Source organism: Paenibacillus sp. CAU 1782 (assembly GCF_054551715.1).
Window position 1 is genome coordinate 115344 of sequence record NZ_JBTOLL010000005.1, and the last position, 185941, is coordinate 301284.

Below are 185941 nucleotides of genomic sequence, written 5' to 3' on the forward strand. Positions count from 1 at the left end.
AGCGGAGACGCTTTGCTCGCCTTGATGCACATAAGCGGAACCCAGCAGGCCGCTGTTGGCGTCCTCGGACAGGCCGCTCAGCTCAATGCGCTCTGCGCCGGGACGGACAAATTTGCTGTAGTTGCCCAGCACCCAAAGAATTTTCGAGGTCAGTATGTTTTGCTCGTCGCCCTCGTTTTTGAAATCCGTGTAGATCAAGCCATCCTTGTAGTCCACCTTGGACACGGCCGTCCACCACTGCCAAGCGGCTGCGTTAGCCTCCGTCAAGTCAAAGTGGATTGTGCGCGCCACATGCAGCGCCGGCTCGATGCCGAGATCGCGGCCCGGACCGTAATCGCCCATGATGCAATATTCGGTAACCCAATATTTCACATCATCGCCGTAGTGCTTCAGGTTTTCATGGAGCAGCTCTCTCAGCTTCACCAGGCGGTCGTCGCCAGGATTGCTGTAATCCGACCAATAGGAATGCGATGCGATTTTGCTCCCTACCGCTTCCTTCAACTCGGGATCGCCAAGCAGCTCCTTGATATATTCTCTATATTTGCCTGTTCCCAGGCTGTTGGCGCCGCTGGAGTACGTGCCTCCGCCCGCAAACTTCTGGAAATACTCGTCGTCCAGCAGAGAAGTTATCTCTACGCCATCCGGCGCGCTGATCTGCGAAGCAATTCCATTCTCCTGCAGCTGATGATACAGCTCGAGGATCACTTTTTTCAGATCGTCGTTGTTGTACCGGTTGGCTTCCTGCCAGGCGTTATTCCAGTCCCAGGTAGGCTCGTTGATAGGGCTGATATAATCGAATTCCAGCCCTTGTCCCTTGAAATGCTCCAATACGTCGACCAGGAAAGTCGCAAACTGAACCTCGTACCCATCCTTCAGGTTAGTGGAGCCTACGTCGGGATCGGGCCTGGCATTGCCGTTTTTGGTCATCCAGACGGGAGGACTGTTCACAAAAGCGATCAGCGTATCCACGCCGCGATCTTTTGCGGCTTGCAGGAACCATTGCTGGCCGCCCTGCTTGCTCCAATCGTATTCGCCGTCCTCGGTCAACTTAAACGCTTCGGACCGGCGCCAAGGATCCGGAATGGATTGATCGGCTTCCGTTGACCCGGCGCCGATATTAAAGCGCCAGGCGGACAAGCCGATTCCTTTTTCCCTGGAAAAAAGCAGGTCTGCAACTTTGTTTTTGTTTTCCTCGCTCCAATGCTTGCCCAGCGGATCCATCGACCAAGCATCGGACGCGCCGAAGTTATCTATGGTTTGATAACGGACCGTTCCGTCTATCGACACCACGGCATCCGGCGGTGTCTCTTGCTGCACGGGGGTTTCCTCCTCTTTCATGCTGTTTGCGCTATTGGTGCTATCGGAACCTTGGGTCAACATGGCAATCAGCACACCCAAAAGCAACACAAAAACAACAATGATAACAACCAGCCATTTTTTTCTCATGTCACACTCCTAACCGACAAGTCCGGAGCGCTCGACGCTCTCTACGAAATGCCTTTGAACAAACAGATACAAAATAATGAGCGGCAAAATCGCCATCAGCACGCTTGTATTCATCATCATGGACATAAAGAACGGATCTTGCGTTAAAGAAGTTGCTGCCGCTCCGCCGCCGCTGAGATGAGTGGCGATTGCGTAACCGGAAGATGACATCATCGACGACATAACCTTCGGTTCGTTCAGATACATGTTGGTAAAGAACGAGTCGTTCCACTGCCAGACGAACGAAAACAGCATAACCGTAATCATGGAAGGAACCGCATTGGGCAGGATAACCTTCCTGAACGTTGTGAAATATCCCGCTCCGTCCACGTACGCCGCCTCTTCGATTTCCCGCGGAATGCCTCTGAAGAACTGGCGGAAAATATAGACGTAAAGGCCCGTCTTGACGCCCATGCCGAGCATCGAGGAAATAATGAACGGCCAATACGTATTGATCAGGTTGATTGGAGAGCCACGGAACAGCTCAATGATGCCGAACAAGTCGAAGTTCTTGAAGTTCAGATACAGCGGAATCATAATGGTTTGCGACGGAACCAGAATCGTAAAGATTACGCCGGCAAACAAGAAACCGCTCCCCTTAAACTTGATCCGGGCAAAACCGTAACCCGCCAATACGCACGTCACAGTTTGCAGAATCATAACGGCAGACGACAGGAACATCGTGTTCATGAGAACGCTTGGGTAGTTCATCGCCGTGAAAACCAGCTTGAAGTTCTCAAGCGTCAACGCCCTTGGTATCCAGATAACAGTTGGATCATACAAGTCGTTCATGTTTTTGAACGCGATGGAAAGCTTCAGCAAAATCGGATAAAGAATAACAAATGATATACCAAAAATGAGTACAAACCGGACTATAATCCAGAGCCATTTCTTCGCGGATTCAAACCAATAGGCAGCCGAAGCCAGACGATGCTGCCCTTCCCCTCTAGCGGGATGCTGCTCTGCTGCGGTTTCAGTCTTCACAAAAGTTCCTCCTTCAAACCGCTAATCTTGATAAAAGACTTTGCGCGATACAAGTGCGGTCGTTACCCACAGCACCAGTGCAATGACGGCAAAATACATCCACGACATCGCGGCGCTTAAGCCGAAGTTGAAGCTTTTGAATGCCGTATCGACAACCAGGCGGCTCGTTTGGTCGCTGATGAAGCTGTCGATGATGGTGTAGACCAGATTGGTCAAAATCAGCGGGCTGATCATCGGGAATGTAATTTTCCAGAATGCCTCGTAGCCTGTCGAACCCTCGATCTTGGCGGCTTCGTACAGGGAAGGCGAGATGGATTGCAGACCCGCCAGGAAGATCAGAATCTGAACGCCGGATTGGCTGACTATTTCATAAATCCGGCTTACCGCGCCCGTCAAATATTCAACCAGCGTAGGACTCATGCCGGATTCGATCAGCATGACGGTGAGCTCCAGATTTTTCATGACGGACAAACCGCCGCCCGTTGTATCATTGGCGCTGCGGACAACAGATTGCATCAAATCGCCGCTTTCGATGCTGGCGATAATGCCGGATGCGAGAATAACCGGAAGGAAAAAGATCGCTCTGGCCAAAACCCGCCCGCGGAACTTCTGATTTAGAATGACCGCAAAAAACAAGCTGAAAATAATAATGAGCGGCGTGTTCACCGCGATATCGATCACGGACTCGGACAATGTCCTGACATAAGACTCGTGCGAGAACAAAGCTTCGCGATAATTGGCAAACCCGATGAAATCCAGGGTGAAGCCTTCATTCGTAACTTGCAGATTGCTCAAGCTGTACCGAAGCGAAGAAATCAGCGGAGCAAGGAACAATAACAAGAAGCCTACAAACCAGGGCAGAATAAAGTACAAGCCGTAATATCTGTTTTTTTGCTCGAGCGATAGCTTCTTGAATTTCATTGCTTCACGTCACCCCCAACCCAGTAATTCTTGGCGTCTACCGTTACGCCATTCACGTTAGCCGCTTTTTCGTTGTAGTTCACGATAATCGTTTTGCCTTTTTCAAAAGTAGTCTGATAAACGCCGGTTGCCAGCTGCTTATGCTCCTTGATGACTTGGTCCTGCACATCTTGCAATACGTTGTTCAGCTTCGCATGCTGCTGTGCCGCTTCATCAATCCAGCGGCGGTAGTCGGCGGAATACAGATCATCGAAATCCGTCATCTTGATTGCCGACGGATCAGCATAGAACCAGGTGTAATGCAAGGCCGAGCCGGTTTCCAGCGCTTTCAGGAAGCTGATTTCAGAATCCTGATCGTCCGCCATATTCCAGGATGTGCCGGCATATTGGATATAGCCGTGATACACCAGTTGGAGGAACGGAACGCTTTCGTCGGTAATATTAAAGCCGCTATTCGTCATCGGCGCATCGACGATATGCCGTGCATAAGGAGCAGAGTACGCATTGCCGCCTTCTACCATCAGGTTTGGCACAGAATCGCTCATTTGCTGCAGCTGCTGAAGCACAATCCCCTTGGCTTCTTCGCGGTCAATAACGTCCGCACGGTTATAATCGGAATTCAGCTTGTCTCCGATGTCTCTCAGGGACAGGCCGGAAACGCCAAGCTTGGTGTAATCCTTCAGGAAGCCGTCCACGATGCCCGGCAAAGCATTAGGGCTCAGAACATATCCCGGCACCGCTTCGTCGTCCTGCCTGAATGTCGAAATCCGGTAAGGATAAATGGCAGCCAGCTTGTTTGTAATCAAGCGGGAAGCCTGCGATTTTTTGAAGCCTTTTGCATCGGCATAAACTTCAAGGAAAGTGGCATCTGGATACAAACCAATTGCGCTGTTATCGGCATACGCCTGCAAAGCGGTTAACCCTTTGCTTCCCCCCAGCTTTTTGTCGACGGATACGGACTTGGGCAAATTGTGGTTTACCCCGTCGTTAAACCAACCCGTGTACCGAAGCTGGATGCCTTCAATGCCAAGACCTTTCATCTGGTCCAAAATATCTTGGGCCTGTTCAAAGGTAGTGAGCGGTTGATAAGCATTGTACGGAATGCCAAGGAAAAATTTCTTTTTCGGAATGCCGCCAATCAGCTCCACATAAAACGGGACGTTTTCCGTCTCTTCCAGTCTGGCCATATTATTTTGCTCCGTCAGATAGTCGCGGTAATGCGCGGCCATGCCGGAATAACTGGCTTCATCAGCTCCCAGAAAACCGTAAGCAACGGCAATTTCACCATGGAAAGACTGCGCCTGGAACTTTTTCACCGTGCTGGAGCGCCAGCCGTTTGTTAACGTCACTTCTTCCATGTTGTTCAGCGTAAAGCTGGAATACACGGTATTGTATTGATTCAGCCTGCCGCTGACATCCGCTTCAACTGCTGCCACCGCGTCTCCCTTTTCAATGATGCCAAGGAATCCGCGATCGCCGTAGTTCATGCCGAATACGGGCAATCTGGCCGACTCTTCCTTCTGAATCTGCATCAATTGGTTGATAGCGGTATCGGCTCCATACATAACTGTCCGATATGGGGCAGCATAAGTTTTTTCATTATTGAAATGAATCAATGAACCCGAACCGTCAGGCACAAGGCTGTATCCTTCGTCCTGAAGTCCGCTTGCTCCAAAGAAAGGCAGCAAGGATAACGTTTGAATTTTCATGGTATCGGGATATTGAAGCTCGCCTTCCGGTATGCTGACTCTCAGATACTCGCCGTCGAGCCTGTAATGAAGAGGGATAACGACGCTGGCGGAACCTCCGCCTTCTTCGCCGTATGCCGCCTTGTCGATGGCAATTTGTTCCTCGTCGTATCCGATCTCCTTGAAAATTCCCGTTACTTTGGAAAGACCAACACCCTTTAAGGAAGAGTCTCTCCGTTCGTATTGCTTCGTCTCTTCGTTAAAACGGAACCTTTTTTCGATTTCCTTTTTGTCGGCATCGCTAGCGATTTTCCCAAGAATCAGGGTTTGAAAACGCTCTTCGCTGATAAATTTCGGAATAGCCTCGATATCGCTTTTGACTTCGCCGAGCGTATAAACAATATTCAACCCGCCATCCGTCTTTTCGATGACAAATTGGTTGTTTTGAATGCTGTGTGTGTAGTTGTCGTACTTCAACGAATTGCCCGCGCTGTCGTAGTACGTCAGTTCCAGCTGCACATTCAGCTTGGATTTGTTATAGCCGGTGGCAATGGCGTCATCTTCCCGGTCCTGCGGATTGGAATACCAGATTGCCCCGTTCCGTTTGTCCTGAACAGCCACTTCAGTCGTTGCCTGATTGACGTACAGAATCAAATGCTCGTTTTCGGCAACAGCTTCCATGCCCTCGGATAAGCTCTGCGCCTGGCGCTCTGCATCTACACTGACCGGCGTCTCAGCAGTTGTCTCCTCTTCCGCGCTGGCTGGCTGCTCGACGGAACCGTCCGCTTCGCCCTCCTGCTCGGTTGTTTGCTGAGCCGACTGTTCACTGGTTGCTTCAGAGCCCGTTGCCAAAACCGTTGCCGATTTTGTGTAGTTGGGCATGCTTGAAACCAGCAAGCTGCCGATCATAACCGCAATTGCAATGATAGTAAGCTTCTTATTCAAAGCCTGGCTCCTCCTTTCTCATCCGCGCAATGAAAGCTCCTGGTAGATGGTGTACACAAAACTGACAATTTGCTGAATCAGACTGAAAAACAGCAGTCCCAGAAAAATAATGACGCCCATGACTACCAGGGTCAGCAGCATTGTCGTTATCGTTTTGGTAACCGTATACTGATGAACAGTCATCGTCCCGATAAACAGCAGCCAGATAAACCATAATACGGCCAAGGTGTCCAGCAAATAATAAAAGGATGATTCACGCAGCGTAATGACGTTGCTGAGCAGAATATTGGGAATGTTCACCAGAATAAGCGGAAGCATCGCGTAACCTGTTGCGATGATGATTTCAGTGAATTTGCCCTCGCCGTCCATCAGCGTCGTAAGGGACCAGTTCGCAATGCACCAGAGCAGGAACGGAAGAACGATGTATTTCAGCTCATCGATACTGTTCAGATCCAGCGGATAGTTGTAGTTGACAACATAACCTGCGAATTGCCGCTTTAGAATCATGGTTACCGTTACGGCGAACAACATCAATATCGCAATACGGAGCTTTCCTTTGTTCTCGTATTTCAGGTCCCAGAATCCGTCGAAGGGATGCATGGCTACATGCAGCGAGTATTTAACTTCCTTAAGAAACGGCATCCTGTACCCTCCCTCCCTTTCTTGACCTTACAAACCGGCGGGCACCGAAAATCAACAGAAGAAGCGCGATAACCCCGGTCATATACATGCCGAAGTATTCTCGCATGTATTCTCTGCGGTATTTGGTCAACGCCTTGGAATAATATTCACGGTCATTGCCCAGCTCCAGGTAAGTCATGGCGTCCCTGTATTCGCCTTGGCGAAGCATGGACTTGCCGATGCCGACGTAAGCCATCTCGTAATTGGCGTCCAGCCTGAGCACTTCCTGCCACAGCTTGGCGGCTTCGTCGTGCTTGCCGGAGCTGTACAAGCTATTAGCATTGTTGACGAGGCTGCCGAACTGGGTTGCCTTAAACTCGGTAATCCGTCCAAGGTCCCGGTCCAATACATAGATTGCATCGCCGTAGCTTTCGACGGCTACCGGGTTTTTGAACGTTCCCAGCTGATTGCCGAGCTGTCCGATTACGTAAAGCAAATTGCCGTCCTCGTTATAGGTGAAAATGCGTCCGCGCGTGGAGTCCAGCGCCCGGTATACGCCATTGCCAACTACATCGATGTCGATAAAAGAGGAACGGTTAATGCTCAGGTCGCCAATCGGCGGAATCTCCGCATTCATACTAAGAACGTCTATGCCGGACGGATTCAATTTTTTGACCGCCGACAATGTCGTTTTGTCCATCGTGGTTGTGTAGATAAATCCGTCTGCGTCCACGTCCACGTTATTAAACTCCAAAGGAATGAAGCGGATCAGCTTCTCGCGCTGCTCCTTGGTGGCTACCGTCTTCCAGAACAGATCGATAGGATCGAATTGTACGCGGTTGGTGCCCATAAAGCCTGTAAAGCGGCCGTCGCTGTCGAACTCGATAAGCCCTTCGTAGACGCCTCTGCCCACCACATAGATGCGTCCGGCTTTATCGACGATAACTTTGCGCGGAAAATATTCAAAGGTTTCGCTGATGACGTCCGCCTTTGGAGCGCCCAACTCTCTCACAAAGGACCCGTCTCCATTCAGCTCCACTACACGCCTGTTTTCGGTATCCGCTACGTAAATTTGTCCTTTGTCCGTAACGAAAATGCCCTCTGGATTTCTAAAGCTGTCTTCTTTGCCGTTATTCTGGAAGCTGTTAATTTCGCGTACGGTTTCCCATTCGTTGTTCAGCACAATGATACGTCCGTTCCCGGAGTCGAGAACGTAGACGAGACCCTCGTCGGAGATGAAGAGATCCGTCGGCGCATTCCATGCGCCCGTCCCTGCTTCCTGCCCCGTAATAGCTCTGGAGGGAAGAAACGCGATTGGCGATTTAACGGCTTGGCCCCAGTAGTTGTAGGTATAGCCTTCATACGGCGATGCTTGGGCCGAGTTCGGGCTAAGACCGGCAAACAACAGGACAGCTGCCAGGATCAGTAGTAATGACTTTGTTTTCAAACCTAACGCCTCCATCGCTTTAGTCCTTCATGCCGGACGAAGCCATCGTTTGAATGACATTGCTCTGAGACAATACAAATGTCACAATCGGCACCGTCATCATGATGACCGCCACCGCGGCCCCGACGCCCGCACGCGCTATACCGCCTGACACGATCTGGCTCATGGCATAGTGCATGGTCTTGAGCTGCTCGCTGTAGATAAAGCTGCCTCCGTCTGTGCCCCACAGCATTTGCATCATCAGAATCAGAAGCGTCAGCCATGCCGGCTTGACGAGCGGCATTACGATCTGCATGAAAATGCGGTATTCGCTTGCGCCGTCAATTTTTGCCGCCTCCAGCAGCGCATCCGGAATCTGTTCCATAAACTGCTTCATCAGATACAGGCCGAGCGGGTAGGCGAATGCCGGAATAATAACCGCTTGATAGGAGTCCATCCATCCCAGGGCGGACATGATGATGTAGTTCGGAATAGCCGTTACATGCGGCGAAAACATCAGGGACAGAACGATAATCGTAAACAGCACCTTGTGGCCCCGGAATTTGTGCTTGGCCAGCGGGTATGCCGCTGCGGATGCCAAGACGATGTGGCCGAAGGTTCCTGCCGCTGTAATAAATACGGTATTAAAAATGTATCTCGAAAACGGGACCCAGGAACTTTTCATGACCTGAAACAGGTCTCCAAAGTTCTCAAACGTCGGGTTTCTGACAAACAGTGTCGGCGGGAAGACAAACAGCTCATCCAGCGGCTTGAAAGCGTTATTGATCACATAGATCAACGGAACCGCCATAAAGGCTCCGAATCCGCCCAGCACCAGGAAAAGCATGATATCGACCTGCCAGGAGCGATTCACTCTTCTTTTGAGTCGTATGGCCAGTTTCATCCGCTTATTCCCCCACCCTCTTGAGCAACTTTTGAACGATCAGATTGGAGCCCAGCATCAGCATAAACAGAACCGTTGCGATGGCGGACGCATAACCCATTTCAAACCGGATTGTACCGTAGTCCATCAAGTGGGTTACGATCGTATGCGCTCCATACTGCACGCTCGGGAAGCCGGCCAAGGCCGTTGCGACATCCGCAACCGCAAGCGATGACGTAATCTGGATAACTGCGCCGAACATCAATTGCGGTCTCATGGAAGGCAAGGTAATGTACCACAGCTCCTGCCAGCGGTTTTTGACGCCGTCCATCGCCCCTGCTTCATACAGCGTGCGATCGACCGTCTGCAAACCTGCGATAAACGCCAGGAAGCTTGTGCCCAAGCTGAGCCACAATTGAACCAGCATAATGATGGCCAGCATGTACTTTGGATTTTGCAGCCAAAGAATCGGCTCGTAAATAAGGCCAATCTTCATCAAAAATCCGTTCATAATGCCGTACGAATCGCCCGAGAAAATAATTTGCCAAATAAAGAACACGTTGCCCGAAATGGACGGGGCGAAAAATATCAATGTCATAATCGCCCTGACCTTCGGATTCAGTTCATTAATCAGCCAGGCAAACACGAAACAGGCGATATAGCTGACAGGACCCGTTACGACGGAGAAGATCAGCGTGTTTTTTACACCGATCAGAAAGACGTCGTCGTTCCAGAGAAGCTTGGAATAGTTCTCCCAGCCGACCCATCTTGGAAACTCCAGCATGTTGAAATGCGTAAAGCTGAAGAAGATGGAGATGACGACCGGAAGCACGGTAAACAGCATGAACAACAACATGTAAGGAGACAGCAGGACATACAAATGTTTATCCCGCTTTATGTCTCTGACGAACAGGCCCCACTTTCCCTGCAGACCGCCTGGGCTGCCCTTGGGCTGGATCATGGTTTCGGTCGCAATTTTCGCTTTCTGCAAAAGAGTCCCTCCCTAGTGCCTTCAGTCCAAATTAAACTCTTTTCGTTTTTGTTCGATTTCGTAATCGATTTCCTGAACGTAATCGTACAGGGCGTCGGTAGAGTTGGTACCGTTGTTCACAACCTCGCGAAGCGCATTGTCCAGATGGCGTCCCGTGAAGTAACCGCCCGGAACCTCCGGAACTCCCTGCACCCATTCCCACTGCTCTTCCAAGCTGCGGTAGTCGCGCGTTGGCCAAGGCAATTCCTTCAGCGCCTCGATATTGGCGGTTGGGTAACGGGCGGCAGCGCCCATCAAACCTTCCATCTCGCGGCCAAAACGAACCTGCGCGTCTTTGCTAACCCACCACTTCATAAACTCCCAAGACGCGTCCTTGTTTTTGGCCTCCTTGAGCATGATGGTTGCCGTCCCGCCGCTTGCTACATCACGGCGAATCGTGCCGTCGGCCTGTTCCATTCCCGGAACCGGAACGAATTCCCACAATCCCTTGATTTCGGGGGCGGAAACCGACAAATAGTTGTAGAACGTATAATCTTGAATGCCTACTGGCATTTCACCCGTTCTGAAACGCATCGGGAAATCGAAGATTAGCGGCAGCTTGTAGCTGGTATAGAAGTTGGTCCATGACTTAAACGCCGCAAGACCGGTTTCCGTATCCATTCCGCTTTTTGCGCCGTTGTTCAAATAGAAGGAACCGTCCATCTGATAAAGCAGCATCGCATAAGCGCGGTTAACCTCTAGCACCGGAACGCCGGTTGTTTGAGCCAACGGCAATGCAAAGTCCATGTTATGCTTCTGCAATACGGGAACCATGGCGTACACGTCATCCCATGTTTGAGGCGGTTCCAGATTCAGCTGCTCCAGAATGTCCTTCCGGTAAAATAACATGTTGAAAATTTGCTGCTCAGGAAGCGCAAAGACCTTATCTTCGTAACGATATGGAACAAGCGCGCTGTCCCGGAATTGCTTGATGACTTCGTCATAGCCCGGATACTGGGACAAATCCTCAGCGGCTTGCCGCATTCCGAAGTTGACTGGTACATCGTTGCCGACCTGCATCGCAACATCCGGTCCTTCGCCGGCTAACGATGCACGCAAGAGAACGTCGGCATTAACCAGCTTCAGGTTGACGCTAATGCCCGTCAGCGGCGTAAACGTATCGTCGATCATCGCTTTCAGCACTTGGGCTTGGTCGCGACCCGTTCCGATCCACACGGTAACGGATTGATCATTTTCTTCGGTACTGCCGATCGTATCGTAATCCTCGAAGAACGAATGGAAGAACGAAGAAATCTCATGGCCGATTTTCCTTAAAGCCGAAGAATTTGCTTTTGGAAGCTCCACATCCGTTGATGCAAGCATCAAATAGTCGATTTCCAACGGCTGCTCGCGCACCTCAAGAATCCAGGAGCCTACGCTGCCGACGTTTGTTTTGAATTGGGACAACCGCTTCTGCACCGTTTCCGGCTTGGCCGCCAAATCGGCCAATTGATATGCCGTTTTGTTCAGTACAGCGGTTTTGTCGCTTTTTTCTCCTGTCAGCCGAACCAATTCTTCAGAAACTGCGTACAGGATGTCGCTTTGCTCTTTGAATACGGTAGACATATCAGGAATCTGTTTATCTAATTGATAATCCCGGTAGGGGTCTGGCACATTGCCGGTAATCATCAAGATTTTTCGATACATGGCGTTGATTTCAAGCACGCTTGCTTCCACTTGACGGATAAGAGGCGCGATAGCTCCCAGACTAACCTCCATCTTCAGCTCGTGCTTCCCTTTGGTTAGGTAGAACAAATAAGGCTCTTCCTTGCTGCCAAGCACGTTCATTTGCCAATCCGAGTCATAATAAAACGGAATTTGCATCATTTCCTGAAACGGAATTTCACCGTCAATTCGTAATGAGCGCGTAGAATAAATGCCCCTCAGCAATTCTTGTCTGCCCTTGATGGCAATTCTGTACAGTCCGTCCTCCGGTACATCCATTTCCCATGCGATCCATTGGCCCGGCACCCGCCAGTTGTTGCCCCCAATCGTATTCATTCTGATCTTGGAAACGTCATACGGTTCAGTCGACGGGCTAGAACGATCCGTCGTTGGATACAGGGTAGGCGATGATTTGTAAACAGCGTCTTCCCCTTGAACTTTAATCAGATGGCCGCTTGTTTCCGCATAGCCGTTAGCTTCGTATTCTTTCTTGACTTCGTCGTAGCTTGCCGGAGCTTCGTATTGATGCACTTTGAGATAATCGATGGCCATTGGCTCTCTGGAAGATACCATGGTCAATGTATGTTTTCCGGCCGGCAAATAAAAGAGATAAGGCTCCTCATAATAGCCTTCCGTGTCTCTCAGCAGCGTCTCTTGCCAGATCGGAGACTCTACTTGGCGAGGACGCAGGTCGTTGCCGCGGTTATCCTGCTCGATCTCATCGTTCTGATTAACCCATACGCGATGGAAAGACAGATTGCGCGCGCTGCTGAACGGAAGTTTTCCGTCAATCAGCAACTCCCGCTCGATAGCGGAGCTTTTTCCCTCGATCGGGAAATAACGGACCATGATATGGTACATTCCGGTTTTGGGCACTTCCAGCTCCCAACTGATGGAGCCGCTTTCCTCAGTCCTGACGAATTTCCCCGTTTCGCCGCCAAGCTCGGTAATGATCTCCGGGCTCATCTCTTCGGCGTCCACGTAATCAGCACCATTGATTACGATTTCCTCTCGAGGCCGATCCTCGTCTTTGTACTGCTGCAAATAAAATTCGTAATTGTTTTCCGAGGATTGTCCGGAAATCGTCTCGACGTCCACCAAATCGGATGGTTGAACCTCGGCGTCTTGATTACCGGTCGCACCGGAATGAGATATAGGGAAAACCAAGATGGAGACCAACATGACGATAACTGCCGTCCAGGCGATCGTCATTCGGGATAATGCGATTTTCACCCAATTCCCTCCTTTACCAGGCTAGCGAAGTTATGATGATTTACGGCAGCCCGCCAGTTCCTCCGTCAGGCAGAGGAACGGCTGGCTGCCGCTTTGAGAGGTTGTTCAAAAAGTCCACTTTCCATTACAAAGCATGCCTAGCGGCATAATCAGCAGAGCAAACTTTTTGAACTCGCACTTTGGGGTTCAGTCGAACGTTACTATTCCTTGTCTTGCTCGCCGCTCAGTACTTTTTCGGCTGCGGCTTGCGCAGGCCCGATAACTTGAGCAACGCCAGTGGAAGGAGTAACTTCGCCCTTCACGAATTTTTCGGTAACAGAGTCAAGTTGGTCTTTAATGCCCAGACCGCCGAAACGTCCGCCGAACAAACGCTGAACTTTGCCATCATCATTCATGGCGTTGGCAATGGAAGCTTCGTCAGGCAATACGTTTTCCATCCACAATCTGCGGTTTTCTTTCCAGTTGTCGAAGTCTTGCAGCTCTTCCCAAATCTTAACGATTACATCTGCGTCTTGGACGCCTTTAGGAATAACGTAAGCTGCAGTTTGACCGAGCGGATCGAAATAGTTTGCAGCTTGAGGACCCTTCGGCATGTAAACATAGCCCCACTCGTCCTTCAGCTTGTCAAGGATACGGCCTTCGATTTCCCACAGGCCGCCTGGGTACATAGCGATTGTGCCTTCAGCAAAATACTTAGCCGGGTCTTCCCAGTCGTTGCCTTCGTTTGCTTTTACAACTTTATGTTCGTTGTAAAGGCCATACAAGAAATTAAGCGCTTCCATCGACTCCGGAGAATCAAAATTTACTTTCTTGGTGGCTTCATCGTAAATTTTGCCGCCGTTGCTTGCGATCAGCAATTCGGACAAGACATAATGCGCGCCAGCAAGGCCGTATTGATCCATTTTGCCGTCGCCGTTATTGTCGACTGTCAGTTTTTTCGCTGCGTCAAGCATGCTGTTCCAGTTCCAGTTGTCCTCTTCCAGCAATTGTTGAGGATCCTTCAGACCGGCTTCTTTGAAAATGCGTTTATTATAGAACATGCCGCTGTCATTTGGATTGAACCATGTTCCAAGACCGTATACTTCTTGACCGCCAAAGCGCATCGAATCGATGACGTCTTCGTCTACGCGGGAGTTTTTAAAGTAATCGTTCAGAGGCGTCAGGAAACCGCCTTGCATCAAGCCCCAGATAAAGCCATCCGGCAAGTTAACGATTTCGGCAAAAGGCTCGTTGGCCAGAACCGAGGAGGACAGCTTCTCGGAAGTGGACCAGTACTCTGTATTCACGTAAGTAATTTTTACGTTGTATTTCTCTTCTACATTTTTAATGCGCTCGCGAGCCAACTCATCCGCCTCGGAGTCGCCGACCGGACTTGCATCCCACCAGTTGGAGATACGAATCTCACGACCATTCAAATTCACCTCAAGCGGTTCCTCGGCAGCTTCTGTTTGAGCTGGAGTTTCTTCTGTCGTCGCAGGCGACTGGGTGGCCGTTGTGTTAGGCGCATTGTTGCCGCCGCTGCACGCAGACAAAATTGTGGCTACGGCTGTTACCATAACTAGCAAAGTCGATTTCTTCTTTTTGATCTCTTTCACCGTTAAGCACGCTCCCCTAATTAATGTAGGATATACCTTGTTCCACTAGCCGTTACACGATACGGTGTCTCAAACCGCTTGCTCTGAAAAAGAGCGCTTACTCATCTGGCCACCCTGAGTGTAAAGGTTTTCATGAAACCCATTTCATTATATCTCCTTACGCTCTCGTGGTCAATAAAAAAATGGGCTTTCAACCTAAAGATTGCGTTTTCAACATAACCCCATCAGTCTGGAAATGGATTGCCATTTTCCTCCATGCGCCTGATGGCTTTTGTACACAGCTTTAGTCATCCCTTCTTATCCCGCTCTCTCCTAAGCACATTCCGGATTCCAGACTGTACGGTATCCGCTCTAATTGACTTCCAGCACCACTTTTTTCGTCTCTGTCGGCACAGACGATTCCTCGCTGCTGCCGATGTCTGGTAAGCTGTTGCGCCAAGCGGATGATTACCTGCTGGTGCTTGCTGGCAATAGCACGGCTGCCGCCGCTATCGGAACCTGCCGGAACGGGTAAAGCCGGTTTCTTTTTTTCACCTCTTTCATTGTCAAGCACGCTCCCCTAATCAATATTGGACACGTAGTCAAGTACACCAGACCTTGATTTATGCCTACCCTCCCCTTATGTTTGTAAGGGCTTTCATGAAACCCATTTCATTATATCCCGCGTTGTTGCCGCTGGTCAATAACAAAAATGCGACATCAAAAAAAATGGGCCACGCTCATTAAAATAGCGTAAACCCGTCATTATAAAAACCGATGGCGCGGCTTGCTTACGAACGCGAAGGAGCTCCCGTGCTCTGTCTGACAACAAGCTGAGGTTCCAGGGAGGTCAGTTTTTTGACCTTCTCTTTATTCATCATGGCTTGCAGCACTTTGATCGCCGTACGCCCCAATTCATGGGCCTTCTGGGATACGGTGGTCAGCTCGGGAATAAAGTGATGGGACAGCGGAATATCGTCAAATCCAACAATCGACATGTCCTCTGGCACGGAAAGCCCCGACTCCGTCGCCGCTTTGATCGCGCCGATCGCGGTATAATCGTTAACGCAAAATACGGCCGTCGGTTTTTCCTTCATGGCAAGCAACTTCAACATTTGATGCTTGCCGGATTCGATAGAGAAGCTATCCGGGAGAAGCCATTCCTCTCGAACTTCAAGTCCTTCCTCTTTCATGGTCTTGCGGAAGGCTCGCAGCTTGATGGAGGTGGTTGTCATGTGGTTCTCACCGCCGATAAATCCGATATGCTTGTGCCCCAATTGGGCCAGATGCCGCACGGCCAACGCCGTTCCAAACGATTCGTCCGTGGCAACCCGGATCAACCCGGAGTTTTTCAACTCGCCGTTGACAAGCACAGTCGGAATCACGCTTGCATGCTGAACGAGCTCCTGAACCAGACGCTCGTCACATTGCTTCAGGTTTATGCGACCGCCCAAAAACATAATGCCGTCTACCCGCTTCTCGCGCATAATGCTGAGGTATTCCGATTCTTTTCGGGTGTCGCCGATGGAATTACTGAGAAGAAAGGTATGCCCGGACGACTGGGCTTCCTCTTCGGCTCCCGCAAAAACTTCCGGGAAAAAGGGGTTGGTCAAGTCGGGCACGATAACGCCAATGATACCGGTTTCTTTTTTCAACAGACTTCTGGCCATGGCATTAGGCTGGAAGTTGTACTTGCTGATTAGCTCTTCAATTTTGGCACGGGTACTTCCCTTGACCGGAGCGGTATCGTTGATCACGCGCGAAACAGTTGCAACCGATACTTTGGCCTCCTTGGCAATATCATATATCGTAACCTCTTTCAAGCTTAACGCTTCCTTCCTGCGACCAATTCTCGTCTCATTATAACAAAATTACCCAAGTTGTGACACAGGCTGTTTAGAGGCAGATGACGGGCAGGACCGCCAATTAGCGGGGATCCTGCCCTCTGTCGCAACTGTTCGATCCCTTGTTAGAGAGCGCTCCAGCGCCAGTCCGACTGATCATCGAACAACAGACGCGCATTTGACGGCTTCTTGCCTTGCTCGTCAAACAATGTCAGTTCATTGCCGCTTTCCTTGAGCCATGCAATTGGAAGCTTGTAATCCTCCTGCGGCCCGATCTGCCAGTAACGGCCCAAATCATGTCCGTTCAGCAAGATATAGCCTTTGCTCATGCCAGTCAGCCGCAGCTTCAGCTTGGGATGCGCATAGTTCGGTATAGCCGGCAAGTCAAACGTCGTGCTAAACCAGGATGGCGATGCCTCCTCGGCCGAGTCTCCCAACGCAACCGGAGACGCTTCAGGCTCCTCCAGCAGCGAAACCGCCCAGCCTTTCAGTTCCTTCTGCTTGTTGAAGGTCAGCAAGTCGAGACGATTCATCGGCGTGCGGAAACCTGGCATTTCAATCTGGTTGGTTCCTTCAATGACATAATCGGAAATATCGACATGATGGAATGCGAACCAGTTGTGGTATGCCTCCAGATGTACTTCCTTGCCGTTGATTTTCAGGCCGCTGGCGATGGCTCCGACCAGAATCGCGCCTTCATGCCCGGCAAGCTCGAAGGTCCGCGTAAGCGGAGCCTGGAAGCTTTCGTTCTGAACCTCGTCGAGATCAAAGCTTTCTCCGTTGCAAGACCAGCCGCTTCTCAAATCGAGAGCTGCGCCATCCAGGTAAACGGGACCAAAAATCCCTTTTTCCTCGCCCAGGTAAGGGGAGAAGTTAAGGCTTCCCATGTGCTGAACAAGCAATTGAAGCTTGCTGCTGCCTTGAGGCAGCCTGATTGTTGCGTATGCGGCTCCGACCTGGCGAATCATGGCTTGCTCGACGCCGTTGACGTATACCCGCGTGGAGTCTTGAACCGCGGAGAACACAAGCGTGCTTTCCTGCTCCTGCGGCACGTTGATTTCGCTGCTGTAGATCAGGTAGCCGAATTCCCGGTCAAGCTCCGCAAATCCAAGCGGCTGCGGTGATTTATCTCCGCCTTCCAGTCCCTGCAGATTCAGGTTTTTGACCTTCCAGCCCGACAGAACCGGCGCCTGAATCGGCGCGCGTTCATACACGCCAAGCTCAACCCCAAGAGTGCCGGACTCTTTGCCGTCCCAATCTCCCAGTAGCAGCTTGTCGCCATCGGGGCGTCCCGGAACGCCATCCACTCCGCCTTCCGCGTTCAAATCCAGATCATCCCAGCCAATCGCCCAGGCAATTGATTCGCCTTGGATTCTCCAGGCCCGATCTGACATGTGGCCGTTCAGCACGATGACCTCCACTTGTTCGCCGCCGCTTGTTATCTTAATCCGCTGCGGGGTTTGGAAATGGAATACATCCAGCGTGAGACTGCGCCCTTCAGCGCCGCTCTCCGCCAGCACAATGCCGTCGCTGCTGTACTCTATAGCTTGGATTGATTCAAATTGAATATAACTGCGCTGTCCGTCTTCTCCGGACAAAATAAGCGTGCGGACACCTCCGATGACATCGTTTCCGATCAGGAAGCCGCCGCAAGTCAACTGAAGGCCGGAGCCGATTTTTAGCCGGTCAATAATAGGAACAATTTGTCCGGGTTTGATGGAAACCGGAATCGTGCGGCCCTTCGCCAGCGTAATGGAGAAGCCTTCTTTCTCCTCCTTGCTGCTTTCCGCAAACCACAGCTTCTGTCCGTTCCACTCCCTGCCTTGAAGGCGGAGTCCGGAACCGCCGCGCGCCTCGCCATTTTCGATCGGCTCAGATTCCAGCAGCAGTTGTCCCAACGCTGTCGTAAACAGCGAGATTTTTTTGGACATCCGGTATTTTGGCGTTACCCTTCCATATTCGGAAAGCGGTGCGTCATAATCGTAGGAGGTCACCATAAAGATGTCGCTGCTTCCTACTGTGCGTCCGCCGTACCCGCTGAAGTTTGTGCCTCCAAAAAACATGTAGTGGCTGATTCCGTCAAAACCGGCGCGGATAATTTCCATCATTCTTTTTTCGTACAGCTCCGGGGTTTTCTGCGTAGCAGACGGCGCTCCCCAATGCTCGAACCAGCCCGTCCAGAATTCAGTTACGATCTTGGGCGCATCCGGCTGCTTAAGCATCAGCTTGTCGTAGTGGCCGTTAGCGCCGGACCAGAAATTGGCGCCTTCGATAGTTCCTTCCGCTCCTCCTTCGCATGTAATAAGCGGAACGTCGATGCCCCGGTCCAGCAGGCCATCGCGGAGGCTGTTCATATAGATTTTGCCGGATGCGTCATCCGCCAAATAGCCGTATTCATTTTCAACCTGTACCAGAATAACGCTTCCGCCCTTTGTAATCTGACGCGCGGAAATAATCGAAGCAATCTGGTCGAAATAGCGGTTGACGTAGTTCAGGTATACCTCGTTGTTTATGCGGAATTGGATGTCTTCCTTCGTCTTGAGCCAATAAGGAAAACCGCCAAAGTCCCACTCCGCGCAAATGAACGGACCCGGACGGGCAATGACCCACAGGCCCAGCTCTGCGCAAAGATCCAGGAAAGCGCCGCAGTCGTTGTCGCCTTCGAAGTTCCACTGGCCTTCCTGTGGCTCATGCACATTCCATGCAAAATAAGTATCGATGCAGTTCATACCCGCCAGCTTGGCCTTGACCAGCACTTCCCGCCACTCCTGCCTTGGCATGCGGAAGTAATGAATCGAGGCAATATTTAAAAATACTCGTTTTTCTCCAATCGTAAAGCTTTTGGCATCGTAGCTGATGTAGGCCTCATGACGCGATTGATTGGTCAACGCCAGATCTCTTATCTTCTCCACCGTTTGAGTCATCCATCTCTTTCCTTTCTTTATAAAACGCAATAGTTGGTCGAGGCAGCGGTGAATCTGTAAAAAAATGCGATTTCACTATTTATGAAATGGGTTTCATTAATTGCATATAAATTATAGAACTGTTTTGTAAACGTTGTCAACCATTTATCCCAAATCCATTCTGCCCGCTTTTAGGAAGGCGATTTTCGCCCTATTGTTACGGTCGCTTTTTGTCCTGAACTCGCGGAAATAGCGGCACCCCGATGGAGTGCCGCTGTTTTTTAGTATACGTAGTTCGATAGGCGTCTTCCCGTCTAACCTATGCTTTAAGCAGGTTGTCCGGCTGCCGGCTTGCGTTTCCGGAACAGGAAGTAGAATCCGGCAATAATGCCCAGCGCTACAATAACGTCGATAATAATGGTGATGATTGCCCATTGCGGCAAGTCCGTGCTCAGTCCGTTCTCCATACCGTTGCTGTTCGCCACGGTGTAAAGCACGTTGTGCGCATTTTCTCTCATCGCCAGCTGCGTATCAATGCTCTTGCTGTCGATTTCCGGCACGCCAAACGGCGCAACGCCGGTAAGAAGAATGTCGTTACCCGCCCGGAAAGCCAAATCAGCGATCATGTACGGATAAGCAACATTAATGAAGAAGTCTGTATTAACGATTCCTTTAAAGCCCCACTCGTTGCGAAGCACTTCCTTCAGCAATGCCGAGCTTGCTCCGGCCCACGTGTTGCCGATGCTGTTGAAGCTTGACATAGCGCCGTGCGCGTCGCCTTCTTTTACCGCATATTCAAAACCTTTCAGGTAGATCTCGCGGATCGCTTGCTCGTTGCTCCAAGTCAAAACGCCTTTTACCCGGTTGATTTCCTGATCGTTAAGCGCAAAATGCTTCATGTAGGCGAATCCGCCATGGCTTTGGTAAGCTTTCGTCACTTCTGCGGCGAATTTGCCGGAGAGAAGCGCGTCTTCGGAATAATACTCGAAGTTTCTGCCGCCAAAAGCGCTGCGGTGAATGTTAACGCCTGGTGCGTACCAGCCGGTTACGTCATAGGCAACAGCTTCCGCGCCTACCGCGTCACCCATTGCAGTGGCAAGTTCGATATTCCAGGTCTGAGCAAGCATAACCTCGGATGGGAATGCAACGCCGGACATTGGATCTTTGGACAGAAGCGCGCTGATGCCCGCCGGTCCGTCATAGTCCACCGTAGCCGGTTTGCCAACGGATTGCACTTCCAGCGTGCGGTATCCGCCCAGCGTGCCGATCGATACCAATTCGGAAAGAGACAGTTGGTCCAGCAGCTCGTTCCAGCTCTCGTCATTGTAATCAACGCCAACATAATCGCTCAGCTTTTTGCCGTTGTCTTTGCCCACTGTTGGCGCGTTTTGCTCCACGTCGGCAGGGATATCGTAACGTTTGCTGTTGACGAAATCTACAAATGCAGCATCAACAAGCTTGCCTTTTACTTGTTCTTTTGCGCCTTCGGCGTCTGTTACTTCAAAGTTGTTGCTGATGTTCAAAACATCCATGTTCGCAAAACCGTTGGCACGGGAAAGGTAAGCTTCGATGCTTCCCAAACCGGTTACAAGGTCGTCGAACTGGTTAACGGCTACCTGCTCGTCGCTAGGACGTCCAGTTTCGTTGTATACAACTTCCGCAAGCGTTTTGGAGCCTACGTCTGCGATTTTGTCATGCGAGTTGTTCATCAGAAGCAGTTGGTATTCGCCCGGCTCGAGCACGTAGGAACCCGTGCTGCTGTAAGCGCCAGTGTAATCGTAAGCCGACATGTCCTCTACTTTAAACGAGAGGGTTACCGTTTCGGATTCTCCCGCCTTCAACAGACCTGTTTTGGCAAAAGCCGCAAGCTCGATCGAAGATTTCTCGATTTTGCCCGTGTATGGAGCAGAATAATAAAGCTGTACGACTTCTTTTCCGTCCACAGCGCCGGTATTGGTTACTTTCACGTCTACCGTAATCTCCGAATCATTCCAATTCAGGCTATCCGCTACAACCTCTTGATTAAACGTCGTGTAGCTCAGGCCGTAGCCAAACGGGAAGGAAACCTTCTCGTCATAGTTGATAGCGCCTTCTGCTGCAGCCGTTTCATAATAACGGTAGCCGACATAAATGCCTTCTACATAATCGACGTAAGTCAGCGCAACGTTGTTTTTGTCGGCAGCTACCGAATACGAGCCGTCTCCGTTATCCAGCACGTATCTGAAGTCGCCAAAGTTTTTGGCGGCTGGCGCGTCAAGAACGTCGGTTGCAAATACGTCAACCGTTCTGCCGGACGGGTTAAGCTCACCCGCCAGCACCTTGCCAAGGGAAGCAAAGCCGGTTTGTCCCGGTCCTGCAACCGTTACGATACTTTTGATTCCATTGTAATCATTTACCCAATCCAGCTCGAATGTATTCGAAGCGTTTACAATGAGAATAATTTTGTCAAAATTTTTCGTAACCGCATCAAGCATGCCCAGCTCGCGAGTGCTCAGCTCCAGGTAATGCTTGTTTGGATCCATGTCGTCCGCGTTGCCGAAGCGTTCGCCGCTTGGCCCCATAGTCGTGCCGTTTGGATCATACGTATCTTTGCCGTCCAATACGGTAGGCAAGTCTTTGCCTTCGCCGCCTGCGCGAGCGATGAAAATAATAGCCGTATCCGAAAACTCGGTTGCTTGCTTCATTCTTTCATCCGTATAGAAATCAGCCGCTACCGGCTCAGGAATCGTCCAGTCATAACCTTCAATGCCGGATACCGGTCTTTCAATTCCGGTTGCGACGTAATCATCGTACAATTGCTGGTTGACCTCAAAGCCAGCTGCTTCGAGTCCCGCTTTTGGCGTAACAGCCGTCGACGCGTCCGCCGCGCCGGAGCCCGATCCCAGGTATACAGGCGCAGTAAAGCTCCAGCCAAACACGTTAACCTTTTTGTTATCCGTCATTGGCAGCATGTTTTCTTTGTTCTGAAGAAGGACAAGCCCTTCGTCCGTAATCAGCTCGGACACCTGAATCGACTTGGCGCGAGCATCCTTCGCTTCCGGAGTCGTAATGTCGATTTTGCTGAAATAAGACGTGATGACATCCGAATAATAAGCCAAAGCAATGTTTGTTCCCACGCCAAGAAGCAGCAAGAGAGACAGCAACGAGCTTATTATGATTTTAAACTTCTTTCCTTTTTTCCCTGCCATATCTTTTCCCCCAGTAAAATGACTTTGAATCGCTTTCATGTCGTTACAATGAAAAGTTTTGCGCGCGTTTTCAATTGCACTGTAAGTTTAACGCATAAGATGCCTAAGTTAAATCAACCAAAAGTTAAGGGGGGTAACTTTTAGTTTAGTGGAAAAAACGCGGTGAAAAAGACTTGCTCGGCGATCTTTCCGATTAAGAGGCAATGCCTTATGGAGATTGGCGATGTATGGGGGTCCCGTTGAGAGCTGCGATTGCCAAACTTCTCATACATTCCATACCTATCACACCTTTCATACATTCCCATACCTTTCATACCTTTCAAACTTTCATACCTTTCAACATTACGGTGGCCAAGGTCCCGCTCCCTATCCCAAAATAAATGAGCGGAAGTCCAGCTTGCCGGAGCCGCTGAACGTAAAGTAGATACCCTGCTTGCCGGTTTTAGCCCCTGACACAGCTTTTGTTCTATAGTACATAAATCCTTCGCTTGGCCCAATACGTATTTCGGCAAAAGGAGCTTCCCCCAAAGCGTGGCATATCTTCATCGTTCCAGATGCGCTGCCGCGTACGCAAACGGCGACTTCTTTAACATTTTCCAGCCAAAAATATTTATACCCCGCAACCGCGCCATCCCGCATATTGGCGATGAACTGGTCCGGATTGTCCTCTCTATCCCTTCCGCTCTGAGTAAAATAGGGATGCTTGCGGAAGAAGACGCCGCCAAAATAGACGCCGTACCTGCCTGCGCCTTTACTCGACATGAGATGGCACGCGATATGCGACGGATATTCGCCTTCTCCCCGCAGCGGACCATCGTTCAGGCCGCAGCTTGTTATTTCAACCTGGGGAATGCTGCCGTCCTCCAGGATCGTAATTTTTTCGGCAAGTCCCTGCCTGGAGTAGTGATGCCGATTACTTTGCCGATGATAGAACACATACCATTGATTTCTAACCCTGACCATACTGCCATGGTTGTTGCCGATATAATTCAGGGCGTCCCGGTCGGAGCTTCGCCCGTCAAGATACAAATCTCCGTTACTGACAAGGGTTCCGCCATAGGCGAAGCCGCCCGTTGGACTGCTGCTCGTTGCGTAGCAAAGCTCGTGTCCGTTAACCGACGAATAGATGAAGTAATATGTATTCCCTATTTTCCGCATGGAGCTGGCTTCAAAAAACTCATGTCCCCGAAACCCCGTGCCCTCCGCTTCTCCGGCTTTAGGGAAAAGCAGCTTTGGTTCTCCAACAACCGTCACCATATCGGAGTCCAGCCGAATGACGTATCCTCCTTTGACCGAACGCCTCTTCCAACCCGTCAGAAAGGCCGGTACGCTTCTCTTGGGCGCAAAGCCGGAGTACAGATAAACGCTGCCATCATCGTCTACGAAAATACCGGGGTCAAACAGCATAGGGTCCCCGCTTTTATCCCAGAGAAGCTCGCCGTTCGGGCGGCTTACATATCCGTAGAACTGGTATTCCCCCGCTGGCGTATCGCAAACGGCTACCGACATGACGCTGCTGAACGATACCGTGTAGTATAAATAATATCTGCCGTCCGCCCCTCTCGCGACATCCGGCGCAAACATTTGATACAACCCCCATTTGTTTCGGGGGTCCTGTTTCTTTCGATAGATAACGCCTTCGTATCGCCAATCGCCAAGGTCGTCGACGGGCGCGGACCAGCAGACGTAATCGTTCATGCAAAAAAGCTTGCCGTTAAAACGGTCATGGGAGCCGTAAACATACAGCCTGTCGCCAAATACATACGGCTCCCCGTCCGGTATATACTCATAACTGGGCAAATACGGATTAAAGCTTTGTTTCTTCATCGCGCCCCACCATCCCGCCTCCAGATTTTTCACGAAAAAAGAGACTGCCACGCACGTTGTAAGCGCATTTGGCAATCCTGGGCATTCCCCTAATCCCGGACCTTCTCCTATATTAGTTTACCTACCGGGGACTTTGCGCGATATCAACCATATGTAAGCGGCATCAACTTTTTGTTTAGGGGTTGCCTTGAATCAATTCACCTTTCACAAATGCCGTACATCGACTCTCCTTACACAAATGCCGTACATCGACTCTCCTTACACAAATGTCGAACATCAATTCACCTTACGGACACCCGTGACCGTTAGCAGCCTTTTTTGACTAAAAGCTGCTTTTTAGCGGTCACTTATGACCGTTACGCCGCTTTTTCAACCTATTTTTTGCTATTTTCGAGCGCTGACGGACATCCATGACCGTTACATCGGAATAATTCGCCATTTTCGGCTCTAACGGTCATTTATGACCACTAGCAGTTCTAGCAAGCGGCATTGATGCCAACCTGGACACCTGGACAACCTAGCAGGACCAAAGGCTTATTACTCCCTTTCCAATCAAGGACATTCAAACCATTTTTGAAGCGTTTTTTGAATGCATGCGGAAGGATGTGGTAAAATACTACAAAATAGAACGTATGATCTCGTTATTTTGGAGGAGATTTCTGATATGGAAATGATCAAGCCGCCCGCCGAAGTCCTGTACGAAAAAGAGCTGCTTGCGCTGCGGGAAGAAGATTCCGGGAAGCGTCCTCCGCAGTGGCTGCTGTCCCCCGCTTATGTCCGCGACTTTATTATCGGACGCGAAAAACCGGCTGTGCTGAACGGCGAAAAAGTGGAGATTACACGCAAGTTCTATGGCAACGATGTTTTGATCGAGCGCGCGATTGTGACGCTTGCCGGTAATCGCGGGCTGCTGCTTGCGGGCGAACCGGGAACCGCTAAAACCATGCTAAGCGAGCTGTTGTCCGCCGCGATCTCCGGCACAAGCCTGAACACCATCCAGGGTACGGCCGGCACCACCGAGGATATGATCAAATATTCCTGGAACTACGCCATGCTGCTTGATCAAGGCCCATCCGAAGCGGCGCTTGTTCCTTCGCCCCTCTATACGGGGATGAAGCAGGGCATCCTGGTCCGATTCGAGGAAATTACCCGCTGTCCCGCGGAAGCGCAGGACAGCTTGATCAGCATTATGAGCGACAAGGTGCTGAATATACCGGAGCTGAGCGGCGGCGTATTGTTCGCCCGCCCCGGCTTCAACATTATCGCGACCGCCAACATACGCGACAAAGGCGTCAATGAAATGAGCGGCGCATTAAAACGCCGCTTCAACTTTGAAACGATTGCCCCGGTCAGCAGCGTCAAGCTGGAGGCCAAAATCATACAGTCGCAGGCGCGAAGCCTGCTGCAGCATAGCGGCGTCGAGGCCGAAATCGATATCGATGCCGTCGAGCTTCTGGCGACCACCTTTCTGGAGCTGCGCTCCGGCCTGACGCGCGAGGGCTACAAACTGGACATCCCTCAAGCGGCCATGAGCACGGCCGAAGCGGTGTCCGTTTATGTGCAAAGCGCGATGACCTCTTACTATTTTGAAGATAAAAAAATAACGCTGGACCGTCTGGTGCAAAACCTGGCAGGCACCGTGGTTAAGGAAAACGATAAGGATCACAGTATTTTGAAGGCTTATTTCTCCAAGGTCGTCAAGGAACGCGCCGCCTCCGAAGGCATGTGGAAGCAGTACTACGAGGAGCGCAAATGGATCGGTTAACGGGCAAGCATCGCGAGTTTCCAGACAATGACCTGCCAGACATGGGCCAGCTTGAGGAAGGCACTCGGCGGCTCGGCGCATTGTTTAATGAGCGGGTGTGCAATCTGGAGAGCGATACGGTCTACATACCCATCCGCCATCACAGCCCGGCCTGCTCCTTCCATCTGCTGCAAACCATCGCGGCATACAAACCCGATATCATTCTGATTGAAGGTCCGGAGAGCGGCAGCCATCTCATTCCCGTGTTGGCCGCTGACGCCAGCGAACCGCCGGTCAGCCTATACTGTTCTTATGAGGATGAATACGGAAAAGCCGCAAGCTATTATCCGCTTCTCCGTTATTCGCCGGAATACGTTGCGATGAAAGAGGCTGCCCGCCTTGGCATTCCCGCCTTGTTCATCGACCTGGACCGCCATCCCCGGAGGGATGCCGCGGAAACGTCTGATGGCGAAAATGGCGGGCGGGCAACATCCGCCCAGGACGAAAGCCTGCTGGCGCAGTCGGAGTTCATTTCAACCCTGTGTCAAAAAACAAACAGCCGCAGCTTTGACGAGTTATGGGAGAAGCTTTTTGAAATACGGGGTTCGGCGGTGGATACGGAAACATTCCTGCGCGATGTTTTCACCTATTGCACGTTGTCCCGTCTGTGCTATTCCCGCGAGCAGTTGGAGTCTTCGGGAGATCTTGCCAGAGAAGAGCGCATGAAGACGCACATTGCATCTGCAAGACAAGGACACAATCGCGTTCTGGTTCTTACCGGCGGTTTCCACACTTACGCATTGATTCAGAATGAAGCAGCCGAAGAAGAAACTATCGAATCCAGAGAATCAATGGAAACAACGGAATCAAGCGAGTCTAGCGAGTCTAGCGAATCAATCAAATCATACGAACCTGTCACAACGGAAGCACCCGGGAACATACACATTTATCCCATGGTATATACGATGAAGGAAGCGGATCGGCTGAATGGTTATGCCAGCGGCATGCCTCATGTCCGGTATTACGATCTGCTCTGGGACAGGCTGTTGGACCGGAAGCCAAACCCCTTTTCAAGGACGGCCATTCACCTTCTGACGGCTCTGTCCCGCAAGCTGCGGCAAGGGCATGAGACGGTTTCGACCGCCGATGCCATTGAAGCCTACAGCATGCTGCAAGGACTGGCCGGCCTTCGCGGCAAAAGAGAAGGCGGCGTATACGAGCTACAGGACGCCACCCTTTCGGCTTTTGTCAAAGGCGAGCTGACGCTTGCTACCGGCAAGCCGCTGGAAGAGTTGGCCGCTCTGCTAACCGGGGATGCGATAGGGAATGTCGCTCCGAATGCTTTTAGCGTACCGATCGTAGAGGATTTCAAACGGCTCTGCGGCGAAGCCGGACTTCAGCTCAAAGCAACGGGCAGGAACAAAAAAACGCTGGAGCCCTACGCCAAATCCAGGCATCGGGAGCAGTCCCGGCTGTTTCAGTGCACAAGCTATCTCGTTCCGGAATTTGCCGTACGGGATGCCGGTCCCGACTGGATAGCCGGACGAAACCTGAATCTGGTTCGCGAGGCTTGGACCTACGGCTATTCCTCGCTGATTGAAGCCCGGCTTATTGAATGCTCGATTTACGGAGGCGCTCTGCGGGAAGCGGCGGAACGCAAGCTTGAAGAGGAGCTGGCGAACCTGCCGGAGCATCAGAGCGGAGCTTTTGCCGGAGCTATGCTGAAGGCTTTGCTGATGGGCCTTCAGGACACGGCGGGGCGGCTCTTTGACCGCGTGCGGCAAGCCCTGCGGCAGGACGGCCATTTCTTGTCGCTCTGCCAAACGTTGACCGTACTTACCCGCATAAGCCAGCATGGGCGCTTGCTGGGGCTGGAGCATGATGAAGCACTCCGGCAGCTGGTGCAGGAGGCTTACCGCAATGCCGTGGACAAGCTGCCGCAAATCGCGCGGGCCCATGAGGACGAGCATCCCGGCATCGTGCAGGGCATCAAGCTGCTGGCCATGCTGGCGTCGTCTCCGAGTCAGGAGTTTCCTGACCAGCCGATAAAAAGCTACATAAACGAGCTGCTGGACGATCATGGCCTTCCAGCGCAGCTTAGCGGCGTGTGCATGGCGGTTTCCCTCTCGCTGGGAGAGAAAACGCGCCAGGAGCTGGTGGGCAGAGCCCAATCGTATATCCGGGGCACGCCGGATCAAGCGAAGCAGATCCCTAACTATTTGTCAGGCGTCTTTGCCGCAGCACGCGATGCTTTCCTGTACGACAATGAGCTGCTGGAGGAGCTGGATCGGCTAATCGGGGAGCTGCCGCATGAGGAGTTTATTGCGATGGCGCCGGAATTGCGGCTTGCCTTCACCTACTTCACTCCGATGGAAACCGCGCTAATCGCGGAACGGGTGGCGGATCTGCATCAAAGCGAGCCGGAGGAGCTCCTCCTGCCGCCGGTTGACGAAGCAGACCTTCTTCGCGCCAAAAACCTGGACGACGGAATTCGAAAGGAGTTCGAAGCATGGAAGCTGGCATAACCCAAAAGGAGCAGTTGAATCGCTGGAGACTTATTTTGGGCGAAGCTGCGGACGACGGACTGGCCCGGGGAAACGGCTACTCGGAGGAGCAATTTGCGTATGTCGAGGAGGACGAGTTGCTGTCCTTCCTGTATGATCGCGAATACAGCGAGGAGCAGGGCTACCGGCAAGGCGGAAGCCGCGATCCTTCGCAGCTCACCGTTCCCCGCTGGCTCGGCAAGGTGCGGGAGCTTTTTCCCAAGCAAACGGTGGAGGTGCTGGAGAAGCAGGCTCTGGATCGTTACGGCCTGACAGAGCTTCTGACGGACAAAAAGACGCTGAGCACCCTGCAGCCCAATATGAATTTGCTCAAAAGCATTCTCCAGTTCAAAGGGCGCATGAAGGGCGAAGCGCTGCAAAACGCCAAGGAAATCGTTCGCACCGTCGTTGACGATCTCCGCCGCAAGCTGGAATCGCAGGCCAAAGCCAGCATTTCCGGCAAACGCAGCCGTTATGCCGCCAGCTCCATCCGCTCCTTGCGCAATCTGAACGTCAAAAAAACGATCATCAAAAACCTTAAACATTATGATAAAGCGAAAAAACGCTTTGTCATCGACCGGCTCTATTTTGACGGGAGCATTCAGCCCCATAACAAATGGAACATCGTGATTGCCGTGGACGAAAGCGGCAGTATGCTGGATTCCGTCATTTACAGCGCGGTCATGGCGAGCATTTTCGCAAGACTGAACGCTTTGAAAACGCGTCTGCTTATTTTTGACACCGAGGTTGTTGATTTGACGGGGCGTCTGGAGGACCCTGTTGATTTGCTCATGAGCGTGCAGCTTGGCGGCGGCACTCATATAGCGAAGGCGCTGCGCTACGGCGAAACGCTGATCGAAAATCCGGCCAAAACGATATTTATTTTGGTCAGCGATTTGGAAGAAGGTTATCCCGTCAGGGGAATGTACAAGGCCTGCAAGGACATTATCGATTCCGGCAGCAAGCTGCTGGTGCTGACGGCTCTTAACTTCGACGGCGACGCCGTCTATAACAGACAAGCGGCGCAGCATATCGCCAATATGGGGGCGCATGTTGCCGGCATCACGCCAAACGAGCTGGCGGAATGGATTGGAGAAATCATCACCTGATCATAAAAAATTTTATTGCGGCGCAACGCCGGGAGGTATTGAACAATGACAACGGTAACGATAGATCCTGCGGTTCTGGCATTGGCTGAACGGTTTGCCAAGGCATGCTCCGATGAATATTCGGCCAAGGTCGACCGCAAGAACGCGATAATGGACTATATTTTGGGCAAAAGCGATCAGTTGCCCGATATGCTGCAAAATGCCAGCAATTATGCCTACAAGTCCATTGAATGTCTGGAGAAGCTCTCCAAAAAAGACGAAAGCGACGTCTTCTACCGGGCTGCGGCTCTGCTTATGTACGTCGCGGGCAGGCAAATCAGAAGATATTCCTGGCTCACCAGTCCTTTTGCAGTCGCTCTGGGGGACGAAGCCCAGGTACATGGCTTGGCGTACTCCGGAAAACCATCGGCGGACCGTATTTCCCGTCTGGTTGACCGCCTTTCCCGCATCCGGCAATTCGCGGGAGACAAAGCGATTACCGACGAATTGTCTTCCCGGGTTGGCAATTGCAAGTTTCAGAATAAAAATACCGAAGACGCCAGAGAAATCGTGGAAACGATGTTTTTGCTCAAGCTTTATGCCGGGTTGGAGCCCGGAAATACACATCAGTTTAAAAGCTCCCGTCTGTCTGCCGGCCTGCCCGATGTGCTCCAGGCTGTGTTGAACGATGACACGGAGCAGCTGCAATCGCAGCTTCATTCCATTATGGAGCCGCTTGTTGTCCAGCGCATTCAGTCCAAGGACAATCAGTCCGCGGCTGCACTGGATTCAGCTTTTTTGCAGGAAAAGCGCGACAACATAATCGCGGAGCGTTTCTCCACTACTGCGCTTAACCCAAAAGACAGCTTATCCTCGCAGGTTTTTCATCAAAATCTGCTGCTGATTGCATGCGCTTTGCTCTACGCCATGAATGTCGCAGGCGGAAAAGCGGAGTTTTTGAAATGCGGCGACGAAGCAAGCAAGCTGATCCTGGATGCCGCGCGAACGCTTCATGACGTTTATCCGCTGGAGATCCGCAGGTATCTGGCCTCTCTCGACGGACGCCGCTACAACTACCAAAGCGAGCCGCTGGAGGGCATTCTTTCGCTGGAAGAGCCATATAGCCTGATCGAACAGCTGCGTTTGGAGCTGCACAGCTATGCTCCTTCCTGGCACAACCTGAAAGCCGCGGTAGAGGAACGAACGGATCGCGCTCTTCGCGCCTACGGCATTATTCGCTCGCCTTATATGAAGGCTTATCTGCACAAGGTGCTCTCCGACAAGGGGATCGCGCTGCCCGCAAGCGCCGGTACGCCCGAGGAATCCGTATTTGCCGTGCTTCGCGACCCTTCCGAGGGCGGACGCCCCGGTCTTGGGTTAGCCCGTTATCTGGACGGAAGCGCAACGATGGCCGACTTCTGGAACGATCAGAATACCCGAAAGCTTTTTGACATCCGAAATCGGGATAATCGCCGCATCCATCTATTGATTGCCGCCAGCCTGCTCCCGGTGGAATCGCAGCCCTATCGCAGATTGGCCATTCTTCTGACCTCGCCGGAGGTTACAACGATGGATGCATTGTCCGACCTGAACCGTTCCTTTGCCTTTAGCGGGGAGCAGCTGCTCAACGTGTACGGAGACGATCCCGAGGTAGACCGGAAACGGCTGCTGTCCGAGCTGCTCAAGCTGAATGGAGCCAGGGACTATGTCTATACGGCGGTGCCGGCGGATGAATATCGCAGTATTATCGAGCAAAATCTGGAGGATGTCATCGACGATTACAAAAATTTGCCCACGGATGCTCGCCTGATCGCGCTCGACAGCGCCTTTCTGAACCGTGAACGGTTGTCCGTCAAAAAAATGGCCTCGGTCATGGCGGCCGGTTTGCTGGATTCCTCTAAAAAAGCCAACGCCCTGGCACTCTCCCAGTTCGGTCAGGCGGCAGACAAAGCATTGTACATGGAGCTGTACCGAAGCGAGAAAAAAGCGTCGGTCAAGGAGCTTGTTCTGGATGGCGTCCGCAGCCTGCCGGACAGCATGGCTGTTTATCAGGAGCTGCTGGACGGAGAAAAAAACGGCGATTGGAAATCGCTGATTCAAATTTTGATGAACACATCCCAGCTTGGCCCGGCCCATGCCCATGCCGCGCTTGCTGATCTCGCAGACGCCAAAAAGCTGTCCAGGTTGAGCTGGGTTTCCCCCAGCGAATTGCCAGCATTGAGAGGAACGGACGGAACAAACCTCGACGACCGGATCAAAACGTATATGTTGATTCAGTCGGTGGATCATACCACGGCTCCCAACGAGCGGTTGAACGAGCTTCGCTCCTATGTGGATGGAGATTCACTGGCGCAATTCGCCATTCAACTGGTTCAGCACTGGATCGGGCAAAATGCTCCCGCGAAGGAAAAATGGGCCTTGTTTGTCGGCGCGTTGTTCGGCGATTCCAATCTGGCCCGGCTGCTGGGCCCGCAAATCAAGGAATGGACGGAGAACAGCCGTGGAGCTATGGCCGCGGAGGCCGTCAAAGCTCTCTCCTACTTGAAGGAGCCAGCCGCCCTGATGATGATCGACACCATCAAACGAACCGTCAAAAACCGCCAAGTCAAGGGAGCAGCGGAGGAAGCGCTTGTGATGGCTGCGGAAAATCAAGGGCTGACGCCGGAGCAGCTGGAGGACCGACTGGTCACCTCGCTTGGTTTTGACGCCGAAGGCACGCAGCAGCTCAGCTATGGCGAACGCGCCTTCCGCATCAAGGTTAACCGCGAGCTGGAGATTGTCGTATTGAACGAAGAAACCGGCAAAACGCTCAAAAGCTTGCCGGCTCCCGGTCAAAAGGATGACGCTGAGCTTGCCGCAAAAGCCAAGGCTGCGCTGGCCCAGCTTAAAAAGGATCTAAAAACAATGGTTTCCATCCAGGCGCTTCGGCTGGAGGAATCATTATCCAAGCAGCGGCTTTGGAGCGCGGAGGACTGGACCAGCCTTTTTGTCGCCAATATCATTATGCAGAAATTTGCGGTCGGACTGATTTGGGGCGTTTACGAAGGCGGCAAGTTATCCGGCACATTCCGCTATATGGAGGACGGAACCTTCAATACCGTTGACGAAGATGAGTGTGATTTGCCTTCCGGCGCGCATATCGGACTCGTCCACCCGCTTGAACTGGAGCCGACTGTTTTGACAGGCTGGAAAACCCAGCTTGAGGATTATGAAATCAAGCAGCCGTTCCCTCAGCTCGATAGAGATATCCATCTTGTAAAGCCGGAGGAGCGCCAAAGCCGTCAGTTCGACCGTCTTCCGGGGGAGGAATTTTCGCCTACCGCTTTCCCAAAAGCTCTTGAAAAATACGGCTGGTACAAAGGGCCGGCGATGGATGGCGGCTGGTACACTGAGCTTTATAAGGATTACGGCGACCTGATTGCAGAGCTTCGCTTCAGCGGCGCCAGCATTTCCTATTATGAAGGCATGGAGCAAATTACGCTGGAGGCCGTTCAGTTCTACCCTAACAAACGCGACAAGTATTATTATTACGGCAATCAGGACGGAATACCGCTGGAGGAAGTTCCCGGCCGTATTTACAGCGAAACGCTTTACGATATATTGCGGGCGGCGGGGCGTTGATCAACCATGACGCAAGCAGCCGCGTTCCAGCAAAGCTTCAAGCAGTTTATCGCCTTCTGCACCGAGGACTATCTGATCCGCCATGCCAATAAAGGCCTCTACAATCGGGCGGTCAAAGACATTGATAAAGGCATGGATGCAAGCTACATCTTCGGGGACAGCTCCGTGGAATGTACGCTGGGAGACGGAACCCAGTGCACACTGGGGGCCGAATTGGAGAGCGCGTCATGCTCCTGCCCGGCGGATACGATGTGCAAGCATATCCTGATCGCTATTTTATTTTTCGCCAAGGAGCATGCCTCGCCGTCCAACGACGTCGGGCATGAGGCTCCCAAAACCGGCGCGTGGCCTATTGACTCCGCGTCTGCCGGTTCACAGCCAGGCTCCGCGTCTGCCGAAGAGCCCGCTAAATCTGCCGGTTCGCTGCCAAGCGATGCGTCTGCCGAAGGGCAGAAAAGCCGGCTTGATGCCTTCCGTTGGATGCTGGCCGAGGACCTTGCTCCATTGCTCGCCAGCTTTTCGGCGGCGCTGATACAGGAAGCTTTGTTCCGCCTGCAATATGCCGAAGAAATTTCCGTTATCACGGATTCCTTGCTGACCGTTTCGCTCAATTCGCAAGGCATCGAGGTATCTTTTAAAGAGAATGGCAATCCCGCCAAAGCGCTTTGCAAAACAAAAGGAAGGCCCGGAGATCTCGCCAGGCTGGAGGCGCTGCTGCGCTACCGGGCAATGAATGGGCTCGATGACAGCCAAACCTTAGGGGACAAAGCCTTCGAGCCAAAGTTTTCCCGTGAGACAGTGGCGGAGTGCCGGGCATTGCTGGGCGAGATGTTGGCCGTGGGACTGGCAAGGCTGCCGCACTTTTTTGCCGCCAGACTGGAAACGTTGGCCGTAGCGGCCCGCAGCGGGGATCTGCCCGATATCGAACGCGGACTGCGGGGCATTCAAGGTGAGCTGGAGCTGTTTTTCAATCGGCATGTCCGTTTCTCCATGAATGCTATGTTGGACCGGATCACGGGCTTGATCTTAAGGCTCAATCTTCTGGAGCAGGAAAATGCGCAGTCTCGGCAGAAAGCGCAGCTTGTCGGCACATTCCGAAGCGCTTATTATGCCGTGCCGCAACTCCGGCTGTACGGCCTGGGAGCGGAGCCTTGGGAGACCCGCTCCGGCTATCGCGGCTTGACTTATTATCTGTTTGGCCTGGATGACGGAAAAATCTATACGTACAGCGATGCTCGCGCCGTTTTTTATGAGGGGCAGTCCTTCTCCTTCCAGCAGCGTTATGAAGCCTTTTCTCCCTGGCTGCCTCATCTGACGATGAAGGCTTTTTCGGAGAGCGAGATGGTCTTTGGTTCCGCAAAGCTGAACATGGAGCGCCGGCTCTCCTCCAGCGAAAGCGCCCGGCTTGTTCTCGAAAAGCGGCAGCCTGTTGAAGAGCTTCAGCTCGGAGATCTTCTAAGAGAGCCAGCAATGTTGCGGCATGAGGGCGAAATGGCGCCTGCTTTGTTTGGACATCCGCACGAACATCTCGTTTTTATCCACGTAACATCAATTACGGGAAGCCAATTTAACAAGCACTCGCAAAAGCTGGAGCTTTACGCTCAAGCCGGTAACGGCGAAGCTGTTTTGTTGACGCTGGCCTACCACTCCGAGCAGGCCAAAGCTTTCAAGCTGCTTGAGAGTGCAGGGTGGCAATCCAGGCAAACCGATTTTTATGTTTTTGCCAGGGTAACAAATGAAGAGATTAATCCCATCAGCCTCCTGAAAAAAACGGCGGTTGCTAGTGTAAGGCTTTTACAATAAGATGTACGATCAGGTTCAAAACACCAATTTTATGGGAAGCAGGTGAACACTATGCTGGATTTGGACCACCCGGCATGGGCCATGATGGAAGGGCCGTTTGGCTCGGCCGAACAGGTGCCCGGCTTAATCATGAAGTTGCGGATCAGCAACTCCGATATGGACAGGAATGACAGAAATGTACAATGAGGGGTGAAGCGGTTTGACAGAGGAGTTATTGGAGCAAATCAACGCATGGAACCAGGAGTTGATCCTTCGCGGTACGGGACAACTTGGCTTGCGCGATCTTGAAAAGCTGGAGTTATTTGCCGCAGAAGCCTCAGGACTTCAAATGGCTTTTTTGGAGGAGCTTCTGCAGCAACTTCTTTCGGAGGGCAGAGTGATGCTGTTGGGAAACGGGAATGGAGACGAAGCAAGCCTTCATCTCCACTTTGCCCGTTTGGTCCAATATGTCCGTATGGGCTCTATTGACGAAAAGGAGTTGGCGCCGGACTAAGCCGGCATCCTCTTCCCTTTATTATCCCCGGTAGCGGTCGTCGTCATACCGATCGTCATAGTCATCGTCATCGTAGTAGTCATCATCGTCAAAATCGTCATCATCATAATCATCGTCGTCATCAAAACCGTCGTAATCAATATCCAGCACCTTGCCGGTTGCCGCTGCTATCTCCACCTCGGCATAACCTCGCGCCAATTTCAGCTTAACCTCATATTGCAGCATGCCGTCATCCCGATCCGTCGAAACACGGATGACATCGCCGCCTTTTATCGCTTCCTGAGCCAGCTTCGCAGCTTGTTCCTTGGTTATCGTCTTTGCCGCTGCCGAGGAAGTCCCGGAAGGTGCGGTTGAAGGTGCAGTTGTTGGCGATGGTTGCACGGCTGACGGTTTGGCATTGCCTGGACCTGCTGACGGGGAGGCCGCTGGCGCTGCGGTTGCCGAAGGCGTTTGCGTTGCCGGCGAAGCCGTCACAGATGCAGATACGGCTGAAGGCGCGGCCGTTGCAACCGCAGATGCCGCCGGCGCTGTTACCGACGCATTGCGCGGAGCGTCGTCGTCATCGTTGACCACTCTCAGCACCTTGCCCGTGTACGCATCGACATGAACATCCGCTTCCTGATAGCTGTCCCTGCGATCAATATCGACCTCATAATACACAACGTCCCGTTTTCGCTCCAATTCAATATCGGTTACGGTGCCGGGAACCTCTTTAAGAGCGATTTCCTTGGCCTTTGTTTTGCCGATGTAGGAACCTGCCGTTTCGGCAGCCACCACCGCGCTTGTTCCTCCCAATGCCACAACTAATCCCAATCCGATAATCCAGCCTTTTTTCTTGCTTATCATATCCATCATCTCCTGCGATTCTGATTCGTCTTACGTTTGCGGTTGCTTATGTTTTTTCCGTACTTCTACTTTAGCTCCGCATTCTAAGAGAACCATTACAGCAAGATTAGAATTTGATGATAAAGTTCTTTAATCATCATCGTCGTCGTCATCCCAAGTCACTGACACGATTGCTCCCGACGCCGCATTTAACTGAACATCCGCTTCGCGCCCGTCCTTCGTCTCGATTTCCACAAAATAATACCATCGTCCGCCTTCATTCTCCCTATCTACATCCTTAACTGTGCCTGGAACCTTCTTCAGCGCCAACGCAATCGCCTCTTCCTCCGAAATGAGGATTGCGGGATTGGATGTTGGTTTCGCTGACGGAGAAGACGGGCCGGGCGTTGAGGAAGGTTTACCTGTCGGGGCCTTAGTCGGCGCCGTCGATGGGGATGGATTGGAGGCGGGAGCTTCCGTACCCGTGCCTGACGATGGAGACGGCGTCGGCGAAGGACTTGCCGTGCCGGGATCTTCGCCGGTTGGCAGCGGCGTATTTGTCGCTGCCGGACCTTCCGAAGGATAGGTTTCCAGGGAACGAATGCCGATAATTTCGGCTGGCTCCCCTTCTACGGTAAGCTCGTACAAGCCCTGCTCCGATTTCAGCCTGATGATATAGGCCGGTCCTTGCGGGATAATTTCCGTAATGGTTCCGCTGTATTGGCTCAGCACCTTGCGCTCCGCATCATGAAGTGTTAGTTTGGACCCGGCACCCGGCTGCCACATCGCAATCGCCGCCCACACAGCCAAAGCACCCGCAGCTATTAAAGCTACCGACAGCATTATTCCTGACTTGGATCTCATTTCTCCATTCACCTCCCTGCATGCTTTGCTTTTAACCCATCTTAATCCTCCCGGCCTTCATCCCAGCCAGTCAGCTCTCCATCCTGAGCTAATGTAATCGTAGCGGTTGTGCCCACGCCAAACACGCTTTCCAGCTCAAGCCTTGCGCCAAAAGCATCTGACAGCTCTTTGCCAAGCGACAGTCCCAGCCCCGCTCCGCCTTCTTGCCCGCCGTCACGCCCGCGAGCCTTGTCAACCCGATAAAATCGCTGAAACACGTTTGGCAACTCCTCCGCCGGTATGCCGATGCCGTTGTCCCTTACGGACAAATAGCTTCCGCCTTGAAGCTCGCCAACTTCCAATGTAATCGGCCCTTCACTATATTTGCGCGCATTGTCCAGCAGAATGAACAACACCTGCTTCAGCATATCCCGATCGGCAATGCCTTCGCAGCGCTCATCACCAGTGGCTTTCACTACAACATCGCGTCCATATACATTGGAAAATAAGTCAGCGGCTTGCCGCGCAAACGGCAGCAGCTCCAGCACTTCCATATCCGCCTTCCATTCCCGTCTGGACGTGGCAAGCAGAAGGAGCTGTTCCGTCATTCCTTTCATCCGTACGGCTTCGGAGTGAATCGCTTCGATGCATTCCTGAAGCAGCTCCGGCCGTTCCCCGCCTCTTCGCTTCAATAGACTGGCATAACTTTCGATGATCGTTAGCGGGGTTTTCAGCTCATGCGAAGCATTGGATACAAACTGTTCCTGACGCGCAAAGCTATCCTCCAGCAAAGCGATCATCTCGTTGAAGGTTTCGCCCATGGCCGCCAGCTCGTCGCGCGATTTCCCCTTATTTTGAAGCTGGACGAACTCCCCGCTTCGTATAATTCGGCGCATCGTGCCGGTCATCTCCGCGATTGGCCGCATCAGCAACCTGCCCAGCACACCGCTTGAAATAACCACCGGCACCAGCACCGCGGCGGACACGCTGATCAGCACCAGCCGGAGAATGTGCAGCAGCTCCATCAGCTCTTCCAGGCTCGATGTCGCCTGAACGTTGGCAACTGCGCCATCGGTGGCTATGACAGGGATGGAAACAAAGCCATACCGGTTTCCGCCGATGTCGATTTGCTCCCGCCTGCGTTCGTCGTAGAAGACTTCGGCCTGCCGGCTTAATTCCGTTTGACTTCCCGATGTTACCGCTGCTCCCGTGCCATCGCCATTTTTGACCCAGCCCAACATGCCGTCCAGCGGCACGTACGCCCGCAGCAGTTCATTGATCGCAATGCTGCCGCTCGCCGCCCTTAACGCTTCCGCCGCCTGCTCTGTTTCCGCCTGCAGCTGGTTCATTTCGCGGTTCATCATCATTTTGGAAAAAACCGTATATACGGTAACGTTTGCGGCCAGCAAAAGAACGGCAAACAGCACCGACGAATACAAATGAATTTTGCTGCCCAGCTTCATGTGGCCTCCCGCAGCACGTAGCCCACTCCACGCACGGTATGAATCAATTCAGCGGCAAAACCTTCATCAACCTTTTTACGAACATAGCGGATATACACATCCACCACATTGGTATTGCCGGCGTAGTCGTAGCCCCACACTTCCGTCAGCAGCTGGTCCCGGTTCAGCACAAGCCGCTTATGGCGAAGCAGATACGCCAGCAGGTCGAATTCCCTCTGGGTCAATTCAATGGATTTCCCCGCCCGCTCGACTTCGCGCGTGCTTGTATTCAGCCGAAGATCCGACGCCGTCAGCCACTCTCCGGGTTCACTCTCAACGCCGCCCACTGCCGCGGCAGGCTGCTTGCGCAGCAAAACGCGTATCCGGGCCAGCAGCTCTTCCATTTCAAATGGCTTGGTCACATAATCGTTTGCGCCAAGGTCCAGTCCATTTACTTTATCCGACAGCGAGCTTTTGGCCGTCAGCATAATAATCGGCGTTTCTCCGTCCACAACACGAATGCGCTCCAGCAGCTCCAGCCCGGTAATGCCCGGCAGCATGACATCCAGAAGCGCAAGCGATATCCCGCCTTCGCGGTATGACGCCCAGCCCTCCACGCCATCCGGCGCAAGCCTGACCTCGTAACCTTCGCTTTCCAGCTCGATTTGCAGGAGTCTCGCTATTTTCCGTTCATCCTCGACTACCAAAATCGTTCCGTTCATGCAAAACCCGCCTCCCGCAAAGCGCATGTATTTTGTATCTAGCATAACGCAAGAAATACGGGGAGTCTAATGCCGGTCGGCTGACTTGATGATCGGGCATGAAGTCCTTAATTGAATACCAAATTACTTTTCTGGTGAAACTGCTACATAGTAGAATGCGCGGAACCAGCAAAGGTTGTTACGAAATGAAACAATGCGATCTTTTATTTTTTGAAAAGAGCCCCTTATTAATGAAAGCGTTTCAAAATGAAACGAATTTAGAGGTGGATTTTCTTATTTCGTTCATCAAAAAATATTATTATTTTGAATATAAAGCGCTTTCATTTTTGCATCTACCTTAGCTAAAACAGAGAGAGGATAAACTAAAATGACAATGGAAATGATTCTGGCCCTTGGTATTTTGATCCTGATGATTGTTATGATCATGTCGGACAAATTTGCCTTTGGCGCACCCCCATTACTCGCTTGCCTTTTATTAGTTGTCACTGATTTGTCTTCTGTTCAAGAGGCTTTTGCCGGCTTCGTTAATCCAAGCGTTATCATGATTGCCGGCTTCATGGTAGTTATGGCGGGGCTTATGAAAACCAATTTTATCGGCAAGGTCCAGTCAGCTATGATCGCTTTGGCAAATAAGGGCGGATATAAAAGTTATGCTCTTTTAGTTGTAGTCGTTATGTTTGGGGCAAGCTTGGCAGGCGCGGGCTCCACCGGTTACTATGTACTTATTTTGTCTATCGTAGCAGCTATCCCCTACAATAAAAAAATGCCTAGATCCAAGCTGATGCTGCCTTTGGGATTTGCGACGAACCACCCCTTGATTCCATTTAACGTAGCATTCTTTTATGGCCTTACGGTAAGCATACTGGAAACATCCGGATTCTCCGGCGGGCTTTCTATGTCTAAATTCGCCATTGTTAACTTCATCCTGGCTCTTGGATTTTTAGTGTGGGCTTTGATCGCTTATCGTCTTCTGCCCGATTACCCGGATGCAAAAGAGGAAAATGATGGACTAAAAGAGGCCGCCGCGGCCGCCGTGGTTGAAACGATGCCTGCATGGAAGGAATACGCTACGATCGCTGCTTTTTTCATAAGTGTCGTTGGTATGATGCTGATGAACGTATTGGGAGAAGTCGCTTATGTCATTCCTGGTCTGGCAGGAGCATTCTTATTATTCATCAACGTGCTTGGTTTCAAGGAAGTTCGCGATAACATGGGAGCGCCTGTAATCCTTCTGATGGCGGGGGTAATCGGTGTAGCTAATGCTTTAGCAGAGACCGGGTTTACCGCTTTAGTAGGCGACTATGTAGCAACTTCATTTGGCACGAATATCAGTCCATTCCTGCTTATCCTGATCTTTGCGCTGTTAACCAGCACTTGCGCTACATTTACCGGGGCATCCATAGGCTCTGTATTTATCTTTGCGCCTATCGCGATCGCAACCAGCATCAGTTTAGGACTTGATCCTACTGCAGCGGCAATTGTAGTTGTTATCTCCGCTTGGAACGGCGGGTATATGCCGGTTGATGGAATGCCGGCAATGATCTTAGGTATGGGCAAATATAAGCTATCGCATTTCTGGCTGTTTTCAATTCCGATGTATATCATTCGACTTTTGGCGCTAACGATCGGCGCGATGCTTTTGTTCCCTGTATAAAAGAAAAATAGCGTCAGGTCAAAGTATGAAGGATTCTGGATAAGCGAAGCGTTCTAGACAAGGAGATGAACATGATGAAACAGATGCCTAAAAAGCCGTTGTGCCCTCCGGGGCGCCCGCCGCGCTTCAGGGATGTATCCTTTGCGGATGTGACCCTGGACAACGGAGAGCCTTACACGTTGAAGATGGATATCTATCAAGATCTTAATCAAAAAACGCCAGGCCCTTGCATCGTTTATTATTTTGGGGGAGGCTGGATACAGGGCGAATACCAGCAGGTGACTCAAAAGGCAGTATATTTTCGTGAGCTGGTAAGACTAGCAGAGCAAGGGTTTACGGTTGTATCACCCTCTTATCGTTTGTCTAGCCAGTCTGCTTTCCCTGCTTGTATCCATGATTGCAAGGGAGTCATACGGTTTCTAAAAGCGAACGCAGAAAAGTATAATATCGATCCGGAACGGATTGGCGTGCTTGGGAACTCTGCAGGCGGACATTTAGCCGCAATGGTCGCATTAAGCGCAAGCTATAGCGAAATGGAAGGCGATGTCGGAGGCAATCTCGACTATACGAGCGCGGTCAAAGCTGCAACGATATTTTATGCTCCAACTGATTTAGTAGAGTTCATAAGGAGTTCTGCGAATGTATCTGTAAATGCTGTGTCCGGGACCGAGGTCGACAACGCAAGTCAATCTACGAATGATGTATTATCCAGCATTCTTGGAGCATCGAAGTCTGGAAAATCGACTACTCATTTGTATCGATTGCTTGAAAGTGGAGATACGGACGATGAGGATTGGAAATACGTGGAGTTGGCCAAAAAATGTAGTCCGATCACCTATGTAGACGGCAATAGTCCGCCACTATTAATTTTGCACGGGGGGCAGGACCCGCTTGTGCCTATCGAGCAGAGCGAAAGGCTGTATAAAGCCCTTGTATCTGTTGAAGCGGAAGCGATGTATATATCGGTTTCCCAAGCTAATCATGGCCCAACGCTGGGTAATGAAGCTGATCAAATGGCTTACCGGTTCTTAACAAACAGACTGTAAAAAAACAGCTCTCCTGAATACAACTAAAATGGACAGGTCTACCCCCGGTTCGCGCGAAGCGAGCCGGGGGATTAATTTTGCCATATCATTTGAGATAACGCCATAGGGTTGTTCTGCTTATCCCTAGCTGCGTAGCCGTTTTCGTTTGATTGCCCTTATTTTGCTCCAGAATGGCCAACACAATTTCTCTTGTATAGTCAAAAAGCGTCTTGTCCTCGACCAGATGTTGCGTCAGATTAGCAGCAATATTTACGGAAGGCAATTCCGTTCTTTCATGTTTCAACAGTTCAAGCACTTGATGTTCCGAAATGTAATAGGAATTAGAATACAGGACCAGCTTTTTAATACAATGCTCTAATTGATTGAGATTTCCAGGCCAATCAAAGCTAAGCAATTCTCTTAACGCTTTCGGGTCAAAACCGATCACTTTTTTATTGCATTCGATATTGATTTTATTGAGCAGAAGGGTGATGATACCGGACAATTCATTTGTTCTTTCCTTAATGGAAGGCGAATAAATACTGCTGCAATCCAAATGCGTCATAATTTGATTAAAAATGTGTTTGTCTTTATCTGCGCTTTTTACACTGTAGGTAAATAGAATATTATTTTTCTGCAGCAGCTTTGTGTTGCTAATAATGTTTAGCAATTTCTCTACATCCTGAATGCTCATTTGTTCAATATCTTTAAAAAGCAAAGTATTGCCCATTTCTACCAAGGGACCATTCGAAGAATTGAGCAGATATTTCCATGTTCGTTCATTCACCAACTCAGAATGAACAACAATCAGATTATTGGTATGATTTTTTTGCTCAAGATAAGCCGTGTAGGCCAAGCTTGTTTTGGCGGTGCCGCTTTCTCCAAAAATCAACATCGCATTGTAGTGGGAGCCTAATTTTTGTATCTGATTTTTTGAAGATTCCTGGATAAAAGAAGTGAATAAAAGCTTTTTGTTTATGACGTCTTCTATCTCCGCTTTATTGAAATACTTCACGCCAAAGCTATTGTTGATTAGCGGGGGCGTTGAATTTTTCACTTCGCAAAGAAAGTAGGCATCCTCCAGATCCAGTTGTTTTATTTTCAACTGATACACTTGTGTATTATGCGTGTGATAAAATTGCTGCTCTCCATTAAAGTCTTTTTTGGTTGTAAGAAAATGACGAATGGATTGTTCCAGTTTGGTATCGATATTGGAAAAAACGCTCCTTAGTTTATCGTCGAAAATGGCGACTTTTTGCGATTGAGCATGGAATCCGGCAGTCAGAAGCTCATTTTTTTGTTTGATTTTTTTAATATCATTCACTAAAGAAATGGCTTGCTGATAGGCATTTTTGATGCTCTCGATTCCAGAGGTAATCAATATCGCATTGATGGATTGACTAAGAGCCATTTTATGAGTAACGGCATCGCACAATACCATTTCGCAGCCTTCATCCTTTAATTGGTTTATTAAAGTATCGGCGCTCGAGGAATTATCCAAGGTAATAATTTTAATATTATATTGCAGGATATCACAGATCAGATGAGCGGTTTCTGTAATACTCGGATACCCTATTATCGCAAAATGACTTGTATAGTTATTGGCAAGTTTTATGGCGCCTAAAATATCATAAACGGAAATAGACACATCTATAACAGGGATGGAGACGGACTTATGAATTAAACTAGCGGTGCCGCCTCTGGAAATAATAGCATCATAGTTTTCTATTGGTAATTCAGAAACCAATTGTTGCCCTTCTTCTAAATCGGCCGTGTAAATCTGAATATCAATTTCATGAAATTGATCCCCAACAATCGTCATGGAATAATTTAATTCTTCGTATGGCGCAATACCGAGCAATTTAATTTTTTTGGTCATCCTCACTTCTCCCCTCCCCCTAAAACTGTTTCATTTATAAACAATTATAACGAATGCTCGAATTTAAAGAAATAAATATTAACGTTCGTTTCAAAACGAAACATATTGTTTCTGGATAAGGTTAATTATTTTTTAGTATGGCTATACAATAAAAGCATGAGCATAAGGGGGTGAGTGGATGCTAAAACTGCTGGTAATCGCTGATGATTTCACTGGAGCATTAGATACGGGGGTTCAGTTTGCGAACCTTGGTGTAAAAACCTTAGTCACGGCAGACCTCGATATTGACTACGAAACGTTAGAGGATGATTTGGACGTTTTAGTTATGGATACGGAGAGCCGTTATCTCTCATTTAATGATTCTTACGCTACGATCAGTATGATCATAGAACAATCCAAGAAGGTTCAAATTCCATTTATTTATAAAAAAGTCGATTCTGCTCTAAGAGGAAATATCAGCAGTGAAATAAAAGCTGTGTTGGATCATTTCCCGAATAAAAAAATCCCTTTTATTCCTGCTTATCCGGAAATCAATCGAATCGTTCACGATGGCAATCTTTATATCGACGGAGGATTAGTTTCGGAAAGCGTGTTTGGTTCAGATCCCTATGAGCCTGTTACAGAAAGCAATATTCCCAAAAGACTTCAGGCCGAAGCTAATGTTGAGGTTCAACTAACTCATCATGACCAAATCGATAGAGCAAACGAAGGTTTGTTGCTGTTTGATAGTGAAACAGACGAAGATTTGCTTCAGATTATAACTGCATTAAAGGAAAATAATTGTTTAGACATTACAATTGGATGTGCCGGATTTGCAAAGGTATTGGCAGGTTCCATTTTTTCAAATCCATTAACTTCCGAGGAGCCCATTCAGTCACCGTTAATTGTCATTTGCGGATCTATTAATCCGATCACTAGAGGGCAAGTTGAGTATGCTGAATCAAAAAAATGTAAGCGTTATTCCTTAACCCCCCGCCAACTTCTAGAAGCCGGTTATTGGGTGAGTGAAGAAGGGCAGGACAATCTTGATTCTTATCTCGAAGCCGTTTTGGGAAATGAACTGCTTATTTTTGAAACGCTCAGCGATTATACAATGAATAATTTAACGGGTTATGGAAAATCTAAGGACATTCTGCCCTCCGAATTTCGTTTTAGAATCGCAGAGTCTTTGGGGAATTTATCTAAACAATTGCTAAATCGAAATGCCAATCGAACCTTGCTGTTTACAGGCGGCGATACTTTGTTTCATTCCATGCAAGTATTAGAGATTAATGAAATCAAGCCGCTTTGCGAGATCAGCCAAGGCGTTGTTTTATCTCAGATCGTTTGGCAGGATAGACCGATTCAGGTTATTACAAAATCCGGCGGATTCGGGAACAAAGAATTGTTCGTAGATATCAATAACAAAATTAGGGAGCAGGAGGGACAACGATGCTAATGAATTATAGTTTGAAAATGTCCAAAGCTATTTTCGCAGGCGAACATGCATTGGAGCAATTGGAAACCATTCTATCCACCGCGATTAAAAAGATTGTTATTTTTACGGATAAAGGCGTTTTGAATGCCGGATTGATCGAAATCCCTAAACAAATTCTTTCCCATAAAGGAATTGCTTATACCATTATTTCTGAAATTCCGGCCGAACCCAACTATCATCAAGCTCAAGAAATTGTGGACCAATTTAAAAAAGAGAACGCTGATTTCATTATTGCAGTGGGCGGCGGCAGTGTCATGGATGTGGCCAAATTGGCATCTATTCTGGCAACAGATGCCTACACGGTAAAAGACTTGTTGGACGCTCCCCTTCTTGCCAAAAAGCAGGTGGCATCATTGATGATTCCAACAACTGCCGGAACAGGTGCAGAGGCTACACCAAACAGCATTGTTGCCATTCCGGAAAAAGAGCTTAAAGTCGGGATTGTAAATCCTGAAATGATTGCCGACTACGTTATTTTGGATGGCCGTTTAATTAAAAAATTGCCAAAACCGATTGCGGCGGCAACGGGAGTAGACGCCTTATGCCACGCTATTGAATGCTTCACTTCAATGAAAGCGAATCCTTTTAGCAATACCTTTGCCCTGGAAGCACTTGATTTAATTATGAACAATATTATTGAAGCATGTACAAATCCGGAAGCACTTGAAGCCAAAAACAAGATGTTGCTTGGTTCCTTCTATGCAGGAGTTGCGATTACTTCTTCAGGTACGACAGCTATTCACGCTCTTTCTTACCCGCTTGGCGGCAAATATCATATTCCACACGGTGTTTCAAATGCCATTTTGCTGACGCCGGTTATGCGTTTTAATGAGCCGGTCATTAAGAATCACTTGGCTATCGTATATGATCGTGTAGTTAAAGGCGGCAATCCTTATTTGTCAGTGGACGAAAAATCGAAAACCATCATTTCTGAACTGGAACGAATCGTTGAAGTCCTTGAAATCCCAACCAGCCTGAAGACATTTAATGTGCCTGAACATGATTTGGAGAGCTTGGTTGAAGCCGGTATGCAGGTGACGCGTCTGCTGGTTAACAATATGCGCGAAGTAACGCCGGATGACGCAAGAAGCATTTATTCAGAGGTGTTATAGGCTGGATTGTAATCGCTATCAAACGGATTGTAAGGAGGACGTTTATATGGCTGAAATTAAAGGAATTATCGCACCCATCATTACACCGATGAACCCCGATGAAAGTGTTAATTATGATGAGCTAACGATACAAATTGAACGTTTAATTCAAAATGGCGTACACGGGATTTTTGTTTTTGGCACAAACGGTGAAGGCTATATCCTGTCTGAAGATGAAAAATGCGCCATTATGAAAACGACAGTCCATCAAATAGCCGGCCGAATCCCCGTTTATGCTTCAACGGGTTTGAATAGCACGCTGGATACCATCTCTCTTTCAACGAAAGCAAAGGAAATCGGCGTTGATGTGCTCTCCATTATTACGCCCGGATTCGCGGCTGCTTCACAGGATGAGCTTTACACCCATTTCAAAACGGTTGCCGAACATGTGGACCTGCCTATCGTTTTATATAATATTCCGGCACGAACAGGCAATGCCATTGCTCCTGCAACAGCGGGCAAGCTAAGTAAAATTGATACTATTGTCGGCATCAAAGATTCCAGCGGGAATTTCGATAACATTCTCCAATATATAGAGCAAACACGTCATCAGGAAGGCTTTGCGGTTTTGTCCGGCAATGATTCTCTCATTTTGTGGACCTTATTGGCTGGCGGTACTGGCGGGGTAGCTGGCTGCTCCAATGTATATCCGTTCACCATGTCGCAAATTTATGAGCAATTCCTTGCAGGCGATATTTCATCGTCGCGTCACTATCAAGACTCCATCCGTTCCTTTAGAGATTGCTTCAAATATGGCAATCCGAACACGATCGTAAAATACGCCGTTGCTGAACTGGGATTTTCTGTGGGAAAATGCCGTGCGCCATTTAATCAGCTTTCAGAACAAGGTTTTGAAGCGCTTCGTCAAGTGATTGCACAAAACCAGGCCAATGGCATGAAATAAAGGAGACAAGCCATGAAAAAAATAATCGGGATTACAATGGGAGATCCAGCCGGCATCGGTCCTGAAATCTCAATAAAGGCATTTTCAAAACCTGAATTGTACGATCATTGCAAACCTCTTCTCGTAGGCGATCATTCGGTTATCGACTTTTATCTTGCCAAACATCCTGGGTTGGACTTGAAAATCAATGTAATTGAACAACCTGAGGATGGCCTCTACAAATACGGTACCATTGATTTAATTGATTTGGGAATTGTAAATATGGAGCATTTCCAAATCGCTGAAGTTTCAGTAACAGGCGGCGACGCTGCCTTCCGCTATGTCAAAAAAGTGATTGAGCTGGCGCTTGAGAAAAAAATTGATGCCACCGTTACGAATCCGCTAAATAAAGAAGCGATGAATGCCGCAGGCCATCACTATGCGGGCCATACTGAAATTTATGGCGACTTAACGAATACGGAGAAATATACGATGATGCTGGCCGACGGCAATCTGCGCGTCGTTCACGTTTCAACTCATGTTTCATTGCGTGAAGCCTGTGACAGGGCAACCAAAGAGCGGGTGTTGGATGTCATTCGCATTGCTGACAAAGCGTGTAAAAATCTAGGCATCAGCAATCCCAGAATTGCAGTAGCCGGACTAAACCCTCACTGTGGTGAAAACGGCCTTTTTGGCACAGAGGAGATTGAACATATTAATCCAGCGGTCGAAGCAGCTAAAGAAGAAGGTATTCTTGCGTTTGGTTCATTGCCGGCGGACACCCTTTTTTCTAAAGCAAGGGGCGGAATGTTCGATATCGTTGTTGCCATGTATCATGACCAAGGCCATATCCCCTTGAAATTGCTTGGATTTATCTATGATCAGGAAACGAGCTCATGGAAAGCTGTCGAGGGTGTGAATATTACATTAGGGCTGCCCATTATTCGTACATCTGTTGACCATGGCACGGCCTTTGACCAGGCGGGTAAATGGACCGCAAGCGAGCTTAGCCTGGAAAATGCCATTGATTACGCCATAAGACTGGCAGAAAACACTCGATAGGAAGAGCGCCAAGACTATATTAAATTGGCAGTAGCATAACTTTGTTAGTTGGAGGAGATTGTAAAATGACAAATTTACCGCGCGTTAGAGCTTCTGAGCCCAATGGCATTGTTTATCACGATGAATTTTTGAATATAGATTTTGGCTTAATCCCGACGGGCGGAAATAAAACGGCGCATGCCCCCTCTTTAATTGAAACAACAGATGGAGGTTTGCTCTGCGCATGGTTTGCGGGCAGCTTTGAAGGCAGCGGGGATATTTCGATTGCCGTGTCCAAGCTTGACCCCGTGGAACAAGTATGGTCCGTTCCTGAAATCGTATCAAAAGGCGAGGATCGCAGCGAGCAAAATCCGGCATTTTTCAGATCGACTGAAGGCTCCATCTGGTTGATTTACACCTCGCAATTGAGCCGCCAGGAAGGCAAGGACAATATGCAGTTTACTTCCATTATTATGGTTCAAAAATCAAATGACGAAGGCCGGACATGGGGAGAGCCTGAGGTGCTTTTTTCAGAGGAAGGTACGTTTTCGCGTCAAGAAATTCAACTGTTGAGCAATGGCCGTTGGCTTTTTGCAACGTGGCTATGTGAAGATTCAGCAGAAGGGTTAACCAATGATCCAACTGAATTTCGTATATCCGATGACCAAGGTCAAACATGGAAAAAAGTAAGAATGCCTGAAAGCAATGGCCGTGTTCATGCTAATGTCATCGAAGTGGAGCCGGGGCATTTGGTTGCCTTTATGCGCAGCCGTTTTGCAGACAATATTTATTTTAGCGAATCACATGATTATGGAGATACGTGGTCCGTGCCGAAAAAAACGGTTTTGCCTAATAACAATGCAAGCATTAGTGCAATCAAACTTCAATCAGGCGAAATTGCACTTGCTTATAACGTAAATGCAACCCGCAATCCGGAGTTTGGGAAAGTGGCATGGCCCGGCTTGAGAAATCCGGTTGCCGTTTCGATCTCAGAGGATTTTGGACAAACATGGCCAATTGGCCGCCTCTTTGAAGCAGCCGAAGGCTTTATCGGCGCAGAAAACAAAACAAACAATGCACAATACGAATATCCAACGTTGTACCAGAGTAAAGATGGACTCCTGCATCTTGTATATGCTTATAAAAATAGAATTTGCGTCAAATATGTACGGTTCTCTGTAAGTGATGTGTTTGGCGAAAAACGAGAGGCAGACGGTCTTTACAATCCGACATCAGGAGAAGGGGTAGACGCTGCAGGATAAGCGCCGGCCATACGGAATAAGAGGTTGTTCCCATAAGCTTCAGGCAAGGAGCCGCTTGTTGCGCTTCCGTGGGGTGCCCCAAAAGTCATCAGCAATGACTTTTGGGACACCTTCTTTTGTATGTTTACAATACCGCGGAAGAACCGCCGTCAATATTGACGGAAGTGCCGGTAACAAAGGATGCAGCCTCCGATACGAGGAAGCCAATTACATTTGCGGCTTCGCGCGCCTCGCCGATACGACCTAGCGGAATGTTATGGCGCGGATCCCGCGCAAATTCCTCCCAGGTTTTGTCCGGCGCGGCATTGCGCCATTTCTTTTCAATCTGGTCGCTGCGGATCAATCCGATGCATACCGCATTGACGCGAATGCCGCTGCCCGCCAGATCCTTGCTCATCGCTTTGGTCAAAGCCAAGCCGGCTGCGCGGCTGACGGATGTAGGCAGCGAAGAAGCCGCTGGCGTTTTGCCGCCAACTGAGGTTACGTTGACGATTGCGCCTCCGCCAGCCTTCCTCATATGAGGCAAAGCTTCCCTTGAAAAATGAATAGCCCCATACAGCTTCAGGTCCAGATCAGCGTCCCAGGCCTCGCTATCAACCTCCGTGAAGGGTTTCGCGGCCGACGTGCCTGCATTATTGACCAGGATGTCCAAGCCGCCCATATGTTGAACGGCTTCTGCTACCGCTCGCCGGACATCCGCTTCCTTCGAAACATCGGCTGCTATCGCCAGAGGCAATTGGCCCGTTTCCGACTCGATACGCGCCGCCGCTTCCCGCAAATGCTCCGGATTGCGGGCAACAATGGCAACCTGAGCTCCTTCCCGCGCCAGCAATAATGCCGTTGCAAAACCGATTCCTTTGCTTCCGCCGGTAATAATCGCTCTTTTGTCCAGCAAACCCAATTCCATGTCCTACTCCGCCTCCCTGAATGGATTACGTTCATTTCCACATCTGCTATGTTTGCTATATAAGTTGAATAAAAGAGTTTGCGGCGCAGGCCGGCGTGTGAAAAGTTCTTTCGATCGCTGTTGTTCCCAGATTTCCCTGAATGATAAAATCTAATGTTGAAATCCGGGAACAAAGGCGAACGCTTCGCTTCTACAGAACCATTCTCACTCTGTCCAGTCGCTACTTTTCTTTTGTTCAACTTTTATAGCCAATCTATCAATATTATTTTACCATAAATGCCCTATCTCATGAGCCGGACCGATGTAATGCAACAGAAAATCGGAATTATGCAACAAAACGATGATTTGTAGAAATGATAAACCTTTGTTTGTAAGATGGGTATTGAGAGGAGGAACACAATGAAGATCATATTCAAAGCCGATCCCGGAATGGACAAAAGCACAGTAAAAGTGACGACCCACCCCGCCGAGCAGGAGGAGTGGGGAAGCATCGAAAATGCCATTGCAAACACCGATCAAAAGTTGGTTGTTATCAATGCTTCTAACGGCCGCAATGTGAATATTTCGCTTCGCTCCATTGCTGCCATTCAATCGGAAGACCGGATGTGCAACATTCAGGCGGTCACGGGAGAGCGATATCTGTTTAATCAGCGTTTAAAGGTTTTGGAGCAGAAGCTTGGAGCATCCCATTTCATGAAAATCAACAACCAAACCATGATTAATACACATTTGATCAAGGAATTTTCATCGGCGGACCACGCCCGAATGAAGGTCATCCTGAGCGAGGGCTCAAGCTATTACGTAAGCCGGTTTTATATCAAACAATTTAAGGAGAGATTGCAATGATGACTCAGCTTAAACAATCCTTTTTTCAAGTGTTCACCATGACGGTTCTTTGGGTTACGCTTCTGATTACGGTATTTTTCAACGATCAAACCATTGATGTGGGCTATCTTTGGAACATAGCGGGAATTGGCGTGATCGCCGCCGGAGTGTTTGGTGTTATGTACGACGCGCTGTGGAACTATTTTACGCTCAAGCCGGTTTGGAATATCCTCATTTCGTCCGTTCTTAATATAGCTGGGGGATTGACGGCAGTCTGGTTGTTCTCGGAGGAAATGTTTGCTTTTATTTCCCCTTGGCTGCCCGGCATGGTGATTCTTTCCGTGGTACTGCATAGCATCGCCTTTTATTTCTATGCCAAAATCGATAGCCGCAAGCAAGCGGAGGCGCTGAACAAAAAATTGAAATAAAGCAGAGCATCGGCCTTTCTGTGATATAAATCTTTTCCACAAGACACACCCGAAGCATCGGAAACAGCGTTGTCCGAAAGCAACTCGGCAGAAACAGCAACTCCCAGCGCCGCTCCTGCCTTGACCACGGAGGAGCCGTCTGCCTCCCCGGTAACTTTTGAGGGAGTACGCAATCGGACCGACGTATCGCATGCCATGCCCGCCGGGCTGAACATTTTTGATCAAACCACGGAAACGTTCGGCTTTGAGCTGGGCGCCTATTAGTTTGTGAATAGCGGCATTGTTGAAGGCACCGCGCGGCTGCTATCGGAGCGGATGGCGGAATACGTCATTGATCCTAATGAATACGGCGATGGAGGGACTATCAGCTTTTCATTGGGAGAGGATTCCGGCATTGAAGTGACTTACGAAGGAGATGAAAGCTCGCTTGGCGTAGGAGCAAACGTCAGCGTGGACGGCCGCTATATTCTGGGAGAACCCCGGCTTTCAAACCCGCCATCGGCTGTAGAGCTTCTTGGGCAAGACACATTGTCCCGATTTGCGGCACTGGTCGGCGACGAGGTATTACAAGAGCTTGTTTTTGTTATGGAGAACGGACAGAGCTATCAGGATGAAGCCATGACTTACTCCGGTTTTTTTCCGGGAATCGGCACCGGCGCAGATCTGCTTGTCACAGATGATGGCTATATCTACTGTCTGGCCTATTATGCGGGTCAAGAGGGGTATGTCTTCTATAGCAATGACCCGGAGCACCAGGACAAATTGCATCCGCTCTTTGAGCTTCGTTTTCCAGACGAAGACTTGAGCTTTGTGTTCAAAGAGGTTTAGAGAGAGGTTAGAGAGCGGCTTAGAGTGAGGTTAGAGTGAGGTTAGAGAGCGGCTTAGAGAGTAGGGTCCTGCACAAAAGGAGGCCGCCCGAAAAGGCTGCTACGGTAAATCATTATTCAGCAAAGCCGTTCCCTCCCGGAAAAGGGAGTCTTGGAAGCTTCAGTCAGCCTAGCGGTCACCGATGACCGCTAGAATCCCAAATGCATGCATTGTCTTCAGCTAACGGTCACCCGCGTCCTTTAGATGCTCAAAAGCCGCATTTTAGGCTTGAATGTAAGCTTTTACGGTCATGGATGACCTTTAAAACTGGACATTGCATCAAAACAGGGCTTTAACGGTCATGGATGTCCGTAGTGTATAAATATCCGTAGTGTATAAGATGTCCGTAGCGTATAAGATATCCGTAGCGAACAGGCTGTCCTTATGTCCATAACGTGCAGCCAGCTTCCGGCTCCGGCACTCCACAAATACGACTCTTATCGTTTACAAGCCGAATTCGGTAATCAGAGACACTTGTCCCATAGCGCTTGACCTCAATCGAATCACCTTTTGACGCCTCATTTATTGAAGGCCGGTATGAAAAGCGATCAGCTTAAGCTGGGTCATTTCATGAACGGCATACATCACACCTTCGGTTCCTTTGCCGCTGTCCTTCACGCCGCCATAAGGCATCTGGTCAACGCGGAAGGTCGGGATGTCGTTGATGACGACGCCTCCGGCGTCCAGACTGCGCGCTGCTTCCAGCGCGTGGTGGATGTTCGGAGTATAGATACCTGCCATCAACCCGTACCGGGATTCGTTTACGATCGCTACAGCCTCGTCCAGCGTATCAAAAGGAAGAACGGAAACGACCGGCCCAAACACTTCCTCGGTCCATACTTTAGACGTCGGCGAAACATCGGCCAAAACGGTTGGCGCGTACACATTACGTCCCTCGGCTTCAGTATCGAGCCGCTTGCCGCCTGTTGCGACGCGCGCTCCCTCAGCTATCGCTTCCTCTACCCATGTCGCTACCCGCTCTGCCGCTTTATCCGAAATAAGCGACGTAACATCCGTTTTTTCTTGGCCAGGGTCGCCAACCGACAAAGCCGCGGCAGCAGCAGACAATCTTTCCACAAAAGAGCTGTACAGGGAGCGATGTGCCACCACGCGCTGGAGCGAAATGCAGATTTGACCGTTGTACCCGAATGCGCCGCTCGCGCAGCGGTCGATGACGGCGTCCAAATCGGCTCCTTCATCCAGAATAAGAGCGGCGTTGGAGCCTAGCTCCAGCGTGGTGCGCCGCAAACCGGTCTGCCGCTGAATCATTTCGCCTATGGCATGACTGCCCGTAAAGCTGACCTTTTTCACCAGGGGATGAGTCGTCAACGTTTCGCTCAGCGCCGCTCCGCTGCCGGTCACGATATTCAGAACCCCGTCCGGCAGGCCCGCTTCCCGAAACAGCTCGCCCAGCAACAGCGCGCTCAGCGGCGTCTGCTCGGCGGGTTTGACTACAATGGTATTGCCTGCCGCTAAAGCTGGTCCAACCTTATGCGCCACCAGATTAAACGGAAAATTAAATGGAGTGATAGCCGTGACAACGCCAATCGGCTCGCGAATCGTAAAACCAATCACATTCTGGCCGCCCTCCGCCGCATCCATTGCCACCTGCTCGCCGGTAATCGCCTTTGCCGCTTCGGCAGAAAAACGGTACGTTTCGATTGTCCGGGCGATTTCTCCGCGCGCCGCTTTAATCGGCTTAGCCGCTTCCAGCGCAACAACGGCGGCAAGTTCCTCTTGCCTTTCGGCCATGAGCTCTGCCACGCGATACAGTATGGCGCTGCGGCGAAACGCGGGCAACCGCCGGTATTCACCAAACGCGGCATGAGCGGCCTCAATCGCGGAAGCGGCCTCCGCAGGAGAAGCCTCAGCGATTGAGGCGATTTCTTCTCCGCTGTAAGGCGAATACAAGGCTTGGTGGCGTTGTCCCGCAACCCACTGCCCGTTAATCCATAATTCCCGTCTCGTTGCCGACATTTCCATCCCCCGTTTCATTTATTCAATAGAACGCAGTTCAATCGTTCCGCTGCCCCATAATCGTACTTGCACTGTACTACTTCCCATCGTACTACAGATTCCACCGTTTCCAAATGTCTTCGATATCCTCTGCCGTAACCGCCTCGTCCCCCAGCCCGGCTGCCAGCTTGTGAACCTCCTGCTTGCGGTTCCACCGAAGCGACGGCGGCAGCTCCTGCAGCAGCACGGCCAATGCGTCGCTGGCTTCAGGCGTAAAGCGGCGTTCGTACCGCTCGCGCGCTTCGCCAAACTGCCACAGCGGCTGTACGATGCCTGCCGTTTGCCGATGCCGGTCTGCGCGAAGCTCCTCCGTCGCCAGACGATCCCACGTGAACAGATTGCCCAAGGGATCGTTGCCAAGCTCGGCAATGACAACACCGTATTGTTCAGCAGCTTGTGCCGTGCTGAGCAGGCCGTCGGCAACCTCCCGCACAACCAGCTCCGGCGAGCGGTCCAGCGGATTGCCCCAGCCTCCGCCTCCAGGCGACCTGATGCTGACAATATCTCCCCGCTCCGGCGTCAGGACGCTGATTTTGGAAATCGGCTTGCTCTCGCCGTCCGGATTAAGCACGATATGGCCCAGCGCGCCCGCTTTGCCGCCCGTCAGGCCCCAAGGCTGAAAGCTCATCCGTTCCAGGCCTCTCGCGGTTACGATGGACTCCGCTTTCCTGATCTCAAAATCCAGGCCGATGGCATGGCCTCCGCGATGCAGGCCCGCGCCGCCGGTATCCGGCAAAAGCTCATAGCGGTGCACCAGCACGTCAATATGCTGCTCCAGGCTTTCGATCGGCGTATTTTGCAGGAAGCCGGAAGCATGGTCGATGCCGTCGACGCCGTCCATATCGCTTTGGCCGCCGCCTCCTCCGCCCATTGGCTCTACTACCGCCATATCGCGGGATTTGCCGTCATCGCCCGGCGTCGACAAGACGACGATTGCGGCTTGTCCCGCTCCCGCAGCAGGCACCAGCTCCGGCACAGCCTGCGACAATGCGCCCAACACGGCGCTGTACAGCCGCATCGTAATGGCATGGCGCACCCCGACCGAGGCTGGATATTCCGGGTTTACGATGCTGCCGCGCGGAGCGATAACGCTGATCGGCGCAATGATGCCCCCGTTGACGGGGATGTAGGGATCGGAGCTGATAATATAGTTGATCAGCCCTTGCAGCATAAAGGAATGCGGCTTGCCGTTGGTCACGAGATTAAACGCGGTGCTGACCTGCGAATCGCATTTGGTGAAGTCCAGCACCATCTCCGAACCTTCCACCGTCAACGTTAATGCAAGCCTAATCGGCACATCGGAAACCATGTCATCGTCCAGATAGTCCGCAAATGTGTAGCTGCCGTCCGGAATGGCGGAGATAACCTGGCGCGAGCGCTGCTCTCCCTGCTCCAGCAGATCCAGCATGGCGGCTTTCACCGCTTCACTGCCAAATTTGCGGGCCATTGTATGAAGGCGGGTTTCTGCCGTATTAACCGCAGCCACCATTGCGTTTATATCGCCCATATTGAGGCCGGGCACCCGGCTGTTATTGTCCAGAAACGACAACACGTCCCGGTTTGGCTTGCCCGCCCGGAACAGCTTGACCGGCGGAATGCGCAAGCCTTCCTGGTGGATATCGGTAGCCAGCGGCGATATACTCGCCGGAACCAGTCCCCCCACGTCGCTGCAATGAACGAAGGACCAGGCGTAGCTAATTAATTCTCCATCCACAAAAATCGGCTTGAATACGTGCACATCGGGAAGATGCGTAGCAAGGCCGTCGGTGCTGTACGGATCGTTCGTGATAATAATGTCGCCCGGCTCCAGCTCCTCCCTGCATGACTGGATCGCCTGCTGCAGACTAAGGCCCATAAAGATCGTTACCCCAATGGATTGCGGATAAACAAAAAACTGCCCGGAAGGAGCCGCAAGAGCGGTCGCAAAATCCGCCGATTCCTTAACGAAAGTGGTCATGGATGTTCTTTCGATAATATGGCCCATTCCGCTTGCAATGGCATTAAAATAACTCCGCATGATTTCCAGCGTTACCGGATCCGTTCTCATGCCGTCTCCTCCCCTCTGCGCAGAATCAAATTGCCGTGCCCGTCTATCCGGCCTTGCCATCCATCCAGCACCAGCACGGTCGTATCGTCCTGCTCCACAATGGCCGGACCACAAACGACATGGCCTTCCAGCAGCTCCGAACGCCAATAAATAGAAGCTTCGTAAGAGCGGCCGTTGCAAATGATGCGACGTTGCCCCTTCACCGCTGCCGGCCCTTCCGCCGTTTCGATTTTCCTGATTCCCGGCTTGATCGTGTGTCCCAAAATACGGACGCGCAGCTGAATGACCTCAAGCGATGCATTTTCGTCGTGATGGCCGTATTGCCGTTGATGCAGCTCGTGGAACGCTTTGATAATGCTGCGGTGATCCTTGCGCCGAAGCTGCTTCTCTTCAAGCGGCAGCTCCAGCTCGAATGCCTGTCCCGCATACCTAATGTCCATAAAATAAAGAATGCTATGGCCTTCCAGGCCGTTGATTTGCTGCTCGTTCAGCCAATCCTCCGCCTGTGCCGAAAGCTTGCGGAACTCGCCCCTCAGCAAGGACAGCGGAATTTGCTCCAGCCGTTCGTAACGGGCTTGCACCGCGTCGTAAGCAAAGTCGGCCAGCAGCGAACCAAGCGCGCAGAGCGTGCCGGGACTAGGCGGAATCAACACGGAGTCTGCGCCGATTTCCTCGGCCAAAAAGCTGACGACAACTGGACCGGCGCCGCCAAAGCCCATCAGGCTAAAATCGCGCGGGTCCAGCCCGTGCTGTTCGATAATGCCGCTAAGCTCTGCGTACATATTGGCAACCGCGACCTGAATCATTTTGTCCGCCGTTTCCCAAATGTCGCATTCCAAATAGTCGGCGATCGGCTGAAGCGCCTTGGCCGACAGCTCGGGATGCAGCCTGACGTGGCCCGCCGCAAACCGGTCGGGATTGATGTAGCCGCAGAGCAGGAACGCGTCCGTCATCGCCGCTTTGTCGCCGGAGCCGTAACAGGCCGGGCCGGGATTGGAGCCAACGGATTCCGGGCCTACCTTCAGCAATCCTCCCTTGTCGATCCAAGCGAAGGAACCGCCGCCCGCGCCTACCGAAAAAATCGAAACCGCAGGCAAAATAATCGGAAAACCGGCGAGATGATTGCTCTGCACAAAAGAAGGCTGCAAATTTTCGATGATGGATATATCCGCGCTGGTGCCGCCCATATCCAGCGTAATGACATTGCGCAAGCCTGCGGACTCCGCCGCCCGAACCGCGCCGACAATGCCTCCGGCCGGACCCGAAAACAACGTCCTTACCGGCGCTTCCGCCGCCGTTCCAATATCCATCAGTCCGCCGTTGGACTGCGTAATAAATGGCTTGGCCGTCACGCCCTCCAGCAGCAGGCGTTCCGCCAAGGTTTGAAAATACCGTTTGCAAGTCGGCAATATATATAAATTTACGGCAGCCATGACGGCGCGCTCGTATTCGCGCATCTGCGGCCACAGCTCGGCGGACGTCGTCACTTCCAGACGGCCTCCCGAACGTTCCTTGACCCGTCTAGCTGCCGCAAGCTCATGTTCAGCGTTTTTATAGCTATGAAGAAAACATACAACAATGCCTTCGACCTTGGCCGCGATTGCGGCGTCGATTGCCTCATCGAGCTGCTCCAGATCGAGTGCCCGGGCAACGGTGCCGTCCTGGCGCATCCGCTCTGCGATTGGGTAGACGAGACTCCGGGGAACCAGCGGCTCCGGCAGTCTGGAACGAAAATCATAAGGCACGGGCAGCCGCAAACGCTGCAAGTGCAAAATATCCCTGAAACCTTCCGTTACGAACAGCGCCGTTTTGGCGCCTTTTCTTTGCAGCAATGTATTTAAACCAATGGTGGTTCCGTGTACGAAATAATGGATTTGATCCGCCGTCAATCCCTTTTCTCTCAGAAGAAGCAGACCGTTTGCGATTCCCTGCACAGGGTCACCCGCCACTGTCGGCGTTTTGAGGCTGACGGTTGCTCCGCTTTCTTCTTCATATACGGTGAGATCCGTAAAGGTCCCCCCGATATCGATACCTAGGCGGATTTTGGATGTGCTCAAGTACATTTGCCCCCTTTATTTGTCGTATGGAAAGGAAAGAGACTGCTCAGGCAGTCTCCCTTTAACCGTTACGTACCGTCACAGCAAAAGCAGTTTTCCGCTTACAAAGCGCCCGTCCTTCACCACTTGCTTGTCTCCCCTAAGAACATTCAAGTTCTGAAGAGGATTATCCTGCACGATCAGCAAATCGGCCCTTTTACCCGCTTGTATGGTGCCGCGGTCGTGTAGGTCAATGCATTCCGCGGCTACCCGCGTGGAAGCATGGATAACCTCCATCGGCGTCATGCCCGCCTCCTGCATAATAATCAGCTCGTCAAAATAAAACCTGGGCGGCGTGGCGGGAGAGCCGCAGTCAGTTCCCGTCGCGATTTTGACCTTCAGCGACACGGCCTGCTCCAGCATGCTGCGGTGCGGCTCCAGCACATGCTGCACCTTCTTGTGCGCCCACGGCGGGATGCCGCTGTCCGATGCCAGATTGCGGAACACGATCATGGTCGGCACAAGATACGCTTCTTGCTCCTTCATGCGGATAAGTGCATCGCGGTCCGCGTAAATGCCGTGTTCGATCGTTTCGATGCCGGCATCGAGACAGTTGATGATGCCCTGCAAGCCTTGCGCGTGGGCTGCGGTTTTTTTGTTCTTTTTGGCCGCTTCCTCGCGGGCCGCCTTCAGCTCGGGCAGCGTCATCTGGACCGAACCCGGCTCTTCGCCGTTCGTATAGATGCCGCCTGTTGCCATCACCTTGATGACGTCGGCTCCCTGCTTCAGCAAACTGCGCGCCGCTTTGCGAACCTCGTCCTCGCCGTCGGCTTCCACGCCGATATAGTGGATATGACCTCCCGTCATGCTGATCGACGGACCGGACGCCACAATACTTGGGCCAACAAGAAGATTGGCGTTAATGGCGTTGCGGAGCTGCAGCACCGTTTTGAACGGCGAAGCCAGATCGCGCACGGAGGTAATGCCGAGTGACAACGTCTGCAAGGCATGGCGATAAGCATAAAGCGTGATCGTTTCGGGATCGGCCCCGGAAATCAGCGATTGCGGATGGGACGACCCGTTCCAAATCAGATGTACATGCGTGTCGATCAATCCAGGCAATACGTAAGCGCCCTGGCAGTCGATCACTTCGCCGGCGGTCGCGGAATAGTCTCCCTGGCCAACGCTTGCGATTGAATCGCCGTCAATAACGACGTAAGCATTATGAATCGGCTCCTGGGACAGGCCGTCGATCAAGATGCAATTTTTCAGTATTTTCATGCTGCTGCCTCCTGTCAGGTAGTGGATGTCTGTTGTCCGAAGCGGCTCAGCAGCAAAGCGATGTGGGCGATGCCTTGCTTCAAGTCGCGGGTCCGAACATTTTCGTTCGGCGCGTGGTAGCGGGACCCGATCCAGCCGATGCCCGTGCTTACGATAGGCAGTTCGAGCACCGAGCCGAGATCATACATAGGCCCGCAGCCGGGATGGCTTGGCGTTAACGTAACGCCGTCCGGATAGAGTTCCTCCGCCGTGCTTTGGACCAGCTTAACGAAGGGGTCACACAAATCCGAGCGAAATCCCCGCTGCCGGTCGTTCAGCACGTTGATACGGATGTCGTCGAAGCCGTGCCGGTCCAGATGGGTGCGGAGCAGACGGAGGATATTTTGCGGCTCCTGCCCCGCAACCAGCCTTACCTCTACCTTGGCAACCGCTTCGCTTGGTATAAGCGTTTTGGCCCCGCTTCCGGTATATCCGCCATGGATGCCGCAGACGGTGAGCAGCGATTCAAAAGCAGTGACGACGCGCGGGTCCTTGCCGGAACGATCCGTGAGCAAGGGAAGGCGCAGGCCATACAGCTCCTTAATAGCTTCGCCATCGAACGGAAGCTTCTTGACTGCCTCCAACTCCTCAGGAGTTGGCTCCTTTGCATCGTCGTGAAAACCTTCCACCGTCACTTCGCCATTCTGATCCTTCAGGCTCGACAACGCGTGCGCCAAACGGAGCACGGGATTGTCGATATAGCCGCTGGACAGCGAATGCTGGTCCTGATCGGCCCCTTTGCAGATCAGCTCCATGTAGAGCAGTCCTCTTAAACCCGCGACTAAACCCTGCCGCTCGCCTTCATCCTTATAGCCGAACTCCCAGATACAAGCATCAGCCGCAAAATAATCACTGTATTTGGCCACATAAGGAGCCAAATTCGGACTGCCGATTTCCTCCTCGCCCTCCACCATAAACTTGACGTTGCAGGGCAAACCGCCCGGCTGCCGCCGGAGCAGGTCAACCGCCGCAAGACGCGCGGCGATATCGCCTTTGTTGTCTCCAACGCCGCGACCAAACAGCTTCCCTTCCCGCTCTGTCAGCGTAAAAGACGGCGTATTCCATTCCTCGGCCGGCTCCTCCGGCTGAACGTCGTAATGGTTGTAGAACAGGAGCGTCTTGCCGGGATTGCCGCCCGGGCCTGCCGAGAAAAAACCGTAGACGACGGGATTGCCGGGAAGGTCGTCGAAGATCAATGCTTCGCCACCCAATCCCTCCACACTCCGCAACACACACGACGCCGCCTCCGGAATTCCCCGGTGCTGTGCTGCAACGGAAGGGATGGACACCATCTCCCCGAGCAGCCTGACCGCAAGAGGATACGCCTCTTCGGCTCCTTGCAGCCAGCGTTCCGCTTCTTTTTGGAACATGTCATTCTCCTCCTTCCGCTGCATCAGCAAGCCGGCCAATGAGTGCCTGACCTACAGTAATCAGCAAATGAATGAATCATCAAGTTATCAGCTACTCAAGTTGTCGCGGCTTACTCCGCAATATCCCAGTTTTGCAGCTCTGCGAAGGTGCCGAACACTTTTGGCCCGCCTTTGATGACTTTTTTGGATACCGGGATGAAGTCAGGATCGGAATACAGCGTAATCAGCGGCAGATCCTTCTGCCAAAGCTCTTGCAACTGGTTGTAGATCTCTTTGCGTTTGGCCGGATCGGCTTCGTTTTTGCCTGCCAGCAGCAAGCGATCGTTTTCCGCGCTTTCGTATTTCATAAAGTTGTACGGCTCGTTGCTGCCGTAAAGCGACGTATAGTCGGGATCCATTGTAAAGGTGAAGCCCATCAGCAGCAGGTCGTATTCGCCCGCGCGCGCTTTTTGCATAACGGTCGGGAAATCGAAGGTGGAGATTTGGGCCTTCACGCCGACTTGACGCAGATTTTCGACGATAATGTTGGCTACCTGCTCGCGGATTTGGTTGCCCGTCGGCACGATCAGCTCCAGGGTGTCGTCAAAGTTCCATCCCGCTTGCTGGAACAGAGCCTTGGATTTCTCCGGATCGTAGTCATACGATTGGACGTTTGGATTGCTGTACGCATGCAGGGAGGTATAAGGGCTGTTGATGATTTCGCCAGTGCCCGCCAGCAGCTCGTCCACGATAAATTGGCGGTTGATGCCGTATGCAATCGCTTGGCGCAATTCAACATTGGTCAGCTTGGCTTGATTGATCAGCACGGTCTGGAAGTTCAGCGTTGGTTCGATGCTGCTTGTTACATTCGGCAGGTTTTGAATGGTTTCGTAGTCCTGAACCGGAATTTTTGCAGGGGAACCGCCGGAGGTCATATGAATCTCTCCGCTCTGCAGTTGAGCCACCAGATTCGGCACGGTCAAAATTTTGATATAGACATTGCCCAGTTTTGGCGCGCCTTGGTAATAGTCCGTATTGGCAGCCAGTTGGACGTATTGGTCTTTTTCGTATTTTACGAATTTGAACGCTCCGCTCGTCACGGTCGGATTCAGCATAAACGGATCTTGCGCCAGTTGATCTTTGGCGACATTTTCAAGCACATGCTTCGGCAGGATCAGAATTTTAGAGCCGATTTGCTCCTTCACCAGATTGGGGTCAACCGGTTGTTTTGTCGTCAACGTGACCGTATGGTCATCGACTTTTTTGACAGACGGGATTTCGCTTTGTCCTTCCGGCAGCTTGCCTGTGGCTTCCACGCCTTCCAGAATGGAAACGTAAGCGCCGTAAACGGAATTCACCTGCGGGTCCGCTGCACGGTTCAGCGTAAAGATCACATCGTCAGCCGTGAGCGGAGTGCCGTCTGACCAAGCCGCTTTTTCGTCCAGCTTGATCGTATAGTTCTGGTTGTCCTCCGACTCAATAGATGCAGCCAGCTTTGGCACGAAGCTTAGCGGACCGTCCATAACGAGCAGCGGATCAAACAGGAAACCTTGAACGTAGGTGGATGCGATATCGCCGTTCGCCAGCGGGTTAAACGCAACAGGCGGAATGGACATGCCAACAAACAGCGTTTTGTCAGCGGCAGGCTTGTCTCCGCCCTCCGACGCGTTGCTCGCGGTTGGCGAAGCGGTGCCTGAAGTACCGGATGTGCCGGCATTATTGTTGCTGCTGCACGCCGCAATGACCGTAATAGCCAATACGACAACAAGCAGACGAAGCAGAACTGTAGATTTTTTCAACATGCGTTAAACCCTCCATATTAGTGTTTGTAGGTGTTGCTTCCTTCTGATTCCGTCTCTAACGCCGGCTGCCTCGGGGCGTCACCAGCAGCTTGTGGTCCGCTTATACACTTGCAGATTGTCATTCTTTGGATTTCATGGAGCACTCAGACGGGTCTACGGGTCTATCAAGTCCCAGCGGGCATTTTCCCTCGGGACCTTCGAGACTCTCGGGGCCTTAGAGATTTTCGGATCTTTCGTGTGCTATGGAACGTTCTTCAGCGCCTTCCCTTGGGGTCCATTACGTCGCGCAATCCGTCGCCCATAAAGTTAATGGAAATGACCGCGATAATAATCATGCAGGACGGAGGCACCCACAGCCACGGGCGGCCGGAAAGCGTGGAGAAGGACTGCGCCTCGATCAGCATATTGCCCCAGCTCGCGGTCGGAGGCTGGACGCCCATGCCGAGAAAGCTGAGCGATGCTTCCGTAATGATCGCCACGGCAATGCCGAAGGTGGCATTGACGAGAACAGGCGCAAGCACATTGGGCAAAATGTGCAGAAACAGAAGTCTCGGCGTGCTGTAGCCAAGCGCGATCCCCGCTTTGACATATTCTTTTTCCTTCACCGACAATACCCCGCCCCGGATCAAGCGGGCCACCGACGGCCAACCCAGCAGGCCAAGCGCCAGAATAATGTTGCCCAGGCTTGGTCCAAGCACGCTGACCATGACCAGAATGACCATCAGATAGGGAAAGGACATAAACACATCCGTAGCCCGCATCGCCAGACTGTCGATCCAGCCGCCGAAATATCCCGCGACAGCTCCAACCAGCGTGCCAATGGCAACATAGATGGCTACCGCTCCGACGCCAACCGACAATGAAACCCGCGAAGCATAGATCAGCCGGCTGAGCACATCGCGGCCGCTCTGATCCGTTCCGAGCAGATGTCCGTCACTCCACGAAGGCGGCTGGTAGGAGCGTCCGATGGCATAAGGATCATAGGGAGCGATCAACGGCGCAAACAGCGCCATTAACACCAGCAAAACGAACAGGATCAATCCCGCTCCGGCCAGCTTGTGGCGAAAAAAACGTTTGGCCAGCTGCTTCCACCCGCCGTCCAGCTCTGCCGGAGCAGCCGCCGATGACGAGTTCCGGCTGTTCTCGCCGTCCGTCAGAACCGTTTTGTCACTCATGATCTGTCTCCCTTCATCGTTTGCCGTATTTGATCGCAGGATCCGCCGCCGCGTAAGCGATATCCGTCAAAATATTAGCGGCCAGCACGGCGACCGCCGCAATCAGGTTGATTGCCATCAACGTCGGATAATCGCGCGAGCCGATGGATTGGATCATCAGCTGCCCCATGCCCGGCCAGCCGAATACCTGCTCCGTAATGACCGCCCCGCCGAACAGAAGCGGCACGTCGAGTCCAACTACCGTTATGATCGGAATCATCGCGTTCCGAAGCGCGTGTTTGTTAATGACGACGAATTCCGATAGTCCCTTCGCCCTCGCCGTTCGCAGGTAATCCTGCCCCAGCACCTCCAGCACGCTGGAACGAACGTATCGCACCATGCTTCCCGCCGAAGCGGTAGCCAAAATCAGCGCAGGCATGATCAGATGATGCAGAAGATCGCCAAACGTCTTTTCCTTGCCTAGCGTGTACATCCCGCCCGTCGGAAACAGCTTCCAGGTGAGAGCAAACAAATAGATGCCGCCTAGCCCCAGAATAAAGTTGGGGATGGACACGCCGAGAAAGGAAAAGGACGTTGCGGAATAATCCAGCCACGAATATTGCTTTCTGGCGCTAAGAATGCCGATTGGAACAGCGATAATATAGGCCAGCAGCAGAGACGAACCCATCAATATCAGCGTAGGCCCGATCCGCGCGCCAACTACCTTGGCCACCGGCTCGTAGCTGGAATAGGAATAGCCGAAGTCTCCCTGCAGCATATTGCCCAGCCAGCGAAAATATTGAATAAACACCGGGTCGTCGATGCCGAGCTGCTCCTTCCGCAAATCAATATCCGCCTGGCTCATGGAGGGGTTGATAAACATTTCCACGGGATTGCCCGGCGCCATATTGATGATGAGAAAATTGAACAGCGTTATCCCCGCAAGGACCGGAATCGCGATCAGGATGCGGCGCAGCAAATAGTTAAGCATGCTCTTCCTCCTTGTCAGCGAATTTGGTCAATGCAGCGGATAATGGCATGCGACCATATGGTTGCCACCGCCGGTCAATGCCGGCTCCTCCGTGCTGCAGCGCTTCTGCGCATGGGGACATCGCGTATGGAAACGGCAGCCCGCGGGCGGATGAAGAGGGCTTGGAATATCTCCCTGCAGCACGATTTCTTCGCGGCGTCGATCATGCGGATTACCCGGAGGATTGGATGCGAGCAAGGCGGCGGTATAGGGATGTCTGGGGGATCCGAACAGCACTGCGCTGTCCCCGATTTCAACCAGCTTGCCCAAATACATAACCCCGATCTCATCGCTGATGTAATCCACGGCGCCTAATCCATGCGCGATGAAGAGGTAGGTCAAACCCAGCTCTCCTTGCAAATCCTTGAGCAAATTTAGAATTTGCGCCTGAATGGAAACATCCAGCGCCGATACCGGCTCGTCGCATACGATTAGCTTGGGATTCAGCGCCAAGGCTCGCGCAATGCCGATCCGCTGGCGTTGGCCTCCCGAAAACTCATGGGGAAAACGATTCCGGTATTGTCCGGACAGGCCAACGATCTCAAGCAACTCTTGTACCCGCTTCTCCACCTCCGCGCCTTCCAGCAGCCGATGAACGCGGATGGGTTCGCCAAGCTGGTCGCCAATCCGTTTGCGCGGGTTCAACGAGGAATAAGGGTCCTGGAATACAATTTGCATGTCGGTTCGCATGGGACGAAGCTGGCGCTGGGTCATTCCCGTCAGCTCCCGGCCCTGGAAGGTCACGCTGCCTTCGGTTGGCTTCTCCAGTTGAAGAATGAGCCGGCCCATCGTCGACTTCCCGCTTCCCGACTCTCCGATGATGCCAAGCGTGCGGCCTTGCTCAAGACGAAACGAAACGCCGTCTACCGCCCTGACTTGTCCCGTATTTCTGCCTAACAAGCCAGAACGGACGGGATAGTGCTTTTTTAGTCCGTCAACCTCCAGCAAAGAACCGCCATTTCGTTTGCCGTCATGGTGACTCCCCATTTCCTTCTCCCTCCTTTCCGTCCGCGACCAGCCAGCAGCGTACCTTATGTCCTTTGCCGGCATCCCTTAGCGGCGGATGCTGCTCTCTGCATGTGTCCATCACATGGGCGCAGCGGTCCTGGAAGCGACAGCCTTCGGGCATATGCTGCGGCAGCGGCACCGTTCCCGGAATCGCCGCCAGCCGTTCTCCTTTTCCGCCCCCAATCTGCGGGATGCAATCCAAAAGCCCTTTTGTGTAGGGATGGCGATGGTGATCGAACAATTGGAACACATCTGCCTCCTCCACCACTTCTCCCCCGTACATGACAATGACCCGATCAGCCATCTCGGCTACGACGTTCATATCATGCGTAATCAGCAGAATGGAGGTGCCGAACTCCCTCTTCAGCTCCTTCATCAGCCGCAGAATTTGGGCTTGTATGGTGACATCAAGCGCAGTTGTGGGCTCGTCGGCAATCAGCACCTTGGGATTGCAGGACATAGCCATCGCGATCATGACCCGCTGCAGCATGCCGCCGGACAGGGCAAAAGGATACTCCCGCATAATAGACTCCGACCGTGCGATGCCGACCTTCCTCAGCATCGCCTCTCCTTCGGCGCGAGCCTCCTTGCGGCCAAGTCCCCTGTGCTTGCGGATTTGCTCGGAAAGCTGATGTCCGATGGTCAACACCGGATTCAGCGCGCTCATTGGCTCCTGAAAGATCATGGAGATGTCTTTGCCGCGTATCCGGTTCAACTCTCTTGCGGAAAGCCCCGTAAGCTCCCGTCCATGTAATGAAATACAACCGCGGCTTACTCGGCCCGCTTTTCCAAGCAGGCCCATAATGGACAAGGTGGTTACGCTTTTGCCGCTGCCCGATTCGCCGACAATCGCAATCGTTTCCCCTGTGCCCAAACGAAAGTCGACATTTTCAACAGGCGCGATTTCGCCTTTTTCCGTTTTGAACGTGACCTGAACCTGCCGAACCTCAAGCACCGTTTCCAAAGCGCCTCCCCCTTTCCCCTGTCGCCATTCCCTCTACCTGTTCACTGTTGGCCCGAGATGGGCTGAGCATATACGTTTTGCATGTTTTGCTTTATTTACGATTCCTCCACTGCCGCCCTCAGCGCCCGCAGCGACTCTCCGTCCGATTCCAGCGGCAAGCCGCAGCCCGGCGCCAACACAAATGGCCGTCCGGCCAAACTCTGAATAGCCTCCTTGGCCTGTCTCGCCACTTCCTCTGCCGATCCCGCAGACGCAAACAATCGCTCGTCCACTCCGCCCATCACAACGGGGCTGTCCGGCCAATTCACGCTTTCCGTCAAGACCGGATTGCCCGGCGCGGTATCCGCCCAATGAAGCGCCGATATCGGATAATCCGCAAACCGTTCGGGATGCGCCTCCGGCCCGCAGGTATGAAGAATAACCGGAGCCGGCGCAATTTCTTTAAGCAGCAGCAAGTCATACGGACGTCCGAACGTTTCGTATTCCTCCTCCGTCAAATAACCGTCGCGCGCCAAACCCAACACGGCGTAAAAGATGCCGTCCGCCCCCGCTTGCAGCGCTGCTTTGGCATAACCCGCAAGCGTCTCGGTGATGTTTCGCAGAGCGGCATGGACTTCGTCCGGATTGGCTGCAAGCAAGCCCGGGAGAGGCGTTGCCTCGCGAATCGCCGGCCGATAGGACGCCAGCGTACGATGCCCGGCCAAATATTCCAGCACGGCTAGCGGCGAAAATAAGGTCTGAACAATTGGCACGTCCGGTCCAAGCTCGCGGCGTACGCCGGCAATCGTACGGAGCTGCTCCAGAAACGGCTCTGCGTCTGACGGGCGGGTTGTAATCCGACGCAGATCGTCAGTCGCCGCGAGTTGCGCCTTGGCTACGGCCGGAACAACTCCGTCATAGTCTTCATAATCGTATTCGTTGCCCCAAACCTCTGCGTAATACGTCGTCCGGGGATTGATTTTGACAAAATCCCAATCATGCTCCCGTTGAAAAGCGACCGTTGCCGCAGCCAGCAATTCGCTGTCCCGCTCGGCTTCGATAAAATGCCGCCATGCCGAAACCAGCGGTCGATCAGCAGGCTGACCGTCTCGCAGAATGACATTAAAACGCGTTTTTTTGCTCCATTCGATCGTCATTTTGAGTATCCTTCCTATATTCGGAATGGTTTTTTGTAACCACTCATACTATAATTCTTAATATCCGATAGACTAACTTTGATATCTTATAGTTGTATTATAAACGACATTTTTGTCATTTCTTCATACACAATGTCTAATCTATTGCCATCTTGATTTTACGTTTTGTATGACGATTTTAATGAAAAACGCTTCCAGAATGAGGAGAGGAGGGATTCATCATGGAGATCGAGCATAACCTGGGCAAGCTTGCCGACTTTTCGCATCGCCTGCAGCAGGCCGTTATTAAAACGGCCGAAGTTCATACGATTGTCGAGTGCCTCAGATCCTTCACTTCCTTTACGTCACTGTACAGCTCCATAACGGAACCCTCTTTCTGTCTTCCGGCGGAGGAAGAACACGGTAAGGACATGCTGCAAGAAACCGAGGAGCTGCTGGAGCGCCAGCCTCCGACCGGCAGAAAAAGAATCCGCCTTGTGCTGACGGGAGGACTCGCCGTTTTTCTTCAGCCCGTATTGGGTCTTGGTCATGTGTTGTCCTATATCGGCATTGTGGCAAAAGAGGACAAAACCTCGGAAGAGGACGAAATATATATCGGCCTTCTCCTGGACTATGCGGGCAAAACCGCAGAGCAGCTGCTGCTGCGCAAGCTGGTTCTGGACGACCGTACAAGCGACGGCCATGCCGCGTTAGTCCACGGAATCCTGTTCGGAGAAATACCCCACGAGGATCAAATGCTGGCCCAGATTGGCCTGCCCTCCTTGTCGGCGGGACATTATTTGTTTGTATCTGGCGCGGTCATTTTGGACCGTTCGGGGCAAAGGGATGAAGGATTTTCCGCTAAAGGGCCTAATCAGGATATCGTGATGCTGCTTCGTTCGCTTCTGTCCACGCACGGCATCTATAATTTGCTGCTCCTGCACAATAACGTTATCCACCTGCTCTGCATCCGGGAAACCTTCGGCAACAGGCAAGCCCAATGGGAAAAGGTAAGGCAGTCGCTGCGCAAAGTGACGGAGCTGCTTATGAAATCCAGCCGGCTGCGTCCCGAAGAATCGCTGCGCATCCATGCGGGTTTTGGTCATATGAAGTCTTCTCTGCGCGACGCTGCTCAAAGCTACAGGGAGGCGCTGGACGCCGTCGCGATTACGCGCATGCTGGAGGAACGGCCTGCGGGGAGCGTTTTTTACGAAGATATGGGGATCTATCAAATGCTAAAAAGCATAGGCGATACCGCCCAGTTGATTCAATTCGTTCAGAACCATCTTGGCCCGCTGCTGGCCTACGAGCAATCGGGAGGGACATCGCTGCTCCAAACGCTGGACCACTATTTGTCCTGCATGGGCTCCAAGCAGGAAACCGCTGAGCGCTTGTTCATCCACCGGCAAACGCTCTATCATCGGCTGGACAAGCTGGACGAGCTTCTTGGCAGCGATTATCTAAGACCGGAACGGCGGTTATGCCTCGAGGTGGCAATTCGGGCGTATGATTTGGTGAAGGACGATATGCAGACGGAGCAAGCGATGTGAGAGAAGCGCAGTAGTTCACGCGCAATGCGCGAACGGTCTCCAGCGCTGCGCTGACTAAACCTCCCCCCTATACGGGCAGAGCCGTTATGTCATGTTGGGGCAGTCTTTGCGAATGGCAGGGCCTTTTGCGCTGTGTTGTGTGTGAGGTCTTTACGATGTACCGGAGCAAATATATCACCTCATCACGCATTTTCGTTTTTGCACATAAACAACCTTCCCACAGAAGCGTACCTATGCTGGTACGGTTAGCAATTCAGCATTGCTCCATGTGGCTGAACAGTTCCGCACTTGCGAAACTTGTTTCATCAGAACTGATTTTCCGGCTTAAGTCCCATGTGGATAGACGTTCAGGGAGGGGCCACTCTTCGGGTATGCAGCAAAAAAACCGCACGAATGCTTTTTACACATTCGCACTTTTTTTTCGCAATTGGCGCGGGACTCCCCTTTAAGCAAAACCGACCTTCCGGTTTGACTCTGCGCTCATCCATTCATTGCTGCGTTCCTTGTTGCGGTCGGCTTTCATTTCTGCGATCAAGGCGTCCAGATCGACCTTGCCTTCATAATGCATTTGCAGAGCAGCCGAGGCATAAAGCTCGCCCAACTGGGCCAGAGAAAAACCTTCAGCGCCTTGGGCCGCTCTCGCAACTGCAGCCTCATCCGCCAGGCGAAGCAGTCCTTTGTACTTCATGTAGGATAGCCGCAAAGCGGCATCAGGCGGCTTGACCTCGTAGGCCCGATCAAAGCGGCCGGCGCGGTTAATAAGCGCGGGGTCGATTTTTTCGGGATAGTTGGTGGTGCCGATCAGATAAACGCCTTCCTTCGATGTTGCGCCGTCCAGCGTGTTCAGAAAGTAGGAGCGGCAGGATTCCGGCATGGAATCAATATCCTCGATCACCAGCACCATTGGTGCCATTTGGGTCGCCGTTGCAAACACCTCCTGAATGGAGCCGCTGCTCGTATATTCGGTAATTTGCCAGTAGGCCACCGGAGCTTTTGTAGAGGTGGAGATGGATTTGACCAACGTCGTTTTTCCGTTGCCCGGCTTGCCGTAGAGCAAAATTCCTCTTTTGTAGGGAATGCCGTAGGTTTGAAAGAATGAACGGTCCTTGGAAAAAAACTCGTCCAGAGAACGATAAATCTGCGTCTTCAGCTCATCCTCCATAAACACATCGTCCCGGCCGACCGCCTGGGAAATCGGCTCGCGGCTATGCTCCAGCCCATCCCTCGTATCCGTAAATACTTTTACGGTTGGATCGGTCAACTGCCGTTCCCTCATTTCCTCCAGAAAGTTCACCAGACACTCGTCGGACTCGCAAAAAATCAAATCCTCAAATCCGATGCCATGCTGCAGCAGTTTCGGCACTCGCGCAAGCGCTATACGATGTCTGGGGTAAATAAACAGGTTGTTGCGAATCGCGGGGCGAATTGTATAGAAGCCATTTTCCGTGTTGTCGGCATCATATTGGAATACGTTTGTTTCCACCAGATCGTAAAGACATGCTGCATGCTCCACGCCCCCATATCCGCGGTTGACGTCCTCCTCCAGCCCGTTCCAGATCTCATTTCCGTCATCCTGGTAATACAGCCGAAGTCCGTTCCCAAGCCGCCGCTCCAAATAATCCCGAATACGCTGAACGGCTTGAATATAGTCAAAATAATCCCGCTCGCCCTGCACCCGATCCCCTGCTTCGCTGCCTCTCACAATAAAATGCGGTGTCTGAGGCGGCGTTAAGATTTCATTCTTCATTCCTTTGCTGTTTTTCCCTTCGTCTTGTATTTCAGCAATTTGCAGATTTCCGTTTGCATCCGTATTTATTCTTGTTTTTCCCATAGGCTAAACTCCCTTTACGGCCGCCAGCGGGCGGCATTTTGCCACAACGTCGGCAAGCCTTGCTTGCACCACGCTGTCTATAATTTGATCGACATCCTTGTAGGCTTGCGGCGACTCGTCGACCAGCGCTTCGAGCGCGCGGGTGTTCAGCACAATTTCATCCTCCTGCCCGATCCGCATCGAAGACGCAAACTCATCCACCGTCACCAGTTGTTTCGTCGCATTGCGGGAGCGGACTCTTCCTGCTCCGTGACAGATGGAATGATAGTTGGCGGCCCCCTCCGGCACGCCGACCATCAAATATGACGCCGTTCCCATGGAGCCGGGAATGAGCGCGGGATGCCCCGTCTCCCGATAAGGCGCCGGATTGCCGGGATGCCCGGCCGGCAGCGCTCTTGTTGTCCCTTTATGGTGAATCAGCAGATCTTCATCGCCATGAATTTCCTCGCCGCAATAATTGTGCATCAGGTCGTACAGGGTGGTCAGCTCTGTTTTGGAGCCCATCACTTCCTTAAAAGCATCGCGTACGGCATAAGCCATCAAATGCCGATTAACGACGGCATAGTTTAATGCGGAATACATCAGATTGGCGTAGCTTTGACCTGCATCGCTCTGCAGCGGAGCAAACGCCAGCTTGGGGTCAGCCGTGCCCAGTCCCAGCTTGCTCATGGTTTTGGCGACTTGGGAACCGCCGTATTGATTGACCGCGCCGCCCCAAGAGCGGGAGCCGGAATGGATCATAACGGCGATTTGCCCGTCCTTCAGACCCCACTGCTCGGCAATCTCCCTCCTATTTTCCTCTATCGATATTTCCTGAATCTCGATAAAATGATTGCCGTTGCCAAGCGTGCCTAGCTGACGATGAGCGCGATGATACAGATTTTCGGGGATACGGTCCAGCTCGGTTTCCCTGAAGCTGAAGCGGCTGTTTTCGACATGCGTCATGGAAGTTGCTTTTCTTGGCGTGTAGGAATCAGGCACATATTTGCCCGGCAGCCCGTGCAGCCCCTTGCGAAGCACGTCCTCCAGCCAAATGTCGGAAAAATAACCCCTCGCATGATTTTCGACCGGAATTCGTTTTTCAATGGCTTTGACCAGCCGACGGCGTAAACGGACGTCCTTCAGATCGCTGCTCTGCAAATTGGTCAGATGCATCCTCATGCCGCAGCCGATATCGCTGCCCACGATGGATGGCGAGATATAGCCGTCCTCCGCGCTCCACACCGCCGTTGTGCCAATGCACGTACCCACGCCAACATGGGCGTCAGGCGTATAGCTCATATAACGAATCCCGGGTATTTGCAAATTATTGCTCGCCATCTCCAGCACCTTGTTTCCCATTCCGTAGAAGAGATCGTCATGCGCGTACACATGCAATTCTCCTGCCGGGAGATCTATCACCCGGTAATAGTTGTTTCGATTACTCATCTATTTACTTCAATCCTCTCTATTTGCAAAAAATAATTGTAAAAGCGTTAGGCATGATCACGCTGTTCAGGCTGGGCCTCGCCTTGACTAACTATGACCTCGTTGCGCTGGTTTGGCCTCGCCTTGACTTACCATGTCCTCTTTGCGCTGGCTGGGCCTCGCCGTGATCAACAATGTCCTCTTTGCGCTGGCTGGGCCTCGCCTTGACTTACCATGTCCTCGTTGCACAGGCTTAGCCTCGCCTTGACTAACCTCGTCCTCGTTGCACAGGCTTAGCCTCGCCTTGACTAACCTCGTCCTCGTTGCACAGGCTTAGCCTCGCCTTGACTAACCACGACCTTGTTGCGCTGGCTGGGCCTCGCCGTGATCAACAATGTCCTCTTTGCCCTGGCTGGGCCTCGCCTTGACTAACTATGACCTCGTTGCGCTGGTTTGGCCTCGCCGTGACTAACCATGACCTCGTTTTGCTGGCTGGGCCTCGCCTAATGGTCACATCTGACCATTAGAACGGTTTTTTCACAAAATTCATTTTGTAACGGACGTTTCTGTCCACTAGAACCCCCAAATGGCTGCTTTCCACTAAAATTCAAGCTGTAATGGACAGATATGACCGTCAGAAGTCAGCGGGGCAGCCAAAAAGCGTTCTAACGGCCATTTTTGTCCGTTAAAAATTCCACAGGCTAAAAGACTCAAATCTCACAAACTCAAACTCAAATCTCACAAACTCAAACACAAACTCAGACTCAAACACAAACTCAAACTCAAACTCAAACCCAACATACACGCACAAAAAGACCGCAAGTCCAATGACTTACGGTCTTTGTGCAAACAGTTCCCATATGTGCTGTCCGTGCATCATTTCCCCCTGTACAAACAGGAAGCCTTTGGTGCAAAACAAGCCGATTCTATCCGGTGGATATGATCATGCAGAAACGTTAAAGCTTGCGCAGGCCCGTAGAGGCCGATGAACAATAAAAACGATATTTTGCTGAACTAGTGCGTCTTTGCGACGAATAGCGGTCATGTCACGTCGGCCTCCTTTCTTTTAAGATAGTCCTATCATACAGATACCAGTGAAACAAGAGCAAGGTAAAGAATAACTATAGCAATTAAAGCCTGAACTCACCTATAGCCCTAGAGTCCACCTACAACCGCGGATCAATTCCCGATTCCCGCATAACCTCAAACAACAGGTTAGCCGCATTGCGGTTTGCGAAACTCACCTATAGCTTGGGAGCCCACCTACAACCGCGGATCGATCTCCGATTCCCGTGCAACCTCGAACAACAGGTTAGCCGCAATTTGGTTATAAGCCTCATTCTCCGGGCCAACCTCCGCCAGCTTAACCGCTAGCAGCTGCTCTCCCAGCCGCTGCTCATTGATGGAAGCTCTGAGCTTGGGGGTTATGTTTTTCTGTTTGATCAGTTTGCTGTATTTATGCGAAAAACGGTAATCGTACCCGTAGATGATAGACAGGTAGCCAGGATTGCGCACCTTGAGATAAGGCACGGCGTTTCGAGCCTGACGTTCCGGTTTGATGACGACACCCTCCATCCCGTTTTCCACCGTCAACTTGGCAAAAAAAGCTTCCGCCCGCTCCAGCGCATCCGGCTCCGTTAAATCCAGCACCAGCATGTCGTCATCATTCAGGAACGAATACATATCCGATGTGTTCTGCTGCGGCAATCTTTCCTCGCCGTTCTCCAGCACTTCCTTCAGAAGAGCAAACGGCTTGTAGGAGAGATCGCCCTCCCCGCCGTACAGGTCAAGTTGACGCAGGTATACTTGAAGCGCCTCATCCTGCTGCTGCAAGGGGACCATGCTCTTTTTCGCGATTGCGGCATGCTTGAACGTCTGATAGACATGCGCCCCATATTTGTCGCTTAGCACGCCTTTGGCCAGCCGGTTTTGCTCCTGTTCGAAGCCGCTGCTCTCCAGCTTTTCAACCAGGTCGCTCCACGCCTGCTGAAAGCCGTTGTCCCGCAGAAACGAAATCTCCGCCTCCAAAGCTTTGCCTATCGGCTCAAACTGGCGCCGAATCAGCGCATCGCCGAGCGCTCTCCATGGAAGAAGCTCTCCGTCCAGCAGCATCAGAGCAACGCCTTCCTTCTCCATGTAAGGACCAAAACGATTCAACAGCTCTCCGTAAACCGGGCCAAGCTCTACGCCCTTTACCTTGTAGCCGTTGCGGCTGACCGCATAACACTGCTCCGGATCGCGGCTCAGGTAAATATTGCAGCGGGAGCCCATATATTTGGGCTGAAGGACAATCTTATTGGCCCCTTTTGCCGCAAAATACGCCAATCCTTTGGCCAGAGATTCCAGCTCGCCAGCGGCTTCGTCCTTATCTGCCGGAGACATCGTGCCGGATATATAGTTGATGCCGTTACGCGCCGAGTAACGCAGACGCTTGAGCGAATCGTTATCCAATTCCACCAGCGCAACCTTTTTTTCCTCACGGAACAGCTCCGGCAGCGGCTCGCGGAACGACACTTTGCGTGCCTTGCAGCTTTTGAACTGCAGCCGGGACGACATGCGGACGGCGGTTAAGGCGTTGCCGTGAACGCACCCCGTATCCAAATGAACCTTGTTGCCGATCATAAAACGGCTCCCGGCCGCAATATGGCCGAATAAATGGTAGGGATAGTTGCGGACAGCATCCTCCTCCAGAAAGGCAAGCTGTTCTTCAACCGGGGCTTCCCGGTCCAACCGGAAATTCCGTTGTTGCCGGAGCGCTTCTGTGCCAAGCTTGCCGATATATTTGTTCCGGCATGGCGCATGCGTGACATAAAACGAGGGACCGTTCTGACCGATCATACGGTAAAAAGGACGGGACATCTCTACCAGCTCCGCAAATTTCCGAAACAGCTCATCGTCGCCCGACAATTCCTGTACGGACGTAAAGAAGTTTTCCGGCAATTCGCTTCCGACTCCTGCAATCTCTCCCTTTGCATACTTGTGGACAAAGTTTTCGTGATTGCCAACGATCAGTCGAAAATGCTCCTTGTTCAGATATAAAAAGTCGATGATTTCGCGCGTTTGCCCGCCTTTGTCGATCCAATCCCCAACAAGCACAGGAGTTGTGTTCCGCGCTTTTTCATCCACCGTCAATACGCCGTCAGCTCCGGTCCGGAAGCCATATCCCTCCAGCAGTTCCGTCAGCTCATCCACGCACTCGTGCACATCGCCGATAACGACATAATCACGGTCGCGGGGCAGCACGCAGGATTCGTACGTCTCCCAATCCTCCACGGTTACGGTATATTCCGGGTTTCTCTCCATTCCGGGCGTCAAGCAAAAATCCTTAGCCCGCACCTTATGAACCTTGTCGTAGCCCTCTCTTGAAAGCACCGGCAGCACTTCCTTGCGCAGGCGGTTCAAATGGCTGGAAATCACCGCTTTGGAGCGATCAGACGCATAATAATCCTCCCGCTTGCGGTAATCAAACAGGATTACTTCCAGCCGGTAATTGTTTTCCTTGGCGATTGCCGACACTTGGCTGCGGAAATCCTCCATCAGCCCGGTCGTATCCACCACTACAAACTCCGCATTCACCGGAAAAGAGGTGAGCAGCTTCAACTTCTCCAACAGCAATTGGAAAGCCGGGGCGCTGGCCTCCAGCATCACCTGGTCGTATTTGTCGTAATCGCCCCCCAGAAGCTCCTGCCGAATCCCGTCGGAGGATAAATACTGAACATTGGCGCGCAGTCCAAGCTCTTTATTTTCCAGCTGAAGCTGAGGTATCAGTACCTTGGAGGCAAATGTCGATTTGCCGCATTCCGTCGCCCCCACCATCATAAAAATGGTATGTACGTTTGTTCTAATGTTCACTTTTCAGCCCTCCTTCCTTGTGACAATCACGCCTTGAGTCGTTGCTATTCCATCCACAGTGTCACCGATTGCAACGAATTGACAGCTCAGCGGCAGTCCTTCAACCAGATCTTCAAACCATTCTCGAAACGCTACCTCGCCCAGCTCCCACTTATGATCGTCATGCCTGAACCCCCCAAGCTCGTAGTGGGGATTAAAATCAGCGTTTGGCGTCGTCACGATCAGCTTGCTGAAAGGCACCTCTCTGCAAATAGCAAGCAGCAGCTCGCCAGCCTCCGGTAACGGCATATGCTCGATGACCTCGGTCAAAATAACATCCACCTTCTCGCCGTTTGCGCTCTCCAAATAATGATCCAGGGAATGAAAAGCCGCGATATTATCGGCTTGCTTTTCCTGCGCTTTTCGCTTCACCAGCTCCAGCCGTTCCTCGTCGATATCCACCGCGTAGTAGGCATGCTCCATTTGGGCAGCAAACGGAATGGCATAGAACCCTTCCCCACAGCCGATATCCAGAATGGGATTGTCAAAAGACAGCTGCCCCGCGATATAGGAGCGACGCTGCTGCGCGGTTCCGCCGTAACCAAGGGAGATGACGTACCTGCTCGAACGCTCCGCCTCTGCCTTGTATTTGCGAAACCGGTCACGGGTAAACAGGAAATGCCGAGCAAACAAGCTGCGGAGATAAAAGGGCGCGTCAATGATGTTCAGACTGCGCAAATATTTTTCCAGCACCTCGTCGGTAATGTCGATCGCCTCATTCCCTTGCATGGACAAGAACAGGCATAAAACGCTGACCACGTGCAGCAGGTAATGAAGGCTTTCCTCCGTCTCGACTAACAAGGAGTAGCTTTTGTGGGCCTGATGCTGTGTTGTAAAGCTGCAATTTTTCAAATGGTTGGCGAAAAACGCGATATAGTGCGGTCTATCGATATGAATCATGGGTATATAAAAAGAATGCCGGTACCCCTTCAGGTCCTGCTCATGCTGCGCCTTCAGCGGTACAGAGAAAAATTCATTGATGGCGCTTAGCGGAAATAGCGGCGTATTGTAACGGGACACATTCAAATACTCAAAGCTGTCGCCGGCATCGCGTTTAAAGGAAACTTCGTTGTCGGCATCCTTGAAGTAAATGCCGTATGAGCCTTCTCCCGTGCTCCAACCGTACGCGAGCCCTTTACGGACAGAGCGCATTTGCATGCCGGAGGCCGGATTTTTTTTGATTAAAAATGAAAATTTCGGATTGGTTGATTTCAGTTGGACAATGGCCATGTCAAGCTTCCTTTCATGTTAGATAAATTCAACTGCTTTTCTGGCTCAATTTCCGACTCAACTTCTGACTCAAGCTCAGTGATTGACTATTAGCAGGCAGGTACGGTGAACAATGCTGTATCATTTGAAAAAGGACAGAGAGGTTTTAACCCGGCCCCGGCCTGTAATTTGCCGGTCATTTATGACCGTTAGCATCTGAAATGGCTAGACTCGCCTCGTGCAACGGTCACCCATGTCCTTTAGCGCTCAAAAAGGGGCGCATAATAGGTGAAAATGGGTTTTTATGGTCGCCCATGTCCTTTACAATCTGACAAACCGTAAAAATAAGCCTCTAAAGGTCATCGATGTCCGCAAGAATTTTCGATTGTTCAATTCATATAGCCATTCTTAGGGACAGACCATACCTCCCGGAGCGCGGAACGGAACAATTCATCCAGTTGTTCGTCCATCCCTTCACGGGCGGGAAGGGCGGCGGCGGCTTTTTGCTCCAATTGCGGGAGCTGCTCCGCCAAATAAAGGTTGATGGTCCGAAGCTGCGGTCCTTCATCCAGTTCATCGCCGCGTTTTTTACGTGTGAGCAGATCCTCCACCGTCTCGCGAAGCTCTCCCTTTTGGGGCAGAAGCGTATTGACCAGCATGTCGAATTCCATTGGCGGCATGGTGCCGCGCTCCGCGATCCACTGACAGGCCAAGACCGGCCGCAGCACGTAAAAGTATTTTTTGAGCCGTACGGTCTCCCCTTGGAGATACGTCCGGAAGTTTCCCCGCGCCATGTTCAAATAATGATACAGACATGATTTGGGGGCAAAGGCCAACGGAGACATGTCTCGCAGCGATTGCGCCACACTGAAGCTTTCCAGGTAAGGGAGCGGCGATTGCAGCCACTCCAGCAGCGGCGGGTTGGACTTGCTGTAAAGCATCAGCGCCTTGCGCAGGTCCCATCCGCTCAAATCCAGCTTGTCGGTTATGGGACGTTCAATCACATCCCGCTTGTCAAAAATGGACAAATACCACTCCGGCCGCCGTACATAGATGAATCTCACATCGTAGTCGCTGTCCTGCGACGGAAACCCCCAAGCGCGGCTGCCGGATTCGCATGCATACAAAATGGTCATATCCTCTTCCCGCTCCAGCCTTTTCAGTTCGTTGCGGATAATCTCGGACATTTCATTTGCTTCTTTTGCTTCTCTGTCTTCACTTGCGCATATCACTTTATTGACTTTATTGACTTCTTTTGCTTCTTTTACTTCATTGATTTTCTTCATGTCCTTCACTTCTCTCTTTTCTCCTATGCCGGTTGACATTTCCGAGATTGCTGTTGCGCTTATTTTGACTCATAGCACCCTAAAGGAACATGGCGAAAGTATAGCGAAAGGCATTTAATCTCGCCGGACTTTTGCGAATCGGCATGGATGACCATAACGAAAAAAGCACCAGCAGAAGCCGCTGGCGCTCTCAGTAGCAAACAGGTACCGACATGACGGCCTTGGAATGCTCAGTCGCACAAAAAGACACAAACATGAGGCCGTTGGTTATTTCTACACTCAGCCGTACACCGGCAACGGCATGGTGCCTTTGACTTGATCAGCCGCAAAAGGGCACCAGCACGGTGTCTTTGACTTGATCAGCCGCAAAAGGGCACCAGCACGGTGTCTTTGACTTGATCAGCCGCAACAAAACCCGTTAACTGGTCAGCGTGGATTGAACCCGCTTATCTCTGCGGTACGGGCTTTTCGTAAATCGGTTGGAGACGGAGGACGCCACAACTGCTTCGGGCTTCACGCGGGCCTCCATGCCCATAGCTTCTACCCGTCCCACCATCTCGCTTACATACGCCGAGGTCCTGTTTCGCTTGGCATCGGTGCCCGCGTCAATATCGATAAACAGCTGGAGACCCGCGCCGAGATAAACATGCGGCAAGACGATATCCTCCAGCTCCGCCCTTTTTTCATGATCAAAGTACGTGGCGATTTCCTGGCTGAAGGTTGTTTCCAGCCCAAGCTTTTCTTGGATGGAGGTAATCTCACGAGGCATAATGACCTGCCGATAGCAGAACCATGCTCCTTTACCGGGCCTGAATATGACGATGGAGGTTATAAACTTGGTGTGGCCGGCATGCACCTGCGCATCGGTTCCGATAACCAGCTGGTAAGCCGCTCTTGGGTCAATCTCCATAAATGCCCGGATGCGGCTGAATACCTCATCCAACGTCAGCTCCTGTTCGGATACGTTTCGGAATACGTTTTCGTGAATCATTGGAATATTCTGATTTTTCATGTTTGTCACCTGCAAGGCCTGCCGGCTTCCTTTCCTTCGAGTTGGTTGACGACGCATAAAACAAAAAAGACTTCCTGCTGCCTCATCTTTTCCCACCCCTATGAACAGGGCATCCGCCTGTTTTGGGCATAGAAAAAGACCGCTTGGCAACAAGCAGTCTTTACAAAAACGCATATCAAGATAAATGCTCCAACAATCAGGCAATGTACTGGATTGCTTGCCTAAGGAGCTTGGATTTGCGCCTGTAAAGAATGCAGCTATGCAATTGGGGCGACGGTTCGGAAAGACCCTCCCATGGCGAAACAACGGGCAGGAGCTGTAACTCGTTATAAAATTCATTGTGATTGCGCTCGCCATGTTTAACCGTTGTTGTTCCGTACATGTAAGTCTCTCCTTCCGCTGGAATAATATTGTTTCCCATCCTAGCATTTTCTGTTTACCTTTGTCAACTGGCGAACAAACCAATTGAGGTAAAAATAAATCGGGCAATGGGATAACATGAATTTAGTTTCAGGGCAACATGGGTGAAAACAGAAAGCAACTCTAATCTGTAAGGTTGTTTACTTCTGTTTGAGACCATATCATTTTAAATGTAATAATTTCGTCGATTATCCAATTTGTGATGCTTTCGGTGTCGCATAAAAGAGAACTAGCTATAAGGGGGCGTATTTTTGATGAGAAAAATAAGAAGAACCATTGTCAGTGTGTTGACCGTCTCTCTCCTCCTCCTCTCGGCATGCCAAAATAACACCGACCCGTTGAAGGAGAATGAAGAGGAGCTGTCGGGAAAGCTGCGGATTGCGATAAGTCAGCCGTTTGCATCCGGACGTGTACATCCTCTTGACACATCCACGAAGGGACCGATTTACGATAAATTGAAGATTTTTCAAAATCAACATCCTGACCTGAAGATCGAGCTAATTGATATTAGCTTCACGACAGGAGAGCCTTCCACGATTCCCCAAGACCCATTACCCGACATTATCGAGGTAGCGCCGTATCAGATTCGGTGGGTTGCCAACGGGAACGATTTGGAGGATCTTGATCCTTTTGTGCAGATTTCAAGGTGGAGTGATGGATTGGCGAAGTTGGTTGACGGGACGAGATTGAACGGAACGGCATACATGCTTCCTATCAAGAGCGAGCCGATGGTTATGTATTACGATGCACGGATATTTAGTGAGCTGAATATTACAGCACCAGACGACGAGTGGACGTGGGACGATTTTATCATGGCGTCGCAGCAGCTGAATGCGGAAGGTTATGTTATGGATATCCCTGAAAAGTTCGATGCTATCGAGCCTATCATTCAGGGTTTTGGAGGCGCTTATTCATCGGAAGACGGCATGCACTTTATCGACTATCTGGACAGCGACTCGACGGTTGCCGCTTTCAATCAATATCTCTCGGATATACGGTTTCAGTCATCTGACGGGGCAAATAAGGCTGGGCATAAGGCGCTCGGAATGGGAAGACCATCCGATTTGTATTCCTTACTGGACGAAAATACCAATCTTCGAATCGCCCGCATGCCTCTGTTCGCCGATGGAAGACGACATAATACGGCGCTGACAACGGGACTCGCGATTGCGGCTAACTCGCCGAACAAGACGGCGGCAATGGAGCTGCTGAAGGCGCTGACCAGCGACGGTGAAGAGGAAGCTGTACGCTTTGCCAATTATAACGCGCTGGCGATGAAAAACGCCAGGTTTAGTACCAAGCCGCTGTTGCAGGAGGATGAACTGCTAAATGTGATGAAGCTGGAATCAGAGGTTTCCGTTCCTGCAACATTCCAATTGAATCCAGGGATGATTAATCATTACGGCATTCTTAATGAACGACCTGAAGAGTTCGCAGAAATTTTGCCGACGTTGTTCCAGCAAGAGTCCGCCGAGAACGCCCTCAAGCAGCTTGCCGGCATGATCGAAACGCTTTTCTCCACGCAAAGAGGCATGTGGTAGTTATATCTTATTATTTTTATCGGAAAAAAATTATTTATAAAGAAGGTAATCCGGCACGGGATAGCGAATGTCAGGTATAAGTCATTTAAATCCCATTCCATTGAGTTTTTCCGGCAGACCAATCGCGTCATCGTGATTGATCCCCGCAGCCAAGGCCGCTCTTCCGTTACATTGCATGGAAACAATTATATTACTCACGGCTCCGACCTGGCAAAAGTGCTGGATGCGCTTGAGCTTAACAAAGTAACATTGGCAGCATGGTCATTTGGCGCACTCACCGCTTGGGAATATATTCGTCAGCACGGGACTGACCGGGTGAAGTCGCTGATCACCATCGATTTGTCGCCGAAGCCACTGTCCCTCAATCATGAAACAGACTGGGTGGAAGGGCCGCTTGACGATATTGCAGGCGCCTATCTTTTCGCTACGCAGGATGCCGAGAAGCAGCGTGAATTTGTAAAAGAATACGTGACCGGCGTCATGTTCCAGGGAGAGGTTCCGGCCGACGAGTTAACCTGGCTCATTGAGCAATCGGCTCGCACACCGCATTATATCGCCTCTAACCTGTTTGCGGCTGGCATGTTTTCCGATTACCGGGCGGAAGCCAAGCTTGCCAGTGAGTCAATCCCCCACGCTGACTATCGTATCGGAGCATTGGGCTGAAACTGCCTCCGCCTATACGAAAGCTCTGACACCGAAGTCTGCAGTAGAGGTGCTCGGCGGACACTTGTCCTTCTGGGAGCATGCAGAGAAATTTAATGAAATTGTAGCCCGCTTTTTGGGCGGAAATGAAGGCTCGGCCGAGGTTGCCGCCAGCTCCGTGGACTAGGCACATGCAAGCACAAGCATATACCGTTTTACTAAAATAATTGATCCCGTCAAGACAAATAGAGGAGCCGTGAGAGCGGCTCTTCTACTTCTCTTGTCATTTGATTTTTAACTATCAAAAATCGTCATCATGTTCCAAACCTTCTGAATCACTCAAAAATCCAAGCTTCCGGTTTGGTTTTAGGTCCCGGTTTATGTATGTTATTTACCGTTTTCACACCTCTATACCATGCTGTTTGATCCTTTCCTTCGATTTCATAGGTTATTTTATAAATGATATTTCCAGTAGTGCTTTCTAAAAAAGGACTTTTGTCTTGACTTACCTTATCAATGTGAAGCACTACCCCATTTTTCTCAGTAATGATGCGGTCAATTTCTTCGTGGTGTTTTATCTTTAATATAATGGTTGCAACTATTCCACTAATAATCGCAAAAGCAACGAATACGGAGATACTTACTCCCACTATGATATTTTTCGTCCTGCTGCCCATAATTCTTTTCCTCTTTTTATTCAATTTTTCATCCTGCGCTTAGCCCCATATTAGTCCGTAAATACTTAGGACTACAAGAACAATCCCAATCCCCCTGTAAATCATAACACTATACTTTCCCGGGCGAGCTTTTGAATATTCTTCATAATGTTGATTCGTATATGAACCTAATGAATATGTACCTAACTTCCATATGAACTTAGGAAATAAAAAATACAATAATCCAATAAAAACAAAAATCCCATATACTACCCTGTCTATATTAAACCCACCTTTCAATAAAGGGAGTATCTCTATAAATAAAAATGCTCCGTTTGATGCTTATTTTATTTTTCAGGTTTTTTACGGTCCAACAACCCATGAGTTCCACAAAAAGTAAAAGCAACAACTGCTCCATTTTACTGCTTCCGCATAGTCACAACGCTTTCGTCTCCTCCTTTAAAAGGCGCATATTAAAAATAGATAAACAAAAAAGGATGCCTTGCAGCTGAAATCAGCATGCCGGCATCCTTATGTGTCAGAGCAGGTTTATTTTGTGAAAATGCCGAATGGCTTGCCCACTGGCAAAAAGGTGCGACCAAAGTGCGTGTTCAGCACTGCAGCGCCGGAACCGTAGAAGCTCAGGAGCGCAATGCACAGCTCTGCAACTGCGGCAACGTTATGCATAAAATGCTCTGCAATGCCGAAATTGCTAAGGGTCAATCCCAGGAACAAGAAGTCGATAAACACAAAAATGAAGAACAAAACCTTGTGCGTCTCCATTGCGCCAATCGTCATAAACAGGGTAAATATCAGATATCCTGCAAAAGCAAAGCCCAGCTGATGGGTATCTGCGCCTGCCGCCAGCGATTCGCCGAATACGCCGTGCTGAATCAGCCAAGATGCCGCCACGCCAAACCAGAAAAAGGCGTAAGCGCCAAAAGCCGTTGTGCCAAACGTGTTTCCTTTTTTGGCATCGTGGATGCAAGCGAACAATTGGGCAAACGCCCCTAGAAAAATCGCCCAAGGAATAATAAATGCCGTTCCTTCCGTCCAGCCAAGCTTCTGCGACGATGCGACCAGCGTTACAATCGCAAGGCCAAACAAACCAATTGCGCTGGGGTCTGCTGTTGAAATCTTCATATACTGCGGTTCTGTCTTCACGGTACTCCAAACACTCCCTCTAGGTGTATCTTGCGGCTTGCGACGCCGCTTTATGCAAACGTCGGCTCCTATCGTAACATGGTTGAAGTCGGAGATGTTTGTCCATTTCATGAATTTTTACGTTCAATTTACCCTCGCAGCTCCATAATCCGCAATACAACCTCATTCAGCTTGTCCTTGATCAGGATTTTGTCCGAATAAGCCTCCGGTATTCCGCTAAAGCCATAATGGATACCGGCCAATCCGCCTGCAATCGCCGCGATTGTATCAGAATCGCCGCCTTGATTCGCCGCTCTCTGCACAACCTCTTCATAGGAAGCCGAAGTTAACAGGAGATGCAGCACCCATCTCGTTGTATGTACCACAAAACCGCTTGGCTCACAGTTTGGCTCTCCATCCAGCAGGTATTCATATTCCGTTCCCGCAATCTCCCGCCGAATCGCATCATGAAGTGCAATATTTTCGTTCAGCATGGCAAATGCGATTCGGTTATACATGAGGCAATCCCGGTCGCAGCGTTGATCATAATGCGTCATGCGTGACTGCATCACGGTTATTTTGGCCATTTCATCGGGCTCCGTATAACATAGCGCAACCGGCAAGCACCGCATCAGGGAGCCATTGCCCGCGCTTTGCCCCATCGACATATGGGCGATATACGCCGCTTCAAACCAATGCCCGTCATAACTTCCCAGCACATGGCGAATAATATTCCCGATATCTTTGGGATCGGATCGGTACCAGGCCAAAAACCGCTCTCCGATCGTTTCCATGGGGGAATCCGGGAAATCCAGAATGCCTTCCGCCACGCACAACGTCATCATCGTGTCATCCGTAACCTCTCCCGGCTCCAGCCTCCAAACCCCGCCGCCGATCATGTCGGTCAAATAGCCGTAGGCAGCGGAAACCTCTCCGGCGCTCATAAATTCGGTCGTTCCTCCAAGCGCATCGCCAACGGCAACACCGTATAAAGCACCTTTTATTTTTTCAAGCAACATGATAGATCTCCTCCGTTCAATTCGGGCGTATTCCACAAAGCGGCTTCCTTCTGCCCCTATGAAAAAAAACGGCCTTCCCGTCACTATCCGTATACGCAAATCGCCGTTTGCGTTTATATCATCTTAACAAAAGCGGGATATACTGATGCTTATCCACACTATAATGACAAAGGAAAGGAAAACGCACAATGGGAATTCATACTTATTTTCAGTCGCTTAATGATCTGGAACGCATCATTCGTTGCCCCGGCAAATTCAAGTTCGAGGAGCACAGCGTATCCGCCCATTCCTGGAAGGTCGTGCAATACGCCAAAACGTTGGCGGATATCGAGGAGCAGCACGGCGTCGCCGTAGATTGGAAAAAGCTTTATGAAATTACGAGCAGCCATGATTACGGTGAAATTTTTATCGGGGACATCAAAACGCCCGTCAAGCATTATTCGCTGGAGCTGCGTTCCATGCTGCAAAAGGTCGAAGAAGGCATGGTAGAGCATTTTATCGAGGAGCATATTCCCGAGGAACTGAAACCGATCTTCCGCAGACAGCTGCGCGAGGGCAAGGACGATTCCGTCGAAGGACTGATTCTTGAAGTGGCGGACAAAATGGATCAGGTCTACGAAGCATTTGGCGAGCTGCGCCGCGGCAACACGGAAAAGGAGTTTATTACAATGTACCGCGAGGCCTTGATTAAAATCAAAAAAATCCGCTTGCATTGCGTCGATTATTTCCTAAACAATATTTTGCCCGACATGGTTAGCGAAGGCGCTCAAAGCCCTATCGACATCCGCAAAATCACCAATGAAGCGTTGGCGCTGTAGCTAAACGCTTCGTTTTGCGTTATCCCTCGTTTATTTTATTCTTACTTCAGTCTTACTTCCGTCCTACTTTAGCTTTACTTCATGACGACTTCACTCTTGCTTCCTCCCCTTTGCATACTCATCTTTTTCTTTTCTGGTCATTTGGAACCTAAACTTTAAAGCTAACACCCATGCCGGGTGCGACATAACGATACGTCGGATAAGCATCCACCCTTGGCCTACATAAAGGCACACCAGAATATACACCCTGCCTTGGCTCGCCGCAACAGTACACCAGAATATACTTCCATCCTCGGCTCACGGCAACCGGTACGCCAGGATGAAATCCATGCGTACCGTTGCTGTGGCGAATGCTTTTTATGATAAGGAAGCCTGGCTATTATAAAGCTCGTAATAAAATCCTTTTTGCTCCAGTAAATCCTCATGCGTTCCCTGCTCCCGGATTTCTCCGTCCACGATGCACAATATTTGGTCCGCTTCCCGAATGGTACTGAGCCGATGAGCGATAATAAAGCTGGTCCGTCCTTTCATCAACTCACGCATCGCGGCTTGAATCTGCATCTCGGTTACCGTATCGATGCTGCTGGTCGCTTCGTCAAGAATAAGTATCGAAGGGTTGGCGAGAATGGCGCGTGCGATTGTAATCAGTTGGCGCTGGCCATGACTCAGATTGGTTCCGCCTGCGCTTAATACCGTATCATAGCCGTTCTGAAGCTTACTGATAAAGGAATGAGCATTGGCCAACCTGGCAGCTTCCTCAACTTCCGCATCGATGGCGTCGGCGCGGCCATACCGAAGATTTTCCCGGATGGTATCCGAAAAGACGTAAGCATCCTGCAAAACAATACCGAGCTGACGGCGTACGCTATCACGATCCAGCTCCCGAAGAACATGGCCGTCAATCGTTATTTGACCTTGCCCAATGTCGTAGAATCGGGTCAGAAGATTGATAATCGTTGTTTTACCGGCTCCGGTAGGTCCAACCAATGCAAAGGTTTGGCCTGGCCTCGCTTCCAGCGATACATTTTTTAATATCGGATGGTCTTCGCGATAGCCAAACGTTACCCCTTGAAAGCGAACATGTCCCGCGCATTCCTTAAGCGGCTTCCTCCCATCTCCTTCGTATTCCGTGTCGGTATCTATGATCTCGAATACGCGCTCGGCACTTGCGACAGCGGATTGCAGCAGGTTAAACTGGTTGGCCAGCTCGTTTAGAGGCCGCTGAAATTGTTTGGAATAGTTGAGAAAACTGACGATAATGCCAACCGTTGTCCAACCTTTGAAAGCCATCCATCCGCCTATCGCTGCAATCAGGGCAAAGCTAAGATTGTTGAACACATTCATGACCGGTCCTGTCATTCCGGAATAGATTTGAGCTTTGATGCTTGTTTCCGTCAAACGGTTGTTCATGACGTCGAATTCTTCCCTCGAGCGCCCTTCCCTGCGATATACGCGAATCACTTTTTGGCCTGACACCGTCTCTTCGATAAATCCGTTTAGTTCTCCCAAATGCTGCTGCTGATTAGTGAAAAACCGTCGGGTGAAACCCGCTACTTTTTTGGTGAACAGCAATACAAGCGGAATCGTAACCATGCTGAGCAGAGTCAGCCATACGTTAAGCGATAGCATAATAGCTAATGAGCCTATCAGCATAATGACGCTGGACAGCAGCTGCGTCACGCTTTGATTCAGCGTTCCGGACACATTTTCAACATCGTTCGTGGTCCGGCTCATAAGCTCCCCGTTTGTTTTGCTGTCGAAAAAGCGAATGGGAAGCATTTGAAGCCGGGCGAACAAATCACCCCGCATCTCCTTTACCGTAAGTTGAGATACGCTGACAACCAGCCGTTGCTGGAGCCAGGTTAACACCGCGCTCCCTGTATAGGCAATAAACAATAACATGCATATGGTCAAAAGACCTCTATGACTTCCGCTCGTCATGAACTTGTCAATGGCGACTCCGATTAAATAAGGCGCGGCCAGCGTGAGCAGAGCAGCACCCACCGTTGCAAACAAAACGTTGATCAGTTTCCCGCGAAAACGGAACAGATATTGCCCGATGCGGCGCAACGTCAAGCCGATATTTTTCGGCTTTTCTTTTTTTGTCGGCGCAGATTGCGGGCCGCCTCGCATGCCCATGCCGACATTAGGCATACCGGATGGCGCGGCCGTTCCGCCGCCTGTTGCAGATTTAGACGGTCCCATGCGCTGCTCCCTCCTTGCCTGCTTGCGATAGATAAATTTCCTGGTACAACGGCGAGGAACGAAGCAATTCATCATGAGTTCCGACAGCTTCTATTTTACCGTCCTCCAACACCAGTATTTGATCCGCATCCCTAACGGAATGAATCCGCTGCGCGATTATGATGCTTGTGCAATCCTGCATGAGCTCCCGAAGGGAGGTTTGAATGCGGGCTTCCGTCTTGGCGTCAACCGCACTGGTGCTATCATCCATAATAAGGACGGCGGGCTTCAGAAGCAGGGCGCGGGCGATTGATAAACGCTGCTTCTGCCCGCCAGACAAATTAATGCCGCGTTGTCCAAGGCGCGTATTGTACCCTTCAGGAAGTTTGATAATAAAATCGTGGGCAGCGGCAGCCTTGGCGGCAGCGATGATTTCCGCCTCCGTTGCATCGGCCTTCCCGAACATAATATTTTCGGTAATGGTTCCGCTAAACAAAATGGACTCCTGAAGCACAATACCGATATGACCGCGCAGGCGGTGCAAATCCATACTGCGAATGTCGGTGCCATCCAGAGTCACGCGCCCCTTGACCGGTTCGTACAACCGCGAAATCAAATGGACCAGAGTAGATTTGCCGGCTCCGGTAGCTCCAATGATGGCAAGCTTTTGTCCAGGCTTTGCTGTAAAATGAATATCCTTCAATACATATGTCGAATCTGCTGCATTCTCCGCATACGCAAAGGAAACATGGTCAAAGGTTACCTCGCCTTTCACATGGATTCCATGGGAGTTGGACTTTGTACCATTGATTTCTACGTTATTCCTTTCTTCATTCGATTGATGGTTCAATTCCAGCACTTCCTGTACACGCTCGGCCGAAACCTTTGCCGTAGAAAAACGAACCAGCATCATACCAATCATCGACAGAGACATCATGACCTGCGTGACATAATTAATAAAGGCGATCAATTCCCCGACGGGCAGGCTTCCGTTCTGCACATCCAGTCCCCCGTACCACAAAACGGCCACGATGGCGGCATTCAGAATAAAGGTGAGAATCGGCATATTAAGCGCCACAAATTGCAATGCCTTCAAGGACGACTCCGTATAGCTGCCATTCGCCCTTCCAAAGCGGCGATTCTCATACGCTGAACGTACAAAAGCTTTGACGACCCGGATACCCGCAAAATTTTCCTGAAGCACCGTGTTCACATCATCCAGCCTGGATTGCATAATCGAAAATAGGGGCAGTGTTCTTCGGATTAGCCAAAACATGATGACGAACAATATGGGAACGACTATAGCAAGCACCAGCGCCAGCTTTGGACTGATCGTAATCGTCATGATGATACTGCCGATCGCCAGCATCGGGGAGCGTACAAATATGCGCAGCAGCATTTGCACCATCGTCTGCAGCTGGACTATGTCGCTAGTTAGCCGGGTAATAAGGGAACCGGTCTTCAGTTCATCCAACTGACGAAAGGACAGGCTCTGCACTTTGCGGAATAGATCGCCGCGCAAATCTGCGCCAAATTTTTGCGAAGCGATACTGGAATAGATCGAACACCCCACGCCTCCAACAAGGCCGATAAGCGCCGTGCCAAGCATCCATAATCCCGTCGTTTGGATATGCGCCAAATCACGGGTCATTACGCCTTGATCCACAATGCTGGCCATCAGCTTCGGCTGAAGCAAGTCCATGCATACTTCCAGAATCATAAGCAGAGGGGCCAACAGAACGGCGGCCCAATGAGGTTTCAAATAACGAGCAAGTTTTAGCATATACGTCTTCCTCTATTCTTTAGCTTCCTTTAACTCTTTTAGGTTTTTTTCGATTCGAGCCAACATGCCACTCATCGCTTGTTTTTCCTCTTCGCTAAAACCTTTCATCGCTTGTTCCTCCAGAACATCCAAGGTACGCTGCAGTCTGGCGAGCAGCCCTTTCCCTTTGTCTGTCAGATAAATACGGGATATCCGCTGATCGCGAGCATCGGACTCTCTGCGAACAAGCCCGGTTTTCTCCATTCGGTTCAGCATGACCGTCAGAGTCGCTTTTTGAATATTCAGCTCCTTGGCCAGTTCGTTTTGGCTTCTGCCCGGCTCACGATCCAGGGAAAACATCAACGGGGGCTGCCCGGGGTACATCTCGTAGTCCTGCAATAACTCTTGCAACAGGTTCTGATGCTGCCGATTCAAGCCGCGTATCCTTCTCGAAATATGATCTTCCCCGCTCCAAGACGACATACGAAACCTCCTTTTGAAAAGCATTTTTCTCTTGGGATTGCTTTTTAGTTTGCCGACTAACTATATTGTAGAACCAAGTTTCAATGACTGTCAAACCTAAAATCGAGCAGGGGCGGCACATAAAAAGCCGATCCTCCTTATAAAAGGAGCATCGGCTGCGTAGTTGAACGGTCTTCAAAGCTTGGCAAGCTTTGAAGTTGAGGTCTATAGGTTTCTTCGGTTAACCCACTAACCCAGCTTCTGGCCGCATTCCGGACAGAATTTGGCGCCTTCATTTTTGGTGCCGCAATTTGGACAGAAATTGGGCTTATTGCCTCCCTCAGCAGAACCGCCGCCATTACCGCCTTGCGCGTTCCCGCTTGGTGACGGAGCATGGCCTGATTGCTGGCCGCCTTGCCCCTGGTTCATGTTTTTCATCATTTCATTGGCGATATTCATGCCCATCATCATGCCGGCCATGTCCGCAGCCGCGCCGCCGCCAGCCATCTTTCCGGAAGCCATGCCGTCTGTCATGGAGATTTGCTGATACTTCTGCAAACTGCCAACCATCTCATGGGATGCGGTTTTGGTGATCATGTCTTGAATTTCTTTTGGATAGTTAAAGCTCATGACATTAAAGCCCGTAATCGTCATGCCGCTATCCAGCACTTCCATGTCCAGATCCTCGCGGATGCCTTTGGATATATCAAAGGCATTGGCCTGCAAATTAAACATATCCTTGCCTTCGCGGCTGATCCATTTCATCAAAAGCTGGTCAAGCACGGATGTAATACGGATTTTGACATCCTCCACCAGGTAACTATCCTTCATGCCGGCGATTTTGTCGATCAATGTCACGTAATCGTTCACCTTAAAGTTGAAGGTGCCGTTGGCGCGGATCGGCATGCCGCCAGGCAGCTGCGGCGTCGGAATCATGATCGGATTTTGCGTCCCCCAGCGGACGGTAAATTCCTTCGTGTTAACGAACAGCACTTCCACCCGCATGCCGCTGTTGAAGCCAAACTTAAAGCCTTTTAGCGTCGACAGGAACGGAATGATCTGGGAATCGATATTGTATTCGCCGTCTGCTTCAAACACGCCTTCAATTTTGCCGTTATTGACAAAAATGGCGTCTTGCCCGGGACGGATGATGAGCTTGCTTCCTTTTTTAATCTCCCGGTTGCTCCATTTCCAGAAAATCATATCATCTCTGAACTCTTCCCATTCCACTACATTTGCAAATTGATTTTTGAAAAAAACCATATCTATTCGACATCCTTTCTGGTTTAACTCCCCATTATCATGAAACTGTCGGCAAAAAAACCTGGATCTCCGCTTGTTGTCTTGTTAAAACGATCCTCTGCTGCCGCTGTGCGAATGGCCGCCGCCGGTTCTGCCGCCGCCACCACCGCCTCCACCGCCGCTGGAAGGCCTTTCGATTTTCCGTTTGGTGACGGTTGTATTGACATGATGATCGTAATGCTCTAGCAGGCCTGAGGAATTGGCATCCTGATAGGTATGGGAGCCTACCGTTACCCGGCCGCCGGAATTGGATAACATGATGCCTACGATCACGCCTCCGATAACCGCGGATACCACCAATTGAAACACGCCGTTAAAGAGGATATTATCGGGATTTACATCCGGCTCAAAGCCCATATAGCGATGCGCCGTCTCGATGTAGTTTTTAAAAGCGCCGATATAATTTTGGTTCGTCAGGCTGGGGGTGATGCGATCCCGTATTTTATCAAGCCTGCCGTTGTCCAGATAGGTCTCCGCCTTGTAGAAACCTGCCAGATAAATCTCTCTGTTATACATCTCTACGGTCAGTATAACCGCGTTGCCATGCTGTTTATCATAGCCCGGACCTTTATCGTCGTAGAAATCCTGCGTCAGCTTCTTGACGTCCCCACCCTCGGGATTGCTGGTCGTCCAGACGATGATATCGGTTTCCCGTTCCGCGCCAAGCTTGTTCGCCAGCGCGTTCAGCTCCGCTATTTCCTCGTCCGTAAGCAAGCCCGCCTCATCGTAAATGAGCTTTTTCTCCTCTACTGCGGCACTGACCTTTTGGTCGGGCGAGACAATCAGAAGGGCTCCAGGCATGGCTGCAACCATTAAGAGCAAAACCAGGAACAAGGACGGAATCCTCGCCGTGAGGGTGGTCCAAGACGGTAAAAACGTTTGTTTACTCACAGGAATCCACCTCCCATCATCAAGGAGAGCAGCTTCAATGTTAGCAGCGATACGCCGAATATTCCCAAAAACCAGGACATGACCTTAACCTTGCTGATCGGAGGTTTGCCGACGACCTTGCCCGTTTGCCCGTTCATGGCGAAGGTATGCTCCATTTTGTTGTAATCGTAGTGTACGACCCAGACGGGAAGCAAGGCGTAATTGGCTTGCCTCATCTCGGTATGGATATCTTTGTTGGCAAAGTTCATGGTTGTATACGAGCCTACAGTCGCACGGAGCGCCGAATCAATATAAGGACCTACTTTGTGTTTGGCGCGTGGCAGCAATTGATGCTCGTCGTAGCTGTACTTTTCTGCCAGGTAACCCGCCAGATATGGCGTTTTGAACGTCTTAAGCTCCTGATAGGGAAAAGGCTCCAACCGGTCCATCAGCTCGTCGTTCATCTTTTCCGCCGCATCGATCGGCACGCCGACGTAGTTCAACCGCATTTTCCGGTATACCTCGTAATGCTTCGTTTCGGTGTACTGGTAATCCCCTTGGGTATAGACGCGCACTCTGGTGCCATGCCCCCGCGCTTCTACGTGATTGTGCAGATCATACAGCCAAAAAGGCACGTACATGCCGGTAATGCTTTTGACCCGGTCGGCGGTCATAAATCCGTTAGGCGTCAACCTTCCGTTTTTGCACCATTTGCGGAACGCCTTCATTGCCTCTTCCTTGCTAATGGCAAAAGGAAGCACCAACGCCGGCGCTTTTCGCCCGGTAAGGCGATCAGCCAGCACCACGGCGGAGCCGCAGAAGCTGCACACCGTAGCCGACGTGTTGGGCTCCGTCATGAGTACCGCTCCGCAGCTTGTACAGTGATATTCAACGGTCTCGCGTTCAAAAGCTCTGTTTCTTTGTATAGGATCTTCAATTTGCCCAATATTGTCCTGGCGGCCGCAGCTTTTGCACGTCAACATTCCCGTTCGGCTATCGAAAACCATGCCGCCGCCGCAGTTTTCGCATTTATAATCAATTACCGGCATTTATGCACCCTCTCCCGCACCTGCTTCAATTCTTCCCGTCAAGCGACTTCTTGAGCCTGGCCAACTCATCCTCCGCGCTGGAGGCTCCGGCATCCAGCCCGAGCTGAGCAAACTTCTCGTCCAGTTCGTCCTTCTTCTGGTCCATGCCTCTTAGCTCGGCCAACGCCTGCGCTTCGTCGGCAGCTTGATTAATGCGCTCCTGCGCCTCATGCAGCAAAGAACCTTCCGCTCCGTCCAGCTTGTTCATCTTCCCTTGCGCATTGGCAACATGCCATTTCCCCTGCAGCTCGGCCCGGAGCGACTCCAGCCGTTCCATGTCCGCAACCAGCTTGTCGTTCATTTTTTTTATATTGGCGGCATTTGCAGACGCCGTCTCATAAGCTTCCCTAAGCTGCGGCAGCTTCTTGGCTTGCTCCGCCTTTTTGCCCAGAAATTTCAAGGCATCGTCATCATTGCCCGCTTCAACGGATTTGACCGCGTATTGCTGCAGCTTCCTTATTTCGGCTTCGCATTCATCCAGCGCCCGCCTGGCCCGCCTTTCCTCCATCTGCACGGTAGACGTCTCCGCCCGCACCTGGTTCAGATCAACATTCAGGCTGCGCATATGCTCATTGATCGCTTTTACCGGATCGTCGCCCGGCATTGCGTTGATATTGCTTGCCATGATGGTTTTGAAGCGCGACAAAATACCCATAATGACCGCCTCCTCGTTTTCCTTGCTTCTTTCCTACATAATACATGAATTTGGGCCAAAAGGATTCATTTCCTTTATCATTCCACCGCAAACGGACCAATCATCCGCAAAACCCGACAGACTGTTGTCACAGCGGTATGGTTCAATGGAGTCTACAATAGAGAAATAAAGTAGAGAAATGAAATAGTGATATACAGTAGAAAAAAAGTAGAGAGATAAAGTAGAGAGATAAAGTAGAGAAATAAAATAGGAAAATAAAATAGGAAAATAAAATAGAGGAATAAAATGGAGAGTTAGAATTGAGAAAATCAGATGCCTGGAAGGAGAATTTTTCGATGGCCGGATTAAATGATCATTCAAAAAAGGAACTGATCGATGCCATTCATGCCTTATATCTGCTGCTGGATGCCGAATATGACGAAATTGATGAAGCATGCCGGGATGTTGCCTACCCTGAGGTAGACCGGACGCCTGCGGAGATACTGTCTTACCAGTTGGGGTGGATGAAGCTTGTCATGGGATGGGATTGGGACGAGCTTGACGGAAAACCCGTTCAAATGCCCGCCGAGGGGTACAAATGGAATCAGCTTGGAGCATTGTATCAATCCTTTTATGCGCATAACAGACACTGCTCCCTGCAAGAGCTGCGACTATTATTCCGGGAGCTTGAGCAGCAATGGCTTGATTGGGTCGGAGGTTTGTCGGAGGAGGAGTTGTTCACTCAAGGCAAGCGCCGCTGGACGGGCAGCAAGGAAAATTGGCCGATGGCGCGTTGGATTCATATCAATTCAGCGGCACCCTTCAAAACTTTCCGCTCCAAAATCCGAAAGTGGAAAAAAATCCATCAGCAACACCTGAACGAAACTGTGCGATGAGTCCCCGAAATTGAATGTTGATACATTGAATGGAGATACTTTGAATGGACATAAATCGAATGGAGATAAATCGAATGGAGATGTGCCTAAAGCGGAGCTTTGAGTCAGCGTACCCCCATCATATGGGCAAAGCACTTTAAAAGCCACTATGAAAGTGGTTTGGATGGCCACAAGGCTAAGCCTGAGCGAGAGTATCTTGTCGTAAGTGCATATGTGCAAAAGAACCTTTCAGACCACTATGAAAGTGGATCGGAAGGCCAAAAGCCTACGCCCGAGCGAGAGTATCCGACATATATGTATATGTGCAAAAGAACCTTCCAGACCACTATGAAAGTGGATCGGAAGGTACTTGCCTGCACGTGAACTCATGCCACACAAAGCTCATACTGCATAGAGTCGTCCAGCATAAGCTTCATACTGCAAAAGGGCCTTGGAGCACAAGCCCCACTCTACATAGGTACATCCAGCACATGCCTCATACTGCATAAGGGCCTTGCAGCACAAGCCCCACACAACACGATGGGTATGAGTTGCTTGCGTCTTCAAAATTCAAACGCTAAGAGTCATTTTTGTCCGTTAGACTCGCAAAAAACACAACCTTTCATTTCTAATGGACGTTTTTGTCCATTACAGCCTGAAATCAGCGGAATTTCCGCTATTTTTCGATGTAACGGACACGGATGACCGTCAAATCAGGCAAAAGCCTTAAAAATCAACTCTAACGGACATTTCTGTCCGCTACAATTTTGGATTTTGGATGATTCGCTTAATGGGGCTGATTTTCCGTACAGCCCCATTTGAACAGCAATACCGTCAGGATCAGATTTGTTGCGGCACGTTTTACCGGTTACACATCTTCTCGGTTACATCTTCTCAGTTACTTCTTCTTAGTTACTTCTTAGTTACTTCTTCTCGGTTACATCTTCTCAGTTACTTCTTCTCAGTTAATTCTTCTCAGTTACATCTTCTCAGTTACATCTTCTCGGTTACATCTTCTCGGTTACATCTTCTCGGTTGCTTCTTCTCAGTTGCTTCTTCTCAGTTGCTTGTCTTCGATTACTTTTCCATGATTACATTATGATTCCTACGCTGCCCATGTTGAAGCTTTAACTATTCGCTGTGCTTCCGGAGCTGCCTGTATTTTCTCTTTAACTATCAGCAGCGGTTCTTACGCTGCCCATGTTGACGCTTCAGCTATTAGCAGCGCTTCCTGCACTGCTTATGTTGGCGCTTCAGCTATTAGCAGCGCTTCTTGCACTGCTTATGTTGGCGCTTCAGCTATTCGCTGCGCTTCCGGTGCCGCTTGTATTGACGCTTCAGCTATTCGCAGCGCTTCCTGCACTGCCTGTAGTGGCGCTTTGGCTGTCAGCAGCGCTTCCGTCCGTGCTGCCGCGCTGGCCGCCGGGGCCGCCGCCAAAACCGCCGTTACCGCTTTGGCCATCCGGCCTAGTCATGCCGCCTTCGCCCGCTCCTTCCGGCATGGCGCCCATCTCGCCAGGTTGGCCTTCCGGTCTTGTGCCCATGCCGCCGCGCCCGCCGCCGGGGCCGCCTCCGAAGCCGCCGCTATTGCCGGTTGTGACGCCGGATTCGTTCAGCCATATGACGCTACCCGTCATTTCAAACGAAGTGATTTCCGTTCCGCCGGTATATTCGCCCCCGGTGTAATAGCCGGAAACTTCGCTGCCGGTTGCCGTTCCTCCCGAAGACAATGTATACGTCTCGCCTTCCTTCAGGTCCGGCGAACTGATAACGACCGACTGATAGGTTTTGCCAGGAGCAAAAGTAACGATCACGTTGCCTTTGCTGTCTTCCAGATGAACTAATGTGCCGGCTTGCTGGGCTTGCGTAAAGGTCATGCTGACGGTCCGTTGGCTGGAGGATTCCGAAGTTGCCTGAGCCATGCCGGAGCTGCCCGCCGCAATCAAGGTGCCGCCGCTGATTTCAAAGTTGCCGTCATAATCCAATGCGCCGTTGCCATTATTGGTTGGACCGTTCACGATGACGATTCCGCCTGTCATGTAGATATGACCATTGGAATCCAGTCCATCGCCGCCGGCATTTACCGTTACCGTGCCGCCGCTGAACGTCAGTTGATTATTCAGTCCGTCATTGCCCGCCGCATTGATGCCGTCATCCGACGCCACAATGTTTAGTTCTCCGCCGGAGATGACAATATCAGTGCCTTCAACGCCTTCATAGCTGTTGGTAATGGAGATAATGCCGCCGCTAATCGCTACCGATGCATCGGCATGGATGCCGTCATCGCCCGTTGCCAGCGTAAAAGCTCCCCCGCTGATGGATACAGAGCCGTTGCTGTGAATGGTATCATCCGCGGAATTCAATTCAAACTCTCCGCCGTTAACAACTACTGCTGTTCCCGCTTTGATCCCTTTCATGCTAGGCGTATCGTCTGTTGCCGTTGCAGCTGTATTTTGTCCGCCTGGCCGTCCGCCGCCAAATTCCTCTGTTTTCACCTCGCCGTTGGTATACCCTCCGCCTGTTACGAAGGTAAAGCTGCCGTCCTCGATAAGCAGCGCTGTTTCAGCCTGGATGCCGTCATTATCGGCTTGGATGTCAAAGGTTCCGCCCGTGATCGCAATATACCCTTTCGCCTCGTCGCTGTCGTTGTTGGACTTGATGCCGTCCGCTCCTGCCTGGATGGCAAAATCGCCTCCGGCAATAGCCGTCATATCTTTCCCGACAATGCCGTCTTCTACCGCTTTTACCGTAATTGTGCCGCTAACGATCTTCAAATCATCCTTGCTTTTGATGCCGTCTTTGTAATTGCCCGTTACAGTCAGCGCGCCGTTGCCGTTAATCGTCAAGTCGCCTTTGCTGAAAATAGCGGCATTAGGCTCGTCGGTTTCCGCGTCGGGGTACACATAGGTTGCCCCATCCGAAACGCTGTTTTCCGTGCCGTCAGCCAGTGTAATAATGACCTTGTCGGCTTCTTTTACATAGATCGGCGCGCTGGTGGAGCTGTTGATGGTTGCTCCGTTCAGCACCAGTTGGACATTCTGATCATCCGCAACCTCCACGATAATTTGCCCGTCATTCAACGTTCCGCTGAGCACGTATACGCCCTCTTCCGAGATCGTTACGACACCCCCGCTTACTGCGGCGCCGGAGCCGTTCACCGTCGCCGAATCTCCGCTCAACGTAATGGCAGTTGACGTCTCCGCACTCCATTCCGTCGCCAGATCCGCTTTTTTGAATTCCACGCTTTGCGCGGCAGCCAGCGCAGCCCCTCCATCCGCTTGAGTTGCGCCTGAAGCTGTTGTTGTTCCCTGCGCGGCCGATCCCGATGCGGAGCTTTCCGCCGTTACTGTCGTTTGGGTGCCCGTTGTGGTGGAGGCTCCCGTGGAGCTGCATGCCGTCACAATCGCCATGCACAAGATTGCAATCCAGACTCTTCCTTTTTTCATTGGCTTTTTCATAACGATCATCCTCTCAAATAGGGGTTCATTGTTTTTTCAATATTCCTGCGTTGTCGGGGTCATGGTAAGGGTCAAATCCAGGTTGCCATTCCGGCACCGTATATCGTCAAGAAATGCCTTCTGATTCGTTTCAAGTCCAATGTTCACCAGATACACCAGCTCGTACAGACTGCCCAGCTCCGTTGTGCGGATTTTTTGCAGCTGATAGCTGACCTTGTGGTTGTTGAATACTTCTTCAAACGCTTCTTCGTAGCTTAAATTTTCGGGAATAGTGACTTTCAGCGTTTTTTGCTCCGACTTTGACGTTCCGAACTTAACAACGCTCAGTACCACCATCAATGCGCATAAGATCAGGGTAAACAACACGCCGTACGCGAATGCTCCAACTCCGCATGCCAGCCCCGCGGCCATCGTAAACAAGACAAACGTAATATCTTTGGGATTGCCGGCGGCGCTGCGGAAACGAATGATCGAAAACGCCCCGGCGAGACTGAACGCTCTGGCGATATTGCTTCCGATCAGCAAAATAATGACGGATACTACAACCGGCAGCAGCACCAAGGTCAGAACAAAACCTTGCGAATAACCGGGATTGGTTTTCATATAGGTGTAGCTGATAACAAGGCCGATAACGATCGATAAAGCTATGGTCAAAAGTACATTCGTAAAGGTCAGCTCGGCGCTTTCAAGACTGACGTTAAACAACGAATCAAGCATAGACGGCACTCTCCTTCTCAAGACGATTGGTTCGAATCATTTTTTTGTACTCGTTTCCGTATTTGGAGAACCCTGTGCGGTACATCCCGTTTTCGGAAAGAAGGCGGGACAGCCAGAGCGGAATCGTATTTTCCGCTTTAACCTCCATCAGCCACTGGCCGGGCTCCAGCAATTGCTCGCCGTAGCTGCCGTTCTCCAATTGGAGCTCGTGCCGCCTGCACACGATATTGGTGTCGAAGGTAATCCGCAAATCGCGGTTTTCCTTGCTGAACAGCGCTTTCCGGTCATAGGACAGATAAACCGCCGGCTGAAGATCGTATTGGCTCATCAGATACGAAATTTCACGGATCACCTGCGGATTCATGTAGCTTTTGAGCTCAGGCTGCACGCCTGTCCGCACAAAGTCGTAAGCTTCATTCAGCTTCAAAGCAGTGCGGCGTTTGTTCACCAGGCCAAACACCTTTTTCTTGATTTCCAGGTAGACCTTAGCATCCTCCGAAGGCGTGCCGTATGCTCTGAGCCTCAGCTTTTCCTTGTATTTGGGCTTGGACAAGCTGTGCCGGATGATCGTATTGGACGGCGTATCGTAATAAAGATTGGTGATGGAATAAAACTCATGCTGTTTGTTGTAATCATCCAGTTCCATATATTCCAGCAGCTGCAGGAGCAATTTGCGATAGGCCGCATCCGTAAGCAGATATTTGTTTTCGTAGCGGTTGAATACTTCGATTGTCATAGGGGGCAACTCCTCTCAGTTTCTCTGTGCCGTGGGGCTATGTCTGTATAATAGGGCCGGAACCTTGAATGAATCTTAAATGCATTTACAAGACGTTAATTTTTTACGGGCAGTGATTTCGGACAGCGACCTTTTGCGGATGAGAACAAGGGATTGAAGCAACTGGGGCTTTACTTTTTGGACAAAACCCACTATTTTTAAGGCAATCGAGATGTGCGCGATCGGGGGGAGTCTATTGAGGACAGAACAGGAAATGATGGGACTTCTGATCGATTTTGCCCAAAAGGATGAGAGGATTGTCGCGGCGGTTCTGGAAGGGTCGAGCAGCAACGTCACGATTCAGCGCGCCCGAAGCTAGCGATCCCTTACCCGGATTATGATGAGGCCATAACCGGCTATTATTGAAGGAATGCGGCACGGTTAAGATTGGCTAAAGGTTTCCCGGCTATCCTATAGAGAAACCACGAACACATTCAAAAGCCACGAACAGTAGCGTGCGTGACTTTAAGACACCCTCTAATTAAAGGATGCGATAGATATGAGAATATTGATTGTAGAAGACGAGATTCATCTGGCGGAAGCCTTAACCCAAATTTTGAAGAAGCAAAACTATTCCGTCGACGCCGTCCATGACGGCAGCGCAGGGCTGGATTACGCAATGAGCGGCATCTACGATCTCATTCTGCTGGATATTATGATGCCGGAGATGGACGGAATAACCGTGCTCAAAAAGCTGCGCGGAGCAGGCAACGCAACGCCGGTTATTATGCTGACCGCCAAAGGCGAGTTGCCGGACAAGGTGGCAGGGCTGGATTATGGCGCCGACGACTATATCGCCAAGCCGTTTGCATCCGAGGAGCTGCTTGCCCGCATGCGCGCGGCTTTGCGCCGCAAAGGCGAGGTGATGCCGGAGGATGCCCTCAAGTTTGGCGACGTGGAGCTCAACACCTCGACGCTCAAAATGTCCGTCAAGGGCAAGGAGATCAAGCTGAACCTGAAGGAAAGCGAGCTGTTGGAGCTGATGATCGTGCGCAAGCAAGCCGTCACCTCCAAGGAGCTTATTATCGAGAAGCTTTGGGGCTTCGACTCTGACGCGGAATACAACAATGTGGAGGTCTACATTTCCTTTCTGCGCAAAAAGCTTACCTTCCTTGGTTCTTCGGTCCGCATCACGACCATCCGCAGCGTCGGGTATGTATTAGAGGTGACAGACTGATGTTCAACAAACTGAGGAATCGGTTCCTTCTGCTTAACTTGATTACGATATCCGTCATTATGCTGGTGGCCTTTGCCTCCATTTATACGATCACCTACCGCAATGCGCAAAATGACATCAAAATGGATCTCCATCGCATCGCGGATGCTTACCAGCGGCCGCAGATGGGCGGACCTCGTACCGATGGAGTCCGAATGCCCGATGCTCCCGCTGGGGATGCTGGAGATGTCAATGAAGCCGGTCCAATCATGGGCCAGGACGGCGGAACGGCAAATTCGGAAGAAGCCTCTGGAGGAGTCGGCTCTGCTGCCGACGGCGCAGAGAGCAACGGCTCTGAAGGCCGGGTTCCCATGGGTGGCGAAGGAATACCGGATAGCCGTTTTGGCGGCAAAACGGGGAGCGGCGGCTTTGGCTTCGGCGGAGAGTACGGCGGTATGCTGCCGGAACGAACGGTTTCGTTTACGCTGAAGACAGACACAAACGGCACGCTTACCGAAGGCACATCCCAATTCGATATGGATGAAGAGTTGTTTGCGCAAGCGTTGGCAAAGGTTTCGCCTGGCGGCAAAAAAACGTCAGGCCAAATTTCGCTGGACGGCAGCCACTGGGCCTATACAATCCAGCAAACGAGCGAAGGGTATATGATCGTCTTTCTGGATGTGTCCGCCCGCCAGGATATTTTGACCAACCTGATCTATACCTTTGCCATCGTAGGGATCGTGATGCTGATTGTCATCTTTTTTACAAGCCGGTACTTTGCCAATCGGTCCATCTCGCCCGTCAAGGAAGCTTTCGACAAGCAAAAGCAATTTATTGCGGACGCTTCCCACGAGCTGAAAACGCCGCTGACGATCATTCATACCAACGCGGACGTACTTCTCTCCAATGGCCAGGATACCATTAACCGGCAAGCCAAGTGGCTGCACTATATCAAGTCCGAGACGGAGCGTATGACTCGTTTGACCAATGACCTGCTCTACCTGACGGAAATGGACGATGCCAGAGCTCGCATGTTTACATCGAAGTTTAATATGAGCGAAGCGGTGGAAACCATTTTGCTAACGATGGAGGCTGTATTTTTCGAAAAAAACGTGGACTTTCATTACGAAATCGACCCGGAGCTGAAGGTTAACGGGAATAGCGAGCAAATCAAGCAGGTCATAATGATTCTGCTGGACAATGCAGTTAAATACACGCAAGCCGGAGGAAAGGTTGAGCTTTCGCTGAAAAAACAGCATCAGGAATCCGTGCTTGCCATCACCAATACAGGCGAAGGCATTGCGGCGGAGCATCTGACCCGCATATTCGACCGCTTCTACCGGACGGATACATCGCGAGCCCGCAAGCAAGGCGGATACGGCTTGGGATTGGCCATCGCCAAATCCATTATCGACCAGCATAAAGGCCGCATCTATGCCAAAAGCACGCCGGGCGAGTCCACCACTTTTTATGTACATCTCGCTCTTGAGGAATAGGATCTGCTCCGCTCGGAGATTGCCTACACGCTCTAGCCAAACGAGATGGGCTCCCAGGTTGCTGGCTGCCCATCTTCACGGGAGTGTCTTAAGGGTTATAGGTCTGCCAGGTAATCGCCGCATGGGCCGCTCCAAAAAGGAGTGTTGGAAGGATGGCGGGGATGTTGTGGAGCCACAGCTCCGCCAGCACAAAATAAAGCACGGGAATTACGGCAAGAGCCATCCACGCCGTTTTGTCCGCCATTCCTGCAAAAAACAGTACCCATAAGGCATAATAACCAAGCAGAAGTCCACCCATTCCATAGATGTAAGGACTTTGCATGGAGGAAATCTTTGTGCTTGTCAGAAACAACAGCAGCACCACAAAAAGGGCCTGACTGCCATGCTCAAGAATGCTCAGAGCAAGGAAGCCAGGTCCCTCTATTTTTTTGGCAACCGGCGCAGGAATCCAGATGTACAGCAGGTTGGGCAGCATCACCAGCAAAAAGAGTATAAGCCCTTTCCAGGAAAATCCCCATGCATAATGCAGCATCCTTCGCAGCCCCTCTCGGCTCATGCCTTTTGACTGCATTGTACCAGAGCAGACAACCATATGTCTGTGAGCTGCGTTACTCCCCTATCGACCGGCCATCAGTAGCGAAGAACTCTCCGTGCTTGGTTGCCTGCACAAAGACGCAGCAAGCCAGAGCGGAGTTCCCGCTAATCCTTCCTAAGTCCCATCGAAACCGCGCCGTTGATGCCTGGTTTGTACATATCCGGCTTGATGCCGACCAATACGGACAATACCGTTTCTTCGCCAAGCTCCGCGTCGTCCAGTGAAACTTCCACAGTCAGCGGCCACTGGGAGGATTGCTTGGCCACCAGCTTTCCACCTACATAAATTTCGGAGTCGCCGCTAACGGCATGGAAATAGAGATACGGCTTGCTGCTTCTCTCCCGCTCCGTCAGGGAGATGGAGCTGCGGTAAATGACATAACCGTCCCCGCCTTGCAGCATCTGCTGCGGCCCGAAGCTGACATCGACCTTCTCCCACGAATTCATATCCGTCGGATGGATCTCAACATTGGGATCGGGACGCTGGCGCGATATGTCCTGCGTCAGCAGCCAGTTGTTAATATATTTCTCGTGAACGGACGGTACGTAAGGAAGCTCCGCCGCAGTCTCTACCGGGATGGTATGAGCAAAACTCCGCAAACCTTCTCCCTGCAGCGTCAGCGTAATTGGGTCATGACTGGCATTGCTGCCAACGATCAGCTGAAAGCAGCCGTTGAACAAGCGTCGCTCCGGAAGATGATCAAGCTCGTGTGAGTTGGGATTGCCGTTGCCGGCTCCCAGAATCACCCCTCCGCCTTCAATTGAAAAGGCGACAAGCCCATTCGCTGTCTCCACAAATCGCCCTTCAGCGTCAATTGCGTACACATTAACAACCACCGCATCCCGTCCGTCTCCTAGCAAAGCCGGTTTGCTGGTTTCCACGCGTAAAGCGCAAGCCGCCCCCGGAGTCATCTTTTCGTCCGCTGCAACCAGCTTCCCGTCCCGATAGCCCTCCAGCCTTAACGTTCCCGGCTCGTATGGAATTTCCCATTGGCGCTGCTCGTAGATATCCACGTTTGCCCGGTGCCGCAGTTCGCCGTTGACATACAACGCCACCTCTTCGCAGTTGGTATGCGTCATGATCGTTACAGGCTCGCCCTCTTTGCCCGGCCAATTCCAGCCCCCGGCGATATGGACAATCGGCTCATCCAGCCAAAACGCCTGGTACAGGTAATAGGAATCCTTCGGAAAACCGCATGTATCCAGTATGCCGAAATGAGTGCCGACGCTAGGCCATTCATAAGGCGTCGGCTCGCCGCGATAATCAAAGCCCGTCCAAACAAAGGTGCCCATCATAAAATCCCGCGTATCGATGGCCTGCCACGATTCCCTCGCCGTATTGCCCCAATTCGCTTTTTCCCGGTCGTAGCTGTCAAAAAACTGCAGCTCCGTGTCGCTGACGTAATTGCCTCTGGTCGCAAAAGCGCTGACCGTCTCGGAGCCAATCACCGGCTGGCCGGGATGCTTCTCGTGGAAACGGTCGTAACCGCCATGCATATAGTTAAAGCCGGCTATATCCATCACGTCGACGGTGCCTTCATCCTCCATGACGCCGCCGTTCATAGCGCCCAGAATCGGCCGGGTATCATCCAGGCGGAGCACGGCTTCCTTCATCCTCTTAAACATTTTGCGGCCGACAGGGGTTCCCTGCAGCGGCTCTTCGTTATACAGGCTGTAAAATACGACCGATGGATGGTTGCGGTCGCGCGTTACCATATTTTCAACCTGGCGAAGCCCTTCCGGCGAGCTGTCGAAGTTGCGGTTTTCGTCCATGACCAGCATACCCAGCCGGTCGCAAGCGTCCAGCAGCTCAGGCGCAGGATTGTGATGAGCGCAGCGATAAGCGTTGCTTCCCATTTCCTTCAGCCGCGAAATGCGGAATTCATGAACGGAATCCGGCAGCGCCACGCCAATTCCGGCATGGTCCTGATGGTTGCAGGTGCCCTTGATTTTGAGTCTGCGCCCATTGAGATAAAATCCCGTGTCGGGACAAATCCGGATGGTCCGATAGCCATAGCTTGTTTCAACCTCGTCGCGCCGCTCGCCATCCTCCAGCAGGACGGTATGAAGCTTGTATAGATGGGGAGAATCCACATCCCACAGAAGCGGCAAGCTAAGGGGCAAATTTTGCTTCAAGACGATGGTTTCCCCCGCTTTTGCAAAACCGCTCGAAGTTTCCTCCGCCACAATCTCTCCGTCGGCGCGAACGACGCGGGAAAGCAGTTCAAACCCGGCATCCTTTTCCCGCTCATTGGAGATCGTTGTTTCCGTATTGGTCAGCCAGTTGTCCCCGTCCTGCTTGACGGGATTAACCCAGACGCCCCGATGGGCGATGGACAGGGCATCTTTTTTGGTGAGCCATACATGACGGTAAATGCCGGCGCCTTCATACCACCAGCCTTCCGACACGGAAGCATCCACCTTAACGACCAATAGATTTGGACGGTCGCCGTAAAAGACGCGATCCGTTATATCCACAACAAAACTGGTATATCCGCAGAAGTTGCGCGCCAGAACGCTGCCGTTCAGATAGATCGTTGCATACGTAGCGATGCCGTCGAACTCAAGCGTTAGCTGCTTTCCGTTGTCTGAGGGCTCCAGCTTGAACTTTTTCCGGTACCAGCCGATGCCGCGCGGTTTGTAGCCAAAGTCCGGCACTCCGCCTTCCCGGTCGAACGGCTGGCGATAGGACCAGTCATGCGGCAGCCCGACCGTTTCCCATTCATTGTCGTTCCATTCAATGCTGGCCGCTCCCATAGTGCCGCCCGCCTTGGCGGTGCCGTATACTGCTTTGTGGCTATTCTCAGCCGGGATGGAGATGTCGCCATGATGAAACAGCCAGTCCTTGTCCATGCTCAATCGTTCTCTCATTGCGTCAAAACCTTTCTGAGATGTGATACCTCTATTGTAGAAAAGACAATACGAAAGACGTTAGCACAAAAGCAGGGATAAAATCGTACAAAATGAACATTTCATGCATGAAGCGTTGTCCTTTTGACCGGAAACGTTCATAGTAGAAGACGATCATCATCCTAAATCATCGACAAGACTGGAGAATTTCCATGCTGCTTCCCTTTCGCCTATGCCCCAACCAATCCGGCCATCGGCTGCCTTTATCGGTCTATAACTGCGGCCTGCACGAGCAGACCCATCAATATCGGCCCGAGGGATATCCCGCGCTTCAGTGTTTTATTAATTTTGAAGGGTACGGGACGTTTCACCTGCCGGACGGACAAGAGAGAATGTTCCCTCCCGGGCATGCCTTACTTCTGCCTGCGGGAGCTCCGCATGAATATTCGCCTGCTTTGGACCAGACCTGGAAGCTCGGCTTTATCGGCATAGGCGGAGCATCGGCGGAAAACATCGTCGGGAACTGCAATTTGCCTCTATTCGCTATTTTGCCTCTGGCAGCAAGCTCCATGGATGGACTTCGGGAGAAATTGAAGGGGATATGGGACAAATCCGACATGGATGCGGAGGATACGGAAGAAAAGCTGTCCGCCGAGCTGTACGCATTTTTGCTTGCTTTATCCAAAGCGGTCCTGCGCCATAGCGGAACGATCGCCCCTGGCACCTATAGCTCCGCGCAGCGCGCGCTCAAAACGGCTATTCTTTATATGAAACAGCATTACAGCGAAAATCTGCAAATCGCCAATATCGCGCATGCGGTCGGTTATTCTGTCCAGCATTTCCAGCGGATATTCCGCGAAGCATACGGGATGAATCCCCATGCCTATCTGCAGCGAATCCGGCTGCAGCATGCGGCAACGTGGCTGGAGAACAGCCCGGATATCGGCATTCAGGAAATCGCCAGCCGCCTGGGGATGGAAACGAGTTATTTTATCCGGATGTTCAGAAAGCAATATGGGCTGACCCCCGGCAAATTCAGAAAAGCTTACGGCCACCGGCTTCACGAGCCCGTTTGACTAAACGTAAGGCGTACAATGCAAAAAACCGCCATTGCGGCGGGGTCTTCTACCTGTCATTTTTATAAAGGCGGAGATGGACGTCTTCACTATAGAATCCAGGTTTTTACATCTGGATCAAGCTTTGAAGCCGTAAGGTTGATCGCCAGCTCCTCCAAAGCAGCGATGCTCGCAATAGCGCACAGAATCATTGCGAATACTGTTGCATGCTCTCCCCACATTCCAAAAACCAGAGGGAACAAAAAAAGCGCGATTCCAGCTATTTTATTGGCATAAGTGTGAAGAAATGCAAGCGAGCGGTATTTGAAAAAGCCCGTTAGCAGAGAGGTCAGCTTGATCGCGGCTATCCCCGCCAGCCATAACCATATGGCAAGGGGCAAGATGAGCATCGGCACCAAAACAACCGCCATCACGAAAACAAAAACGGCATCCGCCGCACTGTCCAACGCTGCGCCCAAGCGACTAGTGGCATGGAAACGTCTAGCTGCGTAACCATCCAGCATATCGCTCCCGCCGCAAAGGAGATAGAGGAGGTAAAAGGCTGTCGATAGAGGCTCCAGAAACAGCAGCGCAATAGAGCCCCCTATTCGGAAGATAGTCAGCACATTGGGTATTTGCTTCAACGTCATGCGACTCCACCAGCCTTCACATGATTTGTGCAGCCATGATTCCAACACCTAATAGAAGACAGAGAGGCGAAAAAAGCGCCGTGTCCCATTTGGCGAACAACGTTCCCTTCCGCTTCTTGAAAAAGCCGACCCATTTCAAGTCGCCAATAGCTCTTATCCGAAAAAGACTGCCCAACAACCAGCCGCCAAACGAGAACAGCCAGTCTGGGAATAACAAGCGCTCTACCGCTCCGCCTAGCAGCCTCAAGTGACGTTCCAACTCACTTTCATCAATGGATCTGTGCTTGTAGTCTACCCCAGATTCCTCAAATAAAGGAGGAAATCACCTTTGCCAGTGGCGGAAAACATCGAGGTCAGCAGTTTGTCACGCCTCATACTGCATCGCCCGATATTCAGGCTCCAGAATGGAGTATTGATAGGAATCATGAAAGCTGCCTTTATGCCACATATGACCGCGCAGATGACCCTCATACGACATGCCGATATGCTGCATCACCTTGGCGGACCCTATATTTTCAGGACGGCAAGTAGCATAGATACGGTGAAGGCCAAGATTGTCGAAACCAAACTCCAGCAAAGCAAAGGCAGCTTCCGACGCATAGCCCTGACGCCAATGCAACGCATTGTAGCAATACCCGATTTCACCTTGCCGATGACCCGATAGATGAATACCGCAGCCCCCGATCAGACCGCCGCCTTCCTTCAATTCAACCGCAAATTCATAGCCCGTGCGAGGAATTTCCCCCTGCATAACAATGGTACGATGAATAAAACCATAGGTTTCCTCCTCCGTATTTGGTCCCCAGATCATATGTTGCGTTACCCTCTCGTCTGAAGAATACTGATGGACTGCCCCTGCATCCTCCGGCACAAATTCCCTAATCAATAATCGCTTTGTCTCAAGTCGCATGTCAGAAACCTCCTTAAATGGACCTAGCTTAACAACCTACGAACCAATCAAAATAGCTTCGAACAATTTAGGTATAACCGCAAAAAAGAATATACCTGCCACAATTGCAAGCGCTATGAATAAGGCAGCGTAGATAAGCAGGGAACCCGCTTGAGACTTGGCCAGCTTTTGGCTATGGTCCCTTGGCTTATCATAGGTTTGAGGTACATACCTTCTTTTTGCGCGGTTCTGCTCCTGATAGGTTTGTTTCGGTGCCTCCAGCGCATCCAATAAAAATCTTGCCGCCTGTTTTTTGGCTTCAAGCTTCATATCGGCAGCGATCCAGACGGCCTCCGCCACTCTGAACTGAAAAAATCCAAAGCTCGGCAACGCCGAAACCTCAAAGGAGCCTCTTACCTCATAGCCGTGTCCAAGCTCCAGCGTTTTTGCCATGTCCGCCTGCACAATCAACTGCAGCTCCGTATTTTGATCATCTATTGATTTTATGTATTGGCAGCCTCCGTAAACCCTAGAGTTGACGGAAGTTATTCCGACTCTCAAAACAAACTCCTTTGCTTTGATCTCGGTATTAGCCGTTGTTTTGACAATCTGCAGAATTTCCTTATAGGCTTCAGCTATCGCCGCCGGTTTGTTTTGTGCCATTTGAACCATTTCCCCGCCTCCAGTTGTGACTTTTGAACGATCTATATACTTTTCGACACAATAATTCCTGATCCTCCCTTAAATGAGAAAAGGCAAAAAGAAAAGGCCGATTTCGGATAGTCCGAAACCAGCCTTGCAGGTATAAAAGCAGAACCTTTAGGATTGCGGCTCCGGTTGGGCAGCCGTATACGTCACCTTATACAGAATTTCGGTCGATTTTCCGTATTTGTTTGTTGCGACAAACTTAAGGACATTTTCGCCTTCTTTCAAGTTGACGCTGATGGAAGCATTGTACGATGATAGTTGCACATCATCCAAATACAATTTAACACTGGAATCATTGACATCCGACAACGTCCAGCTCACTGTAATTCTCTGCGACGAGGTTGTCTCCGGCGCATGGGTCAGCACGAAGGTTGGAGCAGGCGGATTAAAGGTAATGGTTTTGGTTACTTCCGTCGTTTTTCCCAGCTTATTGATGCTTTTCACCTTAATCGTGTTGACTCCGGGCACCAGGCTGAAGGACTTGCTGGTATAATAGCCGCTCTGTTTTTCATCATTTACGTATACCGACGGATATGAATCATTCGTATCTCTCACTGTCCAGCTTACCGTAACTGACTCTTTTTCGGTTGTTTCCGCCAAATCGCCAACGGTCAAAACCGAATTGCCGGCGTTGAACGTAATGGATTTTGTAACGGTTGTTGTTTTGCCAAAACTATTGGTTGCTTTGACAACGATTTGATTGGAGCCTTCTTTCAAATTAACCGTAACCGAATTTGTATAAGAGGACTGCTTCTCGTCATTTACATATACGGATGGATAAGAGTCGTTTTTGTCTTTTACTGTCCATCTTACGGTTACTGTTTCTTTATCCGTTGTTTCCGGAAGGCTTTCGACTGTCAATGCCGGACCGCCTGTCGAAAATACAACTTGTTTTTTCACCTCGACAGATTTCCCCGCCGAATTCTCAGCGCGCACAATAATGGTATTTGTTCCTTCCTCTAGCTCAATGGTGGCCGAGGACGAAGAGGACCACTGCTTCTCTCCATTAAGGTAGACGGTTAAATCGCTGCCGTTTGGATCTTTTGCAGTCCAGGACACTTTTAACGACTTATTATCCGTTTGCTCCGGAACGCCTTTTACTTCCAGCGTAGGGCCGCCTTTTTCATAAACAACCTTTTTGGTTACAGTCTCGGTTTTGCCTCCGGGTATGCGGGCAACAATCGTGAACGTATACGTTCCTTCCTGCTCCAGCACGACCGCCCAGCGGAATTGTCCTTGGACAACCTCGACTTGTTTGTTGTTTATGGTAACGCTGGCGCCTTTGTTCACGTCGCCTGTTACATAAACGGTTGGCGTGGACGTTTGTTCAGGCACGTCTACGTTTAATTCCAAAGAGGCTTGGCTATCGCCGGAGGCGCCTTTGAGCACACGGTAGATCAGAGCAGCCGCTTCGGCGCGGGTAACGGGAGCATTCGGCTTCAGTCGTCCGTCCTGATAACCGGTCATCAGTTTCTTTTCAATCGCGATTCCCATATAGGTTTGCAGATTGGGAGAAACGTCGCTGCCGTCATAGTAGTAATTCAAAATATCCGGATTTTGAAGATCATCCGGCTGATAATTCATCGTTTTGACCAGAGCGACGGCAACATCCTCGCGGGTTGCTTTGGCTGTTGGATCAAAAAAGGCATTGCCGCTTGGCGGGTAATAACCCGTCAAGAAATCTTTTGACGCTTCTATCGCAGGAAAAGACCAGCGGGACTTCGCTACATCGCGGAACGTTTGTTCATTATCCGTCGGAATATCCAGATAAAAGGCCAATGTGAGCAATTGGGCGAACTGCTCGCGCGTCACCGGCGCGGCAGGCTTAAATGTATTATCATCAAATCCTTTGACAACGCCTAGCTGAACAAGGCTATCAATTTCATCCTTTGCCCAATAGGTGCTGCCTACATCGCTGAATGACGGACTGTTGTCTGCGTAAGCCGCGACGGTTGGAATCATAAGCGCTAGCGCTAATGCCATGATTAAAATCTTAAATTTTGACTTCCCCATCTTGTCCCCTCCATTTTCTTCAATAGGGACTATTTTACTATAGTATTTTCCATTCGTCGATAAAAAAAGAGAGTTCTTCCATCCCCTAAAATCAGCTAGTTTCGTGAACTAGACTTTAAATCGATTTAGCATGGTTTTCAGCTCATCCGCGGTGCGTGTCAGCTGTTCCACGGAGCTGTTGATTTCCATAATGGAGGCAAGCTGCTCTTCCGACATAGCAGCAATCGTTTCAAAGCTTTGGGAAGAATTTTTGGCGATTTGCACACTATCCTTAATCTCGGATTCCACACGTTCCGTATTTGCGTTTAACCGGTCGGCTGCTGCGGCAATTCTGTCCATATGAACCGATACGTCCGTCGTTGTGGTCACAAGACTCTGGAATAAAACGCCGACCTCCCTCACTTGCTCCAGGCCAAGCGTAACTTCTCCGGTTCCTTTATCCATTTTGCCCACCGCTTGGGAGGTGTCGGCTTGTACCTGATGGATGAGATCGGCAATCTGATTGGCGGATTCCGTCGATTGCTCGGCAAGCTTGCGGATTTCATCCGCCACGACAGCAAATCCCTTCCCATGGACTCCTGCTCTGGCAGCCTCGATCGAAGCGTTGAGCGCCAAAATATTGGTTTGGGAAGCAATCGATGTAATCAGGGACGTAATGTCGCCGATTTCCTCCGAACGCACGCTTAACCGCTTAATGCCTGAAGCAGCTTCGTTAACCGTCTGCTGGATGGAATCCATCTGATTGGTCAAGCCGATGACGGCTTCATTGCCTGTTTTTGCTCCTTGGGAAGCCTCGGCGGCAATGCCGGAGGTTTGGTTGGATGTGTTCAAAATACCATAGACGCCCCCTCCGATTTCCCCAATCAAGCCCAAATTCCGCTCATACCCCGTCATCTGGCCTTGCAGCCCGGCATTTGCCTGCTGAATATTGGTTGTGGTTTGCTGAACCGTAGATGAGATTTGATCCACGTTGCCCAATAGATGAGACGATGAGCCGGCTACAACCTGTCCCTTATCCAAAATGGATATGATCAGCCCCTGCAGATTTTCAAGCATTCCGTTAAAGCTTCTCGAAAGCTCGCCGATTTCATCCTTGGTTTCAAATGCCAGCCTAGAGGACAAGTCTCCTTCGCTCGCGGAAAGCCCCTTTAGCTTTTCGTTCATGACGGAAAGCGGCTTTAACGTTTTGCGCATGACCGTATAAATGATTGCAGCGGAAACCAGAAGACAAACTATCGTGACCATAATTGAAAATCGCAGCAAGGCGTTGGCTTCGGCATAGGCTTCGCTCTTGGGAACCATGATTGCAATGCCCCAATCCATCATTCCTGATTTACCGTAAACGATCATATGATCCGATCCATCAATAACGGCTTCACCCAACCCCGTATCGCCATTGGTGCTTTCAGCTACGATTTTATTAATCGTTTCATTCCCGTAATCGGCCATATTTTTCTGCAGGGTATCTTCAGGATTCTGGCTGGCCACAACCGTGCCTTCCTTTGTATATACAATCGCATGGCCGCTTTGGCCCAATTTCACCTTGGAGATCAGATCAATCAAGTCTTGTATAGGCTGACCTCCGTTGCCGACGCCAACGATATTTCCTTGGTCGTCCCTTACAGGAGTAGCCGTAAGCACAATCGGCGTCCCCTCAACCCCGGGAGACTTCGAGCCTACCGGATCGATGGTGACGGTCTCGCCGTTGATCGCCCTTTGAAAATGAGGAAAATCCTTTACATTCGTTGTGGCTCCCGGCAAATAAAGCGTGCCGTCCGGGGCAATAAACGCAAATTCATCCGGATTTTCGGTAATGTCCGTCATTCGGTTGCTGTAAGCAAGAATTTTGGGAATGTCTCTGTTTCTCACGTCATCCGATTGGCTTAATGCCTGGTATTTGGCCTGGGTGCCCTGAATCCATATATCGATGTAATTTTGAACAACGGACAGCTGCTGCTCCGCCTGTTCCTTAAAGTTTTCCTCCAATGTCGTTTTGGCCCTATCGTAGCCAAGGAAAGACACACAGCTTAGCGATACGGTCATTAATAGAGTGGTAATCAGGCTGCTTTTGACGGTTAGTTTCATTGTAATCACTCTTTTTCTATCGAAAATTTTTGGAATACAAAAAAATCCAGTCCGAATAGACTGGATTTTGCGTGCACATAACCCTTCCTTATTCGGCGGCCCGGCTGTCATCGCGCGTAACGCATTAGACCCGCAGCTTTGCGTCCCCGCCTTTCGGCGAGTTTGCCTTTATCGAAAAGAATATCGGTTAAATGACACTTTTCTTTTATAGTTGTGCATTAATTATTTATCAAAATCCTTTTAAAACGACACATTCAGGAAAAAGGATGCGGAATCGCCAGCATTGGCGCGTCTTATATCGCCGCCATCTTAACCAGCATTTACGTTCGCACAGGGCCATCATAACACAGCCATTTCAGGGCTAACGACAGTGGTTGGCAAAAACAGGATGAATGACCCTGTTAAAAACAGGAATGAACCAAGCCCTAAGTCATACAACGGAATGGCGAGAGAGATGTCGCAGCTCGCGAATGAAATGCTGTTCATTATTTTTCGTATCGTCAGGGTGGAAGGCATGTCCGGATCGAGGCGCCCAGATTAACTGTTTGTGTTTGGCTTCCAACTCATTATAAAAGCTCTCCACTAAGCTTCCGTGCACCTGAAAGTCTTTGGCGCCATGAATGAAAGTAACAGGAAGATCTATTTTGTACCCATCGCCCATGATCTGGTGATTACTTAATTCCTCCACGAAACGCTGCGTATAGACCAGCTTAAATCCCCTGTAAAAGCTATTGATAATATCCTTAAACGAATAAGTCTCCGACCGCAGCATATTGATGAAAATCCCCCACATGCCAGGGTGCTTGATCGCTTCATCGGTGTAGATCAGAGTATTGAACCTTTGCTGCCAAATCCGCATAGTTGCCCATTGCTTAAAGCTTTCCGTAAACGGAGGTTCGCCTATTGCTTGAAGCTCGCGCAAAGCTTTTTGGTTCCCTCGTTTTGCCGCCTCTTGTTTCAGCCACTCCAACGAAAGCCTGTCGTTTTCAGTCCAGCTGACCAATTGCGAAAAACCCGTATACGAATAAAATTTGTGCGGCGAACGAACAGCCAGACTTAAACCGATCGTGGAGCCCCAGGAATGGCCTGCGAGGAAAATTTTAGTTTGCTTAAAGCGTTGGCGCAAATAGTCCGTTAACTCCTCCGCATCGGATATAAATTGCCCCACGGTTAAGGTCTCCCGGGGAATTGTTTTGGAGTAAGATTTCCCCGTCCCTCTCTGATCCCAAAACACAACGACAAAATGCTTCACTAATTCCCGGGTATTGGTCACAATCGTATAGTCTTGTCCCTTGGATGAAACCCCAGGCATGGGCATCGAGGGTCCTCCATGAAGGATTAACAGCACCGGTTTGCCAGGGTTCTCTCCCTGCAAAAGAATGCATTGCTCGACACCTCCAAGGACCAGCTTTTCTACCGAGCTAATTCCCGTCCGAGGTATGCAAAAATCGCGTTTGGCAAACCGCTTTATCATTGCTTCGCCCCCGACGCATTCACGAAATATTGGATATGGTTCGCAACATGCAGCTCAACGCCATCCGTCGTTTGCCCCTGCGACCGTAACAGAATGTAGTCCATAACCATCATAAACAACGGGTATTGATATTCCACCGCCAGCAGTTTGGGATCCATTGCCTTTAACTTGCCTGCTTCCGCCATTTTTGCAAACACGATAGCCAGACATTCCACTGTTTTTGCGACAATATCCCCACTGTAAATTTCTGCGGCCTTGGCATGCCGGAAAAGCTCGAGATAGACAATACGCCACATTTTCTGATGGATGGAGTCATCGATATGGCGTTTGAAGTTCAACCATCCTTGCTCCAAAAACGACTTTAAGTCCATCTCCATCGCAATCTGATCCACCTTCTCCATCGGGGGCAATATTTCCGAGCAGGATTGGCGAAAGTTCCAAAAGATCGTCTCGATCAGCTCATCCTTGTTTTTGAAATGTTTGTATAAGGAGCTTTCCTTGATCCCCACCTCTTTCGTAATGTCCCGGATCGAGACACCGCTGTATCCTCGCCTCGAAAATAGATCAATCGATGTCTCCATAATCTTTATTTTTGTCTGGTTCGTAATGGCATTGGCAGCCAAGTCTGCATACACCCGATTTCTCTCTATGCTCAACAGATAAAACCTCCCGCAAATAAGGCTAACGGCCGTTAGCTTGATTATAAGGATAACAGTCGTTAGCCGTCAAGTTTTAGAGGATTTGGCAAACTCCAAGTTTCTTCCTTTGCTATTGAACTGATTTAGGCGATAATAGGATAGAATCAATAACTTTGGAGGTCCCATGAAGAAATTAGGAAGAAATGACGCTTGCCACTGCGGCAGCGGATTGAAGTACAAAAAGTGTTGCTTAAGCAAGGACGAGGCTGGAAAAGTAGTTCCGATTACTTCCTCGCGGCCCCTTTCTTTAACAGATATGATTGACCAGCAACTCCAATGGCCAAACGAGCTGCATCAGCAGATCGCGCATCACTTTCTGCAAAATACGACCGGCTTATACTCGGATGAGCTCATTGGCAGCTTTATTAAAATCTGGAACGCATACGCCCATGAAAGCCGCCCTATCTCGCAAAAGCTGGGAACATTCCCTGCGGCGCTGGAATATTTGCTTTGCCAAAATTACGATTATCCTGCTACCCAAAGCGAGCTAGCCAAGAAATACGGAATTTCTGCCACAACGTTATCAAACAGAGCGGAACAGATTTACTTTTTCTTGGAGGATCATGCCGATATGCTCACTGTGCCCAACGGGCAGCAGCATTCGGCCGCCGACAATCCGGGCTCACGAGTTGCCATGGAACAGCAAATAGCCCGAATTCACGCCCTGCTTGACGAGCAGAATTTCGAAACGATAGAAGAGGCCAATGCTTTTTTACAAAAAAATATGCACAAAGCCCCTTCCGGCCGCAACAGCCAGAGCAAGGAAGAGCAAGCCTCCGACTTGATCTATTCGGCATGGGAAGAATCCGATCCGAAACGCCGGATTAAGCTGGCTCAGGATGCGCTGGCGCTTCACCCCGAAAGCGGAGATGCCTATAACATTTTAGCCGAATGCACATCAACGCCCAAGGAAGCCGCCTACTTCTACAGGCAAGGGATGAAGGTTGAGGAAAATCGTTTGGGCAAGGCCTTTTTCGAGGAGAACAAGGGATACTTCTGGGGGTACCTGCCGACAAGACCTTTTATGAGAGCAAAATTCGGACTTGCGCAGATCTGTGCGATGATGGACAATATGGCCGAAGCCATCCAGCATTACCGCGAGCTGCTGGAGTTGAATCCAAATGATAATCAAGGCGTACGAGAGCTGCTGCTGACCGCTTATCTGGAGACGGAGGACTGGAAATCCGCCAACCTTCTCTTTCAACAATACAGCGAGGATGAAAGCGCCGCTTATCACTATAGCCGGGTTCTCGTTGAATACAACTTAAATGGAAAAACTTCTCGTCTGACATCGCTGATTAAAACGGCGATTTCGCATAATCCGTTTGTCCCGGCGTATCTTCAAGGTACAAAAAGGATGCCTCGCAGCGTACCCAATGTTATTGGGTTTGGAGATGAAAGGGAAGCTATTGTTTACGTTTCCGGGAATCGTCACCTTTGGCTGGCCAAGGGCGAATTGTTGAATTTGCTTTCGAAATAGAATAGGACAAGGGGAGCTGATCCGTTACATGCGGCTCCCTGGTTTTTTGTACGCCTACAGCCGTTCTCCACACCTCTTCATAAAACCCATCAGACTCACCATGAGAATAATCGAGCCTACAAACAATGCTATGGCCATCAAAACAAATAACGCCGGAATAATGACTACCACCATACAGACGAGGCTCACAATTTGGATAACAAGAAAAAACGTCCATTTTTTACCCGCTTCCTCCGCAAGATCGCTTTGATCCGCTCTGAACGCCATCTCCCTAATCCCCATCAGCAAATGGTAAACAACGGCTAAAACCAATAGGATAGATACGATCCCAAACAACAGACTAAACAAATCGACATTGAGGTTGTCAGCCGGGACCTGATATCCGGTAAAACATCAAAGCCTTGAATTCTGAAACTGAACATGATAAACAAAAATCCCCAGAAAAACTTGTTAAAAGCACCTTGATTCATAAGCCCTCCTTATTTTTGTTTTTATTACAATTATACACAAAGAAGCATTTGCTGATGAGCAAATATCCGATTCGATATAGCTTTTACCTATAACCAGGTATGTTTTTTTCGTATTACCTCTATCTTTGGCCCCCATGCTACAATTTAAAAATTACAATTGCGACCAGACAAAATGAGGAGGTTCTTTGAATGACCGATAAATTCCAGATCGTAGGCAGCTTATTGCGTCCCAACGAGTTATTGAAATATAAAACCCAAATCGAACACCGCGATGATATCCATTACCCTTTTTATGAAAACTTTGAAGGCTATGAGCAATGTGAAGATAAAGCGATTCAACAAGTTGTTCAAAAGGAAATCCAGCAAAACTTGTCGGTTATTACCGATGGCGAATTTTCCAAATCGATGTGGCATCTGGATTTTGTATGGGGCTTTGAAGGCGTTGACCGTTACATCGCAGATCATGGATACTTTTTCCGCGATACCGACGGGAGCTCCAAATATGAAACGCGCAAAGACATCGGCTTGCGCATTACTGGCGAGCTAAGCGGCAAAAACCACCACTTTATCAGCATTTTCAAAAAGCTCAAGGAAACGGCTGGCGATCATGAAACAAAGCTTTGTGTACCGTCTCCTTCGCATATTTTTGGCGAGCTTTCCTGGTCGGACAATATCGGCGGCACAGCGGCTGTCTATAAGGATACAAGCGGGCTTAAACAAGGCCTGGTGAAGGCATACAAGGAATTCGTGGAGGAATTTGCCGCGGCCGGCGGAAAAATTCTGCAATTCGATGACTGCTTGTGGGAGCTCTTTGCCGATGATAACCCTAACTCCCCTTACACGGGCGAAAATATTAATCAAGAGGAAGTTCAAGCACTGGCTACCGAATTTATTGATATCAACAATACAATCATCGATTTTGGCCATAGTCTGGGGCTGAAAATGTGGACCCACAACTGCCGCGGCAACTATGATTCCCGCAACATGGGCGGCGGCTCCTACGCCAAAATCGCCAATCTGTTCCTGAAGCAGCTGAAATACGACCGCTTCTTCCTGGAATGGGACGATGAGCGCGCAGGTTCCATTGAAGCGCTGGAGGTTTTCAAGGATAAACCCGAAACCGAGATTGTATTGGGACTATTGTCCTCCAAAACCAATACGCTTGATGACGAGGAACGCGTATTCAAGCTGCTGGACGAAGCCTCCAAAATCATTGATAAGGACCGCCTGCTGCTGTCCCATCAATGCGGATTTGCTTCCTGCGACGGCGGCAACGAGTTAAGCGAAACGGAGCAATGGGCAAAAATCGGCCAAGGCCAAAAGATTGCCAAGCAGTATTGGGGCAACTGAGAACGGAGACCACACGCTTCTTGTGCGGCAAATAGCTAATGAAGAAGGATGCCCTGCTGGCTGCAATAAACAGCAGGGCATCCCTTTTTTTATTTCACCGCTTCATACCGGTTAATCTGATGTTGGGACCAGGCTTTGTGCAAACTTAAACAACTCTTCTTTCGGCATTTCATAGCCGTCTAATGTACCGCTTGAAACCGTATATTGAAGTTTATTACCGCCATGAGATAGTACAAATGTTAGCATCTTCATGCTTGGTTCATAAATCGCTTCCGTACCATCTCCCAAGTCTACAATTTCGATATCCCCATGCTGAAGACTGCCTACCGAGGTATAGCCCGTTGCCTCTGTAATGCCAACACTCAGATTGCTATAAATCGGATAACCTTTACCTGTATCCACTTCCTTCATATAGTTGTATCTGATCATGCCCGTTTCGAAATGAAATGACCAAGGCTTTATGATATATGGAAGACCTGCGTCTATTGCTTCTTGTGCCAATTGATTCAGATCGTTACGATCCACACCTTCAATCTGATAGTCGATCCCCCCCTCCTCAAACTGATAACCTGGAGGTATATACGCTGGAGTGCCGAAGTCTATATCAGCGGCCTGAGTTAAAGTCTGCATGTCTGTAAATGTTTCGTTCCGATTATGCAATACGCTATAGTCGCCATCCAATTGATAAGCTTCAGGCACTAAAAATAGGGCCGTCTCTCCAGGCTTCAGTGCCCTTTCGAAGTCCGCTTCAATAAAACGGTACTTTCGATTAATGGCTCTAAGCTGCTCGTCGATTTTTGTTCGCTCCAGTGAAGTTTCCTCGTATACGAGGACAGCTTCGCCATCGCGATCGTGAAGAATGTATTTAGAAACAAGCGCCGATACCTGAGTTCCCGCAAGGAATAATACACCTAAGCCTAATATAGCCATTACAATTGGTAGCGGCCTCAACCAAGCAGAAATTGTTTTTTTGCTTCTACCTTCCCGCAATGCCCGGACATAGCCGTACTGAATATTGGGCGTTGGGATATTTTCTGCCTTCCAGGCCGCCTCGAATTGATCATATGTACGAAATGCCGTGTTTTTCATGCTCATGTCCTCCTTTCTCCAATTCAATCCAGTTTTTCACTTTGCTCTTGGCGCGTTGAAACTTCTTGCGGACGGTTGCGGGCGAAGCATGAAGGATCTCCCCGATTTCATCATAGGACTTGTCTTCGATAATGCGCAGCACCATTACAGAACGATCCGCTACGGACAGCTTGGCCAACAGTTCATTAATTGCCATGGATTCCTCCACTTGAGCATAGGAAGCCTTCTGAGAAAACTCCACATCCCGTTCTTGCCCAAAGGGCAGGAAGCTCAAGAGCTTTCGCCGTCTTAACATATTGATGCAATGATTGTGGGCAATGCGGTACAGCCAAGCCGATTCGGTCCGTATTTCTCTTTCATTGTGAATATGATTCATCGCCTTCAAAAAGATATCCTGAGTCGCATCCTCGGCGTCTTGTCTTTGCCGCAGCATATGAAAGCAATAAATAAAAATCGGCTTGTGGTACCGGATCATAAGCTCGTTCAAGTAGAGGGCGCTTCTTTCAAGCTCCACGTTTGTCACCTCCAACAGTTCAGTTATAGGGTAAGACATTTGGACGGGTTAAAGTGTGACCAAAGATGGAAACTTTTTTCGATTAACTTCTCCTTTGCATCAACAATAACAATGGCCGAGAGCGGACCGCCGCATCGGAAATAGCGGCGGCCAACTCCCGGCCTTTTTTTCACGCCTATTTTGCCAGCCTATTGATCTGTAATGGCAGTGCCCTTTCGGTTGAAGAAGTTTTGTGTATAATACATATTCATCGCCCTATCCATTGCATGCATCGCTTTCCCGCTGTTAAAAGCAACTCCGACGCCTAACCGCTCCCAGGAACCCAGAATGTTTTTGCGGTGGCCTTCGGAATTCATCCATGCCTCATGGGCGTAGATGTTGTTACGCTGATTGGCGGCGATATTTTCACCCAAGCTGTCATAAGCTATGCCTGCGTCAACAAATCGGCCATCCGGCTCCTGGCCCTGTAGGCTGCGATGGTCAAAATAGGTTTGATCCCTCATATCCTCACTATGCTTCTCCGCCACCAGGGCGGCTTCTTCGTCCCATTGCAAGGCTGGTAGGCCATATCGGGCGCGTGTCGCATTAACAAGATCGAGCGATTGCAGCGCAAAAGCTTTTTTGAGCGCCGCCGTTTCAGGAACAAACACATCCTGTACGCTATCTTCTACGGGCTTTGCGATCATCTGCAGCGAGGTCACCGTATTATTATTATATTTGTCCAAAAACAGCGTAACGTAGCTGCCGTCTTGCTCGTAGATTTTGGCATTATTTACGCTTAAACTATACTCCGTCTTATAAATGCTGCTTGCGCCTGTGCCATACCGCTTCGCCACATCATCCAATCCGGAGCCAAGCTTGATTCCTCTTGCCGACGACCAGTTGTCCGAAGTTGTGTAGAAGCCGACGATTTGGCCAGACTGGACGCCAACTTGTACATAATTCGCATAATCCTGATTGTAAATATACCATTGGAATCCAAATCCGCTGTCATCCTTTCGAGCAGGCTGCCCCAGCTTCGCCAGCAGCGTCTGTTCGGTATCGCCAATAATCAATCCCCGTATTTGAAATTCAGCCTCTGCGGCCTTGACGGCAATATCCGCCTTGGACAGCTTGAATCCGCGTTCCTTCATATTCTGAATTAGCGTAATCGCCTCCGCACGGGTAAGCGGGTCTTTCACAGCGAAACCCTCGACCGTCGGTGAGGTTTTGCCTCCCGCAATACTTAAGTCCAGCACATATTGCACCGCATCCTCTGTCTGCTCAAAGCTGAAGCCCTGGGTCCCGGCCAGCAGGCGAGCAACCTGTCCGCGATTAAAGCCCTTTGTGTCATTTTCCCGCAGCAGAGACCAGTTGTTTTGCGCCGCTGTCTGGAAATACGGTGTGTGCCAAGTGGCTCCGTTTTGTGCCGTATCGATTACGATATCCGGAAATGCGCCTAACATCATTTTCAAAAATTCCGGTTCGCTTACGCTCTTGTTGGGACGGAATGTTGCATCAGGATAGCCGCCGACTATTTTTTGATCCACTGCCCATTGAATCGTCAGTTTCGCCCAATGCGTTCCAATATCGGTAAAGCCGGAGACCGTATTAGAAGATGTACTGCCTTGTCCACTGGATTGTGTTCCGCCATTTCCGCCTGAATCCGCAACCGGCGCAGCAGCGTTGCCCTTGGCATAAGTTTGCTTATAGTCCATCGCGGCCAGTTCGCTCATCTGCATGCCTTTGTCGATAGCAATCGCTTGTATCTTGACGGATTTGCCCACGGTAAACGGCGTTGTGTATTCTTGAGTATCATAATTGGAAAGGTTAGACATCGGGTCGCCGCCATTAAGCGTATAATAGATGACTGCATTCGCCGTGCCGGTCGACAAGGTTACGGTGGAAGGTTTCCCGTCTCCCTGGGATGCAACCTTGATTATGACGGGTTGGACCTGCGGCAGCGGATTAGACAGAAAACCCAGCTTTCGGGATGAGCTATCCTGTACAAGCGCCGTTCCTTCGAGGAATCGCCTGCTATCTGAAAAAACCATTCCCGTCACTTCATTCCCCTGCACATCAATATATCCCCGCATTCCATCCTTAGCGACTTCGACGAATCCGTTATAGAAATCGCCGGCATCATTATAAATCGGCGGAATGACCTCTTGCCCGCTGGCATTTACAAAACCGTACTTGCCGTCTTTCTCCACACGCCCCATACCTTCGCTAAACGGCCAAACGTACGTATACTTCAGCGGAGTCACTTCTACGCCTTGGGTATTCACATATCCCCAGAGGCCCCCACTATAATCAAATGCGTTCCCTGTTCCGCCGTTCGAAACAGGCGCGAGACCTTCGGTAAACCCTCTAAAGCTATCGTACAAATCGCCACCGACATGGTCATACTTCAGCGGTACAATTTCTTTTCCTGTTGTATCAATAAAGCCGAATTTGCCTCCATGATAATAATTTCCCGCACCGGTGCCTCCTTTGGACACGCGCGCGTAACCGCGGTCAAATTCCTCCGCAAAGTCGTACTGTAAAGGAACGACTTCCTTCCCCGCTTCATTGACATAGCCAAACTTTTTATTCGTGAGCACGACATAATCCTTATTGTCTTCATTTCCGAAATATTGGCTGTCCGAGGCCTTTGGGATATAGTTTTCACCGTTTGACACAAGAGCCAGGCCATTGCGGAAGTTGGTGCTTACTTCATCGTATTTCAGCGGCACGACCTCTTTGCCTGTGCGGTCAATATAGCCGGATTTTCCGTTTAGCATGACATAGGACAAGCCTTGATCGAAAAACCAGGCTTCATCGTATTTTGGAGCAATGACCATTGTCCCGAACGTATCAATATAGCCATATTTATTATCGACTGATATTTTGGCAAGCCCCTCGGAAAAATCGTTATAGGAGAAAGCGCCTTTCGGACGCGCATATACCAGTTTGCCCGACTTGTTGATAAACCCGATTTCCTTGTCTGTATACACTAAGCCGTAGCCGTCCGAAAACGCGTAGGCATGATTAAAAATCAGATCGGTCAGTTTCTTGCCCGTGGCATCGAGATAGCCATATTTGTTGTCCTTTTTAACAAGGATGGCACCATCGCTGGGAGGACTGATTTCGTCATAGATCGGAGCAGCAATAACCCCTTGCCTCCCGACTAACCCGGCTTTGCCGTCGACCCACACATTATCGGACTTGCCCAGCACTCGAACGACGGCGTACCCGTCGCCGACCACAATCGCGTCATCGTAGATCAAATCGGTTAATTCCTTGCCTTCCCGGTTAATAATGCCGAATTTGGCGGTCGAACCATTTCGCATGCCTACGACAGCCATCCCATCTTTGAAATTATGGGCAAAGTCATATTTGAATGGCGCAATCGGATTCCCATCCCTATCAATATATCCCGCTTTGCCGTCCTTCTTGACTGATGCCAGACCATCCACAAAAGGCGCCCCCGAATCATACTGGGGTGCGATTTGATACGAAATCGCCTCTGCCCGAACGATGCCTGGCATAATACCTCCCATCATCGCTGCTATTGTTAATGCCGTTATCCACTTCCGAATCAACACAAAGCCACCCGCTTTTCATTTTTTTCGTTGCTGCAAGACCACCTGGAAACCGTCCCTTTTGCCAAAATAATGACCTTGAAGCATGATGGCCTGGTGAGGGGGGGCTTAAATAGTCCATTGCTGCTTTCATCCTTCTGCAGAACTATTTCTATCTTCCTATTCTATCAAATTTTGGCGATATAATCACTTTTTGAGCATGTCAAAAGTCCGGCCCCATTTTTCGCAATTATGGCGCCTGTCCAGTTTATATCACTCTGTAAATTATGATATAATGACGTCGTTATTTGTGAAAAGTGGAACGATATTTTGAAAATAGGATGATCAATATGGAGACATTTATAGACAAAATTGATATCAAACGATCCATCATTATGATTCTCGGAAATGTTTTTTTGGGCATGGGAATCAGTATTTTCAAGTTATCCGGCATGGGGAACGATCCATTCAGCGGCATGGTCATGGCCCTTGCGGAGGTTAGCGGAATCGTTTATGCAAACTTTCTCATTTTGCTTAACTTAATCTTGTTTGTTTTGCAGTTTATGATGGGACGGCGATTGATCGGAGCCGGAACTGTCGTAAACGCAATTTTTCTGGGTTACATAGTAACTTTCTTCCATAATACCTTTGTACATCTATTCGGCGAACCTCAGCTGTTTGGACAGCGGTTAATCGTTGTGGTGATTGGCGTAGTCGTATGCAGCTTCGGGGTATCCTTGTACCAGACATCCGCTGTAGGGGTTGCTCCCTATGACAGCCTGTCCCTGATTATGAAATCCAAGCTGCCCAAAATCTCTTATTTTTGGCACCGCATGTTTACCGATGCGCTTTGCGCATTGATTTGCTTCCTCGCAGGAGGCATCGTTGGACTTGGAACTCTGGTTTGCGCGCTCGCTTTAGGACCTATCATTCAATTCTTTGATGTTCATTTTACCAAAAAGCTTCTGGCAAAGGGGCCAAAAGGTAAAGACGATCCCATCTTGACGTCATAGTGGCAGCTTATGCAATGCTTATAGTTGTAACGGCATCCACAAGTTGGCGTTACGTCACTCAGTGAAAAAAAAAGGGCGTCCAACAAATCAGATTGGCTGACTTGTTGGACGCCCTAATTATGAATGCGACCTATTCAAGTCGCTTTTTGATGTTAGCGGTCTAACTTTGGAATTGATTGGGACTTGTATTAATCAAAACGGAAAGCATTTTTTCACCTTTCTCCATAAGGGAATTACATTGGATACATTTCGGCTGGTCTGAAAAAACGAAATTTTCTCTCATCCAACCGTTGCACTTTTCATTAGAGCATGACCAAACCGTCGTTTTTTCCTGTGGAAGATCCTCAATTAGTCGTTTCCGAGAATAGTACAAGCAGCAACCCTCTTTCTCTTCATGGAATAAATGGCGAAAAAAAGGCCCCTATGCAAGGCATGGGGCTTTGAAGCAAAATTACAGTTTTACAACATTTTCAGCTTGTGCGCCGCGGTTGCCTTGAACCACGTTAAATTCAACGCGTTGACCTTCGTCCAACGATTTAAAGCCGTCGCCAACGATTGCGCTAAAGTGCACAAATACGTCATCTCCGCCTTCAACCTCGATAAATCCAAATCCTTTTTCTGCATTAAACCATTTTACTGTTCCTGTTTGCATCATTCACTACCCCTTTTTTTCATTTATACATGACCCTTTTGATTCATAAAAAAATCACATATTGTACAAGGTTATTCATTTAAAATAATAACCCTCTACAATATGTGATTTCAGGTCAGAATTTTCTATAAATTTAATTATAACACTTCCAGCCCATATTTACAACTCCAATATCTGCTGTTCATCAATTGAAATTTCCCATCTCTGTTTCCCTTAAGATCGCTAAACAGTGGATAGGGGTAGTTCTTACCGAAGCTGACGGTATCGGACACTACCCCGCTTCTTTAATTCCACCCATTTAGCTACTTATTATTTTGAGCATTTATTTTAACTTTATAACTAATTACTCCAACCGCGTGATAGAAGTTATATCAATAGTTCCAATCGCTCGTTGTTGAGGAAACAACCGATGGCGTTATTCTAAACGTATAGGTGCCGTCGCCTAGCTGTCCAAACTCGTTTTTTCCCCAGGCAATGACGGTATTATCTGTTTTAACAGCAAAAGCATGCTGCGAGAGGATGCTCATCTTTTTAACATCCGTCGCTATTTGTTTAGGTGAAGAAATCTGAATGACAGGCGCCACTGTTCCCGTGAGACCAAGACGCTGCAATACATCTGCGCCTGCCGTTCCTATGCCAAGTTGTCCGGAATTATTGTTACCCCAAGCCCAAAGGGTCCCATTCTCTTTCAATCCGAAGGAGCTATATCCCCCCGCCCCTACAGCCACAAAAGATTGGTGCGAAGGCATTTTTGTAGGAACCAGCCGTCTGGTTTTCGTTCCATCACCCAACTGCCCCTGACTATTATCTCCCCAAGCCCACACAGTGCCATCCGCTTTTAGTGCCAGATTATGCCCTATGCCGGCATTGACCTTAACAACATTGGTCAATCCCGTTACTTGCTTCGGACTCGAAACATTAAAATTCATACCTACTTTTCCGTCTCCAAGCTGACCGAAGACATTGCTGCCCCATACCCATACCGTTCCATCATTCTTTACGGCTACAGAGTGGTAATTGCCGCTGGTTATTGAAGCCACGTTGCCAAGGTTAGGAATTTGCTGCGGTGTCGTATACGACGTATTATTCCCTAATCCCAGTTCTCCGGAGCCATTCCCGCCGAAGCTCCATACGGTTCCGTCTGATTTGAGAGCCATTGAGTGGCCATTGCTTGATGTAATGGCTATGATTTGACTTAAACCACTCACTTTTACAGGGGATAATCGTTTTGTTTTTGTACCATCGCCTAATTGCCCCGAGCTATTAATGCCCCAAGACCACACAGTCCCGTCGGACTTTAAGGCCAGGGAGAATTTAACGCCCGAGCTTACTGCCACAACGTCTGTTAACCCGTTGATGACCCGCGGTACAGGTGTCGAAGTGCTGTTGCCCAAACCTAGCTGTCCCATGCCGTTATCCCCGAAGCTAAGGACTTTCCCTTCAGAGGTTAGTAGCAAACTCTGACCGCCGCCCACGCCTTGGTCTGTAAATACTTTCTCCACTGAAGCGCTGATGTTGCCGGACGCCAGTACAATTGAGAGTAAAAGCGCACCCATTACTGATACTAATTTTCCTGTTTTTATCATGTCTATCCCTCCCACAAAAAGAATACCACGATAATGTATGGAATAATATAGAATAAAAGAACTAATATTATTGTAATTCTCATTCCACTTGCATTCAAAATAAATGCAACAGCCATGGCCGGTTGAAGTGAAAGATTTCCTTCAGCCCTAAGACGGCTTGCTCAGTCTAATGGATTCGATAAGCCTCAATAAAGCGCTGGAATGCCTGACATTTTTCCGGTAAACAAACCGCACCTCCAATATGCGATACTCCTCCGGCAGCGTGTGAGAAAGAATTTTACCGTCTTCCTCCATTTTGGCAACCGATGATCGTGGCAGCAGTGAGACGCCAAGACCTGCGGAGACACCATCCAGAATAACGGCCAATGTGCCAAACTCCATGATTTGATAGTCCGTACTGCCCGCTCCTCTCAAAAAAGTCTCCGCCCTTTCCCGATGCGTACAGCCCACATCAAAAAACAACATCGGTTGCGCAAGCAGCTCCTGCATAGCGCTCCTGCCCGGCTCCGATATCAGCACCAATTCCTCTTGAAAAACATCTATTTGTTCCAATTCGGGAGCATCTGTCTCCCCATATACAAATGCTCCATCAAGTCATCATTCAATACCTTCTGAACGAGGACATGGGAACCGCCGATTTGAAGCGATACGTGTACATTCCGGTACCGAAGCCGATATTCGCCCAAAAGGGACGTCAAATGAATAGCCGCAGTTGTTTCAATGGAACCCAGCCGAAGAGGTCCGGATGGCTGCTCGGAATATTGCGTTGTTTGGGCAGCTTCGTTTAACAACTCCATTATTTTATCCGTATAGCTCAATAAATTCTCACCTGCCAAGGTTAACGCCATTCCTCGATTGGACCGGCGGAAAAGAGGGACCCCTAGCTCAGACTCCAGATGCTGAATGCGGGCGGTCACGTTAGACTGTACATAATTCAACGATTGGGCTGCCTTGGTGATGCTGCCCTCGCGAGCTACAGCCTGAAATATTCTCAAATCTCCGCTTTCCATTCTGTGTCCCCCTTTACTATGATTTTTTGTGATACTCGCCATCAGTTTTGTTCATTTTACTGTAGGATTCCCCCTCTGTACAATTCAAGTTAGGTTTGCAACAAAGAGGTATTGGAGGAGGAGCTGGAATGAAAGCAATCGTGCACACTGGAGAAAATGGCCTCGAAGGCCTGGTATATAGAGACGTTTTTGACAAACAGCCTGGGTTGGGAGAGGTAAAAGTAAGGCTACGCTCCGCGGGCTTGAATCATCGGGACCTGTTTCTTATGGCGGATCGAACAAATGGCGATGCACCGTTCATCCTGGGCTCAGACGGCACATTCGCAGAGTCCATCATTATCCCCGCCCAAAATGCCGTCGCCAAGAGCGCAAGTGAGCGTCACCTCTCGAAGTGCGGCAAAAAGGCAAACCGCCTTGTTGCATGGAGCCCATCATGCTTTTGACAGCCATGGCGATTGGGCGGAAAGCATGGGCGGTGCAAAGGCGGAGCTCATTCTGGATAGTATTGGACCGGCCACCTTTCCTCATTACTTTGACGTTATTAAGCCGGGCGGCCGTATCGTTACCTTCGGGGCAAGCTCCGGTGATCAAATGGAACTGGCTATGCGAGCCGTATTTTTCCCGCAAATCAGTATCATCGGCACCTCGATGGGAAGCCGCGAAGAGTTTTTGGCCATGCTGCAGTTTATTGAACTTCATGAGATAAGACCTATCATAGACCGAGTATATTCTCTGGAGGAAACCCCTCTTGCCTTTCAACGCATGCAAAATGGGGAGCAATACGGGAATATTGGGATAACAATGGATTGAGGATGTAATTCCATGAGATCAGCGTATACTTCTAACAAAAGAGGATGCCCCTCTAGTCAGCTATGACTTTTGGGACACCCTCTCCCCTACAAACTAATTACTTTTTTAAATATGTTCACGAATGAATTGAATGATACGATTTGAATACTCATCCCAATGATAATCCTTATTTTCGATAATGATTTTTGGGATTTCCCATGAGTCTATAATCGGCCTTACAAAAGACTGACTACCTCCCCATAACATTCCGGCTTCCTTAAAGTCATCATCTGTATGCATAGAAACGGGACCCCACTCATTCCCACGAACACCGCAAATAAAACGCCATTGTCCTTCAACATCAACTTGATAAAAATAAATCAATACCGGCACTAATGGTTCCAGTATGCTCATTAAACTCCTTGTTAAGTAGCGCAGCTTATCATGATTCATCCCCATATGGTGCGCACAATTTATGGTGTCTTGAAACATTACACTTTCAATTATGGTAACGTCATGGATGCTGTTAATCCGTTCACGAACAAAATCCCGATATTGGGATTCAAGTAAACGAATGAATAAATCAGCCTGTTCATCATCTTCAAACGAACTAAACTTGTGGTCATGTATGAAGAGAGGGTGGTTTTCCTCAAGCTCCAAAATACATCTATTCATGATATTCCAAGAAGTTAGTTTGTTTGAAATCATTGTTGCACAAGTCGTTTTCCCTGACCCCGGCATTCCGTCGATAATAACAAGTCGATTCCTTTTGATCCCCATAGGTCACTCTCCTGATCCTCTACGTATTTTTCATGCAAATACTCGAATGAGATGGAGGAAGAGAATCGCAAATAGCCCAAGAAGTGGGGAAAAATGTCCGCTTACCTCTTAGGCGCATGCTTATTAATGGGCATAGCAGTCCCCTTGCCACAAATGTGGGCATAAAAAAGCCTCCATCTCATTAGTTGATAAAAAACGCCAAATCAAATAAACCCTGTTATCAGGATTTAAAAAATAAGCGTCTTACTTCCTCAACTTAATGAAACGAAGTCCTGGTGACATACATAAGCCTCTTTTCAAATGAATGTATACTGCAAAATTAAGTGTATCCAAAAAGCCAACCATTATCAATAGCTTCTAGAAATAGAAAAACAGTTAAATCCAAACCCTTAACTGCCTTCGACCATTGCTCATCAGCTTAAAAGAAATAATGTATAACAAGGCCTCTGTCTCTATACTCTTTTTCAACTTCAGATCGTTCACCGCCGTTTCTGATATTGCGGAGTGAACAGGTTTCGCAGGATAAACAGCCGATCAGCCATGTATCTATATATATTGCATCGATTGCTGCTCTTGAAGATAGTGCGTACTCCGCTATTTCCGAAAGAATTTGAGCGTCAAAAACATTCGATTTGATCTCAAAAGAATCATCGCCATTAAACACCCAATTTTGCTTGCTATGATCATGCTCATAGCCGCATTCTTCACACTTCATGTTCTCCTCCTAACTTAGCAGATCTGCGATCGCCATCTTGCTGAGTTATTTAAAACGTTTCAATATGCACGCCCAGACGGTGTTGCCTGGATTTGAACCTCTCCCTAATTATAAAAGCTATTCAACAACTATAATGGATTATCCTTTTTCTAATACCATATAAGAAGCTCATAACCATCCAAGACTCCTTCCGTTTATTAAACGCTTGAAGGGACGCTCCAAAGTCATAAAACATGACTTTGAAACGCCCCCGCTTGTTGAGAAGTTATTCAACATACGCCTTGCTTCGCTTTTACAGCTCAGATACCTTCCTAAAGTCAGGCCTGAACAGCATATTACATATTTTCACCTGTTCAGTTCTGCGATCGACGCTGGAAACTTTGCCGGCTTTAAGGTTCAACTCCCCATACCAGTGTGCCCCCATTATAAAGAGTCACCTTGTTCCAATTCTGATAAGAGGTTTTGGTTGGATCGTAGGAATAATCATTCGTTTCGTCAAAATTGCTCCAGTCCGTTTTATACATGCGGAGCTGGATATCCCCGGATTGTCCACCTGCCTGAATCGCACCGGCTCCGGATGTAAAGCTGAGCTCGACATACGTGTCGGTGAATGTGCGCTGGATGTTTGCACCGCCGACCTGAGCCCAGTCAATAGCCGAGTCCATAGCTGCGGAGCCTTCCTTTGAGAAATAGTAGCGGATTTTCAGATCACTCAGATTTACAGCTGTACTGCCGTTGTTTTTGATATTAAAATACGGCTTGATCTGATTGTCTGTCGCATTTGTATCTCCCACACGGTATTGCAAGACCAGATCGCCGGTTGGTATAACTACGCTTTGCGGAGTGGCGGAAGCAGCAACCGAATTGGCGCTTTCCCCGACGGCGTTTACAGCACTCACCACATAATGATAGGTTGTACCGTTGGTCAACCCCGTATTTGTGTAGGAAGTGCCGCTCACATTAGCGGCAACGGTGGTGAAGGGGCCCGATGCGCTCAGCGAGCGCTTTACGTTATAGCTAGCTGCACCTGCGGAGGCTGCCCAGGACAAGCCAATCTGTGCATCGCCTGGTGTAGCAGTTAATGCTGTAGGTGCGGCAGGAGCAGTAGCCACGGCTACCGGGACAGCGCTTGCTGCAGCCGAATTTGCTCCTTCTCCCGCAGCATTCACGGCGCTAACCACATAATAGTAAGTCGTCCCGTTGATCAGACCTGTATTGGTGTACGATGTGCCAATCACGTTGGGGGCAATAGTTGTAAAAGGCCCTGACGCACTCAGCGACCGCTTCACATTATAGCTCGTAGCTCCTGCGGGAGCTGTCCAGCTTAGCGATATCGCTGCATTGCCCGCTGTTGCAGTCAATGCCGTCGGAGCTGCCGGAACAGTAATGCCGCCACCATTGGCCGGCAGAACAGGGAATGAATTTTGGACCAGCATAACAAATTGATCATGGAACCAGTGGCCAGATACCGGGGCGTTAGGAAGCGCGCCCGTCAATACCCCATCACGAGTTGTAAATGTTGGATCACACATCCGGTCGAAGCCCTTGCCTTCATTATTTGGAATCTCCGAGCTTGAACCATCGGATTCACCCGGAGGCTTGACCCACACATAGGCATCCAGATGGGCTGGCCCCGGGGCTGCCTTAGGCGCTTCACCTATGCCTGATCCACTGCTATTGCACCAGTTCCCCCTGTGGTCCCGTCGATCGATACGCCCGGAATTCACGTAGCTGTTAATATCGCTGCCAGTAGCCAATGTCGGACGGTTGACACCACCCCAGCCATTCCGGCTAGTATCAATCAGAAAGCCTACACTAGTCGGCCAGCCGGCTTGCACAAAATCATTATACAATGCAGCCGTGAAGTCAACTTCTCCAAAATACGGATTCCACTCATAGAACTTGGACGACCTGATTGGCTGACCCCCGATGTTCAAATTGGGATTAAGCAGATTGGGTTCAATGAGCGGCGTGGTGTTGGCCGTGTTCGTAATGAAGCCGTCTACGCTATTGAAACCGGCGACCGTTCCCTGAACAACGCTCGTATAAAGGGAGATTGCGCCTGTCCGGTTGTTATCCCATCCAAGCCAGCCGGAGTGGCCGATATCGACGTAGTTATACACATTCGGAATGGCATGCAGCTTGTCCAATGCATATTTTACGCCAGCTTCGTAAATGCCTGTCGAACTGGCTTGGGCACATGCCGGTGTATTAAGATTAGTCACCAAGTTAGGCAGGCTATCGGGTTCAATGACGGCCACAATGCGAATATCCTGGTATTTTGGCTTGGCAAAAATGCCTGCGATAACATCAATATAGTCCGTTTTGTATGTTTGCAATGCAGCCTGTGTCAGCGGCAGTTCACCGTTGGAAGCCAGCGCATGGCAATCCCGTCCAGGCAGATTGTAAATGACGAATGTAGCGGTGATCGGAGTACCCGCTATTTTTTGATCCAGAACGGCGTCCAGATGCTCCTCGATGCTTTTGCGCCCAGTGTTGTCCGCCCCACCGTAAATTGCTGCAATCCGATCAATCCAGACGGCTGTTGGATAAGATTTGACTGTCTCCATCATTGCTTTTAGCGACGCATCATTGGTGAGTGCGATAGATGAATCGACAAGAGCGGAATAATCTTCGTTCAAATACGCGGTGGCCCCGATAAACGGATTATCCTGATGCGCTTCCGCAGCATGGGAAGTGCCGGGCCCTATACCGGTAAAAATCCCGCTCGCAAGCACCGTCGCTGCAAGCATTTGCTTTAAGCCTTTACGGAGAGCCTTACCAACTTTGGTTTTGGTTTTCAGATTCGTCTTCATAAATCCACCTTTCCTTTGGTTAGATTTTTTTGATACTCAAAATAAATCCTCTGTGTCGGCATCATGTGTATGCGCCCTAGAGAACGTAAGAATGAGCTGTGAATGTTCACCTCCGGGCCGAATGAATGCGCTTGCAGAGTAAACCGAACAAACAACGTATAAAACTTCAAACACAAAAGAATTGGGTGACTGAATATGTGAATCGATGAATTTCCTTGGTGAGGGGTACAGCTTGTGGGTGAACTGAGGGCGATCATCAGTGTAAAACTTGAGGAGTTACGTTTGTCCTTTTCAGGAAAGCGCTTACTTTTTGAAGGATTAAAAATGGCTTACCCTCGATATAGACTTCACATCGCGTGTTCACCTCCTTACGAGTTCATTATACTCCACGAATCGCGCACTGTAAATTGGATTATTTAAAATTATTTATATGTAATCCCATAATTAAGGTGGTAAACTAATTTCTGTTCTCGTCATAGCCATTTTTCGTTTGGGTTTATCTCAAATATTACCTCATTAACTTTTCTAACTTCACTAATACTTTAACAGTATAATCAAACGAGTTTATTTTAGTATTTTATTTACATGTTTCTTTTAAATCAATTAGTGACCTTTAAAGCGGTCTCATTGGTACTAAATGAAGTCGAGGAAATTTGAACCCCTACCGCTAAACCGTTGGCTGCGAGGAGGTCCGGGAAGGAGAGTCGTCTGCACGCCAGCCGGCTTATTGGAAAAACCGCGATTCGCGAACAGTGCGCCGCACGCATGAAACCACTCGTCCTCCACTCCGACAATGGCTGAATGCTGGGAAAGTGACCTCTCCTTTCGCAAAAAAGCGGCCTCGCAAGGCTCGCAAGGTCGCTTTTTTGCGGGTACATTTGTATAGCCGATTCTGATGGTACAGGGTTGCCTCGTGACACATGCCTATCTGGCGCGCCCTTCTCCACTCACATTATTAAAAAATGTGAACGCATAAATCGCGCAAATTCCGACAATGACATAAATGATCCGAGACAAAACAGCGTCTTGACCTCCGAATATGGAAGCCACTAAGTCAAACTTGAAGAGCCCAACTAACAACCAATTGATTCCACCTACAATCAACAAAGCAAGCGCAATACTATTGAGTGTTTTCATATAACATGCATTGTCTCCTTATAGTGAACTTGTTCCATTACAATGTTCCCACAAAAAAATAAATATCATGCATGCTCGGCCATTTTATTTTTAAAAAATAAAAATCACTCTTAGAGGCGTCTCTCTTTGACGATATTCGTTGAGGCAAAGGGTTGTAACCCTCACGACGCGATTCTTGCCACTACTTCGGTCGGGTCGAAACAACAATCCCAGAACGCAAAAAAGCGACCTTACGAGGTCGCTTTTCTGATGGTACATATGGAGGCGAGGGGATTTGAACCCCTGTCCGAAGATCACGCCACGCGGCTTTCTACGGGTGTAGCTGCAGTTTTGATGTCACCTGAGGAGGCCCCCTGCAACGCGGTTCTTCTCAGGTCAGCCTGATTGTCTTCTTCAGCACACCCCAGGCGGAGATGTGACAGCGTATCCCACTAAAGTTGGGCCCTCATCCCGGTACATGGGCGATACAGAGCGAGAGCACGCGAACAGGTTATTAAGCTGCTACAGCGTAGTTTGTTTGTTGTTTGCCATTTAATAGGCTTTAGCGTTGATGAAGCAGACGACTCCCTGCTACCCGCTGGCTCGCGCTCGTCCAATCCCCGTCGAATCCATAAACGCCCCCGAATTGGCATAAACGTCCTGGATCAACGTTTAGCAGGCCTTACGGGACATTAAGGATTAAGGCTAGATCGTAACGCGCTAGCTCAATCAAATAATCGCTTAAATAAATCACTTAAACTTTTCTTGCCCAGCGAAAGATGCATAGGTATGGATTGCAATCCATGAAAGTTCATGAAGTCCATGTAGGATGATGCAGTCAGTGCAAGTTCATGTAGATTCGTGCAGTTAATGCAATCAACTTACAGTCACTTCAACCTGGCACCATCAACCGTTCGCCGTACTGATAGTATACCACGTTCATGTTCCAAATGCCCGCAGAGGTTGCTGGGAATGTTGGTTCAATCTGCCGACACCGTTGCATGAATGTTATTCATTGCTCTGACTTTACGCAGCTGTCACTGAATAACATTCGCATGAGCACTTCAAAAGGAAATCGTGGCTACCTAGCCACCTTCTGCTTCTCGCGAAGTGCGCGCTGGATATCGCGCTGTGCGTCGCGTTTGGCAGCCGTGTCGCGCTTGTCGTACTGCTTCTTGCCCTTGCCGAGACCAAGCAGCAGCTTGGCATAGCCGTTGCGAATATAAATCTTCAAAGGCACGATGGAGTAGCCTTCCTGCTTGGATTGACCTAGCAGCTTTTGAATTTGAGTCTTGTGCATCAACAGCTTCCGCGTCCTTGTAGGATCAGTCGGATTATGAATGTTGCCCTGCTCAAATGGACTGATATGCATGTTGTGGATGAAAATTTCGCCGTTCCGGATCGTGGCAAATGAATCACCGATATTTGCCCGGCCCGTGCGCAGCGACTTGATTTCCGTCCCCATCAGCACCATGCCCGCTTCAAAAGTCTCCTCAATGAAGTAGTCATGGGAAGCTTTTTTATTTTGGGCAAGCTGCTTGCCGTCATTTTTTTTCGCGCCCATGTCCTTCACCTCGTCCTTCTTGTCTTAGGTGCAAGCTAGTTTGTCGCCTGCATCAATCTTGAACCTCCGCCTTCAAGCGGCTTCGGTACTTCATTTTAGCAACTTTAACCACCAAAATCAAGAATGCCAAACCGTACACTTTGGCTTAAACCATTCTCGCCTAAAAGGCTTACAAAATGGCATAGAATAGCTTAAACACGAAAAACCGTCCCCCACACGTGGTCGGGGACGGCCTTCTCGAAATTAAACTGTTATTACAGTTTAACTACGTTTTCAGCTTGAGGACCGCGGTTGCCTTCAACTACGTTGAACTCAACGCGTTGGCCTTCTTCAAGAGTTTTGAAGCCTTCGCCAACGATTGCGGAGAAGTGTACGAATACGTCGTTTCCGCCTTCTACTTCGATGAAGCCGAAACCTTTCTCAGCGTTAAACCATTTAACTGTACCTTGTTGCATGTGGAATTACCTCCAAAAATAAATTAATATGCGCCTGATTCGTTTTAGGAAACAAAAAATTCACACATTGAAAAAGGTGTCATGACGCTAATGATACCCTTTTCAATATGTGAATACAGGGTCATCTCATCCGATTGCCTTGAGTGTACTACAGCTGAAGCCAAAAATCAAGCGACAGGCTCAATTATTTTTTCTAATTTCTCCAATTGCCGGATTATGCTGACAAAGAACGAAAAGGCCAGCCCGCAAAGCAGCCGACGCCGCTTAAGAACGACGCCGGTTGACTTCCACGTTGCCCGCGTTTTAGCCGTTATCGGCCTGGGCGCGTTCAATAGCCTGATTACAGTATACCCGCTTTTTCAGCGAATATACCTCTTTACTCAAAATAAATTTTCAATCACCTTATTTGTTCTGTTTTCGAACAAACGCGGCCGTTGCATTGTTTGACTGGCCTTTTTTCTTCTTTTTCTTTTGAACTGCATCGTTTACCGGAATGGCCTTGTTTATTGGCGTATTTCCTTTTTCTGCAGCTCCGCTACTTGCCCCTTCAGCAGCTTGCGAGAGGTTTGGCGAAGCTCCGTCAACGGAGAAACTCCCGTTTCCTTTGCTCCGTTTTCGGCGTCCTTTCTTTTTGGCAGCCGAAACGGTACCTTCAACGCCGGTAGCCTCTGGATTCAAGCTCTGGCCCTGCGGTTGTCCCGCTGTTACAGAAGTACCTGATGCTTGATTTTTCCTGCCGCGGGGATTGCTTCTTCCCGTTTTCTCTCCAGCCGTGCCCGAGGCGCTGCGGTTGCCGCTTCCAGGCTTTCCGGAGCTGTTGCGTTTATTGAATCGGCCGGATTTCCCCTGACCGCCTTGATTGCGATTCCGCCTTCTGCGGCTTCCCGGAACGCCAAAGCCGTCGTCATCCTCGCCGTGTCCTCCTTCACCGCCGTCATCCCGTCTAGTGGACACAGGGGCAATCGTGATTGGGAGGCCCCACATATCGAGCTTAGGCGCCCTTCTTCCGCGAGAAACACCATCGGAACCGCCATTGCGACGTGTTGCTTCCTGCAGCCCTTCTCCCGAATCGCGTCTCTCGCGTCTTCCCGAGTTATCATTAGCAGCCGATTCATCAAAAACAACTTCAGCCGCCGCGCTTTCCTCGGAATGTCTGCTGTACTCCACCCAGCGATTGTCTGCATCGAAGGAACCGCCCTCGGTCAGCCAAGGGTTAGCGTCCGGCCCGCCGGATGCATTTCCGCCTGCGCTTCTGCCTCCGCCTTCATTGCGGCGGGTTCCGCCATCCGGTTTCCGCCCTGCACCATTCCGAACGCTCCAGGCGCTTGCGCCTCCGGTGCTTCCGTTACCGCGGCCTGCGCCGTCACGGCCTCCGGCGCTTCCATGGCCGCGTCCCGATCCATCTCGTCCGCCGCCTGTGCCGTTATTCCGACCTGCGCCATCGCGCCCTCTTCCTGCACCATTGTTGCGTCCCGCTCCGACGCGGCCATCAGACGATCCGTTACGGCCGCCACGCTGCCTGCCGCCGTCACCGCCGTCGCGCCCGCGCTGTCCGAAACCGCCACGCTTGCGGCCTCCAAAGCCGCCCGGTCCGCCGTCTCGATGATCTCCGCCCCCGCGAGGTTTTGTGTCCACCATTGCGAAGTCGATGTTGTAGTCCTCCATGTCAACGCGAGAAACCTTGATGCGAACCTCGTCGCCGATTCGATACACCTTCGACGTGCGTTCCCCAATCAACACCATATGCTGCTCATGGAAATGATAGTAGTCGTCGTGCAGATCGCCAAGTCGGATCAGCCCTTCAACGGAATTGTCCAGTTCAACAAAGATGCCAAAGTTGGTCACTCCGCTAATAATGCCGTCGAATTCCTCGCCAACCTTATCCAGCATATATTCGCATTTTTTCAGCTTTTCCGTATCCCGCTCCGCATCTGCCGCCGCCCGTTCGCGCTCGGAGGAATGCTGGGCGATATCCGGCATTCTCGCCGTTAACGCTTCATGGCGCGCCTCCGTCAAGTAACCGCCGTTTTCGATCACTTCTCGGATAATGCGGTGGATAACCAAATCCGGGTAACGCCGGATCGGGGAAGTAAAGTGCGAATAGAATTCCGCGGCGAGTCCAAAATGCCCCAGGCTTTCCGCATCGTATTTGGCCTGCTTCATGGAGCGAAGGAGCATCGTCGAGATAACCGTCGCTTCCTTCGTGCCCTGGATTTCCTCCAGCAGCGTCTGCAGCGCTTTTGGATGCACGGAATTGCCTTTGCTGCCTTTTACCGTATACCCGAAGTTTCCGGCAAATTGCATAAAGGTCAGCAGCTTCTCCTGATCGGGATTTTCGTGAATCCGGTACAGGAAAGGCACCTTCATCCAATGGAAATGCTCCGCCACTGCTTCATTGGCCGCAAGCATAAACTCCTCGATAATTTGCTCCGCGACCGAACGCTCGCGTTTTACGATATCGATCGCTTTGCCGTTGTCGTCCACGATGATTTTGGATTCCTGGAAGTCGAAGTCGATTGCCCCGCGCTTCATCCGTTTGGACCGCAGGCGCATCGCCAGCTTCTCCATCAGGCCAAACATCTCCAAGAGCTCGCTGTAACGCTCCTTCAACTCAGTCTCCGGCTCTTCCGGCGTTGCCGTCAGAATACGCCTGACATTGGTGTAGGTCATGCGCTCCTTCGTCCGAATGACGCTGGTGAAAATATCATGGCGTTCACGCTTCAGCGTGCGCCCGTTAAACTCCATCTCGCAGGACAGCGTAAGTCGGTCCACCTGTGGATTCAGCGAGCAAATGCCGTTGGACAGCCGGTGCGGCAGCATGGGGATTACACGATCCGTCAGATACACGCTGCAGCCTCTGCGGAATGCCTCCTGATCCAGCGCGGACTTCTCCCGCACATAATAGCCGACATCCGCGATATGGACGCCCAACAAATAGTTGCCGTTTTCCAAAAGCTTGACGTGAACGGCGTCATCCAGATCCTTTGCATCTTCGCCGTCAATCGTTACGATGACCTCGTCGCGAAGATCCCGTCTGTTTTGTCTGGCAATTTCCTCGTCGGAAATCCGGTCGGGTGCGTCCTCCGCCTCCGCCATCACCTCGTCCGGGAAGCTTTCTGGCAGAGAGTGTTTGCGGATAATGGAGAGGATATCGACGCCGGGATCATTTTTATGGCCCAGAATCTCCAGAATCTCGCCTTCAGCTGCAGAACGGCCTTCCGGATACGTAACGATCCTGACAACCACCTTTTGTCCCGTTACCGCACCTTTAAAGCCTTCTTTTGGAATAAAAATATCCCGATTAATCCGTTTGTCGTCCGGAATAACAAAGCCATAGGCCTCATGGTTTTCAAAAGTGCCCACGATTTGCTCCACCGCACGCTTAACGACTCGGACGACTTCGCCCTCCAGGCGGCCGCCGCCTTCGCTTTTGGAGGTGACGCGCACCAGCACGATATCGCCGTTCATGGCGCTTTTCAGATCATTGGCATGCAAATACACATCCGGATGTTCTTTATCGTCAGGCAGCAGAAAAGCAAAACCTTTGGCATGCGCCTGTAATTTGCCTCGCAATAAATTCATTCGTTCCGGCACGCCATATCGGTCATTGCGCGTGCGAATGATTTGACCTTCCGTCTCCAACTTGTTCAGCAATTGCAAGAATTGTTTAAACGCAGCCGCGCTATCAATCCCGAAATGGGCCTCCAGCTCTTGGTACGTCATCGGCTTATACGCCGTTTCCTTCATAAAATCAAGCAGTTCCTGCTCGCGTTCCATCATGTTCGGCTTTCTCCTCATTAATCCCGCCTTGCCGCTATCAGTCTTTCAGGCGGGTGATAGATTATGCTATATCATGTAGTATACACGAAATGTAAGCCCAACATCCGTATTTCCTGCGCTTTCTCTCCACAATATTCCTAAGCTCGCGCAATTCGCGCCCGCTTTTGCCCATTATCCGGCAAATGCATGCAAAAAAAAGACGAGGATGCAATCCCCGCCTGTCCTGACACATTCATATTTCGTTATAGGCCCGTTAGTAACGAACCTTGATTCTGCTCGTCCGCTTCTTATTTATTAACAAAATAAGATACAACTAGAGCCAGAATAAAGAAACCGGAAGCCAACGCAACAGTCAAACGTTGCAGGAACAAGTCCAGACCACGCGCTTTTTGCTTTCCGAACAAATGCTCAGCGCCGCCTGTAATCGCTCCGGACAACCCGGCGCTTTTACCCTTCTGCAGCAATACAACGGCAATCAGACCAATCGCAAATATAACAAGTACAATCTTCAATGCGACATCCATTCTATCCACCTCCAACAGCAGTCCGTAAAAACACGTAGTTTGATTGTACCATAGCTGCCATCATTATTCAATAGCGCCACCGCTTAGACTAACCCCATTCTTTGCAGAAATTGAAAATTCGTTTTGGCGCTTTGCAGAGATGAACCCTCAAAATTCTCCTGCTCCACAAACAGATAATCCACGCCAGCGCGTTCAAGCTCCTTAACATATTGTTCGCAATGCAAAACGCCCTCTCCCAATTCCGTATCCATTCTGCCGTTTTTGAAATCGCGGATATGCGCAATCGGCACTTTTCCCCGGTACCGTTCCAAAAAATCAAGCAGGCTGCCGCCAGCCAGCTTTAAATACCCTACGTCGAGAGCCGAATCAAGCAGCTTCGATTCTTCGTTAACGGCTTCCATAAGACGATCATATGCCGGTTTGCCGTCAACAAGCTTCCATTCATATTCATGATTATGCAAACTGAGCTGAATTCCCGCCTTTTGGGCCTGCTCACCGCACCGCTTCAACACGCCGCTCAAAAAAGTGATATCCTCCATGGACGGACTTTCCTGCATCGGAATCCAGGGCACAACGATATAGCTCACGCCTAACTCTCGGGCCATCTTTACCTGCTCGGCAAAATCGCTTTGCAGCTTGCCCAGCTCCTTGAAATTTAAAGCGACTAATGTTGAAGGAATACTTATGTCGAGCGAATCCGCCCTTTCCCTAAGACCATCCGGTGTTGCATTAAAATAACCCGCGGCTTCAACTGTTTTATAGCCGATCTCCGCCACCTTATCCAGCGTGCCCAACATGTCCCTTTCACTCTCATCTCTAAGCGAATACATCTGCAGCCCTGCTGATGGCTTTTTGGGCATATGGTGTGACTGTTGCTCTACTTGCCCATTAACCGGCATCGGCAACTCAGCCCTGTCAGATAGCTCAGTCATCTGTTCTTGCATCTTTATCGCCCCGCTTTTTTACCTCATTATGCGCAGAAGCGAGCCCCTTCATGTTGTGGCCGGCCAAATAAAAAAAGCCGCTTCCGAACAACTGGAACGGCCAGTGTCCGAAAGCGGCTTGCTTATTTATGCTTTAAGCAAAAATTTGCTTATTTGAAGCTTTTCAGGTTGTAGAACGCTGTTTTGCCGCCGTATTGAGCTGTGGAGCCCAGTTGGTCTTCGATGCGAAGCAATTGGTTGTACTTCGCTACGCGGTCCGTACGGGAAGGAGCGCCTGTTTTGATTTGGCCAGCGTTTGTAGCAACTGCGATGTCAGCGATTGTGCTGTCTTCGCTTTCGCCGGAACGGTGGGAGATAACCGCTGTATAACCAGCGCGTTTCGCCATTTCGATCGCGTCGAATGTTTCAGTCAGCGTGCCGATTTGGTTAACTTTAACCAGGATGGAGTTACCCACGCCTTTTTCGATACCGTCGGACAGACGCTCAGTGTTCGTTACGAACAGGTCGTCGCCAACCAGTTGAACTTTGTCGCCCAGTTTCTCGGTAAGCAGTTTCCAACCTTCCCAATCGTCTTCGGAGCAGCCGTCTTCGATTGTGATGATTGGGTACTTCTCAACCCACGAAGCAAGCAGGTCAACGAATTCAGCTGGCGTGAAGGATTTGCCTTCGCCGGACAGCACGTATTTGCCGTCTTTGAAGAACTCAGTGGAAGCAACGTCCATACCCAGGAATACGTCAACGCCTGGCTTGTAGCCGGCTTTTTCGATTGCGGAGATGATTGTAACGATCGCTTCTTCATTGGAACCCAGGTTAGGAGCGAAGCCGCCTTCGTCGCCTACAGCAGTGCTCAGGCCTTTGTCGTGCAGTACGGATTTCAGGTTGTGGAAGATTTCAGCGCCGATGCGAAGAGCTTCCTTGAAATCAGGAGCGCCAACAGGCAGAACCATGAATTCTTGAACGTCGATGTTGTTGTCTGCATGCTCGCCGCCGTTGATGATGTTCATCATTGGTACCGGAAGCGTCTTAGCGTTGAAGCCGCCCAGGTACGTATACAAAGGCACATCCAGAGCGTCAGCAGCAGCGCGCGCTACAGCCATCGATACAGCCAGAATCGCGTTGGCGCCCAGCTTGCCTTTGTTTGGCGTGCCGTCCAGCGCGATCATTTTGCGGTCGATTGCCACTTGATCCAGCGCGTCCAATCCGATGATTTCCGGTGCGATAACCGAGTTCACATTGTCGACTGCTTTGGTTACGCCTTTGCCCAGGTAACGGGATTTGTCGCCGTCACGAAGCTCAACAGCCTCGTGAGCGCCGGTAGAGGCGCCGGATGGCACGATTGCGCGGCCTTTGCCGCCGGATTCCAGGGAAACTTCAACTTCAACTGTAGGATTACCGCGGGAATCCAACACTTCGCGTGCGTATACGTCAACGATTACTGACATAAATGAATACACTCCTTTTGGTGTGAAAAAGTTTGGGTTGGTTAAGGTTCAAAAAGTCCGGTTTAGCGGGCTTTTTAAATAACCTCTTATAGTCTACTATTTCTTGTCTACCAATGTCGAGCCAGTCATTTCCTTAGGCTTCGCAAGGCCGATGAGATCCAGCAGCGTTGGCGAAATATCCGCCAAAATGCCGCCTTCGCGCAAGCTCAAGCCTTCGCGTGTCACGATAAGCGGCACGGGATTTGTCGTATGCGCCGTATGAGGACGGCCATTCTCGTCAAATACCATGTCGGCATTGCCGTGGTCCGCTGTAATGATGCAGACGCCGTCTTTAGCCAGAACGGCTTCTACAACTTTGCCCAGACATTCATCCGTCGCTTCAACCGCCTTGATTGTTGGCTCCAGCATGCCGGAGTGTCCCACCATATCAGGATTGGCGAAATTCAAGATGATGACGTCGTGTTTGTCCGCTTCGATTTCGCGAACAGTCGACTCCGCCAGCTCGTAAGCACTCATCTCAGGCTTCAGGTCATACGTCGCAACCTTAGGAGAATTGATCAATACGCGAGTTTCTCCAGGCAATTCCTTGTCGCGTCCCCCGCTGAAGAAGAAAGTAACGTGCGGATACTTCTCCGTCTCGGCTGTGCGCAGCTGGGTTTTGCCATTTTGCGCAAGCACCTCGCCAAGCGTATTGTCCAGGTTTTTCGGCGAGTAGGCAACAAAGCCTCCTACTGTTTCGCTGAACAAGGTCAGACAGACAAAATACAGTCCAACCGGACGTCCTTCGCCTCTTTCGAAGCCGCGGAAATCCTCGTTCGTGAACACTTGAGACAGCTGAATAGCGCGGTCAGGACGGAAGTTGAAGAAAATAACGGAATCCTCGGACTTTACAAGTCCTACCGGCTTGCCGTCTTCGCCCGTAATGACAGTCGGCATGACGAACTCATCATAAACCGATTTTTCGTACGATTCAACTACGGCCTTAAGCGGATCGCTATACTGAGGACCTTCGCCGTACACCATGGCGCGGTACGATTTCTCTACCCGCTCCCAGCGTTTGTCGCGGTCCATCGCGTAATAACGGCCTTGCACCGTTGCGATTTGGCCTACGCCAATTTCTTCGATCTTCGCTTGCAGACGCTCGACATACCCTTTTGCGCTGTCCGGCGCTACATCGCGGCCATCCAGGAAAGCATGGATATATACGTTGTCCAGGCCTTCGCGTTTCGCCAGCTCCAGCAGAGCAAACAAATGCTCGATGTGGCTGTGTACGCCGCCGTCCGACAGCAAACCGTACAGATGCAGGTTTTTGCCGGTCGACTTGGCATGGCGCACTGCTCCAAGCAGCGTTTCGTTCTCGAAAAACTCGCCATCGCGGATCGACTTGGAAATGCGAGTCAAATCCTGATAAACGATGCGGCCCGCGCCGATGTTCAGATGGCCAACTTCGGAGTTGCCCATCTGGCCTTCCGGCAGGCCTACCGCTTCGCCGCTGGCTGTCAGCGTCGTATGCGGATATTGATTCCAGTAGCGGTCATAATTCGGCTTTTTCGCTTGAGCGACGGCATTGCCTGTCACGTCGTTGCGAAGTCCGAATCCGTCCAGGATGATCAGCGCTGCAGGTTTGCGGGAGGCCATCTTACTTAGCCCCCTCGATCAGAGCGATGTAGGAAGCTGGCTCAAGGCTTGCTCCGCCTACAAGCGCGCCGTCGATATCAGCTTCGCCGAGGTATTCCGCTACAGTGTTTGGCTTCACGCTGCCGCCGTATTGGATGCGAACTTTAGCCGCAACCGCTTCGTCGTACAGACCCGCGATTACGCTGCGGATGTAGCCGATAACGTCCTGCGCGTCAGCCGCGTTGGAGGATTTGCCAGTGCCGATTGCCCAGATTGGCTCGTAAGCAACAACAACTTCAGCTGCTTGTTCAGCGGACAGGCCTTTGAAAGCTCCCTCCGTTTGCACTTTGCAAACTTCTTTCGTAGCTCCGCTTTCGCGCTCTTCCAGCTTTTCGCCTACGCAAACAATTGGAGTCAAGCCATGCTTGAATGCCGCATGAGTTTTCTTGTTGACGATTTCGTCGCTCTCCAAGAAATATTCGCGACGCTCGGAATGGCCGATAATGACATATTTCACACCCAGGTCCTTCAGCATAACGCCGCTGATTTCGCCTGTGTAAGCGCCATTGTCTTCAAAATGAAGGTTTTGCGCGCCGATTGCAATCGTTGTGCCTTTAGCAGCTTCAACGAGCGCCGGAAGCGCCGTGAACGGAGCACAGATGACGCTTTCCACGCCAGCTACTTCCGCTTTGCCTTTTACTTCTGCAAAAAAAGAAGTCGCTTCGGAAACGGTTTTGAACATTTTCCAGTTGCCTGCAATAATAGGTGTTCTGCTCATGGGGTTGCCTCCTTCAAAATTTATTTATCGTTAAGCGCTACAACGCCTGGAAGTGCTTTGCCTTCCATAAACTCCAGGGAAGCGCCGCCGCCTGTGGAGATAAAGTCCATTTTGTCAGCCAGGCCGAATTTCTCAGCTGCCGCAGCGGAGTCGCCGCCGCCGATTACGGTGTAGCCTGTTGTGTCGGCACAAGCTTGTGCCACTGCAATAGTACCGTGAGCGAACGGCTCGATTTCGAATACGCCCATAGGTCCGTTCCAAACAACCAGTTTGGAGTTTTTAATCACGTCAGCATACAGCTCGCGAGTTTTTGGACCGATGTCGATGCCTTCCCAGCCAGCAGGGATGCCGTCGGCGCCTACGATTTGCGTGTTGGCCGAAGCGCTGAAATCGTCGGAAGCTACAACGTCAACCGGAATCAGGAAGTTTTTGCCTAACTTTTTGGCTTTTTCGATGAACTCAAGAGCCAGGTCAAGCTTGCTGTTGTCAACCAGGGAGTTTCCGATTTCATGGCCTTGGGCCTTGAAGAACGTGTAGGACAATCCGCCGCCGATCAAAATGTTGTCAGCGATCTCCAGCATTTTGTCGATAACCGCGATTTTGTCTTTTACTTTGGAGCCGCCAACGATAGCCGTGAATGGACGCTCAGGGTTGTTCAGGGCTTTGCCCAATACATCCAGCTCTCTCTCCATAAGCAGGCCGGATACAGCAGGGAGGATATGAGCGATGCCTTCAGTGGAAGCATGAGCACGGTGAGCCGCGCCGAATGCGTCGTTTACGAACAGGTCAGCCAGCTCTGCGAATGCTTTAGCCAACTCAGGATCGTTTTTCTCTTCGCCCGGGTAGAAACGAACGTTTTCCAGCAAGAGCACATCGCCGTTGCCAAGAGCCGCGATTTGGCCTTTAACCGTTTCGCCGATCGCTTCGTTCGCTTTAACAACCGGTTTACCCAGCAGTTCGGACAAACGAGCAGCAGAAGCCGTGTGGCGAAGCTCTTCAACCACTTTGCCGTCAGGACGTCCCAGATGGCTTGCCAAAATGACTTTAGCGCCTTTTTCAATCAGGTAGTTGATTGTTGGCAGCGTTTCGCGAATCCGTTTGTCGTCGGTAATTTTGCCGTTTTCGGTTGGAACGTTGAAGTCGACGCGCACAAACACTCTTTTGCCAGCCAGTTCCGCTACATCACGAATACTTTTTTTGTTCATCGTATGTTCCCCCATACCCTGAATTTTGGTTCAACTTATATACCATGCCCATATATAAAGAGCGGAAACAATAACGACTGTTTCCGCTCTATGGCGTTACTTAAGTGTTGGCTGATATTACTTAGCCAGTTTTGCGAAGTGCTCCAATGTACGAACCAATTGAGCTGTGTAGGACATTTCGTTGTCGTACCAAGCTACTGTTTTAACCAGTTGTTGGTCGCCTACAGTCAGAACTTTAGTTTGAGTTGCATCGAACAGGGAACCAAAAGTGATGCCCACGATGTCGGAGGATACGATTTCGTCTTCTGTGTAGCCAAAAGTTTGTGCATCGGAAGCTGCTTTCATAGCTGCGTTTACTTCTTCAGCTGTAACTTTTTTGCCCAGAACGGTTACCAGTTCTGTCAGGGAACCTGTAGGCGTAGGAACGCGTTGAGCTGCGCCGTCAAGTTTGCCTTGCAGTTCAGGGATAACCAGGCCGATTGCTTTAGCAGCGCCAGTTGTGTTAGGGATGATGTTTTCAGCTGCTGCGCGAGCACGACGGAAGTCGCCTTTAGGATGCGGAGCATCCAAAGTGTTTTGGTCGCCAGTGTAAGCGTGAATTGTAGTCATAAGGCCTTGAACGATTCCGAATTGGTCTTGCAGAGTTTTAGCCATAGGAGCCAAACAGTTTGTTGTGCAAGATGCGCCGGAGATTACTGTTTCAGTGCCATCAAGGATGTCATGGTTTACGTTGTAAACGATGGTTTTCATGTCGCCAGTAGCTGGAGCGGAGATAACAACTTTTTTAGCGCCGCCTTTAAGGTGCTTTTCAGCTGCTTCTTTAGTTGTGAAGAAACCTGTGCACTCCAGAACGATGTCTACGCCCAGGTCGCCCCAAGGAAGCTCTTCAGGGTTGCGGTTAGCAATAACCTTAACTTCTTTGCCGTTTACTTTGAAGAAGCCGTCATGAACTTCAACTTCGCCGTCGAAGCGGCCTTGTGTTGTGTCATATTTCAGCAGGTGCGCCAACATTTTAGCGTCGGTCAAATCGTTGATTGCAACAACTTCAATGCCTTCTACGTTCTGAATGCGACGGAATGCCAAGCGTCCAATACGTCCAAATCCGTTAATACCAACTTTAACTGTCATGAGTAATTGCCTCCTAAGCATTTTTAAAATGCAAATATATTTCAAGACGTTCCGCTGGCAACGCCATAAGGCGCTTTCGCTTCGCGTCATGATGCCTTAAGTGCTTCGCCATGCTCAGCAGCAGCGCCGCTGCCATGGTGCTTATTTCATTTCGTTTCTTGCTGTATCAATTCTACAATTTCCAAAGCTGCGGCTTCGTCTGTGACAAGGACATCGTCTTGGCCAAAACGCATGATCGCGGCGATGGCTTCGCCCTTTGTTTTACCGCCCGCGACGGCAATCACTACTTCAGTGTTCGCAATATCCTCGAGCCGTAACCCTACCGTCTGCATTTTGTGAACGACTGAACCGCTGCGGTCAAAATAAAACCCGAATGCCTCAGCCAAAGCGCCCTCCGCAGTCATCTCCCGCACCGCGCCTTGCTCCAGCTTTCTTCGCCTTGCCATTACCATCGCGTCGCCGATTCCGTGCACAACGATTCTCGCGCTTCGGATCACGTCCACGATTTCCCGGATATTGGGCTCTTGCATCAAGGAAGCAAATGCCTCTTCCCCCAGATGATCCGGCACATGAAGCATCCGGTATTGCCCGCCGATCCGCTTCGCCATAGTCGACGCCAGCGTGTTGGCCTGATAATCAAGGCTTTCGCCAAGGCCGCCTCGAGCAGGGACAAACCATACATCCTTCATTGCGGTTCCGGTTGTCAACTGATTGGCTACCTGAGCCATCGTGGTGCCGCCCGTAATCGCGACAACATCGTTAGCCCGAAGCTCGCCCCTAAGCACATGGCAGGCCGCTTTTCCAAGCTCCCGCTTGCTTACGATTGAGGCTTCCGAATCACCCGGCACAACCGAGACCTGCTTCAACCCGTAATGCCGTTTGATCTTCTCGCCAAGCTCGGAGAGGCCAAACAGGGATTTGTACATCGGCTCCAGCGCTTCCAGCGCCATCTTGCCAGCTTCGCTGATTACCATGCCGGCGGGATGAATCTCCAGCAGGCCTTGCTCTTTCAGGAATTCCGTTTCCGCGCGGAGCATACGCTCCGTCATCTGCAAGGCATTCGCCAACGTGCGACGACCAATGATATCGGACAACATAATCTGACTTAAAATCAGATATCGCTTCCTCATCACTTCCAGAAGTTCCGGCACAAGCTGCTGCTGCAGTTCAATGAGCTGACGCATCTTATCCTTCACTCCATCGGTAAAGCGCCTGGACATTTATTGTCCCGCATACTCAATTTTAGTCCCACCTCTATTCTAACCAAAATACGGGGCCCCTGCAAGTATAAAAAAGGACATGTAAGCGATTACCGCCATCATTTTCACAAAATTAATTTTGCCGGCTATCTTGCTTTACATACTGATTTATTATATAATCATTTTTGCTACTGTTTTTTGAAGCATTTTCAGCGTGCGCCCGTGGTCCAATGGATATGACGTAGGCCTCCGGAGCCTGAGATCTAGGTTCGATTCCTAGCGGGCGCGCCATTTTAACTTTAACTAGGTATCTAATTTATACATGAACTTGACTAGCATGAATCAGGTCCAGCGCCTGCGTTCATGCTTTTTTTGTATCCTGCACCTCTCTTGAAGGTCCTGCACACTCATCCTTGCGCCCTGTACGATCCTGTACATCCCCTCATGCCTGCTTACTCTTTCTCGTATCCATTTAGTCACCCTTGCCTACTACTCATTCACTCGTCCTGCACGTCCCCTTCTTGCTTGAATACTCTTTCTCGAGTCCTGCACGTCCCCAATTCCTTGTATACTCTCCCTCCTGTCCTGTACCTCCTCACTTGCCTGCTTACTCTTCCTCCTGTCCTGTACCTCCCCACTCGTCTGCTTACTCTTCCTCCTGTCCTGTACGTCCCCACTTGCCTGCGCACTCTTCCTCCTGTCCTGTAAGTCCCCACTTGCCTGCGCACTCTTCCTCCTGTTTTATACGTCCCCACTTGCCTGCGCACTCTTCCTCCTGTCCTGTACGTCCCCACTTGCCTGCGCACTCTTCCTCCTGTCCTGTACGTCCCCACTTGCCTTGCCTGCTTACTCTTCCTACTGTCCTGTACCTCCCCACTCGTCTGCTTACTCTTCCTCCTGTACTGCACACTCTTCCTCTTGTCGTGTACGGCCCACCCTTATACTCCTACACTCTTTCTTGCATCCCGTGCCCTTCCTCTTTCCATTTATCCCCTTTACATGCTAAACTCCCTGTGGGAGAGTGATTTGTTATTTATAAACAGAAACTTTCGAAGGACGAATTAGCGTCAATGCCGCTGGACAAAGTCGGAGCGTTTTGCTTCAGGCCCATGATTGGGGCGTATAAACAAACAATGTCCGTTACAAAGCTCGAGGATAGCGCTGCGGTTAAGGAGATGTTTTATCATGAGTTGACAGCCGATCAACAAGCTCTGTTCTCATTTTTTGTTTATTATTACCACGCTATTGATCCGCTCGAAGAATACTTTTGGTGGAACGCCTATTTCATGGCACAGCCAAAATTATGGTCCGCCACTAAAGCGGCGCTTAACTATTTTGAGGACAATGAGCAGTTACGGTTGCTTGAAGAGATGGAGGCTGTTTTGCTTAGCTGGGGGCAGCCTACAAGCTTAGTGGACTTCCAGACGACACGCGAGGATCTGGCAAAACATGATGAATGGCTGGCGGTTATGAGCTCCAAGCATCTCTGGTTCCTAGAGTTGGCGCCAAACAGTTTGAAGCTGGTTGGCGAGCATATCTTGAATCATTCCGAATCTTTTTTCGTTCTGGAATAAAAGCCCTGTTCGATTGCAAATAACAAACCATGTTTTTGAAGACGCAGAGTTGTCTCTACTCTAATGGTCATCTGCGACCATTAGACGTTGCTTTTTACAGAAATTCCATTTCTAAAGGACATTGGCGACCGTTAAAGCCCATTTACACCCCAATTTGCGCCATTTTTGAGTGCTAATGGACACGGATGACCGCTACAGAATCGAAAACTGGCTTTTTGAGGTTATAGCGGTCATGGATGACCGTTACAGAATCGCAATTTACCTCAAAAGCTCCAGCAGCCATGGAGCACCGTTGCAGAATAGCCAATCTGGCCTTCAGAGGCTCTGCCGGTCATGAATGACCGGCGGGTTGCCAGTCCGAGCCAGAATGACAACGAATCAATAGCAAACAAGCGTGTCCGGCAAATCGCCAGGCACGCTTGTTTTTCCTCATAAAGCAACTGCACAACATAGAATAAAGCATTTCCACAGCCGCCGGAATGCCCCTAAACCGTGAACAATCAATACTTCACTTCAAACTGCGCCTTCTCCACCCATTCGCCGCGAAGAAAGTCGCGTCCTCTTACGCAAACGCGGTTGGAATACACCTCGACATAGAATCCCTGACTGCCTGCAATGGCCTCTCCTTCATCGCTCCACAAATAAGCTGCGGAAGCCGCGTTGAACATATCCGGCAAGCTGTTGCCGCCTTCAAAATGAGTATGTTCCGATTCCAGCTCCCAGTGGGTGTGGCCCGTAAACAGGATGGCATTGGGATGTTTCGCCAACACCGTCCGCAGCTCCTCGTCCTCTACCACTCCATGCCACTCCTGACGCTCAAGGGAGCCGGCCACTGTATTGATCAATGGCTGGTGCAAAAATACAAACACGGGACGATCCGGCGATTTTTGCTCGTTCAGCGTTTGATCCAGCCATTGAAGCTGCTTCCCGGACAACGAGCAGTACAGCTCCAGATTTTTTTCCGTGCCAAGAAAAATAAAATGGTAACCTTCGATCCAATGATCGTGATAAGGCCCGGACATGCCGGAATGTCTCAGAAAACGCTGAATCCGATCTTCCCAAATGCCAAGCCCGACATCGTGATTTCCCATCGTCGCGTACAAAGGCGGCAATTGGTCCTCAAACTTCCTCCAAGTCGCGGACATTTCCGCATATTCGGATGGAAACCCGTGATCCGTCAAATCGCCTACGTGCATGATGCCGCAGGAACCCCCGCCGTTAGCCGCAATATCCAGAAGCGCAAGCTCGAAATGGCGGTTATAGGCATGATCGCTTTCCGCGCGAACATGGGTATCGGTAATCACCTGAAATGACAGGATCGGCTTCTCCGCGTATTCGTTGCTGTTAATTGGCTTCATTATGTCCCCTCTTCCATGTTGACTTACGGCTGCAAACTCGGCTCCGGCTTCGTCTTCAGCCTCCATCCTTAAGAGCTGTGACCTCCGCCGCTAATATTAAGTCCCACCACTCCGGTCACAATGACTCCGATCCAAAGCATGGATGACAGCGACAGCTTTTCCTGGAACAGCAAAGCGCCGAGAAATGCAATAAGAACAATGCCCACGCCGGACCATACGGCGTACACGGTGCTAACCTGCAGGTAAGAAAGCGTAAAGTTGAGGCAGGTAAAGCTGGCTCCATAAAACAGAAACATGAGGATGGATGGCACTAGCTTAGTAAAACCCGCGGAAAACTTCATCGAAACCGTGCCCATCACCTCCAGCACGATTGCCGCGCCAAGCAGCAGCCAGCCGATTGTCATTTCCCCTTTCATGCCTCGTCCTCCTCAATGTCCAGTTCCTTATATCCCGTTACGCAAACATCCGCCAATTCAAGCGGTGCCGGAGGCGCCGCAAAACCATCTTGAATACCGATGGCCAAGGCAACACCTGCGCTTTGGGCCATTGCCATATCGCCCCCTGTATCTCCGATAACGGCTGCTCGGGTAGGGTGTACACCCAATATATCGCAGGCCAGAAGCGCCATGTCGGGAAAAGGCTTGCTCCTCTCCGCCCGATCGGCGCCGATGCAGGCATCAAAACAATCTCTGATTCCAAGCCACTCCAAATGTTTCTCCGCCGCGGCGGTATCGTCCGCCGTAACGACGGCCAGCTTCAGCCCATGGGAGCGGCATAATTCAACAAAGGAAAGAGCGCCTGGAAGCGGCAGCGCCGAGCGCTCCGCCTCCAGCATTTTGTCCGCATCTTGCTTGCCGCCGTAAGCCGCTTCCATCGCCTGCGCCCAGGTTGCCCCGGCCTGGTAACCATGCCATGCCAGCACGGCCATCAGTTGATCGATCGTTCCCATCGCAAGCGGCCCGTTTCGATCGTAATCCGCGGGCCCCCCGTTTTCACCAGCGATGATGCCCAATATTCGGGAACCGTCCAGCGAAACCTCTTTTCCCAACTTTTCCTCCAGACGTGCAGTGTAGGAAGCCACCAGATGGCGGCTCCATACCCCCCAAGTGCCCATAAATTGCAGCAATGTCCCGTCCTTATCGAACAAAATGGCATCAACCGGGTAACGGCGGCCTTTTACAACAAGTTGCGGCATATCGTTCTTCCCTTCTGGCTTATCCCATGTTTACCACGTTCCGTATAAACTTAACAAAAGAGTTCGGCGAAAGTCCAGCCGCCAATTCCTATTTGTTCAATCCATGTACCGCAACGATTCTGCCTACATTATTTATTCAGCCTGTCGAGCTCGCGCTGAGCCGTTTCCTTGGCTTCCTTCAACGCTTCAGCCGCCGGAGTATTGCCAATTTGCACTTTGTCTGCCGCAATTCTCAAGGCGTCAGTTATTTTGCCGCCTGTCGGGTCAAGGAACGGACCGGAAGCATGAGCCGCCTGCTTGAGCGGAACAGTGCTTTGCGGATTCGCTTTGCTAAACTCGACAAAAGCAGGATCGTCCTGGGCGGACTGGCGAACCGCGATGTAACCAGTATTCATGGACCAGAACGCCGTATTTTCAGGGCTCATGAAGAAGCTAAACCATTTGAAAGCCGCTTGCTGCTGCTCCGGAGTCGCTTTGGCCGGAATACCCGCCATAATCGCTCTTGCTACCGGTTTGCCTTCGCCTACGCCTTCCCAGCCCGGCTGCTCCATTGCGCTTACAATGCTGAAGTCCAAATCGCCTTGGTCGCCGCTCGAACCTGTGTAACCCGCTGCGTTGCCCTTCATAACGTCATCAATGGTTTTGTACCAATATTCCCAGCCTTGACCGCCGGAATGGATACGCATGATTTTGTCCTCGTGAATCCATTTGCGGAACAAATCCCAGGTTTCCACCCACTCCGGAGAATCGATCAGCACTGTTTTTCCGTCTTCGCTAATGACGCTGCCGCCTTTGCTGAATACGGCATCCATCATATTATCCGCGCCCCACATTGGCTCCCAGCCGTAAAACGTCGTTTTGTCGCCGTCTTTCACCGTCATTTTGGCAGCAGCCTCCGCCAGTGCCTCCCAAGTGGTCAGCGTCTCGGGATTGATGCCGTTTTTCTCCATGGCGTCCTTGCGATAATACATCAGTTGAGTCGTGCCGTACATCGGCAGGAAATATTGCTTGCCGTCTACTTGCCCCTGCTCCAGGAATGTTGGAATAACGTCATCCTTGTTAAAATCCGCGCTGCCTGCAATCAGCTCATCGATCGAAGCGTAATAGTCACGTCTTGCCCACTCCACATTAGAGGACAAAACCGCCGCTGGAACATTGCCGGAAGCAATTGCAGCCTGAAGCTTCTGTTCCGTCTCGTCATAATCCGCCTGAACGACAGGTTTTACGATAACCTCTTGCTGAGATTCATTGAATTTATTGATCAAAAGCCCCATATTTTCGCCGAGCTTGCCGCCCAGGCCATACCAGAATTCAATGGTAACAGGCTCCGCTTTCGCCGTTGCGGAAGGAGATGCCACCGGGGATTGGCTTCCCGTATTCCCGCTTCCCGCAGTATCTCCGGTTCCGCTCGTTCCCGCTCCGCATGCCGTAACAACCATCAATGAGCTAAGCATAACGCCCGCCGCCAATTTGTTCATCTTCTTCATGTGTATCCCTCCACGAATTCTTTTTTAGCCTTTCGTTGCTCCCGCCGACATATTAAAGCTGTTCATAATCGTTTTTTGCGTAAAAAGGAATAGAAGGAGAAGCGGCGCAATGGTAAACGCGCTGGCTGCCATAATGAGCGGCCACTTCAATCCGTATGCACCCCCTTCCACAAAAAAGCTCCTCAGGCCGGCGGACACAAGCTGCAAATCCGGATTTTTCGTAATCAGCATCGGCCAGAAGTAATTGTTGTAATGATCAATAAAGGTGATCAAAGCAAGAACGGCAAAGGATGAACGGACAATAGGAGTAAGTATGGTCCACAGGATGCGGAAATGCGACGCCCCATCCATCTGTCCGGCCTCCACCAGCTCATGCGAAACCTGCAGAAAAGCTTGTCTGATGAGAAAGATCGAAAATACGCTGACGCAGTTGGATAAAATCAATCCCTGATAGGAATCCAGCATCTGAAGCTTGCTAAGCACGAGGTACCCCGGCAAATAAACCGCCGTGCTCGGCACCATGTAGCTGATTAGAATAAGAGCCGTTAATGCGCCCTTCAGCCTAAACTTCATATGAGTAAGGGCATAAGCCATCATGCCTGAGTTGAAAATTTGCAGCAGAACGATACAACCCGCCACTACAACGCTGTTAAAAATGTACCGGGCAAACGGCGCCGCGGCCCACGCATCCGCGAAATTTTGCCACAACGGATCGGCAGGCCAGATCACGGGCGGAATTTGCCAGATTTCATCATTGGTTTTCAGCGCGCTTGTCACCAGCCAATAAAACGGAAACGCCATGATAACAGCGCTGACGGCCAGCAGTAAATGACGGACCGCAGCATTTATCCTTTTGGAAACCAGCAAGGCTTGTCCTCTCCCCTTCTTTAAAATTGTAAGTTCACAACCTCTTTAATTGTAGTGAACGGTACGGCGGGCAACGATAAACGAGCATACCGACATAGCGGCGCAGCTTGCGATAAGTATGACCGCCACGGCCGAGGCTTCTCCGATTCGGAAGGAAGTAAAGGCCGACTGGTAATACAGATACAGCAGCGTTCTTGTTGATCCCGCAGGTCCGCCCTGCGTCAAAATGTTGATTTGGTCGTACGCCTGCATCGCTGTAATCAGCTGAACGACGGCCAGGAAAAAGGTCGTAGGCGATATAAGCGGAAGCGTTACGCTTTTGAATGCCTGCCAGCCGGTTGCTCCATCCAGGTTGGCCGCTTCCTGCAATTCCTTGGGCACATTGCGAAGCGCCACCAGGAAAAACACCATGCACCATCCCACCGACTTCCATATCGTCACCAGCAAAACGCCAACCAGCGCCCATTTGGGATCCTGAAGCCATCTTATGCCTTCCAGCCCTATGCCCCTTAAGACGGTGTTAGCAAGGCCTACCTCAGGTTCATAAATCCATGACCACACAATGGACACCGCAACCGTCGGCGTTACCCAAGGAGCAAACATCATGAGGCGGTAAATTGCGCCGCCTTTCATTTTTTCATTGAGCAATACCGCCAGCAGCAGTCCGATAATGAGGTTGGGCACAACACTGCCCAAGCAGAACAGCACCGTTACGGTGAGCGCCTGATGAAAAGAAGGATCGCTCAGAAGAAGCTTAAAGTTGTCCAAGCCAACAAACGGCATGTCAGGACTCATAAAGTCCCATTCCACCAGACTCAGATAGGCGACCCAGCCCAGCGGGATCAGCCAGAAGAGCGCAAGCGGAATCATCGCGGGAAGAGTAAACAGCAGCGCCTTGAATTCCCCGGCAATCTTACGTGACACCATGCTTTCAATCCACTCCCGTTTCGTTCAAAAATAATTTGAATCATGTTATAATAGCTGCAAAACCATCAAAATTTTCTTCTTTGTTCAAAAAAAAATTGTACACTCATTCGGAATCACTATGGTTAATTCCGTGTTAAATAGCTTTTAATATTATGTAAATCCGGCCACGCGTTCCAGTCTGGATTTAAACGGAGGAAATCATGAAAAAAGCGACGTTTGACCAAATCAAAAAACCCCTCAGCTTGCGCGAGGAGCTAAGGGCCAAAGTCATTGACGCCATTGCGGAAACGATGGATTTATACGGCGTTAACTATACGTTCGGTCAGCTGTATGGCATTATGTTTTTTGAAGACAGGCCGATGACGCTGGAGGAAATGCAGCAAAGCATGAGCATGAGCAAAAGCAATATGAGCTATGCGGTCAGAGCTCTGACCGAATCCAAAATGGTGGAGAAGCTGAAGGAAAAGCATGAACGCAGAGATCTCTACATGGCGGAAACGGACTTTTTCAAATCGTTCCAATCCTTCTTCACTATCAAGCTGCAGCGGGAAATCGATGTGATGCGCTGCGCCATTGATGCCGCCATTCCGGTGCTTTCCTCCATTATATTGGAGAAAGCCACCTCGGACGAAGAGCGCCAGCTATGCCTGGAGGACCTTCACAAGCTGAAGCATGCTCTTGCCTATTACGAATGGCTTCAGCAATTCGTTGAAAATTTGAAGGAAGGGACTTTCTTTGACAACCGGCCTCACGGTTGACTTTGACCTTCTTTGACTTTTTCTGAACAATCCGTTATGATAGGTTTACACATCAACAAATCCACTACGTTTATGATGAAGAGGAGGCTTGGTTAAGCATGAATTTTGTGCCTATGGTTATTGAACAAAGCAATCGCGGAGAGCGTTCCTACGATATTTACTCCCGCCTCTTGAAGGACCGCATTATTTTTCTGGGCTCGGGCGTTAATGATGTGGTAGCCAACTCCATTATTGCGCAGATGCTGTTTTTGGCAGCTGAGGACCCGGAGAAGGATATCTCGCTTTACATCAACAGCCCCGGCGGTTCCATTACAGCCGGCATGGCTATTTACGATACGATGCAATACATCAAACCGGATGTTTCCACCATCTGTGTCGGCATGGCGGCTTCCATGGGCGCATTCCTGCTGACGGCAGGCGCAAAAGGCAAACGCTACGCGCTTCCTAACAGCGAAGTGATGATCCATCAGCCATTGGGCGGGGCCGAAGGCCAAGCCAGCGATATCGAAATTCGCGCTCGCCGCATCCTGAAGATGCGCGACAAGCTGAATCATATCCTTGCCGATCGTTCCGGACAACCGCTGGAACGCATCGAGAAGGATACCGACCGCGACTACTTCATGAGCGCGGCGGAAGCCAAAGAATACGGCCTTGTCGATAAAGTTATCGAAAGAGTCTAATCACACGGTTTCACACTTGCGTTGCGGTTTCCGCAAGCCCGCATTGTGACTTGCGAAAACCCGCATTTCAAAAAAATCCCTCGTCGCCAGCTGGCGGCGGGGGATTTTTTTTGCTTTTTGGCGAAATGTGACATGTTTCATTGACACTTATAGAAAAAAGAGAGATTTATCCGTGATTTTATTGCATTAGCAAGATGTTCCAACCTATAATCAGAAGTGTCGGAACTCACAATCGCAACCAGGGGTGAAATCATGGAAGTAGAAGCATTAAACAAGGTCGAGCAGCTTGCTTTGAAGAAGCTCCGCGTCTACCAGAACAGCATCTGGCGTTATTTGTCCCGCTCCATGCTTGCCAGCATGTTTATCGGGTTTGGCGTTATTGTCGCTTTCAAAACGGGCAGCTTTTTCTATCTGGAGCATTCTCCTCTGACCTACCCGATGGCGGCGATTACCTTCGGCGCGGCAATCATCCTCATCAGCTACGGCGGCGGCGATCTCTTCACCGGCAACACGTTTTATTACACCTACGCGACGCTGCGCAAGTCGATGCGATGGAAGGACACAATCCGGCTATGGTGCCTCAGCTACCTGGGCAATATTATGGGGGCGGCGGCGTTTGCGCTGCTGATCTGGACAACCGGCTTGTTTTCCAGTCCCGACGTCAACGGCTTTTTGCTGGAGGTCGTGCACAAAAAAATGAATGCGCCGGTATCGGAGTTGTTTTTCCGGGCCATTCTATGTAACTGGCTGGTCTGCCTCGCTTTTTTTGTTCCGATGTCCATGAAAGGCGACGGGGCCAAAATGTTTTCCATGATGCTGTTTGTTTTCTGCTTCTTTATTTCGGGCTACGAACACAGCATTGCCAATTTGTGTACCTTTGCTATCGCTTTTGTTCTGGATCCTGCCAATTTCTCCTATGTCGGGGGTTTTCGCAACATCATTCCGGTAACAGCGGGCAATCTCATTGGCGGCGGCCTGCTAATGGGGGTTATGTATCATTACGTCAATAAACCGTTTTTTGAATCTGACAAATAAGGGGCGTGACCTTACATGAAAAAATCGAAAATTGTCGTTATTGGAACCGGAGCCGTTGGCTCGACTACTGCTTATACGCTGCTGCTTCGCAATCGCATGGACGAGTTGGTGCTGATCGACGCCAACCATAATAAAGCTGCCGGCGATGCGCTGGATATGAACCACGGCATGGCTTTCCTGGGACAAGCCGATGTATGGGCAGGCACCTATGCCGATTGCGCAGGCGCAGATATCATCATCATCACGGCTGGAGCCGCACAAAAGCCGGGCGAATCCCGCACCGATCTGCTGAAGCGCAACGTCGCCATTTTTGACAGCATTATTGAGCAAGTGCTTCCTTACAATAAAGACGCCATCCTCCTGATCGCCTCCAACCCGGTAGACATCATGAGCTATATGGCTTACCGCAAAGCCGGTTTGCCGGTAGAACGCGTAATCGGCTCCGGCACTTTGCTGGACAGCGGCCGTTTCCGCTACCTGATCGGACAAAAGCTGAACATCGATCCTCGCAGCGTTCATGCCCACATTGTTGGCGAACACGGCGATTCCGAGCTTCCTCTGTGGAGCTTGGCCAACGTAGCAGGCTCCGAGCTTCAACTGACAGACGCTGAGCGCGAGGAAGTATTTGCAAATACACGCGACGCAGCTTACCAAATCATCGAAGCAAAAGGCGCTACCTACTACGCTATCGCTTTGGCGCTGGACCGGATTTGTACAGCGATTCTGAGCGACGAAGGCGCTGTGCTAAATGTCTCTACTTTGCTAAACGACTACCACGGCGTATCCGATGTATATCTCGGAGTGCCTTGCGTTATCGACCGCGGCGGCGTGAGAAAAATCATGGACATCACTATTTCCGAAGAAGAAAGAGTGCTGTTCCACAAATCCGCCGACAAAATCAAAGGCCTGATCTCTACTCTTCAACTGTAATAAAGCCACACGAAAAAAGAGCCTTCAACCGCAGCATGACTGCGTTTGAGGGCTCTTTTTTCAGTACATGTATAGTTTTGGGCACTATTGGTTCTCAAGCTCTTCCTTGCTTACCAATGCCACCAAAGCATTAACCGCCTGCTCGGCATCCGAACCTTCTGCACTAATCGAGACTTCAGTACCGGAACTGATCGCAAGGCTCATAATGCCCATAATGGACTTGGCATTAACCTTCTTATCGTCCTTTTCCACAAATACCTCGGAGGAAAATTTGTTCGCTTCTTGTACGAATAGCGCTGCTGGTCTCGCATGAAGCCCCGTCTTCAGACGAACGACAACCGGTAGCCTTGTCATGTAAATCATACCCCCTATATTTTACTAAAACATTAGCATGTGATGTATAAAAAGCCATTTCATCTTATTATATCATTATACAAGCGGTTGCACTAGGTTAAAGTTACTCCGCCTCTGATTTTTTCCGCCAGTTCGTCAATTTTTCTCAGCCGGTGGTTGACCCCGGATTTGCTGACCTTTCCGCCAAGCATTTCCCCAACCTCCGTCAAGTTGGAATCGGGATGCAGCAGCCTGATTTCCGCTACCTCACGCAGCTTATCCGGCAGATTTTCCAACCCGATTTCTTTCTGCAGAAGTTTGATGTTGTCAATCTGGCGCACAGCTGCGCCGATGGTTTTGTTTAAGTTGGCCGTCTCGCAATTAACGATCCGGTTGACCGAGTTGCGCATATCGCGCATAATTCTGACATCCTCGAACTTGAACAACGCTTGGTGAGCGCCGATAATATTCAGCAGCTCGATAATTTTTTCGCCTTCCTTAATATAGAAGACAAAACCTTTTTTGCGTTCAATACATCTGGCGTTTAGATCAAACTTGTTCGCCAGTTCCACCAACGCTTCGCAATGCTCCTGATACATGGAAGCGATTTCCAAATGATACGAAGAGCCTTCGGGATTGTTGACGGATCCTCCCGCCAGGAAGGCACCCCTTAAGTACGACCGCTTGCAGCAAGGCTTGCGAATCATCTCCTTGTCGATGCCGGCGCTGAAAAGAAATCCTTCCGAGACGATGCGGAGCTCCGCAAGCACCTCTTGCACCATGGAAGGCATTCTGACGATGTAGACATTATTTTTTTTGAGCCGCATTTTTTTGCGCACAAGAAGCTCTACATGAACATTAAAATGCTTCTTCACAAGCGAATATATTCTTCTTGCGATAGCGGCATTTTCTGTGGAGATGTCGAGAACGACCTTGCGGCTGGATAAGCTGACCGAACCGTTCATCCGTATAAGCGCCGACAGCTCCGCGCGTTCACAGCAACCGTCCGCTTCAATTAAGGTCAGTTCCTTTTTTGTCTGCGCCGCAAAAGACATTCTGCTTCACCTCTTTCGTAACATCCAGTTTTCCACCAGCTTATAAATATGATGACTGAGCCGCTCCGCGTCATGACGCAGGAACGTCCTGAACAATACCAGACGGTCGGCAATGACCTTATAACCTCGCCGCGTCACTTCATCAATATCCAAATGAACAGCCTTGGAACCCATTTCTGCGTATTTGCTTTCCACTTGCGGCGGTATTTCGCCGTCGTTAACAATGACATAATCGAATAAATGATGGCCGATATGATCATGAATGGCAGCCAGATGGTCGCCAACGGAATAATTGTCCGTTTCGCCGGGCTGCGTCATGACATTGCATACAAAAAGCTTAACCGCTTCCGATTTAACAATTGCCTGCGCCAATTTCGGAACGATCAGGTTTGGCATGATGCTGGTATATAAGCTGCCTGGTCCGATCAAGATCGCATCCGCGCTTTCGATGGCTTCTACCGCTTCCGGCAGCGGCTCTACATCAGCCGGCTCCAAAAATACGCGTTTGATGCGCCTGCCTGCTTTGGGAATCATGGATTCCCCCGTAATGATGGTGCCGTCAACCATCTCGGCATTCAATACAATTGCGCGATTCGCGGCGGGGAGAACCATGCCTCTCACAGCAAGCACTTCGCTGAGCCGCCTGACTCCGGTAACAAAATCGCCGCCGCTAATATCCGTCATGGCTGCCAGCATCAGATTGCCCAAGCTGTGCCCGGCAAGACCTGTGCCGCTATTAAAGCGGTATTTCAACACTTCTGTGAGCAGCGGCTCCGCGTCCGCCAGCGCCATCAGCACATTTCGGATATCGCCCGGCGGCGGAATCTGCAGCTCGTTGCGCAACACGCCGGAGCTGCCTCCGTCATCGGCCACCGTTACGATTGCCGTTATATCCAGGGGCTTTTCTTTAAGCCCCCGCAGCATGACGGAAAGTCCCGTACCGCCGCCAATGACGACGATTTTGGGACGGCGGACTATTTTTTGAATACTCTGCATCCTCTCACCTCGCGTCAATGCTTATCGCGTTCGGAATCGCGATGGCTGACGCGCACACGCTCCGTATCGCTGCTGCCGAGCATCCGGCCCAAATATTCCGCTATGGCGACGGAACGATGTTTGCCGCCCGTACAACCGATGCCGACCACAACCTGGCTCTTCCCTTCCTTGCGATACAACGGAATGAGAAATTGCAGCATATCCAGAAGTTTAGTCAAAAACTGCTGAGTCTCCGGCCACTTCATCACATAGTCGTATACATCGGGATGTTGTCCCGTATTGGGGCGCAATTGCTCCACATAATGGGGGTTCGGCAAAAAGCGCACGTCGTAAATCAAATCCGCGTCAATCGGAATGCCGTATTTAAAACCAAAGGAAGTGACATTAATGGAAAGGCTGCTTTGCTCCTGATTGGTAAAATGGGAAATGATGCGTTCCTTCAACTGAAGCGGCTTCAGCTTGCTCGTATCAATAACTTGCGACGCGGAGCCCTTCAAGTCTTCCAGCATGCGGCGTTCGGCATTGATGCCTTCCAGCGGAAGGCCCTGCTGCGCCAGCGGATGACGTCTCCTGCTTTCCTTGTAGCGCTGAACAAGCACATCATCCGTGGCGTCCAGGAACAAAATTTCGCAGCTGATCGTATGATGATCCTTAATATATGCCAATGATTCCGATAATGCCGTAAAAAACTCCCGGCCGCGCAAATCAATAACGAGCGCGACTTTCCCGATTTTGCCGTTGGACTGCTCAATCAGCTCCGCAAATTTCGGGATAAGCACCGGAGGCAGGTTGTCGACGCAGAAAAAGCCGAGATCCTCCAGACTTTGTACAGCAATCGTTTTTCCCGCACCCGACATACCGGTTATAATCACCAGTTTGGCCAGCGTAGCTGACGTATCCATAGAAAGCACCCGCTATCCTCTTAGAATAAGTCCTGCCGCTCCTACAACGCCCGCATCATTGCCCAATACTGCCGGGACAATACGAACGCCTTCCTTCGCCTGGTCTTGCGTATATTTCTCGAATACTTCGCGAATTTGGTCAAACAGGAAATCTCCCGCTTTGGAAACACCGCCGCCGACAATAAAATATTGAGGATTCAGCACGATCGCCATCATGGCCATCGATTTGCCCAAATAATAAGCGGCGCGGGACACAATGCGGCTTGCAACCTCGTCCCCGGCCTTGGCGGCGTCAACAACATCCTTGGCCATAATGTTCTCGACCTGGGACAACGAAGTGCGGTCGCCCCGGGCAACTGCATCCTTGGCCATGCGGATAATACCTGTGGCGGAGGACACCGTCTCCAGGCAGCCCATCTTGCCGCAGCCGCATTGAATCGCTTCCAGATCAGGCACAATCGCGATATGGCCAAGTTCTCCCGCCATGCCGGCGAAACCTTCCACGATTTTTCCTCCGATAATAATGCCTCCGCCTACGCCCGTACCAAGGGTATAGCATACGCAGTCGGACACGCCGCGGCCCGCTCCGGCCCATGCCTCGCCCAGCGCCGCCACATTGGCGTCATTGTTGACTTTGATCGTTTTGCCCAGTTCTTGCTCCAGGAAACCCTTCAAATCCGTATTTTCGATCTTCAGGTTAGCGGAATATTTCACATAGCCGGCCGGAATGTCGAGAAAGCCCGCAATGCCGATGCCTACGCCGTCCACTTGCTCCCATTCATAAGGGGATTCCTCTACGATCGCCCGCGCGTACTTTGCAATATTATGAAGGATCGCATCCGTGCCTTTGCTCACTTCCGTATCGCCTTCATACGTGCCCAGCAGCTTACCTTCAGAATCGCAGATGCCTACCTTAATTGTAGTGCCGCCGACATCGACTCCAACATAAATCTTCTCAGACATTCCCTGCCACCTCATTTACAAAGTTAACGTTCTCTGTTCCCACTATAAGGGTTGTAACTGCTCCGGTCAAGCGAACAGCGGGCCTCCCAATAGCCCCAAAAGCAAGGGCTGCAGCCCGTGGCTAGATGCCTTTTCGGGTGCAGCCCCATGTCTAGTGCTGTGCGCAATTACAAGGATTGGCTCCAGTCGTGCGTGATGCTGCCTTCCAGGAACCGCTCGCAGTCCAGCGCTGCCATACATCCGCTGCCCGCCGCCGTAATTGCCTGGCGGTATTTGCTATCCTGCACGTCGCCGCAGGCGAATACGCCCGGCACATTGGTTTCGGCTGTTCCCGGCTTTACCTTGATATAGCCGTGTTCATCCGTCTCTACCGCCCCGCCCAGAAACGCCGTATTGGGCGTATGCCCAATCGCAACGAAGATACCGTCCGTTTCCAGAACCTCTTCTTCGCCCGATGTGTTGTCGCGCACCTTCAGGCCGGTTACGCCCATGCCTGTCGCCACAACCTCTAGCGGGGTTTTATTCAAGCTCCACCCGATCTTTTCATTTTCGCGGGCGCGATCCTGCATGATCTTGGAAGCACGCAGCTCATCGCGGCGATGGACAAGCTCAACGTCAGTGGCAAACCGCGTCAGGAAGTTGGCTTCCTCCATAGCGGAATCGCCGCCGCCAACCACGATGATTTTTTTGCCCCGGAAAAAGAAGCCGTCACAGGTGGCGCAAGTGCTTACTCCTTTGCCTACGTTGTCCCGCTCGCCTGGGATACCGAGGTATTTGGCCGATGCTCCCGTTGAAATAATAACGGATTCCCCGACAATTTCTCCGTGTCCGTCAACCTGAAGCTTGAAGGGACGTTGACTCAGATCCACGCTCTCGACCCAGCCCGTTAAAAACTTTGCGCCGAAACGCTCCGCTTGCTTACGCATATTGGCCATTAAATCCGGTCCCATAATCCCTTCGGGAAAACCGGGAAAGTTCTCAACCTCGGTTGTTGTCGTCAATTGGCCGCCCGGCTCCGGTCCTTCAATAATGAGCGGATTCATGTTGGCCCGCGCCAGGTAGATAGCGGCCGTCAGGCCTGCAGGGCCCGTACCGATAATAATGGACTTGTACATGTTCCTCACCTCGAATTCGTGGTATAGAAATTCAACTAAAGCTTATAAGGCAGTCCGCCGCCTGCTAATCAATGCTTGCTTAATGGTCATCGATGTCCGCAAGCAAGGCGAATAATTAAATTCACTTCAAATCCTGGCCGGAGAAGACGGAGCTGATGCTCTTCATCTTTTCCTTAATTCCGCATACGCTGTCGATCAGCTTCACATGTTTGCTTACCGTAGCGATGGACGTGCCGTACCGAAGCGAAACTTCATGGTACGATATCGCGCGCCTGTGCATCTTGGCAGTCAAATATTCCAGCGCCGCCGCCCAGCCTTCCGGCTTCGTCAGCTTCGGCACGTCGGGGTACATACGGGTCAGAAATTCAACCCATAACGTCATCATATCATGCTGCTGCACCAAATCATAATGCTTGCTCATTCTGCTAATAGCCGCTTGCGCAACGGCTTCCCACTTATCGTCCCACTCCGGCAGCCTGGACGGCATCTGGCGCGGCTCGATAACAGCAGGTTTGCCCTCCAGCACGGCATGAAGCGGTTCCTGGACTCCGATGGTTCTCAGAACAAAAACAGCTATATTTTTCAAATAGTCGTCTTCGTCCGGTTCCAGCAGAAATGCTCGCAGCACATCCTTCACTTCATTGTCCGCAATCATGCCAAACGCCTGAATGACTTGCAGCTTCGTGCTTTGGTCGCCATGGCGCAATGCCCAGAAAAACGAGGAACGCACCAGAGGATCACGCTTCAAATGATCCGGCATGCCGTCTGACGACTTCTCCCACAGCTTGAACTGCTCCTCAAAGGGCAGATGATAGTGGTAGCTGACAGCGGGTCCGCCGCTGCCCGAACGGATCAATTCCAGCTGGCTCATATAGTAATGAGGAATTCCGGATGCCGGATCAAGCTTCATCGTCGATTTCCACAGTCGCTCCGCCTCATCGTACCTGCCGATATTGCAAGCCGCAACAGCGGCATAGTGGTACAAGCAAGGGTCCTGATGCACTCCGCCATCCTTCAATAGGCGGATAAAGTGACGGTAGGCGATGCCATGCTCCCCCAAAATCCCCATTGTAGTCGCCAGCTTAAACACATGCTCCTGATGGAAAGGCACGGTTTTGGTCAGCAGCGCCAGCAGCTCCGCCAGCTCCTCGCGATTGCCCTCGTGCTGATAGAATATCGCCAGGTTGCAAAGGGCATGCAAATTACCCGGTTCATGTTCCAGCACGCCGGCGATGGATTCCATAGCTTTATCAAACATGCCCATATAATAATAAGCGAGCGCCAGATTGTTGCGGGCAGCCAGAAAGTCGGGCTGCTTCTCCGCAATGCTCTCCAGAATGCGCACCGCTTCTGTAAATTTGCCTTCCTCCAGCAAAGCGCGAGCCTGATCATGCTCCACCATGCCTTCTCTGGATTTGATATTCGTCAACGTCATGGGCCGCTCCAGTTCAAAATGAAGAAGCTCCATCATTTCTTCGGCCTCGTCCAGGTATTGCCCTTCTGGATCCTCCTGCAAATATCGGATAAGCGAACCTTCTGCCGCTTCGTACATCTCCATGTTGGCGTAATTGTTCGCCATATAGAAGTGACATTCCGTCATCATCGGATCTAATTCGTCCAAAATCCAACCCAGGATGCGATTGGACTCCTCGTAATTGCCCATCTCCGACAAGATGCCCGCCATATTGCAATGGTTGACGGGATTGTCAGGCTCATATTCGATCGCCTTGCGAAAGTATTTCAGTGCCTTGTCGTAATGGAATCGGTCCAGAGAGCGCACCGCCCGCTCGAAAAAAAACGTGGCGTCCCATTGGATTGATATGATTTTTGCTTCTCCGCTCGCAGCCGCCGCTTTTTTTTCTTTCACTTGCAAGGCACCTCCTTTTTTACGATTATAACATAGCCGCCGCAACTCCACAGAAAAGAATATGTGGCAAATCGCGGACAGCCTTGGGCCGTCCGCGATTTTTTCACGGGAAAAACTATGAGATGTTGTTCAAAAAACGCGTTTTTTTGAACCCATGCTATCTATTTTCCGGTTAAACGCCTTTGTTCTTGAAGAGGGTGCTGATAGAGCCGCCATCCAGAATAATGCGCGTCGCTTCCGCCAGAAGCGGCGCTACCGACAGAATTCTGAATCGGTCCGGCGTAGTCTCCGGCAGCAGAATGGAGTCCGTTACAATGACTTCCTTGATGCTTGGGTGATCCAGACGCTGTATGGCGTTGCCTGAGAAAAGAGGGTGGGTGGCGCATACGTAGACATCCTCTGCTCCCCGCTCCTTCAAGCTTTCCACAACATTCACGATTGTTGAGCCCGTATCGATAAGGTCCTCGATAATAATCGGCGTTTGTCCCTCAACGTCCCCGATAACATGCGTAATGGATGACTCATTGTGCGCGGGACGTTTCTTGATCATGATGGCGAAGGACGTATCCAAATAATTGGCTAGCTTCTCGGCTGTCGAAGCGCGTCCGGCATCCGGCGACACGACAACAGGATTCTTAATATTTTTGGACTTCAGATAGTCGCTGATCAAGTCCAGCGCCGTCATATGGTCCACCGGAATATTAAAGAAGCCTTGGATAGCCGGGGCGTGCAGGTCGATTGTAATGACGCGCGTCGCTCCTACCGTCGTCAGCACATCCGCCAGCATTTTTGCCGAGATCGGCTCCCGCGGCGCAGCTTTGCGCTCCTGGCGGGCATAGCCGTAGTAAGGCATGATAATATTGACCGTGCGTGCGGATGCCCGCTTCGCCGCGTCGATCATGACCAACAATTCGACAAAATGCTCGTTGATGGGATGCGAGAACGACTGAACAAGAAAAACATCGCAGTTCCGAATCGTTTCTTCGTAGTGAACGTAAATTTCTCCACTTTTGAAACGTGACAATTTGATGGAACCAAGGTTCAGACCAAGCTCTGCACTAATCTTTTGAGCCAGCACGGGATTTGACGAACCCGAAAAAATACGTACCTTGTCGCTTAACATGATACCCTCCTGAGCGTTTCAACCAAATAATTTAAAACTTCGATCAATGCTTACTGTCCTATTATACATACATTTGTTGAGATTTCAAAAAGGTATTGTTATTATTTTCGACAATTCACCGCATTTTATTGGTTGTTGGCTTGCCATCGCGCTTCGACAGCTCGCTCATAATGTCGTCAAGCGGCAATCCGCGCTCCTTAAGCAATACCATTAGATGGAAAATGAGATCGCTGGCTTCGCTCCGCAGCTCGTCGTTGTCAGCGTTTTTGGCTGCAATAATAACCTCGGCCGCTTCTTCGCCGACCTTTTTCAATATTTTGTCCACACCTTTGTCGAACAGATACGAGGTGTACGTGCCTTCCGGACGCTCTGCGTACCGCTCGGCAATGACGGATTCCAGCTTGCCCAGCACTTCGAAGCGGTCGCCGCCCCCCGCGCTTTGGGAAAGACCCTCGTCACCGCCGGATGTCGGGATGTGATTGAAGAAGCAACTGTATTTGCCGGTGTGGCAAGCCGGTCCCTGCTGAACAACCCGTACCAGCAGCGTGTCGCCGTCGCAATCGTATGCCATGGACACAATGCGCTGTGTATGGCCGCTGGTTGCTCCTTTGTTCCACAGCTCGCTCCGCGAGCGGCTCCAGAACCAGGTGGTGCCGCTCTGGATGGACAGCTTCAGCGACTCCTCGTTCATATACGCCAGCATCAGCACTTCCTTGCTGGCCGCATCCTGCACAACGGCCGGCACAAGCCCGTCCGCTCCCCATTTGATCTTCAGCTCGTTATCCAAACCCGCTTCCGTCATCGAACCTCTACTCCTTTTGCGCGCAAATCGTCCTTCACTTCAGCAATCGTCATTTCCTTATAATGAAAAATCGTGGCCGCAAGCGCAGCATCCGCATTAGCTTCACTGAATACTTGTCCAAAATGGTTGATGGTGCCCGCTCCGCCGGACGCGATGACAGGTATGCCGACACGCTGTGATACAGCTTTGGTCAAGGCGATGTCAAATCCGTCTTTTGTGCCGTCCGCATCCATGCTGGTCAACAGGATTTCGCCCGCCCCAAGCTTTTGAATCTCGGAAGCCCATTCCAACGCACGGATGCCGGTGGACTGCCTTCCGCCATGCGTGTAGACCTCCCACTCGCCCCACTCAGCATTGTAACGAGCGTCAATGGCCACCACGATGCATTGCGAACCAAACTTGCGCGCTCCCTCCGATACTAGTGCGGGATTACGCACCGCAGCGGTGTTGATGCCGATTTTGTCCGCGCCCGCCCGCAGCAGACGTTTCATATCGTCTACATGGGAAATGCCGCCGCCAACGGTAAACGGAATGGTGATTTCGCCCGCCGTTCGCTTAACCACTTCAATCATGGTCGCTCTGCCTTCCACGGAAGCCGAGATATCCAGAAATATCAGCTCGTCGGCGCCTTCGCGATCATAGGTTGCAGCCAGCTCTACCGGGTCGCCCGCATCGCGCAAATTAACAAAATTGACTCCTTTAACCACGCGTCCGTCCTTTACGTCCAGACACGGAATGATTCGTTTTGCCAGCATGCGTCTACCCCTCTCTTCCCGTCAACCGCAAAAAATTGCCCAGCAGCTTCATGCCGAGCTCTCCGCTTTTCTCCGGGTGGAACTGCATGCCGAACAGTCTCTCCCGTCCAACAATCGCAGTGACGTCGCCATAATAGTCGCAGGTTGCCAGCAAATCGCCGGCTTGCTCGGTCTTAACGTGGAAGGAATGGACAAAATAAACATGCCCTTCTTCCAGCCCCTCCACAAGCGGCGAGTCCGCTTGCTTGAATTGCAGCTTGTTCCAGCCCATGTGAGGGATTTTGAAATCGCCGCTAAAGCGCGTCACCTTTCCCGGAAGCAATCCCAAGCCTTCATGGCTGCCATACTCCTCGCTTTGATCAAAAAGCAGCTGCATGCCAAGGCAGATGCCCAGCAGCGGCTTGCCGGATTTTGCATAAGCCTGTGTGACGGTGTCGAGTCCCGTTTCCCTCAGATTCTCCATCGCGTCTCCGAATGCTCCAACGCCGGGCAGAATAGCTCCGTCGGCCTCCGCGATGACCACAGGGTCGGCTGTTACCACGGCGGTATAGCCAAGCCGCTCAACGGCTTTGCTGACGCTGTGCAGATTGCCCATGCCGTAATCGATGATGGCAATCATCCTACAGCACTCCCTTCGTGGAAGGCACTCCTTGCACGCGCGGGTCGATGCTGGTCGCTTCGTCCAGCGCCCGTCCTAAAGCCTTAAACACCGCCTCGATCATATGATGCGTATTTTGCCCGTAATGCACAATCACGTGAAGAGTAATACGGGCTTCCAAAGCCAGCTTCCATAGAAACTCCTGCACCAGCTCGACCGAAAAGCTCCCCACTTGCGCGGACGGATAAGCAGCCCGGTATTCAAAATGCGGACGGTTGCTAATATCCACCACCACTTGCGCCAATGCTTCGTCCATCGGCACAAATACGCTGGCATAACGCTTGATGCCTTTTTTGTCGCCCAGTGCTCTGCGGAACGCGTCGCCAAGACAAATGCCGATATCCTCAACCGTATGGTGATCGTCGATTTCGATGTCGCCTTTGGCATCAACCTGAAGGTCGAATTGGCCGTGCTTCGTAAACAAATCCAGCATATGGTTCAGAAACGGCACATCCGTCTCCAGCTTGGCCTGGCCGCTGCCGTCCACCGCAAATGACAGCTTAATGTCCGTTTCGTTTGTTTTCCGCTCTATGGATGCCGAACGAATCTCTTGCTCACTCATGCCGATCCCTGCTTTCCTGAAAATAATGGTGTGAATACATTGACTCCTTGGATGCTTATAGAGTCATGTATCCCAATAATCCGTTACATTGCTGCCGCTAATTGTTATTGTCCGATCGCTTATCAAGTCGCCGATAGCAATTGTAAAATGGTTTAGTTAACGTCCCGCTCTTTCGCCAGCCGGATCTCGATCGCCCGCGCGTGGCCTTCCAGCCCTTCATGCCGAGCCAGCGTCATGATTTTATCGCCGTTTGCCATCAGCGCTTCCTTGCTGTAATAAATCAGGCTGGACTTTTTGAGAAAATCATCTACATTAACCGGAGAAGAAAACCGGGCCGTGCCGTTGGTTGGCAAAATGTGATTGGGTCCCGCAAAATAATCGCCTACCGGCTCCGAGCTGTACGGCCCCAAAAAGATAGCTCCCGCGTTTTCGATAAAGCCCAGCAGCTTCATGGGATCATCCGTCAATATTTCAAGATGCTCGGGGGCCAGCTGATTGATTACGTCGATGCCTTCCGCTAACGTATCTACCAAAAGCACCGCGCCATAGTTATCGATGGAGCTGCGTGCAATCGCCTGCCGAGGCAGGTCCGCCAGCTGACGCTCCACCTCTGCCGACACGGCTTCCGCCAGCTCTCTCGACGGCGTAACCAGGATGGAGGAAGCCATCTCGTCATGCTCTGCCTGGGAAAGCAGATCCGCAGCGATATAAGAGGCATCCGCATTACCGTCCGCCAACACTGCGATTTCGCTTGGACCTGCAATGCTGTCGATATCGACTGCGCCAAAAACGGCTCTTTTGGCCAGAGCGACATAAATATTGCCGGGGCCGCAAATTTTATCGACCGGATCAATCGTCTCCGTGCCGTAGGCCAACGCCGCTACCGCCTGCGCGCCTCCGACGCGGTAAATTTCCTTGACTCCCGCTTCCGCCGCAGCAACCAGGATAAAGGGGTCGATGCCTTCTTTGCCGCCCGTGGCAGGAGGAGTCACCATCACGATTTCCGGCACGCCCGCAACCTGTGCCGGTATTACGTTCATCAGCACGGAGGAGGGATACGCCGCTTTGCCGCCTGGCACATATACGCCCACGCGCTTCAGCGGACGCATGATTTGACCCAGCAGCGTACCGTCCGGCTGCAAATCCATCCAGGAATTGCGCAGCTGCTTTTCGTGGAATCTGCGAATGTTGACTGCTGCCTCCCTGATCGCGACCAGGAACGCTTCGTCCACTAACTTGTAAGCCGCATCAATATCATCCTGTGTCACTCGTAGCTGCGCGGCAGTGAGCTTCGAGCCGTCGAATTCCTCCGTGTAACGGAGCAATGCCGCATCACCCTCATTCTTGACGCCATCTACAATAGCAAGCGTCGCGCGATTTTGCTCCGGCGTGCCGTATTCCACTTCCCGCTTCAAGCCAAATGCTTTTGGAGACATGATTCTCATATCCGATCTCTCCCTTCATTTGAATCTGTACAGGCTTCTCCAGAACCTTTCACACTCTGGCCTGCCGCTGCCTTCATTGTTCAACTTGATAATGTCTTTATTTTTGGTCTTGGTTTCTCACTATAATTTCCTGCAGGCGATCGCACAGGCTTTGAATTCTGTCGTTTTTCAGCCGGTAGCTGACGCGGTTGGCGATCAAGCGGCTTGTGATGCCGAAAATCGGCTCCATCTCGACCAAACCGTTTTCCCTCAGCGTCTGCCCCGTCTCCACCATATCCACGATTCGATCGGCCAGACCAATCAGAGGAGCCAGCTCAATGGAGCCATTCAGCTTGATAACCTCCACCTGCTGTCCCCGCTCCCGAAAATAAGCCGATGCAACGTTTGGATATTTGGTTGCGACACGGGGATGAATCGTTGGCTTCCAGTCCGCCAATCCGATCACGGACATCCGGCATTTGGCAATGCCGAGATCCAGAAGCTCGTAAACATCCTTGTTTTCTTCCATCAGCACGTCCTTGCCAACAATGCCGATGTCCGCAACTCCATATTCCACATAAGTCGGCACATCGACGGGTTTGGCCATAATAAACTCCATCCCCGCCTCCGGCAGCTCGATAATCAGCTTTCTTGTATCGTCGAAATCGCTGGGGATCGGAAGGCCCGCTTCGCGAAACAGTTTGGAAGCTTGCTTGTATATACGCCCTTTAGGCATGGCTACTTTCAGCAAATCAGATCCGTTTCCGCTCATGATGATGTGGTCCCTCCCTTCACGCCCGCAGCGGGCAAATAAACAGCAAGGCCCGTATAGCTCAGGCCTTTATAATAGAATGGCGCCACTGCGCCTTCCAGCTCCAGAGGCAATGAATCCGCACGCTCCGTGACGGCGGCTGCGCCTATGCCGCGAAGACGCTGTGCTTCCGCCAGCGCTTCCCGCCGGCCTTCATTATTGTAAACAAGCAGTGTGCGCTCCTCCTGCTCCGTCTCCTCTATTCCAAGCAGCTCAAGCACGCGGGTTGTCTTGATGGCAAAGCCGGTAGCCGGAGCAGGCCGCCCGAATTGGGCAAGCAAATTGTCATAACGGCCGCCGCTGACAACAGGGAACCCAAGGTCGGCGGCATACCCTTCAAACGTCATGCCTGTATAATAGGAGAAATCGCCAATCATCGTCAGATCGATCAACACATGATCGCAAACGCCATAGGCGTCGAGCACATCCCAGATCTGGCACAGCTGCGTGATCGCCTTTTGCGCCTCTTCGCCTCCGCCAAGCCCCTGCGCCTGACGACAAATCTCCACGCCGCCACGCAAGCGCAGAATGCTTTCCAGCTCGCTCTGCACTGCTTCTTCCAGATTGAAACGTTTGAGCTGGTCCCGGTAACCTACATAGTCACGACCAAGCAGACAGGACTTCAGCGTTTCCTGCGCGTCCTTCCGGTCCTTCAGCAATTCCCCGAACAAAGCATTCAGAAAACCGACATGGCCAATCGCAATTTTGAAACGCTCCGCGCCTGCCGCTTTTAACGAAGCAATAGCCAACGCCACTACTTCCGCATCCGCTTCCGGCGAGGAATCCCCGACCAACTCTACACCCGTCTGGAAGAACTCCGCGTCTCTTCCCGATTCCTCTTCAATGGAACGGAATACATTGGAATGATAAGAAAGCCGCAGAGGAAAATCAGACTCACGCAGCAACGACGAAACGACACGCGCAATCGGCGCCGTCATTTCGGAGCGCAATACCAGAGTTGTTCCGCGGCTATTCAGCAGCTTATACAGCTTTTGATCCGAAGTGGAGCTGGCCATGCCGACCGTATCGTAAAATTCCATCGTAGGAGTCATAATCTGCTCATAGCCCCAGCCTTGCATACAGGCTAGAGCTTTATTCTCAATATAACGCAGCTTCTTGACAGCCGCGGGCAAATAGTCCTTGACGCCGGCGGGCTTCTCGAACATCTTTGGCTTCGACATTTTAAAACTCCCTTAATCGCTTTAATATATTAAAGTGCTACCATGTTACCATGCTAACAAAATAAAGAACGTAGAGCATATATTAGCACGGGAAGTGCTATTCGTCAAGCTGCTCAGGAGCGGAACGGCGGCAGCAAAAATGTCTCTTGACGGGCATCCGCGGCTTATCCGCTTCCTCCTGTCCAAGAGACATTTATGACCAGAGCGCGCCGGCTATTGGCGGCCGGCATTGCTGTTCTCCCAAGCTGCTTAGTTGCTGGCGCTCTTCCCATTGTCCTGCATCCTCATTTTTGCCGCCGCGACCGCCCTGGTTTCAGGAGTTCCCTTCAGCCCCGGGAGCTGCCTTCAGCACCTGCATGGGATTTCCCCCAACAAAGGAGCCAGGCGGCACATCCTTATGCACCAGCGTGGCAGCCGACACAACGGCCCCATCGCCAATCGTGACGCCCGGCAAAATGGTGCAATTGGCTCCAATCATCACATCGTTGCCAATGACCACATCGCCAAGCCGATATTCACGCAGTAAGTATTCATGAGTCAAAATCGTCGTATTGTATCCGATAATACTGTTTCGGCCTACGGAAATCCGCTCGGGAAAAAATACATCCACCATAGCCATCAGGCCAAATGCGGCGTATTCCCCCACCTTCATCCCCAGCACATGCCGGTAGATTGCGTTTTTCCAAGACAATACGGGACAATATCTTGCCAACTGGATAAAAATGAAATTGCGGATGCCTTTTATAAAGCTGACACTGGAATAAATCTGCCACAGTGAATTGGGTCCCTCTACAGGATGCCGCTCCACCTTACGCATGGGTTTCCTTCTCCAGCCCGGCAAAGGCATACAGTTCTCTCATATCGTCGATAATGTAATCCGCCCCCGCTTCCCGAAGTATCTCGGCCCCTTTGAGCGACCAGGCAACCCCAACGGCCGTAACGCCGGCGGCAACCGCAGACTTCATGTCCACGGCGCTATCCCCTACCATGATCGCTTGGGAAGGCTCAACGCCTAGCTGCTCCAGCACTTTCAGCACCGGTTCCGCATGCGGCTTTGGATTAACGACGTCATCGACCGTCACGATCGCATCCACATCCTTGCGAATACCGACAAAGTCCAGCCCCTTTTCCGTTGTAAGCCTAATCTTCGTTGTTACGACGCCTATCTGAATGCCGGCATTATGCAGCTTCTCCAGCACCTCGTTTACAAAAGGAAACGGACGCACATATTGGTCATGCAGTCGCAGATTCACTTCCCGATAAGCGCGGATTAAATGGCCGACATCCTGTTGGCCGGAGAACTGTCTCAACTGGTCTTCCAGAGTCAGCCCCATGTGGGGAATAATGTGCTCCTTCCCGAAGTCGGGAGGCACAATTCCTTTTAACGCCTCCATAAAAGAGGTCATGATCAATTCATTTGTATCCAGTATCGTGCCGTCCAAATCGAACAACACCGTGGTGTATGCTTTCATCTTGAAGTCTAGTCCTCCCGATCCGGGCAGAACGCCCGGCTATGTTGGTCAATCTCCGCCCCCGCCGTCACCGCCGCTATCGCTGCCACCACCGTCATTTCCTCCGTCACTGCTGCTATCATCGTTGCTTCCCGATTTTTTGCCGCTGCCGGATTTGTGACCAGATCCGCCCGATGAGGCATCAACAGCCGATGATGAGCGGTCAACGCTATGGCGTTTAGCGGTCTTTTGTTTTTTGCTGACTTCCGGCTCTGCGTTGCGCTCCGGCTTTGTTGTTATAATAGGGTCGCTGTATCGTACATTAGCCGCCCCGGTTACACGCCTCACAATAATGAAGACAATAGCAGCCGCAATCAATAGAAGCGCCAGCAATTGCGAAATCCGTATATTCCCGTATGCAGGGTCCAGATAACCCGGCTCAAAGACACCGCTAATCGGCGACCAGAGCGCACGCATGAAATCAGCCAGCCATTGAGGCCCGATAAAAGCCAAACTATCAATACGCAGCGCCTCGATGAAAAACCGTCCAATGGAATACCAAATGAAATAGGAAGCCATCAGTTCCCCTGCACGCAAAAACTTTTGACGGCGCAGCAGGAAGAGAACGCCTATTCCAAGCAAGCTCCAGAGCGATTCATACAGGAAAGCCGGATGGCGGAACGCTCCTTCCGGAACCGCAGAATCGATAATGTACATATTGTCGACGATAAAAGAAGGCAAATGTAGCGTTTGGCGCAAAAAGGACTCGTCCACAGGAGCGCCGTACGCTTCCTGATTCATAAAGTTTCCCCAACGTCCAATCATTTGTCCCGCCAATAGCGACGGAACAGATATGTCCACAATTCGCCAGAAGCTGTAGCCCTTATAGCGGGAGTAGATGATACCGCATATAAACGCGCCGATGATGGCGCCATAGATAGCTATGCCGCCATTCCATATTTTGAACACATCAAGAAAATTGCCTTTGTAGTCATCCCACTTGAATGCTACGTAATAGATCCGAGCTGCAATAATCGCCGATGGAGCGCCAAGGAGCAGCAAGTCCATAAAGAAGTCGGGCTTAATGCCAAAGCGCTTGCCCTCCTGTATAGCCAGCAGCAGCCCAGCCAGCGCAGCCAATCCCAGAATGACGCCATACCAGCGCACCTCGAGACCGCCCAGCTGAAAAAAAATCGGGTTAATCGACAATGTATGCATACTTTTTATCTTCTCCTTGCTATATCATATGAATTGCAGTTAAGGCTAAAGTGATGCCGGATGGCATCATCTATCGTCAATCGTAATCATCCATGTCGTCCGCGATCGTTTCCGTCAGCTTGTTCGTAAACTGCAGCGCCGCATTGTAACCCATCCGTTTCAAACGGAAGTTCATAGCAGCCACCTCAATAATAACGGCAAGATTTCGCCCTGGCCGTACCGGAATTGTCACTAGAGGCACATCCGTATCAATGATCCTTGTCGTTTCCTCATCCAGGCCCAGACGGTCATATTGCTTGTCCTGCTGCCAGTTTTCCAGCTTGATCACAAGCCCGATCCGCTTCTGCGTCCGGACAGCCCCTGCACCAAACAGCGTCATGGCATTAATAATGCCCAAGCCGCGAATTTCGAGCAAATGGCGAATCAGCTCGGGAGCTGTACCGTGCAGCTGCCCATCCGACGTTTGGCGAATTTCAACCGCATCGTCCGCTACCAGCCTGTGGCCGCGTTTGACCAATTCCAACGCCGTTTCGCTTTTGCCGATTCCGCTTCCGCCGGTAATCAGCATTCCCACTCCGTAAACATCGACCAAAACGCCGTGAATTGTGGCCGTCGGAGCCAGCTTGCGCTCTAGAAAATCCGTGATGCGGCTGGACAAAATAGTCGTTGCCACATTGCTCCGCAGCACTGGCGTATTAGTGGCATTGGACTGATCCACCAGTTCTTTGGGAGCTTCCAAACCGCGCGTCAAAATAATGCATGGCGTCTCTTCATGGCACAAACGAACCATCCGATTATTGCGCTCTTCGCTATCCAGCATATTCAGAAACGATATTTCCGTCCGGCCAAGCAATTGTACCCGCTCGCTGGGATGATAGTGGAAGTAACCTGCCATTTCCAGACCGGGCCGATATAAATCATCAACCGTAATTTTACGCTTCAAACCGTCTTCACCCGAAATGATCTCCAATTGAAAATGCCGTACGAGCTCAGAAACCTTTACTTTTTTCGGCAAGGTTAAGCCTCCTCAAGCGCTGTTATCTGTCCTAGCGCCGTTATTATGTATGATAGCATCCCGCTTGCAGACGGGATCCATATTTCCAATGTCTTCATCGTAATGCAAAAAGGCGCCGAAAGCAACGTTTCCGCCGCTGGCGCCTTTCATTATATATGCCGTAAATCGACTTCAGAGAATGCTCAACGAGCCAATTGTCCGTTGTTCAAGCGTTCGGAGCAGCTCCAAGTTATCCACGACTTCCGATAAAGACGAATACGAATCTAATTGCAGCTGGTCCAGCAGCATCTCCATTTCTTTCTCGTTTGCCAAAATGCCTGCGCCAGCCAATGCACGTTCCATTCCCTCGATATCCGCGCTTTCATTAATGTCAGCCAGCTTTGCGCTTGCCTGTTCAGCCAATACAGCAGCTTCCTCACATAATGGATGATGCGGATCATTCCACAAATCAAAGATGCTCCCCTGTTGGGCATCCAGTTGCACTTCCGAAGCCATCAACTTAAGCGCTCCTCCGATAAAAGCACCCTGCTCAAGCTTTAACCGGAGCCGGCCGGCGGTCGGCGATATCAGCACATTTCTAAATACGCCGCTTAAGCTCAAAGGACCTGATAGATGGACGGCCACCTCAGCAACACTCGCGCTGCCCTCTAAATGTACGTTCAACAGCTGGCTTTGCAGCAAAATTATTTCTTCTCCATGTTCGGCGCTGCTTCTGAATGAAAGACTACTTTGATGAATGGGTTGCGGTTTCTCCGCCTCAACTGCCGCCATCGGATCTCCTGCAATGACCAGCGTTGTTCCAGCCACCTTTACGCTATCCAGCAGCGTAACGCCTCCGGCAGGAAGATGAATAACAAGATCACCGTCCACTTCAATGTTTTGTAGCGTAAACTCTCCTTCTCCTTTAATAATGAGAAGAGCTTTATCCCCGGTCACTATCAGCTTTCCGTCGCACGGTCCGGCCAATATCCCCTTTTCATCTTTTGAAGCTTCAACCTCCAGCTTTCCATTAAATACGCCCGGCTCTTTGAACCAGCGTACTGCCGAGCTATAACCTTCCGTTCTTCGTCCCAGCATTGCTTCGCCATTCGCCATATAGTTTTTATTTACCGATCCGGCCTGCATGCGCTATCCCTCCTACGCAGCTATATACAAAAAAAATGAACCGTACTGTTCAGCACGATTCATTCTACCATGATACATTAGAAAAAAATGTAATCCAGCATACATAAAACCTATTATTCAAGCGAGGCGCAAGCCTTCAGTTCTTCGGGATCCGTAATCGTAATTTGCTTGCGAACAATTTGGATGATGCCTCTGTTCTGCATGTCGGACAATATTTTGGTAACCGTTTCTCTTGTGGTTGCCGTCATATCCGCGATCTGATGATGCGTCAGCTTTAACGGTATGATATGTTTGCCGGTCTGTTCCTCGCTCATTCGGAACAGAAGCCGCGCCACTCGAGAGTTGGCAGAATTAAAAGCAAGATCCGCTATTAATTCATTGGCCTTGCGAAGCCTTTCCAGCGTCGTATTTAATATTTTTATAAAAATATCCGGTTTCTTTTGAAGCAGCTCTAGAAAATGAGCTCTTCTTAATATAAAGACCTTCGTTTTTTCCAACGTGCTTGCGGATGCGGAACGAACGCTTTGATCGCCGAATAACGCCATCTCGCCAAAGTAATCATGTCCGTGAAAAACGGTAAGGATGATTTCTCGTCCTTCTTCTTGTCGATATATTTTAACGGCTCCGGACTGTATGATATAAAGCTCGTTGCCTTCTTCCTTCTCCCAAAACAGATTGCTGCCTTTGTCGTATTCCTTAACGACCAGCAAAGACGCAATTTCCGCGATCTCTTCATCATTTAAATGTTCGAAAAGCGGGAGTTTCTTCAAAAACGAAATCTCTTTCATTTTGCCGCTCCTTTCATCAGCTTTAGTTAGCAGCAGCATCCCTAGTATAGCATATAATCCCACAAAATTCCGATAGGCACGAAAAGAGCCTTCGGAGGATCCGAAGGCTCAGTTACCCTCAATGAGGGATTAGTTTTCGTAGATGTTCAATTCTGTTTCTTTATCGAAAAGATGTGTTTTGTTCATGTCAAGCGCCAGTTTAACGTTAGCGCCGTCACGTACGCCGGAACGACCGTCAACACGAGCGATTACAGTGTCAGTGCCGATGCCGTTCAGGTACAGGTACATTTCGTGACCAAGGTTTTCAGCAACCTCTACGTTTGCGTTAACAATCGTGTTAGGGGATGCTTCCAGGAATACCGGCTCTTCATGGATGTCCTCAGGACGAATGCCCAGGATAACCTCTTTGCCAATGTAGCCTTTGGAGCGCAGTGTAGCTGCTTTGCCTTCAGGAACAACAACGTCAACACCGGAAGCTTTGAAGCGCAGAGCGCCACCTTGCTCGCTAAGCGTACCCGTTACGAAGTTCATGGAAGGAGCGCCGATAAAACCTGCTACGAAAATATTAACCGGATGGTTGTACAGCTCTTCCGGAGAAGCTGTTTGTTGAATAAAGCCGTCTTTCATAACAACGATGCGATCGCCCATTGTCATGGCTTCGATCTGGTCATGCGTTACGTAGATTGTAGTTGTTTCCAGACGTTTAGTCAGTTTGCTGATCTCCGCGCGCATTTGACCGCGAAGTTTGGCATCAAGGTTGGAAAGTGGTTCGTCCATCAAGAATACTTGTGGTTCGCGGACAATCGCACGACCCAAGGCAACCCGTTGACGCTGACCGCCGGAAAGAGCTTTAGGTTTACGCTCAAGCAAATGCTCGATATCAAGAATTTTAGCAGCTTCACGAACGCGTTTGTCGATGTCTGCTTTTTTAAATTTACGAAGTTTAAGACCAAATGCCATGTTTTGATAAACGTTCATATGCGGATACAAGGCATAGGATTGGAATACCATCGCGATGTCGCGGTCTTTAGGAGCAACGTCATTGACAAGACGGTCGCCGATAAACAATTTACCCTCGGAAATTTCTTCAAGGCCTGCGATCATACGAAGAGTCGTCGATTTACCGCAGCCGGATGGGCCAACCAATACGAGAAACTCTTTGTCCTTGATATCGAGGTTTACATCAGTTACCGATGCTTTATCGGATCCCGGATATTTTTTGTAAATGCCTTCTAAGCGTACGCCTGCCATGATTTGTTTCCCCCTAAAAAGAATTTTCGGTTATGCATCTATCTTATCCCACATATGGGCTGATGACTATGCACATACTTTACAAAAAAACTAATTCCTTTTCGTAACTTTATACAATAGTAATATGATTTTGACTAATACCGCATCACGAAATTGGCGCACATCAAGCCCCGTCTCCTGCTTCAGCTTGTCCAGCCGGTACAGCAACGTGTTTCGATGGATATATAGTTTCTTTGCCGTTTCGCTGACATTGCAGTCCAATGAGAAAAAAGCATCCAGCGTTGCCTGCATCTCCGTATCGACGAATAAGTCCGCTCTTTTTAACGATTGCTCCAAATATTTGGAGCGATGCAGCTCCGGTATGGCGTTAAGCAGTCTCTCCAACTGAAGCATCCAAGGCAGATGAATATTTGTGCCTACATGAAATTTTCGGCCAAGGTTGATCGTTTCGCGCAGCATCAGGGTTGTTTCGACCATCCCCTGAGACGGAATGACGGGGTGGGTAACTGCTAGATGACATTCGCCAAGCCATTCGCTTGCCAGCATTTCATGCAGACCCGACGCGATTGATGCCAAGCTGTCTTCAACGCTTTCTTCCTCCGTCCCGTCTCCAAATTCCGCCTCTTCATCCTTGAGAAGAGAAAGCGGCCCCCAGATCAGCCACTCTTGGCTTTTGAGCGGAATAAGCAATACTTCATCCGACAGAAACGAACGCAAGAGCTTCTCCAGCTCAATGTACCCTGTGCCTTTCGTATTGACTTGCTCAGCAATAAGAAGGAAAGGAACCATCTCATGATAAAGCCGGCTTCCTACAGTTAGATGGTCGGGCAGTGAAAACGCCGGTTTTTCAGCTTCAAGCTGCTTTTGGAGCCATTCGCTCAGTTTCAGCGCAAATTTTTCCGATTCAGATATCGACGAGGTGTCATTCGTGCCGCCTAAGCCTCCATTAGCAACCTGCAGACTCCAGCCTACTAGTTTTAGCTCCGTAGGCGATAAGCTATCGCCCTGCACTTCAAGGATTTTAAGCTGTTCGCCTTCAACACTGGCCACAAACCATATCATTCCATCTCGTTTAATATGCAAGCCAGGCGTCGGTTCACTTTGGTTTTCATCTACCGCAGAGGTTTTCCATTCTTGAACTGTCTTGGTGCTTAGCCCAACAGGGCTTTTCAAAATGTGCTGCAGCGGCTTCAACCAATCTGTTGTGCTCATTGCTCTGTACCCACACTCCATCCAAAACGCTCTTTTCCGCAATTGTACCATAAATGGATGCTACAGTTCAGCTAGCCCTACTACAAGCCCCGCTTGGCTTGTAAATTAATGATTCAGTTATCCCACCAAGCAGGCCCGCCTCTAGAGTCAGGTTTAGACACCGACCGGGATGGGATACCTGCAAAGTTCAGCTCCGATGCATGAGATATCTGCCAAGTTCAGCGAGGTGCGGGATAGGATGGGATTCGTGTTGGTCGGCGACTAATATAGTTGTTTAGGGCGTTTTGGCGTTTCTCCGTTTTGTTATCGTTTGAGGCTTCTGCGCGATGGACTTTAATTAGTTTAGCTAGCTAGTCATTCTGTCATTTGCTATTCTTGTCAGTTGTCAGCTTCAGCGTATGCGATTGGTTTATGGTTGGTTTGGTATTTTGATTGCAGTTCGTTTATTGTTGGTTTGTGGTTTGTGGTTTGTAGTTTGTGGTTTGTAGTTTGTGGTTTGTGGTTTGTGGTTTGTGGTTTGTGGTTTGTGGTTTGTGGTTTGTGGTTTGTGGTTTGTGGTTTGTGGCCTGTAATTGGATTGCTATTTTGTTTATGGTTGGTTTGCGATTGGTTCGCAGTTCATTTGTATTTGTGTTTGAATTAGTTTGTGATTTATTCGCGATTAATTAACATTTCGTTTTTGATTGGATTACAGTTCGTTATGGTTAGTTTTGTAACGGACATTTTTGACCGTTAGAGAGGGGAAACACACATTTTACGTATTTTAATGGTCATACGTGACCATTAGCGGCCACATTTGATGAAATAACCGCGTTTTGGGCTTTTAATGGACGGATTTGACCGTTAGAAGTTCAGTTTATCACGATTTGGCTGGCTAATGGACACGGATGTCCATTACAGAATGATCAGCGCTTTGATTCGCCCCTGGAGTTGATTTTCTTGTCCTACCATTGTCCTTCTCAGCTGATCTGGTGTGATGTTTGATTAAATCCCAAGTATTCCATTCTAATAATCGTAATGGTATTGGTGGCGGCAGCGATATCGGTATAAGTATCAGTATCAGTATCAGTATCAGTATCAGTATCAGTATCAGTATCAGTATCAGTATCAGTATCAGTATCAGTATCGTTATCATTATGACAAGACAAAGGCAATCAATAAACATCAAGCAATCAACCAAAGAACAGGCAATCAAAAGCCAGGTAATCCTACAGAAGTTCCCAAACACATCCGATAAAGGTTCCTAAACACATCTGATAAAATTCAGAGACACAAAAAAAGAGAGGTTTTCCTCTCTTGAATGTAAGTATGAAATAAAACTGGTGAGCCATGAAGGACTCGAACCTTCGACACCCTGATTAAAAGTCAGGTGCTCTACCAACTGAGCTAATGGCTCCTGATGTAGGAAATGGTGGAGGGCGATGGATTCGAACCACCGAACTCAGAGAGAGCAGATTTACAGTCTGCCGTGTTTAGCCACTTCACTAGCCCTCCACATTTGCGATTCCGTCTGCCAAAAGCAAAAGAATCAATGGTGGCTCGGGACGGAATCGAACCGCCGACACGAGGATTTTCAGTCCTCTGCTCTACCGACTGAGCTACCGAGCCTAATGATTATGAAATTATAATGGCGGAGCTGACGGGATTCGAACCCGCGGTCTCCTGCGTGACAGGCAGGCATGTTAGGCCTCTACACCACAGCTCCGGATTATAATGGTGGAGGATGACGGGATCGAACCGCCGACCCTCTGCTTGTAAGGCAGATGCTCTCCCAGCTGAGCTAATCCTCCATATGGTAGCGGCGAAGGGGATCGAACCCCCGACCTCACGGGTATGAACCGTACGCTCTAGCCAGCTGAGCTACACCGCCACATGTTCCCGAAAAAGCGTTCCTTGCAACGTTCGGGACCGAGTGCAAGTTCAGGAAATGACATAACCAAATGTCATGTGCAATTATCATTACTGTTGCAGAGCTTGTCTGCTCAATAATGAATGTTGCGCCCTGAAAACTGGATACGAAAGAGTGCTTCACGTGTACTTCAGCTGGTTGCTTGACGCTTGTATGAGCAATCAAGTCTAATAGGATAAGCCCTCGACCGATTAGTATTCGTCAGCTCCACACATTGCTGTGCTTCCACCCCGAACCTATCAACCTCGTCGTCTT

The 185941-nt window shown here is 50.5% G+C and carries 149 protein-coding genes, 7 tRNA genes, 1 rRNA gene, 1 other RNA gene, 3 pseudogenes and 1 riboswitch (1 of these 162 running past the window's edge); of the genes and pseudogenes, 39 read left to right on the plus strand and 122 right to left on the minus strand.

Annotation, left to right across the window (positions count from 1 at the left end; translation table 11 throughout):
- From ACX93W_RS14085 to ACX93W_RS14130, 10 genes are all read right to left on the minus strand, one after another.
- Window positions 1-1446, minus strand: partial view of a glycoside hydrolase gene (locus tag ACX93W_RS14085; RefSeq protein WP_459393016.1) — the 5' end (the start) only. 1464 nt of this gene lie to the left of the window's left edge; 1446 of the gene's 2910 nt are visible here — the first part of the coding sequence; it begins with the start codon at window positions 1444-1446; its stop codon lies off the left edge, out of view.
- Window positions 1447-1455: 9 nt separating this feature from the next.
- Window positions 1456-2469: a carbohydrate ABC transporter permease gene (locus tag ACX93W_RS14090; protein ID WP_459393017.1), complete on the minus strand. Its 1014-nt coding sequence runs from the start codon at window positions 2467-2469 to the stop codon at window positions 1456-1458.
- A gap of 21 nt (window positions 2470-2490) precedes the next feature.
- Window positions 2491-3390, minus strand: a complete 900-nt coding sequence (locus ACX93W_RS14095) for a carbohydrate ABC transporter permease (RefSeq protein ID WP_459393018.1) — start codon at window positions 3388-3390, stop codon at window positions 2491-2493.
- A complete protein-coding gene (locus tag ACX93W_RS14100; protein WP_459393019.1) occupies window positions 3387-6023 on the minus strand; it encodes a DUF5696 domain-containing protein in 2637 nt (878 codons plus the stop codon). Before ACX93W_RS14100 ends, ACX93W_RS14095 begins: the two co-directional genes overlap by 4 nt.
- A gap of 18 nt (window positions 6024-6041) precedes the next feature.
- On the minus strand, window positions 6042-6665 hold the full coding sequence (locus ACX93W_RS14105) for a Yip1 family protein (RefSeq protein ID WP_459393020.1): 624 nt from the start codon (window positions 6663-6665) through the stop codon (window positions 6042-6044).
- Window positions 6652-8091 (minus strand): tetratricopeptide repeat protein, encoded by a 1440-nt coding sequence (locus ACX93W_RS14110; RefSeq protein ID WP_459393021.1) that lies wholly within the window; start codon window positions 8089-8091, stop codon window positions 6652-6654. Before ACX93W_RS14110 ends, ACX93W_RS14105 begins: the two co-directional genes overlap by 14 nt.
- Before the next feature lie 19 nt (window positions 8092-8110).
- Window positions 8111-8974 (minus strand): carbohydrate ABC transporter permease, encoded by an 864-nt coding sequence (locus ACX93W_RS14115; RefSeq protein WP_459393022.1) that lies wholly within the window; start codon window positions 8972-8974, stop codon window positions 8111-8113.
- Between the two features lie 4 nt (window positions 8975-8978).
- On the minus strand, window positions 8979-9944 hold the full coding sequence (locus ACX93W_RS14120; protein ID WP_459393023.1) for a carbohydrate ABC transporter permease: 966 nt from the start codon (window positions 9942-9944) through the stop codon (window positions 8979-8981).
- A gap of 21 nt (window positions 9945-9965) precedes the next feature.
- Complete coding sequence (locus ACX93W_RS14125; RefSeq protein ID WP_459393160.1) at window positions 9966-12860, minus strand: extracellular solute-binding protein; 2895 nt, start codon at window positions 12858-12860, stop codon at window positions 9966-9968.
- Window positions 12861-13081: 221 nt separating this feature from the next.
- Window positions 13082-14476, minus strand: a complete 1395-nt coding sequence (locus ACX93W_RS14130) for an ABC transporter substrate-binding protein (protein WP_459393024.1) — start codon at window positions 14474-14476, stop codon at window positions 13082-13084.
- Window positions 14477-14831: 355 nt separating this feature from the next.
- On the opposite strand from ACX93W_RS14130, the gene ACX93W_RS14135 reads away from it, so the two are divergent.
- Entirely contained in the window at window positions 14832-14990 is a 159-nt protein-coding gene (locus ACX93W_RS14135; RefSeq protein WP_459393025.1) for a hypothetical protein, read from the plus strand.
- Between the two features lie 256 nt (window positions 14991-15246).
- Here ACX93W_RS14135 and ACX93W_RS14140 read toward each other — a convergent pair whose 3' ends face one another.
- From ACX93W_RS14140 to ACX93W_RS14155, 4 genes are all read right to left on the minus strand, one after another.
- On the minus strand, window positions 15247-16278 hold the full coding sequence (locus ACX93W_RS14140) for a LacI family DNA-binding transcriptional regulator (RefSeq protein ID WP_459393026.1): 1032 nt from the start codon (window positions 16276-16278) through the stop codon (window positions 15247-15249).
- Window positions 16279-16424: 146 nt separating this feature from the next.
- Window positions 16425-19211, minus strand: a complete 2787-nt coding sequence (locus tag ACX93W_RS14145; protein ID WP_459393027.1) for a beta-galactosidase — start codon at window positions 19209-19211, stop codon at window positions 16425-16427.
- A 317-nt stretch (window positions 19212-19528) separates the two neighbouring features.
- The gene (locus tag ACX93W_RS14150) at window positions 19529-22390 is read right to left on the minus strand and encodes a glycoside hydrolase family 3 N-terminal domain-containing protein (protein ID WP_459393028.1); all 2862 of its coding nucleotides are present in this window, start codon (window positions 22388-22390) and stop codon (window positions 19529-19531) included.
- A 366-nt stretch (window positions 22391-22756) separates the two neighbouring features.
- Window positions 22757-24250, minus strand: coding sequence for a family 43 glycosylhydrolase (locus ACX93W_RS14155; RefSeq protein ID WP_459393029.1), 1494 nt, complete (start codon window positions 24248-24250; stop codon window positions 22757-22759).
- A gap of 631 nt (window positions 24251-24881) precedes the next feature.
- Between ACX93W_RS14155 and ACX93W_RS14160 the strand changes: the two genes are divergently transcribed.
- The 7 genes from ACX93W_RS14160 to ACX93W_RS14190 are packed head-to-tail and all read left to right on the plus strand — an operon-like array spanning window position 24882 to window position 35509.
- A complete protein-coding gene (locus tag ACX93W_RS14160) occupies window positions 24882-25982 on the plus strand; it encodes an ATP-binding protein (RefSeq protein WP_459393030.1) in 1101 nt (366 codons plus the stop codon).
- Window positions 25970-28486: a DUF5682 family protein gene (locus tag ACX93W_RS14165; RefSeq protein ID WP_459393031.1), complete on the plus strand. Its 2517-nt coding sequence runs from the start codon at window positions 25970-25972 to the stop codon at window positions 28484-28486. The genes ACX93W_RS14160 and ACX93W_RS14165 overlap by 13 nt, the downstream gene beginning before the upstream one ends.
- Entirely contained in the window at window positions 28471-29613 is a 1143-nt protein-coding gene (locus ACX93W_RS14170; protein ID WP_459393032.1) for a VWA domain-containing protein, read from the plus strand. Before ACX93W_RS14165 ends, ACX93W_RS14170 begins: the two co-directional genes overlap by 16 nt.
- A 45-nt stretch (window positions 29614-29658) precedes the next feature.
- Complete coding sequence (locus ACX93W_RS14175; protein WP_459393033.1) at window positions 29659-33213, plus strand: DUF4132 domain-containing protein; 3555 nt, start codon at window positions 29659-29661, stop codon at window positions 33211-33213.
- A 6-nt stretch (window positions 33214-33219) separates the two neighbouring features.
- Window positions 33220-35016, plus strand: coding sequence for a hypothetical protein (locus tag ACX93W_RS14180; RefSeq protein ID WP_459393034.1), 1797 nt, complete (start codon window positions 33220-33222; stop codon window positions 35014-35016).
- Window positions 35017-35067: 51 nt separating this feature from the next.
- Window positions 35068-35202 carry a hypothetical protein gene (locus ACX93W_RS14185; RefSeq protein ID WP_459393035.1) on the plus strand — a complete coding sequence of 45 codons (135 nt, stop codon included), beginning with the start codon at window positions 35068-35070 and terminating at the stop codon, window positions 35200-35202.
- Window positions 35203-35215: 13 nt separating this feature from the next.
- Window positions 35216-35509 (plus strand): hypothetical protein, encoded by a 294-nt coding sequence (locus ACX93W_RS14190; RefSeq protein WP_459393036.1) that lies wholly within the window; start codon window positions 35216-35218, stop codon window positions 35507-35509.
- Window positions 35510-35530: 21 nt separating this feature from the next.
- Here the strand turns inward: ACX93W_RS14190 and ACX93W_RS14195 are convergent, their stop codons facing one another.
- The 4 genes from ACX93W_RS14195 to ACX93W_RS14210 all read right to left on the minus strand — a co-directional run bounded on the left by ACX93W_RS14195 (window position 35531) and on the right by ACX93W_RS14210 (window position 39341).
- On the minus strand, window positions 35531-36355 hold the full coding sequence (locus tag ACX93W_RS14195) for a PepSY domain-containing protein (RefSeq protein WP_459393037.1): 825 nt from the start codon (window positions 36353-36355) through the stop codon (window positions 35531-35533).
- 129 nt (window positions 36356-36484) lie between these two features.
- Window positions 36485-37198, minus strand: a complete 714-nt coding sequence (locus ACX93W_RS14200; protein ID WP_459393038.1) for a PepSY domain-containing protein — start codon at window positions 37196-37198, stop codon at window positions 36485-36487.
- A gap of 41 nt (window positions 37199-37239) precedes the next feature.
- The gene (locus ACX93W_RS14205; protein ID WP_459393039.1) at window positions 37240-38640 is read right to left on the minus strand and encodes a sensor histidine kinase; all 1401 of its coding nucleotides are present in this window, start codon (window positions 38638-38640) and stop codon (window positions 37240-37242) included.
- Entirely contained in the window at window positions 38637-39341 is a 705-nt protein-coding gene (locus tag ACX93W_RS14210) for a response regulator transcription factor (protein WP_459393040.1), read from the minus strand. Before ACX93W_RS14210 ends, ACX93W_RS14205 begins: the two co-directional genes overlap by 4 nt.
- Before the next feature lie 367 nt (window positions 39342-39708).
- On the opposite strand from ACX93W_RS14210, the gene ACX93W_RS14215 reads away from it, so the two are divergent.
- Together ACX93W_RS14215 and ACX93W_RS14220 are read left to right on the plus strand one after the other, a co-directional pair.
- Complete coding sequence (locus tag ACX93W_RS14215) at window positions 39709-40995, plus strand: SLC13 family permease (RefSeq protein WP_459393041.1); 1287 nt, start codon at window positions 39709-39711, stop codon at window positions 40993-40995.
- 71 nt (window positions 40996-41066) lie between these two features.
- Window positions 41067-42041, plus strand: coding sequence for an alpha/beta hydrolase fold domain-containing protein (locus tag ACX93W_RS14220; RefSeq protein WP_459393042.1), 975 nt, complete (start codon window positions 41067-41069; stop codon window positions 42039-42041).
- Window positions 42042-42126: 85 nt separating this feature from the next.
- Here ACX93W_RS14220 and ACX93W_RS14225 read toward each other — a convergent pair whose 3' ends face one another.
- Window positions 42127-43899 carry a PrpR N-terminal domain-containing protein gene (locus ACX93W_RS14225; RefSeq protein ID WP_459393043.1) on the minus strand — a complete coding sequence of 591 codons (1773 nt, stop codon included), beginning with the start codon at window positions 43897-43899 and terminating at the stop codon, window positions 42127-42129.
- Window positions 43900-44077: 178 nt separating this feature from the next.
- Here ACX93W_RS14225 and ACX93W_RS14230 point away from each other — a divergent pair, with 178 nt between their 5' ends.
- From ACX93W_RS14230 to ACX93W_RS14250, 5 genes are read left to right on the plus strand one after another with little or no spacing between them, the layout of a single operon-like run.
- The gene (locus ACX93W_RS14230) at window positions 44078-45337 is read left to right on the plus strand and encodes a four-carbon acid sugar kinase family protein (protein ID WP_459393044.1); all 1260 of its coding nucleotides are present in this window, start codon (window positions 44078-44080) and stop codon (window positions 45335-45337) included.
- Window positions 45337-46488, plus strand: coding sequence for an iron-containing alcohol dehydrogenase (locus ACX93W_RS14235; RefSeq protein ID WP_459393045.1), 1152 nt, complete (start codon window positions 45337-45339; stop codon window positions 46486-46488). Before ACX93W_RS14230 ends, ACX93W_RS14235 begins: the two co-directional genes overlap by 1 nt.
- A gap of 46 nt (window positions 46489-46534) precedes the next feature.
- On the plus strand, window positions 46535-47431 hold the full coding sequence (gene dapA / locus ACX93W_RS14240) for a 4-hydroxy-tetrahydrodipicolinate synthase (RefSeq protein WP_459393046.1): 897 nt from the start codon (window positions 46535-46537) through the stop codon (window positions 47429-47431).
- A 12-nt stretch (window positions 47432-47443) separates the two neighbouring features.
- Window positions 47444-48472, plus strand: coding sequence for a 4-hydroxythreonine-4-phosphate dehydrogenase PdxA (pdxA, locus tag ACX93W_RS14245; protein ID WP_459393047.1), 1029 nt, complete (start codon window positions 47444-47446; stop codon window positions 48470-48472).
- Window positions 48473-48513: 41 nt separating this feature from the next.
- Window positions 48514-49713, plus strand: a complete 1200-nt coding sequence (locus ACX93W_RS14250) for a sialidase family protein (RefSeq protein WP_459393048.1) — start codon at window positions 48514-48516, stop codon at window positions 49711-49713.
- Between the two features lie 124 nt (window positions 49714-49837).
- Here the strand turns inward: ACX93W_RS14250 and ACX93W_RS14255 are convergent, their stop codons facing one another.
- Window positions 49838-50620, minus strand: a complete 783-nt coding sequence (locus ACX93W_RS14255) for an SDR family NAD(P)-dependent oxidoreductase (RefSeq protein ID WP_459393049.1) — start codon at window positions 50618-50620, stop codon at window positions 49838-49840.
- Window positions 50621-51019: 399 nt separating this feature from the next.
- On the opposite strand from ACX93W_RS14255, the gene ACX93W_RS14260 reads away from it, so the two are divergent.
- From ACX93W_RS14260 to ACX93W_RS14275, 4 genes are all read left to right on the plus strand, one after another.
- Window positions 51020-51466 (plus strand): LytTR family DNA-binding domain-containing protein, encoded by a 447-nt coding sequence (locus ACX93W_RS14260; protein ID WP_459393050.1) that lies wholly within the window; start codon window positions 51020-51022, stop codon window positions 51464-51466.
- Window positions 51463-51873, plus strand: coding sequence for a hypothetical protein (locus ACX93W_RS14265; protein ID WP_459393051.1), 411 nt, complete (start codon window positions 51463-51465; stop codon window positions 51871-51873). Before ACX93W_RS14260 ends, ACX93W_RS14265 begins: the two co-directional genes overlap by 4 nt.
- A 69-nt stretch (window positions 51874-51942) precedes the next feature.
- Complete coding sequence (locus ACX93W_RS14270) at window positions 51943-52137, plus strand: hypothetical protein (protein ID WP_459393052.1); 195 nt, start codon at window positions 51943-51945, stop codon at window positions 52135-52137.
- Between the two features lie 3 nt (window positions 52138-52140).
- The gene (locus ACX93W_RS14275) at window positions 52141-52701 is read left to right on the plus strand and encodes a hypothetical protein (RefSeq protein ID WP_459393053.1); all 561 of its coding nucleotides are present in this window, start codon (window positions 52141-52143) and stop codon (window positions 52699-52701) included.
- A 561-nt stretch (window positions 52702-53262) separates the two neighbouring features.
- On the opposite strand, the gene ACX93W_RS14280 is transcribed toward ACX93W_RS14275, so the two are convergent.
- From ACX93W_RS14280 to ACX93W_RS14330, 11 genes are all read right to left on the minus strand, one after another.
- Window positions 53263-54723 (minus strand): aldehyde dehydrogenase family protein, encoded by a 1461-nt coding sequence (locus tag ACX93W_RS14280; protein ID WP_459393054.1) that lies wholly within the window; start codon window positions 54721-54723, stop codon window positions 53263-53265.
- An 85-nt stretch (window positions 54724-54808) separates the two neighbouring features.
- Window positions 54809-56803: a hydantoinase B/oxoprolinase family protein gene (locus ACX93W_RS14285; RefSeq protein WP_459393055.1), complete on the minus strand. Its 1995-nt coding sequence runs from the start codon at window positions 56801-56803 to the stop codon at window positions 54809-54811.
- Window positions 56800-58860 carry a hydantoinase/oxoprolinase family protein gene (locus ACX93W_RS14290; protein ID WP_459393056.1) on the minus strand — a complete coding sequence of 687 codons (2061 nt, stop codon included), beginning with the start codon at window positions 58858-58860 and terminating at the stop codon, window positions 56800-56802. Before ACX93W_RS14290 ends, ACX93W_RS14285 begins: the two co-directional genes overlap by 4 nt.
- A gap of 78 nt (window positions 58861-58938) precedes the next feature.
- Window positions 58939-60120, minus strand: coding sequence for a metal-dependent hydrolase family protein (locus ACX93W_RS14295; protein ID WP_459393057.1), 1182 nt, complete (start codon window positions 60118-60120; stop codon window positions 58939-58941).
- A 14-nt stretch (window positions 60121-60134) separates the two neighbouring features.
- Window positions 60135-61529 carry a M20/M25/M40 family metallo-hydrolase gene (locus ACX93W_RS14300; RefSeq protein WP_459393058.1) on the minus strand — a complete coding sequence of 465 codons (1395 nt, stop codon included), beginning with the start codon at window positions 61527-61529 and terminating at the stop codon, window positions 60135-60137.
- 110 nt (window positions 61530-61639) lie between these two features.
- The gene (locus ACX93W_RS14305; protein WP_459393059.1) at window positions 61640-63310 is read right to left on the minus strand and encodes an ABC transporter substrate-binding protein; all 1671 of its coding nucleotides are present in this window, start codon (window positions 63308-63310) and stop codon (window positions 61640-61642) included.
- 254 nt (window positions 63311-63564) lie between these two features.
- The gene (opp4C, locus tag ACX93W_RS14310; protein WP_459393060.1) at window positions 63565-64485 is read right to left on the minus strand and encodes an oligopeptide ABC transporter permease; all 921 of its coding nucleotides are present in this window, start codon (window positions 64483-64485) and stop codon (window positions 63565-63567) included.
- A gap of 13 nt (window positions 64486-64498) precedes the next feature.
- A complete protein-coding gene (locus ACX93W_RS14315; protein ID WP_459393061.1) occupies window positions 64499-65455 on the minus strand; it encodes an ABC transporter permease in 957 nt (318 codons plus the stop codon).
- Between the two features lie 27 nt (window positions 65456-65482).
- A complete protein-coding gene (locus ACX93W_RS14320) occupies window positions 65483-66481 on the minus strand; it encodes an ABC transporter ATP-binding protein (protein WP_459393062.1) in 999 nt (332 codons plus the stop codon).
- Window positions 66465-67466, minus strand: a complete 1002-nt coding sequence (locus tag ACX93W_RS14325; protein WP_459393063.1) for an ABC transporter ATP-binding protein — start codon at window positions 67464-67466, stop codon at window positions 66465-66467. The genes ACX93W_RS14320 and ACX93W_RS14325 overlap by 17 nt, the downstream gene beginning before the upstream one ends.
- 95 nt (window positions 67467-67561) lie before the next feature.
- Window positions 67562-68602 carry a uroporphyrinogen decarboxylase family protein gene (locus ACX93W_RS14330; RefSeq protein ID WP_459393064.1) on the minus strand — a complete coding sequence of 347 codons (1041 nt, stop codon included), beginning with the start codon at window positions 68600-68602 and terminating at the stop codon, window positions 67562-67564.
- Window positions 68603-68823: 221 nt separating this feature from the next.
- Between ACX93W_RS14330 and ACX93W_RS14335 the strand changes: the two genes are divergently transcribed.
- Window positions 68824-70131 (plus strand): PucR family transcriptional regulator, encoded by a 1308-nt coding sequence (locus tag ACX93W_RS14335; protein ID WP_459393065.1) that lies wholly within the window; start codon window positions 68824-68826, stop codon window positions 70129-70131.
- A 445-nt stretch (window positions 70132-70576) separates the two neighbouring features.
- Here ACX93W_RS14335 and ACX93W_RS14340 read toward each other — a convergent pair whose 3' ends face one another.
- The 7 genes from ACX93W_RS14340 to ACX93W_RS14370 form a co-directional block, all read right to left on the minus strand.
- Window positions 70577-71962, minus strand: a complete 1386-nt coding sequence (locus ACX93W_RS14340) for an ATP-binding protein (RefSeq protein ID WP_459393066.1) — start codon at window positions 71960-71962, stop codon at window positions 70577-70579.
- Window positions 71963-71965: 3 nt separating this feature from the next.
- Entirely contained in the window at window positions 71966-73390 is a 1425-nt protein-coding gene (locus tag ACX93W_RS14345; RefSeq protein ID WP_459393067.1) for an RtcB family protein, read from the minus strand.
- A gap of 1242 nt (window positions 73391-74632) precedes the next feature.
- Window positions 74633-77221: a metallophosphoesterase gene (locus tag ACX93W_RS14350; RefSeq protein ID WP_459393068.1), complete on the minus strand. Its 2589-nt coding sequence runs from the start codon at window positions 77219-77221 to the stop codon at window positions 74633-74635.
- Between the two features lie 3 nt (window positions 77222-77224).
- Window positions 77225-78490, minus strand: a complete 1266-nt coding sequence (locus ACX93W_RS14355; RefSeq protein WP_459393069.1) for a methyltransferase domain-containing protein — start codon at window positions 78488-78490, stop codon at window positions 77225-77227.
- A 368-nt stretch (window positions 78491-78858) separates the two neighbouring features.
- Window positions 78859-79656 carry a nucleotidyltransferase domain-containing protein gene (locus ACX93W_RS14360; protein ID WP_459393161.1) on the minus strand — a complete coding sequence of 266 codons (798 nt, stop codon included), beginning with the start codon at window positions 79654-79656 and terminating at the stop codon, window positions 78859-78861.
- A 517-nt stretch (window positions 79657-80173) separates the two neighbouring features.
- A complete protein-coding gene (locus tag ACX93W_RS14365; RefSeq protein ID WP_459393070.1) occupies window positions 80174-80767 on the minus strand; it encodes a ribonuclease H-like YkuK family protein in 594 nt (197 codons plus the stop codon).
- A gap of 196 nt (window positions 80768-80963) precedes the next feature.
- Window positions 80964-81149 (minus strand): hypothetical protein, encoded by a 186-nt coding sequence (locus ACX93W_RS14370; protein ID WP_459393071.1) that lies wholly within the window; start codon window positions 81147-81149, stop codon window positions 80964-80966.
- A gap of 292 nt (window positions 81150-81441) precedes the next feature.
- On the opposite strand from ACX93W_RS14370, the gene ACX93W_RS14375 reads away from it, so the two are divergent.
- The 3 genes from ACX93W_RS14375 to ACX93W_RS14385 all read left to right on the plus strand — a co-directional run bounded on the left by ACX93W_RS14375 (window position 81442) and on the right by ACX93W_RS14385 (window position 83557).
- Window positions 81442-82728, plus strand: coding sequence for an extracellular solute-binding protein (locus ACX93W_RS14375; RefSeq protein ID WP_459393072.1), 1287 nt, complete (start codon window positions 81442-81444; stop codon window positions 82726-82728).
- Window positions 82729-82827: 99 nt separating this feature from the next.
- On the plus strand, window positions 82828-83391 hold the full coding sequence (locus tag ACX93W_RS14380; protein ID WP_459393162.1) for an alpha/beta fold hydrolase: 564 nt from the start codon (window positions 82828-82830) through the stop codon (window positions 83389-83391).
- Window positions 83345-83557, plus strand: coding sequence for an alpha/beta fold hydrolase (locus ACX93W_RS14385; RefSeq protein ID WP_459393073.1), 213 nt, complete (start codon window positions 83345-83347; stop codon window positions 83555-83557). The genes ACX93W_RS14380 and ACX93W_RS14385 overlap by 47 nt, the downstream gene beginning before the upstream one ends.
- A gap of 148 nt (window positions 83558-83705) precedes the next feature.
- Here ACX93W_RS14385 and ACX93W_RS14390 read toward each other — a convergent pair whose 3' ends face one another.
- The 3 genes from ACX93W_RS14390 to ACX93W_RS14400 all read right to left on the minus strand — a co-directional run bounded on the left by ACX93W_RS14390 (window position 83706) and on the right by ACX93W_RS14400 (window position 86188).
- Entirely contained in the window at window positions 83706-84047 is a 342-nt protein-coding gene (locus tag ACX93W_RS14390) for a hypothetical protein (RefSeq protein WP_459393074.1), read from the minus strand.
- 528 nt (window positions 84048-84575) lie between these two features.
- Window positions 84576-85169, minus strand: a complete 594-nt coding sequence (locus ACX93W_RS14395) for an acetate uptake transporter (protein WP_459393163.1) — start codon at window positions 85167-85169, stop codon at window positions 84576-84578.
- Between the two features lie 149 nt (window positions 85170-85318).
- Window positions 85319-86188, minus strand: a complete 870-nt coding sequence (locus tag ACX93W_RS14400) for an ADP-ribosylglycohydrolase family protein (RefSeq protein ID WP_459393075.1) — start codon at window positions 86186-86188, stop codon at window positions 85319-85321.
- Window positions 86189-86376: 188 nt separating this feature from the next.
- On the opposite strand from ACX93W_RS14400, the gene ACX93W_RS14405 reads away from it, so the two are divergent.
- Complete coding sequence (locus ACX93W_RS14405; RefSeq protein WP_459393076.1) at window positions 86377-87006, plus strand: HD domain-containing protein; 630 nt, start codon at window positions 86377-86379, stop codon at window positions 87004-87006.
- 357 nt (window positions 87007-87363) lie between these two features.
- Here ACX93W_RS14405 and ACX93W_RS14410 read toward each other — a convergent pair whose 3' ends face one another.
- From ACX93W_RS14410 to ACX93W_RS14440, 7 genes are all read right to left on the minus strand, one after another.
- A complete protein-coding gene (locus ACX93W_RS14410; protein WP_459393077.1) occupies window positions 87364-89211 on the minus strand; it encodes an ABC transporter ATP-binding protein in 1848 nt (615 codons plus the stop codon).
- Window positions 89198-90973 (minus strand): ABC transporter ATP-binding protein, encoded by a 1776-nt coding sequence (locus ACX93W_RS14415; protein WP_459393078.1) that lies wholly within the window; start codon window positions 90971-90973, stop codon window positions 89198-89200. Before ACX93W_RS14415 ends, ACX93W_RS14410 begins: the two co-directional genes overlap by 14 nt.
- A gap of 12 nt (window positions 90974-90985) precedes the next feature.
- Window positions 90986-91435 (minus strand): MarR family winged helix-turn-helix transcriptional regulator, encoded by a 450-nt coding sequence (locus tag ACX93W_RS14420; RefSeq protein ID WP_459393079.1) that lies wholly within the window; start codon window positions 91433-91435, stop codon window positions 90986-90988.
- A gap of 228 nt (window positions 91436-91663) precedes the next feature.
- Window positions 91664-92677 (minus strand): SPFH domain-containing protein, encoded by a 1014-nt coding sequence (locus tag ACX93W_RS14425; RefSeq protein ID WP_459393080.1) that lies wholly within the window; start codon window positions 92675-92677, stop codon window positions 91664-91666.
- An 84-nt stretch (window positions 92678-92761) separates the two neighbouring features.
- Window positions 92762-93529 (minus strand): TPM domain-containing protein, encoded by a 768-nt coding sequence (locus ACX93W_RS14430; RefSeq protein WP_459393164.1) that lies wholly within the window; start codon window positions 93527-93529, stop codon window positions 92762-92764.
- A 74-nt stretch (window positions 93530-93603) separates the two neighbouring features.
- The gene (locus ACX93W_RS14435) at window positions 93604-94635 is read right to left on the minus strand and encodes a TFIIB-type zinc ribbon-containing protein (protein WP_459393081.1); all 1032 of its coding nucleotides are present in this window, start codon (window positions 94633-94635) and stop codon (window positions 93604-93606) included.
- A gap of 25 nt (window positions 94636-94660) precedes the next feature.
- Entirely contained in the window at window positions 94661-95329 is a 669-nt protein-coding gene (locus ACX93W_RS14440; protein ID WP_459393082.1) for a PspA/IM30 family protein, read from the minus strand.
- A gap of 335 nt (window positions 95330-95664) precedes the next feature.
- Between ACX93W_RS14440 and ACX93W_RS14445 the strand changes: the two genes are divergently transcribed.
- Entirely contained in the window at window positions 95665-96204 is a 540-nt protein-coding gene (locus ACX93W_RS14445) for a ClbS/DfsB family four-helix bundle protein (RefSeq protein WP_459393083.1), read from the plus strand.
- A gap of 1316 nt (window positions 96205-97520) precedes the next feature.
- On the opposite strand, the gene ACX93W_RS14450 is transcribed toward ACX93W_RS14445, so the two are convergent.
- The 3 genes from ACX93W_RS14450 to ACX93W_RS14460 are packed head-to-tail and all read right to left on the minus strand — an operon-like array spanning window position 97521 to window position 101094.
- Entirely contained in the window at window positions 97521-99641 is a 2121-nt protein-coding gene (locus tag ACX93W_RS14450; RefSeq protein WP_459393084.1) for a carbohydrate-binding domain-containing protein, read from the minus strand.
- A 36-nt stretch (window positions 99642-99677) separates the two neighbouring features.
- The gene (locus ACX93W_RS14455; RefSeq protein ID WP_459393085.1) at window positions 99678-100358 is read right to left on the minus strand and encodes a DUF4956 domain-containing protein; all 681 of its coding nucleotides are present in this window, start codon (window positions 100356-100358) and stop codon (window positions 99678-99680) included.
- Window positions 100351-101094 (minus strand): VTC domain-containing protein, encoded by a 744-nt coding sequence (locus ACX93W_RS14460; protein ID WP_459393086.1) that lies wholly within the window; start codon window positions 101092-101094, stop codon window positions 100351-100353. Before ACX93W_RS14460 ends, ACX93W_RS14455 begins: the two co-directional genes overlap by 8 nt.
- A 235-nt stretch (window positions 101095-101329) precedes the next feature.
- Between ACX93W_RS14460 and ACX93W_RS14465 the strand changes: the two genes are divergently transcribed.
- The 3 genes from ACX93W_RS14465 (at window position 101330) to ACX93W_RS14475 (ending at window position 103785) form a co-directional block, all read left to right on the plus strand.
- Window positions 101330-101452 (plus strand): aminoglycoside 6-adenylyltransferase, encoded by a 123-nt coding sequence (locus ACX93W_RS14465; protein ID WP_459393087.1) that lies wholly within the window; start codon window positions 101330-101332, stop codon window positions 101450-101452.
- A gap of 180 nt (window positions 101453-101632) precedes the next feature.
- Window positions 101633-102310: a response regulator transcription factor gene (locus ACX93W_RS14470; RefSeq protein ID WP_459393088.1), complete on the plus strand. Its 678-nt coding sequence runs from the start codon at window positions 101633-101635 to the stop codon at window positions 102308-102310.
- Window positions 102310-103785 carry a sensor histidine kinase gene (locus ACX93W_RS14475; protein ID WP_459393089.1) on the plus strand — a complete coding sequence of 492 codons (1476 nt, stop codon included), beginning with the start codon at window positions 102310-102312 and terminating at the stop codon, window positions 103783-103785. Before ACX93W_RS14470 ends, ACX93W_RS14475 begins: the two co-directional genes overlap by 1 nt.
- 88 nt (window positions 103786-103873) lie before the next feature.
- Here ACX93W_RS14475 and ACX93W_RS14480 read toward each other — a convergent pair whose 3' ends face one another.
- Window positions 103874-104317 carry a hypothetical protein gene (locus tag ACX93W_RS14480; RefSeq protein ID WP_459393090.1) on the minus strand — a complete coding sequence of 148 codons (444 nt, stop codon included), beginning with the start codon at window positions 104315-104317 and terminating at the stop codon, window positions 103874-103876.
- Window positions 104318-104484: 167 nt separating this feature from the next.
- Window positions 104485-107250, minus strand: coding sequence for a beta-galactosidase GalA (gene galA, locus ACX93W_RS14485; protein WP_459393091.1), 2766 nt, complete (start codon window positions 107248-107250; stop codon window positions 104485-104487).
- 191 nt (window positions 107251-107441) lie between these two features.
- On the opposite strand from galA, the gene ACX93W_RS14490 reads away from it, so the two are divergent.
- Entirely contained in the window at window positions 107442-108305 is an 864-nt protein-coding gene (locus ACX93W_RS14490) for a helix-turn-helix domain-containing protein (protein WP_459393092.1), read from the plus strand.
- Between the two features lie 89 nt (window positions 108306-108394).
- Here the strand turns inward: ACX93W_RS14490 and ACX93W_RS14495 are convergent, their stop codons facing one another.
- The 8 genes from ACX93W_RS14495 to ACX93W_RS14530 all read right to left on the minus strand — a co-directional run bounded on the left by ACX93W_RS14495 (window position 108395) and on the right by ACX93W_RS14530 (window position 116759).
- Window positions 108395-108934 (minus strand): CDP-alcohol phosphatidyltransferase family protein, encoded by a 540-nt coding sequence (locus tag ACX93W_RS14495; RefSeq protein ID WP_459393093.1) that lies wholly within the window; start codon window positions 108932-108934, stop codon window positions 108395-108397.
- Between the two features lie 16 nt (window positions 108935-108950).
- Complete coding sequence (locus ACX93W_RS14500; RefSeq protein ID WP_459393094.1) at window positions 108951-109193, minus strand: DUF3995 domain-containing protein; 243 nt, start codon at window positions 109191-109193, stop codon at window positions 108951-108953.
- A 105-nt stretch (window positions 109194-109298) separates the two neighbouring features.
- Window positions 109299-109844, minus strand: coding sequence for a GNAT family N-acetyltransferase (locus ACX93W_RS14505; protein WP_459393095.1), 546 nt, complete (start codon window positions 109842-109844; stop codon window positions 109299-109301).
- 36 nt (window positions 109845-109880) lie between these two features.
- A complete protein-coding gene (locus tag ACX93W_RS14510; protein WP_459393096.1) occupies window positions 109881-110495 on the minus strand; it encodes a hypothetical protein in 615 nt (204 codons plus the stop codon).
- A 147-nt stretch (window positions 110496-110642) separates the two neighbouring features.
- Window positions 110643-112544 (minus strand): S-layer homology domain-containing protein, encoded by a 1902-nt coding sequence (locus ACX93W_RS14515; protein WP_459393097.1) that lies wholly within the window; start codon window positions 112542-112544, stop codon window positions 110643-110645.
- A 108-nt stretch (window positions 112545-112652) separates the two neighbouring features.
- Complete coding sequence (locus ACX93W_RS14520) at window positions 112653-114629, minus strand: methyl-accepting chemotaxis protein (protein WP_459393098.1); 1977 nt, start codon at window positions 114627-114629, stop codon at window positions 112653-112655.
- A 91-nt stretch (window positions 114630-114720) separates the two neighbouring features.
- A riboswitch (cyclic di-GMP riboswitch) is annotated at window positions 114721-114806 on the minus strand.
- Window positions 114807-115059: 253 nt separating this feature from the next.
- The gene (locus ACX93W_RS14525) at window positions 115060-116103 is read right to left on the minus strand and encodes an alpha/beta fold hydrolase (protein WP_459393099.1); all 1044 of its coding nucleotides are present in this window, start codon (window positions 116101-116103) and stop codon (window positions 115060-115062) included.
- The gene (locus ACX93W_RS14530) at window positions 116100-116759 is read right to left on the minus strand and encodes a TetR/AcrR family transcriptional regulator (protein ID WP_459393100.1); all 660 of its coding nucleotides are present in this window, start codon (window positions 116757-116759) and stop codon (window positions 116100-116102) included. Before ACX93W_RS14530 ends, ACX93W_RS14525 begins: the two co-directional genes overlap by 4 nt.
- Window positions 116760-116925: 166 nt before the next feature.
- On the opposite strand from ACX93W_RS14530, the gene ACX93W_RS14535 reads away from it, so the two are divergent.
- Window positions 116926-118281 (plus strand): SEC-C metal-binding domain-containing protein, encoded by a 1356-nt coding sequence (locus ACX93W_RS14535; RefSeq protein WP_459393101.1) that lies wholly within the window; start codon window positions 116926-116928, stop codon window positions 118279-118281.
- A gap of 54 nt (window positions 118282-118335) precedes the next feature.
- Here the strand turns inward: ACX93W_RS14535 and ACX93W_RS14540 are convergent, their stop codons facing one another.
- Window positions 118336-118548, minus strand: coding sequence for a hypothetical protein (locus ACX93W_RS14540; protein WP_459393102.1), 213 nt, complete (start codon window positions 118546-118548; stop codon window positions 118336-118338).
- Between the two features lie 392 nt (window positions 118549-118940).
- Between ACX93W_RS14540 and ACX93W_RS14545 the strand changes: the two genes are divergently transcribed.
- Window positions 118941-120101 (plus strand): cobalamin-independent methionine synthase II family protein, encoded by a 1161-nt coding sequence (locus ACX93W_RS14545; protein ID WP_459393103.1) that lies wholly within the window; start codon window positions 118941-118943, stop codon window positions 120099-120101.
- Window positions 120102-120212: 111 nt separating this feature from the next.
- Here ACX93W_RS14545 and ACX93W_RS14550 read toward each other — a convergent pair whose 3' ends face one another.
- The 3 genes from ACX93W_RS14550 to ACX93W_RS14560 form a co-directional block, all read right to left on the minus strand.
- A complete protein-coding gene (locus tag ACX93W_RS14550; protein WP_459393104.1) occupies window positions 120213-121190 on the minus strand; it encodes a hypothetical protein in 978 nt (325 codons plus the stop codon).
- Window positions 121162-121704, minus strand: a complete 543-nt coding sequence (locus tag ACX93W_RS14555) for an RNA polymerase sigma factor (protein ID WP_459393105.1) — start codon at window positions 121702-121704, stop codon at window positions 121162-121164. The genes ACX93W_RS14550 and ACX93W_RS14555 overlap by 29 nt, the downstream gene beginning before the upstream one ends.
- A gap of 188 nt (window positions 121705-121892) precedes the next feature.
- On the minus strand, window positions 121893-125267 hold the full coding sequence (locus tag ACX93W_RS14560) for a WG repeat-containing protein (protein ID WP_459393106.1): 3375 nt from the start codon (window positions 125265-125267) through the stop codon (window positions 121893-121895).
- 329 nt (window positions 125268-125596) lie between these two features.
- Between ACX93W_RS14560 and ACX93W_RS14565 the strand changes: the two genes are divergently transcribed.
- Window positions 125597-126259, plus strand: a complete 663-nt coding sequence (locus tag ACX93W_RS14565; protein WP_459393107.1) for a YczE/YyaS/YitT family protein — start codon at window positions 125597-125599, stop codon at window positions 126257-126259.
- Between the two features lie 160 nt (window positions 126260-126419).
- Here ACX93W_RS14565 and ACX93W_RS14570 read toward each other — a convergent pair whose 3' ends face one another.
- The 4 genes and pseudogenes from ACX93W_RS14570 to ACX93W_RS14585 all read right to left on the minus strand — a co-directional run bounded on the left by ACX93W_RS14570 (window position 126420) and on the right by ACX93W_RS14585 (window position 129549).
- A complete protein-coding gene (locus ACX93W_RS14570; RefSeq protein WP_459393108.1) occupies window positions 126420-126632 on the minus strand; it encodes a cold-shock protein in 213 nt (70 codons plus the stop codon).
- A gap of 78 nt (window positions 126633-126710) precedes the next feature.
- Complete coding sequence (locus tag ACX93W_RS14575; protein ID WP_459393165.1) at window positions 126711-126911, minus strand: cold-shock protein; 201 nt, start codon at window positions 126909-126911, stop codon at window positions 126711-126713.
- A gap of 371 nt (window positions 126912-127282) precedes the next feature.
- Window positions 127283-128497: an RCC1 domain-containing protein gene (locus ACX93W_RS14580; RefSeq protein ID WP_459393109.1), complete on the minus strand. Its 1215-nt coding sequence runs from the start codon at window positions 128495-128497 to the stop codon at window positions 127283-127285.
- A 147-nt stretch (window positions 128498-128644) separates the two neighbouring features.
- Window positions 128645-129549, minus strand: a pseudogene (locus ACX93W_RS14585) (LysR family transcriptional regulator).
- 86 nt (window positions 129550-129635) lie between these two features.
- Here ACX93W_RS14585 and ACX93W_RS14590 point away from each other — a divergent pair.
- A pseudogene (locus ACX93W_RS14590) lies at window positions 129636-130317 on the plus strand (quinone oxidoreductase family protein).
- A 105-nt stretch (window positions 130318-130422) separates the two neighbouring features.
- Here ACX93W_RS14590 and ACX93W_RS14595 read toward each other — a convergent pair.
- From ACX93W_RS14595 to ACX93W_RS14670, 16 genes and pseudogenes are all read right to left on the minus strand, one after another.
- Window positions 130423-131076, minus strand: coding sequence for a P-loop NTPase family protein (locus ACX93W_RS14595; protein WP_459393110.1), 654 nt, complete (start codon window positions 131074-131076; stop codon window positions 130423-130425).
- Window positions 131077-131494: 418 nt separating this feature from the next.
- A complete protein-coding gene (locus ACX93W_RS14600) occupies window positions 131495-131791 on the minus strand; it encodes a hypothetical protein (RefSeq protein WP_459393111.1) in 297 nt (98 codons plus the stop codon).
- 389 nt (window positions 131792-132180) lie between these two features.
- A complete protein-coding gene (locus ACX93W_RS14605) occupies window positions 132181-134607 on the minus strand; it encodes a glycoside hydrolase family 6 protein (protein WP_459393112.1) in 2427 nt (808 codons plus the stop codon).
- 924 nt (window positions 134608-135531) lie between these two features.
- Complete coding sequence (locus ACX93W_RS14610) at window positions 135532-135744, minus strand: DUF378 domain-containing protein (RefSeq protein ID WP_459393113.1); 213 nt, start codon at window positions 135742-135744, stop codon at window positions 135532-135534.
- Between the two features lie 256 nt (window positions 135745-136000).
- Window positions 136001-136366: a transfer-messenger RNA gene (gene ssrA, locus ACX93W_RS14615) on the minus strand.
- 438 nt (window positions 136367-136804) lie between these two features.
- On the minus strand, window positions 136805-137287 hold the full coding sequence (smpB, locus tag ACX93W_RS14620; protein ID WP_459393114.1) for an SsrA-binding protein SmpB: 483 nt from the start codon (window positions 137285-137287) through the stop codon (window positions 136805-136807).
- Between the two features lie 254 nt (window positions 137288-137541).
- On the minus strand, window positions 137542-137742 hold the full coding sequence (locus ACX93W_RS14625; protein WP_068678946.1) for a cold-shock protein: 201 nt from the start codon (window positions 137740-137742) through the stop codon (window positions 137542-137544).
- A 1560-nt stretch (window positions 137743-139302) separates the two neighbouring features.
- Window positions 139303-141519, minus strand: a pseudogene (gene rnr / locus ACX93W_RS14630) (ribonuclease R); the annotation flags it as partial.
- Window positions 141520-141809: 290 nt separating this feature from the next.
- Window positions 141810-142046, minus strand: coding sequence for a preprotein translocase subunit SecG (secG, locus tag ACX93W_RS14635; RefSeq protein ID WP_068678944.1), 237 nt, complete (start codon window positions 142044-142046; stop codon window positions 141810-141812).
- Between the two features lie 83 nt (window positions 142047-142129).
- The gene (locus tag ACX93W_RS14640) at window positions 142130-142978 is read right to left on the minus strand and encodes a sugar phosphate isomerase/epimerase family protein (protein ID WP_459393115.1); all 849 of its coding nucleotides are present in this window, start codon (window positions 142976-142978) and stop codon (window positions 142130-142132) included.
- A 161-nt stretch (window positions 142979-143139) separates the two neighbouring features.
- Window positions 143140-144432 carry a phosphopyruvate hydratase gene (eno, locus tag ACX93W_RS14645; protein ID WP_459393116.1) on the minus strand — a complete coding sequence of 431 codons (1293 nt, stop codon included), beginning with the start codon at window positions 144430-144432 and terminating at the stop codon, window positions 143140-143142.
- Window positions 144433-144528: 96 nt separating this feature from the next.
- Window positions 144529-146070 carry a 2,3-bisphosphoglycerate-independent phosphoglycerate mutase gene (gpmI, locus tag ACX93W_RS14650; RefSeq protein WP_459393117.1) on the minus strand — a complete coding sequence of 514 codons (1542 nt, stop codon included), beginning with the start codon at window positions 146068-146070 and terminating at the stop codon, window positions 144529-144531.
- 1 nt (window position 146071) lies between these two features.
- Window positions 146072-146827 carry a triose-phosphate isomerase gene (gene tpiA / locus ACX93W_RS14655; RefSeq protein ID WP_459393118.1) on the minus strand — a complete coding sequence of 252 codons (756 nt, stop codon included), beginning with the start codon at window positions 146825-146827 and terminating at the stop codon, window positions 146072-146074.
- A 20-nt stretch (window positions 146828-146847) separates the two neighbouring features.
- Complete coding sequence (locus ACX93W_RS14660) at window positions 146848-148032, minus strand: phosphoglycerate kinase (RefSeq protein ID WP_459393119.1); 1185 nt, start codon at window positions 148030-148032, stop codon at window positions 146848-146850.
- Between the two features lie 117 nt (window positions 148033-148149).
- A complete protein-coding gene (gene gap / locus ACX93W_RS14665; RefSeq protein WP_459393120.1) occupies window positions 148150-149160 on the minus strand; it encodes a type I glyceraldehyde-3-phosphate dehydrogenase in 1011 nt (336 codons plus the stop codon).
- Window positions 149161-149306: 146 nt separating this feature from the next.
- Window positions 149307-150344 (minus strand): sugar-binding transcriptional regulator, encoded by a 1038-nt coding sequence (locus ACX93W_RS14670; protein ID WP_459393121.1) that lies wholly within the window; start codon window positions 150342-150344, stop codon window positions 149307-149309.
- 231 nt (window positions 150345-150575) lie between these two features.
- Between ACX93W_RS14670 and ACX93W_RS14675 the strand changes: the two genes are divergently transcribed.
- Window positions 150576-150650, plus strand: a tRNA-Arg gene (locus tag ACX93W_RS14675).
- A 355-nt stretch (window positions 150651-151005) separates the two neighbouring features.
- Here ACX93W_RS14675 and ACX93W_RS14680 read toward each other — a convergent pair.
- Window positions 151006-151236 carry a hypothetical protein gene (locus ACX93W_RS14680; protein WP_459393122.1) on the minus strand — a complete coding sequence of 77 codons (231 nt, stop codon included), beginning with the start codon at window positions 151234-151236 and terminating at the stop codon, window positions 151006-151008.
- Between the two features lie 256 nt (window positions 151237-151492).
- On the opposite strand from ACX93W_RS14680, the gene ACX93W_RS14685 reads away from it, so the two are divergent.
- A complete protein-coding gene (locus tag ACX93W_RS14685) occupies window positions 151493-151933 on the plus strand; it encodes a hypothetical protein (RefSeq protein WP_459393123.1) in 441 nt (146 codons plus the stop codon).
- Window positions 151934-152433: 500 nt separating this feature from the next.
- Here the strand turns inward: ACX93W_RS14685 and ACX93W_RS14690 are convergent, their stop codons facing one another.
- The 6 genes from ACX93W_RS14690 to ACX93W_RS14715 all read right to left on the minus strand — a co-directional run bounded on the left by ACX93W_RS14690 (window position 152434) and on the right by ACX93W_RS14715 (window position 157767).
- On the minus strand, window positions 152434-153291 hold the full coding sequence (locus tag ACX93W_RS14690; RefSeq protein WP_459393124.1) for a metallophosphoesterase family protein: 858 nt from the start codon (window positions 153289-153291) through the stop codon (window positions 152434-152436).
- 68 nt (window positions 153292-153359) lie between these two features.
- Complete coding sequence (locus ACX93W_RS14695; protein WP_459393166.1) at window positions 153360-153689, minus strand: DMT family transporter; 330 nt, start codon at window positions 153687-153689, stop codon at window positions 153360-153362.
- 14 nt (window positions 153690-153703) lie between these two features.
- The gene (locus ACX93W_RS14700) at window positions 153704-154486 is read right to left on the minus strand and encodes an HAD family hydrolase (RefSeq protein WP_459393125.1); all 783 of its coding nucleotides are present in this window, start codon (window positions 154484-154486) and stop codon (window positions 153704-153706) included.
- 128 nt (window positions 154487-154614) lie between these two features.
- Window positions 154615-155973, minus strand: coding sequence for an ABC transporter substrate-binding protein (locus ACX93W_RS14705; protein ID WP_459393126.1), 1359 nt, complete (start codon window positions 155971-155973; stop codon window positions 154615-154617).
- Between the two features lie 24 nt (window positions 155974-155997).
- Window positions 155998-156840, minus strand: coding sequence for a carbohydrate ABC transporter permease (locus ACX93W_RS14710; RefSeq protein WP_459393127.1), 843 nt, complete (start codon window positions 156838-156840; stop codon window positions 155998-156000).
- A 45-nt stretch (window positions 156841-156885) separates the two neighbouring features.
- Window positions 156886-157767 carry a carbohydrate ABC transporter permease gene (locus ACX93W_RS14715; RefSeq protein WP_459393128.1) on the minus strand — a complete coding sequence of 294 codons (882 nt, stop codon included), beginning with the start codon at window positions 157765-157767 and terminating at the stop codon, window positions 156886-156888.
- 200 nt (window positions 157768-157967) lie between these two features.
- Here ACX93W_RS14715 and ACX93W_RS14720 point away from each other — a divergent pair, with 200 nt between their 5' ends.
- The 4 genes from ACX93W_RS14720 to ACX93W_RS14735 all read left to right on the plus strand — a co-directional run bounded on the left by ACX93W_RS14720 (window position 157968) and on the right by ACX93W_RS14735 (window position 161170).
- The gene (locus ACX93W_RS14720; RefSeq protein ID WP_459393129.1) at window positions 157968-158525 is read left to right on the plus strand and encodes a GbsR/MarR family transcriptional regulator; all 558 of its coding nucleotides are present in this window, start codon (window positions 157968-157970) and stop codon (window positions 158523-158525) included.
- 98 nt (window positions 158526-158623) lie between these two features.
- A complete protein-coding gene (clpP, locus tag ACX93W_RS14725) occupies window positions 158624-159205 on the plus strand; it encodes an ATP-dependent Clp endopeptidase proteolytic subunit ClpP (protein ID WP_459393130.1) in 582 nt (193 codons plus the stop codon).
- Between the two features lie 252 nt (window positions 159206-159457).
- Window positions 159458-160240, plus strand: a complete 783-nt coding sequence (locus tag ACX93W_RS14730) for a formate/nitrite transporter family protein (protein WP_459393131.1) — start codon at window positions 159458-159460, stop codon at window positions 160238-160240.
- A gap of 15 nt (window positions 160241-160255) precedes the next feature.
- On the plus strand, window positions 160256-161170 hold the full coding sequence (locus tag ACX93W_RS14735) for an L-lactate dehydrogenase (RefSeq protein ID WP_459393132.1): 915 nt from the start codon (window positions 160256-160258) through the stop codon (window positions 161168-161170).
- An 84-nt stretch (window positions 161171-161254) separates the two neighbouring features.
- Here ACX93W_RS14735 and ACX93W_RS14740 read toward each other — a convergent pair whose 3' ends face one another.
- The 30 genes from ACX93W_RS14740 to ACX93W_RS14885 form a co-directional block, all read right to left on the minus strand.
- Window positions 161255-161524 carry an HPr family phosphocarrier protein gene (locus tag ACX93W_RS14740; protein WP_028609180.1) on the minus strand — a complete coding sequence of 90 codons (270 nt, stop codon included), beginning with the start codon at window positions 161522-161524 and terminating at the stop codon, window positions 161255-161257.
- 92 nt (window positions 161525-161616) lie between these two features.
- Entirely contained in the window at window positions 161617-162558 is a 942-nt protein-coding gene (gene whiA / locus ACX93W_RS14745) for a DNA-binding protein WhiA (protein ID WP_459393133.1), read from the minus strand.
- 6 nt (window positions 162559-162564) lie between these two features.
- Window positions 162565-163554 (minus strand): gluconeogenesis factor YvcK family protein, encoded by a 990-nt coding sequence (locus tag ACX93W_RS14750; RefSeq protein WP_459393134.1) that lies wholly within the window; start codon window positions 163552-163554, stop codon window positions 162565-162567.
- Between the two features lie 14 nt (window positions 163555-163568).
- Window positions 163569-164456: an RNase adapter RapZ gene (gene rapZ / locus ACX93W_RS14755; protein ID WP_459393135.1), complete on the minus strand. Its 888-nt coding sequence runs from the start codon at window positions 164454-164456 to the stop codon at window positions 163569-163571.
- Between the two features lie 12 nt (window positions 164457-164468).
- On the minus strand, window positions 164469-165419 hold the full coding sequence (locus ACX93W_RS14760; RefSeq protein WP_459393136.1) for an ROK family glucokinase: 951 nt from the start codon (window positions 165417-165419) through the stop codon (window positions 164469-164471).
- Window positions 165420-165586: 167 nt separating this feature from the next.
- Entirely contained in the window at window positions 165587-166534 is a 948-nt protein-coding gene (gene trxB / locus ACX93W_RS14765; protein WP_459393137.1) for a thioredoxin-disulfide reductase, read from the minus strand.
- A gap of 121 nt (window positions 166535-166655) precedes the next feature.
- Window positions 166656-168401, minus strand: coding sequence for a tetratricopeptide repeat protein (locus ACX93W_RS14770; RefSeq protein WP_459393138.1), 1746 nt, complete (start codon window positions 168399-168401; stop codon window positions 166656-166658).
- A 172-nt stretch (window positions 168402-168573) separates the two neighbouring features.
- Window positions 168574-169524 carry a ribose-phosphate diphosphokinase gene (locus ACX93W_RS14775; RefSeq protein ID WP_459393139.1) on the minus strand — a complete coding sequence of 317 codons (951 nt, stop codon included), beginning with the start codon at window positions 169522-169524 and terminating at the stop codon, window positions 168574-168576.
- A 115-nt stretch (window positions 169525-169639) separates the two neighbouring features.
- Window positions 169640-170326: a bifunctional phosphoribosyl-AMP cyclohydrolase/phosphoribosyl-ATP diphosphatase HisIE gene (gene hisIE, locus ACX93W_RS14780; protein ID WP_459393140.1), complete on the minus strand. Its 687-nt coding sequence runs from the start codon at window positions 170324-170326 to the stop codon at window positions 169640-169642.
- Window positions 170323-171081: an imidazole glycerol phosphate synthase subunit HisF gene (gene hisF, locus ACX93W_RS14785; RefSeq protein WP_459393141.1), complete on the minus strand. Its 759-nt coding sequence runs from the start codon at window positions 171079-171081 to the stop codon at window positions 170323-170325. Before hisF ends, hisIE begins: the two co-directional genes overlap by 4 nt.
- 4 nt (window positions 171082-171085) lie before the next feature.
- Entirely contained in the window at window positions 171086-171700 is a 615-nt protein-coding gene (gene hisH, locus ACX93W_RS14790) for an imidazole glycerol phosphate synthase subunit HisH (protein WP_459393142.1), read from the minus strand.
- A 1-nt stretch (window position 171701) separates the two neighbouring features.
- Window positions 171702-172301 (minus strand): imidazoleglycerol-phosphate dehydratase HisB, encoded by a 600-nt coding sequence (gene hisB / locus ACX93W_RS14795; protein WP_459393143.1) that lies wholly within the window; start codon window positions 172299-172301, stop codon window positions 171702-171704.
- Window positions 172302-172453: 152 nt separating this feature from the next.
- Window positions 172454-173746 carry a histidinol dehydrogenase gene (gene hisD / locus ACX93W_RS14800; protein WP_459393144.1) on the minus strand — a complete coding sequence of 431 codons (1293 nt, stop codon included), beginning with the start codon at window positions 173744-173746 and terminating at the stop codon, window positions 172454-172456.
- A gap of 97 nt (window positions 173747-173843) precedes the next feature.
- Window positions 173844-174497: an ATP phosphoribosyltransferase gene (gene hisG / locus ACX93W_RS14805; RefSeq protein WP_459393145.1), complete on the minus strand. Its 654-nt coding sequence runs from the start codon at window positions 174495-174497 to the stop codon at window positions 173844-173846.
- Window positions 174494-175717, minus strand: coding sequence for an ATP phosphoribosyltransferase regulatory subunit (locus ACX93W_RS14810; RefSeq protein WP_459393146.1), 1224 nt, complete (start codon window positions 175715-175717; stop codon window positions 174494-174496). Before ACX93W_RS14810 ends, hisG begins: the two co-directional genes overlap by 4 nt.
- Before the next feature lie 313 nt (window positions 175718-176030).
- On the minus strand, window positions 176031-176534 hold the full coding sequence (locus tag ACX93W_RS14815) for an acyltransferase (protein ID WP_459393147.1): 504 nt from the start codon (window positions 176532-176534) through the stop codon (window positions 176031-176033).
- On the minus strand, window positions 176527-177189 hold the full coding sequence (locus ACX93W_RS14820) for an HAD-IA family hydrolase (protein WP_459393148.1): 663 nt from the start codon (window positions 177187-177189) through the stop codon (window positions 176527-176529). Before ACX93W_RS14820 ends, ACX93W_RS14815 begins: the two co-directional genes overlap by 8 nt.
- Before the next feature lie 48 nt (window positions 177190-177237).
- A complete protein-coding gene (gene lgt / locus ACX93W_RS14825; RefSeq protein WP_459393149.1) occupies window positions 177238-178386 on the minus strand; it encodes a prolipoprotein diacylglyceryl transferase in 1149 nt (382 codons plus the stop codon).
- A gap of 76 nt (window positions 178387-178462) precedes the next feature.
- On the minus strand, window positions 178463-179401 hold the full coding sequence (gene hprK / locus ACX93W_RS14830; protein ID WP_459393150.1) for an HPr(Ser) kinase/phosphatase: 939 nt from the start codon (window positions 179399-179401) through the stop codon (window positions 178463-178465).
- A 171-nt stretch (window positions 179402-179572) separates the two neighbouring features.
- Window positions 179573-180526, minus strand: coding sequence for a hypothetical protein (locus tag ACX93W_RS14835; protein ID WP_459393151.1), 954 nt, complete (start codon window positions 180524-180526; stop codon window positions 179573-179575).
- Window positions 180527-180639: 113 nt separating this feature from the next.
- The gene (locus ACX93W_RS14840) at window positions 180640-181314 is read right to left on the minus strand and encodes a Crp/Fnr family transcriptional regulator (protein ID WP_459393152.1); all 675 of its coding nucleotides are present in this window, start codon (window positions 181312-181314) and stop codon (window positions 180640-180642) included.
- Between the two features lie 129 nt (window positions 181315-181443).
- Window positions 181444-182565, minus strand: coding sequence for an ABC transporter ATP-binding protein (locus ACX93W_RS14845; protein ID WP_459393153.1), 1122 nt, complete (start codon window positions 182563-182565; stop codon window positions 181444-181446).
- A gap of 90 nt (window positions 182566-182655) precedes the next feature.
- Window positions 182656-183777, minus strand: coding sequence for a PucR family transcriptional regulator (locus tag ACX93W_RS14850; protein WP_459393154.1), 1122 nt, complete (start codon window positions 183775-183777; stop codon window positions 182656-182658).
- 1320 nt (window positions 183778-185097) lie between these two features.
- Window positions 185098-185173: transfer RNA gene (locus ACX93W_RS14855), tRNA-Lys, on the minus strand.
- Window positions 185174-185186: 13 nt separating this feature from the next.
- Window positions 185187-185271, minus strand: a tRNA-Tyr gene (locus ACX93W_RS14860).
- A 38-nt stretch (window positions 185272-185309) separates the two neighbouring features.
- A tRNA-Phe gene (locus ACX93W_RS14865) sits at window positions 185310-185385 on the minus strand.
- Window positions 185386-185405: 20 nt separating this feature from the next.
- A tRNA-Asp gene (locus ACX93W_RS14870) sits at window positions 185406-185482 on the minus strand.
- Window positions 185483-185491: 9 nt separating this feature from the next.
- Window positions 185492-185567: transfer RNA gene (locus ACX93W_RS14875), tRNA-Val, on the minus strand.
- 3 nt (window positions 185568-185570) lie between these two features.
- Window positions 185571-185647, minus strand: a tRNA-Met gene (locus ACX93W_RS14880).
- A 210-nt stretch (window positions 185648-185857) separates the two neighbouring features.
- Window positions 185858-185941 (minus strand): 23S ribosomal RNA (locus ACX93W_RS14885); the annotation flags it as partial.

Coding starts and splice junctions, on each gene's coding strand:
- ACX93W_RS14405 (WP_459393076.1), top strand. CDS start 86,377: ATGGGAATTCATACTTATTTTCAGTCGCTTAATGATCTGGAACGCATC.
- ACX93W_RS14525 (WP_459393099.1), bottom strand. CDS start 116,103: ATGATAAAGCGGTTTGCCAAACGCGATTTTTGCATACCTCGGACGGGA.
- ACX93W_RS14450 (WP_459393084.1), bottom strand. CDS start 99,641: ATGAAAAAGCCAATGAAAAAAGGAAGAGTCTGGATTGCAATCTTGTGC.
- ACX93W_RS14545 (WP_459393103.1), top strand. CDS start 118,941: ATGACCGATAAATTCCAGATCGTAGGCAGCTTATTGCGTCCCAACGAG.
- ACX93W_RS14660 (WP_459393119.1), bottom strand. CDS start 148,032: ATGAACAAAAAAAGTATTCGTGATGTAGCGGAACTGGCTGGCAAAAGA.
- hisG (WP_459393145.1), bottom strand. CDS start 174,497: ATGAGCGGAAACGGATCTGATTTGCTGAAAGTAGCCATGCCTAAAGGG.
- ACX93W_RS14420 (WP_459393079.1), bottom strand. CDS start 91,435: ATGTCGTCTTGGAGCGGGGAAGATCATATTTCGAGAAGGATACGCGGC.
- ACX93W_RS14210 (WP_459393040.1), bottom strand. CDS start 39,341: ATGAACGGAACGATTTTGGTAGTCGAGGATGAACGGAAAATAGCGAGA.
- ACX93W_RS14480 (WP_459393090.1), bottom strand. CDS start 104,317: ATGCTGCATTATGCATGGGGATTTTCCTGGAAAGGGCTTATACTCTTT.
- ACX93W_RS14575 (WP_459393165.1), bottom strand. CDS start 126,911: ATGCAAACAGGAACAGTAAAATGGTTTAATGCAGAAAAAGGATTTGGA.
- ACX93W_RS14840 (WP_459393152.1), bottom strand. CDS start 181,314: ATGAAAGAGATTTCGTTTTTGAAGAAACTCCCGCTTTTCGAACATTTA.
- ACX93W_RS14490 (WP_459393092.1), top strand. CDS start 107,442: ATGCTGCTTCCCTTTCGCCTATGCCCCAACCAATCCGGCCATCGGCTG.
- ACX93W_RS14225 (WP_459393043.1), bottom strand. CDS start 43,899: ATGACCAAAAAAATTAAATTGCTCGGTATTGCGCCATACGAAGAATTA.
- ACX93W_RS14475 (WP_459393089.1), top strand. CDS start 102,310: ATGTTCAACAAACTGAGGAATCGGTTCCTTCTGCTTAACTTGATTACG.
- ACX93W_RS14515 (WP_459393097.1), bottom strand. CDS start 112,544: ATGGGGAAGTCAAAATTTAAGATTTTAATCATGGCATTAGCGCTAGCG.
- ACX93W_RS14150 (WP_459393028.1), bottom strand. CDS start 22,390: ATGGCAGGGAAAAAAGGAAAGAAGTTTAAAATCATAATAAGCTCGTTG.
- ACX93W_RS14425 (WP_459393080.1), bottom strand. CDS start 92,677: ATGGTTTTTTTCAAAAATCAATTTGCAAATGTAGTGGAATGGGAAGAG.
- trxB (WP_459393137.1), bottom strand. CDS start 166,534: ATGTACAAGTCCATTATTATCGGTACGGGCCCTGCAGGCCTGACGGCC.
- ACX93W_RS14360 (WP_459393161.1), bottom strand. CDS start 79,656: ATGTCCGAGATTATCCGCAACGAACTGAAAAGGCTGGAGCGGGAAGAG.
- hisIE (WP_459393140.1), bottom strand. CDS start 170,326: ATGACGGAAGCGGGTTTGGATAACGAGCTGAAGATCAAATGGGGAGCG.
- hisD (WP_459393144.1), bottom strand. CDS start 173,746: ATGAGAATCATGTCTCCAAAAGCATTTGGCTTGAAGCGGGAAGTGGAA.
- ACX93W_RS14520 (WP_459393098.1), bottom strand. CDS start 114,629: ATGAAACTAACCGTCAAAAGCAGCCTGATTACCACTCTATTAATGACC.
- ACX93W_RS14205 (WP_459393039.1), bottom strand. CDS start 38,640: ATGAAGCTGGGCAGCAAAATTCATTTGTATTCGTCGGTGCTGTTTGCC.
- hisH (WP_459393142.1), bottom strand. CDS start 171,700: ATGATTGCCATCATCGATTACGGCATGGGCAATCTGCACAGCGTCAGC.
- ACX93W_RS14395 (WP_459393163.1), bottom strand. CDS start 85,169: ATGAAGATTTCAACAGCAGACCCCAGCGCAATTGGTTTGTTTGGCCTT.
- ACX93W_RS14605 (WP_459393112.1), bottom strand. CDS start 134,607: ATGAAGACGAATCTGAAAACCAAAACCAAAGTTGGTAAGGCTCTCCGT.
- ACX93W_RS14470 (WP_459393088.1), top strand. CDS start 101,633: ATGAGAATATTGATTGTAGAAGACGAGATTCATCTGGCGGAAGCCTTA.
- smpB (WP_459393114.1), bottom strand. CDS start 137,287: ATGGGCGCGAAAAAAAATGACGGCAAGCAGCTTGCCCAAAATAAAAAA.
- ACX93W_RS14410 (WP_459393077.1), bottom strand. CDS start 89,211: ATGGGACCGTCTAAATCTGCAACAGGCGGCGGAACGGCCGCGCCATCC.
- ACX93W_RS14610 (WP_459393113.1), bottom strand. CDS start 135,744: ATGAAAACACTCAATAGTATTGCGCTTGCTTTGTTGATTGTAGGTGGA.
- ACX93W_RS14810 (WP_459393146.1), bottom strand. CDS start 175,717: ATGTCGAAGCCAAAGATGTTCGAGAAGCCCGCCGGCGTCAAGGACTAT.
- eno (WP_459393116.1), bottom strand. CDS start 144,432: ATGTCAGTAATCGTTGACGTATACGCACGCGAAGTGTTGGATTCCCGC.
- ACX93W_RS14685 (WP_459393123.1), top strand. CDS start 151,493: ATGTCCGTTACAAAGCTCGAGGATAGCGCTGCGGTTAAGGAGATGTTT.
- ACX93W_RS14215 (WP_459393041.1), top strand. CDS start 39,709: ATGACAATGGAAATGATTCTGGCCCTTGGTATTTTGATCCTGATGATT.
- dapA (WP_459393046.1), top strand. CDS start 46,535: ATGGCTGAAATTAAAGGAATTATCGCACCCATCATTACACCGATGAAC.
- ACX93W_RS14330 (WP_459393064.1), bottom strand. CDS start 68,602: ATGACGATCGAATGGAGCAAAAAAACGCGTTTTAATGTCATTCTGCGA.
- ACX93W_RS14505 (WP_459393095.1), bottom strand. CDS start 109,844: ATGCGACTTGAGACAAAGCGATTATTGATTAGGGAATTTGTGCCGGAG.
- ACX93W_RS14160 (WP_459393030.1), top strand. CDS start 24,882: ATGGAAATGATCAAGCCGCCCGCCGAAGTCCTGTACGAAAAAGAGCTG.
- pdxA (WP_459393047.1), top strand. CDS start 47,444: ATGAAAAAAATAATCGGGATTACAATGGGAGATCCAGCCGGCATCGGT.
- ACX93W_RS14115 (WP_459393022.1), bottom strand. CDS start 8,974: ATGAAACTGGCCATACGACTCAAAAGAAGAGTGAATCGCTCCTGGCAG.
- ACX93W_RS14355 (WP_459393069.1), bottom strand. CDS start 78,490: ATGGCCATTGTCCAACTGAAATCAACCAATCCGAAATTTTCATTTTTA.
- clpP (WP_459393130.1), top strand. CDS start 158,624: ATGAATTTTGTGCCTATGGTTATTGAACAAAGCAATCGCGGAGAGCGT.
- ACX93W_RS14165 (WP_459393031.1), top strand. CDS start 25,970: ATGGATCGGTTAACGGGCAAGCATCGCGAGTTTCCAGACAATGACCTG.
- ACX93W_RS14460 (WP_459393086.1), bottom strand. CDS start 101,094: ATGACAATCGAAGTATTCAACCGCTACGAAAACAAATATCTGCTTACG.
- ACX93W_RS14185 (WP_459393035.1), top strand. CDS start 35,068: ATGCTGGATTTGGACCACCCGGCATGGGCCATGATGGAAGGGCCGTTT.
- ACX93W_RS14265 (WP_459393051.1), top strand. CDS start 51,463: ATGATGACTCAGCTTAAACAATCCTTTTTTCAAGTGTTCACCATGACG.
- ACX93W_RS14820 (WP_459393148.1), bottom strand. CDS start 177,189: ATGAAAGCATACACCACGGTGTTGTTCGATTTGGACGGCACGATACTG.
- ACX93W_RS14200 (WP_459393038.1), bottom strand. CDS start 37,198: ATGAGATCCAAGTCAGGAATAATGCTGTCGGTAGCTTTAATAGCTGCG.
- ACX93W_RS14235 (WP_459393045.1), top strand. CDS start 45,337: ATGAATTATAGTTTGAAAATGTCCAAAGCTATTTTCGCAGGCGAACAT.
- ACX93W_RS14370 (WP_459393071.1), bottom strand. CDS start 81,149: ATGTACGGAACAACAACGGTTAAACATGGCGAGCGCAATCACAATGAA.
- ACX93W_RS14255 (WP_459393049.1), bottom strand. CDS start 50,620: ATGGAATTGGGTTTGCTGGACAAAAGAGCGATTATTACCGGCGGAAGC.
- ACX93W_RS14230 (WP_459393044.1), top strand. CDS start 44,078: ATGCTAAAACTGCTGGTAATCGCTGATGATTTCACTGGAGCATTAGAT.
- ACX93W_RS14540 (WP_459393102.1), bottom strand. CDS start 118,548: ATGGCGTTCAGAGCGGATCAAAGCGATCTTGCGGAGGAAGCGGGTAAA.
- ACX93W_RS14440 (WP_459393082.1), bottom strand. CDS start 95,329: ATGGGTATTTTGTCGCGCTTCAAAACCATCATGGCAAGCAATATCAAC.
- ACX93W_RS14760 (WP_459393136.1), bottom strand. CDS start 165,419: ATGTCTGAGAAGATTTATGTTGGAGTCGATGTCGGCGGCACTACAATT.
- ACX93W_RS14715 (WP_459393128.1), bottom strand. CDS start 157,767: ATGGTGTCACGTAAGATTGCCGGGGAATTCAAGGCGCTGCTGTTTACT.
- ACX93W_RS14400 (WP_459393075.1), bottom strand. CDS start 86,188: ATGTTGCTTGAAAAAATAAAAGGTGCTTTATACGGTGTTGCCGTTGGC.
- ACX93W_RS14175 (WP_459393033.1), top strand. CDS start 29,659: ATGACAACGGTAACGATAGATCCTGCGGTTCTGGCATTGGCTGAACGG.
- ACX93W_RS14740 (WP_028609180.1), bottom strand. CDS start 161,524: ATGACAAGGCTACCGGTTGTCGTTCGTCTGAAGACGGGGCTTCATGCG.
- ACX93W_RS14835 (WP_459393151.1), bottom strand. CDS start 180,526: ATGCAGGCCGGATCGGTAAATAAAAACTATATGGCGAATGGCGAAGCA.
- ACX93W_RS14095 (WP_459393018.1), bottom strand. CDS start 3,390: ATGAAATTCAAGAAGCTATCGCTCGAGCAAAAAAACAGATATTACGGC.
- ACX93W_RS14105 (WP_459393020.1), bottom strand. CDS start 6,665: ATGCCGTTTCTTAAGGAAGTTAAATACTCGCTGCATGTAGCCATGCAT.
- tpiA (WP_459393118.1), bottom strand. CDS start 146,827: ATGAGCAGAACACCTATTATTGCAGGCAACTGGAAAATGTTCAAAACC.
- ACX93W_RS14550 (WP_459393104.1), bottom strand. CDS start 121,190: ATGAAAAACACGGCATTTCGTACATATGATCAATTCGAGGCGGCCTGG.
- ACX93W_RS14315 (WP_459393061.1), bottom strand. CDS start 65,455: ATGCTTAACTATTTGCTGCGCCGCATCCTGATCGCGATTCCGGTCCTT.
- ACX93W_RS14300 (WP_459393058.1), bottom strand. CDS start 61,529: ATGTTCCAAAAAGAAGCGGAACGCTGGCTGCAAGGAGCCGAAGAGGCG.
- ACX93W_RS14295 (WP_459393057.1), bottom strand. CDS start 60,120: ATGAAAATACTGAAAAATTGCATCTTGATCGACGGCCTGTCCCAGGAG.
- ACX93W_RS14435 (WP_459393081.1), bottom strand. CDS start 94,635: ATGCCGGTAATTGATTATAAATGCGAAAACTGCGGCGGCGGCATGGTT.
- ACX93W_RS14335 (WP_459393065.1), top strand. CDS start 68,824: ATGGAGATCGAGCATAACCTGGGCAAGCTTGCCGACTTTTCGCATCGC.
- ACX93W_RS14815 (WP_459393147.1), bottom strand. CDS start 176,534: ATGCGTAAGGTGGAGCGGCATCCTGTAGAGGGACCCAATTCACTGTGG.
- galA (WP_459393091.1), bottom strand. CDS start 107,250: ATGAGAGAACGATTGAGCATGGACAAGGACTGGCTGTTTCATCATGGC.
- ACX93W_RS14430 (WP_459393164.1), bottom strand. CDS start 93,529: ATGGTTGCAGCCATGCCTGGAGCCCTTCTGATTGTCTCGCCCGACCAA.
- ACX93W_RS14735 (WP_459393132.1), top strand. CDS start 160,256: ATGAAAAAATCGAAAATTGTCGTTATTGGAACCGGAGCCGTTGGCTCG.
- ACX93W_RS14700 (WP_459393125.1), bottom strand. CDS start 154,486: ATGCCGCAACTTGTTGTAAAAGGCCGCCGTTACCCGGTTGATGCCATT.
- hisF (WP_459393141.1), bottom strand. CDS start 171,081: ATGCTGGCAAAACGAATCATTCCGTGTCTGGACGTAAAGGACGGACGC.
- ACX93W_RS14415 (WP_459393078.1), bottom strand. CDS start 90,973: ATGCTAAAACTTGCTCGTTATTTGAAACCTCATTGGGCCGCCGTTCTG.
- secG (WP_068678944.1), bottom strand. CDS start 142,046: ATGGATGTCGCATTGAAGATTGTACTTGTTATATTTGCGATTGGTCTG.
- gpmI (WP_459393117.1), bottom strand. CDS start 146,070: ATGGCCTCCCGCAAACCTGCAGCGCTGATCATCCTGGACGGATTCGGA.
- ACX93W_RS14600 (WP_459393111.1), bottom strand. CDS start 131,791: ATGAAGTGTGAAGAATGCGGCTATGAGCATGATCATAGCAAGCAAAAT.
- ACX93W_RS14640 (WP_459393115.1), bottom strand. CDS start 142,978: ATGACTGAGCTATCTGACAGGGCTGAGTTGCCGATGCCGGTTAATGGG.
- ACX93W_RS14280 (WP_459393054.1), bottom strand. CDS start 54,723: ATGGAAATGTCGGCAACGAGACGGGAATTATGGATTAACGGGCAGTGG.
- ACX93W_RS14445 (WP_459393083.1), top strand. CDS start 95,665: ATGGCCGGATTAAATGATCATTCAAAAAAGGAACTGATCGATGCCATT.
- ACX93W_RS14845 (WP_459393153.1), bottom strand. CDS start 182,565: ATGGCAGGCGTACGCTTAGAAGGCATTTACAAAAAATATCCGGGATCC.
- ACX93W_RS14580 (WP_459393109.1), bottom strand. CDS start 128,497: ATGATAAAAACAGGAAAATTAGTATCAGTAATGGGTGCGCTTTTACTC.
- ACX93W_RS14180 (WP_459393034.1), top strand. CDS start 33,220: ATGACGCAAGCAGCCGCGTTCCAGCAAAGCTTCAAGCAGTTTATCGCC.
- whiA (WP_459393133.1), bottom strand. CDS start 162,558: ATGTCTTTTGCGGCGCAGACAAAAAAGGAACTGACCTTAATTGAAGCG.
- ACX93W_RS14320 (WP_459393062.1), bottom strand. CDS start 66,481: ATGGGGAGTCACCATGACGGCAAACGAAATGGCGGTTCTTTGCTGGAG.
- ACX93W_RS14455 (WP_459393085.1), bottom strand. CDS start 100,358: ATGCTTGATTCGTTGTTTAACGTCAGTCTTGAAAGCGCCGAGCTGACC.
- rapZ (WP_459393135.1), bottom strand. CDS start 164,456: ATGGATACGTCAGCTACGCTGGCCAAACTGGTGATTATAACCGGTATG.
- opp4C (WP_459393060.1), bottom strand. CDS start 64,485: ATGAGTGACAAAACGGTTCTGACGGACGGCGAGAACAGCCGGAACTCG.
- ACX93W_RS14670 (WP_459393121.1), bottom strand. CDS start 150,344: ATGCGTCAGCTCATTGAACTGCAGCAGCAGCTTGTGCCGGAACTTCTG.
- ACX93W_RS14340 (WP_459393066.1), bottom strand. CDS start 71,962: ATGGGAAAAACAAGAATAAATACGGATGCAAACGGAAATCTGCAAATT.
- ACX93W_RS14690 (WP_459393124.1), bottom strand. CDS start 153,291: ATGAAGCCAATTAACAGCAACGAATACGCGGAGAAGCCGATCCTGTCA.
- ACX93W_RS14170 (WP_459393032.1), top strand. CDS start 28,471: ATGGAAGCTGGCATAACCCAAAAGGAGCAGTTGAATCGCTGGAGACTT.
- ACX93W_RS14285 (WP_459393055.1), bottom strand. CDS start 56,803: ATGAGAACGGATCCGGTAACGCTGGAAATCATGCGGAGTTATTTTAAT.
- ACX93W_RS14125 (WP_459393160.1), bottom strand. CDS start 12,860: ATGACGATCGCCTGGACGGCAGTTATCGTCATGTTGGTCTCCATCTTG.
- ACX93W_RS14195 (WP_459393037.1), bottom strand. CDS start 36,355: ATGATAAGCAAGAAAAAAGGCTGGATTATCGGATTGGGATTAGTTGTG.
- ACX93W_RS14375 (WP_459393072.1), top strand. CDS start 81,442: ATGAGAAAAATAAGAAGAACCATTGTCAGTGTGTTGACCGTCTCTCTC.
- gap (WP_459393120.1), bottom strand. CDS start 149,160: ATGACAGTTAAAGTTGGTATTAACGGATTTGGACGTATTGGACGCTTG.
- ACX93W_RS14390 (WP_459393074.1), bottom strand. CDS start 84,047: ATGGGCAGCAGGACGAAAAATATCATAGTGGGAGTAAGTATCTCCGTA.
- ACX93W_RS14495 (WP_459393093.1), bottom strand. CDS start 108,934: ATGACGTTGAAGCAAATACCCAATGTGCTGACTATCTTCCGAATAGGG.
- ACX93W_RS14260 (WP_459393050.1), top strand. CDS start 51,020: ATGAAGATCATATTCAAAGCCGATCCCGGAATGGACAAAAGCACAGTA.
- ACX93W_RS14705 (WP_459393126.1), bottom strand. CDS start 155,973: ATGAAGAAGATGAACAAATTGGCGGCGGGCGTTATGCTTAGCTCATTG.
- ACX93W_RS14625 (WP_068678946.1), bottom strand. CDS start 137,742: ATGCAACAAGGTACAGTTAAATGGTTTAACGCTGAGAAAGGTTTCGGC.
- ACX93W_RS14775 (WP_459393139.1), bottom strand. CDS start 169,524: ATGTTAAGCGACAAGGTACGTATTTTTTCGGGTTCGTCAAATCCCGTG.
- ACX93W_RS14850 (WP_459393154.1), bottom strand. CDS start 183,777: ATGAGCACAACAGATTGGTTGAAGCCGCTGCAGCACATTTTGAAAAGC.
- ACX93W_RS14730 (WP_459393131.1), top strand. CDS start 159,458: ATGGAAGTAGAAGCATTAAACAAGGTCGAGCAGCTTGCTTTGAAGAAG.
- ACX93W_RS14565 (WP_459393107.1), top strand. CDS start 125,597: ATGGAGACATTTATAGACAAAATTGATATCAAACGATCCATCATTATG.
- ACX93W_RS14595 (WP_459393110.1), bottom strand. CDS start 131,076: ATGGGGATCAAAAGGAATCGACTTGTTATTATCGACGGAATGCCGGGG.
- ACX93W_RS14535 (WP_459393101.1), top strand. CDS start 116,926: ATGAAGAAATTAGGAAGAAATGACGCTTGCCACTGCGGCAGCGGATTG.
- lgt (WP_459393149.1), bottom strand. CDS start 178,386: ATGCATACATTGTCGATTAACCCGATTTTTTTTCAGCTGGGCGGTCTC.
- ACX93W_RS14510 (WP_459393096.1), bottom strand. CDS start 110,495: ATGGTTCAAATGGCACAAAACAAACCGGCGGCGATAGCTGAAGCCTAT.
- ACX93W_RS14220 (WP_459393042.1), top strand. CDS start 41,067: ATGATGAAACAGATGCCTAAAAAGCCGTTGTGCCCTCCGGGGCGCCCG.
- ACX93W_RS14720 (WP_459393129.1), top strand. CDS start 157,968: ATGAAAAAAGCGACGTTTGACCAAATCAAAAAACCCCTCAGCTTGCGC.
- ACX93W_RS14365 (WP_459393070.1), bottom strand. CDS start 80,767: ATGAAAAATCAGAATATTCCAATGATTCACGAAAACGTATTCCGAAAC.
- ACX93W_RS14345 (WP_459393067.1), bottom strand. CDS start 73,390: ATGAGTAATCGAAACAACTATTACCGGGTGATAGATCTCCCGGCAGGA.
- hisB (WP_459393143.1), bottom strand. CDS start 172,301: ATGAGTGAGCAAGAGATTCGTTCGGCATCCATAGAGCGGAAAACAAAC.
- ACX93W_RS14305 (WP_459393059.1), bottom strand. CDS start 63,310: ATGTTGAAAAAATCTACAGTTCTGCTTCGTCTGCTTGTTGTCGTATTG.
- ACX93W_RS14750 (WP_459393134.1), bottom strand. CDS start 163,554: ATGCAGAGTATTCAAAAAATAGTCCGCCGTCCCAAAATCGTCGTCATT.